General features: G+C 44.3%; 209 protein-coding genes, 19 tRNA genes and 7 pseudogenes (2 of these 235 running past the window's edge). 155 read left to right on the forward strand and 80 right to left on the reverse strand.

What is annotated here, in order from left to right; translation table 11 throughout:
- Together gltX and NB504_RS13440 are read left to right on the forward strand one after the other, a co-directional pair.
- Positions 1-1,393 carry the 3' portion of a glutamate--tRNA ligase gene (gltX, locus tag NB504_RS13435; RefSeq protein WP_194662490.1) on the forward strand. The gene continues 35 nt to the left of window position 1, outside the view, so the window shows 1,393 of its 1,428 coding nt (coding positions 36-1,428); its start codon lies off the left edge, out of view; its stop codon occupies positions 1,391-1,393.
- A gap of 260 nt (positions 1,394-1,653) precedes the next feature.
- Positions 1,654-2,640, forward strand: a complete 987-nt coding sequence (locus NB504_RS13440; protein ID WP_258429081.1) for an OmpA family protein — start codon at positions 1,654-1,656, stop codon at positions 2,638-2,640.
- A gap of 104 nt (positions 2,641-2,744) precedes the next feature.
- Here the strand turns inward: NB504_RS13440 and NB504_RS13445 are convergent, their stop codons facing one another.
- From NB504_RS13445 to NB504_RS13455, 3 genes are all read right to left on the reverse strand, one after another.
- Positions 2,745-3,251 carry a Fe3+-citrate ABC transporter substrate-binding protein gene (locus NB504_RS13445; protein ID WP_029189872.1) on the reverse strand — a complete coding sequence of 169 codons (507 nt, stop codon included), beginning with the start codon at positions 3,249-3,251 and terminating at the stop codon, positions 2,745-2,747.
- A gap of 165 nt (positions 3,252-3,416) precedes the next feature.
- A tRNA-Arg gene (locus NB504_RS13450) sits at positions 3,417-3,493 on the reverse strand.
- Between the two features lie 54 nt (positions 3,494-3,547).
- Positions 3,548-4,681 carry a flagellar assembly protein FlgT gene (locus tag NB504_RS13455; RefSeq protein WP_013856243.1) on the reverse strand — a complete coding sequence of 378 codons (1,134 nt, stop codon included), beginning with the start codon at positions 4,679-4,681 and terminating at the stop codon, positions 3,548-3,550.
- Positions 4,682-4,842: 161 nt separating this feature from the next.
- On the opposite strand from NB504_RS13455, the gene NB504_RS13460 reads away from it, so the two are divergent.
- Positions 4,843-5,478, forward strand: coding sequence for a FlgO family outer membrane protein (locus tag NB504_RS13460; RefSeq protein ID WP_013856244.1), 636 nt, complete (start codon positions 4,843-4,845; stop codon positions 5,476-5,478).
- Positions 5,479-5,487: 9 nt separating this feature from the next.
- Positions 5,488-5,919 (forward strand): flagellar assembly lipoprotein FlgP, encoded by a 432-nt coding sequence (flgP, locus tag NB504_RS13465; protein ID WP_017043110.1) that lies wholly within the window; start codon positions 5,488-5,490, stop codon positions 5,917-5,919.
- A gap of 97 nt (positions 5,920-6,016) precedes the next feature.
- Here the strand turns inward: flgP and NB504_RS13470 are convergent, their stop codons facing one another.
- From NB504_RS13470 to flgA, 3 genes are all read right to left on the reverse strand, one after another.
- A complete protein-coding gene (locus NB504_RS13470) occupies positions 6,017-6,442 on the reverse strand; it encodes a flagella synthesis protein FlgN (protein WP_013856246.1) in 426 nt (141 codons plus the stop codon).
- A gap of 31 nt (positions 6,443-6,473) precedes the next feature.
- Positions 6,474-6,794 (reverse strand): flagellar biosynthesis anti-sigma factor FlgM, encoded by a 321-nt coding sequence (gene flgM / locus NB504_RS13475; RefSeq protein ID WP_013856247.1) that lies wholly within the window; start codon positions 6,792-6,794, stop codon positions 6,474-6,476.
- A 128-nt stretch (positions 6,795-6,922) separates the two neighbouring features.
- Positions 6,923-7,669: a flagellar basal body P-ring formation chaperone FlgA gene (gene flgA, locus NB504_RS13480; RefSeq protein WP_013856248.1), complete on the reverse strand. Its 747-nt coding sequence runs from the start codon at positions 7,667-7,669 to the stop codon at positions 6,923-6,925.
- Between the two features lie 77 nt (positions 7,670-7,746).
- On the opposite strand from flgA, the gene NB504_RS13485 reads away from it, so the two are divergent.
- The 15 genes from NB504_RS13485 (at position 7,747) to NB504_RS13555 (ending at position 23,677) form a co-directional block, all read left to right on the forward strand.
- Positions 7,747-8,673 (forward strand): chemotaxis protein CheV, encoded by a 927-nt coding sequence (locus NB504_RS13485; RefSeq protein WP_013856249.1) that lies wholly within the window; start codon positions 7,747-7,749, stop codon positions 8,671-8,673.
- 10 nt (positions 8,674-8,683) lie between these two features.
- Positions 8,684-9,511 (forward strand): protein-glutamate O-methyltransferase, encoded by an 828-nt coding sequence (locus NB504_RS13490; protein ID WP_013856250.1) that lies wholly within the window; start codon positions 8,684-8,686, stop codon positions 9,509-9,511.
- Between the two features lie 248 nt (positions 9,512-9,759).
- Entirely contained in the window at positions 9,760-10,155 is a 396-nt protein-coding gene (gene flgB / locus NB504_RS13495; RefSeq protein WP_013856251.1) for a flagellar basal body rod protein FlgB, read from the forward strand.
- Between the two features lie 4 nt (positions 10,156-10,159).
- Positions 10,160-10,576: a flagellar basal body rod protein FlgC gene (gene flgC, locus NB504_RS13500; RefSeq protein WP_010319383.1), complete on the forward strand. Its 417-nt coding sequence runs from the start codon at positions 10,160-10,162 to the stop codon at positions 10,574-10,576.
- A 16-nt stretch (positions 10,577-10,592) separates the two neighbouring features.
- Positions 10,593-11,300: a flagellar hook assembly protein FlgD gene (gene flgD, locus NB504_RS13505; protein ID WP_013856252.1), complete on the forward strand. Its 708-nt coding sequence runs from the start codon at positions 10,593-10,595 to the stop codon at positions 11,298-11,300.
- A gap of 43 nt (positions 11,301-11,343) precedes the next feature.
- Entirely contained in the window at positions 11,344-12,648 is a 1,305-nt protein-coding gene (flgE, locus tag NB504_RS13510) for a flagellar hook protein FlgE (protein ID WP_026027395.1), read from the forward strand.
- A 198-nt stretch (positions 12,649-12,846) separates the two neighbouring features.
- Complete coding sequence (gene flgF / locus NB504_RS13515; protein ID WP_026027903.1) at positions 12,847-13,596, forward strand: flagellar basal-body rod protein FlgF; 750 nt, start codon at positions 12,847-12,849, stop codon at positions 13,594-13,596.
- A 21-nt stretch (positions 13,597-13,617) separates the two neighbouring features.
- The gene (flgG, locus tag NB504_RS13520; protein WP_010319379.1) at positions 13,618-14,406 is read left to right on the forward strand and encodes a flagellar basal-body rod protein FlgG; all 789 of its coding nucleotides are present in this window, start codon (positions 13,618-13,620) and stop codon (positions 14,404-14,406) included.
- A 23-nt stretch (positions 14,407-14,429) separates the two neighbouring features.
- Positions 14,430-15,209, forward strand: a complete 780-nt coding sequence (gene flgH, locus NB504_RS13525; RefSeq protein ID WP_017043102.1) for a flagellar basal body L-ring protein FlgH — start codon at positions 14,430-14,432, stop codon at positions 15,207-15,209.
- Between the two features lie 47 nt (positions 15,210-15,256).
- On the forward strand, positions 15,257-16,348 hold the full coding sequence (locus tag NB504_RS13530) for a flagellar basal body P-ring protein FlgI (protein WP_258429084.1): 1,092 nt from the start codon (positions 15,257-15,259) through the stop codon (positions 16,346-16,348).
- Between the two features lie 9 nt (positions 16,349-16,357).
- A complete protein-coding gene (gene flgJ, locus NB504_RS13535) occupies positions 16,358-17,281 on the forward strand; it encodes a flagellar assembly peptidoglycan hydrolase FlgJ (RefSeq protein ID WP_017045946.1) in 924 nt (307 codons plus the stop codon).
- Positions 17,282-17,423: 142 nt separating this feature from the next.
- A complete protein-coding gene (gene flgK, locus NB504_RS13540; RefSeq protein WP_258429085.1) occupies positions 17,424-19,298 on the forward strand; it encodes a flagellar hook-associated protein FlgK in 1,875 nt (624 codons plus the stop codon).
- A gap of 10 nt (positions 19,299-19,308) precedes the next feature.
- Positions 19,309-20,502, forward strand: coding sequence for a flagellar hook-associated protein FlgL (gene flgL / locus NB504_RS13545; RefSeq protein WP_013856259.1), 1,194 nt, complete (start codon positions 19,309-19,311; stop codon positions 20,500-20,502).
- Positions 20,503-20,897: 395 nt separating this feature from the next.
- Entirely contained in the window at positions 20,898-22,037 is a 1,140-nt protein-coding gene (locus tag NB504_RS13550; RefSeq protein WP_017045944.1) for a flagellin, read from the forward strand.
- A gap of 506 nt (positions 22,038-22,543) precedes the next feature.
- On the forward strand, positions 22,544-23,677 hold the full coding sequence (locus NB504_RS13555; RefSeq protein ID WP_026029038.1) for a flagellin: 1,134 nt from the start codon (positions 22,544-22,546) through the stop codon (positions 23,675-23,677).
- 171 nt (positions 23,678-23,848) lie between these two features.
- On the opposite strand, the gene NB504_RS13560 is transcribed toward NB504_RS13555, so the two are convergent.
- The 21 genes from NB504_RS13560 to lolB form a co-directional block, all read right to left on the reverse strand.
- Positions 23,849-23,933, reverse strand: a tRNA-Leu gene (locus NB504_RS13560).
- 51 nt (positions 23,934-23,984) lie between these two features.
- A tRNA-Met gene (locus tag NB504_RS13565) sits at positions 23,985-24,061 on the reverse strand.
- A 19-nt stretch (positions 24,062-24,080) separates the two neighbouring features.
- Positions 24,081-24,165: transfer RNA gene (locus NB504_RS13570), tRNA-Leu, on the reverse strand.
- An 80-nt stretch (positions 24,166-24,245) separates the two neighbouring features.
- A tRNA-Gln gene (locus NB504_RS13575) sits at positions 24,246-24,320 on the reverse strand.
- A gap of 25 nt (positions 24,321-24,345) precedes the next feature.
- A tRNA-Leu gene (locus NB504_RS13580) sits at positions 24,346-24,430 on the reverse strand.
- 81 nt (positions 24,431-24,511) lie between these two features.
- Positions 24,512-24,586: transfer RNA gene (locus NB504_RS13585), tRNA-Gln, on the reverse strand.
- 25 nt (positions 24,587-24,611) lie between these two features.
- Positions 24,612-24,696, reverse strand: a tRNA-Leu gene (locus tag NB504_RS13590).
- A gap of 63 nt (positions 24,697-24,759) precedes the next feature.
- A tRNA-Gln gene (locus NB504_RS13595) sits at positions 24,760-24,834 on the reverse strand.
- Positions 24,835-24,858: 24 nt separating this feature from the next.
- A tRNA-Leu gene (locus NB504_RS13600) sits at positions 24,859-24,943 on the reverse strand.
- Positions 24,944-24,962: 19 nt separating this feature from the next.
- Positions 24,963-25,047: transfer RNA gene (locus tag NB504_RS13605), tRNA-Leu, on the reverse strand.
- Between the two features lie 45 nt (positions 25,048-25,092).
- A tRNA-Met gene (locus NB504_RS13610) sits at positions 25,093-25,169 on the reverse strand.
- Positions 25,170-25,247: 78 nt separating this feature from the next.
- A tRNA-Gln gene (locus NB504_RS13615) sits at positions 25,248-25,322 on the reverse strand.
- Positions 25,323-25,347: 25 nt separating this feature from the next.
- A tRNA-Leu gene (locus tag NB504_RS13620) sits at positions 25,348-25,432 on the reverse strand.
- 81 nt (positions 25,433-25,513) lie between these two features.
- Positions 25,514-25,588 (reverse strand) — tRNA-Gln (locus tag NB504_RS13625).
- A gap of 25 nt (positions 25,589-25,613) precedes the next feature.
- A tRNA-Leu gene (locus NB504_RS13630) sits at positions 25,614-25,698 on the reverse strand.
- A 40-nt stretch (positions 25,699-25,738) separates the two neighbouring features.
- Positions 25,739-25,815: transfer RNA gene (locus NB504_RS13635), tRNA-Met, on the reverse strand.
- 282 nt (positions 25,816-26,097) lie between these two features.
- Complete coding sequence (ychF, locus tag NB504_RS13640; protein ID WP_013857965.1) at positions 26,098-27,189, reverse strand: redox-regulated ATPase YchF; 1,092 nt, start codon at positions 27,187-27,189, stop codon at positions 26,098-26,100.
- A gap of 10 nt (positions 27,190-27,199) precedes the next feature.
- Positions 27,200-27,790 (reverse strand): aminoacyl-tRNA hydrolase, encoded by a 591-nt coding sequence (pth, locus tag NB504_RS13645; RefSeq protein ID WP_013856262.1) that lies wholly within the window; start codon positions 27,788-27,790, stop codon positions 27,200-27,202.
- Positions 27,791-27,939: 149 nt separating this feature from the next.
- Positions 27,940-28,884 carry a ribose-phosphate pyrophosphokinase gene (locus NB504_RS13650; RefSeq protein WP_010320509.1) on the reverse strand — a complete coding sequence of 315 codons (945 nt, stop codon included), beginning with the start codon at positions 28,882-28,884 and terminating at the stop codon, positions 27,940-27,942.
- Between the two features lie 29 nt (positions 28,885-28,913).
- Positions 28,914-29,786 carry a 4-(cytidine 5'-diphospho)-2-C-methyl-D-erythritol kinase gene (gene ispE / locus NB504_RS13655; protein WP_094132095.1) on the reverse strand — a complete coding sequence of 291 codons (873 nt, stop codon included), beginning with the start codon at positions 29,784-29,786 and terminating at the stop codon, positions 28,914-28,916.
- Positions 29,783-30,415: a lipoprotein insertase outer membrane protein LolB gene (lolB, locus tag NB504_RS13660; protein ID WP_258429088.1), complete on the reverse strand. Its 633-nt coding sequence runs from the start codon at positions 30,413-30,415 to the stop codon at positions 29,783-29,785. Before lolB ends, ispE begins: the two co-directional genes overlap by 4 nt.
- 161 nt (positions 30,416-30,576) lie before the next feature.
- Between lolB and hemA the strand changes: the two genes are divergently transcribed.
- The 8 genes from hemA to ybaK all read left to right on the forward strand — a co-directional run bounded on the left by hemA (position 30,577) and on the right by ybaK (position 38,516).
- Positions 30,577-31,836 (forward strand): glutamyl-tRNA reductase, encoded by a 1,260-nt coding sequence (gene hemA, locus NB504_RS13665; RefSeq protein WP_047687796.1) that lies wholly within the window; start codon positions 30,577-30,579, stop codon positions 31,834-31,836.
- A gap of 30 nt (positions 31,837-31,866) precedes the next feature.
- A complete protein-coding gene (gene prfA / locus NB504_RS13670; protein WP_096036609.1) occupies positions 31,867-32,955 on the forward strand; it encodes a peptide chain release factor 1 in 1,089 nt (362 codons plus the stop codon).
- 4 nt (positions 32,956-32,959) lie between these two features.
- Entirely contained in the window at positions 32,960-33,841 is an 882-nt protein-coding gene (gene prmC, locus NB504_RS13675) for a peptide chain release factor N(5)-glutamine methyltransferase (RefSeq protein WP_258429089.1), read from the forward strand.
- On the forward strand, positions 33,826-34,209 hold the full coding sequence (locus tag NB504_RS13680) for a SirB2 family protein (RefSeq protein WP_013856268.1): 384 nt from the start codon (positions 33,826-33,828) through the stop codon (positions 34,207-34,209). The genes prmC and NB504_RS13680 overlap by 16 nt, the downstream gene beginning before the upstream one ends.
- 18 nt (positions 34,210-34,227) lie before the next feature.
- Positions 34,228-35,037 (forward strand): SirB1 family protein, encoded by an 810-nt coding sequence (locus NB504_RS13685; protein WP_017048839.1) that lies wholly within the window; start codon positions 34,228-34,230, stop codon positions 35,035-35,037.
- A 22-nt stretch (positions 35,038-35,059) separates the two neighbouring features.
- On the forward strand, positions 35,060-35,911 hold the full coding sequence (gene kdsA, locus NB504_RS13690; protein ID WP_026028071.1) for a 3-deoxy-8-phosphooctulonate synthase: 852 nt from the start codon (positions 35,060-35,062) through the stop codon (positions 35,909-35,911).
- A gap of 360 nt (positions 35,912-36,271) precedes the next feature.
- Positions 36,272-37,933 (forward strand): bifunctional UDP-sugar hydrolase/5'-nucleotidase UshA, encoded by a 1,662-nt coding sequence (ushA, locus tag NB504_RS13695; protein ID WP_258429090.1) that lies wholly within the window; start codon positions 36,272-36,274, stop codon positions 37,931-37,933.
- Positions 37,934-38,039: 106 nt separating this feature from the next.
- Positions 38,040-38,516, forward strand: coding sequence for a Cys-tRNA(Pro) deacylase (gene ybaK / locus NB504_RS13700; protein WP_026027304.1), 477 nt, complete (start codon positions 38,040-38,042; stop codon positions 38,514-38,516).
- Positions 38,517-38,561: 45 nt separating this feature from the next.
- Here ybaK and NB504_RS13705 read toward each other — a convergent pair whose 3' ends face one another.
- Positions 38,562-39,821 (reverse strand): uracil-xanthine permease family protein, encoded by a 1,260-nt coding sequence (locus NB504_RS13705; protein WP_010320498.1) that lies wholly within the window; start codon positions 39,819-39,821, stop codon positions 38,562-38,564.
- A 189-nt stretch (positions 39,822-40,010) separates the two neighbouring features.
- Here NB504_RS13705 and NB504_RS13710 point away from each other — a divergent pair, with 189 nt between their 5' ends.
- Positions 40,011-41,156, forward strand: coding sequence for a DUF2066 domain-containing protein (locus NB504_RS13710; protein ID WP_258429091.1), 1,146 nt, complete (start codon positions 40,011-40,013; stop codon positions 41,154-41,156).
- 101 nt (positions 41,157-41,257) lie between these two features.
- Here NB504_RS13710 and NB504_RS13715 read toward each other — a convergent pair whose 3' ends face one another.
- The 4 genes from NB504_RS13715 to NB504_RS13730 are packed head-to-tail and all read right to left on the reverse strand — an operon-like array spanning position 41,258 to position 44,092.
- The gene (locus tag NB504_RS13715) at positions 41,258-41,683 is read right to left on the reverse strand and encodes a DUF2069 domain-containing protein (RefSeq protein ID WP_026027302.1); all 426 of its coding nucleotides are present in this window, start codon (positions 41,681-41,683) and stop codon (positions 41,258-41,260) included.
- Between the two features lie 8 nt (positions 41,684-41,691).
- Complete coding sequence (gene wrbA, locus NB504_RS13720; RefSeq protein WP_017042769.1) at positions 41,692-42,264, reverse strand: NAD(P)H:quinone oxidoreductase; 573 nt, start codon at positions 42,262-42,264, stop codon at positions 41,692-41,694.
- Positions 42,261-42,611, reverse strand: coding sequence for an arsenate reductase (glutaredoxin) (gene arsC / locus NB504_RS13725; protein ID WP_017042768.1), 351 nt, complete (start codon positions 42,609-42,611; stop codon positions 42,261-42,263). The genes wrbA and arsC overlap by 4 nt, the downstream gene beginning before the upstream one ends.
- A gap of 23 nt (positions 42,612-42,634) precedes the next feature.
- On the reverse strand, positions 42,635-44,092 hold the full coding sequence (locus tag NB504_RS13730; protein WP_258429092.1) for a M48 family metallopeptidase: 1,458 nt from the start codon (positions 44,090-44,092) through the stop codon (positions 42,635-42,637).
- A 194-nt stretch (positions 44,093-44,286) separates the two neighbouring features.
- Between NB504_RS13730 and NB504_RS13735 the strand changes: the two genes are divergently transcribed.
- The 3 genes from NB504_RS13735 (at position 44,287) to NB504_RS13745 (ending at position 47,676) form a co-directional block, all read left to right on the forward strand.
- The gene (locus NB504_RS13735) at positions 44,287-44,514 is read left to right on the forward strand and encodes a sulfurtransferase TusA family protein (protein ID WP_013856280.1); all 228 of its coding nucleotides are present in this window, start codon (positions 44,287-44,289) and stop codon (positions 44,512-44,514) included.
- Positions 44,515-45,591, forward strand: a complete 1,077-nt coding sequence (locus NB504_RS13740; protein ID WP_017042765.1) for an AI-2E family transporter — start codon at positions 44,515-44,517, stop codon at positions 45,589-45,591.
- A gap of 213 nt (positions 45,592-45,804) precedes the next feature.
- The gene (locus tag NB504_RS13745) at positions 45,805-47,676 is read left to right on the forward strand and encodes a methyl-accepting chemotaxis protein (RefSeq protein ID WP_017045754.1); all 1,872 of its coding nucleotides are present in this window, start codon (positions 45,805-45,807) and stop codon (positions 47,674-47,676) included.
- 81 nt (positions 47,677-47,757) lie between these two features.
- Here the strand turns inward: NB504_RS13745 and bcp are convergent, their stop codons facing one another.
- Both bcp and NB504_RS13755 read right to left on the reverse strand, forming a co-directional pair.
- Positions 47,758-48,225, reverse strand: coding sequence for a thioredoxin-dependent thiol peroxidase (gene bcp / locus NB504_RS13750; RefSeq protein WP_013856283.1), 468 nt, complete (start codon positions 48,223-48,225; stop codon positions 47,758-47,760).
- Positions 48,226-48,238: 13 nt separating this feature from the next.
- Entirely contained in the window at positions 48,239-48,781 is a 543-nt protein-coding gene (locus tag NB504_RS13755) for a glycine cleavage system protein R (protein WP_013856284.1), read from the reverse strand.
- A gap of 282 nt (positions 48,782-49,063) precedes the next feature.
- Here NB504_RS13755 and dapA point away from each other — a divergent pair, with 282 nt between their 5' ends.
- Both dapA and bamC read left to right on the forward strand, forming a co-directional pair.
- Positions 49,064-49,942, forward strand: coding sequence for a 4-hydroxy-tetrahydrodipicolinate synthase (gene dapA / locus NB504_RS13760; protein ID WP_094131614.1), 879 nt, complete (start codon positions 49,064-49,066; stop codon positions 49,940-49,942).
- A 51-nt stretch (positions 49,943-49,993) separates the two neighbouring features.
- On the forward strand, positions 49,994-51,013 hold the full coding sequence (gene bamC / locus NB504_RS13765) for an outer membrane protein assembly factor BamC (protein ID WP_094147531.1): 1,020 nt from the start codon (positions 49,994-49,996) through the stop codon (positions 51,011-51,013).
- Between the two features lie 43 nt (positions 51,014-51,056).
- Here bamC and NB504_RS13770 read toward each other — a convergent pair whose 3' ends face one another.
- Genes NB504_RS13770 through NB504_RS13785 form a run of 4 tightly spaced genes read right to left on the reverse strand, consistent with a single transcriptional unit; the run spans position 51,057 to position 53,422 of the window.
- Positions 51,057-51,236 (reverse strand): DUF2897 family protein, encoded by a 180-nt coding sequence (locus NB504_RS13770; RefSeq protein ID WP_170906945.1) that lies wholly within the window; start codon positions 51,234-51,236, stop codon positions 51,057-51,059.
- Position 51,237: 1 nt separating this feature from the next.
- Entirely contained in the window at positions 51,238-51,921 is a 684-nt protein-coding gene (locus tag NB504_RS13775; RefSeq protein WP_258429093.1) for a M15 family metallopeptidase, read from the reverse strand.
- 3 nt (positions 51,922-51,924) lie between these two features.
- Positions 51,925-53,058 (reverse strand): succinyl-diaminopimelate desuccinylase, encoded by a 1,134-nt coding sequence (dapE, locus tag NB504_RS13780; protein ID WP_094145235.1) that lies wholly within the window; start codon positions 53,056-53,058, stop codon positions 51,925-51,927.
- A 16-nt stretch (positions 53,059-53,074) separates the two neighbouring features.
- Positions 53,075-53,422 carry an ArsC family reductase gene (locus NB504_RS13785; RefSeq protein WP_258429094.1) on the reverse strand — a complete coding sequence of 116 codons (348 nt, stop codon included), beginning with the start codon at positions 53,420-53,422 and terminating at the stop codon, positions 53,075-53,077.
- A 203-nt stretch (positions 53,423-53,625) separates the two neighbouring features.
- Between NB504_RS13785 and NB504_RS13790 the strand changes: the two genes are divergently transcribed.
- Complete coding sequence (locus tag NB504_RS13790) at positions 53,626-53,913, forward strand: helix-turn-helix domain-containing protein (protein WP_010318729.1); 288 nt, start codon at positions 53,626-53,628, stop codon at positions 53,911-53,913.
- Between the two features lie 21 nt (positions 53,914-53,934).
- Here the strand turns inward: NB504_RS13790 and NB504_RS13795 are convergent, their stop codons facing one another.
- Together NB504_RS13795 and NB504_RS13800 are read right to left on the reverse strand one after the other, a co-directional pair.
- Positions 53,935-54,288: a DUF4156 domain-containing protein gene (locus tag NB504_RS13795; RefSeq protein ID WP_258429095.1), complete on the reverse strand. Its 354-nt coding sequence runs from the start codon at positions 54,286-54,288 to the stop codon at positions 53,935-53,937.
- A 4-nt stretch (positions 54,289-54,292) separates the two neighbouring features.
- Positions 54,293-54,634, reverse strand: coding sequence for a DUF2956 domain-containing protein (locus NB504_RS13800; RefSeq protein ID WP_017045746.1), 342 nt, complete (start codon positions 54,632-54,634; stop codon positions 54,293-54,295).
- Positions 54,635-54,813: 179 nt separating this feature from the next.
- On the opposite strand from NB504_RS13800, the gene NB504_RS13805 reads away from it, so the two are divergent.
- From NB504_RS13805 to flhB, 27 genes are all read left to right on the forward strand, one after another.
- A complete protein-coding gene (locus NB504_RS13805) occupies positions 54,814-55,281 on the forward strand; it encodes a DUF2919 domain-containing protein (RefSeq protein ID WP_088732761.1) in 468 nt (155 codons plus the stop codon).
- 66 nt (positions 55,282-55,347) lie between these two features.
- Positions 55,348-56,250 (forward strand): Dyp-type peroxidase, encoded by a 903-nt coding sequence (locus tag NB504_RS13810; protein WP_017045744.1) that lies wholly within the window; start codon positions 55,348-55,350, stop codon positions 56,248-56,250.
- A gap of 128 nt (positions 56,251-56,378) precedes the next feature.
- Positions 56,379-57,512, forward strand: a complete 1,134-nt coding sequence (locus NB504_RS13815; RefSeq protein WP_258429096.1) for a flagellin — start codon at positions 56,379-56,381, stop codon at positions 57,510-57,512.
- Positions 57,513-57,755: 243 nt separating this feature from the next.
- A complete protein-coding gene (locus tag NB504_RS13820) occupies positions 57,756-58,889 on the forward strand; it encodes a flagellin (RefSeq protein WP_258429097.1) in 1,134 nt (377 codons plus the stop codon).
- A gap of 286 nt (positions 58,890-59,175) precedes the next feature.
- Complete coding sequence (locus tag NB504_RS13825) at positions 59,176-60,306, forward strand: flagellin (protein ID WP_026028066.1); 1,131 nt, start codon at positions 59,176-59,178, stop codon at positions 60,304-60,306.
- A 74-nt stretch (positions 60,307-60,380) separates the two neighbouring features.
- Positions 60,381-60,809, forward strand: coding sequence for a flagellar protein FlaG (gene flaG / locus NB504_RS13830; protein WP_013856302.1), 429 nt, complete (start codon positions 60,381-60,383; stop codon positions 60,807-60,809).
- 22 nt (positions 60,810-60,831) lie between these two features.
- A complete protein-coding gene (gene fliD, locus NB504_RS13835; protein WP_013856303.1) occupies positions 60,832-62,832 on the forward strand; it encodes a flagellar filament capping protein FliD in 2,001 nt (666 codons plus the stop codon).
- 1 nt (position 62,833) lies between these two features.
- Complete coding sequence (locus tag NB504_RS13840; protein ID WP_258429098.1) at positions 62,834-63,139, forward strand: flagellar protein FliT; 306 nt, start codon at positions 62,834-62,836, stop codon at positions 63,137-63,139.
- Between the two features lie 10 nt (positions 63,140-63,149).
- Positions 63,150-63,560: a flagellar export chaperone FliS gene (gene fliS, locus NB504_RS13845; RefSeq protein WP_010318718.1), complete on the forward strand. Its 411-nt coding sequence runs from the start codon at positions 63,150-63,152 to the stop codon at positions 63,558-63,560.
- A 248-nt stretch (positions 63,561-63,808) separates the two neighbouring features.
- On the forward strand, positions 63,809-65,275 hold the full coding sequence (locus NB504_RS13850) for a sigma-54 dependent transcriptional regulator (RefSeq protein ID WP_017045739.1): 1,467 nt from the start codon (positions 63,809-63,811) through the stop codon (positions 65,273-65,275).
- 129 nt (positions 65,276-65,404) lie between these two features.
- Complete coding sequence (locus NB504_RS13855; protein WP_013856306.1) at positions 65,405-66,463, forward strand: PAS domain-containing sensor histidine kinase; 1,059 nt, start codon at positions 65,405-65,407, stop codon at positions 66,461-66,463.
- Positions 66,463-67,872, forward strand: coding sequence for a sigma-54 dependent transcriptional regulator (locus NB504_RS13860; RefSeq protein ID WP_026028065.1), 1,410 nt, complete (start codon positions 66,463-66,465; stop codon positions 67,870-67,872). The genes NB504_RS13855 and NB504_RS13860 overlap by 1 nt, the downstream gene beginning before the upstream one ends.
- A gap of 84 nt (positions 67,873-67,956) precedes the next feature.
- Positions 67,957-68,268 (forward strand): flagellar hook-basal body complex protein FliE, encoded by a 312-nt coding sequence (fliE, locus tag NB504_RS13865; protein WP_026028064.1) that lies wholly within the window; start codon positions 67,957-67,959, stop codon positions 68,266-68,268.
- Positions 68,269-68,282: 14 nt separating this feature from the next.
- Positions 68,283-70,025, forward strand: a complete 1,743-nt coding sequence (fliF, locus tag NB504_RS13870; protein ID WP_013856309.1) for a flagellar basal-body MS-ring/collar protein FliF — start codon at positions 68,283-68,285, stop codon at positions 70,023-70,025.
- Entirely contained in the window at positions 70,018-71,067 is a 1,050-nt protein-coding gene (gene fliG, locus NB504_RS13875) for a flagellar motor switch protein FliG (protein WP_013856310.1), read from the forward strand. The genes fliF and fliG overlap by 8 nt, the downstream gene beginning before the upstream one ends.
- 30 nt (positions 71,068-71,097) lie before the next feature.
- Entirely contained in the window at positions 71,098-71,901 is an 804-nt protein-coding gene (fliH, locus tag NB504_RS13880) for a flagellar assembly protein FliH (protein WP_094149460.1), read from the forward strand.
- A complete protein-coding gene (gene fliI / locus NB504_RS13885; RefSeq protein ID WP_013856312.1) occupies positions 71,901-73,223 on the forward strand; it encodes a flagellar protein export ATPase FliI in 1,323 nt (440 codons plus the stop codon). The genes fliH and fliI overlap by 1 nt, the downstream gene beginning before the upstream one ends.
- Positions 73,224-73,226: 3 nt before the next feature.
- Positions 73,227-73,679 carry a flagellar export protein FliJ gene (gene fliJ / locus NB504_RS13890; RefSeq protein ID WP_010318709.1) on the forward strand — a complete coding sequence of 151 codons (453 nt, stop codon included), beginning with the start codon at positions 73,227-73,229 and terminating at the stop codon, positions 73,677-73,679.
- Between the two features lie 172 nt (positions 73,680-73,851).
- Positions 73,852-75,897: a flagellar hook-length control protein FliK gene (locus tag NB504_RS13895; RefSeq protein ID WP_258429099.1), complete on the forward strand. Its 2,046-nt coding sequence runs from the start codon at positions 73,852-73,854 to the stop codon at positions 75,895-75,897.
- A 33-nt stretch (positions 75,898-75,930) separates the two neighbouring features.
- Positions 75,931-76,428, forward strand: coding sequence for a flagellar basal body-associated protein FliL (fliL, locus tag NB504_RS13900; protein WP_013856316.1), 498 nt, complete (start codon positions 75,931-75,933; stop codon positions 76,426-76,428).
- A 7-nt stretch (positions 76,429-76,435) separates the two neighbouring features.
- Positions 76,436-77,488, forward strand: a complete 1,053-nt coding sequence (fliM, locus tag NB504_RS13905; RefSeq protein WP_013856317.1) for a flagellar motor switch protein FliM — start codon at positions 76,436-76,438, stop codon at positions 77,486-77,488.
- Positions 77,489-77,505: 17 nt separating this feature from the next.
- Positions 77,506-77,916, forward strand: coding sequence for a flagellar motor switch protein FliN (gene fliN / locus NB504_RS13910; protein ID WP_010318705.1), 411 nt, complete (start codon positions 77,506-77,508; stop codon positions 77,914-77,916).
- A gap of 33 nt (positions 77,917-77,949) precedes the next feature.
- Positions 77,950-78,330 (forward strand): flagellar biosynthetic protein FliO, encoded by a 381-nt coding sequence (gene fliO / locus NB504_RS13915; protein WP_013856319.1) that lies wholly within the window; start codon positions 77,950-77,952, stop codon positions 78,328-78,330.
- On the forward strand, positions 78,317-79,216 hold the full coding sequence (gene fliP, locus NB504_RS13920; protein ID WP_405054814.1) for a flagellar type III secretion system pore protein FliP: 900 nt from the start codon (positions 78,317-78,319) through the stop codon (positions 79,214-79,216). The genes fliO and fliP overlap by 14 nt, the downstream gene beginning before the upstream one ends.
- 11 nt (positions 79,217-79,227) lie before the next feature.
- A complete protein-coding gene (fliQ, locus tag NB504_RS13925; RefSeq protein ID WP_013856321.1) occupies positions 79,228-79,497 on the forward strand; it encodes a flagellar biosynthesis protein FliQ in 270 nt (89 codons plus the stop codon).
- Between the two features lie 8 nt (positions 79,498-79,505).
- Entirely contained in the window at positions 79,506-80,288 is a 783-nt protein-coding gene (fliR, locus tag NB504_RS13930) for a flagellar biosynthetic protein FliR (protein ID WP_258429103.1), read from the forward strand.
- A 9-nt stretch (positions 80,289-80,297) separates the two neighbouring features.
- Positions 80,298-81,428: a flagellar biosynthesis protein FlhB gene (flhB, locus tag NB504_RS13935; RefSeq protein ID WP_017042734.1), complete on the forward strand. Its 1,131-nt coding sequence runs from the start codon at positions 80,298-80,300 to the stop codon at positions 81,426-81,428.
- A 56-nt stretch (positions 81,429-81,484) separates the two neighbouring features.
- On the opposite strand, the gene smrB is transcribed toward flhB, so the two are convergent.
- Complete coding sequence (gene smrB, locus NB504_RS13940) at positions 81,485-82,015, reverse strand: endonuclease SmrB (protein ID WP_013856324.1); 531 nt, start codon at positions 82,013-82,015, stop codon at positions 81,485-81,487.
- A 63-nt stretch (positions 82,016-82,078) separates the two neighbouring features.
- Here smrB and prmB point away from each other — a divergent pair, with 63 nt between their 5' ends.
- Entirely contained in the window at positions 82,079-83,011 is a 933-nt protein-coding gene (prmB, locus tag NB504_RS13945; RefSeq protein WP_013856325.1) for a 50S ribosomal protein L3 N(5)-glutamine methyltransferase, read from the forward strand.
- Positions 83,012-83,195: 184 nt separating this feature from the next.
- Complete coding sequence (gene aroC / locus NB504_RS13950; protein ID WP_026028357.1) at positions 83,196-84,281, forward strand: chorismate synthase; 1,086 nt, start codon at positions 83,196-83,198, stop codon at positions 84,279-84,281.
- Between the two features lie 196 nt (positions 84,282-84,477).
- On the opposite strand, the gene NB504_RS13955 is transcribed toward aroC, so the two are convergent.
- Complete coding sequence (locus tag NB504_RS13955) at positions 84,478-85,101, reverse strand: trimeric intracellular cation channel family protein (RefSeq protein WP_026027295.1); 624 nt, start codon at positions 85,099-85,101, stop codon at positions 84,478-84,480.
- A gap of 234 nt (positions 85,102-85,335) precedes the next feature.
- On the opposite strand from NB504_RS13955, the gene NB504_RS13960 reads away from it, so the two are divergent.
- The 3 genes from NB504_RS13960 (at position 85,336) to NB504_RS13970 (ending at position 86,816) form a co-directional block, all read left to right on the forward strand.
- Entirely contained in the window at positions 85,336-85,866 is a 531-nt protein-coding gene (locus NB504_RS13960; protein WP_258429104.1) for an elongation factor P hydroxylase, read from the forward strand.
- 32 nt (positions 85,867-85,898) lie between these two features.
- A complete protein-coding gene (locus NB504_RS13965; protein WP_258429105.1) occupies positions 85,899-86,174 on the forward strand; it encodes a YfcL family protein in 276 nt (91 codons plus the stop codon).
- 117 nt (positions 86,175-86,291) lie between these two features.
- Positions 86,292-86,816: an NADPH-dependent FMN reductase gene (locus tag NB504_RS13970; RefSeq protein ID WP_026028358.1), complete on the forward strand. Its 525-nt coding sequence runs from the start codon at positions 86,292-86,294 to the stop codon at positions 86,814-86,816.
- A gap of 113 nt (positions 86,817-86,929) precedes the next feature.
- Here the strand turns inward: NB504_RS13970 and mnmC are convergent, their stop codons facing one another.
- On the reverse strand, positions 86,930-88,957 hold the full coding sequence (gene mnmC / locus NB504_RS13975) for a bifunctional tRNA (5-methylaminomethyl-2-thiouridine)(34)-methyltransferase MnmD/FAD-dependent 5-carboxymethylaminomethyl-2-thiouridine(34) oxidoreductase MnmC (protein WP_258429106.1): 2,028 nt from the start codon (positions 88,955-88,957) through the stop codon (positions 86,930-86,932).
- Positions 88,958-89,084: 127 nt separating this feature from the next.
- Here mnmC and fabB point away from each other — a divergent pair, with 127 nt between their 5' ends.
- The 3 genes from fabB (at position 89,085) to NB504_RS13990 (ending at position 92,665) form a co-directional block, all read left to right on the forward strand.
- Positions 89,085-90,296: a beta-ketoacyl-ACP synthase I gene (gene fabB / locus NB504_RS13980; protein WP_258429107.1), complete on the forward strand. Its 1,212-nt coding sequence runs from the start codon at positions 89,085-89,087 to the stop codon at positions 90,294-90,296.
- A 226-nt stretch (positions 90,297-90,522) separates the two neighbouring features.
- A complete protein-coding gene (locus NB504_RS13985) occupies positions 90,523-91,668 on the forward strand; it encodes a 4-phosphoerythronate dehydrogenase (RefSeq protein ID WP_258429108.1) in 1,146 nt (381 codons plus the stop codon).
- On the forward strand, positions 91,652-92,665 hold the full coding sequence (locus tag NB504_RS13990; RefSeq protein WP_013856334.1) for an aspartate-semialdehyde dehydrogenase: 1,014 nt from the start codon (positions 91,652-91,654) through the stop codon (positions 92,663-92,665). The genes NB504_RS13985 and NB504_RS13990 overlap by 17 nt, the downstream gene beginning before the upstream one ends.
- Before the next feature lie 115 nt (positions 92,666-92,780).
- Here the strand turns inward: NB504_RS13990 and fcrX are convergent, their stop codons facing one another.
- On the reverse strand, positions 92,781-93,230 hold the full coding sequence (fcrX, locus tag NB504_RS13995; RefSeq protein WP_010318689.1) for a ferric iron uptake transcriptional regulator FcrX: 450 nt from the start codon (positions 93,228-93,230) through the stop codon (positions 92,781-92,783).
- A 214-nt stretch (positions 93,231-93,444) separates the two neighbouring features.
- On the opposite strand from fcrX, the gene NB504_RS14000 reads away from it, so the two are divergent.
- A complete protein-coding gene (locus tag NB504_RS14000; protein ID WP_105977383.1) occupies positions 93,445-93,963 on the forward strand; it encodes a DUF4442 domain-containing protein in 519 nt (172 codons plus the stop codon).
- Here NB504_RS14000 and NB504_RS14005 read toward each other — a convergent pair.
- A complete protein-coding gene (locus NB504_RS14005; RefSeq protein WP_164996783.1) occupies positions 93,960-94,844 on the reverse strand; it encodes a LysR family transcriptional regulator in 885 nt (294 codons plus the stop codon). The genes NB504_RS14000 and NB504_RS14005 overlap by 4 nt on opposite strands.
- Before the next feature lie 116 nt (positions 94,845-94,960).
- Between NB504_RS14005 and NB504_RS14010 the strand changes: the two genes are divergently transcribed.
- Positions 94,961-95,407 (forward strand): CidA/LrgA family protein, encoded by a 447-nt coding sequence (locus NB504_RS14010; protein ID WP_013856338.1) that lies wholly within the window; start codon positions 94,961-94,963, stop codon positions 95,405-95,407.
- On the forward strand, positions 95,404-96,105 hold the full coding sequence (locus NB504_RS14015; protein WP_013856339.1) for an LrgB family protein: 702 nt from the start codon (positions 95,404-95,406) through the stop codon (positions 96,103-96,105). The genes NB504_RS14010 and NB504_RS14015 overlap by 4 nt, the downstream gene beginning before the upstream one ends.
- Before the next feature lie 70 nt (positions 96,106-96,175).
- Here NB504_RS14015 and fldA read toward each other — a convergent pair whose 3' ends face one another.
- The 3 genes from fldA to NB504_RS14030 form a co-directional block, all read right to left on the reverse strand.
- Positions 96,176-96,709 carry a flavodoxin FldA gene (gene fldA / locus NB504_RS14020; protein ID WP_013856340.1) on the reverse strand — a complete coding sequence of 178 codons (534 nt, stop codon included), beginning with the start codon at positions 96,707-96,709 and terminating at the stop codon, positions 96,176-96,178.
- Positions 96,710-96,757: 48 nt separating this feature from the next.
- Entirely contained in the window at positions 96,758-96,979 is a 222-nt protein-coding gene (locus NB504_RS14025; RefSeq protein WP_010318683.1) for a DUF2788 domain-containing protein, read from the reverse strand.
- Between the two features lie 108 nt (positions 96,980-97,087).
- Positions 97,088-97,858 carry an alpha/beta fold hydrolase gene (locus NB504_RS14030; protein WP_017045728.1) on the reverse strand — a complete coding sequence of 257 codons (771 nt, stop codon included), beginning with the start codon at positions 97,856-97,858 and terminating at the stop codon, positions 97,088-97,090.
- Between the two features lie 92 nt (positions 97,859-97,950).
- Between NB504_RS14030 and seqA the strand changes: the two genes are divergently transcribed.
- Positions 97,951-98,496: a replication initiation negative regulator SeqA gene (seqA, locus tag NB504_RS14035; RefSeq protein ID WP_010318681.1), complete on the forward strand. Its 546-nt coding sequence runs from the start codon at positions 97,951-97,953 to the stop codon at positions 98,494-98,496.
- A gap of 110 nt (positions 98,497-98,606) precedes the next feature.
- A complete protein-coding gene (pgm, locus tag NB504_RS14040) occupies positions 98,607-100,253 on the forward strand; it encodes a phosphoglucomutase (alpha-D-glucose-1,6-bisphosphate-dependent) (protein WP_088729036.1) in 1,647 nt (548 codons plus the stop codon).
- A 68-nt stretch (positions 100,254-100,321) separates the two neighbouring features.
- Here the strand turns inward: pgm and NB504_RS14045 are convergent, their stop codons facing one another.
- Positions 100,322-101,080, reverse strand: a complete 759-nt coding sequence (locus tag NB504_RS14045) for a DUF1853 family protein (protein WP_017048880.1) — start codon at positions 101,078-101,080, stop codon at positions 100,322-100,324.
- Between the two features lie 86 nt (positions 101,081-101,166).
- Between NB504_RS14045 and NB504_RS14050 the strand changes: the two genes are divergently transcribed.
- Positions 101,167-101,922 (forward strand): Nif3-like dinuclear metal center hexameric protein, encoded by a 756-nt coding sequence (locus tag NB504_RS14050; RefSeq protein WP_258429109.1) that lies wholly within the window; start codon positions 101,167-101,169, stop codon positions 101,920-101,922.
- Between the two features lie 85 nt (positions 101,923-102,007).
- Here NB504_RS14050 and NB504_RS14055 read toward each other — a convergent pair whose 3' ends face one another.
- Positions 102,008-103,297, reverse strand: coding sequence for a citrate synthase (locus NB504_RS14055; RefSeq protein ID WP_017042719.1), 1,290 nt, complete (start codon positions 103,295-103,297; stop codon positions 102,008-102,010).
- 396 nt (positions 103,298-103,693) lie between these two features.
- Here NB504_RS14055 and sdhC point away from each other — a divergent pair, with 396 nt between their 5' ends.
- The 8 genes from sdhC to sucD all read left to right on the forward strand — a co-directional run bounded on the left by sdhC (position 103,694) and on the right by sucD (position 113,302).
- On the forward strand, positions 103,694-104,086 hold the full coding sequence (sdhC, locus tag NB504_RS14060; RefSeq protein ID WP_010318676.1) for a succinate dehydrogenase cytochrome b556 subunit: 393 nt from the start codon (positions 103,694-103,696) through the stop codon (positions 104,084-104,086).
- Positions 104,080-104,427 carry a succinate dehydrogenase, hydrophobic membrane anchor protein gene (gene sdhD, locus NB504_RS14065; protein ID WP_010318675.1) on the forward strand — a complete coding sequence of 116 codons (348 nt, stop codon included), beginning with the start codon at positions 104,080-104,082 and terminating at the stop codon, positions 104,425-104,427. The genes sdhC and sdhD overlap by 7 nt, the downstream gene beginning before the upstream one ends.
- A complete protein-coding gene (gene sdhA / locus NB504_RS14070; protein WP_013856347.1) occupies positions 104,428-106,194 on the forward strand; it encodes a succinate dehydrogenase flavoprotein subunit in 1,767 nt (588 codons plus the stop codon). It abuts the gene before it with no gap.
- A gap of 15 nt (positions 106,195-106,209) precedes the next feature.
- A complete protein-coding gene (locus NB504_RS14075; protein ID WP_013856348.1) occupies positions 106,210-106,923 on the forward strand; it encodes a succinate dehydrogenase iron-sulfur subunit in 714 nt (237 codons plus the stop codon).
- Between the two features lie 89 nt (positions 106,924-107,012).
- A complete protein-coding gene (sucA, locus tag NB504_RS14080; protein ID WP_258429110.1) occupies positions 107,013-109,823 on the forward strand; it encodes a 2-oxoglutarate dehydrogenase E1 component in 2,811 nt (936 codons plus the stop codon).
- 30 nt (positions 109,824-109,853) lie between these two features.
- Positions 109,854-111,062: a 2-oxoglutarate dehydrogenase complex dihydrolipoyllysine-residue succinyltransferase gene (gene odhB / locus NB504_RS14085; RefSeq protein ID WP_013856350.1), complete on the forward strand. Its 1,209-nt coding sequence runs from the start codon at positions 109,854-109,856 to the stop codon at positions 111,060-111,062.
- A 201-nt stretch (positions 111,063-111,263) separates the two neighbouring features.
- Complete coding sequence (gene sucC / locus NB504_RS14090; protein ID WP_258429111.1) at positions 111,264-112,430, forward strand: ADP-forming succinate--CoA ligase subunit beta; 1,167 nt, start codon at positions 111,264-111,266, stop codon at positions 112,428-112,430.
- Entirely contained in the window at positions 112,430-113,302 is an 873-nt protein-coding gene (gene sucD, locus NB504_RS14095) for a succinate--CoA ligase subunit alpha (RefSeq protein WP_013856352.1), read from the forward strand. The genes sucC and sucD overlap by 1 nt, the downstream gene beginning before the upstream one ends.
- A 77-nt stretch (positions 113,303-113,379) precedes the next feature.
- On the opposite strand, the gene znuB is transcribed toward sucD, so the two are convergent.
- Both znuB and znuC read right to left on the reverse strand, forming a co-directional pair.
- Complete coding sequence (gene znuB, locus NB504_RS14100) at positions 113,380-114,159, reverse strand: zinc ABC transporter permease subunit ZnuB (RefSeq protein ID WP_026027242.1); 780 nt, start codon at positions 114,157-114,159, stop codon at positions 113,380-113,382.
- Complete coding sequence (gene znuC / locus NB504_RS14105) at positions 114,152-114,934, reverse strand: zinc ABC transporter ATP-binding protein ZnuC (protein ID WP_017049130.1); 783 nt, start codon at positions 114,932-114,934, stop codon at positions 114,152-114,154. Before znuC ends, znuB begins: the two co-directional genes overlap by 8 nt.
- 84 nt (positions 114,935-115,018) lie before the next feature.
- Between znuC and znuA the strand changes: the two genes are divergently transcribed.
- From znuA to NB504_RS14130, 5 genes are all read left to right on the forward strand, one after another.
- Complete coding sequence (znuA, locus tag NB504_RS14110; RefSeq protein WP_019280899.1) at positions 115,019-115,897, forward strand: zinc ABC transporter substrate-binding protein ZnuA; 879 nt, start codon at positions 115,019-115,021, stop codon at positions 115,895-115,897.
- A gap of 172 nt (positions 115,898-116,069) precedes the next feature.
- Positions 116,070-119,432: an AraC family transcriptional regulator gene (locus NB504_RS14115; RefSeq protein ID WP_258429113.1), complete on the forward strand. Its 3,363-nt coding sequence runs from the start codon at positions 116,070-116,072 to the stop codon at positions 119,430-119,432.
- 790 nt (positions 119,433-120,222) lie between these two features.
- The gene (locus NB504_RS14120; RefSeq protein WP_013856356.1) at positions 120,223-120,450 is read left to right on the forward strand and encodes a FeoA family protein; all 228 of its coding nucleotides are present in this window, start codon (positions 120,223-120,225) and stop codon (positions 120,448-120,450) included.
- A complete protein-coding gene (feoB, locus tag NB504_RS14125) occupies positions 120,450-122,723 on the forward strand; it encodes a Fe(2+) transporter permease subunit FeoB (RefSeq protein ID WP_258429114.1) in 2,274 nt (757 codons plus the stop codon). The genes NB504_RS14120 and feoB overlap by 1 nt, the downstream gene beginning before the upstream one ends.
- Positions 122,720-122,950, forward strand: a complete 231-nt coding sequence (locus NB504_RS14130) for a FeoC-like transcriptional regulator (RefSeq protein WP_017045231.1) — start codon at positions 122,720-122,722, stop codon at positions 122,948-122,950. Before feoB ends, NB504_RS14130 begins: the two co-directional genes overlap by 4 nt.
- A 112-nt stretch (positions 122,951-123,062) precedes the next feature.
- Here the strand turns inward: NB504_RS14130 and NB504_RS14135 are convergent, their stop codons facing one another.
- Complete coding sequence (locus NB504_RS14135; protein ID WP_017042525.1) at positions 123,063-123,491, reverse strand: HIT domain-containing protein; 429 nt, start codon at positions 123,489-123,491, stop codon at positions 123,063-123,065.
- An 83-nt stretch (positions 123,492-123,574) separates the two neighbouring features.
- Complete coding sequence (argS, locus tag NB504_RS14140) at positions 123,575-125,311, reverse strand: arginine--tRNA ligase (RefSeq protein ID WP_258429117.1); 1,737 nt, start codon at positions 125,309-125,311, stop codon at positions 123,575-123,577.
- A gap of 205 nt (positions 125,312-125,516) precedes the next feature.
- Between argS and NB504_RS14145 the strand changes: the two genes are divergently transcribed.
- Positions 125,517-126,113 carry a VOC family protein gene (locus NB504_RS14145; protein WP_258429118.1) on the forward strand — a complete coding sequence of 199 codons (597 nt, stop codon included), beginning with the start codon at positions 125,517-125,519 and terminating at the stop codon, positions 126,111-126,113.
- A gap of 26 nt (positions 126,114-126,139) precedes the next feature.
- Here NB504_RS14145 and NB504_RS14150 read toward each other — a convergent pair whose 3' ends face one another.
- Positions 126,140-128,917, reverse strand: coding sequence for an insulinase family protein (locus tag NB504_RS14150; RefSeq protein ID WP_258429119.1), 2,778 nt, complete (start codon positions 128,915-128,917; stop codon positions 126,140-126,142).
- 214 nt (positions 128,918-129,131) lie between these two features.
- On the opposite strand from NB504_RS14150, the gene sixA reads away from it, so the two are divergent.
- From sixA to NB504_RS14265, 23 genes are all read left to right on the forward strand, one after another.
- Complete coding sequence (gene sixA / locus NB504_RS14155; protein WP_017049124.1) at positions 129,132-129,596, forward strand: phosphohistidine phosphatase SixA; 465 nt, start codon at positions 129,132-129,134, stop codon at positions 129,594-129,596.
- A gap of 181 nt (positions 129,597-129,777) precedes the next feature.
- Positions 129,778-131,871, forward strand: a complete 2,094-nt coding sequence (flhA, locus tag NB504_RS14160; protein ID WP_013856364.1) for a flagellar biosynthesis protein FlhA — start codon at positions 129,778-129,780, stop codon at positions 131,869-131,871.
- 53 nt (positions 131,872-131,924) lie between these two features.
- Positions 131,925-133,412 (forward strand): flagellar biosynthesis protein FlhF, encoded by a 1,488-nt coding sequence (gene flhF / locus NB504_RS14165; protein WP_017045235.1) that lies wholly within the window; start codon positions 131,925-131,927, stop codon positions 133,410-133,412.
- A 13-nt stretch (positions 133,413-133,425) separates the two neighbouring features.
- Complete coding sequence (locus tag NB504_RS14170; RefSeq protein WP_010318888.1) at positions 133,426-134,313, forward strand: MinD/ParA family protein; 888 nt, start codon at positions 133,426-133,428, stop codon at positions 134,311-134,313.
- Positions 134,306-135,040 (forward strand): RNA polymerase sigma factor FliA, encoded by a 735-nt coding sequence (locus NB504_RS14175; RefSeq protein ID WP_010318887.1) that lies wholly within the window; start codon positions 134,306-134,308, stop codon positions 135,038-135,040. The genes NB504_RS14170 and NB504_RS14175 overlap by 8 nt, the downstream gene beginning before the upstream one ends.
- A gap of 44 nt (positions 135,041-135,084) precedes the next feature.
- Entirely contained in the window at positions 135,085-135,453 is a 369-nt protein-coding gene (cheY, locus tag NB504_RS14180; protein ID WP_033197405.1) for a chemotaxis response regulator CheY, read from the forward strand.
- Positions 135,454-135,510: 57 nt separating this feature from the next.
- Entirely contained in the window at positions 135,511-136,227 is a 717-nt protein-coding gene (locus NB504_RS14185; RefSeq protein ID WP_017045236.1) for a protein phosphatase CheZ, read from the forward strand.
- Positions 136,228-136,236: 9 nt separating this feature from the next.
- Positions 136,237-138,531 carry a chemotaxis protein CheA gene (locus NB504_RS14190; protein WP_094165570.1) on the forward strand — a complete coding sequence of 765 codons (2,295 nt, stop codon included), beginning with the start codon at positions 136,237-136,239 and terminating at the stop codon, positions 138,529-138,531.
- Positions 138,532-138,556: 25 nt separating this feature from the next.
- On the forward strand, positions 138,557-139,672 hold the full coding sequence (locus NB504_RS14195; protein WP_094125773.1) for a chemotaxis response regulator protein-glutamate methylesterase: 1,116 nt from the start codon (positions 138,557-138,559) through the stop codon (positions 139,670-139,672).
- A 10-nt stretch (positions 139,673-139,682) separates the two neighbouring features.
- Positions 139,683-140,459 carry a ParA family protein gene (locus tag NB504_RS14200; protein WP_026027244.1) on the forward strand — a complete coding sequence of 259 codons (777 nt, stop codon included), beginning with the start codon at positions 139,683-139,685 and terminating at the stop codon, positions 140,457-140,459.
- Entirely contained in the window at positions 140,449-141,438 is a 990-nt protein-coding gene (locus tag NB504_RS14205) for a chemotaxis protein CheW (protein ID WP_017048525.1), read from the forward strand. Before NB504_RS14200 ends, NB504_RS14205 begins: the two co-directional genes overlap by 11 nt.
- Positions 141,439-141,478: 40 nt before the next feature.
- Positions 141,479-141,973, forward strand: a complete 495-nt coding sequence (locus NB504_RS14210; protein WP_013856372.1) for a chemotaxis protein CheW — start codon at positions 141,479-141,481, stop codon at positions 141,971-141,973.
- Entirely contained in the window at positions 141,973-142,473 is a 501-nt protein-coding gene (locus NB504_RS14215) for a DUF2802 domain-containing protein (protein ID WP_309303447.1), read from the forward strand. Before NB504_RS14210 ends, NB504_RS14215 begins: the two co-directional genes overlap by 1 nt.
- Positions 142,474-142,684: 211 nt before the next feature.
- Entirely contained in the window at positions 142,685-143,308 is a 624-nt protein-coding gene (gene ccmA / locus NB504_RS14220) for a cytochrome c biogenesis heme-transporting ATPase CcmA (RefSeq protein ID WP_258429122.1), read from the forward strand.
- Positions 143,305-143,973 (forward strand): heme exporter protein CcmB, encoded by a 669-nt coding sequence (ccmB, locus tag NB504_RS14225; protein WP_013856375.1) that lies wholly within the window; start codon positions 143,305-143,307, stop codon positions 143,971-143,973. Before ccmA ends, ccmB begins: the two co-directional genes overlap by 4 nt.
- Before the next feature lie 111 nt (positions 143,974-144,084).
- The gene (locus tag NB504_RS14230; RefSeq protein ID WP_019280903.1) at positions 144,085-144,837 is read left to right on the forward strand and encodes a heme ABC transporter permease; all 753 of its coding nucleotides are present in this window, start codon (positions 144,085-144,087) and stop codon (positions 144,835-144,837) included.
- Between the two features lie 2 nt (positions 144,838-144,839).
- Entirely contained in the window at positions 144,840-145,046 is a 207-nt protein-coding gene (gene ccmD / locus NB504_RS14235; RefSeq protein WP_013856377.1) for a heme exporter protein CcmD, read from the forward strand.
- On the forward strand, positions 145,043-145,528 hold the full coding sequence (gene ccmE, locus NB504_RS14240; RefSeq protein ID WP_208892545.1) for a cytochrome c maturation protein CcmE: 486 nt from the start codon (positions 145,043-145,045) through the stop codon (positions 145,526-145,528). Before ccmD ends, ccmE begins: the two co-directional genes overlap by 4 nt.
- A complete protein-coding gene (locus NB504_RS14245) occupies positions 145,525-147,480 on the forward strand; it encodes a heme lyase CcmF/NrfE family subunit (protein WP_017045241.1) in 1,956 nt (651 codons plus the stop codon). Before ccmE ends, NB504_RS14245 begins: the two co-directional genes overlap by 4 nt.
- Positions 147,481-148,032, forward strand: a complete 552-nt coding sequence (locus tag NB504_RS14250) for a DsbE family thiol:disulfide interchange protein (RefSeq protein WP_013856380.1) — start codon at positions 147,481-147,483, stop codon at positions 148,030-148,032.
- Positions 148,032-148,529, forward strand: coding sequence for a cytochrome c-type biogenesis protein (locus tag NB504_RS14255; RefSeq protein ID WP_017042542.1), 498 nt, complete (start codon positions 148,032-148,034; stop codon positions 148,527-148,529). Before NB504_RS14250 ends, NB504_RS14255 begins: the two co-directional genes overlap by 1 nt.
- The gene (gene ccmI, locus NB504_RS14260; protein ID WP_013856382.1) at positions 148,529-149,746 is read left to right on the forward strand and encodes a c-type cytochrome biogenesis protein CcmI; all 1,218 of its coding nucleotides are present in this window, start codon (positions 148,529-148,531) and stop codon (positions 149,744-149,746) included. Before NB504_RS14255 ends, ccmI begins: the two co-directional genes overlap by 1 nt.
- A 69-nt stretch (positions 149,747-149,815) precedes the next feature.
- Positions 149,816-150,580 carry a VacJ family lipoprotein gene (locus NB504_RS14265; protein ID WP_013856383.1) on the forward strand — a complete coding sequence of 255 codons (765 nt, stop codon included), beginning with the start codon at positions 149,816-149,818 and terminating at the stop codon, positions 150,578-150,580.
- Between the two features lie 33 nt (positions 150,581-150,613).
- On the opposite strand, the gene NB504_RS14270 is transcribed toward NB504_RS14265, so the two are convergent.
- The 3 genes from NB504_RS14270 to sodB form a co-directional block, all read right to left on the reverse strand.
- Positions 150,614-151,240 (reverse strand): SDR family oxidoreductase, encoded by a 627-nt coding sequence (locus NB504_RS14270; protein WP_405054815.1) that lies wholly within the window; start codon positions 151,238-151,240, stop codon positions 150,614-150,616.
- A 233-nt stretch (positions 151,241-151,473) separates the two neighbouring features.
- The gene (locus NB504_RS14275) at positions 151,474-151,977 is read right to left on the reverse strand and encodes a VC2046/SO_2500 family protein (RefSeq protein ID WP_258429123.1); all 504 of its coding nucleotides are present in this window, start codon (positions 151,975-151,977) and stop codon (positions 151,474-151,476) included.
- Positions 151,978-152,099: 122 nt separating this feature from the next.
- Positions 152,100-152,684, reverse strand: coding sequence for a superoxide dismutase [Fe] (gene sodB / locus NB504_RS14280; protein ID WP_010318866.1), 585 nt, complete (start codon positions 152,682-152,684; stop codon positions 152,100-152,102).
- A 242-nt stretch (positions 152,685-152,926) separates the two neighbouring features.
- On the opposite strand from sodB, the gene NB504_RS14285 reads away from it, so the two are divergent.
- From NB504_RS14285 to NB504_RS14350, 14 genes and pseudogenes are all read left to right on the forward strand, one after another.
- Positions 152,927-153,259, forward strand: a complete 333-nt coding sequence (locus NB504_RS14285) for a Grx4 family monothiol glutaredoxin (protein WP_010318865.1) — start codon at positions 152,927-152,929, stop codon at positions 153,257-153,259.
- Positions 153,260-153,343: 84 nt separating this feature from the next.
- Positions 153,344-153,664 (forward strand): annotated as a pseudogene (locus NB504_RS14290) (toprim domain-containing protein); the annotation flags it as partial.
- Between the two features lie 80 nt (positions 153,665-153,744).
- Complete coding sequence (locus tag NB504_RS14295) at positions 153,745-155,058, forward strand: site-specific integrase (RefSeq protein WP_019281566.1); 1,314 nt, start codon at positions 153,745-153,747, stop codon at positions 155,056-155,058.
- A 4-nt stretch (positions 155,059-155,062) separates the two neighbouring features.
- Positions 155,063-156,826, forward strand: a complete 1,764-nt coding sequence (locus tag NB504_RS14300) for a site-specific integrase (protein WP_258429124.1) — start codon at positions 155,063-155,065, stop codon at positions 156,824-156,826.
- Entirely contained in the window at positions 156,823-158,706 is a 1,884-nt protein-coding gene (locus NB504_RS14305) for a site-specific integrase (RefSeq protein WP_258429125.1), read from the forward strand. Before NB504_RS14300 ends, NB504_RS14305 begins: the two co-directional genes overlap by 4 nt.
- On the forward strand, positions 158,703-159,170 hold the full coding sequence (locus NB504_RS14310) for a hypothetical protein (protein WP_081244936.1): 468 nt from the start codon (positions 158,703-158,705) through the stop codon (positions 159,168-159,170). Before NB504_RS14305 ends, NB504_RS14310 begins: the two co-directional genes overlap by 4 nt.
- Entirely contained in the window at positions 159,167-161,155 is a 1,989-nt protein-coding gene (locus NB504_RS14315; RefSeq protein ID WP_258429126.1) for a DNA topoisomerase III, read from the forward strand. The genes NB504_RS14310 and NB504_RS14315 overlap by 4 nt, the downstream gene beginning before the upstream one ends.
- A gap of 119 nt (positions 161,156-161,274) precedes the next feature.
- Positions 161,275-161,514 carry a hypothetical protein gene (locus tag NB504_RS14320; protein WP_019281558.1) on the forward strand — a complete coding sequence of 80 codons (240 nt, stop codon included), beginning with the start codon at positions 161,275-161,277 and terminating at the stop codon, positions 161,512-161,514.
- A gap of 70 nt (positions 161,515-161,584) precedes the next feature.
- Complete coding sequence (locus NB504_RS14325) at positions 161,585-164,011, forward strand: type I restriction-modification system subunit M (protein ID WP_258429127.1); 2,427 nt, start codon at positions 161,585-161,587, stop codon at positions 164,009-164,011.
- Positions 164,008-165,363, forward strand: a complete 1,356-nt coding sequence (locus NB504_RS14330) for a restriction endonuclease subunit S (RefSeq protein WP_258429128.1) — start codon at positions 164,008-164,010, stop codon at positions 165,361-165,363. Before NB504_RS14325 ends, NB504_RS14330 begins: the two co-directional genes overlap by 4 nt.
- The gene (locus NB504_RS14335; protein WP_258429129.1) at positions 165,360-167,180 is read left to right on the forward strand and encodes an ATP-dependent endonuclease; all 1,821 of its coding nucleotides are present in this window, start codon (positions 165,360-165,362) and stop codon (positions 167,178-167,180) included. Before NB504_RS14330 ends, NB504_RS14335 begins: the two co-directional genes overlap by 4 nt.
- Position 167,181: 1 nt before the next feature.
- Positions 167,182-169,077, forward strand: coding sequence for an ATP-dependent helicase (locus NB504_RS14340; protein WP_258429130.1), 1,896 nt, complete (start codon positions 167,182-167,184; stop codon positions 169,075-169,077).
- Positions 169,074-172,166, forward strand: a complete 3,093-nt coding sequence (locus tag NB504_RS14345) for a type I restriction endonuclease subunit R (protein WP_258429131.1) — start codon at positions 169,074-169,076, stop codon at positions 172,164-172,166. The genes NB504_RS14340 and NB504_RS14345 overlap by 4 nt, the downstream gene beginning before the upstream one ends.
- Positions 172,166-172,879 (forward strand): M48 family metallopeptidase, encoded by a 714-nt coding sequence (locus tag NB504_RS14350; protein WP_258429132.1) that lies wholly within the window; start codon positions 172,166-172,168, stop codon positions 172,877-172,879. Before NB504_RS14345 ends, NB504_RS14350 begins: the two co-directional genes overlap by 1 nt.
- 456 nt (positions 172,880-173,335) lie before the next feature.
- Here NB504_RS14350 and NB504_RS14360 read toward each other — a convergent pair whose 3' ends face one another.
- The 3 genes from NB504_RS14360 to NB504_RS14370 form a co-directional block, all read right to left on the reverse strand.
- On the reverse strand, positions 173,336-174,217 hold the full coding sequence (locus NB504_RS14360) for a DMT family transporter (RefSeq protein WP_258429133.1): 882 nt from the start codon (positions 174,215-174,217) through the stop codon (positions 173,336-173,338).
- A gap of 15 nt (positions 174,218-174,232) precedes the next feature.
- Positions 174,233-175,126, reverse strand: a complete 894-nt coding sequence (locus NB504_RS14365) for a hypothetical protein (RefSeq protein WP_189017133.1) — start codon at positions 175,124-175,126, stop codon at positions 174,233-174,235.
- Positions 175,127-175,414: 288 nt separating this feature from the next.
- Positions 175,415-179,221 carry an amino acid adenylation domain-containing protein gene (locus NB504_RS14370; RefSeq protein WP_258429134.1) on the reverse strand — a complete coding sequence of 1,269 codons (3,807 nt, stop codon included), beginning with the start codon at positions 179,219-179,221 and terminating at the stop codon, positions 175,415-175,417.
- Between the two features lie 495 nt (positions 179,222-179,716).
- Here NB504_RS14370 and NB504_RS14375 point away from each other — a divergent pair.
- Positions 179,717-180,245 (forward strand): annotated as a pseudogene (locus NB504_RS14375) (transposase); the annotation flags it as partial.
- A gap of 13 nt (positions 180,246-180,258) precedes the next feature.
- On the opposite strand, the pseudogene NB504_RS14380 reads toward NB504_RS14375, so the two are convergent.
- Positions 180,259-180,404, reverse strand: a pseudogene (locus NB504_RS14380) (IS3 family transposase); the annotation flags it as partial.
- Positions 180,405-180,470: 66 nt separating this feature from the next.
- Positions 180,471-180,680 (reverse strand): annotated as a pseudogene (locus NB504_RS14385) (IS5/IS1182 family transposase); the annotation flags it as partial.
- Between the two features lie 174 nt (positions 180,681-180,854).
- Between NB504_RS14385 and NB504_RS14390 the strand changes: the two are divergent.
- A pseudogene (locus NB504_RS14390) lies at positions 180,855-181,814 on the forward strand (IS30 family transposase).
- 28 nt (positions 181,815-181,842) lie between these two features.
- Here NB504_RS14390 and NB504_RS14395 read toward each other — a convergent pair.
- Positions 181,843-181,956, reverse strand: a pseudogene (locus NB504_RS14395) (IS5/IS1182 family transposase); the annotation flags it as partial.
- Positions 181,957-182,075: 119 nt separating this feature from the next.
- Positions 182,076-182,825: an ester cyclase gene (locus NB504_RS18520; RefSeq protein WP_405054816.1), complete on the reverse strand. Its 750-nt coding sequence runs from the start codon at positions 182,823-182,825 to the stop codon at positions 182,076-182,078.
- Positions 182,826-183,861: 1,036 nt separating this feature from the next.
- Here NB504_RS18520 and NB504_RS14400 point away from each other — a divergent pair.
- Positions 183,862-185,499, forward strand: a pseudogene (locus NB504_RS14400) (DNA topoisomerase III); the annotation flags it as partial.
- Between the two features lie 74 nt (positions 185,500-185,573).
- Here NB504_RS14400 and NB504_RS14405 read toward each other — a convergent pair.
- Both NB504_RS14405 and NB504_RS14410 read right to left on the reverse strand, forming a co-directional pair.
- A complete protein-coding gene (locus NB504_RS14405; protein ID WP_026028272.1) occupies positions 185,574-185,801 on the reverse strand; it encodes a hypothetical protein in 228 nt (75 codons plus the stop codon).
- 225 nt (positions 185,802-186,026) lie between these two features.
- A tRNA-Ser gene (locus NB504_RS14410) sits at positions 186,027-186,117 on the reverse strand.
- A 568-nt stretch (positions 186,118-186,685) separates the two neighbouring features.
- On the opposite strand from NB504_RS14410, the gene NB504_RS14415 reads away from it, so the two are divergent.
- Both NB504_RS14415 and NB504_RS14420 read left to right on the forward strand, forming a co-directional pair.
- Complete coding sequence (locus NB504_RS14415; RefSeq protein ID WP_194567890.1) at positions 186,686-187,576, forward strand: formate dehydrogenase accessory sulfurtransferase FdhD; 891 nt, start codon at positions 186,686-186,688, stop codon at positions 187,574-187,576.
- 10 nt (positions 187,577-187,586) lie between these two features.
- Entirely contained in the window at positions 187,587-189,896 is a 2,310-nt protein-coding gene (locus tag NB504_RS14420) for an FdhF/YdeP family oxidoreductase (RefSeq protein WP_258429135.1), read from the forward strand.
- Positions 189,897-189,949: 53 nt separating this feature from the next.
- Here the strand turns inward: NB504_RS14420 and NB504_RS14425 are convergent.
- The 3 genes from NB504_RS14425 to NB504_RS14435 all read right to left on the reverse strand — a co-directional run bounded on the left by NB504_RS14425 (position 189,950) and on the right by NB504_RS14435 (position 192,143).
- A tRNA-Pro gene (locus NB504_RS14425) sits at positions 189,950-190,026 on the reverse strand.
- A 62-nt stretch (positions 190,027-190,088) separates the two neighbouring features.
- Entirely contained in the window at positions 190,089-191,894 is a 1,806-nt protein-coding gene (locus NB504_RS14430) for a DUF3413 domain-containing protein (protein WP_258429136.1), read from the reverse strand.
- Between the two features lie 24 nt (positions 191,895-191,918).
- Positions 191,919-192,143, reverse strand: a complete 225-nt coding sequence (locus NB504_RS14435) for a YejL family protein (RefSeq protein ID WP_013856392.1) — start codon at positions 192,141-192,143, stop codon at positions 191,919-191,921.
- Positions 192,144-192,227: 84 nt separating this feature from the next.
- Between NB504_RS14435 and yejK the strand changes: the two genes are divergently transcribed.
- Together yejK and NB504_RS14445 are read left to right on the forward strand one after the other, a co-directional pair.
- Positions 192,228-193,229, forward strand: coding sequence for a nucleoid-associated protein YejK (gene yejK, locus NB504_RS14440; RefSeq protein WP_017042553.1), 1,002 nt, complete (start codon positions 192,228-192,230; stop codon positions 193,227-193,229).
- A 173-nt stretch (positions 193,230-193,402) separates the two neighbouring features.
- Complete coding sequence (locus NB504_RS14445) at positions 193,403-194,599, forward strand: Hpt domain-containing protein (RefSeq protein WP_017048540.1); 1,197 nt, start codon at positions 193,403-193,405, stop codon at positions 194,597-194,599.
- 110 nt (positions 194,600-194,709) lie between these two features.
- On the opposite strand, the gene nhaC is transcribed toward NB504_RS14445, so the two are convergent.
- On the reverse strand, positions 194,710-196,146 hold the full coding sequence (gene nhaC / locus NB504_RS14450; RefSeq protein ID WP_017048541.1) for a Na+/H+ antiporter NhaC: 1,437 nt from the start codon (positions 196,144-196,146) through the stop codon (positions 194,710-194,712).
- Positions 196,147-196,568: 422 nt separating this feature from the next.
- Between nhaC and asd the strand changes: the two genes are divergently transcribed.
- Positions 196,569-197,699, forward strand: a complete 1,131-nt coding sequence (asd, locus tag NB504_RS14455) for an aspartate-semialdehyde dehydrogenase (RefSeq protein ID WP_258429137.1) — start codon at positions 196,569-196,571, stop codon at positions 197,697-197,699.
- Between the two features lie 124 nt (positions 197,700-197,823).
- On the opposite strand, the gene NB504_RS14460 is transcribed toward asd, so the two are convergent.
- A complete protein-coding gene (locus NB504_RS14460; protein WP_010318853.1) occupies positions 197,824-198,462 on the reverse strand; it encodes a YchE family NAAT transporter in 639 nt (212 codons plus the stop codon).
- 629 nt (positions 198,463-199,091) lie between these two features.
- Between NB504_RS14460 and adhE the strand changes: the two genes are divergently transcribed.
- Entirely contained in the window at positions 199,092-201,764 is a 2,673-nt protein-coding gene (gene adhE, locus NB504_RS14465) for a bifunctional acetaldehyde-CoA/alcohol dehydrogenase (RefSeq protein ID WP_013856398.1), read from the forward strand.
- Positions 201,765-201,886: 122 nt separating this feature from the next.
- On the opposite strand, the gene NB504_RS14470 is transcribed toward adhE, so the two are convergent.
- Positions 201,887-202,762, reverse strand: a complete 876-nt coding sequence (locus tag NB504_RS14470) for a DMT family transporter (protein WP_258429138.1) — start codon at positions 202,760-202,762, stop codon at positions 201,887-201,889.
- Between the two features lie 122 nt (positions 202,763-202,884).
- Entirely contained in the window at positions 202,885-205,971 is a 3,087-nt protein-coding gene (rne, locus tag NB504_RS14475) for a ribonuclease E (RefSeq protein ID WP_094128977.1), read from the reverse strand.
- Positions 205,972-206,586: 615 nt separating this feature from the next.
- Between rne and rluC the strand changes: the two genes are divergently transcribed.
- A complete protein-coding gene (gene rluC, locus NB504_RS14480) occupies positions 206,587-207,534 on the forward strand; it encodes a 23S rRNA pseudouridine(955/2504/2580) synthase RluC (RefSeq protein WP_094133167.1) in 948 nt (315 codons plus the stop codon).
- Positions 207,535-207,640: 106 nt separating this feature from the next.
- Here rluC and NB504_RS14485 read toward each other — a convergent pair whose 3' ends face one another.
- On the reverse strand, positions 207,641-208,225 hold the full coding sequence (locus NB504_RS14485) for a nucleoside triphosphate pyrophosphatase (RefSeq protein ID WP_258429139.1): 585 nt from the start codon (positions 208,223-208,225) through the stop codon (positions 207,641-207,643).
- Between the two features lie 146 nt (positions 208,226-208,371).
- On the opposite strand from NB504_RS14485, the gene yceD reads away from it, so the two are divergent.
- From yceD to ptsG, 14 genes are all read left to right on the forward strand, one after another.
- Positions 208,372-208,896 (forward strand): 23S rRNA accumulation protein YceD, encoded by a 525-nt coding sequence (yceD, locus tag NB504_RS14490; RefSeq protein ID WP_010319120.1) that lies wholly within the window; start codon positions 208,372-208,374, stop codon positions 208,894-208,896.
- Between the two features lie 33 nt (positions 208,897-208,929).
- Complete coding sequence (rpmF, locus tag NB504_RS14495; protein WP_010319119.1) at positions 208,930-209,100, forward strand: 50S ribosomal protein L32; 171 nt, start codon at positions 208,930-208,932, stop codon at positions 209,098-209,100.
- A gap of 9 nt (positions 209,101-209,109) precedes the next feature.
- Positions 209,110-210,135, forward strand: a complete 1,026-nt coding sequence (gene plsX, locus NB504_RS14500) for a phosphate acyltransferase PlsX (protein ID WP_017042562.1) — start codon at positions 209,110-209,112, stop codon at positions 210,133-210,135.
- Positions 210,136-210,140: 5 nt separating this feature from the next.
- Positions 210,141-211,091 (forward strand): beta-ketoacyl-ACP synthase III, encoded by a 951-nt coding sequence (locus NB504_RS14505; RefSeq protein WP_010319117.1) that lies wholly within the window; start codon positions 210,141-210,143, stop codon positions 211,089-211,091.
- 63 nt (positions 211,092-211,154) lie between these two features.
- Entirely contained in the window at positions 211,155-212,078 is a 924-nt protein-coding gene (gene fabD, locus NB504_RS14510) for an ACP S-malonyltransferase (protein WP_019280908.1), read from the forward strand.
- Positions 212,079-212,097: 19 nt separating this feature from the next.
- On the forward strand, positions 212,098-212,832 hold the full coding sequence (gene fabG / locus NB504_RS14515; RefSeq protein ID WP_026027249.1) for a 3-oxoacyl-ACP reductase FabG: 735 nt from the start codon (positions 212,098-212,100) through the stop codon (positions 212,830-212,832).
- A 234-nt stretch (positions 212,833-213,066) separates the two neighbouring features.
- Positions 213,067-213,300 carry an acyl carrier protein gene (gene acpP, locus NB504_RS14520; RefSeq protein ID WP_014204679.1) on the forward strand — a complete coding sequence of 78 codons (234 nt, stop codon included), beginning with the start codon at positions 213,067-213,069 and terminating at the stop codon, positions 213,298-213,300.
- A gap of 90 nt (positions 213,301-213,390) precedes the next feature.
- Positions 213,391-214,635, forward strand: coding sequence for a beta-ketoacyl-ACP synthase II (gene fabF, locus NB504_RS14525; RefSeq protein WP_026028275.1), 1,245 nt, complete (start codon positions 213,391-213,393; stop codon positions 214,633-214,635).
- A gap of 77 nt (positions 214,636-214,712) precedes the next feature.
- On the forward strand, positions 214,713-215,510 hold the full coding sequence (gene pabC, locus NB504_RS14530; RefSeq protein WP_094125422.1) for an aminodeoxychorismate lyase: 798 nt from the start codon (positions 214,713-214,715) through the stop codon (positions 215,508-215,510).
- Complete coding sequence (gene mltG, locus NB504_RS14535) at positions 215,507-216,523, forward strand: endolytic transglycosylase MltG (RefSeq protein ID WP_064625716.1); 1,017 nt, start codon at positions 215,507-215,509, stop codon at positions 216,521-216,523. Before pabC ends, mltG begins: the two co-directional genes overlap by 4 nt.
- Positions 216,520-217,164, forward strand: a complete 645-nt coding sequence (tmk, locus tag NB504_RS14540) for a dTMP kinase (protein ID WP_094147851.1) — start codon at positions 216,520-216,522, stop codon at positions 217,162-217,164. The genes mltG and tmk overlap by 4 nt, the downstream gene beginning before the upstream one ends.
- A gap of 9 nt (positions 217,165-217,173) precedes the next feature.
- Positions 217,174-218,160, forward strand: a complete 987-nt coding sequence (holB, locus tag NB504_RS14545) for a DNA polymerase III subunit delta' (RefSeq protein ID WP_258429140.1) — start codon at positions 217,174-217,176, stop codon at positions 218,158-218,160.
- Positions 218,151-218,936, forward strand: coding sequence for a TatD family hydrolase (locus NB504_RS14550; protein ID WP_170898670.1), 786 nt, complete (start codon positions 218,151-218,153; stop codon positions 218,934-218,936). Before holB ends, NB504_RS14550 begins: the two co-directional genes overlap by 10 nt.
- A gap of 427 nt (positions 218,937-219,363) precedes the next feature.
- A complete protein-coding gene (ptsG, locus tag NB504_RS14555) occupies positions 219,364-220,794 on the forward strand; it encodes a PTS glucose transporter subunit IIBC (protein WP_013856413.1) in 1,431 nt (476 codons plus the stop codon).
- 362 nt (positions 220,795-221,156) lie between these two features.
- Here the strand turns inward: ptsG and NB504_RS14560 are convergent, their stop codons facing one another.
- From NB504_RS14560 to NB504_RS14570, 3 genes are all read right to left on the reverse strand, one after another.
- Complete coding sequence (locus tag NB504_RS14560; RefSeq protein ID WP_010319106.1) at positions 221,157-221,252, reverse strand: MetS family NSS transporter small subunit; 96 nt, start codon at positions 221,250-221,252, stop codon at positions 221,157-221,159.
- Positions 221,252-222,712 carry a sodium-dependent transporter gene (locus NB504_RS14565; protein WP_017045264.1) on the reverse strand — a complete coding sequence of 487 codons (1,461 nt, stop codon included), beginning with the start codon at positions 222,710-222,712 and terminating at the stop codon, positions 221,252-221,254. The genes NB504_RS14560 and NB504_RS14565 overlap by 1 nt, the downstream gene beginning before the upstream one ends.
- Before the next feature lie 477 nt (positions 222,713-223,189).
- Entirely contained in the window at positions 223,190-223,774 is a 585-nt protein-coding gene (locus NB504_RS14570; RefSeq protein WP_258429141.1) for a porin family protein, read from the reverse strand.
- A 134-nt stretch (positions 223,775-223,908) separates the two neighbouring features.
- On the opposite strand from NB504_RS14570, the gene NB504_RS14575 reads away from it, so the two are divergent.
- Positions 223,909-223,998: a YnhF family membrane protein gene (locus tag NB504_RS14575; protein WP_094123948.1), complete on the forward strand. Its 90-nt coding sequence runs from the start codon at positions 223,909-223,911 to the stop codon at positions 223,996-223,998.
- Positions 223,999-224,016: 18 nt separating this feature from the next.
- Positions 224,017-225,216 (forward strand): patatin family protein, encoded by a 1,200-nt coding sequence (locus tag NB504_RS14580; protein WP_258429142.1) that lies wholly within the window; start codon positions 224,017-224,019, stop codon positions 225,214-225,216.
- A gap of 18 nt (positions 225,217-225,234) precedes the next feature.
- On the opposite strand, the gene pyk is transcribed toward NB504_RS14580, so the two are convergent.
- The gene (gene pyk / locus NB504_RS14585; RefSeq protein ID WP_017045267.1) at positions 225,235-226,683 is read right to left on the reverse strand and encodes a pyruvate kinase; all 1,449 of its coding nucleotides are present in this window, start codon (positions 226,681-226,683) and stop codon (positions 225,235-225,237) included.
- A 279-nt stretch (positions 226,684-226,962) separates the two neighbouring features.
- Here pyk and NB504_RS14590 point away from each other — a divergent pair, with 279 nt between their 5' ends.
- Positions 226,963-228,180, forward strand: a complete 1,218-nt coding sequence (locus NB504_RS14590; protein ID WP_013856420.1) for an ROK family protein — start codon at positions 226,963-226,965, stop codon at positions 228,178-228,180.
- A gap of 90 nt (positions 228,181-228,270) precedes the next feature.
- Positions 228,271-229,215, forward strand: a complete 945-nt coding sequence (locus NB504_RS14595) for a chemotaxis protein CheV (RefSeq protein WP_013856421.1) — start codon at positions 228,271-228,273, stop codon at positions 229,213-229,215.
- Positions 229,216-229,346: 131 nt separating this feature from the next.
- Here NB504_RS14595 and NB504_RS14600 read toward each other — a convergent pair whose 3' ends face one another.
- Complete coding sequence (locus NB504_RS14600; RefSeq protein WP_017048556.1) at positions 229,347-230,090, reverse strand: YciK family oxidoreductase; 744 nt, start codon at positions 230,088-230,090, stop codon at positions 229,347-229,349.
- Positions 230,091-230,180: 90 nt separating this feature from the next.
- On the opposite strand from NB504_RS14600, the gene sohB reads away from it, so the two are divergent.
- Positions 230,181-230,686, forward strand: the beginning of a protein-coding gene (gene sohB, locus NB504_RS14605; RefSeq protein WP_029388085.1) for a protease SohB. It continues 556 nt past the right edge of the window; 506 of the gene's 1,062 nt are visible here — the first part of the coding sequence; the start codon lies at positions 230,181-230,183; its stop codon lies off the right edge, out of view.

The following is a 230,686-nucleotide window of genomic DNA, read 5'->3' on the forward strand; positions in this document are numbered from 1 at the left end:
AGGCTATCTTCACGTTGGTGGTGCGCGTACTGCACTTTACTCTTGGCTTTATGCAAAAAGCCAAGGTGGTGAGTTTGTTTTGCGTATTGAAGACACCGACCTAGAGCGCTCGACGCAAGAAGCCGTAGACGCGATTCTTGAAGGTATGACTTGGCTAGGTTTGAATTGGGATGAAGGCCCATATTTCCAAACTAAACATTTTGATCGTTATAACGAAGTTGTCGATAAGCTGCTTGCTGAAGATAAAGCTTACAAATGTTACGCCTCTAAAGAGCTGTTAGATGAAGTTCGTGCCGAGCAAGAAGCGAACAAAGAGATGCCGCGCTACGATGCTGATCACCCAAAAATCAAAGCGGTTAACGACGCCGCAAAAGAAGGGGATCCGTGTGTTATCCGTTTCCGTAATCCTAAAGAAGGCAGCGTAATTTTTGACGACCAGATCCGCGGCCGTATCGAAATCTCCAACAGCCAGATGGATGATCTGATCATTCGCCGTACCGATGGCTCACCCACCTATAACTTCTGTGTGGTGGTGGATGACTGGGATATGGGGATTACTCATGTCGTTCGTGGCGAAGATCACATCAACAACACACCTCGTCAAATCAACATTTACGAAGCGTTAGGTGCTCCTGTACCTGTGTTTGCGCACTGCGCAATGATCTTAGGTGACGACGGCGCGAAGCTATCTAAACGTCATGGCGCTGTTTCTGTGATGCAGTATCGCGATGAAGGTTATCTGCCTGAAGCACTGAATAACTATTTAGTTCGTCTAGGTTGGTCTCATGGCGACCAAGAAATTTTCTCGCGTGAAGAGATGATTCAGTTCTTCAGTTTAAATGCTATTAGCAAATCGGCATCTGCATTTAATACTGATAAGTTGTTGTGGCTGAACAATCACTACATCAAAACATCAGAGCCTGAATATGTTGCAAAACACCTTGAATGGCACTTTGAGCAACAAGGCATCAATAAAGACAACGGCCCAGCATTAGCTGAGATCGTTAAACTGGTTGGTGAACGCTGTAATACCTTGGTTGAACTTGCTGCTCAATCTCGTTACTTCTTTGAAGATTTTGCTGAGTTTGATGCTGATGCGGCGAAAAAACACTTGCGCGGTGTGGCGAAAGAGCCGCTAGCACTTGCTTTAAGCAAATTAGAAGCATTGAGTGACTGGACAACGGAAAACCTGCACGCTGTCATCGCTCAAGTGTGTGAAGAGCTTGAAATCGGTATGGGTAAAATAGGCATGCCGCTGCGCGTTGCTGTCACTGGCGGTGGTCAATCGCCATCGGTTGATGCTGTTATGCAACTGATCGGCAAAGAGCGTGTCATTGCTCGTATCAATATGGCATTGGCCTTTATTGTTGAGCGTGAAGCGAACGCTCAATAAGTCAATCATACGAACAACGCTTTGAACCGCAGCTTATGCTGCGGTTTTTCTTTATATCGGCTTTGTTAAATCCTTTGGTGTAGAGCACTGACAATATTTCACAAAACGATGACAGAGAATAAACTAATGCGCTATTTAAGCTTTCTTTACATACAGTATAGTGGTTCCGAGTTATGTAGGTATGTGTGTAGGCGAAAAGTAAACCGTTTTTTGGGTACCGCAACCGCATTATGATAACGATAAATAGGAAAGGAAAAAGTATGAAAAAGTTAGCAGCAGCAGTTTCAATGGCGCTTGTTTTTGCATCTTCTGCCGCAATGGCTGAAGTATACGTAGGTGCTAAAGTTGGTAAATCTTGGCTTGATGACGCTTGTCGTGCTGGAGATGTGTGTGAAGATGAATCTTCTACCGTCGGTGCTTACCTTGGTTACCAAGCGTTTAATTGGCTTTCATTAGAGGCCGGTTACGATTACTTGGGCAAATTTAGTGGTGCGGGGCTGAATGATGAAAAAGTAACGGCCATTACACTCGCACCGAAAGTCAGCCTTCCTTTGACTGATGCCATTGCCTTATATGCTAAAGTCGGCGGTGCTTATGTTGATTATGGCAATAAAGATGATTACTCATATTTAGGTGCCGCTGGTATTGAGTTCAACACCGATAATAACGTCACTTTACGCTTGGAATATCAAAGCCTCACCGATATTAATAACGATCTTGTCCGAGCGGCAGGTAACTCGGCGACCTTAGGTGTTTCGTATAAATTTGGTGGAAGTAAAGCAGAACCTGCGCAAGTCATCGTGCAAGAGGTGTTTGTTGAAGAAGTTGTACAGCCAGTGGTTGAGCCAGTCGTTATTCCCCAAGAACCTGAAACGGTTGTTAAGCATGTGCCATTTCAACGTTTGGACAGCAGTAGCTTTGCCCATAACAGTACTAAGCTAACAGCAGAGAGTACTAACCAGCTCGATAAACTAGTGAAATATTTGCAAGCTTACCCACAAGCCGATGCTGAAATTATTGGTCATACTGACTCAACTGGCGCTGCGGCTTACAACCAGAAACTATCAGAAAAACGCGCACAAGTTGTTGCTGATGTTGTGATTGCTAAAGGTGTGGATGCGAACCGTCTTACCGTAAAAGGTGAAGGGGAAAATAGCCCAATCGCATCGAATGATACAGTCGAAGGTCGAAAGCAAAACCGTCGTGTTGATATCGTTATTCCAAGCTTTGATTATGAAGTGAAATAATAACGCTTAAGTATTAGAAAATAGAGAAAGCCCGTGAAAAACGCGGGCTTTCTTCTTGTAAAACAATGGATTTGAGCCTCTAACTGCTCCGGTATCACGCCACGTTATTTCAAATCAATGCTATTCAATCGGCCCATGTAGACAAGAATATCCAAGTCTTCTTTATAAGCCTCTAATAGCGCCTTTTTCGTTTTGGTATAAGCGGCAAGCTTGCCATGCTTGTTGATCGAACAAACGACGCTTTGAAATATACAGTTACCTTTTTCATCATAGTGTCTCCAAGCCGCGATATAACAAGGATCCCGAGCTTCCGGGTTATCGAGCGTTGGTCTGGGTTTGTATATGATTTTAGGTTCTAAACTGTGTGGTAGACGAGTCATCAAATAGGGATCTTTGAGCAGACGACGCCAATGTTTGCCCCACATCTCTGAACCTAATTCATTACGCAGCTTTATCGCCTTTTTAAGCCCTTTTTTCTCACCAATACGGATATAGCCGACAGAACGGTGCAGCACCGTATCATCCGGCGTATGGATATGAATTTTATAGGCGGTCTTTGCTTTAGAGATAAAGCGGTGACCAGTATTCGTGATTAGATTGCTCTTTTTCATGATCTTATCTATCGATAAATCTGTTAATACTAATTCTAGATTATTTGACATAGAACTTACAGTAATCACTGTATATGAATAGTAGTGGCTCAAATCAATATTAGGTCAATTTTTCGTCAGAAAAAAAAGCCTCAATACCGGTTGGGTGTTGAGGCTTTATCAAAATGGCGCTCCCGACAGGAGTCGAACCTGTGGCCTGCCCCTTAGGAGGGGGCCGCTCTATCCTACTGAGCTACGGGAGCAAGGTGGGCTAGTTTACTCAATAATTTTGTGAAGTTAACTAGTTAAAACGAAAATTAAAGCTGTTTGTGCATAACATCGCCAATTTGTATGCTAGAGGCGAGATTTTCTTGATCAACACTCAGCTCTGCTTCGTTTTCATAGACGCGAGTAACCGTAAGGGTAATATCACTTTGAGTCACTTTATTTCGTGGTAGCCCTTTCTGATCAATGAATGAACCTGTATGCCACAACTGCAATTGGTCACCGGTTTTAACGCCATGCACACGTCCTAAATCTATCGTGATGGTATTACCATATTTAGCCACAACCTCGGGGAGAGTTATTTTACATGAAAGCTCCGATTCAAGATCGAGCATGATATTTCGGCTGACGCGCAGCATCATGCTGCCAAAGGTTGAAGCCCAAAAACGAGCACTGCGCGTATCTATCTGACTGGTTTTGGCGAAGGGCCATTTAGCGACTTCTCTATAATGTCTAGTCATGACTTCTTGGCCTGTTTTGCCATCAAACACTTGGATTTGCATAGCAAATTGACGGTTAATCACATCATCGGCGAGTAATTTTTGCTCTATCGTGGCAGTTAAATCGGTGATGGTTCCCCCCAAAATGTACTGTGCCCCCGTGTCCTCTGCAATCATGGTTAAGCGTTCTGGGTGCTGTTTTTCAATTGCATAATCTGTGGTGCCAACCGACACAAAACTGCGAGATTCTTGATCGAGTTGGCGGTTGAGTACCTGTGCAAAATCATCTCCCACACTGTAAATTTGCCCCATAACCGCCTGTTGTGGCGATGCAAGATCAATGTTACCCACTAAAAACGTTTTCTTATATTGGCTAACGTGGCAACCTGTTGCCGAAGGATAAATATCAATTCGAGCTTTAACATACATCACTCCCCGACGTGTTTTATTCTCTTCGACTAACACATAGCGTACTTCATGGTTAGTAAACTGGTACTCTTTACGGTCTGATTCCAGCAGTGGTCGCAAGTTACTGATACTACCGATGTCTGCCCCGGCAAAGTTTACCGCCTTATAGATGGCATCTTCCAATGCATTGAGGCGAGCGACTTCCTCTGAGGAAACAATGGCTGACGATCCGGTCACTTCATACCAAGCAGCATTAACGGCCTGAGAAAAGGTAATGGTGCAACATATTGAAAATAAAACAGAAATAATTTTTTTCATTGTTATTTACCAGTTGGGTATAAATTTTGCTTTTAAAATCTTAGCTGATGTAGGCAGTGCGTTTTGAAAGTGTAACAAGTTTTGAAAAGCAAAGAGTGTTCCAAGTTTTTTAATCTGAAGTTTGGAATCAAGATTGCCTCAGTATATCTGGAGATAAGAGAATGAAAAAATGGCTTTCGATAGTGCCAGCAGTTTTGTTAACTGCTTGTGCCTACGCCCCGATTTATAACGGTAAAGAGCCATACAATGGTTCACAGTTTATGCTAATGGAGAGCCCACGTCACACGTTGGACTTCTTTGTTGAAAGCATGACAGAAGATTTGATGGTGTCCAATACTAGTGTTTCTGCTCGCACTCCTATTGCTGTAACATCGTTTGTGGACCTGCAAAGTATGGACGCGACTAACTGGTTGGGTAACTCGGTTTCTGAAGGATTTATCCATCAGTTTCAGCGTCGAGGATTTAAGGTGGTTGATTTCAAAACCACAGGCTCGATTCAGGTAACGCAGCAAGGTGATTTTGCTTTCAGTCGTGACTGGAAAGACCTCGCTCAAGAGCAAGAAATCCAATATATACTGACAGGGACAATGCTTCGTCAAGAAGGCGGTGTATTAGTCAATGCCCGTGTTGTGGGAATGCAGTCTCGTGTTGTGGTTGCTACCGCACAAGGCTTTTTACCTGCTGATCGTATTGGTCGTGATCTTGATACGCTTAACAGTATCCGTACACAAGATGGTGTGTTAATTCGCTCTGACCCTACGATTAAGCAGCCGTATACGGTTATCTTGCGTCCATAGGAGAGACCAATGAAAAAATGGCTATTACTTCTAGTGACTATCATGATGGTGGGTTGCCAGCCATTGCAAACCATGCGCGCTGATGAATGGTTGACGGCGGTAGGTTATGCCAATATCAGTGAGCAAACTGGGCGTAGTGTGGATGAAAAGCAAGTCCGTGCAATGCGTGCCTCTAAAATCGATGCTTATCGCGAACTGGCAGAGCAAGTCTATGGAATGCGAGTGAGTGGTCGTGCTGAATTACAAGATCAGCGATTGGGCACAGAGCTGACGTCGGGAGCGGTTGATGGTGTTATCCGCGGAGCAGAAGTGGTCCGCAGTTATAAGGTGGGTGACAGTTATGTCACTGAGTTACGTCTCGATATCCGTAAGATGGATAAACTGCGTGACTACGGCGAAGTTCAGCAAGTACCAGAAAAACGTCAACAAACACTCTTCTAAATCTTCCTTCTCTCCAGATCGAAAAAGCGGCAAAGTTTGCCGCTTTTCTGTTTAATTCGTTTCAGCTTAAAAGTTTAGTAGCTCAGCTGCATGTTGATTACGCTTTAATATTGGTCCCTAAAGTGGACACAGTGTGGGTTTGCCCACCAGCGTTATACGTCATGCCAATTTTTCCGTGGCTTTGCTGCATCAAATTATTGAGTTTATTAAAACTGAGTTGTGCACGTTGTAGCGCTTCACCATTAACAAGGTTTGCTTGCTGGCAATCGTGAACAATGGAACGAATCTGATCAACGATTTGCGACAGGAGTACATCTTCAGCCAGGCTCACGACATGGGGATGTTTCGCAATTCGGAGGTCAGTTTGTTGAAGTTGTCCAACTAAGGTCATCTTTTGTTTGGCAATAGCTTCGATTTCACTTGATGAACGGCTCGTAATGGCTAACTTTTCTTGTTCAAGTAGCGAAGAGAGTTCTAGTGCATTTTTCAATTGGAAATCGACTAAGTCTTTTAATACAGCCATTGTATGTTGCCTTAATTAGTCAAAAGTAGGGCTAGTTAAAACCACCCAACTCTTTTTCAAATTTAATCATATTATCAGCCAACTTTTCTGGGTCGACTCTATATGAGCCATTGGCTATCGCATCTTTAATTGCAGCGACTTTGGCACTATCAAAACTTGGCTGAGATACCATTTGGTTGTGCATTTCACCAATGGCCTTACCTTGGGTACTAAGTGATACCGCATCTTGATTTTGAGGTGAACGAGTGACCGAGCCGGATGTCGATGGAGATGCATTCGATTCAGTACGAGCATTACTACGATTTGTCGTCGTTAATGTTTGCCCCGAACGTATGTTATCAATACCTGCCATATGTGAGCCTTATTAATAATAATGGAAACCTGTACAGTCAATATCGACGGTGCTTGTGATTACTTTAGCTTTTTTTTCTGTTTCACTTTCTTAACAACGTAAACACATTTAGAAGTGTAATGAAAGCGTTAAAATTGAACCGTGACTTCGCCAATACCGGTTACTTGTGCATCTATTATACGGTTTGATTTATCATTTTTCACTTTTATCTGCTCACCAAAAATACCATCACTTAAAGCGGTTCCTTTGGTTGTGATGATCATTCCCTGCTTGACTGCTTGAATCATAACGTTTTCATTACGACATACGACGCATATATCATCTTGCTCAACTACATCGCCAATACGCATGTTTTTTTTCACTTTAGCTCCGACGATACGATTTATATCGGAAAAACCTTGTCGTCTAAAGCGGTGTAAGTCTACCATTGTAATCAAGACATCTTGCTGCGTAATTTGCTGTCCACGAGAAATGGGTACGGCAACGGTGACAAGTGGCAGTGAAATGGTCAGTCTTACAGGAACATAAATTTTCCAGTTATCTTCAATGCATTCAACCAGAACTGTGATATTACTTGCAGAACCATTACTGGATGAGGAAGAGGTCGATAACGGTGTGGGGCAGTCGGTGGCATAAATTCGGTCATCAACATTTGCCGCTTTTACGTTTAACTCCCCGCTGGGAGGCCACTCAATAGTTTCTAAAACATGTTGTTCCGCAGCTTGTTGAATGGCTTCAACTTGCGGCAAAGTGGCAGAATGAAGAGAAAAATTAAAGAAAAACAATAAAAAGCCGATAGAGAGATAAAAATTTCTATAGAAAGCTCTACACTTAGTTATGGAAAGTAGATGTAAACATATTTTTGTATGCATCATTCTGTTTCTCTGGTTTCTTCATAGCCTGTAGTAGACTACCACTTTTTTGCATAAAAGTTTGAGATGGAGATGAGCTTATGACGGGTATTCTTGATTCTGTGAATCAGCGTACGCAACTCGTTGGTCAAAACCGATTAGAACTCTTAACGTTTCGTCTAATGGGACGGCAACGTTATGGTATCAACGTATTTAAAGTTAAAGAGGTGCTCCAGTGCCCTAAGTTAACTTTGATGCCCAATTTACATCGCCTAGTCAAAGGTGTTGCTCATATTCGTGGTCAAACCGTTTCTGTCATTGATTTGAGTTTGGCCGTGGGTGGACGTCCCACCGCGGACCTTGATAAGTGTTTTGTGGTCATTGCTGAATTCAACCGATCTATCCAAGCTTTCTTGGTCAGCTCGGTGGATCGAATTGTAAACATGCACTGGGAAGCCATTCTTCCTCCACCAGATGGCTCAGGCAAAGATAACTACTTAACCGCAGTCACCAATATTGATAACGAATTGGTAGAAATTCTCGATGTAGAGAAAATTTTGGCAGAGATTTCTCCGGTTAATGAGACAATGGATTCATCGATTGGTGAATCGATCGCCCAAGTAGAAACAGAAAAAGAGATCATCCGTCGAATTTTAATTGCCGATGACTCAACCGTTGCGCGTAAACAGGTTCAAAGAGCAGTAGAATCGATAGGTTTTGAAGTCGTTGCTGTTAAAGATGGTAAAGAGGCGTATGAAAAATTGATCGAGATGGCAGCAGAAGGGCCAATTTACAATCAAATATCTTTAGTGATCTCTGATATTGAAATGCCTGAAATGGACGGCTATACATTAACAGCAGAGATACGTAGAAATTCAGATTTGAAAGATCTATACGTTATTCTTCACTCTTCACTGAGCGGCGTTTTTAACCAAGCCATGGTTGAGCGAGTGGGTGCAAACTCATTCATTGCTAAATTCAACCCTGATGAGCTTGGGAATGCGGTGAAAGCTGCACTAGTTAACTAAAGAGAAATTAATGACTGCTATAACTATAAGCGATCAAGAATATCGCGATTTCAGCCGTTTTTTGGAATCTCAGTGCGGGATTGTACTTGGAGATAGCAAACAGTACTTAGTGAGAAGTCGCTTAAGCCCACTGGTTGCTAAATTCAAGTTAACCTCTCTTTCTGACTTGTTACGTGATGTGGTTACGGGGCGAAACCGTGAGCTACGAGTTGCAGCGGTCGATGCCATGACCACCAACGAAACACTGTGGTTCCGTGATGCTTACCCATTCACTGTTTTAGCGGAACGTCTATTACCCGAGGTCGCTGCAAATAAACGCCCTATAAAAATTTGGTCAGCGGCAAGCTCTTCAGGTCAAGAGCCTTACTCAATGGCGATGACGGTGCTCGAAACTCAACAGCGCAAGCCGGGTATGTTGCCGAGCGTAGCCATCACCGCGACGGATATTTCTGCCAGCATGCTGGATATGTGTAAAGCGGGGATTTATGACAATTTAGCACTTGGCAGAGGGTTATCACCGGAGCGTCGTAAAATCTTTTTTGAGGATGCTGGTGATGGCCGAATGAAAATCAAAGATAACGTTAAGCGTTTAGTTAACTTCCGTCCTCAGAACTTAATGGAGAGCTATGCCTTATTGGGTAAATTCGATATTATTTTCTGTCGTAACGTTTTGATTTATTTCTCACCTGATATGAAGTCGAAAGTATTAAATCAAATGGCTAGTAGCTTAAACCCCGGTGGCTACTTATTGCTCGGCGCATCGGAGTCACTGACAGGATTGACCGATAAGTTTGAAATGGTTCGTTGTAACCCTGGCATCATTTATAAACTCAAATAGCCACATTCTTACGTTGAGTTACTTGCCCAGCTTTTGCTGGGCTTTTTCTTTCCCCTAATTTCGTTTTGATTGGTGAGATTTACTGAAGTTGTGGGCGACAAGTGGATAAAGTGGCGTATATTTTGCTTACATTTCGACGGATTCTTATTTAGATAAAATTGTTTTAAACACGGTTCGTTTTTTTAAGTTGGTACGTTAATTGCTTTTAATATGAGTAGTAACAGTCAGTTTTTAGTGTAGAGGCAAACATGGCTATTTCTTTTGATAACGCATTAGGTATTCACCAACACACGGTTGGTGTACGTGAGCGCAATGCTGAGGTGATTTCCACCAATATTGCACAGGCGAACACACCGGGCTTTAAAGCAAAAGGAATGGACTTTCAAAAAGCATTGCAGGCGGCAAGTTCAGGGGCAAGCATTGGTCTTAGCCGTACGGATGGTCGGCATATATCTGCCTCCACGAAAGTAACTGGCGAGAGTCTCTATCGAATTCCGACTCAACCTGATACGGGTGATGGCAACACGGTGGACGTAGATTTAGAGCGTAACTTGTTTATGCAAAACCAGATCAGACACCAAGCCTCACTGGACTTCTTAGGAAGTAAATTCAAGAACTTAACGAAAGCAATCAAAGGGGAATAAGTAGATGAGCTTATTTAATGTGTTCAATGTGACTGGTTCTGCAATGAGTGCTGAATCTGTTCGTCTAAATACGACCTCAAGTAACTTAGCCAATGCGGATAGTGTGAGTAGTTCGGCGAAAGATACTTACAAAGCGCGTCACGCGGTGTTTGGTGCAGAGTTAAGTAAAGCGCGTTATAACCGTGATCATAATGTACCTGTAAAAGTATTAGGTATTGTTGAAAGCGATAAACCGCTTAACGCAGAATATAACCCAGATCACCCACTTGCCAACGATGAAGGCTATATTTACAAGCCTAATGTCAATGTGATGGAAGAGATGGCTAACATGATTTCGGCTTCTCGTTCTTATCAAACGAACGTGCAGGTGGCTGATGCAAGTAAACAAATGCTGCTGCGCACGCTGCAGATGGGTCAATAGGATAAGGAGGTAGCGTATGGCCGGAATAAATAACATTGGTCAAAGCGGCTTGTCTTATATTGACCAGCTGAAAAGTCTTCAAGACCAAAAGAAAACAGAAGAGACAACGGGGAAGCAAGATCTTAAACAAGAAGACTTCCTATCGTTACTCACCAAACAACTGGCTCAGCAAGATCCTTTTAAACCGGTCAGTAATGACCAGATGATCGCCCAAATGGCGTCATTTGCCACAGTTGATGGTATCGGCAAAATGAACACTCAGTTTGAGAGTCTCAACTCGTCGATGACATCCAACCAAGCTCTACAGGCTTCATCACTGGTTGGCCGTGATGTGTTAGTACCGGGAGCGGCAGGGATCAAAAAAGAGGGTGCTGGGATGGCTGCGATGGTCAAACTTCCTCAAAGTTTAGAGAACTTGTTTGTCCGAATAGAGAATGAAGCTGGACAATTGGTTCGTACCTTTGATGTCGGGGCTAAATCAGCCGGTGATAATCGCGTTGAATGGGACGGTAACGATCAAAACGGTAATCCATTGCCGGGCGGCAAATACCAAGTGAAAGCTTCGGGTTTGCTCGATGGAGAAAGCAAGGAGTTTGCGGTATCGACTTACGCAAACGTCAATAGCGTTCTGCTGGGTAAAGGTGATGGTAACGTACTGCTCAATCTGGCTGGATTTACATCGCCAGTTAAACTTGCTGAAGTACTAGAAGTTGGCAAAGCGTAACTCTTTATAGAGTAGATATGCTAGCTAGATAGGAGATTTTGGAATGTCGTATATATCATTAAGCGGTTTATCCGCAGCTCAGTTAGATCTGAACACCACCAGTAACAACATTGCTAACGCGAATACCTTTGGTTTTAAAGAGTCGCGTGCTGAGTTTGGTGATGTTTACTCAACCTCATTGTTTACCAACTCCAAAACGACTCCTGGTCAAGGTGTTCAGGCGAACAAAGTGGCACAACAATTTCACGAAGGTTCCAGTATTTATACTAATAATCCGATGGACTTGCGCGTTGCGGGAACGGGGTTCTTTGCGGTTGCGAAAGATAAGCTGACGCCTCAACAAAATGAGTTGACCAGAAATGGTGCTTTCCACCTCGATAAAAATGATTACATGGTAACGTCAAATGACGAGTTTTTGCTTGGCTATGATGTTAACCCTGATACTGGTGATGTTCTTTCGTATGAGCCAAAACCTATCAATATTCCTGCTCAGTTTGGTAAACCTAAACAGACAGCCAATGTTGAACTTGGCGCGAACTTGCCAGCTAATGGTAAGTTAAAAGACCCAACCTTATTTGATATTACTGATCCTGAGACGTACAACCGTACCACCTCATCTACGATCTACGATTCGATGGGTCAGCCTTATAAGTTGACATCCTATTACCTCAAAGATCAGACGCAAGCTAACACATGGCAAACCTATTACACCGTGACGGATAAAACTGGAGAGAAACCAATCAATGTAGTTGGTGGTGATGCTACTACGCCGACGGGTCATATTGGGCATACCATGAAGTTTAATAATGATGGTACGCTAGCCAGCATGAATAATGGTCAGCAAATTGTAACCGAGCCTTTAGGTTTGGGGGCAAACCCAGTTGAACTCAACGGTGCGGATGCTAACCAAACATTGTCGTTCAGTCTCGATTCGGCTACGCAATTTGCCGCTCCATTTGAGTTGACTAAATTTGTACAAGATGGCGCAACCACGGGCTTTTTGACGAAGATCGATTTCGATGAAAATGGCAGTGTGCTAGCCACTTACTCAAATGGTCAAAATACCATTCTAGGACGTGTGGGGCTTGTCCGCGTAGCCAATGAACAGGGCTTAGATAAAAAAGGCGGTACGCAGTGGGATTCGACTCAATTCTCAGGTGATAAAATTTGGGGTGAATCAAACAAAGGCTCATTTGGTACCATCAGCAATGGTGTTATTGAACAATCCAACATTGATATGACTCAAGAGCTGGTGGATCTTATCTCTGCTCAGCGCAACTTCCAAGCGAACTCGCGTGCGCTTGAAGTTCACAACCAGCTACAACAAAACATACTGCAGATCCGTTAATTCTTTTAACGTCATCCAATGGCAATACCAAGTTAGCGGCAATGTTAGCTTGGTATTGTTGCCATCTGTTCGCGGCAATCTTCGTTATATCCTCCCTATTTTTTGTGCAATTACATTTAACCTATTGATTTTTAATTTAAATATAAGTTGGCACGTCAATTGCTTTTAATGATCGAACGATGATTATTGGAGCAGATTATGGATCGCGCACTGTTTCTCGCCATGAGTGGCGCAAAGCAAAACATGCAAGCCATGCAATTGAGAGCGAACAATTTAGCAAACGTCAGTACCACGGGGTTCCGTGCTGATTTGGCGCAAGCTCGCTCAATGCAAGCTTATGGCGAAGGGTTACCGAGCCGCGTGTTTAGCATGACAGAACGTCCTGGACATAATTTTGCTCAAGGCAGTGTCATTACCACAGGGCGCGATCTCGATATCACCATTCAAGGTGACGGTTGGATTTCCATGATGGATAAAACCGGCAAAGAGGGGTTAACCCGCAGTGGCAACCTAAGCATTGACCAAAATGGCATGCTCATAAATGGCAGCGGCCATCTAGTGCTAGATGGAACGGGCGCGCCAATCACTCTACCTATTCCATTGAGTAAAGTAGAAATCGGTAATGACGGTACTATTTCCGTTCGTCCGCAAGGCGCTCCAGCCGATGCGATGGAAGTGGTAGGCCGAATTAAACTGGTTCGCCCCAATAATCAATCCCTATACAAAGATACGAATGGTTTATTCCGTGCTAAAGATCCTAATGCAGCATTCGAAGCAGATGCTAGCGTAAAGCTATTAAAAGGTGCGCTGGAAGGCAGTAATGTCAATGCGGTGGGTGAGATGACTAGCTTGATTGAGCTACAACGTCAGTTTGAAATGCAAGTCAAAATGATGAGCACCGCAGAAGAGATGGACAAATCGTCCGATTCATTACTTCGTATGAGCTGATAAGCGTTAAAGGAGATTACTATGCAACCTGCATTATGGGTAAGTAAAACCGGGCTTGATGCCCAACAAACCAATATTGCCACTATCTCAAACAACCTAGCGAACGCTTCGACTATTGGTTTTAAAAAGGGTCGTGCGGTATTTGAAGATCTGTTTTATCAAAATATTAATCAACCGGGCGGTCAATCTTCGCAAAATACCAAACTGCCAAGCGGTTTGATGCTTGGTGCGGGTTCTAAAGTCGTGGCAACACAAAAAGTGCATACCCACGGCAACGTACAAACCACGACCAATAGCCTCGATATGATGATTGAAGGTGACGGCTTTTTCCAAATCCTGATGCCAGATGGCAATATCGCTTATAGCCGAAATGGTCAATTTACCCTCAATGATGAAGGGGCAATTGTGACGTCCGGTGCTGGATATAATTTAGAGCCTGAAATTGTTATTCCACCTGATGCAATCTCTATTACTGTCGGTAATGATGGTGAAGTGTCAGTTAGGCTTCGTGGCCAGCAAAATAACCAAGTGGTTGGACAAATTACCACGGTTGATTTTATCAACCCAGGCGGTCTAGAGCCGATTGGTCAAAACTTGTATCTACCGACCGGTGCTAGTGGTGATCCACAAGAAGGGGTGCCAGGGCTTGACGGCCTCGGTGATGTTCGTCAATCCATGCTTGAAACCTCTAACGTGAACGTCACAGAAGAGTTGGTCAACATGATTGAAGCGCAACGCGTTTACGAAATGAACTCAAAAGTCATCTCAGCAGTCGATAAGATGATGAGTTTTGTGAACCAACAACTCTAATCATTAACTAAGAGAATGCTGCGATGAAACGTCTATTGAGTCTTGTATTGGTTACTGCTTTGTCTGGTTGCTCGTTAATGCCGCCACCCGTCGATACTCCTGAAGTGGTTCAAGGTACAACCGTGGTGGACGCGGTTGAAGGGGATAAGTCTGCAGAAGAAGGTTCTGGTTTACTGGACTCAATGCGTAAGCGTTCCGATCCCGTAGCTGGTGATCCCGCATGGGCCCCCATTCATCCAAAACAGAAACCGGAACATTATGCCGCGGAAACTGGCTCACTGTTTAATTTGGCACAAATGAACAGTCTTTATGATGATTCAAAACCGCGTGGCATTGGCGATATTATTACCGTCAATCTTGATGAAAGTACTAAAGCGGCCAAGAGTGCTGATGCTGACCTGTCTAAATCCAATGATGCGTCTATGGACCCACTGGCTGTCGGTGGTCAAGATCTCACGATTGGTGATTACAACTTCTCTTATGCGCTGAAAAATGACAATAAGTTCAATGGCAGCTCTGCAGCAAACCAAAGTAACAGTATTTCTGGTTCTATTACCGTTGAGGTAATAGAAGTGCTCGCTAATGGCAACTTAGTCATCCGTGGTGAAAAATGGCTCACACTGAACACTGGCGATGAATATATTCGCTTAAGCGGTACCATTCGTCCCGATGATATCGATTTTGACAACACCATTGCTTCGACTCGTATTTCTAATGCACGCATCCAATATTCAGGCACAGGCACCAATCAAGATATGCAAGAACCTGGATTCTTGGCACGATTCTTTAATGTCTCTCTGTAACGCCGGAGTTCTGGCGTAAAGAAACGTAGAAATTAAGGTACTAGACCATGAGAAAATTCACCCTGCTTGTTTTAAGTCTGTTGCTCATCGCAACCCACGCGCAAGCGGCCCGCATTAAAGATATCTCTCAAGTTGCGGGCGTGCGGAGTAACCAATTGGTGGGTTATGGTCTAGTGACTGGGCTACCGGGAACGGGCGAATCGACACCGTTCACCGACCAAAGTTTTAATGCCATGTTGCAAAATTTCGGCATTCAATTGCCGCCGGGCACCAAACCGAAAACAAAGAACGTTGCCGCCGTGATTGTTACGGCTGAATTGCCGGCGTTTTCCAAGCAAGGTCAAAGTGTCGATGTCACCGTTTCTTCGATCGGTTCTGCTAAAAGTTTACGTGGCGGCACTCTAATGCAAACCTTCCTTAAGGGATTGGATGGTCAAATTTACGCCGTGGCCCAAGGCAACTTAGTGGTCAGTGGTTTTAGTGCCACCGGTGCTGATGGTTCTAAAATTGTCGGCAATAACCCAACGGTTGGTCTGATTTCAGGCGGTGCTATGGTGGAACGTGAAGTACCAACACCTTTTAGCCGTGGCGATTTTATTACCTTCAATTTGCTTGAATCTGACTTCACCACGGCGCAACGTATGGCAGATGCAGTGAATAACTTCCTAGGCCCAGAGATGGCGACCGCGGTTGATGCAACGTCAGTACGTATCCGTGCACCACGAGATGTTGGGCAGCGCGTCGCGTTTCTTTCTGCAATCGAAAATGTTGAGTTTGATCCAGCGGATGGCTCAGCCAAAATTATCGTCAATTCCCGAACGGGAACCATTGTTGTCGGCCAGCATGTGCGCTTAAAACCTGCTGCGGTGACGCACGGTGGTATGACTGTTGCCATTAAAGAGAATTTGAATGTCAGTCAGCCCAATGCGTTAGCGGGTGGTCAGACAGCTGTGGTGCCTAATAGCCAAATAGAAGTGTCTGAAGCACAAGGTAAAATGTTTAAATTTGAACCGGGTTTGACCTTGGATGATTTAGTGCGCGCGGTCAACGAAGTGGGCGCAGCCCCTTCAGATTTGATGGCGATTCTGCAAGCATTGAAACAAGCAGGCGCGATTGAAGGCCAACTGATCATTATCTAGGAGAGGAAGATGATTAATAATCCCAATGATATTGGCTTTATTCATGATATTGCTAGCTTAGATAAGCTACGTCAGCAAGCAAAAACCGGTGATAAAGAAGGCGAGTCAGCGGCGCTCAAGGCCGCAGCCAAACAGTTTGAAGCGATTTTTACCTCAATGTTGTTCAAATCGATGCGCGACGCCAATGCCGATTTTAAATCGGAGATGTTCAACAGCCAAAACGAAGATTTCTATCGACAAATGCTTGATGAACAAATGTCGAGCGAGCTCAGTGCCTCCGGTTCTTTAGGGCTTGCCGATATGATTGTGGCGCAGCTCAGTCAGGCTAACGGCACCTCGAAAAACGATCCATCAATAACCGACCCGACGCAAGATGGTTTCCAAGAAGCCATGCGCCGTATAGAACGCAGTAACAACCGCCGCCTCTCAACGCAAGAAACGATCGAACCTAGCAAGGTCGAATCGAGTCGATTTGATTCGCCGCAAGCGTTTGTGGCTTCAATGAAACCTTATGCTGAAAAAGCAGCGCGGGCATTAGGTGTTGACTCTTCACTGCTACTTGCTCAAGCGGCATTAGAAACCGGATGGGGACAAAAAGTTGTTCAAAATGCTCGTGGTAGCAGTAATAACTTATTCAACATCAAAGCGGATAAAAGTTGGTTAGGTGAGAAAGTGGCGACGCAAACTCTTGAATATCATGATAATACACCCGTGATGGAAAAAGCTGCGTTCCGTTCTTATGGAAATTATCAAGACAGTTTTAATGACTATGTTCGTTTTCTCAATGACAATCCGCGCTACACTGTGGCGCTGAACCATAATGGCAGCGATGAGTCTTTCATTCGTGGCCTGCACGCTGCTGGTTACGCGACGGACCCATACTATGCTGAAAAAGTGCTGAGAGTAAAATCTCAAATTGAAGCAATGGAATAACCCCTCTAAAGCCAGCCTTGCTGGCTTTTATCTTTCCTTTATTTTGTCTAATCTCTTCTTTGAAACTCCTTTGGCATACATATTGCAATTACTAACTTAGATATTCAGTAACCACTGATTTGATTAGGTTTTCGGGGGCAGTATGGCGTCGGATCTTCTGAATCTAGGTACCCAAAGTGTACTTACCGCTCAGAGACAACTCAGCACCACAGGTCATAACATTTCTAATGTTAATACAGAAGGTTACAGCCGTCAGTCTGTGATCCAAGGGACCAATACGCCTCGCCAATACGGTGGTGAAACCTACGGTATGGGCGTACATGTGGAAAAAGTTCGCCGCTCATGGGATCAATTTGCCGTTAATGAATTAAACCTATCTACCACCAGCTTTTCCTTTAAGCGTGACGACGAAGAAAATTTAGACATGCTCTCAAAGTTATTGTCGTCAGTGGCCTCGAAAAAAATCCCTGAAAACTTAAACGAATGGTTTGATGCGATCAAAACCCTCGCCGACAGCCCGAATGATGTAGGTGCGCGTAAAGTTGTACTTGAGAAAGCGGATCTGATCACTCAAAACATGAATGATTTTCACGAGAACATTCGCCGCCAATCTGATGCGACCAACAAAGGGCTAGATGTTGCCGTTGAGCGTATTAACCAATTGGCGCTTGAGCTGCGAGATTTACAACGCTTAATGATGCGTACTCCTGGTCCTCACAATGACTTAATGGACCAGCATGAAAAATTGGTGGCTGAGTTGTCTGAATACACCAAGGTCACTGTGACGCCACGTAAAAATGCTGAAGGGTTTAACATCCATATCGGGAGCGGGCACACGCTCGTCTCAGGTACAGAAGCCAGCCAAATGAAGATGGTTGATGGTTATCCTGATGTGAGTCAGCGCCGCTTGGCCATGATTGAAGGCAAAGGGATCAAGACCATTACCACTGAGGATATTGGCGGTAAGTTAAGTGCGCTGTTTACGATGCGAGATAAGCACATTCCTTACTTAATGGATGAACTTGGCCGCATGGCAACATCTTTCTCTTATGAAGTTAACAAATTGCAATCACAAGGCTTGGACTTACGTGGCAATGTAGGAAGAGCGTTGTTTACGGATGTGAACTCTGAAGTCAATGCCCGCTCGCGAGCGATCATCGCTGGCAATTCAAAAGCCGATATGGCGGTCTATATCGAAGATACTTCAGCGTTGAAAAGTGGTGAATACTCCCTACAGTACAACGGCAGCAATTATACCGTATTAAAGCCAACGGGCGAGCGGGTTAACGTTCCGGTCGTTGGCAGCAGTTTATTTTTAGATGGAATGCGAGTTGAGATTCGCAACGCCCCTCAAGCAGGGGAGCGCATATTGCTGCGTCCAACGCGTAATGGTGCCGCTATTATGAAAATGGCGACCAACGATCCGACAGCCATTGCCGCACAAAGTTATGAAGCCTCCACCACTTTTGCCCAAGGGCAGGCAAAATTTAATATTTTATCGGCAGGTGGGTTGCGTGAATTTGAAGTGGTGATCTCACCAACGGGCGATCAATTTGCGGTCACGGATACCAAAGGCAACGTGCTGCTAGAACCACAGGCCTACCCACCATCGAATTCGATTACTGTGCTTGGTACAACGTTTGAATTGACGGTTGGCGCGCTACCCAATGATAAATTTACGGCAAACCTTGTCCCCTCAGAAGGTGACAACGGCAATTTGCGTAAGATGCAGCACATTCAAACAGAGAAAAAACTCAATGGCGGTGAAACGACCGTGCTCGGGGTTTATCACGATCTCAATACTGATTTTGGTTTGCAGCTGGCCACCGCGTCACGCTTAAGTGACGTGGCCAGGCTTGAAAAAGAGTCAGCGCAGGAGCGCATTGCGTCCATTTCCGGAGTCAACCTTGATGAGGAAGCTGCGAACATGATGAAATTCCAACAAGCTTATATGGCTTCCTCACGCATCATGCAGGTGGCTAATGATACTTTCAACACGATTTTGCAGCTGAGATAGGAGGCGATAAATGTTAACCAGAATATCGAGCTTCCATAACTATCAATCGGTGCAAAACGATATGCGCCGTCAAGAATCAAAGATCCATCATAACCAAGCGCAGCTAGCGTCGGGTAAGAAGTTGCTTTCGGCCAGTGATAGTCCATTAGCCACTCATTACATCCAAAAAGTAGGGCAGCAAGAAGAGCAATTACGCCAATATCTTGATGCAATCGTGCTGGTTCGAAACCGCTTAGAGCATCAAGAAGTAATCATTGCCAATGCGGAAAGCTCGACCGATGAGGCAAAGCGTACTGTCATGGAAATGATTAACGGCTCATTCTCTCCAGAAGATAGAGAAGCGAAAGCGCGTGAGCTGCAAGAGATGTTCAACAACTTAATTGAACTAGCAAATACGCAAGATGAGTCCGGTAACTACATGTTTGCCGGCACCAAGCCGAAGAATCAGCCATTTTTTAGAGATAATGCCAGTAACGTGACTTATTCCGGCGATGATTATCAGCGCAAAATGCGCATCTCCAACAGCTTAGAGATCCCGTTCAATAATCCGGGTAATAAAGTGTTTATGGAGATTGATAACCCGTTTGGTAACTACGAACCAAACTATCAATTAAACGAAGGTTCAGAGTTACTGCTCGAGCGTGCAACCAATTTAGACTCGAATGATACATCACGCTATACCGTGACGTTTGTTGATATGGCTAACGGCAAATATGGTTACCAATTAGAGAAAGATGGCAGCGTGGTACAGGCCGATGAGTTTGATCCACAAAAAGGCATTCGATATCAAGATCTGACGGTGCACGTAAAAGGGCAAATTTCGAAAGGTGATGTGTTAAGCCTAGAGCCGCGTTCAACCTTTACCTTATTTGATAGCTATAAAGACGCGATTGAGCTCTCGCAGGGCTCGGTATCGGATGCGTCGACGACAGCGAAACTGCACCAAATTACGGAAGAGTTTCATGCCGCCTTTATTCATCTCAATAAAGTGCGTACTGATGTCGGTGCACGCTTGAGCACTTTAGATATTCAACAAGAACAGCATGAAGATTTCAAAATCAGTTTAGCGAAATCAAAAAGTAACTTTGAAGATCTCGATTACGCAGAAGCGGTGATTGAATTTAATGAGAATTCACGTGCGTTGCAGGCTTCACAACTGGCTTTTGGTAAAACGAAAGATTTGACCCTTTTCAACTATATCTAATCTTCAATGCCTTATGTGCTAAGCCATATGCGCGAAGAGTGGAATGTGTTGAAAAATTGGCCTGGAAATTGCTCATCTATTATCGAGAGATAAAGAGGCAATAGAGCGGCAAACGAAAGTGGCAACTCTGTTGCTAACGAGAAAAAACTGGATGCTCACTCACAAAGATAGAATGAATGAATTTCTTCTAAGTGATTAAAAAACAAAGAATATTAATTTTAATATCAGATGTTTTAAAAGTTGGCATACTAATTGAATTGTCTATATCAGAGTTGATACAACAAGTTTTTAAATCGGCAAATAGCGGATTTAGCAAGTTCACGGTCAGTGCTTCCAAATGAGAGTAAAGCTGGCCGCTTCGCAAAAAGCTTGCGAACTCACTAGGAGAGCAAACTATGACCATTACAGTAAATACTAACGTCTCAGCAATGACTGCTCAGCGTTACCTTAATAAAGCGACGGGTGAATTAAATACCTCGATGGAACGTTTATCATCAGGTAATAAAATCAACAGCGCTAAAGATGATGCGGCAGGCTTACAAATTTCAAACCGCTTAACCGCTCAGTCTCGTGGCCTAGATGTGGCAATGCGTAATGCCAACGACGGTATTTCGATTGCTCAGACCGCGGAAGGGGCAATGAATGAGTCGACCAGTATCTTGCAACGTATGCGTGATCTTGCTCTTCAATCAGCAAACGGCACCAACTCGGCGTCAGAGCGACAAGCTTTGGATGAAGAGTCGACCGCATTGCAAGATGAGTTAAACCGTATTGCAGAAACGACCTCATTCGGTGGACGTAAACTGCTCAACGGTTCGTTTGGTGAAGCATCATTCCAGATTGGTGCGAGCTCAGGTGAGGCGATCATTATGGGGCTTACCAGCATACGTGCTGATGACTTCCGTATGGGCGGCCAATCGTTCCTTGCAGAGCAAGGAAAGGACAAGGATTGGGGAGTGCCAGCGGGCGCACGTGATTTGAAATTTGAATTCACCACCCAGGCAGGTGAGCTTGTTACTCTCGATGTGTTAGCCAAAGATGGCGATGATATTGAAGAGCTAGCGACTTACATTAATGGTCAAACCGACAAGCTTAAAGCATCGGTTGATCAAGACGGTAAACTGCAAATTTTTGCCGCAGAACCGAATTTACAAGGTGACCTTGCCATCTCTGGTGGTTTGGCAACCGAACTTGGCCTAAACGGCGGACCGGGCGTTAAGACGACGGTTCAAGATATTGATATCACCTCAGTTGGTGGTTCTCAAAATGCAGTGGGCGTTCTGGATGCTGCGTTGAGATATGTGGATTCACAACGGGCAGAGCTCGGTGCGAAGCAAAACCGTTTAAGCCATAGCATCAACAACTTGGCCAATATCCAAGAGAATGTTGAAGCATCCAACAGTCGAATTAAAGATACAGATTTTGCAAAAGAAACCACGCAAATGACGAAAGCACAGATTCTGCAACAAGCGGGTACCTCGATTCTCGCTCAAGCAAAACAGTTGCCAAATTCTGCAATGTCACTATTGCAGTAATGTTAGGACCCTTCATCCAACAGCTCAGACGTGGGTTAGGTGAAGGAATCCTTGGCAAAGTATGATTATGGCCGAATATAAAGCTCTCTCAAGATGTACCCTGCTTTATAGTCATAGATAATCATGCGCCCCGGTCAGTCGGTAATGTGTTCATTTCTCTGATCTCCACATTGGCTCTGGCTACCAACTAGCCCCGGTTCTCTCAAAGGAAAAGGGGCTTTTCTTTATCTATAACTTCTTGCTCTCATCAATGCTCCTCAATCGCCCGTGAAGCCGACCAATCACGTCAAATCTTTAATGCTATTTTTGTATTTCAGCCAGTTTTGCAGCGTTTATCCCACTTTTAATCGATATTGGTTATTTTTTACGAAATCGTCGTTTTCCCGTTAAAGGATTCCTAACCGCAGTCGCTAATAATAGTACTTTGAGAGAACTACTTGGTTTTCCGAGACGTCGGAAACCGTTTGTCTATGACGCTAAGTCGGAAAATCAATAGGAGAACCACTATGGCGGTTAATGTAAACACTAACGTTTCAGCTATGACAGCACAACGCTACCTAAACAGTGCTAGCAATGCGCAACAGTTATCAATGGAACGTTTATCATCAGGCTTCAAAATTAATAACGCAAAAGATGACGCAGCAGGTTTGCAAATCTCTAACCGTTTGAACGTTCAAAGCAGAGGCTTAGATGTTGCCGTGCGCAACGCAAATGATGGCATTTCAATTGCGCAGACAGCTGAAGGTGCAATGAACGAAACTACCAACATTTTGCAACGTATGCGTGACTTATCTCTACAATCGTCAAATGGTTCGAACTCGAAAGCCGACCGCGTAGCGATTCAAGAAGAGATCACCGCGCTGAATGACGAACTCAACCGTATTGCTGAAACTACATCGTTTGGTGGTAATAAGTTGCTCAATGGTACTTTTGAGACGAAATCATTCCAAATCGGTGCGGATAACGGTGAAGCGGTCATGCTAAGCCTAAATAATATGCGCAGCGACAACGCAATGATGGGCGGTAAGAGTTACCAAGCGGCAAATGGACAAGATAAAGATTGGACCGTTAAAGCGGGTGCTAATGACCTTACCATTACGTTGACTGACAAACGTACTGGCGAGCAAACCATCAACCTAAGTGCAAAAGATGGCGATGACATCGAAGAGTTGGCCACTTACATCAATGGTCAAACCGACATGTTAAAAGCTTCTGTTGACGATGAAGGCAAACTGCAAATCTTTACTGATAGCAACCGTATTGATGGCGTAGCAACCTTTGGTGGCAGCTTAGCGGGTGAACTGAGTTTCCAAGCGGCAAAAGATGTGACAGTCGATACCATTGATGTCACCTCTGTAGGTGGTTCGCAAGAATCAGTTGCCATTGTTGATGCGGCACTGCAATTTGTAGACAGCCATCGTGCTCAACTGGGTGCATTCCAAAACCGTTTCAACCATGCGATTAACAACTTAGATAACATCAACGAAAACGTAAATGCTTCTAAGAGCCGAATCAAAGACACTGATTTTGCGAAAGAAACCACTGCCTTGACTAAATCGCAGATCCTTTCTCAAGCATCAAGCTCAGTGTTGGCACAAGCTAAACAAGCGCCTAATGCTGCTCTTGGTTTGCTTGGTTAAGTCGTTAACTTTTAAATTAAAAATCCAGCTTCGGCTGGATTTTTTTATGCCTCACTTTTCACGTGATCAAAGAATGGATCTGAAAAATGAATCAACGGTTAAACGGGAGGAAAGGATATATTGTTATGAGGCTAATAAAACAAAACCCAGCCTAAGCTGGGTTTGAATTGATGGTGCGGAAGGAGAGACTTGAACTCTCACACCTTGCGGCGCCAGAACCTAAATCTGGTGCGTCTACCAATTTCGCCACTTCCGCAACTTGTACTGTAGATAGATTGACATTGGTTATTCAAACTATCGTTGTAAATGGTGGCTACGACGGGATTCGAACCTGTGACCCCATCATTATGAGTGATGTGCTCTAACCAACTGAGCTACGTAGCCATTTGACAATCTTAAATCATGGTGCGGAAAGAGAGACTTGAACTCTCACACCTTGCGGCGCCAGAACCTAAATCTGGTGCGTCTACCAATTTCGCCATTTCCGCAGCGTATTCTTTAAATAAACCGAATGTTATTGATTCAGCTTATCTTTTTACGGTCAGCTTATCGCTAATCCTACAAATAATGGCAGGGCTACCTGGATTCGAACCAGGGGATGGCGGCATCAAAAGCCGCTGCCTTACCGCTTGGCGATAGCCCTACAAGATGATTGCTCATCTAAATAATGGTGCGGAAGGAGAGACTTGAACTCTCACACCTTACGGCGCCAGAACCTAAATCTGGTGCGTCTACCAATTTCGCCACTTCCGCAACTTATGCTGTAGATAAAATGAGGATTGGTTACTCAATTTATCGTTGTTATGGGTAGCTTATCGCTAACCATATGAAATATGGCAGGGCTACCTGGATTCGAACCAGGGAATGGCGGCATCAAAAGCCGCTGCCTTACCGCTTGGCGATAGCCCTACGAGATGATTGCTCATCTAAATAATGGTGCGGAAGGAGAGACTTGAACTCTCACACCTTACGGCGCCAGAACCTAAATCTGGTGCGTCTACCAATTTCGCCACTTCCGCAATTTAATTTTTCGATTCAACGAATCTTTTTCACAACAAGCGCTTGGCTTATCGTGTCAATAATGGCAGGGCTACCTGGATTCGAACCAGGGAATGGCGGCATCAAAAGCCGCTGCCTTACCGCTTGGCGATAGCCCTACACGATGATTGCTCATCTAAATATGGTGCGGAAAGAGAGACTTGAACTCTCACACCTTGCGGCGCCAGAACCTAAATCTGGTGCGTCTACCAATTTCGCCATTTCCGCAAATTTTTAGTTATCGAGATGGTGCGGAAGGAGAGACTTGAACTCTCACACCTTACGGCGCCAGAACCTAAATCTGGTGCGTCTACCAATTTCGCCACTTCCGCAGCTCGATATCTATGTGTTGCCAACTTTCGCTAACAACTAAATTATGGTGGCTACGACGGGATTTGAACCTGTGACCCCATCATTATGAGTGATGTGCTCTAACCAGCTGAGCTACGTAGCCATCTTTTTGAGCGAGACAATATAATACAATCCACACTCATGTGCCAATGGTTTTTTAAACACTGACCCATTTGAATAATGGCAGGGCTACCTGGATTCGAACCAGGGGATGGCGGCATCAAAAGCCGCTGCCTTACCGCTTGGCGATAGCCCTACAAGATGATTGCTCATCTAAATAATGGTGCGGAAGGAGAGACTTGAACTCTCACACCTTGCGGCGCCAGAACCTAAATCTGGTGCGTCTACCAATTTCGCCACTTCCGCAACTTAACCTGTAGATTCAGTGAATATTGGTATTCATTGAATCGTTGTTATGACCAGTTTATTCGCTAGTCATCTCAATATTGGCAGGGCTACCTGGATTCGAACCAGGGGATGGCGGCATCAAAAGCCGCTGCCTTACCGCTTGGCGATAGCCCTACAAGATGATTGCTCATCTAAATAATGGTGCGGAAAGAGAGACTTGAACTCTCACACCTTGCGGCGCCAGAACCTAAATCTGGTGCGTCTACCAATTTCGCCATTTCCGCAACTTTCCTAAATATTTTTATAAGAAAAACACTTAGGAAATGGTGGCTACGACGGGATTCGAACCTGTGACCCCATCATTATGAGTGATGTGCTCTAACCAACTGAGCTACGTAGCCATTTTTATTCTCTCTTTAAGTTTGCCTTAATGTCGAGAACGGAGCGCATTATGCGGATATGGCTCTAGAGCGTCAATAGTTTTTTTGAATAAATTCTTTGAAACCAACCGTTCGAACTTTTTTTGAACAAAGAGACGTGTTTGTGATCAAAAACGGTTAATAAATCATTAAGCTTATTGATTTTTCCTTGCTTGTCGCTAAGGTTGACTTTGAGAAAAAAACAAAAAAGCCAACAGAATCTGTCGGCTTTAATGGTGTATTAATGGCTGATTAACGAGTTATTTACACGTTGAAGCGGAAGTGGATAACATCGCCATCTTTTACGATGTATTCTTTACCTTCCAAGCGCCATTTGCCCGCTTCTTTGGCTCCATTTTCGCCGCGATATTGAATGAAATCATCATAACCCACAACTTCAGCGCGAATGAAACCACGTTCAAAGTCGGTATGGATTTTACCCGCCGCTTGCGGAGCCGTCGCACCGACCGGAATCGTCCAGGCACGCACTTCTTTTACGCCTGCGGTGAAGTAGGTTTGCAGCGTTAGCAGTTCGTAACCGGTACGAATCACGCGGTTTAGACCGGGTTCTTCAATGCCTAAATCGGCTAAAAACTCGGCGCGATCTTCTTCTTCAAGTTCAGATAGTTCAGCTTCAATGGCTGCGCAAACAGCAACCACAGAATTGTTCTCTTTTTCTGCAAACTCTCTGACAGCATCAAGGTACGGGTTATTTTCAAAGCCATCTTCGCTCACGTTGGCGATATACATGGTTGGTTTCAACGTTAAGAAGTTGAGATAATCTACGGCGGCTAGCTCTTCTTTTGAGAGTTCAACCGTGCGAGCCATACCACCTTCCGTTAATACAGGGAGTAGCTTCTCTAATACGGTGATTTCAAATTTAGCGTCTTTATCGCCACCTTTGGCACGTTTTGCTTGACGTTGAATGGCGCGTTCACAGCTATCAAGGTCGGCAAGGGCAAGCTCTAGATTGATTACTTCAATATCTTCAATTGGCGATACTTTGCCTGCTACGTGAACGATATTTTCGTTCTCGAAGCAGCGAACAACGTGACCAATCGCATCTGTTTCACGGATATTTGCAAGGAATTTGTTGCCTAAACCTTCACCTTTTGACGCGCCAGCCACTAGGCCTGCGATATCGACAAATTCCATTGTCGTCGGAAGGATACGTTGAGGGTTTACAATTTCTGCTAACGCATCGAGACGAAGGTCTGGAACAGGAACCACACCCGTGTTTGGTTCGATAGTGCAAAACGGGAAGTTTGCTGCTTCGATGCCCGCTTTAGTTAGTGCATTAAATAATGTCGATTTACCCACATTTGGTAAACCCACGATGCCACATTTAAAACCCATGACTGTAACCTTATTCAGCTTTGAACGTATGTAAGCGATTTTGTGCTTTAGTTAGACCATCTTTTAGTAAAATGTCGAAGCAACGAACCGATTCGTCAACCGCGGCATCTAGGCACTCTTGCTCTTTGGCGGGTGCTTTACCTAAAACATAGCCTGCTACTTTATCTTTGTGCCCCGGATGGCCGATACCAATCCGCAGGCGGTAGAATTCTTTGTTATTGCCGAGTTTGCTGATGGTGTCTTTAAGGCCATTATGCCCGCCATGACCACCGCCCATTTTGAACTTAGCGACCCCGGGAGGTAAGTCTAGTTCATCATGTGCCACCATGATCTCTTCTGGTTTTATCTGGTAAAACTTGGCGATGGCCGCCACGGCTTTACCGGATAAATTCATAAAAGTTGTTGGGATCAATAAACGCAGATCTTCACCATTAACCACGATACGTCCGGTGAAACCGAAGAATTTGGCTTCGTTTTTCAAGGTGACGTTATGAACTCGGGCTAATTCTTCTACTACCCAAGCGCCGGCATTGTGCCTCGTTTTGGCGTATTCAGGGCCAGGATTTGCTAGCCCGACAAGAAGTTTGATTGGTTGGCTCAAGGTTAGGATCTCTTTGCAATATCAAAAGCGCGGTATGATAGCACACAAAAGGGAAAGGGTGCGAGGCGCTAAAATAACAAAGGAAAAAGCACTTCATTTTTCAATGAAGTGCTTTAAAAGCATTTAAAAATCAGTAAATAAACTGAGTTTTAATTAAACATGGCAGAAATAGACTCTTCGTTGCTAATGCGACGAATCGCTTCAGCAAGCATGCTAGACAAGGTTAATTGTGTCACTTTGCCGGTTGCCGCCATCTCTTTAGATAGGGTGATCGAGTCTGTGACGATAACTTGGTCTAGTACTGAGTTTTTGATATTTTTTGCTGCGTTACCTGAGAATACCGCGTGCGTTGCGTAAGCAAATACACGTTTTGCACCACGTTCTTTCAGCGCTTCAGCGGCTTTACACAAAGTGCCGCCAGTGTCGATCATGTCATCCACGATCACACAATCGCGCCCATCAACATCGCCAATCAGGTTCATAACTTCAGACACGTTGGCGCGTGGACGACGTTTATCAACGATTGCGATGTCGATATCACCTAATGCTTTTGCAGTCGCTCGAGCACGAACCACGCCACCAAGGTCAGGTGAAACCACAACAGGATCTTCTAACCCACGCGCTTTCATATCTTCAAGCAACACCGGCGTACCAAAGATGTTATCTACTGGGACGTCAAAGAAGCCTTGGATTTGTTCTGCGTGAAGGTCGATGGTCAAAACGCGGTCAACACCAACGTTTGAAAGGAAATCTGCAACAACTTTTGCAGTAATCGGTACACGAGCAGAGCGCACTCGGCGGTCTTGACGGGCATAACCAAAATATGGGATGACAGCAGTAATACGGCCTGCTGAAGCACGGCGCATTGCATCAATCATCACTACTAATTCCATTAAGTTGTCATTAGTAGGAGCACAAGTAGATTGAATAATAAATACATCGCTACCACGAACATTTTCGTTGATTTGCACTGCAACTTCACCGTCGGAGAAACGAGAAACAGTAGCATCACCAAGAGAGATGTATAGACGTTCAGCAATACGTTGGGCTAGTTCAGGTGTGGCGTTACCAGCAAATAGCTTCATATCAGGCACGGTGGAAACCTCAGGGTTGCGTCCAGTTTTTAAATAGGTCGGGTGTTGGCGAATTGGTATTCAGCCAGAGTCTTTTTCAGTGGCGAAATGTTACACCCTAAGGCGACAAACGCGAAGACTGTGTCAGGGAGCTTGGCAAGGACAGCTTCCGCTTCTACTTTGCTAGAAAATTCGGCAAAAACGCAAGATCCCGTCCCAGTCAATCTTGACGGCGCGTATTGTAGCAGCCATGAAAGTTGCTTATCAACCTCTGGGTACAGCATTCGGACAATTTTTTCGCAATCGTTTTCGTAAGGGTGTTCGAGAAGCGTTGCTAGCGCTCGTTTTGGCGTGTTCCTTATCAATTGGGGATGAGTAAAAATATCTTTCGTTGCAATGCTCACATTAGGCCGAACCACCAAATACCATTTTTGCTTTGGTTCGGTTTGGGTCAGTTTTTCACCTACGCCTTCAGCAAATGCGGCAAAGCCATGGACAAAAACGGGAACATCCGCCCCGAGTGTTAAACCGAGCGTAGCGAGTTCTTGCTGTGATAAATTGGTTTGCCATAAGTAGTTCAGTGCAACAAGCACGGTTGCAGCATTGGAAGAGCCGCCACCGATGCCACCGCCCATTGGCAAAACTTTATTTAATTCAATGCTCGCGCCATAGCGGCATCCACTTGCCTTTTGTAAGGCGATGGCCGCTTTCCAAATCAAGTTGTCTTGTAGCGCAACGCCAGTAATGTCTGGTGTGAGAGTTATTTCGCCAGACTGATTGGCGGTAATGGTTAACTCATCACCAAAATCGAGAAATTGAAACAGTGTCTGTAATTCATGATATCCGTCGGTTCTTTTCCCGGTGATGTACAGAAACAGGTTGAGCTTAGCGGGTGATGGCCAGTGGGTTGGGGTGCAAATCATGGCGTTAGGGTCCACTTTGAAATGACGAGGTTTAATGAAACTTGATCTTGAGTCAGCTTCAGTTTGGCCGGAAGTGGCACTGAAGTGGAAGAAGCGGATGTTGAGACGAAGGGATAAGCTTGGTAGTTCAAATATTCCAAGTGCCAGCGGCTAAGCCCTAGCTGTTTATCTAACGATGCCAACAAATTATTTTGATTCAATTGAAAACCATCCGCCTCGGTTGGCAGCCCAAGCAGCCAATCTTGTAGCTGCTCAATGGGGATCGATAACCCAGTTAACTCGTAAACTAAAGCATCCGCATTCTGCGCATCGATGATTTGATCATCATACGTTTTGACCTGGGCGCCCTGCGGCGAGATGGAGAGATTTAAAACCGTCTGCCCTAAAAAGGTTGAGAGACGAAGCTGGCTATGGTCGGCGTTTTTTTGCCAATGAAAATTGAGGGATTGGCGCTGTTGTGGTGATATATAGCCGAGTTTTCCGCTGGCTTGGTACTCGCGGATCGTTTGCAATTGCTGTTGGTGTTGCTGCCAGCCGACGCTCTCGACCCTTGTTGGGGGTAAATTTGTACAACCAAAGAGTGTCAGCAGAGCGATGAGAGTTAAAATTAGTCTGTTTGCGCGTGTCATATCTGCCCATTATTTACACAGTGAAGGCCGTAAAAACGCCTCACTATATCATTGATATCACGAAGTCGGGAAAACAAATCCCTGTTGCCCTTTCATTAAAACAGGGCATCAAGTAAAATTCGGCTCCTATTTACATTTCCTGAACCGAGAAACCTCTATAGATGTCCTTGCTTGCTATTGGAATAAATCACAATACAGCGTCGGTAGAACTGCGAGAGAAAGTGGCGTTTGGTCCTGATAAATTATCAGAAGCCTTGCGACAACTTGCGTCCAGTTCCAGCGTTCAAGGTAGCGTTATTGTCTCTACCTGTAATCGCACGGAAATTTATTGTGATGTAAAATCGTCGAGCAAAAGTAAGTTAATCGATTGGTTGTCTCAGTTCCATCATGTGAATCCTGAAGATCTTAAACCGAGTTTGTATGTACATGAAGAACAAGCCGCTATTCGTCATTTGATGCGAGTGGCTTGTGGGCTGGATTCACTGGTATTGGGTGAGCCGCAGATTTTAGGGCAGGTGAAGCAAGCCTATGCGGATGCTCGCGAGCATAACGCGGCTGATTCAGCGATTGAAAAACTATTTCAAAAAGCATTCTCGGTAGCTAAACGTGTGCGCACCGAAACCGAAATAGGCGGCAGTGCGGTATCTGTGGCTTATGCTGCTTGTACGTTGGCAAAGCAAATCTTTGAATCACTCTCTGATTCAACGGTAATGTTGGTTGGAGCGGGTGAAACCATCGAACTGGTTGCGAAGCATTTAGCCAGCCATCAATGTAAACGCATGATAGTCGCCAACCGAACCCGCGAGCGAGCGATGGGGCTTGCACAGCAGTTTGACGCTGAAGTGATTGCACTCAATGAGATACCTGACTATCTCGCTCACGCGGATATCGTCATCAGTTCAACCGCCAGCCCACTGCCGATTATTGGCAAAGGGATGGTAGAAAGTGCGATTAAAGTGCGCCGCCATCAACCCATGTTACTGATTGATATTGCCGTGCCTCGTGATATTGAATCGCAGGTCGGGGATTTAAACGATGCCTATCTGTATACGGTTGATGATCTACAGTCGATTGTAGACAGCAATATGGAACAGCGTAAAGTTGAAGCCATTCAAGCTGAAGCGATTGTCAGTGAAGAGAGCGCTGCCTTTATGAGCTGGATGCGCTCCTTGCAAGCAGTAGACAGCATCCGAGAATACCGTCAATCGGCCAACGAAATTCGTCAAGAATTGCTCAGCAAAAGCTTGCAGGCACTGGCTGCAGGGGGCGATCCTGAAAAAGTGTTACTTGAGTTAAGTAACAAACTCACCAATCGATTGATCCACACACCAACCCGAGCATTGCAAAGCGCTGCCGAGTTAGGTGAACCGGCTAAATTGGCCGTGATTAGACAAAGTTTGGGTCTTGACGACCCTCGATAATATCCGTCACTCCGAATTAAAGAAGAAACTATGAAAGCGTCGATTTTAGTTAAGCTTGAATCCCTTGTTGAGCGTTACGAAGAGGTTCAGCGCCTGCTTGGCGAGCCTACCGTAATTAGTGATCAAAATAAATTCCGTACTTTGTCAAAAGAGTACTCTCAGCTTGAGGAAGTCACTAAATGCTTCCAAGCTTACCAACAAGCGCAAGAGGATTTGGTTGCCGCGGAAGAGATGACCAAAGACGAAGACGCTGAAATGCGAGAGATGGCTCAAGAGGAAATAAAAGCGGCCAAAGCGACAATTGAATGTCTCACTGATGAATTGCAAATTCTGCTGCTACCAAAAGATCCGAACGATGATCGCAACTGCTTCTTAGAAATTCGTGCAGGGGCGGGCGGTGATGAGGCGGGTATTTTTGCTGGCGATCTGTTCCGTATGTACAGCCGTTATGCTGAGAAAATGAGCTGGCGTATCGAAATTATGTCCGCTAGTTATGCTGAGCATGGCGGCTATAAAGAAGTGATTGCTAAAGTGAGTGGTGATGGCGCTTACGGTGTGCTTAAGTTTGAATCAGGCGGTCACCGCGTACAGCGTGTACCGGCCACGGAATCTCAAGGTCGTGTGCATACTTCCGCTTGTACCGTCGCGATCATGCCCGAAATTCCTGAAGCCGAAATTCCAGAAATTAAAGCTAGCGATCTGAAAATTGACACTTTCCGCTCATCGGGCGCGGGTGGTCAGCACGTAAACACCACCGACTCTGCGATCCGTATTACCCACTTACCAACAGGCACGGTAGTTGAGTGTCAGGACGAGCGTTCACAGCACAAAAACAAAGCCAAAGCGATGGCCGTATTGGCCGCTCGTATTGCACAAGCGGAAGAAGCGAAGCGCGCAGCCGAAGTGTCCGATACTCGTCGTAACCTACTGGGTTCTGGTGATCGTAGCGACCGTATTCGTACTTACAACTATCCGCAAGGTCGCGTTTCCGATCATCGTATTAACTTAACCATCTATCGTCTTAATGAAGTGATGGAAGGGGATCTGCAAAGCTTGATTGATCCAATCATTCAAGAATATCAAGCAGACCAACTTGCCGCTCTTGCCGATCAACACTGATCCCATGACGTTATCTCGTATTGATGATGCGTTGAAAGCCGCGATTGCTCAACTCCAAGAAGGCGGCAGTGATTCGCCTTCTGTGGATGCAGCGGTGCTGCTTTGCCATGTACTGGATAAACCACGTTCTTATCTGCTGACTTGGCCTGAAAAGACCTTAAGCGAAACGCAGTCGCGGCAATTTTGCTCGCTGATTACGCGTCGAGTGACGGGGGAGCCTGTGGCCTATTTGGTCGGGGAACGTGAGTTTTGGTCGCTGCCACTGAAAGTTTCGCCTTCGACATTAATTCCTCGGCCGGATACTGAACGTTTGGTTGAAATTGCGTTAGAAAAAAGCCAGCAGACGCAAGGGGATATTTTGGACTTAGGCACAGGAACTGGCGCGATAGCATTAGCGCTAGCGTCCGAGCTACCTGAACGTCATGTGGTTGGTATCGACTTACGCCCAGAAGCGCAAGCCTTAGCGTTGGAAAACGCGCAGCGTTTAACTGTTACCAATGTCACATTTTTACAAGGCAGTTGGTTTGAACCTTTAAAGCTCGGTACAAAGTTTGCTTTAATTGTCTCCAATCCACCGTATATTGAAGAGAATGATCCCCATCTTACGCAAGGGGATGTACGTTTTGAGCCTTTAAGTGCGCTGGTGGCCAAAGATAAAGGCTTGGCTGACATTAAACACATTGCAGAGAATGCGCGTCACTATTTGCAGCAACAAGGCTGGCTGCTGTTTGAACATGGTTATGATCAAGGGGCGGCAGTCAGAGCGTTATTTGAGTCACTCGGCTATCACCATGTAGTGACAGAAAAGGATTATGCGGGTAATGACCGAGTGACACTGGGTCAATATTCGCACTCAGAAGAGAGAGCATCATGTACGAAGGATTAAAACATTTTCATCTACTGACCATTGCGATCAGTGCACTATTGTTGTCGGTACGTTATGCCTTGATGATGATGGATTCCAAATGGCTGCAACACCCTTTTTTGAAACGTTTTCCTCATATTAACGATTCGCTGTTGTTGTTATCGGGTATTGCGTTGATTGTGATGTCTGGTTTTATCCCATTTACCCCAGCCGCACCTTGGTTAACTGAGAAGCTGACCTGTGTGATGGCGTACATTGCGCTGGGCTTCTTTGCGCTCAAACTGGGTCGGAATAAGCTGTTGCGTACCTTTGCTTTTTTGGGCGCATTAGGTTGGCTTGCTATGGCGGGAAAAATCGCCATCGTAAAAACGGCTATGTTTTTAGGCTAACAGCATCCGAGCGGCATTATGTTTGAATGGTTCGATGAAGATTTTGATGCAATGGAATTGGTGGAAGGGGCGCTGATCTTAAACAAGGCCGTCAATCCTGAAACTGAGGATGAATGGGCACGCCAAGAGTTGGCCCGTTTGCTTACACAAGCAAAACACGAGTTAGCTAATGAACAGGATGAAAAACAGCGTTTTGAAGCGTTGTTGCATCTGTTTTACCAACAATGGGGTTTTCGCGGTGACAGAGAGGCTTATTTTGATTCACGTAATGCCTTCATCGATAAAGTATTGCAGCACCGCAAAGGTATTCCCGTCAGTTTAGGTGCGCTGTTGCTCTATTTTGCGCGCAAGCTAGGCTTTCCTTTACAAGGTATTACCTTTCCCACACAGTTTTTATTGCAGTTGCATTGGTGCGATGAATCACCGATTTATATTAACCCTTTTACTGGTGAAACCGTCTCATTACATATACTACAAGCGTGGTTAGTTGGGCATAAAGGGGTCTTGTCTAAGCTGAAATCGAGTCATTTGGAAGTGACAGATAATCCGACGGTGATCGGTCGTTGGCTGGCACTACTAAAGAGCGCACTATTAAGAGAAGAGCGTTATACCTTAGCGCTGCGTTGTACTGATTTAGCGCTGACTTTTGTTCCTGATGATCCGTATGAGATCCGCGATCGCGGCTTTATCTATCAGCAACTGGATTGTCACCAAATTGCCTTATCCGATTATCAATACTTTATTGATCATTGTCCGAATGATCCGGCGGCTGAGTTATTAAAAAATCAAGTTAATGCATTAAGCTTTGAAGCTATTACGCTGCATTAACCGCTAAATGAGAGAGAATAAAATGGAACAAAAAATCGTCCACGTGGGTGATATTCCCGTTGCTAACGACAAACCGTTTACTCTGTTTGCTGGAATGAACGTCCTTGAATCCCGTGATTTAGCGATGCAAATCTGTGAGCATTACGTGAAAGTGACCGATAAACTCGGCATCCCTTATGTGTTTAAAGCTTCTTTTGATAAAGCCAACCGCAGCTCTGTTCACTCTTATCGTGGCCCCGGCTTGGAAGAGGGAATGAAAATTTTCCAAGAGCTAAAAGAGACCTTTGGCGTCAAAATCATCACTGACGTGCACACAGAAGCTCAAGCTCAGCCTGTGTCTGAGGTGGTAGATGTGATTCAACTGCCAGCGTTTCTTGCTCGTCAAACTGACCTTGTCGAAGCGATGGCGAAAACAGGTGCAGTGATCAACGTGAAAAAACCACAATTTATGAGCCCTGGCCAAGTGGGCAATATCGTGGAAAAATTTGCAGAGTGCGGCAACGACAAAGTGATTTTGTGTGAACGTGGTGCTTGCCATGGCTATGATAATCTGGTCGTTGATATGTTGGGTTTTGGTGTGATGAAAAAAGTATCAAACGGCAGCCCAATTATTTTTGATGTGACCCATTCACTGCAAATGCGCGACCCTTCTGGCGCAGCTTCTGGTGGGCGTCGTGAACAGACAGTTGAGTTAGCAAAATCAGGTCTTGCTGCCGGGATTGCGGGCCTTTTTATTGAAGCGCATCCAAACCCAGATAAAGCGCGTTGCGATGGTCCATCGGCACTGCCTTTGGATAAACTTGAACCTTTCCTTGCACAAATGAAAGCGTTAGATGATTTGATCAAGAGCTTTGCTCATATCGATATCCGCTGATTTTTTGTTGGATCTACCACTCATAATTTGGCCACCGCAAGGTGGTCAAATTTTATCGAATGTTTCCCAAACCTGTTTATCTTGTCTAAGTGCTCACTTTTCCTTATTTTTCCGTGTTTAGGAAAGAAAACGATTGCCTGTGATCCATTAAAATTTCACGTGTAACCTGTGGCAACCGTTACATTTTTGAATTGATTTTATAGTGATCAATTCTACATAAATATGAAATCAATCTGTCACCTTTGAGATGTTAATTTAAACTGGGTCAAGTTTATTGGTATGGCTTGATTTTGTGTTTGCAACGTTGACCATAGCCTCCCCCTCACAAGCAGTGGATTTTTCAAGTTCAAAGGTATGATAATGAAACAACGTCTTATTCTAAAAACAGCGCTCAGCGCGGCCATTCTTACAGCCCTTGTGGGTTGCGCAACTCAACCCACTCATGAGTGGAAAGAAGATACGACTTATAAACTCACCGTGTTACACACTAATGACCACCACGGTCGTTTCTGGCAAAACAAATATGGTGAGTATGGTATGGCGGCACGTAAAACGCTGATCGACGATCTTCGCTCTGATATTGAAGCTGAAGGCGGCAGCGTACTGCTTCTTTCTGGTGGCGATATTAATACCGGAGTTCCTGAATCTGATCTGCAAGATGCAGAGCCTGATTTTAAAGGCATGAGCAAGATTGGTTATGATGCGATGGCGTTAGGTAACCATGAATTCGATAACCCGCTCGAGGTGCTGTTTAAGCAAAAAGAGTGGGCGAATTTCCCAATGCTGTCGGCCAACATTTACGATAAAGCGACCGGAAAACGTCTATTCCAAGCCTACCAAATGTTTGATAAACAGGGCGTGAAAATAGCGGTTATCGGTTTAACGACTGAAGATACCGCTAAAATCGGCAACCCTGAATATATTGGTGGTATTGAGTTTAGAGATCCAAAAGAAGAAGCGAAAAAACTGATCGCAGAAATTGAGAAAACGGAAAAGCCGGACCTTATTTTTGCCGTTACCCACATGGGCCATTATGAAAATGGTCAACGTGGTGTGAATGCACCGGGTGATGTTGCGCTTGCACGATACTTGGATGAAGGTTCTCTCGATATGATCGTCGGCGGCCACTCTCAAGAGCCTGTCTGCATGGAAGGCCCTAATGTGGTGAAGAAAAACTTCCATCCGGGAGATGAATGTAAGCCTGATATGCAAAACGGTACTTACATAGTGCAAGCGCATGAATGGGGTAAGTATGTTGGCCGTGCGGATTACGAATTCCGTAATGGTCAACTGAACATGGTGAGCTACAACCTGATCCCCGTAAACTTGAAGAAAAAAGTGAACGTGAATGGCGAGAGTAAGCGCGTACTGATTCAAGAGCAAATTGCTGAAGATCCAGAAATGCTTAACTTTTTGCGCCCATATCAAGAACAAGGTCAAGAGAAACTGAATGTGGTCATTGCACAAAGTAATGGCAAGTTAGAAGGGGATCGCAACGTTGTGCGTTTCCAACAAACCAATTTAGGTCGTTTGATTGCACTTTCTCATATGGAACGCGCAAAAGCCGACTTTGCGGTGATGAATTCTGGCGGCGTGCGTGATTCGATTGATGCAGGAAAAATCACTTATAAAGATGTGCTCAAAGTACAACCTTTTGCCAATATTCTCACTTATACCGATATGACCGGGGCTGAAGTGTTGGATTACCTCAATGAAGTGGCGACCAAACCTGTTGATTCTGGCGCTTATGTACAATTCGCGGGGATTTCGATGACAGTGGCCAATGGTAAGGTATCGAACGTCTTTATTGGTGATAAGCAGCTCCGTTTGGACGAAACGTATCGCTTCACCGTGCCTAGTTACAATGCAGCAGGTGGTGATGGTTATCCAAAAATCTCCGATCATCCAGGTTATGTGAATACGGGGTTTGTGGACGCGGAAGTATTAAAAGATTACCTCGAAGCACACAGTCCAATTGATGTGAACCAATATGCACCAGCAGGCGAAATTGTCTATAAGTGATAGCGCGATAAAGAGTTTGACTCATTGTGAGCAATCATTTTAACTAAAGGCGGTGCTTAGGCATCGCTTTTTTATCGGCACTAATGGTTATTTTGAGATAAGCACGATGACACCTGCGATTGATTTGGCGAAAAAGAAAAAAATTCCTCACACTCTCCATCAATATCAACATGATCCTAATCACAGCAGTTATGGTTTAGAAGCGGCTGAGGTTTTGGGACAAGATCCGAAAAAAGTGTTTAAAACACTGCTGTTTTGCTTAAATGGCGAGCCGAAAAATCTCGCTGTCGCGATTATTCCTGTTGATCAAAAATTAAACTTAAAGCGTGCGGCCAAAGCGGCTAAGTCGAAAAAAGCGGAAATGGCTAATCCAGACATAGCGCAAAAAACCACAGGTTATGTGGTCGGTGGTATTAGCCCGCTTGGGCAGAAAAAAGCACTACCGACCTTCATTCATCTCAGCGCAGAAGATCAATCGACCATCTGTGTCAGTGCAGGTAAGCGCGGTTTAGAGATTGAATTGGCACCGAGCGATCTTGCGTTATTAACACGAGGTGAGTTTGTTGAATTGTGTCAAGAATAGAGAATGAAAATCCGGCCTCGATTGAGGCCGGATTGACTGGCAAAATTAGTTCTTTAGTTTGATCTCTTCTTCCATCTGGGCGTTATCCACCACATGGTTTTCTCCTAAGTCATTAGGAAGGATCAAGTTTAGAATAATGGCTACGATACCGCATAAGCTGACACCTTGTAGGCTAAACTCTCCGATACCAAAGGCCATGCCGCCGATACCAAACACTAATGTCACTGCCACAATCACTAAGTTACGAGACTTGTGAAGATCGACATGATTTTTAATCAGTGTGTTTAGGCCAACCGTTGCAATTGAACCGAACAGCAAAATCATAATGCCGCCCATTACGGGAATTGGAATGGTTTGTAGTAGCGCGCCCAGCTTACCAACCAATGCTAATACAATCGCGGTGATCGCAGCCCAAGTCATGATTACTGGATTAAAGGCTTTCGTCAGCATTACGGCACCCGTCACTTCGCTGTACGTAGTGTTTGGTGGCGCACCCAGCATCGAGGCTGCGATGGTGGCAACACCGTCACCCGCAATGGTGCGATGTAGCCCAGGTTTCTTGATGTAATCTTTTCCAGTGACGTTTGAGATCGCGAGCATATCGCCCACGTGTTCGACTGCCGGAGCAATTGCAACTGGGATCATGAACAAGATCGCGTTGATGTTGAACTCAGGGAAAGTGAAGTTCGGCATTGACAGCCAAGCCGCTTGCGTAACAGGAGTAAAATCCACTACACCAAAATAGAGGCCCAAAAGATAGCCTGCAAAAATACCGCCGCAGATCGGCAATAGTTTGAGAAAACCTTTGGCAAAAACGCTAATCGTGATGGTGGTTAACAGTGAAACGCAAGAGATCCACATCGCTACATCTGAGCTAATCAGTTGTACTGAACCATCTCCGGTTTTACCTAGCGCCATGTTTACAGCAACAGGCGCAAGGCCTAGGCCAATCACCATGATCACCGGGCCAACGACCACAGGAGGTAAAATTTTGTGGATGATTTCGACGCCACGGACTTTGATGATCGCTCCCAGTAGTATGTAGACAAAACCAGCGGCCACTAAACCGCCCATCGTCGAGGCGACGCCCCAAGTTTGGATGCCAAACATAATCGGTGCAATAAAGGCAAAGGAAGAAGCAAGAAAGATGGGGACAGAGCGGCGAGTAATAAGTTGGAATAAAAGGGTACCGACACCGGCGCCAAATAGTGCAACGTTAGGATCAAGCCCAGTTAACAGCGGGACAAGAACCAGCGCACCAAATGCGACGAAGAGCATCTGTGCGCCTTGGATGGCATTTTTCATCATGATTTCCCTGAAGCAAAATAAAAATTCGCGGGATTCTATCACTTTTGCAAACGATTGCCATTGAAACTAGATCAAATAAAGTCACAAATGTTGATGAAATTATCACCGAACTCTGCCGTGGATTCCTTGCCGCGGACCGGATAGTTGCTTATCATCGACGTTCACAAAACAGATCATAGGAACAGTATGCGCTATTTAGCTATGTTGGTGATGAGCTTACTCACTCTCCCTGCTTATGCCTTAACCAAGGTCGACTTATACCATACCGAAGTCGTGATTGATCAACAGCAAGACAATGCCGACGCGAATGCTCGTATCAAAGGGATGAGCGAAGTGATTGTTCGAGCTTCGGGTGATAGGAATGCGGTGAACAATGAGGTGATTAAAAAAGCCTTAAGGCAGAATTCGCAATATTTAGCGCAAATCAGTTATGGTCAAAATGGGGCGCAATCTTCGATTGTTATGGGGTTTAGCGCACCGCATATCCGCACATTATTAACTCAAGCTCAATTACCATTTTGGCCTGAAAACCGAGCTAATGTTTTAGTCTGGTTGATTGAAGAGTCAGGTTATGACCGCAGTATCGCTTGGGAGCATTCTGACACGAGTACGTTAAAACAGCTTAAAGGCGCGACTCAAACTCGCGGTTTGCCTATCACAGTACCTGTGGGTGATTTTGATGATATTACCGGTGTGGAAGTATCGGATTTGTGGGGCGGTTTCGTGCAGCCTATCAGCATGGCTAGCCAACGTTATCCAACCGATGCTGTATTGGTGGTCAGAGTGCAAAGTAATGGTGTGCGTTGGAGTTTGTATGATCAACCTGCCGTTCAAATCACACAAGCGACGAAAGCGCCACTGTCTGGTCAAGCGTCTGGTGACGATGCTATTGAACAAATGGTCGATCAATTGAGTGATTACTATGCAAGAAAGAGCTCGGTTATCGTGGCCAGTGAATCCTCTTCTTCGCTGCTTGCTCGTTTTAGCCCGATTGATGATGCAATGGATTTCTTTACCTTGGAGAATAAGTTGAAGCGCTTAAGTTCTGTTGCTTCTTTGGACATTCTCAAGATTCAAGGTGAGGAAATCACTTTCGAAGTGCATTTGTTGGCTTCAGAGTCCGAGTTTGAGCAAGAAGTGCTACGCATGGGCAAAGTCGCTAAAATTGACGACCCACAGCCAGAGAGTGTGCCAACACAGCTTACCCCAGCAGCAGAGGTTGATGATTCTGCTGTGGAGTCAGGCTCTTTGCAAGTCACACCTGAACCGTCATTATCTCAGGCCATCACTGAACCAGTGAAGCGAGTGCTCTCTTTTGAGTGGCAAGCGTAAAGTACTCAGTCACCCCTTGAACAAATGCTGAGATAATCAAAAAGAGCCCATCAGGGCTCTTTTTGCATGAGAAGAATAGGCAATCCTGTCATGGATTGACTCTATGGTTGATTATCGTGGGTAAAATTGGCTTTCTCTTGCTTTTCGACTTCAGATAGACGCTTGAGTTTCAGTCCGAGCTCTTTACCGCGATGGCGAGCATACAAGGTATTACCGACAAAAGCGGCAAATGTCAGTAGCAGTTCTACTACCGCTAACCAGCGCTCCCCTCCATCAACATAAATCAGCGTTAACGCGTGTAGAAAGTAGAGCATTAAAACAAAGTTGGCCCAGGCGTGAGTGTAGGGTTTTCCGGCCAAAATTCCCGGTAATGGTAAAAGCAGCGGGATAACCCATGCAATGGCCAATGCAACATGATTAAGATGAGGGTGAGGAGAGAGCGAGAATTGCCATAAAACCACCCATATAATTAGGGATAAGTTACTCAGTAAAGCTAGCCATCGGTACTGCTTGGTGCTTGGCATCATTTCTGCCGTCATAATCTGTCCTTTAATCGGCTGGCTAGCATTGCCAGCCGTTTTCCTAAATTTTTAGCCAGTTCACTTTCGTGCGTAGTGAGTTGTGGCGAGTGTGTTGCGACATGGCTTGCACCATATGGCGTGCCTCCAGAGGTTGTGGTATGCAGTGCAGGCTCTGAATAAGGGATGCCAACGATTAACATGCCATGATGCATCAGTGGCAGCATCATACTCTGTTGCGTACTCTCTTGGCCGCCATGCAAAGAGGATGAAGAAGTAAACACGCAAGCGGGTTTATCAATTAATGCACCGCTAATCCATAAAGGGGTCGTTTGGTCCCAAAAGTGCTTCAGTGGCGCGGCCATATTGCCAAACCAGACTGGGCTGCCAAAAGCCAAACCATCACATTGCTTTAACTCATCCAGAGTCAGGTAGGGATCGGTCGTTTGCTCTGCATGATTGTCTAGCGCCGGAACGGTGCGCAAGAGCGCTGTCGCGCCTTGTGCTTCAATTCCGCGTGCGATTTGCCGTGCCAGAGCTTGCGTTGAACCGTGCCTGCTGTAATAAAGTACGACGACTTTAATACTCATAAAATCTCAAGTACTTGCTCTGGTGGACGGCCGTGGCGCGCTTTACCATTGGCGACAACAATGGGACGCTCAATCAACTTAGGGTGCGCGGCCATGGCTGAAAATAGTTGATCATCAGTAAGTGCATCATCACTTAGGCCAAGTTCTTTATAGAGATCTTCTTTGGTGCGCATCATATCACGAACCTGTTGTAGCCCGAGTTGAGCGTACAAGGTTTTCAACTGTTCGATGGTTGGCGCTTGGTCTAAATATTTGATGATCTGTGGCTTTAACTGGCGGTCTTCTAGCAGTGCCAGAGTTTCACGACTTTTTGAGCATTTAGGGTTGTGATAAATCACGACTGACATAACTTCTCCTCGTTGTATTGTGATTATTGGAGTGATAAGAATCGGTCTCGTTGCACCATCAATTGGTCAATACGTGCATCGTAGCGAGCTTGTTCTAAGCTGCCAAGTTCGGCGAGTTGACTTGCTTGAGTGTAATATTGAATCGCTTTATTCCAATTAGCTTTGAGCGCTAGAAGCTCCGCCCGCGCGGCGAGATCTTCTTGGCTATTGCCAATGCCGATATTCGCTTCTGATAGCAAATGCCAGCCGTTGGTATCATTAGGGTTGTCATGGGTGTAGCGCTGCAATACCCGAATGGCATCAGACAATTTATCTTGTTTTAACAAGCTGTTGGCGTAGTTAATTGTTAAGGTTGGATTGTTCGGTTTCTGTTTGAGCGCCTTCTCGAGCAAGGTTTGGGCTTTGGCCGCTTGATTTAGAGCGATATCGAGATCGGCCATCGCATCAAGATAGAAATTGTTTGTTGGGTCTTGTGCAACCAGCTTTAATAAAATCGCCTCTGATTTATCAAATTGCTTGCTATCGAGATAAACCAAGGCTTTGCCATATTGGAAGGCTGGCACGAGAGTCGCACTCTCTTTTTTCTCCGCACGCTTAAACCAATCAAGAGCGGCTTCATTATCAATTCCAGCATAGCGAGCAACAATTCGCGAGCGTGCTAAATGGTAATCCAATGAAGGTTGAAGGCGCATAGGCGGGTAGTGTTGGGCGCGCTCACGGCTGTCGGTAATACGATCTTCTGGCAGCGGATGGGTTAGTAACATCGGTGGCGGTTTACTAGCGTAACGATATTCATCAGCGAGGCGGCCAAAAAACCTTGGCATGGCTTGGGCATCAAACCCCGCTTTGGCTAGCGTTGCAATACCAAATCGGTCAGCCTCTTTCTCATTACTGCGCGTATAGTTTATTTGGCTTTGCATACTGCCTGCAGTGGTGGCGGTAATGGCGGCAATGCCTACTTCAGGTGCCGCAATAGCCAGTAACAAAGAGCCTGCCAATGCGGCGATTGTTGCTGGTGAGCGTCTGGCTTGGTCTTCCATACTGCGTGCTAAATGGCGCTGCGTGACGTGGGCAATTTCGTGCGAAAGAACCGAAGCGAGTTCGCTTTCTGTTTGTGCATGCAAAAACAGCCCAGAGTGCAACGCAACATAACCGCCAAAGAAGGCAAACGCATTGATGTTGCGATCGCGGATCATAAAAAAGGTGAACGGCGTTTTTACATCGTTGGCATTGGCAACCAATTTATGCCCTAGGCTATCGATGTACTCGTTTATCACCGGATCATTGACGATAGGCTGGCTGTTACGCAGCATGCGCATATAAGCATCACCATAAATAAGCTCTTGATCAATCGTCAAGGTCGAACCTGCTACTGTCCCAATATCCGGTAGCTCTATGGTGTCGGCATAGCTCAAGGAAGGGGCGTTTATCGCCACAGTAATACAGAGGCAAAGTAAGGATCGAGCGCGTTTAAACTTCATATTTGTCAGTGATATTCCGTGATCTTCTTGTCTGTATGACATTGAATGTGTGAATTGGTTTCCAACTCAAAATAACGGCCAAAAATTGTAGAGAGAGAAGAGTAAGCCAGCCGGTATTTGAGTATCGATAAACACTGGCATGCCAGTCAAAACTCGATACAATGGCAGGCCTATATTAAGCATTGAGCAGAAGAATGGAACCAAATATTCTGGATTTACGCCAGCAGCGTTGTCCGATGGCTTTATTACTTGCGAAGCGTCACACTGTTCAATTGGTTTTGGGTGAGGTATTAGACATTTGGCTTAACGACGTCAGCTCAGGACAGGATATAGAAAAATATTTGTCTACTCATGGCTTTCGTTGCCAGTGGAACACGTCACCCGACTATTTTTGGCTAAAAGTAATTAAGGAACTCGATTAAATGTTTGAAATGGTAACTCGTTGGTATCAAAGACGCTTTTCTGATCCTCATGCCGTTAGTCTGGTTGCTATTCTGTTTTTTGGTTTTGTAACGATATATTTCTTCGGTCATTTGATTGCGCCACTGCTTGTGGCCATTGTGCTGGCGTATTTACTTGAGTGGCCAGTAATGCAATTGCGCCGTTTTGGGCTTCCTAGGTCCGTTTCCGTAATTTTGGTGATTTTGCTGTTTGTCGGTTTGATGCTGCTGGCTATCTTTGGTTTAGTACCAACCATTTGGAAACAGGTTGGTAATTTAATCAATGACATTCCTAACATGTATGCAGGGTTGCAAAGCTTCATTTTGAGTATTCCTGAACGTTACCCTGAACTCGATAACTTACAGATTGTTGAGTCGGTGATAAGCAATGCGAAGAACCAGGCTTTAGGTATGGGGGAAAGTGTCGTTAAAGGGTCACTTGCTTCTCTTGTGAGTTTGGCCACCTTGGGTGTCTATCTCATTTTAGTGCCGTTGCTGGTCTTCTTTTTATTGAAAGATAAGAATGAAATGCTGCGAATGACCAGTGGGTTATTGCCACGTAACCGTAAACTCGCGGCTAAAGTATGGCAAGAGATGAACCAACAAATCTCAAACTACATCCGTGGAAAAGTGTTAGAAATACTGATTGTTGGTAGTATCAGTTACGTCACTTTCGCCATTCTTGATTTACGTTATTCGGTGTTGCTTGCTGTGGCTGTAGGTCTATCGGTTTTGATCCCTTATATTGGCGCGGCCGCTGTGACGGTGCCAGTTGCCATCGTCGGTCTCTTCCAATGGGGCATGACTCCACCATTTTACACATTATTAATTGCTTATGGCATCATCCAAGCTTTGGATGGCAACGTATTGGTTCCCGTTCTATTTTCTGAAGCCGTTAATCTACATCCCGTTGCTATCATTGTCGCGGTGTTAGTCTTTGGTGGGCTATGGGGGTTTTGGGGCGTATTTTTTGCAATTCCTCTTGCCACTCTAGTAAAAGCAGTATGGCATGCTTTGCCCAGCACTGATGAACCTGTTGTTGAGGCTGAATCACCCTAAAATCACTGAATTATAAATAAAAAATAGAGAGTAAACAGAATCTCTAAGGAAGCCTAAACCGTAATCGTTTTAGGCTTTTTTTTGCCAAATAGTAAATATTGATTAGACTGAACTAAGTGGATGTGTAAAAAAGCTATAGATTTTTTGTAACTTGGCGATAACTAACTATAACCACAAAAATGATAATTAATTTGGCATCAATGAGGGATACTTATGAAGTTTAGCCAAAAAATAGTTGCAGCTTCTTCTGCACTTCTGCTTGTTACCGTCTCGCTTATTTCTATTCAGCAACTGAGCATTGTGCGCTCGGAAATAGAATCCCTAGTTACAAAAAGTCTGAATGAAATGGAAGCAGGGGTTAAAAACACCATTGTTTCTGAAATGGAAAGCAAAAAATCCTTAGCTCAGTCAATGACTGAGGTGATTGAGCTTGATCCGCTCAACCGGGATTACGTTAAAAACATTCTTGAAAAACCGAAGTTGAAAAAAAGCTTTTTAGCCATAGGGTTAGGGTATGAATCCGATGGTAAAGTGGTGGAGAATGATGACGGTTGGGAGCCAAGCGCTGATTACGATCCTCGCAAGCGCCCTTGGTTTGTGGATGCTAAAGCATCGAAAAAACTTATCGTTACAGCGCCGTATGTCGATATTTCTACCAAAAATGTGATCATTTCTATTGGTACGCCTATTTACGATCAAGGTCGATTCTCTGGTGCCATGTTCTACGATATGGAATTGACGGGTTTAGCTGAATTGGTGAACTCTATTAATTTATTCGATGCGGGTTACCTCTTTATCGTTTCAGGTGACGGAGCGACGATTGCTCACCCTGATACCAAAAATAATGGTGAGAAGTTATCGACTTATTTACCGCAAGTGACTCTGAAAGAGGGGGACCAACAGATTGAAATTGATGGTACCCGTTATCTCGTCAGCTTCACTCATATTCCAAGTGAGAACTGGTACATCGGTGCGATTGTTGATGAATCCATCGCTTTCAATGCGATTGGCGTATTACGCAATAGCTCTATTATCTATACGTTAATTGGGCTTGTGTTGAGTGTGATTGGCTTGACGCTACTGATTAAAGTGTTAATGCGTCCATTAGGTGTGCTCAATGAAGCGATTCAAGATGTCGCCTCAGGGCAGGGGGATTTAACTAAACGCTTGGATACCAATACGGACCAAGAGTTTGCTCAACTCGCATCAGGGTTTAATACCTTTACTGAGACGCTGCAAAAGCAGATCACGCAATCAAAAGCGATTGGTGAAGAGATCATGCGTGGCACAGAGCTCACGGTGCAAGGTGCTCATGAGTCAGCAGAAGCGATGCGCACCCAGTTACAAGAGTTAGAGCAACTAGCCACTGCAATGCACGAAATGGCAGTGACATCGACAGAAGTTGCCAATAATGCGCAAGGTGCAGCAGCAGCGGCGAAAGAAGCCGATGAAGCAACGCAAGATGGTTCCAGTGTGGTCAGTGAAACGACATTGTCGATCGACAATTTATCGGCCCGCATTGACCAAGCGGTGGAAGAGGTGAAAGGCCTAGAGTCCGCGACGGCGAATATTGAAACTATTTTGAAAGTGATTAATGACATTGCTGATCAAACTAACTTGCTTGCCTTAAACGCGGCGATTGAAGCGGCTCGAGCGGGTGAATCTGGCCGTGGTTTTGCCGTTGTTGCTGATGAAGTGCGTACACTAGCTCAGCGCACTCAGCAATCGACTACCGAAATTCGCAGTATGATTGAGCAATTACAAGCAGGAGCGAGTTCCGTCTCTTCAGCTATGAATGAAAGTAAAACGACGGCTGTTGATGCGGTAAATAAAGCGAAAACGGCAAATTCGGCACTGAACCGTATTCGTGATGCGATACAAGTGATTTCGGACATGAATATCCAAATTGCATCTGCGGCAGAAGAGCAAAGCCTTGTGGCTGAAGAGATCAACACCAATACAGTGAAGATTAAAGATTTGTCGACGCAAGTGGCACAATCTGCTGAAGAAGCCAATATCGCAATGCAGGTTCAAACGGAAAACGTTCGTGAGCAAGATGCCCTGCTCAATAAGTTCATTGTGTAATTACACATCAACTTTTGATTAGTCGCGTTACAAAAATGCCAGTATTAAGAACTGGCATTTTTTATTTCAGTCGAGTTTTGATTATTGGGCGTTTAGATAATCAAGTACCACTTCATGGTGATCTTTGGTTTTGAATTTATCAAAAACCTGTTCAATGATACCTTGCTCGTTAATTAAAAAGCTAATCCGGTGTAGACCATCATAAACTTTGCCCATGAACTTCTTCTCACCCCATACGCCGAACTGCTCAGCAACCACGTGGTCTTCATCGGATAATAAAGTGAAGTTTAAGTGATCACGTTCAATGAACTTACCTAAACGCTTCACGGGATCGGTGCTGACTCCGAGTACCACTACGTTGTGAGCATCGAGTTCCGCTTTTACATCTCGAAGGCCTTGAGCCTGAACAGTACAACCTGGTGTCATGGCTTTAGGATAAAAGTAGAACAACACCTTTTTCCCTGAGAAATCAGCAAGGGAAACGGTATTTCCATCTTGATCTAAAAGTGAAAAAGCAGGTGCTGGCGTGCCTGCAGTAAGCGTTTTCATTATTCTTCCTTTTTTATTGACTGTTTTTTATAAAGTTGAGCGAACCTTGTACATCCAGTGTCTTGCATAAACTGTCAAATTCTTCTTGTAGTTGCATTAAGTTACACCCTGAATCGACACTGGCGGTAATGGCAATATGAAATTGGTCGTGATCAAGATGTAACTTCGATTTATGAATCGTCTGCGCACTCAGTGAAGCCATACCAATATTACGATTGGCAAAAAATTGAGTGAATTTCTCTGTTAGGCCAATTTTGTCTTCAGACTCAACAAACACTTCAACCGTATAGGCATTATCTTGATAATCATGAGGTGATGTACGTTTCATTATGGTGATGAGATCATGTTGTTGGCCTAATAAAGGTAAGGTTGTCTCTACTCGGGTGATGTGGTTTGTATTGCCAGAGACCAGCATGATGAGCGTGAACTCTTTGCCAAACAAAGCAATTCGGCTATCGATGATATTGCAGCCTGATTGCGTAACTAAACGTACCACTTCATTACAGATACCAGGGCGGTCTGTCCCTACAGCAGTGATCACTAGATGCTGAGTCATAATATCGCTTCACTTTTATCGTTTTGGGCATGTTATCACAGTTAAATTATAGAGGAACGGTGGTGGAATAGCTTTTTAAGAACTCCGTCTTGAAAATAACGTGTTGTTGACATCGACATATTCAGATCCGCTATAAAGTTTGCCCTCAATTGATGTTGTTTGTTAAACCTCTAACATCTGATAAATATTCATCCAAATGGGCTGATTAAGCGAATTTAATCCCTTGTGTTTTTCAATCGCCTTACAGTACCATGCAGAAAGTAACAAATTAGGGAGATGGACATGTTTTCAGGAAGTATCGTAGCGCTCATTACACCGTTTAATCATGATGGTGAGGTTGATTTTGTTAGTTTGAAGAAGCTGGTGGACTTTCACGTGACAGCCGGAACTGACGCCATTGTTGCCGTCGGAACAACGGGTGAATCTGCCACGCTTACCGTTGAAGAGCATGTCAAAGTTGTCGCAAAAACCGTCGAGTTTGCCGAAGGACGTATTCCTGTGATTGCGGGAACGGGTGCGAATGCTACTCATGAAGCGGTAACGTTTAGTCGTTTATTAAATAACACAGGTATTGCTGGCTGTTTAAGTGTGACTCCTTATTACAATAAACCAACCCAAGAAGGTTTATTCCAACACTACAAAGCAATTTCTCAAGAGACTGATATCCCTCAGATTCTCTATAATGTACCAGGCCGTACAGCGGTGGATTTGCGTCCTGAAACGGTCGCTCGCCTTGCTGAAATTAAAACGATTGTCGCTTTGAAAGATGCAACAGGTGATTTGGGCCGAGTGGCTCTGCATCGTGAGCTTTGTGGAAAAGACTTTATTTTATTAAGTGGCGATGACGCGACGGGTTTGGAGTTCGTTAAATTAGGTGGACAAGGTGTTATTTCGGTGACGAATAATATTGCCGCTAAAGATATGGCGCAGATGATGCACTTAGCATTAGAAGGCCGATTCGACGAGGCTGAGCTTATTAATCAACGTTTAATGCCTTTGCATAAAGGTCTGTTTGTTGAGTCGAGCCCGATCCCAGTGAAATGGGCTGCTCACAAAATGGGATTGATTACAAATGGTGATCTACGTCTACCTTTGACTGAACTGTCTGAACCTGTACGTTCAACGGTTGCCCAAGCCATGACCGAAGCTTGTATCTTCTAAATCGATTCAATATTGTGCCGAGGCTTTTTCCTCGGCAGTCTAGGAGTTTGAATGAAATTTACTCATCAGCTAGTTATCAGTTCACTAGCTGTTTTTGTTTTAAGCGCATGTGCTGGTAACGCTTCTCAGCGTCGCCAAGCAAAAGATGATTTTGCTTATTTAGAAACCCCGGCTCTAAAAGAGTGGCAACTTCCTGAAGGAGCAACTCCGCAGTTTTACCCTAATTACCAGATCCCTGAAGGTGACTTCCAAGGTGGCATTGGCCGTACTGTGGATATTCGTCCTCCTCAACAAGTCTTAGAATTGATCCCTGGCGCGCGTGCCGAGCGCCAAAATGGCGAAGTGACATTATGGATGATCAAGCAAGATGAAGCCGATAAGGTGTGGCAAACCGCGTTAGCCATGCTTAAAGAGCGAAACATTGGTATCGCTGCACAAAGTGAAAACCAGATTGATACTGATTGGGTGACTTGGGTTTCCGAAGATGAAGAAGTTGAGATTGGTAGCCGCTACCAAATCTCACGGGTGATGGCGAATAATCGTTTTGGCTTTAAGATTTCATTGACTGGTTGGCGTGAAGGTGGCAAAGAGATGCCAGTGAGTGCTACCAATAAAGAGCGTTATAATGCGTTCATGACCAATTTGGTCACGGCTCGTTACGATACCGATCTACGTCAAGAAGCAGCACGTAAAGCTCAACAGTTGGTTAAACAGATCCCCATTACGATGGGCAGTGACCGTAGTGGTTTCCCTGTAATTATTGCTCGTACCTCTTACGATGTTCTGTGGCAACGTTTGCCTAATCTTATGCCGCAGTTCGGTTTTACGCTCGAAGAGCGCAACCAATCTCAAGGTACAATAAAAGCGAAATACTCCGCGCCAGATGACGCTTTTTGGCAAGACATTGGCGTGAAACCTATCTCGCTGAAAAGTGGAACTTACACCTTCTTATTAGGTGATTTAGGTAACCGTACCTCGATCAACGTGACCAATTCAGCAGGCAAGCCGGTGGAAGAGGAGCTATTGAAAGATATGGTGCCTGTACTGTCGGCGATTGCCGAGCGTCAGTAATTGTGATGACGAATCCATGAAAAATAAAGGGACGAAAGTCCCTTTATTTTTGCTCTGAATCTGAGTCTTCGTGCTTATCAAGTTCGTTGAGTTTATCTAGATCACTCTTCTTCCCTTTCAAGCCAAATTTCATGTTAGCCGTGTATTTCAGCGCGGCAATATTACCGATAAACACCGCTAAGATTACAATAGTGATAACCCAAGGGTTGGTAATGAATTCCATATCAGGACTCCGGTTGGCTGATGTTAACAATGTGCTGAGTGTAGATCCGATCTAAGTTCTCTTGTACCGTCGACACACCTAGGAGCGGCATGTTTTCAAGCTGTGTCGCCAATACGCTTGGCGTCAACAGGTTAAGACAGTCTTTAGCCGCTGTTTTGTGGCTAATATGCCAAGGTTCAAACGCAACACCGCCTTTCTTTCCTTGGTAGGGGAAGAAAAACCCAAACTTAGGTAAATGCTCTTTCATCCATTGATAAAAAGGAGCTTGGTGGCCTGAGAGATATTCCCAAGGTTCAAGCTTGAGCGTGACACCTGTCGGTAATGCTTTGCGATCAAAAACATCAAAGTCACACCCCCAATGGTGGCGGCTGCTACCGGGCAGCGCTGACCAGCGCAAAATCGTGAATATCTTTTGTTCTTCGCTTAACTGAGCAGGGTTTATCGGTTGACTGTTATTATCAAGTAATTCGGCTTGCCCTGACATTTTCCGATTCCAGATGTTCAACTGGCGTTCAAAATCACGAAACCCACTGGCGATATGGAAATCAAAACCAGCGTCGTCAGCCGCTTGCTTTAGATCGAGCAAATCTTGGATCACCCCGGGGTGAACCAAGAAAGATTTCTGCCCAATCAGCACTGATGTTAAATGGGAGTCGGTTTGTCCGGTCAACTGCTCTGGAGTCATGGGTTACACCAATAAATTCTCTAGGGTTTTTTGGTACATATCCGTCAGTTTCTCTAAATCGGCAATCTTAACGCACTCGTTAACTTTATGAATTGTCGCGTTAACAGGACCAAGTTCGACCACTTGTGCGCCCATCTGGGCAATAAAGCGTCCATCAGATGTGCCCCCTGTCGTCAATAGCTCTGGGGATTTGTGGTTCACCTCATCGACGGCTTTAACGACGGCAGTCAGTAATGAGCCCGTATCGGTCAAGAAAGGTTGGCCGCTTAATGTCCAGCGTAATTCATAATCCAATCCATGGGCATCTAAGATAGAATGCACGCGGCGCTTGATCTCTTCATCGGTTAACTCGGTACTGAAACGGAAGTTAAACTGCACGTCAAACTCACCGGGGATAACGTTTGATGCTCCCGTGCCAGCTTGCAAGTTTGGAATTTGGAAGCTGGTCGGTGGGAAATAAGCGTTCCCTTCATCCCATTTTATTGCCGCAAGTTCGGCTAACGCAGGCAAGGCTTGGTGAATCGGGTTATTGGCAAGGTGAGGATAAGCAACGTGTCCTTGAATCCCTTTTATCTGTAGATCGCCTGTAATTGAGCCACGACGGCCATTTTTTATCACATCGCCCACATTTAATGTACTCGATGGCTCACCGACGATACACATATCAATTGGCTCATTACGCGCCATTAACGCATCGACTACGCGAGTGGTACCATTGATAAATGGCCCTTCTTCATCTGAAGTGATCAAAAAGGCAATCGAACCTTGATGGTTAGGGTGCTGTTCAATAAAGCGCTCGACAGCGACAACCATGCAAGCAAGCGAGCCTTTCATATCTGCCGCCCCGCGCCCATGTAAATAACCATCAATTACAGTCGGTTCAAACGGCGCTGTATGCCACTGCGCTAAAGGACCCGCGGGAACCACATCCGTATGGCCAGCAAAGGCAAAAAGAGGCGATTGAGTGCCGCGACGAGCCCAAAAATTAGTGGTATCTTCAAAGACCATTGTTTCCACTTCAAACCCTAGCGCTTGTAAGCGTTTAATCATCAGGTCCTGGCAACCTGCATCCTCAGGAGTTACTGATTGGCGACTAATGAGATCTTTTGCGAGCGCCAGTACAGGGCTGTCTGTCATCCTTGAAATCCTTGTATTAAGAGAAAATAGTAGCGTATTGCTGAGCATTAAAACCGAGATGGTAATGGGTGTCGACCAATAAAATAGGTCGTTTGATCATAGCAGGCTGTTCAACCAGCAAGGTCACTGCATTGTGAGCATCTAACGACTCTTTTTGTGAGGGCGTGAGCTGACGAAAAGTTGTACCGCGTTTATTGAGTACATTTTCCCAACCAAGTGCTTGGCAAAACTGAGCCACGAGCTCGGCATCAATACCTTGTTTGCGGTAGTCATGAAATTGGTAATCCACCCCCGCAGCTTCCAACCATTTCCGTGCTTTTTTAATGGTGTCGCAGTTGGGAATGCCATACATGGTGATCGTCATAAAAATCCTTGTTGAGGCGTATTATTTTTTTAATGGTCAAATCCTATCAGGAAGCGCTGTGGCTTACAAAATAGAGATGCTTTTATTTCGTTGTTTAAAAAAAATGTGTTTCAGTTGCTTACGATTGGAAAGTTATTGATCGAACGCAACACTCTAAATGTGAAAACAGAAATAATGAAGCGGCACAGTAATAGGAGGTGTCAATGGAACTGAGTCCTGTTTTTGCAAGGCGACTGTATTTAGCTTTGTTAGTAGAAAGCCTTGAAAGACCAAACGTGCCCAAACTCATCGAAAAAACGGGGTGGCCTCGCCGTACGATTCAGGATGTCCTGAAAGCACTGCCAGGAATAGGGATTGAACTGATGTTTGTTCAAGATGGAAGGCGTCACAATGATGGTTACTACCAACTCTCTGATTGGGGGCCATTTGATAGTCAATGGGTATTGGATCGTCGCTGTGATATTGCGACTAGCCTTGGATTTAGTGCATAAGCCAGCATTTGCTGGCTTTTTTTATGGTGTTTTCATATCCACATTGGGTAAGCAACGATAAACAGTACCGAAAATCGTGACAGAGGTTTTGAAATAATTGGAGTAGTCGAGCGTTACTGTATCGCCTCCCAGTTGATGAGCGTGAGTTTTTAGCTCGTTTACTGCCCTTCGAATTAATTTGTCATTGGGAATGAGCCAAGAGCTGAACCAGTAACCTTCACTGCCTGTCACATCCCCTAACCAGTCACACTGACCAGCATCAAATCCGGCATCAGTACGAATTTGGATGCGATCTGCATCGTTTGGGAGTGGGCTGTGTGATGAGCTACAGCCTATCATTAGCGCTGCCAGCAATAATATAGACAGTATTTTCATCAGTTTAACCTTTCAGAACTAGATAAGAGATAAAACCAAGCCAGCTCACGATCAGCAGTGCCCAAGGTAACCATGAGGTCGATACCAAGCTGGATGAAGTTTCAATGTGTGCGGGTTCTTCTTCCGTATTTTGTGCGGTTTTCTTTAGCTGCAATGCTCTTTTTTTGGCTTTATCTGCCTGTCGGCTTTTCTCTTTTTGCTGCTTTTTATACAAGGCTATGCCTTTCTCAATGCCTTGAGCGATCAGCTTGGTTTGTTCTTTCGTTTGCCCTTGCTTTTGAGTGGCTAAGGCGACTTTCATGGCTTGTTGCTGAGTTTGTTCTGAGGGAATAATCGTTTTATTCATAACGTTTACAAGCGGCTATAGACAGGCGCTCACCCTATCACGTATCGTCATCCTTCACTATTGAGATTGATCACTATGCGTGATGTTCAAGTTAGAAACTGGTCAAGAGCAAAAGATCTGGCTAGCTATTTGAAATCGATTCGCTAAAGTAAAAACGTTTTTTTAAAAGAGCGAAGGTATTGATGCGTTATGCGTTAGAGCGATACGACCAACATGGTTTTCTTAAAGCCCCTAAACTTATCTGGCTTGGTTGGTTATTTTTGGCAAAAGCTTGGATTGTTTTCGTGGTGGCAGGAGCAAGCCGAGATAATGGCACGACGATTTTAACCATTGTTTACCCAGACCATTCGATGCTTTATTTGGGGTTGATTATGGGGTTGCCAAGTATCATTCTGATGTGGCTTATCAGCTTACGTGCTCCTGAACGATCGTGGCTAAACCGCATCGTCAGCATGGGAAAACCGCTGACGTTACTTATGGTTATCTTGCAATTTATACAAACGCTTTATCATATCTATTTAGAGCACGGCGTTTTTAATTGGGCCAATGCAAGCACACTGTTGGTGCTGTTATGGTTTGGTCTATATCTACTGAAGAGTAAAAGTGTGCGTGATTGTTTTTCTATCCCGCTCATAGACAAGGCGTGATCCCAATCAAGGTCGCCCCCAAAAACTGAATTACACTGAGCAAAAATAAGTAAGTGAGGATATTTTATGACACAACCTCAAACCGCGATTCTGCCTGAAGCAGGTCCGTTTGCACTGTTTAGCCTTTTAAAAGTAAAGCAAAATCCGGCGCATGTTTTAGCGCAATTGAAAGCATTGCCCGCTTTAGTCAATGAGATAAATCAACATCAACCCGGCGCTGAATTAACCGTGTCGGTCGCATTTACTCGCACCTTTTGGCAGCGTTTAAACCAAAGCATACCACAAGAGCTGATTGATTTTCCTGAGCTTGGTAAAGGCGAAACCATAGCACCAAGTACCGAGGTGGATGTGTTGATTCACTGCCATTCTCATCGTCATGACTTGCTGTTTTATGTGTTGCGTAAATGGATGGAACCTGTGGCTGAGTTGGTTGAAATGGTAGATGAAACCTACTCATTTCGTTACTTAGATGCGCGAGATATGACGGACTTTATCGATGGCACTGAAAACCCTAAAGCCGAAAAACGTCAAGAAGTGGCACTGATTGCTGATGGTGAATTTGCTGGCGGCAGCTATGTGATGTTGCAGCGTTTTGTGCATAACCTTCCAGCTTGGAATCGCTTAAATGTGGCGGCGCAAGAAAAAGTGATTGGGCGTACTAAGCCTGATTCGATTGAGCTTGATAATGTACCTGCAGCGTCTCACGTTGGCCGTGTTGATATCAAAGAAGAGGGGAAAGGGCTAAAAATTGTTCGTCATAGCTTACCTTACGGTACGGTGAGTGGTGAGCACGGTTTACTATTCATTGCTTATTGCCATACGCTGCATAACTTTAAAGTGATGTTGGAAAGTATGTATGGTGTGGCGGATGGTAAAACAGACCAACTGCTGCGCTTTACCAAAGCCGTGACGGGCGCGTACTTTTTTGCCCCTTCAGCTGAGATGCTGCAACATCTTGAACTAAAGTAAGTCTCAACATTGCCCTATCATCGGACCGAGCCTTGTGCTCGGTTTTTCTTTTTAAGCATTTTATGTAAAGAAAAGCGTTTACTGTCCGATAAAGAGATCATTCATTCATTCTATGGCATGGGTCTGTTATGGCAATTACCGTTAATACCAATGTTTCCGCTTTGATTGCGCAGCGCCACTTAGGCTCAGCAAGCGAAATGTTGAATCAATCTTTGGAGCGTCTTGCTTCCGGGAAGCGTATTAATCGTGCCAAAGATGATGCTGCAGGTTTACAAATTTCGAATCGCCTTGAGTCGCAAATGAGGGGCTTAGATGTCGCTGTACGCAATGCTAATGATGGCATTTCAATCATGCAGACTGCTGAAGGTGCAATGCAAGAGACCACCAGCCTGCTTCAGCGTATGCGAGATCTCTCTTTGCAGTCGGCGAATGGCGCGAACAGTAAAGCGGATAGGCAAGCTTTACAGGAAGAAATGAGCGCCTTGAACGATGAATTAAACCGAATTGCTGAAACCACCTCTTTTGGTGGTCGTAAGTTACTGAACGGTTCGTTTGGTCAATCCTCATTTCAGATAGGGGCGAGCTCTGGCGAAGCAGTGCAAGTTTCGTTAAAAAACATGCGTTCAGACAGTTTGGATATGGGGGGCTTTAGCTATGTTGCGGCAGGCATGGCGGGTAGCCAGTGGCAGGTGACACAAGATAATCGGCAGCTCACCATGAGCTATACCGACGCCAAGGAAAAACAGCACAACATTCAAATCCAAGCAAAAGTAGGGGACGATATTGAAGAGTTGGCAACCTACATCAATGGGCAAACCGATAAAGTATCGGCGTCAGTCAACGACAAAGGACAGCTACAGCTGTTCATGGCGGGTAAAGAAACCTCTGGGACTATTGATTTTAAAGGTAGCTTAGCCAATCAGTTGCAAATGAATGTGACGGGATATGAAGCAGTAGACACTCTTGATATTACCGAAGTCGGTGGTGCGCAGCGGGCGGTTGCCGTCATTGATACCGCAATGCAGTACGTTGATAGCCATCGCTCTGAGTTAGGCGCGTTGCAAAACCGTTTTAACCACGCCATCAACAACCTCGACAACGTACATGAAAACCTCGCTTCTTCAAACAGTCGAATTAAAGATACGGACTATGCGAAAGAGACCACCCAAATGGTAAAACAGCAAATCCTACAACAAGTCAGTACCTCTATTCTTGCGCAAGCGAAAAAACAGCCAAACCTAGCATTGGCCTTACTTCGCTAGCGATAAAAAGCAACACTTATCGACTTTTACTAACAAATCTTTAGCGAAATTATTACCTTTTTGGTGGGTTTTTGACCTCTCGTCCTGTTTTTTACACTAAACACATTTTTTTTAAGAAAATTGAAAAAAAATCCTCAAGCTTTGGAAAATACCGCCGTTATAAAAAGTAACTTTGAGAGAACTATTTGGTTTTCCGAGACGTCGGAAACCGGAAACATCGGAAAATCAATTGGAGTAATCACCATGGCAGTTAATGTAAATACCAACGTATCAGCGATGACAGCACAGCGTTACCTAAACGGCGCTAGCAATGCACAACAAACATCAATGGAACGCCTATCTTCTGGCTTTAAAATCAACAGCGCAAAAGATGATGCGGCAGGCCTACAAATCTCTAACCGTTTGAATGTTCAGAGCCGCGGTCTTGACGTAGCAGTACGTAATGCGAATGACGGTATTTCTATTGCACAAACCGCTGAGGGTGCGATGAATGAAACGACCAACATTTTGCAACGTATGCGTGACTTGTCACTACAATCAGCTAACGGCTCAAACTCAAAAGCAGACCGTGTAGCGATTCAAGAAGAAGTCACCGCTCTGAATGACGAGTTAAACCGTATTGCAGAAACCACATCATTTGGTGGTAACAAATTACTTAACGGTACTTTTGAAACTAAGTCATTCCAAATCGGTGCGGATAACGGTGAAGCCGTCATGCTTAGCCTAAACAACATGCGTAGTGACAATGCTATGATGGGCGGCACAAGCTACCAAGCGGCGAACGGCAAAGATAAAGATTGGTCAGTTCAAGCCGGCAGCAACGATCTACAAATCACACTGAAAGATACTTCAGGTACAGATCAGACTATCAATATCTCAGCTAAAGAAGGCGATGATATTGAAGAGTTGGCGACTTACATCAACGGCCAAACTGATATGGTGAAAGCATCAGTTGATGATGAAGGAAAACTACAAGTCTTCGCTGGCAGTAATAAAGTAGAAGGCCCTGTAACATTCGCAGGCGGTCTTGCTGGTGAGCTCGGCATACAAGCTGGTCAAGCTGTTACCGTAGATGTCATTGATGTGACCTCTGTGGGGGGAGCTCAAGAATCGGTTGCCATTGTTGATGCTGCACTGCAATTTGTAGATAGCCATCGCGCACAATTAGGTGCATTCCAAAATCGCTTTAGCCATGCAATCAGCAACTTAGATAACATTAACGAAAACGTGAGTGCTTCTAAGAGCCGTATTAAAGATACTGACTTTGCCAAAGAAACAACAGCGCTTACTAAGTCGCAAATTCTTTCTCAAGCATCAAGCTCAGTGCTGGCTCAAGCAAAACAAGCGCCACAAGCGGCACTTAGCTTACTTGGCTAAAAGAGCCCAATAGCTCAAGAGTTATTCTTAATGAAAATCCAGCCTCGGCTGGATTTTTTTTGCTTAGTGGCAAAGTGGAAAAAGTGTTAGTCGATGCAGCATTATCTTTCTTACTTTTTGACGCTAATCACATTTCTCATGCTCGCTGCATAAATTTTAAAAAAAGGCTTATTTTTTTCTAAAGGATATAAATCTTTCGCCGTTAAAGGATACGAGAGAAATGAGGTGTACCGACGTGAGGTGAGAGACACGGAAGTACATCAACACAATGCCTAAGGAGATCAATATGGCAATTAATGTAAGCACTAACGTGTCTGCAATGACCGCACAGCGTTATTTAAATAACGCCGCTGATGGTACGCAGAAATCGATGGAGCGTCTGTCATCGGGCTATAAAATCAATAGCGCGCGTGATGATGCAGCGGGTCTACAAATCTCAAACCGTTTAACGTCACAAAGCCGTGGCTTAGATATGGCGGTAAGAAACGCAAATGATGGTATTTCCATTGCACAAACCGCAGAGGGTGCAATGAATGAAACCACCAACATCTTGCAACGTATGCGAGATCTTTCTTTGCAATCAGCAAACGGTTCTAACTCAAGTTCAGAACGCCAAGCGATCCAAGAGGAAGTCTCAGCACTCAATGATGAATTAAACCGTATTGCTGAAACAACCTCGTTTGGTGGTAATAAACTGCTAAATGGTTCGTTTGGTAATAAGTCTTTCCAAATTGGTGCCGATTCTGGTGAAGCTGTGATGCTTTCCATGAGCGACATGCGTTCTGACACAAAAGCGATGGGCGGTAAGAGTTATGTCGCGACAAATGGCAAAGCGCCTGACTGGTCAGTCACCAATGCGACGGATCTGACTCTGAGCTATACTGATAAACAAGGAGAAGCTCGCGAAGTCACCATTAACGCTAAAGCGGGTGATGACTTAGAAGAGGTCGCTACTTACATTAATGGTCAAAATGGTGACATCAAAGCTTCAGTCGGTGATGAAGGTAAACTGCAACTGTTTGCCGCCAATCAAAAAGTCTCAAGCGATGTCACTATTGGTGGTGGACTGGGTACTGAAATTGGTTTTGCTGCAGGTAAAGACGTAACCGTCAAAGACATCAATGTCACAACGGTTGGCGGCTCTCAGGAAGCTGTAGCTTTGATTGATGGTGCACTAAAGGCCGTTGATAGCCAACGCGCCTCGTTAGGTGCATTCCAGAACCGTTTCGGTCATGCCATCAGTAACCTTGATAACATCAACGAGAACGTCAACGCTTCTCGTAGTCGAATTAAGGATACTGATTATGCCCGTGAAACAACCCAAATGACGAAGTCGCAGATTTTGCAGCAAGCGAGTACGTCAGTTTTGGCACAGGCGAAGCAGTCACCATCTGCAGCTCTTAGTCTATTGGGTTAACCGATAGGCGAATGGAGCTTTGTGGGGAAAGCAGTGTTTTCACTGCCAACCTATGAGGTGGAAGGGAGATTGTTATGGAAATACCATCCTACACATCGAACATCCAGCCTTACGGCTCGCAAAGTGGCATTAAATTTGCTTCAGAAAACGATGGCGCGACACGCGCTTCCTCGAAACAAAATGAGGTGAATCGTACTGAACAGTTAAGAAATAGGCAAAACCAAAGCGTTGAAGCGGCAATCGAGCTTGCACAGCAACGAGAGCAGATCAACAAATCGGAAAGAGCCAAGATGGTAGAGCAGATGAATGAATTTATCTCATCTATCAACAAAGACTTAGCGTTTAGAGTCGATGAAGAATCAGGACGGGATGTTGTGACGATTTATGAAGCCAGTACTGGTGACATTATTCGTCAGATCCCGAACGAGGAAATGCTAGAGGTTTTGCGACGCCTTGCCAGACAAAAAGACCACAGTACAGGTTTATTGGTTGCTAAGGTGTAATCGTAGTTTTTGAGGTGATTTAATGAGCTTAGGCCCGATGGGTATGAATACTGGCATGGATATCAATTCCTTGGTCAGCAAAATTGTCAATGCAGAGCGCGTTCCTAAGCAGCAACGTATTGATAATGAGCTTGGCCAAATTGATGCCAGTATCAGTGCCTACGGCCGGCTCAAAGAGTCGCTGGATACGATGAAAAATCTTATGACGAATTTTCGTCAGGAGAAGGCTTTCGCTTTGCGAAAAGTCGATACTACTGATGAAAACGTCGTCTCCGCGACAGCCACCACTGACGCAATAGCAGGTAAATATGCTATCGATGTGTTGCAGCTTGCACAGAGCCATAAAGTTGCCTCGGATGTTTTAGATAAAGAGGCAAAGTTTGGTCCTGGTAAGCTGCAGATTTCACTTGGTGATCAGAAGTTTGATGTTGATGTCCAAGCCAATTCAAAATTGATTGATATCGTTCGCGGTATCAACAGCACTAAAACCAATCCCGGAGTTCGTGCTTCGGTAATCAATGATGTTGAAGGACCACGTTTGATTGTGGCCTCTAATCTATCTGGAAAAGATCATGACATTAAAATTAATGCTCAGTCTGATGCCGGAAATCCGCTCAAAAATCTAGAATACAAAACGCTGGAAGAGCGCGTTAAAGATTTAGAAAAAGCACGCGCTGCGGCGCAACAAATCATTGCACCACTCACGCCAGCTCAACAAGCTATCGCTGCAAAGGTCGCCGAGAAAATAGGTGCGGCGGCACGCGAAGTTGACCAAAGTATGGCGAGTGGTGTTCAAGAAGTCGCCGGGCAAGTAGCTGCCGACGGTAAAGTTGCTAATGCTGCCGGTGAATTAACCGACGCCGCTGTCAAAGCTGCTGCTGCCGCCGGTGTTGCTGCCAATAAATATCTGAAACCGCAAGATCGTATTCCAGGGTGGACTGAAACCGCCTCTGGCACCTTGCTCGATTCCTACTATGAACCTGAGCCAGAGCTTGATGCAACCGCGTTAGAAAAAGCGCCAGATGTGCCCGGTTGGACCAATACTGCTTCTGGTACTTTGGTTGACTCCTATGTCACCCCCAAAGAAGCGCAAGCCAAGCTTGAACAGCAATTAGCAGCTGAAAAAGCCGCGGTTGCGGCGGCGGTGCGTAGTGGTGAACTGACGCCAGAGCAAGCCAAGCAGAAAGAGCGTGAAAAGCTTGACCCGCAAGAGCGTGAGTATTTAGATAAAGTGGACAAAGCAGATGCTGAACTTAGAGCGGCACAAGCATCGTTTGACGCCTATCAAGGTATGACTCAAGTACAAGCAGGCCAAGATTCCGTGGTGGTTTTGGACGGTGTGGCGACCCTTTCTAGCAACAACAACGTGATTGAAGATGCGATTGAAGGGGTTGATTTGACCCTTAAAGGGCAAACGGCCAAAGGCAAACCACCGGCTGAAATTGGCATCGAATATGACCGCAAAACTGTGCGCGATGATATTGAACAATTTGTCGCGGCGTATAATCAGTTTTATCAGGTCTCTAAAGAACTTGGAGGCGTTGACCCTCGGACTGGCCAAGCTGGGCCACTGGCGGGTGACAGTATTGTGCGCAGTGCAGACTCTCGCCTACGTAGTGTTTTTTCGACTAGAATTGAGCAGGCTCCAGAAGAGATCAAAAGTCTGATTGAGTTTGGTATTACCACCACACGACAAGGGACACTTGAAATTAACTACGACATGCTAGATCGCCAACTCAATAACAACTTTAATAAGCTAGGTGAGTTCTTTGGTGGAAACCAAGGATTTGCCAAACGGGTTGAAGATGCTATTCAGAGCATGACGGGGGTGACAGGGTCGATTCGCACACGCGAAAAAAGCTTAGTAGAACGCAACTACCGTGTGGCGGACGACCAAGCGGCACTTGATCGCCGCATGGACAGTTTGGAGAAGCGAACGCATTCTAAGTTTTCAGCAATGCAAGACGCGACCAGTAAAATGCAGAACCAATTAGCTGGTATGATGAATGCGTTAGGCGGCTGATATGGAACAGCAACTCGACCTTTTAAGTGATCTAGATCACCAAATAAGAGCAATGCTTGTCATTGATGAAATTAATACTGAAGAAATCAATCATCTTGTCGATAAAAGGGAACGGATATTGCAAAACTTACTGACGCATGCGTCAGTAAATCCACAGTTTGCAATGTCGAGCCAATGGCGAGAGGCTATTGATGAAACTAAACATCTTGTTGAACTGATGCAGTCAAAAACGGTCGAGATCGGTAGAACGCTCCAAAAATACCGACACGGTAATAAATCCGTTCAGCAATACAAAAAGTTTTTATAAGAGGAAGACTATGCGCGGTTCTTTACAGGCATACAAAAAGGTATCAGTGGATAGCCAGCTCAGTGCGGCCTCGCCGCATAAAGTCGTACAAATGTTGATGGCGGGTGCCATTGAACGCCTTATTCAAGCAAAAGCAGCAATGCTACAGGGCAATATTCCAAGTAAGGGTGAACGCCTTGGTAAAGCATTGGATATCATTATTAGCTTACGCAGTTGCTTATCGATGAGTGATGGCGGGGATATTGCAAAAAATTTAGATCAGCTTTATGAATTTATGATCACTCAGATCACCGAAGCGAATCATCAAAATGACCCGCAACCACTGGATGATGTGATCGACATCATTCGAGAAATTAAATCAGCATGGGATCAAATCCCTCCTGAATACCACAATCTAACGGCAAGCGAAGTGGGCATATAAGTTATTTATAAAACTTTAGGCACTTATTTTTTAAAGTTTTAACTGATGTCACACCAGCTCATTGCTTGGTTGCCTTATTTTTTTTATTCCATAGAATAGAAGCCATTACTAGCCTAATGGCTTTTTTTGTTGCTGAATTCCACAAATTGTCTATCGTTTAATCAAGTGATTATAGAAAAACAAAACTGAATAACGATTTTCAGAAGTGCGGCCACAATTTCTCTGATTTAAGGCAAATATTCTCACCTATGCAAGGTTTAGCAAAACTGCTTGTGATAGAAGACGATCCGCAGATCCGTCTCAATCTAAGTAACATTTTAGAATTTGTTGGAGAGCACTGCGAGGCGATCGAGTCATCCCAAATCAAGGATATTGATTGTTCAAGATTGTGGGGGGGCTGCATTATTGGATCGCTAAAAAGTGAGCAGTTAACTGATGAGATAGCTCAGTGGTTGACTAAGGCCAATTATATTCCACTTCTAATGGCAAACAAGCAGCCATATTCATTGGAAGAATTTACTCAATACGTCGGTGAACTTGAGTCACCTCTTAATTACCCTCAACTGAGTGACGCATTACGACATTGCAAAGAATTTTTAGGACGCAAAGGCGTGCAAGTTCCCTCTACATCGCGTAAGAATACCTTATTTCGTAGCCTTGTAGGCCAAAGTCATGGTATCCAAGAAGTTCGCCATTTGATTGAGCAAGTCTCAGGCACAGAAGCTAATGTGTTGATCTTAGGTGAATCTGGAACGGGCAAAGAAGTGGTTGCGCGTAACATCCATTATCATTCTGCACGCCGCAACGGTCCGTTTGTGCCGATTAACTGTGGTGCGATTCCGGCTGATTTACTTGAAAGTGAATTATTTGGTCATGAAAAAGGGGCGTTTACCGGAGCGATAACCGCGCGTAAAGGTCGTTTTGAGCTTGCCGAAGGCGGTACTTTATTTCTCGATGAGATCGGTGATATGCCGATGTCGATGCAGGTAAAGTTGTTGCGTGTGTTACAAGAACGCTGCTTTGAACGTGTGGGCGGTAACACCACCATTAAAGTGAATGTGCGTGTGGTGTCAGCGACTCACCGCAATTTAGAAAACATGATTGATGATGAATCATTTCGTGAAGATCTTTACTATCGACTCAATGTTTTCCCAATTGAAATGCCAGCGCTAAAAGATCGCAAAGACGACATCCCATTGCTGTTACAAGAACTCATGACACGTATGGAAGCGGAAGGTGGACAGCCATTTTGTTTTACCCCGCGAGCAGTCAATTCGTTAATGGAACATAATTGGCCGGGCAATGTTCGTGAGCTAGCGAATTTAGTTGAGCGGATGATCATTCTCTATCCAAATAGTCTCGTCGACGTCAATCATTTACCAACTAAATACCGCTATAGTGATATTCCAGAATTCCAACCAGAGCACAGCTCTTATGGTTCTGTTGAAGACCAAGAACGTGATGTGCTGGCGGGTATTTTCTCTGAAAACTTCAGTTTTGAAGACGTCGAAGAGATGCACGAAAATCTCAACGCACCGCAGTCATTGCCTCCTGAAGGCGTGAATTTGAAAGAGCTATTGGCGGACTTGGAAGTCAATATGATCAACCAAGCCCTTGAAGCTCAAGGCGGAGTGGTAGCGCGTGCCGCTGATATGCTGGGTATGCGCCGTACGACCTTGGTTGAAAAAATGCGTAAATACAATATGCAACGGTGATTCAAAAACAGCATGGGTAAAGTTTAGTCAATATATTGGCAATGGATTAATTCTTTGATTTTAAAGAAAAATAGCCTGGCATGTATTTTGCGTGTTAGGCTATTGTTGTTTTATAGGTAGAATTTCGACATGCAGTCTCCTGACACACCCATTAATCAATCTCACTTGGATTCTGTAGAGGATCAAGTTGAGCGCTATAAACAGGTTCTTGATGTGATGCCTGCTGGCGTCATTTTGCTCGATACTCAAGGCGTAGTCAGAGAAGCTAACCCTGAAGCTCAGCGGTTATTGCAAGTCCCATTGGCGGGTGAAAAATGGTATTCCGTCATTCAAAGTGCTTTTGCGCCGAGAGAAGATGATGGGCATGAAATCTCGCTGCGCAATGGTCGTAAAGTGAGATTAGCCATTTCAGCATCAGCAACAGGCCAATTGATATTAATCACCGATTTAACCGAAACTCGGTTACTTCAATCACGCATCAGTGATTTACAGCGCTTATCCTCACTCGGTCGAATGGTGGCGTCTTTGGCACACCAAGTTCGCACACCGTTATCCAGTGCCATGCTCTATGCCTCAAATTTAGGTGCGCCTAACTTGCCAAACGCTACAAGAGAGCGTTTTCAGTCTAAGCTGATGGATAGGCTTCATGATCTTGAAAAACAAGTCAATGATATGTTGTTGTTTGCCAAAGGTGGTGACAATAAAGTCATTCAGCCGTTTACAGTGACAGACTTGGTCAGCGAATTTGTTCCCATGGTGGAAACGGCATTAAAAAATAGCGCAATTGATTATCATCAGGAAGTGGAACAAGAAGGGACTGTGGTGTTAGGTAATGCAAATGCCATTGCCTCTGCACTGAGTAACTTAGTGATGAACGCAATACAAATTGCGGGTAAGGCGTCGCAAATTGATGTCTTTTTTCGCCCGGTAAATGGTGAGCTGAAAATCTCGGTACAAGACAGTGGCCCGGGAGTCCCTGCTGCGCTGCAAAGTAAAATTATGGAACCGTTTTTTACCACTCGCTCACAAGGAACGGGGTTAGGGTTAGCGGTGGTACAAATGGTCTGCCGCGCCCATGATGGGCGATTGGAATTAATTTCAGAAGAAGGGGAGGGTGCTTGCTTTACTATGTGCATTCCACTCGAGCGTCATGCCCCTTCTTCACCAACAGAGACTGGAGAAGGATGATGGCTCAAAGCAAAGTCTTAATCGTTGAAGATGATGAAGGTCTACGCGAAGCGTTAGTCGATACTTTGGCGCTGGCCGGTTATGAATGGCTGGAAGCTGATTGCGCCGAAGATGCACTGATTAAACTCAAAGCACATCCTGTTGATATTGTTGTCTCTGACGTTCAAATGGCTGGCATGGGTGGCCTTGCACTGCTGCGCAACATCAAACAGCATTGGCCTAATTTACCCGTGTTGCTGATGACGGCGTACGCCAATATTGAAGATGCGGTCTCGGCGATGAAAGAGGGCGCCATTGATTACATGGCAAAACCCTTTGCCCCCGAAGTGCTGCTCAACATGGTTAGCCGTTACGCGCCAGTGAAATCGGATGATAACGGTGATGCGGTTGTTGCCGATGAGAAAAGCCTGCGCTTATTGTCACTTGCCGACAAAGTGGCAAAAACCGATGCTAACGTCATGATTTTGGGCCCAAGTGGCTCAGGAAAAGAGGTCATGTCTCGCTACATTCATAACTCATCTCCGCGTAAAGATGGGCCATTTGTGGCGATCAACTGCGCCGCCATTCCAGACAACATGCTCGAAGCCACCTTATTTGGTTATGAAAAAGGGGCATTTACAGGAGCGGTACAAGCTTGTCCGGGCAAATTTGAACAAGCACAAGGTGGCACCATTTTACTCGATGAGATCAGCGAGATGGATCTGAACCTACAAGCAAAACTGCTGCGTGTACTCCAAGAGCGTGAAGTGGAACGCTTGGGGGGGCGTAAAAGCATTAAGCTTGATGTCCGCGTATTGGCGACCAGCAACCGCGACCTAAAGCAGTATGTGCAGGAAGGCAATTTCCGTGATGATTTATATTATCGCCTCAACGTCTTCCCAATCTCATGGCCAGCGCTACGTGACCGCAAAGGGGATATTGAACCGCTGGCTCACCACCTTGTAGAGCGTCACTGCACTAAGCTTGGTTTACCTGTGCCTCGTATCGCGCCGCAAGCCATTAACAAGTTGCTTAGTTACGCTTGGCCGGGCAACGTCCGTGAACTTGATAACGTCGTGCAACGCGCGCTGATCTTGAGCGAGCAAGGAGACATTGCAAGTGAACATATCTTGTTGGAAGGGGTTGATTGGCAAGATGCTAGCAGCCTGCAACAAGTCGTAGAGCGCAGCGATATTGCCACACCAGAGATTAAGCCTGTAGCACAAGCCGAAGTGAACAAGCTGTTTAATAACAATGGCGCTGCATTGGGTGATGAGCTGAGAGATCAAGAGTACACCATTATCATGGATACTTTAGTCGAGTGCCAAGGCCGCCGTAAAGAGATGGCTGACAAGCTCGGAATTAGCCCTAGGACACTGCGTTATAAATTAGCGAAAATGCGTGATGCAGGAATTGATATCCCGAATTAACCCCAAAGTGGGTGATGGCATATAAATTGCTGCATCACAGAAAGAAGCAGCACAGCAGTCAAAGATTTGGCGTTAGAGGTAGCAATGAGACTTGATGGTTTAAACAGCGAAATGCAAACAATGATGTTGGAAGCAACCAATGCTCGTCCTACGGCAACTGGACAAAGTGTGAGTGCTGATTTTGGCGACATGCTTTCCAAAGCCATTAATAACGTGAACAGTTTGCAAAAGACCTCAGGTAATTTACAAACCCGCTTTGATCGGGGAGATGAAAATGTCTCACTATCGGATGTGATGATTGCTCGTAATAAGTCGAGTGTAGCCTTTGAAGCGACGATTCAAGTTCGAAATAAACTTGTCGACGCCTACAAAGAACTCATGAATATGCCCGTATAAATTAGGTAGCCGCCGTGGCAGAAGATAAGCAAACAACCGATCTTACCGTGACCAGTGGTTCTGACCACGCTTTAATGGCGAGCTCAGATCTAGACATGGACACGCAAAACCCAGATCTTGAAGAGAAGAGTTCATCCAAAAGTGATTTTGCGATGGGCGACTTGGACTTGTTGCGCCAGGTGGTGTTAGTCCTCTCTATTTCCATCTGTGTGGCACTGATTGTCATGTTGTTCTTTTGGGTTCGAGAACCTGAAATGCGCCCGCTTGGCGCTTATGAAACCGAAGAACTTATTCCTGTCCTCGATTATCTTGATCAGCAGAAACTGACCTACAAATTAGATGGTAATACTATCTTAGTGCCATCCAGTGAATACAACAGCTTAAAACTCAACCTCGTCCGTGCAGGGTTAAATCAAAACAAGCAAGCGGGCGATGAAATCTTGATGCAAGACATGGGCTTTGGTGTTTCTCAGCGCCTTGAGCAAGAGCGCCTTAAACTTAGCCGTGAACGTCAGCTTGCCAAAGCGATTGAAGAGATGAAGCTCGTCAACAAAGCTCGTGTGTTATTGGCACTGCCTAAGCAAAGCGTATTTGTTCGTCATAACCAAGATGCTTCTGCCTCCGTATTTCTTACCTTGCGAACTGGTGCTAACCTCAAACAAGAAGAGGTCGACTCTATTGTCGATATGGTCGCCAGTGCCGTGCCAGGGATGAAACCCAATCGAATTACCGTGACTGATCAACATGGTCGGCTGCTCAGCTCAGGCTCTCAAGATCCTGTGTCGTCAGCCCGTCGTAAAGAACAAGAACTTGAACGCAAGCAAGAAGAGGCGCTGCGTGACAAAATTGATTCGGTATTAATCCCAATTCTAGGCTTTGGTAATTACACCGCCCAAGTGGATATCCAACTGGATTTCAGTGCCATTGAACAAACGCGTAAACGCTTTGACCCGAATACGCCAGCGACACGCAGCGAATATACGCTTGAAGACTATAACAACGGCAATGTGGTGGCTGGCGTTCCAGGTGCATTAAGTAATCAGCCACCTGCGGATGCTTCTATCCCACAAGACGTTGCGCAGATGAAAGATGGCTCGGTACTTGGGCAAGGTTCGGTCCATAAAGAAGCCACGCGCAATTTTGAACTCGATACCACCATCAGTCATGAACGCAAACAATCGGGTGTGGTGAATCGCCAAACCGTTGCGGTGGCGATTAAAAACCGACCATCGGTTAACCCAGAGACTGGCGAAGTCACCTATACTCCCCTGAGCGAAAGTGAAATTAGCGCCGTGCGACAAGTATTGATTGGGACGGTTGGCTTTGATGAAAACCGTGGCGATTTGTTGAATGTCTTGAGCATGCAATTTGCCGTGCCTGAAGTTGAGTCAATGGTTGATGTCCCTATTTGGGAGCATCCAAACTTCAACGATTGGGTACGCTGGTTTGCTAGTGCCTTGGTTATTGTGGTTGTGGTGCTGGTGCTGGTTCGCCCTGCGCTGAAAAAACTGCTCAACCCTGCTGCGGATGATGATGATCCAATGTACGGACCTGATGGTTTACCGATTGGTGCTGATGGTGAAACCAGTTTAATTGGCAGTGGTATTGACGGCGGTGATCTCTTTGAGTTTGGTTCCGGTATTGATTTGCCAAACTTACACAAGGATGAGGATGTACTGAAAGCGGTGCGTGCTCTAGTGGCCAATGAGCCTGAACTTGCGGCTCAAGTAGTGAAGAATTGGATGCAAAATGCCTGATAATAAAAATAAGAGTGGAACAGAAGTGACAGAATCATCGGTTGATATTTCAACAATTTCTGGCGATGAAAAAGCGGCTATTTTGTTGTTGAGCTTAAACGAAGAGGACGCCGCTGGCATCATCCGCCATCTTGAACCTAAACAGGTACAACGAGTCGGTAGCGCGATGGCGAAAGCGAAAGAGCTTAGCCAAGAGAAAGTCGGCGCGGTGCATCGTGCTTTCCTCGAAGATATTCAGAAATACACCAATATCGGTATGGGCAGCGAAGACTTTATGCGTAACGCGCTTATCGCTGCATTAGGTGCCGATAAAGCCAATAACTTGGTCGATCAAATTTTGCTTGGCACGGGTTCAAAAGGGTTGGATTCATTGAAATGGATGGACCCACGACAAGTGGCGAGCATCATTGTTAATGAACACCCACAAATCCAAACCATTGTTTTATCGTATTTAGAACCGGATCAATCGGCTGAAATTTTGGCACAGTTTGCTGAACGTGACCGTTTAGACTTATTGATGCGCATTGCCAACCTTGAAGAAGTACAACCTTCGGCATTGGCTGAGTTGAATGAAATCATGGAGAAACAATTTGCCGGTCAAGCGGGCGCGCAAGCGGCGAAAATTGGTGGCTTGAAAGCCGCGGCTGATATCATGAACTACCTTGATAACAATATCGAAGGCATCCTCATGGATCAGATGCGTGAGCAAGATGAAGACATGGCAACGCAGATCCAAGATCTGATGTTCGTGTTCGAGAACTTAGTCGAAGTGGACGACCAAGGTATTCAAAAATTGCTGCGTGATGTACCGCAAGATGTACTGCAAAAAGCACTTAAAGGTGCTGATGACGCATTGCGCGAGAAGATCTTCAAAAACATGTCAAAACGTGCAGCTGAGATGATGAAAGATGATCTGGAAGCCATGCCTCCGATTAAAGTATCAGATGTCGAAGCGGCGCAAAAAGAGATTCTGGCGATTGCACGTCGTATGGCCGACAGTGGCGAAATTATGCTGTCTGGCGGCGCAGACGAATTCTTATAATCTAACCCTGACTCAACAATAGGTAGCATTATGTCTGGAGAAAGAAAACGCGGCTTTTTACGTTTAGATGCAGACGCTAATATTGAACAAGCCAAAAAGTGGGGGTTGCCGGACTACGGCGCAGAGATCAATAAAAAAGCCAAAGAAACGGCAATGAACTACGACCCCGGTTGGATGCCAAGTTTTGATGAGCCTGTGGTTGAAGAGCCGCTGCAACTCAGCGAAGAAGAGATTGGCCAGATCAAACAAGGGGCTTATCAAGAAGGTTTGCACCAAGGCCAAGAAGCCGGATTCAAACAAGGTTATGAAAAAGGCAAAGAAGAAGGGCTGATTGCAGGACACCAAGAAGGTGTTGAGCAAGGCAAAACCGAGGGTGTCGCTGAAGGGCAAACCCTCATCCAGCAGCAGGTTGATATTTTCGTTGGTCTTGCCAATCAATTTGCTCAACCGCTAGAGTTGATGAATGCCCAAGTCGAAAAGCAGCTGGTCGATATGGTTTTAACCTTGGTCAAAGAAGTCGTTCACGTTGAGGTACAAACCAACCCGCAAGTGATCTTAGATACCGTCAAATCGTCGGTTGAGTCCCTGCCTGTATCTGGTCATGCCATCACATTAAAACTCCATCCAGAAGATGTTGAAGTGATTCATTCTGCTTATGGCGAAAAAGAGCTGGATTTCCGAAACTGGACATTGGTCAAAGAGCCGGCATTAAATCGCGGTGACGTCCAGATTGAAGCAGGTGAATCGAGTGTGAATTATCGAATGGAAGATCGCATTCGTAGCGTGTTGAAAAGTTTTTGTGGCACCAATCGTCACCAACAAGGTGAGCAATAGTGTTGTCTCTTGCCGATCGCCTTAGTCAATACAAAACCGAAGGGTTAACCTGCCGCCCAATGGCATCTGGCAAACTGGTCCGTGTGGTTGGTTTAACCCTTGAGGCTACCGGTTGTAAAGCCCCTATTGGTAGCTTATGTAAAGTAGAAACCATGTCCGGAGAAATGGAAGCGGAAGTGGTTGGCTTTTCTGGCGATAACCTCTATCTGATGCCCAGCGAACAGATAACAGGCGTACTGCCCGGAGCTAAAGTTACTCCAATGACAGGGGATGCGGGGCTACCAGTCGGGATGGAACTGCTTGGACGGGTGATTGATGGTGTCGGTAATCCACTCGATGGGCTGGGGCCTATTTATACCGAAAAGCGCGCATCGTTTAATGCTGACCCCATCAATCCATTAGCTCGCAAACCCATAACAGAACCTCTGGACGTTGGCCTAAAAGCGATCAACGGTTTACTGACGGTGGGTAAAGGGCAGCGGATTGGTTTATTTGCCGGTTCTGGTGTCGGTAAGTCGGTGACGCTTGGCATGATGACTCGTGGCACAACCGCTCAAGTGGTGGTGGTGGGGCTGATTGGTGAACGTGGCCGCGAAGTAAAAGAGTTTATAGAAGAGATTTTAGGCGTTGATGGACGTCAACGTTCAGTGGTGGTAGCCGCGCCTGCGGACTCCTCACCGCTGATGCGTTTAAAAGGCTGTCAAACCGCGTTAGCGATTGCGGAATATTTTCGTGATCAAGGGTTAGATGTATTGCTACTCATGGACTCGTTGACTCGTTTTGCCCAAGCGCAACGTGAAATTGCGTTATCTGTGGGTGAGCCGCCAGCCACAAAAGGTTATCCGCCGTCGGTGTTTGCTAAACTGCCCGCCTTGGTTGAACGAGCGGGAAATGGCGGTCCTCACCAAGGATCGATTACCGCTTTCTTTACCGTGCTCACCGAAGGGGATGATCTACAAGACCCGATCGCTGATGCATCGCGAGCCATTCTTGATGGTCACATTGTTTTATCACGTGAAATGGCCGATGCCGGACATTACCCAGCGATTGATGTAGAGAAATCGGTCAGCCGTGTCATGCCACAAATCACCACTGATGAACATCTGTTGATGTCGAAAGCGGTGCGTCAAATACTCTCCATCTGCCGGAAAAATCAAGATCTCGTCTCTATCGGTGCTTACAAGCCGGGGACGGACCCTGCGATTGACAGTGCATTTACGCTAAAACCTAGGCTGGATGAATATTTGCAGCAAGGGATGAAGGATTCGGTTCCTTACGACATGTGCGTCAATATGCTCAAGCACGTTTTGCAAGTGGGGTAATCGATGGATAACGCACTCGAGTTTTTGCTTGATCAAGCCAAAGACAAAGAAGAAAAAGCCGTGATGGCGTTATCTAAATCGCGTGATGAGCTAGAGAGCTATTACAAGCAGTTGGCGCAGATTGAACAATATCGACTGGATTATTGTCAGCAGCTTATGGAGCGCGGCATGTCAGGTTTGACGGCGAGCCAATATGGACACTTAAACCGATTTCTTACCCAGTTAGATGAAACCCTTGTCAAACAAAGAGATGCAGAACAACACTTCAAAAATCAGGTAGAGAACTGCCAAGAGCATTGGATGGAAGTGAGAAAACAGCGACGCTCTTACGAATGGCTCATTGAAAAAAAACAGATAGAAGCGCAACGTCTGCAAGATAAACGAGAGCAGAAGCAGATGGATGAGTTTTCTACACTGCTCTTTAGTCGGCAACGTTCTAATCAACACAAGTTTTAAGCAACATAAGTTTTAATCAAAATAAGTTTTAAGTCACTGACGCCTCAAGTCGCCAACGTGTCCAATAAGATGGGTGTCATACTTTCTTATCGATATTGAAGGCTTGGCTCATTTCTTGCTTCTGACTAATCACGGAGTTCATTAGGTTAATCCACTGCGCCATCGTCAAAAAATGATGAAACATGGCTTACTGGCCAATAATGAATCCGCGTCATCCTCTGTTTTTAGTGCGAGCATCATGGATATGAATGTAAATATTACAACACCATCCGACACCTCTAAAATGGCCAGCGTGAGTAAAGCGGGCTCTGATGCGGTGAGTGAAGGTTCTGAATCTCAAGGTTTTTTTGAAAAACTGACCGCCCTCATTATGGGTCGTAGCACTGAATCTTCGGCAGAAACCGACTTTAAGGCGCTGGATGAGGGAGCTGTGCTCACCGATGACGTGGCAGCCCAAAGTAGCGATGCCTTGTTAGATAAAGAACTTGGTGAGGCATTGAGTGAAGAGGCTGATCTTACTACCGTGCAAACAAAATCACCCCCTTCAGCAGAGGTTGATGACTCCGCTCTTCAGCAGAAAACAGCACAAGTGATGAGCGATGGCGATGAAATCCTTGGCCGTTTAAATAGCGCCAATCAAGCACTTGCTGACCAAAACGGCAAAACCTTGCCACAAAACACTCATCCGGTAGACGTGCAAATCGACGACAACGCAGGTGACTCCTCGGATCAAGTGGAGAAAAAAGCGCCAGCGGCTGCGCAAATATCAGCACAGGATGCATTCGCTAAACCCACTACTGAACCAGTAGCACCGACGTCAGTGAATGAGCAAGCTCCATTATCTGATCAGCACATCACGGAACAAGATGCAGAGCGTGTGCTGCCTATTCAGCAGGGCAAAGAGCGTTTGATCGCTGCGGAAGGTTCACCTACGGCATCAAGCTTAAACGCAGAGACCGAAGAGAATGGTGAACTCATCCTGCCGGAATCAGTCCGAAAATTCATTCAGCCGCCTCAAGATACAAAGTCAGTGCAAGCAAGCGCTTTGTCGCAAGCGATAGAAGATGAGGCCATTTTACTTGCCACAACTGAAGTTGGCGATGCAGCAGTTAACGCGGTGGCAAAAAGTGACAACACCATGCCCATAGAGCCATCACCTTTGGTTGAAGCGCAAGCACTTGATTCACAATTGACAACAAATTTAGCAGAGGGCAAGTTGCCACTCTCTCCATCTACGAATACACCTCAAACCGATTCGGAAAATGATCTGCAAGGACTGCCCACAGAGGCGTTATTGACTGCCGCTGCCATTCCTTGGGCGAACACAGTTATTGCCGAAGGGCAAGCATTACCTCTAGATGTGGCACAAAGTGAAACGGTCCTCAAGGGTAAAAATACGCCGGTTTCATTAGCCCATTCTGTTCAGCAAGCCTTAGCTCAGCAACAATCTCAAACCATGCAGGCTGCCGTGGCGGCAGACAAAGCCGCACTAGCATCGTCACCTCTTGTGACAGCAAGCAATGAGTTATCCAATGTACAAATACAACAGTTAGCGAATGCGGCCGCGATACCAGCTGCAACCCATGCAGAATTGCCACTCAACCCCGCGCTATTCAAAGCCGGATTAGGCGCGAAAGCGTTATCGGGTGTGAATGATGCAGGGTCGGCTCAAGAGTCAAAAGAGGGCACATTAGCGCAGCAGCTTTCGAGTGCTTTGGGGCAACATGGTTTGAACGCGACGCAGAGCCGTGCTGACAACTTGCAAGCCGCGCAACAGCCTCCTTTGTTGCTTAACCGAGAAATGGCCAGTGAGCAAATGGCGGAACGGCTGCAAATGATGATGTCGAAAAACCTTAAACATGTCGATATTCGCTTAGATCCACCGGAATTGGGGCGTTTACAAATTCGTATGAATATGAATGGTGATCATACGACGGTTCATTTTACGGTCGCTAACCATCAAGCACGTGATGTGATTGAACAATCTATGCCAAGGCTACGAGAAATGTTGGCACAACAAGGTGTGCAGTTGGGTGAGACCTCTGTCCAACAACAGAGCGCTGGTCAGCAACAAGCGCGCTACACTGCCGACGGGGATGCCCAATCTGGTCAATTGACGCGCAACGGAAGCTATTTAGACGAAGAAAACCTTGATACAGACGTCAAACTTGATTTGAATGTCGCATCAAAGCGTGATGGAATCAGTTATTACGCTTAAACTAATATTAAAAATAACGACATAGAGAACATTATGGCCGATGAAGAGTTAGGCGCGGAAGCCCCCAAAGGGAAGAAAAAACTGCTGATTATCATTATTGCTGCCGTAGTGTTACTGCTTGGTGGTGGTGCAGCTTTCTTTTTGATGAGCGGAGATGAGGGTGAAGCCACGAGTGAGCAAGCCCCCGCAGCGCAGCAAGCTTTGCCAACGGATCCTGTGGCTTACGTTAATATTGCACAGCCGTTTGTGTTTAACGTCACGGGTGATAAGAAAGATCGTTTGGTGCAAATCAAAGTACAGTTGATGGTGCGGGGTTCTGAAAATGAAAGCCTTGCACGTTACCATTCACCTTTAGTGGAAAGCTCTTTACTGGCCACTTTTGCGTCTGCCACTGTGGAACAGCTTCGTAGCCCTACCGGGCGAATTGAGCTGAGAGATAAGGCGACCGATGACATTAAAGCGGCACTCACTAAAGCGGTTGGGCAACCTGTGATCGAAAAAGTGTTGTTTACTGATTTTGTAATGCAGTAGGTGAGAAGTGACTGATTTATTAAGCCAAGACGAAATTGATGCCCTGCTTCATGGTGTAGACAGTGTTGATGAGGCGGAAGACGATGACGATGTTGCCGATAAATCGGCGATTAACTTTGACTTCTCTTCACAAGACCGTATCGTCCGTGGGCGCATGCCTACGCTGGAGCTTATCAACGAACGTTTTGCTCGTCACATGCGTATTAGTTTGTTCAACATGCTGCGTAAAACGGCTGAAGTGTCGATCAACGGCGTACAGATGATGAAGTTTGGTGAATACCAAAATACGCTTTATGTTCCGACTAGTTTGAACATGGTGCGTTTTCGTCCGTTAAAAGGGACCGCGTTGGTCACGATGGAAGCGCGTTTAGTCTTCATTTTGGTGGAAAACTTTTTTGGTGGCGATGGACGTTTCCACGCTCGAATTGAAGGGCGCGAATTTACGCCAACAGAACGACGTGTCATTCAATTACTGTTAAAAATTGTTTTCGGTGACTACAAAGAAGCTTGGTCACCGGTGATGGGCGTTGAGTTTGAATATTTGGATTCAGAAGTGAACCCAAGTATGGCTAACATCGTCAGCCCAACGGAAGTGATCGTAGTGAGCTCGTTTCATATCGAAGTCGATGGCGGAGGCGGCGATTTCCACGTGGTCATGCCTTATTCGATGGTTGAACCCATTCGTGAGTTACTCGATGCGGGTGTCCAGTCGGATAAAATGGAAACCGATGTGCGTTGGAGTTCTGCACTGCGCGAAGAGATCATGGATGTACCCGTCAATTTCCGAGTCAATTTATTAGAACAAGACATTTCATTGCGTGACTTAATGGATCTACAAGTAGGCGATATCATCCCAATTAAAATGCCCAAAAACGCAACGATGTTTGTTGAAGAGCTGCCTACTTACCGAGTGAAAATGGGCCGCTCTGGTGAAAAACTGGCGGTTCAAGTCTCTGAAAAAATTAAACGCCCTGATGTAGTAAAAACGGATCTCGCCTTTTTAGGCAAAGACATCATGTCTGAATTTGAAGATGATGACGAAGAAGATAACGAAGAATAATAGAGTAGGTAACGAAGATGGAACCAAGTGACGACCAAAGATTGGCAGACGAATGGGCAGCCGCATTAGGGGAAGACCCATCCGCGCCTAGTATTGATGTAGATGAAATTCTGGCCGCGCCTCTTGATGAATTGAAAGACACTTCACCACCGATCACCGAAGATGAGCGCCGCAAACTTGATACGATCATGGACATTCCGGTGACCATTTCGATGGAAGTGGGGCGTTCGAAGATCAGCATTCGTAACTTACTGCAATTGAACCAAGGCTCGGTGGTTGAGCTTGATCGCATCGCGGGTGAGTCATTGGATGTGATGGTGAACGGCACCTTGATTGCTCATGGAGAAGTGGTAGTGGTTAACGATAAATTCGGTATTCGTTTAACCGATGTAATCAGCCAGACTGAGCGTATTAAAAAGCTGCGTTAGCATAACGTCAGCTTACGAAAAAGAAGTATTTGGATGAAAAAACTGATCGGTTTATTGCTCTGTTCAAGCCAAGCGATGGCAGCGCCGAATGATCACTTAGATTTAGCGACCACTTTCGGGTCGCTTTTGTTCGTTATTGCGCTAATTCTCTTTTTGGCTTGGGTGTTAAAACGCATGCGAGTGCCCACGTTCGGTAATCAAAAAGGGTTGAGCATTGTACGTCAACTGCCAGTGGGTACTAAAGAGCGTATCGTTATTGTGCAAGCGGGAGAAGAACAATTTCTCGTCGGAGTCACGTCACAATCCGTCCAATTGATCGCAAAATTAGATGCCCCACTCAAACAGGAGGAGGCTGAGGTCAGTCCGTTTGCCGGTCAACTGACTCAGCTGCTAAAGAAAAATGACAAGAAATAGTCGCACGGCCTCATTGGGTTACCTTGCTCATCTATGGCATCTTTCTATGTTGCTGGTGGCATTATTGTTTACCCCGTTTGCGTTTTCAGAGCAAGAGTTAGCCACACCAATTCCTTCCAGCGCCGTAGGCGCAGAAACGGTGACAGTAACGGCGATGAATAAAGACAGTGGCGCCTCTAAAACGATAGCCGCTGGTAGCGTCAGTGGTGGTGGCGGTATTCCAGCATTTACCATGACGACCAATTCAGATGGCAGTCAAGATTACTCGATCAATCTACAAATTTTAGCCTTGATGACCATGTTGGGTTTTTTGCCTGCCATGGTCATTTTGATGACTTCCTTTACACGTATCGTGATTGTGATGTCGATCTTGCGCCAGGCAATGGGCCTGCAACAAACGCCGTCAAACCAAGTAATTATCGGCATCGCTATTTTTCTCACTTTTTTCATTATGTCACCAGTCATCAACGCCATTAATGAGCAAGCTGTGCAGCCATATCTCAATGAGCAGATGACGGCGCGTCAAGCGTTTGATACGGCTCAAGAGCCACTAAAAGCCTTCATGATGAAACAGACGCGAGTCAAAGATTTAGAAACCTTTGTTGAGATATCGGGCTCTGACGCAACCAATCCTGAAGAGGTCTCGATGGCGGTGCTGATCCCTGCGTTCATCACCTCGGAGCTAAAAACGGCGTTTCAAATCGGCTTTATGCTATTTTTACCCTTTTTAATCATTGATTTAGTGGTGGCGTCTGTTTTGATGGCGATGGGTATGATGATGCTTTCGCCGATGATCGTCTCGCTGCCTTTTAAACTCATGCTGTTTGTACTAGTGGATGGATGGAACTTGATCCTCTCAACGCTAGCCGGCAGTTTTGCTTTATAGCGGGGGCGCGAATGACTCCTGAAGTCTTTGTTGAGCTGTTTCGAGACGCGCTGTGGATGGTGCTTATCATGGTGTGCGCCATCATCATCCCGAGTTTGTTGATTGGCTTAGTGGTCGCCATTTTCCAAGCCGCGACCTCAATTAACGAACAGACGTTGAGCTTTTTACCGCGTCTCATTGTGACGTTACTGGCACTGATGTTCTTTGCCCATTGGATGACGCAGATGTTGATGGAGTATTTCTTCTCTATCGTTGAACGGCTACCACAGGTACTGTACTAGGAGCTTGAATGGAGTACCCAACAAGCCTCGTTTTAGAGTGGATTGCTAGCTATTTTTGGCCCTACACTCGTATTTCCGCCATGCTGATGGTGATGTCAGTCACTGGGGCCCGCTTTGTTCCGACCCGAGTGCGGCTCTACTTAGGTTTGGCTATTACCTTCGCCGTGATGCCCGCGATTCCTGTCGTTTCAGAGACCGTTGAACTACTTTCATTTAAAGGTTTTTTGACCACCTTTGAGCAGATTATTATTGGCGTTGCAATGGGCATGATCACCCAGTTTATAATCCAAACCTTTGTTATGCTTGGCCAAATATTGGGTATGCAAGCCAGCTTAGGTTTTGCTTCAATGGTCGACCCCGTAAACGGGCAGAACACCCCTTTGCTTGGTCAATTGTTTATGTTTTTAGCGACCTTGTTCTTCTTAGCAACCGATGGTCATTTAAAGATGATCCAACTGGTGGTATTCAGTTTCAAAACCTTGCCTATTGGCGATGGGGCATTAACGACCGTGGATTTTCGTGAGCTCGCATTGTGGCTGGGAATTATGTTTAAAGTGGCGCTGAGTATGTCTCTTTCTGGCATCATTGCGCTATTAACCGTCAACTTATCATTTGGTGTGATGACTCGTGCAGCCCCTCAGCTCAACATTTTCTCGTTGGGTTTTGCGTTTGCGCTTTTGGTCGGCTTGTTACTCTGTTGGTATATTTTAGGCGGTCTGTATAGTCACTACGAACTATTCTGGTTAGAAGGCGAGCAACAAATTTGTCGCCTTATCCGTATTAACTGTTAGGAGGCGCGTTTGGCAGAGTCAGACGGTCAAGAACGTACCGAAGACGCCACGCCCAAGCGATTGGACGAGGCGCGAAAAAAAGGTCAAGTCGCTCGTTCAAAAGAGTTAGCGTCCGTTTCGGTACTGGTGGTGGGTGCGATTGCATTGATGTGGTTTGGCGAATCGTTAGCCCGAGCCTTGTACGCTTTGATGGGTCGAATCTTCAACTTAAGCCGAGAAGAAGTGTTTGATCTCGGAAAGTTGTTTGATATTGCGGCTGGTTCTCTTGCGACCCTGGTATTGCCACTCTCGCTTATCTTAATTACGTTATTTATTGCTGCATTAATTGGCGCAGCTGGCATTGGTGGAATTAACTTTTCTGTCGAAGCTGCGATGCCAAAGCCCTCCAAAATGAACCCGCTCAGTGGCTTAAAACGTATGTTCGGTTTGCAAAGTTGGGTTGAGTTATTTAAGTCCATTTTAAAAGTACTGCTTGTTTCTGGCGTTGCTTTTTATCTGATCAATGCATCGAAAGAAGATCTATTTCAACTGAGCATGGATGTCTATCCACAAAATATTTTCCATGCGCTCGATATTTTGCTCAACTTTGTGTTGCTGATCAGTTGTTCTTTATTGGTCGTGGTCGCCATCGATATCCCATTCCAAATCTGGCAGCACGCTGACCAATTAAAAATGACCAAGCAAGAAGTAAAAGACGAATACAAAGATACGGAAGGAAAACCTGAGGTTAAAGGTCGAATTCGGATGTTGCAGCGTGAAGCGGCTCAGCGGCGGATGATGGCGGAAGTGCCACAAGCGGATGTAATCATCACCAACCCAGAACACTTTTCAGTTGCGCTGCGCTATAAACAAAATACGGATAAAGCACCGATTGTGGTGGCTAAAGGCGTCGATCACATGGCGATGAAAATTCGTGAAGTAGCACGTGCGCATGATATACACATCATCCCCGCACCGCCTTTGGCTCGAGCGCTTTATCACACAACCGATCTTGAGCAGGAGATCCCCGACGGGCTTTTCGTGGCGGTTGCGCAGGTACTGGCTTATGTCTTTCAGCTTAAGCAGTATCGTAAACGCGGTGGTCAAAGACCCAAACTCGATGAAAATAACATGCCGATTCCACCGGATTTACGACATTAATCCTCATCGTTATGCTGGAGCAAAAGCGTTAATGCTGAAGTTAGCGTCAGTTTAAATCACTTATCAGGAATAGAAAGCAGCACCAACACCGCGCCATGCCCGCCAAATTCAAGAGGGGCTTGATGAAACGCCATCACATCAGGATGTTGAGCGAGCCAGAGAGGAACTTTTTGTTTGAGAATGTGTTTACCAATCCCATGTTGGACACAAGCGCAGTGAATATTTTCCTTCACACAATAAGCAACCATCGCCCCTAGTTCTCGTTTCGCTTCTTGCTGCGTCATGCCGTGCATATCCAAAAATACATCTGGCACATAGACGCCACGTCTTAACCGTTTAACTTCATATTTCGACACATCATCACGAGCATAGCGCGTCGGGCCTTCATCGCTGAGTTTTGGTATAAACTCATCGGAAAAATAAAATTCGGTATCGCTGGCTTCCCGCGCAATACGGCGGATTTCTTTTTGTTTGGGGTTTCTGTTTGGCGGCTGGATTATGGTATCCTGTCGCAACTTTTTAACGCCCTTTACTGCATCCCGAAACAAGTCGAAAGCGTCATCGTGTTCGGTCTCTTTTTGGCTCATTGGGTTTGGTCATTTTCTAACAGATCGATATTGGCAGTATTGTAGCGCTTTTCGGAGGCAATTTTGGATAAGATTTTTGTAGAAGAGGCGGTTTCTGAACTTCACACGCTTCAAGATATGATTCGTTGGACGGTCAGCCGTTTTAATGCCGCCAACTTATTTTATGGTCATGGGACCGATAATGCGTGGGATGAAGCCGTTCAGCTAATCCTACCGACACTCTATCTTCCGATTGATGTTCCTCCGCATGTACTGAATTCTCGTTTAACAGGCAGCGAACGTCTGCGTATTGTTGAACGGGTGATTAAGCGCATTAATGAACGTACTCCTATCGCCTATTTAACCAATAAAGCCTGGTTCTGTGGCCTTGAGTTTTATGTGGATGAGCGAGTACTGGTGCCACGTTCACCGATTGGCGAATTGATTGAAGCGCAGTTCCAACCTTGGTTGATCGACGAGCCTGTACGCATTATGGATTTGTGTACTGGCAGCGGTTGCATCGCCATTGCGTGCGCCCACGCGTTCCCTGATGCTGAAGTGGATGCGATTGATATCTCAACCGACGCACTGCAAGTGGCAGAGCAAAATATTCAAGATCACGGTATGGAGCAACAAGTTTTCCCGATCCGTTCCGATCTATTCCGTGATTTGCCAAAAGAGAAATATGACCTAATCGTGTCGAATCCACCGTATGTGGATCAAGAAGATATGAATAGTTTGCCCAAAGAGTTCAAACACGAACCAGAACTCGGCTTAGCCGCCGGTACCGATGGTTTGAAATTGGTGCGTCGTATTTTGGCCAATGCGGCGGGGTACCTCACTGATAACGGTATTTTGATTTGTGAAGTGGGCAATTCGATGGTGCATATGATGAACCAATACGACCACATTCCGTTTACTTGGCTTGAGTTTGAAAATGGCGGGCATGGCGTATTCATGCTGACTCGCCAGCAGTTGGTTGATTGCGCTAGCGACTTTGCGCTTTATATCGACTAATGCCGTACGCATAGAAAAAACGCCAGCCACAGTGCTGGCGTTTTTTTATCCATTAGAAAAATACACATTGCTTTATTTTGGGGCTTTACATCATTTCGTAATAAAGCCACTATGAATCCACGAACAATAGAATGAAGCGGTGATAGGGAGCATGTCGCTCTGTGTCATCAATATTGAGGAAGTAATGGCAGGAAACAGTATCGGACAACATTTTCGAGTGATGACATTCGGAGAAAGTCACGGTATCGCACTAGGATGTATCGTCGACGGATGCCCTCCGGGCTTAGAAATTACAGAAGCTGACTTACAGATAGACCTAGATCGTCGCCGTCCTGGCACATCTCGCTATACAACGCAGCGCCGTGAAGCGGATGAAGTCAAAATTCTTTCTGGTGTATTTGAGGGGAAAACCACAGGTACATCGATTGGTCTATTAATTGAAAATACCGACCAACGCTCAACCGATTATTCAGACATTAAAGACAAGTTTCGCCCCGGTCATGCCGACTATACCTACCATCAAAAATATGGCATTCGCGACTATCGTGGTGGTGGCCGTTCATCAGCACGTGAGACAGCGATGCGAGTGGCAGCGGGAGCCATTGCGAAGAAATATCTCAAACAAGAATTTGGGGTTGAAATTCGCGCTTACTTGTCACAAATGGGTGATGTTTGTATCGATAAAGTGGATTGGAATGAAATTGAGAATAATGCCTTTTTCTGTCCAGATGCAGACAAAGTGGCGGCATTCGACCAACTGATCCGTGATTTGAAAAAAGAAGGTGATTCGATCGGTGCAAAGATTCAAGTTGTCGCGACCAACCTGCCTGTTGGTTTAGGTGAGCCGGTATTTGATCGTCTAGATGCGGATATTGCGCATGCTTTGATGAGCATTAATGCGGTGAAAGGGGTAGAGATTGGTGACGGTTTTGATGTCGTGCAGCAAAAAGGCAGCCAGCATCGAGATCCTCTAACACCGAACGGCTTTCGCTCAAATCATGCTGGCGGTATTTTAGGCGGTATTTCGACTGGACAAGATATTGTTGCCAGTATTGCACTTAAACCCACGTCAAGTATTACAGTACCTGGCGATACCATTACTCGCACGGGTGAACCCACACAACTTATCACGAAAGGTCGCCATGATCCTTGCGTTGGTATTCGCGCCGTGCCCATTGCCGAAGCAATGCTGGCGATTGTGTTGATGGACCACTTACTTCGTCATCGCGGGCAGAATTTTGCGGTTCAAACAGAAACGCCTAAAATCTAATCCAGCATAACCGAATTAAAATGAAAAGCGCCCTTCTTGTTAGGGCGCTTTTGTTTTAAGCAATTTTCTGTTTGGCCAATTTCCGCGGCTGAATGAATTTTTTATCGAAACAAGTCAGCTAACTAACTAAATATCTAACATCGGAATATCTAACATCGGAATATCTAACATCGGAATATCTAACATCGGATTGTGGCTAATGAATCTGATTTTCAGCATCAAGCTGGAAAGAAGGCAAACGCCATTTAAAACGCACTGCCGCCATACGCAATAAATAACCCACAATAAGCGTTACTATCGTGCTGGTGACATCATTGATGCCGAATGCGAGCAAGGTTAAATAAAGCCCTGAAGCGACTAATGAAACCGAAGCGTAGAGTTCTTCATGCAGTACCAGTGGCGTTTGTCTGCAGATTAAATCGCGTAATAACCCACCAAACACCCCAGTGACCAATGCAGAAACCATACAAATGCCGGGATGCAAACCCATGCCCATTGCGACTTTTGTGCCTATGATACTGAACACAATTAGCCCCAATGCATCTAAACGAATGAACAACCCTTTGAGTTTGATTACCCATTTAGCTAAGCCTGTGGTGAGAACGCCTGCGATACAGGTAATGGCTAAAAACTCCGGATTCTTCACCCAACCTAGCGGATAATGGCCGAGTAAAATATCCCTCACCGTACCGCCTCCAATCGCAGTGGCACTCGCTACTAACATCACACCGAACCAATCCATTTTTCGACGGCCTGCACTCAATGCGCCAGTCATCGCTTCGGCAGTAATACCAATAATATATAAAACACTGAGCAACATAATGCGGTACTCCGACAGCACTTCCTTAGGTATATAAGAACCGAGAAAGCGGTTGAACTTAAAAATGGAGGCGCAAGTGTAGTAGTAAAGTCAGGCGATGGCGAATGAGATTTTATGCCAAGAAACCGTTTGACCGATTAATAAAACTAATGAAGTGGGGCGATTGAATGGCTTTACCTGACTACAGAAAAATAAGAGAATGCGTTGAGAAATTTTTGCCTGCATGACTGAGTGATGATACATCAATACCAAGACTTGATCTCCCTGTTCAATGACACTTTTTTTGAGCCATTCAATACGCGTTTAGAGCTCGGTGGTGATGAGCCGATTTACTTGCCTGCTGATGCACAAATCAATCATCACCGCATCATTTTCGCACGAGGCTTCTTTGCCTCGGCACTGCACGAAATCGCGCATTGGTGCGTCGCCGGCCCTGAACGGCGATTGATGGAAGATTTTGGCTATTGGTATCAACCAGACGGGCGAACCGCGCAAGTCCAAGCCGAATTTGAAAAAGTAGAGGTTCGCCCTCAAGCGTATGAGTGGATTTTATCGGTCAGTGCTGGCTTTCCTTTTACTGTGAGTTGTGACAACCTACACGGCGATTTTGAACCAGACCGTATCGCCTTTATGACTCAGGTACATCGTGAGGTAGTCGCTATCTTACAGGTTGGGCTTCCACCCCGAGTGAAGATGCTGTCAGATGCATTACGTGCTTTTTATGGTACGACAGAATTAAGGCTAGAGCACTTCACTATCAGGTAACTGGCTAAATAATAAGAGAAAATGAGAGTTGTATGATTATTGGATTTGAAGAAAAACTGCTGGAAATGATTGATGCACGTATTGCGACGGCATCGGACGATGAATTGTTTGCGGGTGGTTATTTGCGAGGTCATATTTCTTTGTCTGCAGCCGCGTGTGAAGATGAAGGAATTGACGATCTATCTCTGTTTAAAGCACGAATTGAGCAGAGCCTAGAGCAAGCGCGCACAGAGCTGACGCCTGCCGACCGCGTGATTGTGTTCGATTTATGGACAGAACTTCACAACCAAGTTCACAACCAAGCTTAAGGTGACCACATTTAACTCATTCGAATTCTTTGAATGAGTCCGTAAAATTTTTATGGTTGTTGTTAATTTGTGCGCTCGCTATGCTTAAGCCATATTCGAACACACAAGGGCAACACCATGAAAGTCATCGCATTTGGAGCATCAAACAGCTCAACTTCAATCAATAAAGCATTGGCCACTTACACCGCTCACCTCATCGAAGGTGCAGACGTGGTGGTGCTTGATATTAACAACTATACCGTTCCTATGTTTAGCGAAGATCTTGAAAAAGAGCTTGGTCAAGCCGAAGGCGCTCAAGCTTTTCTGCGTGATCTTGCTCAAGCGGATGCGTTTGTTATCTCTTTTGCTGAGCATAATGGTCACTACCCAGCGGCGTACAAAAATTTATTTGACTGGGCAACACGCATTGACCGTGAACTATTCAAAGGTAAACCTGCTGTTTACCTAGCCAGCTCTCCAGGTCCTGGTGGCGCGCAATCGGTTTTGGCGGCGGCAAATAATTCTGCTCCTTATTTTGGTGGTAATGTAAAAGCGTCTGTCTCGGTACCGAGTTTTTATGACAATTTTGACTTGGCTACGGGTCAAGTGACTAACCCAGAAGTGGCAGCACAATTGAAAGACGCGATTGCGAAGCTCGTATAGCTTTCTTGTCTCGTTTTAAGTTCGTCTCACGTTAAGTTTCACGCCTTTTCGCGTGAAAAAGTGAGCATTAAAAAGCCTTGCTGGATAAGTAAGGCTTTTTTCTATGACGGGTTTTATCGAGGAGTACGTTCGGTGATGGCTTTGCCTTTTTTGAGTTTTCTCACCCACATTCGACTTGGATGAAGCGTTTCGAGAATATCAACAGCAAGCGGAAGTGGATCGCCACTCATTTGTGAAGCCAGCAACTCAGCCATTAATGGCGCAGAACTTAGCCCTCGCGATCCTAGCCCGAGCATGCAGTACAAATGAGGATAGTGAGCCACAGATGGAGTCTGTTGCGGATCTTGGGGCGTTAACGGCTGGTAGTCGAGCTTGATCTGTTCAAAGTTGCCCACATTCCCGACAAACGGCAAATGATCGCGGCTGACACAGCGAACGCCTTGGCGAGATTGATTGCTAGATGTATCGACTTGCTGTGTCCAGTTTTGGTCGTTAATACAACGGGTTAAGCGTTGTCCATTCTCTTGCTGCGCCGCCGCATCGAATGCTTGGTTGATTTGACTTCGGTCATAGCTTGCGCCAATGCAGTGCTGTTGAGTGTTGGGGTTGTGCGGTGTCATATAGCCGTCGTAACACAACACGCTGCTCAGCTTTTGCAATGTTTTTGAGGTTGGAATGTGGCTTACTTGTCCTTTCACTTTGCCAAGTGGCAACGCTTGTGTTTGCTCGAAATGGTCAAATTGATGACCGTTTGCAATGACCACACACTGATGGTGCTTTTCGCTACCATTAACACTTAATGTCCACTGCCGCTGTATTTCATCCCAGCGCAAAGACTCCACCTCGTGATTGAAATAGGCGTTGAATCGCTCACTTTGGCTTAATTGGTCAAACAGGCCTTGTGTCAGTTGAGCAGGGCAAAGCCATCCTCCGAGTGGGTAATGTAAGCTGACCATGTCAGTCGGTAAGCCGACGTTTTGTAACGTTGCTTGTTGATCGCAGTAGTGCATTAGCTGAGGGTTAAATTTCCCTTCAAGCATCGCCATCTGTTTTTGGGTCGATTTTTCATCCCACATCAATTGGGTCACACCACACCAATCATGATCAAAAGGGACGGTTTGCGCCATTTGCTCAACAAATTGCCGAGCAAACAGAAAAGCGGGCGCAAAAACACGCGATACACCACTGTGGTTTTTATTCAGCAGTGGGTAAACCGCACCTTGTCGGTTACCTGAAGCACCTTGAGCGGCTTTATCATCAGCGCAATACAGGCTGACATTGATACCGCGGCGATTGAGCATTTTAGCTAATGTGGCACTAGCAATGCCGCCGCCGATGATCGCCACGTCGGTAATATTGGTTGTCGGCGCAATCGCAAACCAAGGTTTTATATTGCTGTACGGCGTTTTGTGTTCCAGTTGACCAGCAATCATCTCTCTTTTGGTGCCAAAGCCTTTCACTTTTTTCATCGAAAAGCCTGCTTCTATCAATCCGCGTCGTACAAAACCTGCGGCGGTAAAAGTGGCGCACGTGGCTTTGTGTTTCGCCAGTTTGGCCATATTCTCAAACAGCGTTTGATTCCACATTTCAGGGTTTTTACTGGGAGCAAAACCATCCAAAAACCATGCGTCTACCACGCCTTGCTCGGTTGTTGGAACTTGCGGCATACACTCTTTGATATCACCGAACCAAAGATCAAGGGTAATGGCGCCATCATCAAGAACAATGCGATGACATTCTGGTACTGCAATCGGGTAGTGTTGTTGAAGCTTTTTCGCATAAGTCGCTAATTCAGGCCACGATTGGTGCGCTGTTATCAAGTCGTGTTTATTGAGCGGATATTTTTCAAAACTGATAAAATGCAGCGCTTGCAATGGCGCATTTGGGTTTTGTTGCCTAAACGCATCAAATTCTTGCCATACAGCGAGAAAATTTAACCCAGTGCCAAACCCCGTTTCGGCAATGACGAATCGTTTTTGGTCATATTGGTGCCATCTTTGTGGTATATGATTTTGGGAAAGAAACACGTAACGCGTCTCTTCTAGGCCGTTAACGTTGGAAAAGTAAACGTCATCGAATTGGTCGGAAACGGGTGTGCCCGCTTCATTCCAACCCAGTGTTGCGTTGGTTATGCTGGTCATAATGGTGTAATTCTGTGAAATCGGGCGATATATAGCTCGAGATTGTACGAATTTCTGGGAAAGCTGACCACTTTTGTTATTCTTCTTAGTTATTATCTAAGCGAATTTTGAATTATAGGAATGTCACATGAAACGAGTCGTAATCACCGGTATGGGTATTGTTTCAAGTATCGGTAACAACGTCGAAGAAGTTTTAGCGTCTCTAAAAGCAGGAAAATCAGGTATTACCGCTTCTGAGCAGTTCAAAGAGAACGGTTTACGCTCTCAAGTGTGGGGTAGCCTGAAAATGAACCCTGCTGACCATATTGATCGCAAACAGATGCGTTTTATGGGTGATGCGGCCGCGTTTGCATACCTATCAATGGAACAAGCGATTGCCGATTCAGGTTTAGCACCAGAGCAGGTCTCTAATGACCGCACTGGTATTGTGGCTGGTTCTGGCGGTGCGTCGTCGTATAACCAAGTTATTGCTGTCGACACATTGCGCACAAAAGGCGTGAAGCGCGTTGGTCCTTACATGGTTCCACGTACTATGTCTTCGACTGTTTCAGCCTGTCTTGCTACGCCATTTAAAATCCGTGGCGTCAACTACACCATGAGCTCCGCTTGTGCGACGTCGGCTCACTGTATTGGTCACGCAATGGAACTTATCCAATTGGGTAAGCAAGATATTGTGTTTGCAGGTGGTGGTGAAGAGCTCGATTGGTCTTTAACTATGATGTTTGATGCAATGGGTGCGTTGTCAACTAAGTACAACGAAACACCAGAAAAAGCGTCACGTACTTACGATGCTGACCGCGATGGTTTCGTGATTTCAGGCGGCGGCGGCATGGTTGTGGTTGAAGAGCTTGAGCATGCACTGGCTCGCGGCGCAAAAATTTACGGTGAAATCGTCGGTTACGGTGCGACATCCGATGGCTACGACATGGTGGCTCCATCAGGTGAAGGCGCTGTGCGTTGCATGAAGATGGCAATGCAAGCGGTAGATAGTGTGGATTATGTCAATACACATGGTACTTCCACACCTGTCGGTGATGTAAAAGAGTTGGGTGCCATTCAAGAAGTGTTCGCTGGCAACAGCCCAGCTATCTCGGCAACAAAAGCAATGACTGGCCACGCATTGGGTGCGGCAGGTGTGCATGAAGCCATCTACTCTACCTTGATGCTTCACCACGGCTTTATCGCGCCAAGCATCAACATTGACAATTTAGATCCAGCGGCTGATGGCCTTGATATTGTGACCGAAATGCGCGAGCAAGAGCTAACCAGTGTGATGTCTAACAGTTTTGGTTTTGGCGGTACGAACGCGACGCTAGTGATCAAAAAGTATCAAGGCTAATGCGCCTACACACCTCTAATAAAAAGGTTTCCAGAGCGGGTCAGCTTAGCTGATCGAACAGACGCAGACTCTGTCCCATGGAGAGCGGGACGGGATCCTTTTGTTCTGGGTTTTTGCCCGGTTTCCGTGAGGAGCCGGGCATTTTTATGGAAAGCGGGATTTCTTCTCGACAGTCTGTGCGCTTTTCTGCACAATTCCTTCAATTTCGAAAATTGTGAACTCCGCTATGAAAATCCTTATTGATGAAAACATGCCTTATGCTGAATCGTTATTTAGCCAGCTTGGTGAGGTGGTGTTGAAACCCGGTAGAAGCTTAACGGCTGATGATCTTATCGACGTTGACGCCTTGATGATTCGTTCTGTTACGAAAGTAAATCAAGCATTATTAGCGAAAGCCAATAAATTAAAGTTTGTTGGTACGGCGACGGCAGGTATGGACCACGTTGATCAAGCGCTTTTGGCTGAAAGAGGCATCTTTTTTACTGCCGCACCGGGGTGTAATAAGGTGGGAGTGGCTGAGTATGTTTTCAGTGTATTGATGGTGCTAGCGCAGCAGCATGGTTTTTCTGCCTTAGAGAAAACCGTTGGCATTATTGGTGCTGGTCAAGTCGGCAGCTATTTAGCCGAGTGTTTAGCGGGGATTGGCATTAATGTGCTGCTCAACGATCCCCCAAAACAAGCACAAGGTGATTGCCGCGAGTTTACTCATCTTGATGTTTTACTTGATAAAGCGGATGTCATTACGCTGCATACACCCATTACTAAAAGTGGTGAATCGCCGACTCATCACTTGATTGATGAAGTTCGACTTGCCCAGTTGCGCAGTGATCAGATCTTGATCAACGCGGCTCGTGGCCCTGTGGTGGATAACCAAGCGCTGAAACAACGCCTACAGAAAAATGATGGTTTTATTGCCGCTTTAGACGTGTTTGAATTTGAACCTGAAGTGGATATGGAACTGCTGCCTTTGCTCGCCTTTGCGACGCCGCATGTGGCTGGCTATGGGTTAGAAGGTAAAGCCCGAGGCACGACCATGATTTTTAATAGTTTTTGTGAGTATCTTGGCGATGACCATTGCGCGAATGCCAGTAGTTTATTACCCGAGACTCCCATTGCCAAAGTGTATTTATCACGCGGTTGGGATGAGGAAACATTACACAGTTTAACCCAATTGATTTATGACGTACGCAAAGATGACGCCTTGTTTCGCCGTGAAATTGGCAAACCAGGTGCTTTTGATCAAATGCGTAAACTTTATTGGGATAGAAGAGAATATAGCGCGATGACTGTCGTCGGTAGTGAGTCGTGTGATCTCACTCCCTTAGCTAAATTAGGTTTTAAAACAGAGGTAACAAATGAGCCAAGAATTTAATATCGCTATTTTAGGAGCAACCGGCGCGGTTGGTGAAACCATGCTTGAAGTGCTCAAAGATCGCAAATTCCCCGTTGGTGAACTTTACCTACTTGCCAGTGAGCGTAGTGAAGGTAAATTCTACCGCTTCAATGGTAAGACCATACAAGTACAAAATGTTGAAGATTTCGATTGGTCACAAGTTCAGATTGCACTGTTTTCCGCTGGTGGTGAATTGTCCGCAAAATGGGCACCTATTGCCACAGAAGAAGGCGTGGTAGTCATCGATAACACCTCACATTTCCGCTATGAGTACGATATCCCACTTGTTGTGCCTGAAGTGAACCCTGAAGCGATTGCGGATTTTCGTAACCGCAATATTATTGCGAACCCAAACTGCTCAACCATCCAAATGTTGGTGGCGTTAAAGCCGATTCACGATGCTGTGGGTATCGAGCGAATTAACGTATCAACTTATCAGTCCGTTTCAGGAGCTGGGAAGTCAGGCATTGATGAGTTGGCGGGACAAACCGCAAGGCTATTAAATGGTGTTTCGGCCGATCCTGATGTGTTTAGCCAGCAAATTGCGTTTAACTGCATCCCACAAATCGACCAGTTTATGGATAATGGTTACACCAAGGAAGAGATGAAAATGGTGTGGGAAACGCAAAAAATATTCAATGACTCAACCATTATGGTCAACCCAACTTGTGTACGCGTGCCGGTTTTTTACGGCCATGCTGAGTCACTGCATATTGAAACACGCTTACCGATTGATGCTGAGCAAGTTATTGAGTTATTAGAGAAAACTGAAGGTATTGAAGTATTCAGCGGGAATGATTTCCCCACGCAAGTTCGCGATGCGGGAGGGAAGGATACGGTTCTTGTAGGGCGTATTCGCAACGATATCAGTCACCACAGTGGCATTAACATGTGGGTAGTGGCAGATAACGTGAGAAAAGGCGCTGCAACAAATGCGGTACAAATTGCGGAAGTGTTGATTCGAGATTATTTCTAATTAATACCTAGTAAAAAGGAGTGGCTTACCACTCCTTTCTCTTTACACAAAAAAGCCGAGTGATTGATTCACCCGGCTTTTTTATTATCGTCCAGCTCAAGGCTGAGAATGATGGCTATCTTTTTGACTTGTGCGCGTTAGGGTTCTGCTTGCAACTGCCGTCGGCACATTTACCATATAGATAAAGGCTGTGATTGGTGAGCTGTACATTATATTGCTCAGCAATCTCTCTTTGGCGTTGTTCGATCACCTCATCTGAAAACTCAATCACTTCACCACAATCTAAGCACACTAAGTGGTCGTGGTGGTGTTGTGTTGAAAGTTCAAAAACGGATTTTCCACCTTCAAAATGGTGACGAGTGACAATACCCGCATCATCAAATTGGTTTAATACTCGATAAACAGTCGCAAGACCGATTTCTTCACCAAGATCAATCAATTTCTTATACAGTTCTTCAGCGCTGATATGTTGGCATTCAGGCTGCTGTAGCACTTCTAAAATTTTTAGCCTAGGAAGGGTAACTTTAAGACCTGCATCCTTGAGCGCTTGGTTATTATCTGACATACACTTTCCTGTTGATGATCTGCAGCAGTTAACAGAATTCATAATTGCGATCATTATAGGGGAGTCACTGCTAACAATAAACCACGAAGTTCAAAGGGTTACTTTATATTTGTCACAAAGCCGCGCAATATCACTGATATAACAGCTCTTACCAGTTACAATTGCGTAACATTTATTAGTGATTGAGTCGATAGGTTTAAAAGGTGAGCACGGAATGAATCACTCTTTAGCAAGATTTTATAAGCCAAATATTGTTAAGTGGGCGTTAAATAGCTGGCCTCCTTTTTGGGGCGCTGGTATCCACATTGATGAAATTAGTAGCGACTTCCGTCAGGTGAAAATGCGCTTAAAGCTGCGGTGGTGGAACAAAAATGCCAATCGCACTCAGTATGGTGGCAGCATTTTCTCTCTTACTGACCCTGTTTACTCTTTGATGTTAATGGGGATTTTGGGTGAGCAATATTATGTATGGGACAAAGAGGCCAGCATCAACTTTATCAAACCGGGCCATTCTGATTTGTATGCGGAGTTTCTGATAACGCAAGACCAACTGGATTCAATCTTAGTGAGCACGGCCAATGGGGATAAATGCTTTCCGGAATTTGTTATCCATGTTAAGGATACCAAAGGCGAAGTGGTCTCTGAAGTGCAACGTAAATTGTACGTGCGCAAAAAACCTAAATACAGAGAAGAGAGTGATGCAGACAAAATGGTTACTTTTTGTGACCGCTAAGGCTGTTCATTCTGCATTTGGCACAGCTCAATCCAAGCTTCGGCGGTGCGAGAAACGTACCGTTCCGCGTGCCATATTAATCCTAAGTGCCAATCAATACTGGGTGTCATCGGTTTGACTAAGACGCCTTCTCCTTGAATTCGTCGACAAAGTGGTTCGGGTAGAAAAGCAACGCCTACGCCACTTTTGACCAACGCGACTAAAAAATCCCATTGGCTACTGCGCGCTGCAACTTGTGGTGTAAATCCGTGTTGTAGGCAGAGTGAGTGGATGTAGTCACTCAGCGTAAAATCATGGGTATAGAGGTAAAATGGCTCATTTTGTAGTTGCTCCCAACCGATGGCTTCTTGCTGCTTCCAAGGAGATGAATCGGGGAGTACGGCACAAATGGGGTAACTGTCTAAGGAGAGTGACCGCAGATTGTCAATCGGATGAGGCGAAAGCATGGTGACGGCGACGTCAATTTCGCCATTGAGAATAGCTTGCTCTATTTTACGTCCGCCATACTCAACGATGGTGAGCTCTACATTAGGGTAGGTTTGGCGGTATTGGCGGATCAGACCTGCGTAAAGGTGTCCAACCATTGGTGGAATTCCGAGATGCAGTTGTCCCTGCTTTACCTGATTGAGATCGACCAATTCGGCTTCTAACTGAGACATCTGCGCTAAGATCTCTAGCGCTCTTTGATAGACAACTTCTCCTGCATCGGTAAGCCAGAAACGTCGACCTTCACGATGTAATAGTGGCTGTTCAATTTCCTGCTCTAAACTGCGGATCATCTTACTGATAGTGGGCTGGGTGACGAACAGTTGCTCGGATGCGCGGGTAAAGCTTTGTTGATTGACCAATTCAACAAAATAGCGCAGTGCTTTAATATCCATAATATCTCCTTTTATCATTCCATTTTGGCATGAAAATGATAATAAAAAGTCATTTTACGATGGTTTTATGGCTTAATATAATGTGACTAATTTCACAAAACGGCATTAGTCTCATCATGCAAAGAATAAGAAACAGCCAAAGAGTAAAAAACAATCTGCAAACAGTGGTACAAGTTGTTGCGCTATCAATGATCTGGTTTTTGGCGGATTTTCTAGTCAGCACTTTTCATATTCCTTTACCAGCAAATTTAACGGGCATGCTATTGCTGTTAACTTTAGTGATTATGAGAGTTGTAAAAGTTGATTGGCTGCGCAAGGGAGCAACTTGGTTATTGGCGGAAATGCTGTTGTTCTTTGTACCAGCGGTCATTGCGGTCGTTAACTATCAAGAGTTAATGCAACAGCAAGGGTTACGAATTATGGCGGTACTTGTCATCAGTACCATCATGGTCATTGCTATTACTGCTTGGACCGTTGATAAAATGTATCGTTTAGAGCTGATATTAGCGCGTAGAAAAAGCAACCGGGCAATACGCCTAACCAAAGTGGAGCGTTCATCATGAGCTCACTACTTACCTCAACGCTGCTTGGTGTATTTTGCTTGCTGCTAACCTTGGCTTTTTACTATGGCAGCAAGTGCCTTTATCAACGTAAACGTTCTATTTTCTTAATGCCGCTGCTATTGGCCCCTATATTGTTAGTGGCTGTTGTGATGATCTTTCACATCCCTTACCAAACCTATATGGCAGAATCTCATTGGTTATTGTGGCTACTTGGTCCGGCGACAGTGGCTTTTGCTATTCCTGTCTATGACAACCGATTGTTGATCAAGCGCCACTGGCTCTCTCTATCCGTGGGAGTGATCGTATCGGTTGTGGTGGCTGTGGGGAGCACGGTTTTGTTGGCTCGTTGGTTTGAATTACCCGATATGCTTCAGCGCAGTTTAGCGATGCGCTCGATTACCACGCCTTTTGCTGTTGAGGCGACGAAGTCAATTGGTGGGCAAAGTGATCTGACTGCTCTGTTTGTGGTACTTACTGGGGTGATAGGCATGGCGGTAGGTGAAGTGGTGTTAGCGTTATTATCCATTCGCTCTGGGCTTGGTAAAGGAGCCAGTCTTGGCGCTTCCGCGCACGGTGCAGGAACGGCAAAAGCGTATCAAATTGGCAATGCTGAAGGGGTAGTGTCGAGTGTGGTGATGATGATTGCGGGCATGGTCACTGTGTTGCTTGCTCCATTTATCGGCCGTCTACTTTGGTAAAGAAAAGAGTGCTGTTGTATACGGGTCAATAAAAAATCCCCTCGCAAGGGGATTTTTTATGTTTAAGAGATTAGCCTTCAAGTTCAGCTAAACACATCTCTTCATAAATCTGCTTAACCCATGTGCTGACGCGCTGTTCAGTCAACTCTGGTTGACGATCTTCATCGATGCATAAACCAATAAAGTGGCTATTGTCACCTGCAACCAAGGCTTTAGAGGCTTCGAATTCATAACCTTCAGTTGGCCAGTGGCCAATAATCGTTGCACCTTTGCTTTCGATAATGTCACGCACTGTACCCATCGCGTCACAGAAGTATTCAGCGTAGTCTTCTTGATCGCCGCAACCGAAAATAGCAACTAATTTCGTCGAGAAGTCGATCGCTTCTAACTCTGGGAAAAAATCATCCCAATCACACTGCGCTTCACCGTAGTACCAAGTAGGGATACCCAGTAACAATAAGTCAAAATTATCAATGTCTTCTTTGCTGCTTTTCGCAATATCTTGAACGTGAACGAGCTGCTTACCCAGTTGCTTTTGAATCATTTTCGCAACGGCTTCAGTATTACCGGTATCGCTACCAAAGAAGAGGCCTACACTTGCCATAGAATCATTACCTTTAATTTGTCATTTTCTGGCGGATGAGCGTGTTCTTTACCCCAGTCCGGTGCCTTCCCAACTGAGTTGGATAAGTCCTTTAAGGATAAAGCCAGCACAACCTAAAAACAGAACTAGCCATACAATACGGCGCCCAAATGGCGGTACATTACCTTGCTTAAGGACATCTTTTATTGCCATACCGATAAGGAAAAATATAGACGCAAAAAGAAGATCGAGTCCAATCGACTCAAGCATGTTCATGTAGTCGTACAGCATGGGTATCCTTTATGCCAATTTGCTTGAGCGCACTATAACACTGTTATTCGTCAAAGTTAATGCGCGCATTGGTACCTATTTCACACTTGTTGTTTCACAGTAAAGCAGCTAGCTGCCAATGAACTTCCTGATCGCTCGTAAAACTTCAACGGGCTTTTCTGCGTGTAGCCAGTGCCCTGTGTTGGCGATGACGTGCGCTTTCGCTTGGCTAAACTGCTGCTGGATCATTTCTTGGTGTTCCGCTAGTAGATAGTCAGAGTTGCTGCCTTTAACCAATAAGGTTGGAACAGAGCTGCAAGGGATTGGTTCCCAGCCTAAAATATTCCAGTAATTTTTTTCAATGGCGGGAACATTAAAACGCCAGCTCATTACACCATCTTCTCGTTTAAATAACGATTTACTGAGAAATTGTCGTACGCCTTCTAGCTCAATATGTTGCGCTAAAATGGCCATGACCTCTGCTCGCGAGGTAGGCTGCTGCGCAATAACCGCGTTGAGCCCCGCCAGTACGTTATCATGTTTCCGATGCTGATAGCTGACGGGTGCCATATCTAAAACCACCAGTTTGGCGACTTTGGATGAGGCGATGTCAGCCAGCTTCATGGCAACTTTACCGCCCATTGAATGACCAATCAGAGTGACTGAATCACAAGCTAACTCTTCGAGTAAACTAGCAACATCGAATGCCATGCTCGCGTAATCATGTTCCTCACTGTGAAATGATTGACCGTGATTACGCAAGTCAATACTCAATACTTGGTGATCGGCTTTTAGGTCTCTTGCAAGTAAACCTAGGTTGTCTAAATTGCCGAATAAACCATGGATCAAAACAACGGTGTGACCTTCACCTTCGAGTTTGTAATTAAGAAGTGCTGACATTTTATCTTATTAGTGATTGGTTTAACGTAGAGTATCAGTGAAGATCTCGCTATAATCCCTCAGAGTTTAAACATTGAGATTGTGAAAAGCGAATGAAAACAATTGAGGTTGATGAGGATCTATACCGTTATATTGCCAGCCAAACCCAACATATTGGAGAAAGCGCGTCGGATATTTTACGCCGTTTGCTCAATGTTGACGGTAAAGTGTCTGCAGCAGCGGTCGTGACGCAAGTAAGTACCGAGCCCAAGGGCATTGTTGTGAGTAAAGATGCCGTACAAGAGATACAGATTGATAGCGTAAAAGAGATGCGTTCTTTGCTCATTTCTGATGAATTTGCGGCTTTGAAAAAAGCAATTGATCGTTTTATGTTGGTGCTTTCAACCTTATACCGTATCGATCCAGTAAGTTTTGCTGAAGCGACCTTAGTGAAAGGACGTAAGCGTGTGTATTTTGCTGACAACGAGCAAACCTTGCTTGCTAGTGGGCAGACAACCAAGCCAAGAGCGATTCCAAACACACCATTTTGGGTCATTACCAATAACAATACTAGCCGCAAACAACAGATGATCGAGCAGCTGATGGTATTGATGAATTTCCCGAGTGACATTATTGAGAAAGTGACGCACTCAATCTGATTTGTGCCCATTCATAGATAAAAATCTGATTCAAGCCTCATACTGCGGACCACTAAGTCCGTATCATGAGGCTTTTTATTTCGTTGTTATTTTAAGAAAGGATGTCAAAAATGGCTATGCACCCACGCGCCGGACAAAAAGCACGGCAGGAAGACTTACATAATATCCCTGCGCTCGTTGCAAACTACTTTTTACTTCAACCTGATGCGGCTAACCCAGACCATAAAGTGCAATTTGGTACTTCGGGGCATCGTGGTTGCGCGGATAAATCGACATTTAACGAAAACCACATTCTTGCTATTGCTCAAGCGGTAGCAGAAGTGCGCGCTCAGCAAGGAACCACTGGGCCGATTTTTGTCGGAAAAGACACGCACGCACTCTCTGAGCCTGCTTTTTCTAGTGTACTTGAAGTACTGATCGCTAATGGAATTGAAGTGATCGTTCAACAGGATAATGGCTATACGCCAACGCCGGGTATTTCACACGCAATCTTGACTCATAACTTGAAGCACGCGCAAAAAGCTGATGGCATTGTGATCACGCCTTCTCATAATCCACCACAAGATGGCGGTATTAAATACAATCCTACCCATGGCGGCCCTGCTGAAGGGGAAATCACCCAAGCGATTGAAAACCGCGCCAATGAGATCATTGCAGAAGGCATGCAAGGCGTGAAGCGTCTGCCTATTATGTCGGCAAAGCAATCGCCGCTGTTTAAACAAGTTGATCTTGTGAAACCTTATATTGATGACTTAGTGAATGTGATTGATATGGAGGCCATCCAAAAAGCTAATCTAAAACTGGGTGTTGATCCACTCGGTGGCAGTGGTATTGACTACTGGCGTCAAATTGGCAAAGCGTATCAGCTTGATTTAACACTGGTGAGCGAAGCGGTGGATCCGACATTCCAATTTATGTCACTCGATAAAGATGGTGTAGTGCGTATGGACTGTTCTTCTCCTTATGCAATGGCGGGGTTATTAGCGTTAAAAGATCAGTATGATCTCGCGTTTGGTAATGACCCTGACTACGACCGCCACGGCATTGTCACTCCGAAAGGTTTGATGAATCCAAACCATTTCTTAGCCGTATGCATCGATTATCTGTATCGTCACCGCAAACAATGGCGCAAAGAAGTGGCTGTTGGTAAAACGTTAGTATCAAGTGCATTGATTGACCGTGTGGTCGCCGATCTTGGCCGTGAGCTGTGTGAAGTACCTGTCGGCTTTAAGTGGTTTGTTGATGGCTTATACAGTGGTCACTTCGGTTTTGGTGGTGAAGAGAGCGCAGGTGCGTCATTCCTGCGTAAAGACGGAACGCCTTGGTCAACGGATAAAGACGGTATTATCCTTTGCTTACTGGCGGCGGAAATCACCGCTGTCACAGGTAAAAATCCGCAGCAATATTATGAAGATCTGGCCGCGAAACATGGAGAGTCTAAATATAGTCGTATTCAAGCTGTCGCAAATGGCCCACAAAAAGCAGTGCTGAGCAAATTGTCACCAGAGATGGTCTCTGCGCAAACATTAGCGGGAGATGAGATCACAGCCCGCTTGACGCATGCTCCCGGCAATGGCGCAGCCATCGGTGGATTAAAAGTGACCACTGATTATGGCTGGTTTGCTGCTCGTCCATCAGGCACAGAAGATATTTATAAGATCTATTGTGAAAGTTTTAAGGGCGATGAGCACCTCAAGCAAATCGAAGCGGAAGCGCAACAGATTGTTAATCAAGTCTTTGCCGACGCTGGTTTGTAAGCAAACTTATCAATTAAAATAGGCGGCCAGAGGCCGCCTATTTTATATTTAGTCGTCTATTATCTTGGTTAAAGCTGAGGCCAACTGTCGGGAACGATGAACCAGAACTTTCCGCTGTCACTTTGGCAATGCACAAAACCATGCTCTTCATTTGCTGTGTAACGCGTGCAGTTTTTACCTTTCCCGCTAATCCATTGAGGCTTTTCCAGTAAGAATAACGCTTCATCTATTTGATGTGACTGGCTTTGATAACACCAAAAACCAGCAATTTGTGACGGATTGAGTTTATAACCTAGGCATTCACTAGGAACAGGCTCATCGTGAAAAGGGTTTACATATAAGCGCCCTTGCATCAGTAAATGACGGCTAACGTCACGCCAAAGTGGGTAAGCCGCACTAAATTGGGCTGATTGGGAAAGGGTCAATTGGTGGTTCAGCATATGTTCAAGTTTGAGATCTAATCGATCTTGAGCATTGGGACCATACCACAGCCCTTGATGTAGCAGGTAAAACTTCACTGCGACTTCCCAATGCTCATAACGCTGACTGCGTTTATTTTTGATGACAAAATCTAGCGAACCTAGTGTACTTCCTGCTTCGTTCAATTGAATTTCTTCAGAAACGGCGGAATAAGTGGGGTTTAGCGTAAACAATAAAGAACATAAATGCTGGTAGAGAAAGCCTAATCTAGGGTTCCCTCTGTATTCTTCTTTCAATATCGGAACATTGGGTAAAAAAGGAGTACGCGCCGCGACTACACCCTCTCCTTGAAAAAGAGTAGGGGTTGTCGACACCCAGTGTGCCAGTGTGTTGAGGTCCATTGTCATTAATTGTTCTCGTCCTTATTTTTCGACATTCTAGCTTGAAATTGTTATAACCACGCTAATGATAAAACTCAATTTTGGAATGAAAGATGGATAATTTAAAACTTGAAGCTCTGCTCAATCAAAAGCTTAATCCTCAATTGATTAAAGACTATTGCCCTAATGGATTGCAAGTTGAAGGTCGCACTGAAATCAAAAAGATTGTGACGGGTGTGACGGCCTCGCAAGCGCTGATTGAACAAGCAATTGAACGAAATGCTGACGCTTTATTAGTGCATCATGGTTATTTTTGGAAAAGTGAGCCTGAGTCCATCCGTGGAATGAAAGGCCACCGGATCCGAGCTTTGATACGAAATGATATAAATTTATACGCATATCACTTGCCGTTAGACATCCATCCAGAATTAGGCAATAACAAATTGCTAGCTGATTTGTTGGGGATTCATGTTGATGGCGGATTAGAAGGGCATCCTCAGTCGGTCGCCATGTTCGGCCATTTTGAACAAGCGTTGACAGCCGATGAGCTCAGTCAACGAATCGAGCAAGCTTTGCAACGACAGTCACTGCACGTAGCTCCGAGCTCAAACAGAATCATCAAAACGGTGGGTTGGTGTACTGGTGGTGGGCAAGATTACGTCGATCTAGCGGCGCAGCATGGATTAGATGCGTTCATCTCTGGTGAAATATCAGAGCGGACTACCTACTCAGCAAGAGAGCAAAATATTCATTATTTTTCTGCAGGGCACCATGCCACAGAACGTTATGGCGTTAAGGCTCTGGGAGAATGGTTAGCGAGCGAATATGGCTTTGAGGTTGAGTTTATCGATATCAATAACCCTGTGTAGCGGGTTTGTTTCTGATCAATGTATCCAATGAAAAAAGAGCGAGTGGGAACTCGCTCTTTTCTATTAGGTATTATGACTGGGTTTGCTATTCGCGTTCGTGTAACGGTTTAAAGTTGCGCATTTTTTGACCAGTGTAAAGTTGGCGAGGACGGCCAATTTTATTATCTGGATCACTGTGCATTTCATTCCAGTGGGCAATCCAACCGATAGTGCGAGACATTGCGAAGATAACGGTAAACATAGAGATTGGAATACCGATAGCCTTCAGAATAATGCCTGAGTAGAAATCAACGTTAGGGTAGAGTTTTTTCTCAACAAAGTATTCGTCAGAAAGCGCGATGCGCTCAAGTTCCATCGCCACATCTAACAGTGGGTCTTGAATATTTAGCTCTTTGAGCACTTCATGGCAAGCCTCACGCATTACCGTCGCTCTTGGGTCGTAGTTTTTATAAACTCGGTGACCAAAACCCATCAAGCGGAATGGATCATCCTTATCTTTTGCTCTGACGACATACTCAGGAATGTTATCAACGTTGCCTATCTCTTCTAGCATACGCAGACAGGCTTCGTTAGCACCCCCATGAGCAGGCCCCCACAACGAGGCAATGCCAGCCGCAATACAGGCAAACGGGTTAGCACCAGAAGAACCGGCAAGGCGAACCGTTGAGGTTGACGCGTTTTGTTCATGATCGGCATGCAGTGTGAAAATTTTATCCATCGCGCGTGCAACCACAGGATTCACTTCATACTCTTCACACGGCGTTGCAAACATCATGTGTAGGAAGTTCTCGGCATAGCTTAAGTCATTACGCGGGTAGATAAATGGTTGGCCGACAGAATACTTGTAGCACATCGCCGCCAATGTTGGCATTTTTGAGAGTAGGCGGTAAGCCGCTATTTCTCGGTGTATATCATTATTAATATCAAGTGAATCATGGTAGAACGCAGCAAGCGCTCCAACCACACCACACATTACAGCCATTGGGTGAGCGTCACGGCGGAAACCGTGGAAGAAACTTGCGATTTGCTCATGAACCATAGTGTGACGCGTCACCGTATGTTTAAACTCTTCATATTGCTTACGATTAGGGGCTTCACCGTAAAGAAGAATATAACAAACTTCCAAGTAATCAGCGTTATTGGCTAATTGATCAATAGGGAAGCCGCGGTGCAGTAACACCCCTTTTTCGCCATCGATATAAGTGATTTGAGATTCACAAGATGCAGTGGCAAGAAAACCAGGGTCAAAAGTGAAGTATCCGTTGGCTCCTAGTTTACGAACGTCGATTACTTGTGGGCCTACAGTCCCATCCATAATCGGCAGCTCGATTGGCGCTTTACCTTCAATATGAAGGGTCGCTTTCTTATCTGCCATAACAATCTCCTTTGTTTATTATTTAATCCGTCCAGGATGTTTGTGTGACATTTTTTTACGTGTGTTCTTAATTAAAGTCAATTTTTCTCGTCTGATGTGTGCACTTGTTTTGATTTTTTATACATATAAAGTTAAAAATCTGTTCTGTGTAGCAAAAATTGTTACATCAATTGTATTAGAATGTTGCGAGCCGTATAGTGGCACTGAAAATTTTGGTGAACACCTTATAAATAAAAGGCTAGAAACTGTATTTCAGTATTGCATTCTGTCTTTGTTGTTAACGGAATTATTACATTTAACTGCGCGATATCGGGCTCTTTATGTTAAAATAATGTTAACTTTTGTGGGTTTTACAACCAAAATTCATTTATAACTATAAATGCTCAATGGAGCTGAGTGAGCAAGCCCGTGAAAGAAAGAAAGTCAAGACCTGTTAATTTAGATTTACAGACCATTCACTTTCCGATCAGTGCGATTGCATCCATCCTACACCGAGTGTCTGGGGTGATGATGTTCGTTGCGGTCGGAATTTTGCTGTGGTTACTCTCCCTCTCGTTAAGTTCTCCGGTAGGTTTTATGGAAGCCAGCAACATTGTTAATGGCTTTTTCGCAAAATTTATTTTATGGGGAATTTTAACAGCGCTGTCTTACCACATTGCAGGTGGTATACGCCATTTGCTGATGGACCTGGGCCACTTTGAAGAGTTGGAGTCAGGGGCTATGAGTGCCAAAGTCGCCTTCATCGCAACAGCAGTGCTTTCAGTTTTAGCGGGAGTATTGGTATGGTAAAACATGTTTCTTCTTTTGGTCGTAACGGAGTGCATGATTATCTGCTGATCCGTGCTTCTGCGATCATTATGACTCTTTATACTATCTACCTAGTCAGCTTCTGTGCTTTCTCTGGTGATATCTCCTATGTTTCATGGACACAGTTTTTTGGTGGAACCTTTACCAAAGTCTTCACAATGCTGGCGTTAGTCTCTGTCCTTATCCATGGTTGGATCGGTTTATGGCAAGTATTAACGGATTACATTAAGTGTTCTAAATTGCGTGGTGGCCTGCAATTGGTCGTTATTGCAGTGCTCTTTGGATACTTCTTCTCTGGCTTATTTGTATTGTGGGGTGCGTAAGTGACTATTCCAGTTCGTGAATTTGATGCCGTAGTGATCGGCGCTGGTGGTGCCGGCATGCGTGCAGCACTGCAAATTTCAGAGCAAGGTTTATCCTGTGCTCTGCTTTCTAAAGTTTTTCCAACACGTTCTCACACGGTTTCGGCTCAAGGCGGTATTACCGTTGCCTTAGGCAACGCGCATGAGGACCACTGGGAACAACATATGTATGACACGGTAAAGGGCTCCGATTATATCGGTGATCAAGATGCTATCGAGTACATGTGTAAGAATGGTCCAGAGTCGGTGATTGAACTAGAAAAAATGGGTTTGCCTTTTTCTCGTTTTGACAATGGCACCATTTATCAGCGCCCATTTGGTGGGCAATCCAAAAATTTTGGCGGTGAACAAGCGGCTCGAACCGCTGCTGCCGCTGACCGTACTGGTCACGCACTACTTCATACCTTGTATCAACAAAACATTAAATATAAGACCACTATTTTCTCTGAGTGGTACGCACTTGATTTAGTGAAAAATGAAGAGGGTGCAGTACTTGGCTGTACCGCCTTGTGTATGGAAACAGGCGAAGTTTGTTATTTCAAATCTAAAGCCACAGTATTAGCGACTGGCGGAGCTGGCCGTATCTATGCTTCAACCACCAACGCGCACATCAATACGGGTGATGGCGTGGGCATGGCTATCCGCGCTGGCGTCCCGATGCAAGATATCGAAATGTGGCAATTCCACCCAACAGGGATTGCTGGTGCTGGCGTTCTTGTGACGGAAGGGTGTCGTGGTGAAGGTGGTTATCTTTTAAATAAAGATGGCGAACGTTTCATGGAACGTTATGCACCAAACGCGAAGGATTTGGCTGGTCGCGATGTAGTAGCCCGCTCAATGATGATTGAGATCCGTGAAGGTCGTGGTTGCGATGGTCCATGGGGTCCACACATCAAGCTTAAACTGGATCACCTTGGCAAAGAAACTCTGGAATCTCGTCTGCCGGGCGTATGTGAGTTGTCACGTACGTTTGCTCATGTCGATCCAGTTAAAGAACCGATTCCAGTGATCCCAACCTGCCACTACATGATGGGAGGAGTACCGACTCAAGTTTCAGGTCAGGCGATTAAGCAAGATGCTAAAGGCGCTGATGTGGAAGTTCAAGGTTTGTTTGCGTGTGGTGAAATTGCATCAGTATCGGTGCATGGCGCGAACCGTTTGGGTGGTAACTCTCTACTGGATTTAGTGGTCTTTGGCCGAGCAACAGGCTTGCATTTGGGCGAAACGTTGAAAAAGCAAGCGGACGCAAAACCTGCCACAGAAGCGGACATTGAAAAATCGCTAGAACGTTACAACCGCTGGGAAAACAGTACAGGTGGTGAAGATCCCGCGCAAATTCGTAAAGATCTGCAACGTTGTATGCAAAATAACTTCTCGGTGTTCCGTGAGGGTGAAGCGATGGCTAAAGGTCTTGAAGAGCTTAAAGTGATTCGTGAACGCTTGAAGAACGCACATCTTTCAGACAAGTCAACCGAGTTCAACACTCAACGGATCGAGTGTTTAGAGCTGGAAAACTTGATGGAAACAGCATTTGCTACCGCGGTTGCTGCAAATTATCGTACCGAAAGCCGTGGAGCCCACGCTCGCTTTGACTATCCTGAACGCGATGATGCTAATTGGTTATGCCATTCAATTTACAACCCTGAGACTGAAAGCATGTCGAAGCGTAGCGTAAATATGGAACCCATTTATCGTGAAGCGTTTCCGCCTAAAGCGCGCACATACTAAGGAGAAGGCACTATTATGAAATTGAAATTCTCTTTGTATCGCTATAATCCGGATGTCGATCAAAAGCCTTACATGAAGGATTATCTGCTTGAAGTCGAAGAGGGCTCTGACATGATGTTGTTGGATGCGCTCATTTTGCTGAAAGAGCAAGACCCCACCATTGCTTTTCGTCGCTCGTGCCGTGAAGGAGTGTGTGGATCTGACGGTTTGAACATGAACGGTAAAAATGGATTAGCGTGTATCACTCCATTATCCGCGCTTTTGGCCAAAGGCACGATTGTTATTCGACCTCTGCCGGGGCTACCAGTCGTCCGTGATTTAATTGTCGATATGGCCCAGTTTTATGAAAATTACGAGAAGGTTAAACCTTACCTTGTGACTGACGGAAACTTGCCTCCGGCTCGTGAGAACTTGCAATCACCAGAAGAGCGAGCGCATTTAGACGGTTTATATGAGTGCATTATGTGCGCTTGCTGCACAACTTCATGCCCTTCTTTCTGGTGGAACCCGGATAAGTTTATCGGCCCAGCAGGTTTGTTGGCGGCTTATCGTTGGCTAATTGACAGCCGAGATACCGCAACAGATGAACGTTTATCTAATCTTGATGATGCTTTTAGCGTTTTTCGTTGCCATGGCATCATGAATTGTGTAAGTGTTTGTCCTAAGGGATTAAATCCGACGAAAGCCATTGGACATATCAAATCAATGCTTGTGAACCGTTCGGTTTAAAATGAATAAAAATTGCAGGTCTTCGGACCTGCCTTTTATAGCTCGGCATAGACCGAAGCAAACGTGAAAACTACTGGTTAAGGGAAAATATGCACAACGGCGTGATGAAGGCATGGCTCGAGTCTTCACACTTGGCTGGCGCCAATGCAACTTACGTAGAGGACCTCTACGAACTGTATCTAAGTGATCCTGATCTGGTAAGTGAGGAGTGGAAACGTGTTTTTGATGGCTTGCCTGCGCAAGCTGACAATGTGGTTGAACAGCCACATTCACGTGTCCGTGACTACTTCCGACGACTCGCGAAAGAAACAAAGCATTACAATGTCCAAGTTAGTGATCCAGATGTCGATGCTAAGCAAGTAAGAGTCTTGCAGCTGATTAATGCTTACCGTTTTCGCGGTCATGAAGCGGCTCAACTCGACCCCCTAGGTTTATGGCAACGCCCATTAGTGGCAGAATTAGACCCAACGTTCCACAATCTTAACGAAGGTGACTTCGAAGAAACTTTCAATGTCGGCTCTTTTGCTATCGGGCAAGAGACAATGAAATTGAAAGACATTTATCAAGCCCTCAACAAAACCTATTGCGGTTCCATCGGTGCAGAATACATGCACATTATCGACACTGAACAAAAGCGTTGGATACAACAACGTCTTGAATCAGTCGTTGGACAACCTTCTTTCAGCAAAGAAGAAAAACGAATTTTCCTCGAAGAATTGACAGCCGCAGAAGGCCTTGAGCGTTATTTAGGCGCGAAATTCCCTGGTGCGAAACGCTTTTCTTTAGAAGGTGGCGACGCACTCATCCCAATGATGAAAGAGTTGATCCGTCATGCTGGTAGCACAGGTATGCGTGAAGTTGTGATTGGTATGGCGCACCGTGGTCGTCTTAACATGCTCGTCAACGTCTTAGGTAAAAAACCTCAAGATCTGTTCGACGAGTTTGCGGGTAAGCATGGTGAAAGCTGGGGAACGGGTGATGTTAAATATCACCAAGGTTTCTCTGCTGACTTTGCGACACCCGGCGGTGATGTGCATCTAGCCTTAGCATTTAACCCTTCGCATCTTGAAATTGTTAACCCAGTCGTGATTGGTTCAGTTCGTGCTCGACAAGATCGATTGGGAGATGAAGACGGTTCGACAGTGCTACCTATTTCGATTCATGGTGACTCTGCTATCGCTGGCCAAGGTGTCGTTGCCGAGACATTTAACATGTCTCAAGCGCGCGGCTATTGCGTGGGAGGGACGGTACGTATTGTTATTAACAACCAAGTTGGTTTTACCACGTCAAACCCTCGTGATACACGCTCGACTATGTATTGTACTGACATCGCTAAGATGGTTCAGGCACCCATTTTCCACGTCAATTCTGATGATCCAGAAGCAGTTGCTTTCGTCACCCGCATTGCACTCGATTATCGTAATGAATTTAAGCGTGATGTCGTCATTGATCTGGTTTGTTATCGCCGTCACGGCCATAACGAAGCCGACGAGCCAAACGCAACTCAACCGCTGATGTATCAAAAGATCAAAAAGCATCCTACGCCGCGTAAGCTTTATGCCGATGTTTTGATAGAGCGTGGTGAGTTTGATATCGAGATTGCCACACAGTTAGTCAACGAATATCGTGATGCTCTGGATCATGGTGAAGTCGTGGTGAAAGAGTGGCGTCCAATGGCACTGCATTCTGTTGATTGGTCACCGTATATTGGCCATGAATGGGATATGCCATGGAATAGTAAAGTTGACCTTGAGCGTTTAAAAGAGCTGGGTAACCGAATTTGTCAGTATCCAGAAAGCCATAAACTGCAAAGTCGTGTGGATAAAATCTATACCGACCGACAAGCGATGGTTAATGGAGAGAAGCTTCTCGATTGGGGTATGGCTGAAACGCTGGCTTATGCAACCTTAGTTGATGATGGAAAGCGAATCCGCATCTCGGGGCAAGACTCTGGGCGTGGAACCTTCTTCCACCGTCACTCGGTATTGCATAACCAAAGTGACGCAAGTACCTATATTCCATTGGCGAATGTCCATGATAAACAGGGTCCTTTTGAAGTATTGGATTCGGTTTTGTCGGAAGAAGCAGTGCTAGCTTTTGAATATGGCTACGCGACAGCGGAGCCGAGTGGTTTGACGATTTGGGAAGCTCAGTTTGGTGATTTCGCCAATGGAGCTCAAGTCGTGATTGACCAGTTCATCTCTTCCGGTGAACAAAAATGGGCGCGTTTGTGTGGTTTAACCATGCTGCTACCTCATGGTTATGAAGGGCAAGGCCCGGAACACTCATCAGCACGCCTAGAGCGTTATTTGCAACTGTGCGCCGAGCAAAACATGCAAGTGGTGGTTCCCTCTACACCAGCGCAGGTATACCACATGTTGCGTCGTCAGGTTGTTCGTCCAATGCGTCGACCATTGATCGTTATGTCACCAAAATCGTTGCTGCGTCATCCGCTATGTACATCAACGCTTGAAGATTTAGCCGAAGGTTCATTCTTACCAGCAATTGGTGAAATTGATAACCTTGATGCAGCTAAAGTGAAACGTGTGGTGTTCTGTTCAGGTAAAGTTTACTACGACTTACTTGAGCAACGTCGTAACAACGAACAAGATGATGTTGCGATCGTCCGTATTGAACAGCTATATCCATTCCCGAAAGAAGAAGTGGAAGCGGTTATCGCTCAATACACTAATGTTGTTGACTATGTATGGTGCCAAGAAGAGCCTCAAAACCAAGGTGCTTGGTACAGTAGTCAACACAACTTCCGTTCTGCCATTCCAGTCGGTGCTGATCTGAAATACGCAGGTCGCCCTGCATCAGCATCACCAGCCGTTGGTTATATGTCGGTACACTTGAAACAACAAAAAGCGTTGGTTGAAGACGCTCTGACCCTAGCTTAACGAACTAGAAGTAAAAGGAAGACACAGATTATGACAATTGAAATTCTGGTTCCAGATCTACCTGAATCAGTGGCTGATGCAACAGTCGCGACATGGCATAAAAAGCCAGGTGAAGCCGTCGCTCGTGATGAAGTACTCGTTGAGATTGAAACTGATAAAGTCATTCTTGAAGTGCCAGCGCCTGAGGCGGGTGTTCTCGAAGCCATTATCGAGCAAGAAGGTGCGACGGTGCTTTCGAAACAGTTATTGGCGAAATTGAAACCCGGTGCCGTTGCCGGTGAACCGACGAAAGACACCACCAACGATACAGAGCCGTCTCCTGATAAACGTCACAAAGCCACATTGACAGACGAAACGAATGATGCGCTTAGCCCTGCGGTACGCCGTTTACTCGCCGAGCATGGTTTGGAAGCCAGCCAAGTGAAAGGCTCTGGTGTGGGTGGACGTATCACGCGTGAAGATATTGATGCTCATCTAGCGGCTGCAAAATCAGCGTCAGCAGTTGCTTCAAGTCAACCTGAGCCTGTCGTTGCGATGGCGCGCAGTGAAAAACGTGTACCGATGACGCGTTTGCGTAAACGTGTTGCGGAGCGTCTGCTTGAGGCAAAAAATAGCACGGCGATGTTGACGACGTTTAATGAAGTTAACATGAAGCCTATCATGGATCTGCGTAAGCAATATCAAGGTCTGTTTGAAGAGAAACACGGTATTCGTTTAGGCTTTATGTCTTTCTACGTAAAAGCGGTAACAGAAGCGTTAAAACGTTACCCAGAAGTGAATGCATCTATTGATGGCCAAGATATTGTGTATCACAGCTATTTTGATATTAGCATGGCAGTTTCAACGCCTCGTGGCTTAGTGACTCCGGTTCTTAAAGATTGCGATACGCTAAGCCTTGCCGAAATTGAGAAGGGCATCAAAGAGCTTGCACTCAAAGGAAGAGATGGCAAATTGACGGTTGAAGAACTGACTGGCGGTAATTTCACGATTACGAATGGCGGTGTGTTTGGATCGTTAATGTCAACACCGATCATTAATCCGCCGCAAGCGGCCATATTGGGTATGCACAAAATCCAAGACCGCCCAATGGCTGTGGATGGCAAAGTGGAAATTTTACCAATGATGTACCTAGCACTTTCTTACGACCACCGTTTGGTGGATGGCCGTGAGTCAGTTGGTTTCCTTGTGACAGTAAAAGAGCTACTTGAAGATCCAGCACGTCTGCTACTGGACGTGTAACCTCACTGAACGTTGTTCAGTGAATTTAAGGCTAGGCAGGCTCACGTCTAGCCTTCATTTAAGCAAAAGGCTACAAGCTATCCTCTTGGATAAATTGCAGCCGCTTAATTTGAGAAGCACCCTACAGATATATGGCGCAGCATAGCTGCCGCTTTATGGAAATAATAAATCCCCTAAGGGATAAACAAACGGAAGAACATAATGAATTTGCATGAATATCAAGCCAAACAGCTGTTTGCAGAATTCGGTTTGCCTGTACCGGAAGGTTATGCCTGTGATACTCCACAAGAAGCTTTTGAAGCGGCGGGTCGGATTAGCACAGTGAAGAAAGTTGTTAAGTGTCAAGTGCATGCAGGTGGTCGCGGTAAAGCGGGTGGTGTTGAGTTGCACGACACTAAAGATGGTGTCAAAGAGTTTGCTCAAAAATGGCTAGGTAAAAATCTGGTTACTTATCAAACGGACGCAAATGGTCAGCCAGTATCAAAAATTTTGGTCGAGGAAGCTTCTAATATCGCGAATGAGCTATACTTAGGCGCTGTTGTTGACCGTGCGACTCGTCGTGTCGTGTTCATGGCCTCAACAGAAGGCGGCGTGGAAATTGAAAAAGTAGCGGAGGAGACTCCGGAGCTGATTCATAAAGCCGCGATTGATCCTTTGGTTGGTCCGCAAGCCTACCAAGGCCGAGAACTTGCTTTCAAACTTGGCTTGGAAGGCGACCAAATTAAGCAATTTGTGAAGATCTTTCTAGGTCTTGGCGCTATGTTTACCCAGTATGATCTTGCATTGCTAGAAATCAACCCATTAGTTGTCACCGCTGAAGGGAACTTGTTGTGCCTTGATGGCAAGATCAACATCGACTCAAACGCACTTTATCGTCAACCTAAACTTCGCGAAATGCACGATCTCTCACAAGAAGATGAGCGCGAAGCTCATGCTGCTCAGTGGGAACTGAACTATGTTGCTCTTGATGGCAATGTTGGCTGCATGGTGAACGGTGCTGGCCTTGCAATGGGCACTATGGATATTGTTAACCTTCATGGCGGAAAACCTGCAAACTTCCTTGATGTTGGTGGTGGTGCAACCAAAGAGCGTGTTGCTGAAGCGTTCAAAATCATTTTGTCTGATGACAACGTGAAAGCCGTATTGGTGAATATTTTCGGCGGTATCGTACGTTGCGATATGATTGCAGAGGGCATTATCGGTGCGGTGAAAGAAGTTGGTGTAACGGTTCCCGTAGTCGTGCGTTTGGAAGGTACAAATGCGGAATTAGGACGCGGAGTACTTGCAAATTCTGGTCTTGATATCATTGCAGCTGAGTCGTTAACGGACGCAGCTCAGAAAGTTGTTGCTGCGGCGGAGGGTAAATAATGTCGGTACTTATTAATAAAGACACCAAAGTAATCTGCCAAGGTTTCACTGGTGGTCAGGGAACTTTCCACTCCGAACAGGCGATTGCCTACGGTACACAAATGGTCGGTGGGGTTTCCCCGGGTAAAGGTGGTCAAACTCACCTTGGTCTGCCTGTATTTAATACGGTGCGTGACGCAGTGAAAGCAACGGGTGCAACGGCAACCGTTATTTATGTACCTGCACCATTTTGTAAAGACGCTATTTTAGAAGCAATTGACGCTGGTATTGAACTTATTGTGACGATCACTGAAGGTATACCGACTACCGATATGATTGACGTAAAAGTGAAGCTCGAAGAGACTGGTGTGCGTATGATTGGCCCGAACTGTCCGGGTGTGATTACACCTGATGCGTGTAAGATCGGCATCATGCCAGGCCACATTCATAAGAAAGGAAAAGTGGGTATTGTTTCACGTTCAGGAACGCTAACTTATGAAGCCGTTAAGCAAACAACAGATGAGGGCTTTGGTCAGTCAACGTGTGTTGGTATCGGCGGTGACCCAATCCCAGGCTCTAACTTCATTGATATCTTGAAACTATTCCAAGACGATCCTGAAACTGAAGCGATTGTGATGATTGGCGAGATCGGTGGTACAGCCGAAGAAGAAGCCGCAGCATTCATTAAAGAGAATGTCACGAAACCGGTGGTGTCTTATATTGCTGGTGTGACCGCGCCTCCGGGTAAACGGATGGGTCATGCTGGCGCTATCATTTCTGGTGGTAAAGGGACAGCTGATGAGAAATTTGCAGCGCTTGAAGCCGCAGGTGTTAAAACTGTCAAAAGCCTTGCTGATATCGGAAAAGCATTGCGTGAAGTGACGGGTTGGTAATCACGCCACCCTCAGTTTGAAGACAAACCCCGAACCTTGTTTCGGGGTTTTTACTTTAGATTCAATAGGTTTTGATACTAGCGTTTTACAAGTTGACTGCACATAAACATCGTTGTAGCCGTCACGACAACCGAAGGGCCTGCAGGTGTGTCAAAATGCCACGAGAGGATTAGCCCGCCCAGCACAGCTAAAGCGCCAACCAAAGAAGCCAATATTGCCATTTGCTCTGGGGTTTTTGTGAGTCGCCTAGCGGTCGCCGCGGGAATAATCAGCAGCGATGTCATAATCAGAGCACCAACAAATTTCATTCCTAGTGCAATTACCACCCCAATCAATAGCATCAGCAGTAAACGCATTAAATCAACGTTGATACCCTCAACAAACGCAAGCTCTTCGTTCACTGTAGTTGAAAGTAATGGCCGCCAAAAAAGAAATAGCAGTGCACTTACTGCAATCGCTCCCCCCCAAATGAAGGCTAAATCGGTAAAGTTCACTGCCAATAAATCGCCAAAGAGATAGCTCATTAAATCGATGCGAACGTTATCAAGGAAGCTTACTGCAATGAGACCAATAGATAACGAGCTGTGAGCGAGAATGCCGAGCAAAGTGTCTGTCGCCACAAGCTGCTGTTTCTGCATAGTAACCAAAATGATTGCAAGCCCAAGACAGCAAACGAGCAACGCAAGATAAAGGTTGATATCAAGCAAAAAACCTAGCGCCAATCCCATCAGCGAGGCGTGTGCGAGGGTATCGCCAAAATAAGCCATTTTTCGCCAAACCACGAATGACCCAAGGGGACCTGCGATAACGGCAATACCAAGGCCTGCTAATATTGATGGAAGAAGAAATTCAATCATGGTGGTGACCGTGTGAATGATTTGAACAGCAAGTTGCATCTCCTTTCACAGGTTGGCCTGCTAAGTCGTGATGATGCTGATGTTTGTGATGGTAAAAAGCTAAGGCTTCGCGATTGCGAGTACCAAATAATGCGATATAGCTTGGGTGTTGAGTAATCGTTGCCGGTGAACCGAAACAGCAAACATGGTGATGAAGACAGATAACATCATCCGTTTTTGCCATCACCAGATGCAAATCGTGAGAGACCATGAAGACACCACAACCGAAACGATGTCGTATGGCATCGATAAGATCATACAGATCAATTTGCCCTTGCACGTCAACACCTTGGGCTGGTTCATCAAGAATTAGAATACCTGGGCGCTGTAGCAATGCACGGGCGATAAGAATCCGTTGCGTTTCACCACCGGACAGCTTATGCATATCATAATCAAGAAGATGCTCGGCCCCGACTAGTCTGAGTGCGTCTAGCAACTCTTGTTGACTAAAACGTCCGGCTAAACTTAAAAATCGTTTAACGGGGAGTGGTAACGCGTCATTAAGTTTTAACTTTTGAGGAACATAACCAATTTTAAGGTTTTTTACGCGCGTCATCGTTCCGCTATGGACGGGCTGTAGCCCGAGCAATACTTTAACGAGCGTCGACTTGCCCGCACCATTAGGACCTATCAGTGTAGTAATCTTCCCTTTTTCTAGGTTGATACTGACATTGTCCAAAACACGGCGGTTGTTGAATTCGACACAAATGCCTTGCAGCTGAATTAAGTTGGACATGAATGGAACTTATTTGCAATTCGGAAGTGTTATAATGTAACATTTCGTTCCCTTTAACGCTATATACCGAATGGAAAAACCATCATGTTGCGTCAGATTATGCTCCTTCTTTGCTTAATAACATTATCGCCTTTGGCGTGGTCTACGGTCATTTTGACCAGCATTAAGCCGATTCAGATGATTACATATGAATTGACTCTCGATGTGAATGAACCAGAAGTACTACTGGGGGCAAATACCTCACCGCATGACTATGCGTTGCGCCCTTCTGATGTTAAAAAAGTCAGAGCGGCGGATTTAGTGATTTGGTATGGAAAAGACCTTGAGCCATTCTTAAGTAAGACATTAGCGAGTCACCACAACGTTTTGACCATCAGCCAAATTGATGGCCTGACACTGAGAGAGCTCAGTGGCGAACAACACGATCATGATGGGCATCACCATGGTATGTATGACCCACATTTTTGGCTTGGAACCGATCAAGCCAAGCAAGTGGCAGCGGCGATTACCGCAAGTTTAGTGAAAAGTGATAGCGCTAATGCCGAGCAGTATAAAGTAAACTTAGTCCGCTTTTTAGCTCAATTAGATTCGACCCATCAAGCAATCACGCAGAAGATGAGCAAAATTAGTGATAAAGGATATTATGTTTTTCATGATGCATACGGCTATTTTGAACAGCAATACCATTTGAATAACCTCGGCCATTTTACCGTTAGTCCTGACAGAAAGCCGGGTGCTAAAACGCTCATCACCATTAAAAATTCCATTATTAATAATGAAGCAAAGTGTGTCTTTTCAGAACCTCAGTTTACCCCGGCGGTGATTGATACTGTGACTCGTGGCACTAAGGTCAAAACGGGAGTACTTGATCCATTAGGCGCAGATATCAAAGTGAAAAGTGGCAGCTATTTTGAGCTGTTAAATCAGCTGAGCAACAACTTTTACACTTGTTTGTCTCAATAGATGTACGCTGTATTGTATGTTGTACGATCTGCACTGAAATCTAGGATAAAGATTCACAGATTGTCGCTTTCTTAGCTTCAAAAAGCCTTATCTTTGGTTAGAATGTTTTGATAATTATCGCCACGAAAAAACAGGTTACAATGTGGCGTGCTATTGATTGAGGCTCAGTCTGTTGAAAGGAAAGAATGACTATTTTAAAGCTTTGTTCTGGATCTTGGGTTTCCTGACGCTTTTATTAGCGCAGGGGACACAAGCTCTAGACAAAGCACCTTCCATCTTCTATCCATTGCCAGCTCAGGCTCAAGGGAAAATTTTTGCCGCACAAAATTTGTTTTTAGGTGAAGAAGGGGGAATTTGGATACACGATGTGCATGGCAAAGTGGTTTTCTTTGATGGACAAAACATCCTTCCCCGACGTGGCTCAGTGCTTTCACAAGAGAGCGAAAATATTACCTATCTTAATAACGCTTTTTGGACGTTCATTGATAATGAACTTTATCGAACTTATCCCGCACAAGATCGCGAATTAGTATTTAGCTTAACGCCTGGAATCATCATAAAAAAAATAGGTTCGTCAGGTAATTTCATCTGGTTAGCCGATGAGACGCACTTTTATACATACCATGCGCAAACCCACAAGTTAGTTACTTATTCTTTTAAAGAAATGTATCAATTAAATCAAGCAAGTCGATTAATCGTTAATGATGCGAAGTTTGTGCTTTCTAAATGGGTATTAGCCACTAATGCTGGAGTCTATCTATCAGATGGAGAGAGTTTTTCTCACGTGCTCAGCTCTGGTAAAAACTTCATTGAGAAACTCTATTTTTCCGAGAAACGTAGAGAGCTTGTGATTGGAATGCTCAATGGTGGGCTGATTATTGATGTCGAGGACCCAAAGCGCCAGCAAAAGTTGGTTGGAGATTCCCATGTATTATCTGTTGCTGAGACAGATCAAGAGTATTGGATTGGTACTGAAGATGGATTATTTGTTCATTCGTTTTTGACAGGTAAAACCGTCAAGTTAGAAAGTAATGACCAAGACAATAATGGGTTACCAGGCAATAAAATTTATTCATTGGTCAATGACTTACAAGGTGGGATTTGGATCGCAACGGATAAAGGTATTCGTTACTTTTCTCTGTTTGGACAAAAATTTAAGCGCCATTCCATTGCACCGCTCAACAATAATCCCATAACAAAAATTGTGACAAGGTCAGATAATAAAGGGTATTTGTTTTTAACTCGACAAGGGTTATACCAAGTCGATGCTGAAAATTGGCAAGAGCCTAAACTTATTTTCCCAGGAGAAGTGCATGATTTCGCTCAAATAGATGATCATTCTCTATGGATAGCTACACATACAGGCATTGTTATTTATCACTTGCAGACAAAAAAGATGATAGAAACGAGCATGTTACCTATTAAGCTGCGTTCGAATGATACTAAACACCTTGAATTTGATCATGAAGGACTGTTATGGGGAGCAACAGGTAACCATTTGTGGTCATATCAGTTGGCCGATAACTCGCTCACCGATTTCGGTTCGGTATGGTTTGTTGATGCATTTTTGCCTGCAAAAATAATAAAACTTAAGTCAACTCGGCGAGGGGTATTTATCGGCACTGACCATGGTGTTTATCTTTTTGACAAAGGCAAAATTGTTTTTCTCCGAGCGACTAGTCATTATGGACAAAGCATTGATATATTTGAGAGTAGCAAGGGTGATGTTTGGTTTGCGAGTGCTTATGGCGTCTTTGTTTTGGCACATGATCGTAGTGATATTCGATCTATTGATATGGTTGAAGAGAATATTAGCCCCAAATGTTTAACTGAAACGGGCAACGGTATTTGGCTGACTTCCTCACAAGGAATCTCGCTCTACAATCCTATGGGTGAGATGGTAAAGCATTTTGGTGATCCACACGGATTGATGAATAATGAATTTAAAAGTGGAGTCTGCGAATCAAGTATTATCAATAGCCAGCAGCAGTTGCTGTTAGGTTCCCGTTTTGGTTTAGTGACAGCATGGTCCTCTGAACTCACGGTTGCTACCCCTCCTAATACCAATATTATCTTTAGCCAAGTGAATGTCGATCACATTCCTGTCATGTTCGGTCGTGGTCGTTTTCAGACACTAGAATTGGAATATGGAAGTTCGATAAGCTTTTTGTTTGGTGCATTGCCAGAATCGATAGCCTTATCATTGGAGTATCGTATTGCAGGGGATAAGGAGTGGCAGAGATTAGAAAGCGCTCAGTTGACACTTGATCACCTGTTACCTGGACACTATCGTTTGCTAGTGAGAAATTACAGCCCACATCCGCAAAACAGTATGATAAACAGTCTATCATTTATTGTGGATAACCCGTGGTATTGGTCTTCATGGGCTATTGTTCTTTACCTTTGCCTTTCTATAGGCCTTATTGCTTTTGCTTCATGGTGGCGTTCTCGTTGGGTTACCAAAGTAAACCGAAAGTTAAAAGCTCAGGTGGCCTTGAAAACGGATCAACTACGGCATCAAAGCAAAATTGTTTTGACTAATAACCAGCAGTTGCGCAAGCAATTACAAATTCGCCATATCGTTGTTGAACAGATGTTAGATTCTATTACTCCTACCTTAAATCAGCTGATTTATCGCTCCCAACTCCATCAACTCGCGCGACTTGAGTCTTTAGCTTTAAAAGTAAAACGTGAACTGGCGTTACTTCGTAACGTAAGAAATGATAAAACAGCGACTCAGTTGCTCTACGACCTATCGATAATCTTGAACTCTTGTGTGGACGGATGGCGTGAAGAGTTCGCGAAAGCGAATATTTCGTTGGCGGTGAACAATGAGCTTAAACAAGCTTATATTGAATCTGCCCATTTTAACCTAGACATCATTTTCAATACGCTACTGTCTGATGCGGTAAAACGTCTTTATAGAAATCAAGAGCTACAAATTCATTGTTATGAAAGGGAGAAAAGACTGTTTATTGTGATGATTGACTGTGGCGATCAGGTGCAATCCATCAATAGTGATAAGCGTATCTCTGGTTTTGAACTAGAGGAGATGCAACTGTTAGTACAGCGCAGTGGTGGGGAAATACATATTTTTTCATCGCCAGAACGAAATTTAGTTGAGCTTTCTTGGCCATCAGTTGAGCTTGTGAGTGATGCACCTGAAATGATCGTCGTAGAGGAGCATTCAGAGGACAAGTTTATTGATGTAACGGAAAAAGAGTGGCTTAAAAAAGTAGAAAAATTGGTACACAATTACTATTCAGATCCTGAATTTAGTACCTCTAGTGCGGCTAAATCACTCTTCGTATCGGAGCGTAGTTTGCAGCGTCGTTTTAAAGCGATCACCAATAAAACATTCAAAGAGTATCTAAATGAGATCCGACTAGAGAAAGCGTGCCAATATTTGCTTGCAGGAGGAAAAGTCGCCCAAGTCGCTTTTGATTGTGGGTTTAATGATCCGTCTTATTTCAGCCAAAGATTTAAACATCACTTCGGTTTATCGCCAACCCAATTTGTTGATGATAACGAGTAATACCGCCCCTGATAAATAGTGATAACTTTCCCACTTGAAGACTTGAAGACTTGAAGCTGCAGCGATGTTAGCGACATTCAGTCACCCTAATCATAAAGCTTATTCAGGTGTGTGGAGATGAACTCACTTTCCGCCGACCTGCAATCAAGCTGTATCTCCCTTCTTGATTAGATTGGCTGCTGTGTTAGTTGCGCATATTTGTCTATGTTTGCGTAGATACACTCATTAATACTCAAAGTCGTAATATCAATTTATTTTGGGAATAGCACTTACTCAATAAACAGGCTGGGTCGGTGATTGTGTTGCAGTAAAGATGAGATGAGATGAGTAGAAAAAAAGATCGTGGTATAGCCGGGGGGACTATACCACGGGTGTCAATGACACCTTCGCTTGCTGCCGGAGTGATACGAGTAACACCCGTACCACCTCTGGAATTTGTATCTAAGGAGTAATTCCTTTCGATGGATTTACTATATGACAAAGGACTTATTTCATTTATAAAATTAACGACAACCTAGTATAAGAAAAACGACAAAATACATAATTAACCATAACTTATTGATTTTAATGGTTTATTTTTATTTTATCTGTTTTTGTTTATTTTTTTATGTTGAGCTCATTTGTACCTGATAATTTTTTAACGTTTTTAACGTCAGTTTATTTACCGAAAACAACGTGATGGATTTATGCAATCTTTGATTTCACGCAATAAAATAGAGGGTTAGCGCGTGTATTATTCGCCTGTTAATAAAAATATTTCTCATTACCACTACCATTGAGAGCAAGATAGATGAAATTATCTCAATTAAATGAAGGGGATAGCGCGAGCATTGTCGCGTTCAATCAACTTCCAAATGACATTCGTAAAAAATTGATGGTGATGGGCTTGCTGCCTCTAACTACTGTTACGTTAATCAGAAGAGCTCCTATGGGAGATCCACTTCAACTTGAAGTGAGAGGCGTCTCTTTAGCGGTACGTGAAAATATAGCCGCTTGTATTGAAGTGGAGAGAGCGTAGTGCGATATCAAATTCTAACCGTTGGTAACCCTAATAGTGGCAAAACAACGTTATTTAATGGGCTGACTGGTTCTAAGCAGCAAGTCGGTAACTGGGCTGGTGTTACAGTTGAGAAAAAAACGGGCCGCTACACTCATTCTGGAGATGAATTCATACTAACGGATTTGCCGGGCATCTACGCACTTGACAGCGGGAATGACAGTAACAGCATTGACGAATCCATTGCCTCTAGAGCGGTTCTTACACATCCTGCCGATTTAATCATTAACGTTGTGGACGTGACGTGTTTGGAGCGCAGCCTCTATATGACGCTTCAATTGAGAGAGCTCGGGCGTCCAATGATTGTGGTTTTGAATAAAATGGACGCTTTAAAAAGAGAGCGTCAAAGCCTAGACATTCAACAACTTGAGAAAGTTCTAGGTTGCCCCGTTTTTATGCTTTCTGCTACCAGTAAAGAGCAGGTGAGTCGATTCAAAGAAAAGCTGCATAAAGTACTGCTGCAAGGCGTAGCTCTTAAAGAACTGCTATTGGATTACGGCAGTGCATTTGAACAATCGATCGGAAAATTAGCCACTATTTTTCAACATAAGCAAGTGGCACCTCGCGCATTAGCTATTCGTGCCTTAGAAAATGATCTTTTGGTGATTAATGGATTACCAGAAGTGCAGCGTGAGCTTATCCAGAAAGAGCAATTGCAAAGTGGTTTGGATATTGATCTGCATGTCGCTGATACCAAATACACATTTTTGCATGAACAATGCCAGCAGATCCGCAAAACCGAAGGGAAACTAAGCCACAGTTTTACACAAAAAGCAGATAAGCTGATTTTAAATAAATGGGTGGGTGTACCGTTTTTCTTTGTGGTTATGTACTTAATGTTTATGTTCTCGATCAATATTGGGAGCGCTTTCATTGATTTCTTCGACATTGGCGTCGGGGCGTTATTGGTTGATGGCGGGCACTACTTACTGGATGATCATTTGCCTATTTGGCTAGTGACATTATTAGCCGATGGCCTTGGCGGAGGTATTCAAACCGTCGCCACATTTATCCCAGTTATCGCTTGTTTGTACTTATTTTTAGCTGTACTCGAAAGTTCTGGCTATATGTCTCGCGCGGCTTTTGTTTTAGATAAAGTGATGCAGAAGATAGGCCTACCGGGTAAAGCGTTTGTTCCACTTGTTTTAGGATTTGGTTGTAACGTTCCCGCGATTATGGCGACCAGAACTCTAGATCAAGAACGTGAACGTAAATTAGCGGCATCGATGGCACCCTTTATGTCATGTGGTGCACGTTTGCCCGTGTATGCGCTATTTGCTGCGGCGTTTTTCCCTGAAAGCGGTCAAAATGTAGTTTTTGCTCTTTATTTGTTGGGCATTTTAGCCGCAGTGTTCACTGGTTTGGTTTTGAAGCATACGATCTATCCGGGTTCAAGCGACAGCCTAGTCATGGAGATGCCAGATTACGAGATCCCAACGGTACAAAACGTCATGATCAAAACATGGCAGAAATTAAAACGTTTTGTTCTCGGTGCAGGGAAAACGATTGTCATCGTTGTTATGATCTTAAGCTTCCTCAATTCAGTTGGTACTGATGGCAGCTTTGGTAATGAAGATAGTGACAACTCCGTGTTATCAAAAGTGGCTCAAGTGGTTACGCCGGTATTTGCTCCTATTGGTATCAATCAAGATAACTGGCCAGCGACAGTGGGTATCATCACGGGTATTTTTGCAAAAGAAGCGGTAGTCGGAACATTAAACAATTTATATACCTCTGCTGAAGGTGATGAAAGTGAATATGACCTAATGGCGAGCCTACAAGAAGCGGTTATGTCTATTCCAGAAAACCTAACGGGATTAAGCTTCTCTGATCCGCTCGGTATCGAAGTCGGAGACTTGACAGACAGTAGCGCAGTGGCTGAAGAGCAAGCCGTAGATGCCTCAATCTTTGGTAATTTGAAACAGCACTTTGTCACTGGTCATGCCGCATTTGCCTACCTTATCTTCATTTTGCTTTACACGCCTTGTGTTGCAGCCATGGGGGCTTATGTTCGTGAGTTTGGTGCGAATTACGCTCGTTTTATCGCAGTATGGACGATGGGGCTTGCGTATGGTGGCGCTGCGCTTTATTACCAAGCGACAAGGATCACCGAAACCCCTGTCGAAAGTTTAACGTGGATTATTGCCATTGTTATGGCGAGTTTGTTGACCTTTAAAATGCTTAAGCGAAAAGGACTCCAGCAGAAAACGGTGCTTGAGGTACAAGTGGCATGATATTAAATGAGCTAAAGCGCTACATTGAAGAGAATGGGATCGTTAGCCGCTCGGCGATTGCGAAAAAGTTTTCGCTCAGTGAGGACGGCGTTGACGCTATGTTAGCCGTGTGGATAAGAAAAGGTGTGTTGTCGCGCACTATCGATACCAACAAGGCTAACCGCGTAACAAGAGTGCGTTATGGGCTTAACCGAAATAACGGGCTGTCTTTGACTGTCGTACTTTAGTCATAATTGATGCTAGGCATTCTGTCTGATAAACGAAAGCCGCTGATGTCAGCGGCTTTCAAACTTTTACCCAATCTATCTTTTACCTAATATATGGTGTGAGAGACGACGTTTATCCTTTTCTAAAAATAGAACTCAGTGATAGAACATTTTGGATTCTGGTTAAGATCGCTTGCTGTTCTTGTTCGGCTCTCACTATCCCTTGAGTATTGCCCCAGATAGGCCCTGGCCATGCTACGTCATTTTTAAATCGAGCAACATGGTGAATATGGAGCTGAGGCACCATGTTACCCAGCGCACCTAAATTGAGTTTATCTGGACAAAACGTGGCTTCAAGAGCTTGGCTAACGGCTTGAGATTCGCATAAAAATTGTTGCTGTTCCTGCATTGGTAGATGATGCAACTCTTTCAAATTGGCACGTTTAGGCACCAGAATAATCCAAGGCACGGCATTATCTTTATGGAGTAAGGCTAAGCAAAGAGGAAATTCACCAATGACGGAAGTGTCTTTGGCCAGTTGTGGGTGGAGTTCAAAATTCATGTCAATCTCACTTGCACGGATGTTATCACCGATAAAAGAAAAGGCTGACCATGGTCAACCCTTTCATTCACTCATAGTTGTCGTTACATACGTTCTAATGTATTAATACCGAGTAGAGACAGACCTTGCTTGATGGTTTTTGCTGTCAACGCAGCCAGTTTTAGGCGGCTTTGTTTCACACTTTCATCTTCAGCGACTAAGATAGGGCATGCTTCATAGAAGCTAGAGAATTGGCCAGCTAATTCAAATAGGTAGCTACACATAATGTGAGGTTGGCCTTCGCGGGCAACGGCTTGTACCGCTTCTTCAAACTGCAGAAGTTTCGCAATCAAAGCTTTTTCTTTCTCTTGTGTGACTTTAATTTCACCCGTCAGGTTATCCATCGATACGCCTGCTTTAGCAAAAATTGACGCAACACGTGTGTAGGCATACTGCATGTAAGGTGCAGTGTTACCTTCAAATGCCAACATGTTGTCCCAGTCAAACACATAATCGGTAGTACGGTGCTTAGAAAGATCAGCGTATTTCACTGCGGCCATCGCGACAGTATTGGCAATGTTCGCTTTTTCTGCGGCGTCTAAATCAGGGTTTTTGGATTCAATTAATTTAGCGGCACGCTCTTGCGCTTCATCGAGAAGATCGGCCAGACGAACAGTACCGCCAGCACGAGTTTTGAACGGGCGGCCATCTTTGCCTAGCATCATACCAAAGGCGTGGTGTTCAAGAGTCACTTCTTCAGGTACATAGCCCGCTTTGCGGACAATCGTCCATGCTTGCATTAGGTGTTGATGTTGACGCGAGTCGATAAAGTACAGCACACGGTCCGCACCCAAGGTTTCATAACGGTATTTTGCACACGCGATATCGGTTGTGGTGTATAAGAAGCCGCCATCACGTTTTTGGATGATAACGCCCATCGGCTCGCCATCTTTATTTTTGTATTCTTCAAGAAAAACGACTTGTGCGCCATCATCTTCTTGCGCCAAACCTTTTTCTTTTAAATCGGCTACGATGCCGGGCAACATGTCGTTGTACATGCTTTCGCCCATCACATCATCGCGCGTGAGCGAAACATTCAAACGATCATAGTTACGCTGGTTTTGGATCATGGTGATGTCCACCAATTTTTTCCACATTTGAGCGCAGAATTCGTCACCGCTTTGTAGTTTGACCACATAATTTCGTGCTTTAGCGGCAAACACTTCATCTTCGTCGTAGAGTTTTTTTGACTCACGATAGAAAGCTTCAAGATCGGAAAGTTCCATTGAAACTTCGTTACCAGATTCTTGCTGCACACGTTCAAGGTTGGCTATCAACATACCAAATTGCGTGCCCCAGTCACCGATGTGGTTGGCGCGGATCACTTTATGGCCTAAAAATTCCAAGGTACGTACAACGGCGTCACCAATGATGGTTGAGCGTAAGTGGCCTACATGCATCTCTTTAGCAACGTTAGGCGCTGAGTAGTCTGCGACGATCGTCTTCTGCGCTTCTTTGGTTACGCCAAGGTGCTCATCTGCTAGGGCGATATCCGCTTGTTTAGCAAGAAACGCTTCACTGAGGAAAATGTTGATGAAACCTGGGCCTGCAATTTCCATTTTGCTCGCAATACCATCGAGGTCCAGAACATCCAATACTTTTTGAGCAAATTCTCGCGGGTTGGTACCCAGTTGCTTAGCTACGCCCATAATGCCATTGGCTTGATAGTCACCAAATTGCGCTTTGGCCGATTGGCGAACAGCAGCAGGACTGCCAGCTGGTGCGCCTGCGGCTTCAAGAGCCTGAGATACTTTGTCATTAATCAGTGCTTGGATATTCACACGCGTTTCCTTTAATTCTTGGAATTGCAAAGGTATGCATTTTATTCACCATTTAGTGCCAATACATATCTTAATTTTGTTCATCATTTGGCGCACATAATACCAATTTTATTGAGGCGCTTATAGGGACTAAATTAGGAAATTTTCTACTTTTCGAAGAGTTGTTGGTACTATTAGACGATAATCATCATTTTGGACCATTTAAATGCTTGAACCATTAAAGAATGCAGCGCTTCATCCTGAACAGCTTAAGCAGAATTTAGATAAATTTATGCATAAAATTCAAGAATTAACCAAAATTTTGCATATTGATTTATCCACAAATCAAGCTGACCACATTGCACTGCGCATTAATGATCGTAAATTAGCGTCATTAGCACATGCGGCATGGCTGGAGGAAGGACGAGAAATATCGAGTGCTCAGATAAATGGCCGTCCTATCATTGTGATTGAATTTTCGGTGCCGCTATCGGCTTATGGTTGGTCAATAGAATGTTTGGAATTGCCTTACCCTGCCGAGGGAAAAATTTACCCAGAGCAGAGCTGGGAGCATGTGGAATTTGTGGTGCCATCTGAGGCACAAACCGCGCAAGCCTATTTGCAGGATATACTGTCGGTTTACCCACGATTAAAAGAATGCTGGACAACATTAGACACTCAAGGTGTTCAAGTTAAATTGTCCAGTCCAAAAGGGGAAGGGGAGCGATTACATAACCCGACGGTTGCATTTAAGTGGCAAGGCGTGTGTATTAAACTGCATCCCCACTCTTTAAAAGAGATCGTAAAATCAGAGCAAAGATAAATTGCTCTGATGGCGATGAAGTACTGTTATCCTAAGTTATAGCTTTTGGGCCGAAGCTGGAACGCTTCAATTGAGCCAATTTCTTGCCCTAAACTGAGTTTCTGAACCGTTTGGTGTGCGTTTCCTTGGCTGTGCATGATCAGTCGATTGGCGGTCCTTGGTTTTAGCTCATTGACCACAAAGCGAATCATATCACTGCGGCTGAGTGATTTCAGTTCACTCAAAACCTGCTCTCTTTGATCAAAGCCGGCATCTTTATTGCCGATAGCAACCCAAAGTCTTTGCGCACGGCTGCGAAGGGTGGGGTCGGGGGTTGAAATTTGATTCCATAAACCGCGTTTACTGCTGTGCCACTGGTATTCGTTGAGCTCCAGCAGCACCATGTAAAAAGCATTTAAAAATTCATCTACAGCGCTAATCAGCTCATAAGGGGCAGCATTCGGTGACTGAACGTAGAGTACGATACCTGGGTGACGGTTTAATGGCATGTTGCCCGTTCCGACCATATAACCAAGTTGCTGCTTAGTGCGAATTTCATGAAAAAATGTAGCGGACATCAAGTGATTAGCTAATGAATATAAGGCGATGCTGCGCGGTGCGGCATCATTGCACTGATAATAGACCACCACAGCAGAATCTTCTTGATCGCAGTGAACCTCTTTTTGAAAAGTCCCACTCTCTCCGAGCATGACGAGTGGTCTTAATGATTCCTCGTACTGTTGATCTTTGACTCGTAATGCATTTTTAAGCGTATCTGCCATCGCTTGTGCATCACTTCTTAACCAGTCGCCATAGACAAACATCTCAACATGAAGTTGCGCTAATATTTGTTCAACGAAATCACTGAGCTCATCGACTTCTATCTGTTTTAAGGCACCAAGTAGCGTTTCATAAGGAGGGTTGTTGGGTTGTAAAATACCCGTCATTGCATTGAAAAGCTGCGAAATTGGACGATCTTTAGTGGTATTTTGCCAGTTACGAAGCAGTTGTTGCTTGATGGTGTTAAAGCGTTTTAGGCTAAAATCACGTTTAGCAAAGCGTGCGAGAATCATCTCCATTAACTGTGGTTGTTTTTCGCTAAAACCAGAAAGCATCAGGGTGACGCCGCCTTGATGAGCGTACATGTTGTAACTCATCCCAGCAATTTCTGCTTGGTAAGTTTCCGTGGCCAGCGAGTCTAAAAACATTTCCACACAGAGACGGGTTTTAACAATATTTCGAGCAGTGGCTACCGAGATGGGGCTATCAATCGCGATGTAAATTACCCCTTTAGGCACTCTAAATTCATGGTCTTGTAGATGCCATAAACGAAAGCCTGGTAACTCTTCAATGATTTCCTGGTGTAAAGGCGTTGAAGGCTCTAACGGTTTTGGGTCTAAGTCGTAACAGATAAAAGGATTGAGTGGCGGTAAGTTTGTTTCAATGTCGCAAGGGGTTGCGAATGTTGCAAGTTGTGACGCCGATAATGGAGTAATTGAATAGGGTGTAAAATACCATTTCGCTTTCTTATCGTAATACCCATCTTTAGCAATTAACGTGGCGCGTAGGTTTTCAGGAGTCAAATAATGAAGAGCTTGCTTAAGTAGCGATTCGTTGTAGCCCGCCATCATATAATCGCCATAGATAGTGTCTTGCGGCTGATAGTGCTGCATATTAACCACTAAATGGCTGACCATGTCTAATGGCCTTGTCGTTTCTTGAAAGCGAAAAGCCGATTCAAGCACCGCTCTTTTCTCAAGGTAACGCCATTCGTTCAGCCCCTGCTCTGCGATTAATTTAATCTGAGTAAAGAGTGACTGGATGATGTTATCGACCTGTTTTACGCCTTCATGTGTCAGGCTAAAACTTATCGAAAACTCACGATAATTGCTGCCACTCGCGCCGCCTCCAGCCGATAAGGACGTGATCCAACCTTTCTCTTTTAATGCCAGCATTAAACTGCCTTCACCTTCGTAACCGATGAGATGGGCGAAATAAGAGAGAGGTTTGACATGATAAAAGTCATCCGCGCTTGGGGCTGGGAAGCTTAAAATCAGTTTGCGGATCTCTTTTCGTGGCTCGATTTGAATCAAGACGCCTCGGTGCGCGTCTAAAACAAAAGGCACCTCTATTTTTTTCGGGCCGAGCTGTTTATTTGGGATGGAGGAAAATTCATCTCTTGCCCACTGCTCTAACTCATCAAGTGTCTGTGGGCCCGCTAGCGAGAGCGTCATCAAATCAGCCGAGTAATTTTCATGGTGAAAACGGACAATTTCTTCACGGATAGAGACACCATTTCTATCACACAGCGTTTCTAAATTACCCACTGAAAATTTAGCAAACGGGTGTTGCGGATTAATGGTTTCTTTTTGAACCTGATAGAGCCTTCTCGAATCATCATTCTGTTTGAGTTTAAATTCAGAATCCACCGCTTGGCGTTCTTTATCCAGGGCTTCTTCATTAAACAAGGGGGCACAAAAGAATTGGCTGAATCGGTCCAAGGCTTTTTCAAAATGATTTGGGCTTACATCAAAGAAAAAACAGGTGTGCTCTGTACCAGTCCATGCGTTATTGCTGCCACCATGTTGATTAATAAAACTTTGAAACTCACCAATTTTCGGGTACTTTTCTGTGCCTAAAAACAGCATGTGTTCCAGATAGTGGGCAAGACCTTCTCTGTCTTCAGGGTCATCAAAATGCCCCACATTAATCGCTAAAGCAGCGGCTGACTTTTGTGCATCATCCGCTTGAATAAGTAATGTTCTCAGACCATTAGTTAACGTAATGTAGCGGTATTGGTTGGTGTCGTTAGGGCTTAAATGCACAGTGACTCTCCACAGAAAAGGCTTTTTTAATTATGGCGTTGAAACGGTTAGGTGCAAATTTCAAGCAATGATTTTATGAGCGAAGTGCCATTTTAGTCCTTCAGGAGACTTTTTAATAGACTGTTAACAGTGTCGAAGTCTTTGCTTGGTTGCCTGATATAATCGAGAATAAAGCCGCCTAGACGGCATAGATAATAACCACTAGGAATGAGTAATGAAGATTTTTATTATGCGTCACGGAGAAGCTGAACATTATGCAGCGAGTGATGCACAAAGGGCCTTAACCGAAAGAGGTCTTCGTGAGTCTGTTGCTGTGGCTCGTGCTTGTGAAAAGCAAGATCTTCGCCATGTAGATAAAGTATTGGTAAGCCCTTACTTACGAGCGCAGCAAACTTGGGCTGCGATAGCCTCTTATTTTAATGCCGATGAGGTTGTGACCTGTGATGACATCACACCTTATGGGAAAGCGGAAGTGGTATTTGAGTATGTCTCTGCCTTGGCCGATGTCGAACAAATCGAATCAGTGCTGCTGGTGTCTCATTTACCGTTAGTTGGCTATCTCGCGGCTGAATTTGTTACCGATTTAGTCCCTCCAATGTTCCCCACATCCGGTCTGATTGGTATCGAATATGATAGAGAGTTGCGTAAAGGACAGCAGATCTGGAGTATTAATCCTTAAACCACGATTCAAAGTAAAAGAAGTTCACGTAATTTGAATAACTAGGCTACGTTAAGTGAAGGGTTATTGCCTTTACTAATGTAGCCATTATTTTGACTGTTTTACTGGACTAAAAATTGCATCGCCGAGTTAACGCATTGTCGCATTTATAGATATTTATCAACAGATTGCTTGCTAACCTATGAAATTTACTCTCCCATTTGCAGATAAATTGCCATCAATACCGCAGCGAAGTATGCCAGCAATCGGTGCGCCGGTTATGGTATTGGCCACGTTGGCTATGGTCGTTTTACCGATCCCGGCCTTCCTATTGGATCTGTTTTTCACTTTTAACATTGCCTTATCGATGGTTGTGTTACTCGTCACTGTCTATACCCGTAGACCGCTTGATTTTGCTGCTTTTCCTACGGTTTTGCTTATTGCAACCTTACTTCGACTAGCCTTGAACGTCGCTTCAACCCGTGTGGTTTTATTGTATGGTCATGAAGGCCCCGGGGCGGCTGGTAACGTCATTGAAGCGTTTGGTAGTGTGGTGATCGGTGGTAACTACGCCGTCGGTTTAGTGGTGTTTTTGATCTTGATGATCATCAACTTCATGGTAGTAACCAAAGGTGCGGGACGTATTTCTGAGGTGAGTGCTCGCTTTACCCTAGATGCCTTGCCGGGTAAGCAAATGGCCATAGATGCGGACTTAAATGCGGGTTTAATCGATCAAGACCAAGCGCGGCTACGACGTTTCGAAGTAACCAAAGAAGCGGATTTCTACGGTTCAATGGACGGTGCGTCAAAATTTGTTAAAGGGGATGCGATTGCTGGGATCTTAATTTTGTTCATCAACATTATTGGCGGCTTATCGATTGGTATGGCGCAATATGGGTTGGGTTTTAAAGAAGCGATCCAAATCTACACACTGCTGACCATTGGTGACGGCTTAGTGGCTCAGATCCCCTCATTGCTGCTTTCGATTGGCGCTGCCATGATGGTTACCCGTCAAAATACCGATGAAGATATGGGAGAGCAAGTCGTCTTCCAACTGTTTGACAACCCTAAAGCATTGATGATTACCGCTTGTATTCTCGGCATCATGGGCATTGTACCGGGTATGCCTCACTTTGCTTTTTTACTGCTAGCCGCGTTAGCGGGTGGTTGCGCGTATTGGATGATACGCAAACAGAAAAAAACCGCCGATGAAAAGAAACTGCCTGCAAAAGTGGACAACGAAGCACCCACTCAAAAAGAGCTCTCTTGGGATGATGTTCAACCCGTTGATGTGATTGGTTTAGAAGTGGGCTATCGATTGATACCGCTGGTGGACCGAGATCAAGGTGGAGAGCTGCTCGAACGCGTAAAAGGTGTTCGGAAAAAACTGTCGCAAGACTTTGGCTTTCTCATCCCCGCAGTGCATATTCGCGACAATTTAGAATTAACACCCAATAGTTATCGTATTACCTTAATGGGGGTTGCTGTTGGTGAAGCAGAGATCCGCCCAGATCAAGAACTGGCGATTAACCCTGGTCAAGTCTATGGTGTTATTGACGGTGAACGCACACTCGACCCTGCATTCGGCCTTGAAGCGGTTTGGATCCGTGAAGAACAACGTGAACACGCACAAGCTCTCGGTTACACAGTTGTGGACTCATCGACCGTACTCGCCACTCATTTGAGTCAGCTTCTCACTAATAACGCCTCGCAACTGATTGGTCATGAAGAGGTTCAAAACTTAATTGAAATGCTGGGTCGCTCAGCGCCAAGGCTAGTTGAAAACTTCGTTCCAGATCAACTGCCGTTGGGTACAGTCGTTAAGGTACTGCAAAACCTACTCAATGAAGCGATTCCAATCCGAGATATTCGAACCATAATACAAACCTTGGCGGAGTATTCTGGGCGGAGTCAAGAACCTGACATCCTAACGGCGGCCGTTCGAATCTCATTGAAGCGTTTAATCGTCCAAGAAATCAATGGTATAGAACCTGAACTACCAGTGATAACACTGATTCCTGAGCTGGAACAAATATTGCATCAAACCATGCAGGCGTCAGGAGGAGAATCGGCAGGTATTGAGCCAGGCTTAGCAGAGCGTCTACAAGCTGCACTGAGCCATGCAACGCAAGAACAAGAATTGAAAGGTGAGCCCGCCGTGTTACTCACGTCTGGTGTACTTCGTTCAACTTTGGCGAAGTTTGTGAAAAACACGATACCTAATTTGCGTGTGCTCTCTTATCAAGAAATACCTGACGAGAAACAAATTCGGATTGTTCAAGCCGTTGGTAACTAACGAAACTGCTGTTACCTAATCGGGCTTTAGCCATTTAAACACGGATATCTGCTTTGAAAATAAAACGATTTTTTGCCAAAGATATGCGAACAGCGCTGCTGCAAGTGAAAGAAGAGCTTGGTGCGGAAGCGGTGATCATGTCGAATAAAAAAGTCGCGGGTGGTGTGGAAATCGTTGCCGCTGTGGATGGTGAACAGCCCACCCAGCAAAACAGTGCCAAGCGCTATAATTCGCAGCCTAGACAACAAGGTTACACCCAAGTCACCCCGTCTTTGAACAAATCCTCTCGTGAGTTGGATGATGATCGAGTCAGCCTGCAAAACAGTGCAGACACTGGGCGTTCAATGACCAAACGTTTTGCAAATATGTTAAAGCAGTACAGCGCACCAAGTGGCTCAGATTCGGACTATCACGCCGAAAATGAAGATTCGCTCTCTGCATTATTGCAACGTCAATCAGGTTCATCTAACACCAACTCAGGACACGGTAATGCAGAGTTACGAGCCGATTCGCCATTAGCGAAGTTAATTGCAGAGGATAGAAGAGCGTCCACCCGTCAAACGCCGAAGCTAGATCCGTCGCGTTATGATCGTTACCCAACGCAAGAGGCGAGTGTTTCGAACCCAGAGCTGGAAAACATGCGTGAAGAGATGACCTCAATACGCCGCCTGTTAGAACATCAAGTTTCAGGATTAATGTGGCAAGAAGTTGAGCGTCGAGAACCTTTGCGTGCCATGCTCATTAAAAGACTTGAGCGCATGGGGGTTTCACAAGAACTGGCTGACCAGCTTGCGTGCTATATCCCAGAAGATACTGCTCCAACGAAAGCTTGGAAGGCACTGCTTGGCTTAGTGGCTGATCAAGTCCCTGTTTCCAAACAAGATATTCTGAAACGTGGTGGTGTGGTTGCGCTATTAGGCCCAACAGGGGTTGGTAAAACCACCACCATTGCTAAACTAGCCGCTCGCGCCGCTATGGAGTATGGCGCTGATAACGTCGCTCTAGTCACCACAGATACCTACCGTATCGGTGCTCATGAACAGCTCTCTATTTATGGCCGAATCATGGGTTGTCCAGTAAGAGTTGCTAAAGATTCCAGTGAGTTAGCCGATGTAATATATCAGCTAAGAAATCGGCGTTTAATTTTAGTTGATACCGCGGGGATGGGGCAGCGTGATGTTCGGTTATCAGAGCAGCTCGATACCCTGATGCAAGAGAGTGGCGAAATCATCCACAGTTACCTTGTTCTGCCTGCAACGGCACAAAGAAAAGTATTACAAGAAACAATCGAGCACTTTAGAAGGATCCCTCTTTCAGGGTGCATTATGACTAAGCTTGATGAGTCACTGAGCTTAGGGGAATTTGTGAGTGTCGTGGTTCAAAACGCACTGCCCGTTGCTTACATCGCGAATGGCCAGCGTGTACCAGAAGATATTGTGATTGCCCAGCCGAAGTACATGGTTGCAAAGGCAAACGAATTGCTAGAGAAGTCGACAGAGAATGAACCTCACTATTGGAGCAGCGACTCCGAGAGATTCTAGGCGGCGGACAAATATGGCGAATAATATGATATATGACCAAGCGAGCGGTTTACGCCGCTTAACTCAACCGTCACTGACCAAAGTCATATCTGTGACTGGTGGTAAAGGTGGTGTGGGTAAATCTCACGTGACACTCGGCATGGCGATCTGCATGGCTCGTCAAGGCAAAAAAGTCATGGTGTTGGATGCAGACTTAGGTTTAGCTAACGTGGATGTTATGCTTGGCATACGCCCGAAGCGAAACTTAGGGCATGTACTGGCTGGCGAGTGTGAACTGAAAGATGCCATCGTCGAGGGACCTTTTGGGATACGAATAATTCCAGCGACCTCGGGCACACAGTCGATGACAGAGTTGTCACACGCCCAACATGTTGGTTTAATACGCGCCTTTGGCAGTTTAGAAGATGAGATGGATATTCTGCTCATCGATACAGCCGCAGGTATTTCTGATATGGTCGTGAGCTTCTGTCGCGCCGCACAAGATGTAGTGATCGTGGTATGTGACGAACCGACATCCATCACCGACGCTTACGCGCTGATCAAGCTCTTAAGTCGTGAACACCAAGTGCAACGTTTTAAAATTGTGGCCAATATGGTGAGAAGTTATCGTGAAGGACGGGAATTATTTGCTAAATTAACTTTAGTGACAGAAAGATTCCTAAATGTGAGCCTTGAACTTGTTGCTTGCATACCTTTGGATGATAAAGTGCGACAAGCAGTAAAAAAACAAAAAATAGTGGTCGATGCGTTTCCACGGTCACCTGCGGCACTGGCAATCAGCTCGTTGGCAAGTAAAGCGTTAACGTGGCCAATTCCAAGAACGCCGACAGGCCATCTGGAATTTTTTGTCGAGCGTTTGCTAAATAGAACAGAAAGTGTAGGGGAACCATTCGGTGAATAAAGCGCTTACTTATGACCAACACGGAAACCTAAAGAGCCAACAAGCATTTTTAGAAAAATACTCTGTATTGGTTAAGCGTATTGCACACCATTTAGCAGGTCGCCTGCCACCAAACGTATTAGTCGAAGATCTAATACAAGCCGGTATGATAGGCCTACTTGAAGCACAAAAAAATTATGATGGGAGTAAAGGTGCAAGCTTTGAAACCTACGCAGGAATTCGAATTCGTGGAGCTATGCTCGACGATATTCGGCGTGGTGATTGGGTTCCACGCTCGGTTCATAAACACAACCGAGAGATAACCCATGCAATTTCAGTTCTAGAAGGTGAGCTAAACCGAAACCCAACTGATACAGAAGTTGCGAAGTATTTAGGCATGTCGCTGGATCAGTACCATACTGTATTAACTGACATTAATTGCTCACGGATTGTCGGAATCGAAGATTTAGGTATTTCTGATGATGCAATTTCTCCTCTGGATGACGATGAAGACAACTCGCCATTTAAGGGAGTCGCCGATGAATCGTTTCGTAAAGCATTGGTTGAATCAATAAAATCACTTCCAGAACGTGAAGCTTTGGTACTTTCGCTCTATTATGATGAAGAGCTAAACTTAAAAGAAATTGGTGAAGTTCTAGGTGTTAGCGAATCCCGCGTTAGCCAGATACTAAGCCAATCTATGCAGCGACTAAGAACGAAGTTAAGTTCTTGGACGCAAAATGACTAATATCACTGATTTCGAGCTCAGTGGAGGCAATTTTGAATAAAAACATGAAGATCCTTATTGTTGACGACTTTTCAACAATGCGCCGTATTGTTAAGAATCTACTTCGTGATTTGGGCTTCAATAATACCCAAGAAGCAGATGATGGCCTGACAGCGTTGCCTATGCTAAAGAAAGGTGATTTTGAGTTTGTGGTTACAGACTGGAATATGCCGGGCATGCAAGGCATCGATTTGTTGAAAAATATCCGAGCAGACGCAGAACTTAAGCATCTGCCTGTTCTGATGATCACCGCAGAAGCAAAACGCGAACAAATCATCGAGGCTGCTCAAGCAGGTGTGAATGGTTATATCGTAAAACCTTTTACTGCTGCTACGCTTAAAGAAAAACTGGATAAAATTTTCGAGCGTTTATAAAGCGTGTGGTCACAGACAAAAGGTGCTCTATTCATTTATGCGCGAAAAGGCTAATCGATGATTTCATTAGAACAAGCAAAAGAACTCGTTCAGCTACTGGAAAATGGACAGCAAGATCAGGCGAATCAACTCTTTAAAGAGACCTACGACAAAGCAAGCAATCCAATGCTGCAAGAAATAGGCACTTTGACAAGGGAACTGCATGAATCGCTCAAACAGTTCAACCTTGATGAACGGATGGCTGAGATTGCAAATGACGAAATTCCAGATGCAAGGGATCGTCTTCAATATGTAATTGATAAAACGGAAGTGGCTGCGAATAAAACAATGGATGCAGTGGATCGATGTATGCCGATCGCTGACAGCCTTCACGAAGGTTTGTTAAAAGTGCGTCCACAATGGAATGAGTTGATGCATGGGCGTATTGATCTCATTGAGTTTAAAGCACTTTGTCACCGTATTGATGATCTACTATCACAAGTTGAAGGCAACAGCAGCGAATTGCGAGGTCAGCTAACTGAGATATTGATGGCTCAAGACTTTCAAGATCTCACTGGCCAAATAATTCGGCGTGTTATTACGCTGGTTAATGAAGTTGAGAAACGCCTAGTTGAGATTCTCACTGCCTTTGGGGCTAACCAAATAGAACAAAAAACAGACAAGAAGAACCCATCTATCGAACCTGAAGGTCCTATTTTGAACCCTCATGAAAGAGCCGATGCGGTTTCATCTCAAGACGAAGTCGATGATTTGTTATCGAGTCTTGGTTTTTAGGGGTAACGTATGAGCTACGAATTAGACGACGACATTCTTCAGGACTTTTTGGTTGAAGCAGGTGAAATTCTCGAATTGCTCTCAGAGCAATTGGTTGAACTTGAGAACAACCCCGAAGACAGGGAGTTATTAAATGCGATTTTCCGCGGTTTCCATACCGTTAAAGGTGGGGCCGGGTTTCTTGCCCTCACCGAGCTGGTTGAGACGTGCCACGGTGCCGAGAACGTATTTGATATCTTACGCAATGGCCAAAGAAGTGTAACATCGAGCTTGATGGATACGATGTTACGAGCTTTAGACACCGTTAATGCACAGTTTCGCGCTGTTCAAGATCAAGAACCCTTAGAGCCTGCAGATCCCGCTCTACTCGATGAACTTCATAAATTGTGTCGTCCTGCTTCTGAAGATGAAATTGACGAAGTGGAGCCTGTTATTGCTGAAGTTGAAGTCGAGGAAGAGGCCGCTATCGAAGAGCCTGAACCGGAAGTCATTCAACCAGTGGCCTCAAAGGCTGTCGCGTCAAATTCTATCGATGAAATCACGCAAGATGAATTTGAAAAACTGTTAGACGAATTACATGGCAAGGGCACCGCGCCTAATGCTCATTCTGAAAATGCCGCACCAGCGGCCCCAGCGCCTAAAGCCCCAAGTGCATCAGTGGCTGCTAGTGGTGACATTACGGATGACGAATTTGAAAAGCTGCTTGATGAACTGCACGGCGTAGGCAAAGCTCCAACCGTTGAACCCGCTCCTGAGGTGACAGCGAAACCAACTACTCCGCCTAAATCAACAGCGGCACCTAAAGCTTCTGCTGGTGGTGGCGATGATTTGATGACGGACGAGGAGTTTGAAAAGCTTCTTGACGAACTGCATGGCTCAGGAAAAGGGCCATTGCCAGAAGAGTTGGAAATGGCAACCAGACCCGCTTCTGAAAATGTGAAGCCAGCAGAGCCTGTAAAACCAACAGAGACCGCAAAACCGAAAGCTGAAGCGGCGAAACCTACACCTGCTCCTCAGCCTAAAGTAACGGCTCCAGCCACCTCTTCCCCTGCGAAAGCTCCGGTTGCAGTGGCTGAGAAAAAAGAAGTATCAGCACCTGCTGTGGCTAAAAAAGCGCAAACTCAGCCGGAAACAACAGTCCGTGTTGATACATCAACGCTCGACATCATTATGAACATGATTGGCGAATTGGTGCTAGTGCGTAACCGCTTGCTGAGTTTAGGGCTTAATAGCAACGACGAAGAGATGGCAAAAGCGGTGGCTAACCTTGATGTAGTTACTGCGGATTTGCAAGGCGCTGTCATGAAAACGCGCATGCAACCGATTAAGAAAGTGTTCGGTCGTTTCCCTCGCGTGGTTCGAGACCTTGCACGTACCCTGAAAAAAGACATCGTGCTTGAAATGCGCGGTGAAGAAACAGACCTTGATAAAAACTTGGTCGAAGCGCTTGCAGACCCATTGATCCACTTAGTGCGTAACTCAGTTGACCACGGCATTGAAATGCCTGATGTGCGTAGCAAATCTGGAAAGCCAAGCACGGGTAAAATCATACTCTCAGCTTCGCAAGAAGGTGATCATATTGAGCTAGCTATCGTCGATGATGGCGGCGGTATGGACCCAGATAAGCTGCGTAGTATTGCGGTTAAACGAGGCATGATGGATGAAGATGCGGCGTCGCGTCTCTCCAATAAAGAGTGTTTTAACTTAATCTTTATGGCGGGATTCTCCAGTAAAGAGCAAATTTCAGACATTTCTGGTCGTGGTGTTGGGATGGATGTTGTAAAAACAGCCATCAATACACTCAATGGTTCAATTGACATCGATTCTGAGATGGGCAAAGGGACTAAGATTACGATCAAAGTGCCGCTAACACTCGCTATCTTACCGACATTGATGGTTGGGGTCGCAGGGCATCCATTTGCTCTACCGCTTGCGAGCGTGAATGAAATCTTCCACCTTGATCTTAGCCGGACGAACGTCGTTGATGGACAACTGACCATCATAGTACGTAAAAAATCGATACCACTCTTCTACTTACAGAATTGGCTAGCACCTAAAGCAGGTAAAATAGAACTGCGTAAAGGTCATGGACATGTTGTTATTGTTCAGATTGGTAGCCAGCGAGTTGGTTTTGTGGTTGATACCTTAATTGGCCAAGAAGAAGTGGTAATCAAACCACTAGATAAGCTTCTTCAAAAAACACCGGGTATGGCTGGGGCAACGATTACCAGCGATGGACATATTGCACTAATACTAGATGTGCCAGATTTGCTTAAGCAGTATGCTGCTGCTTCCCGCATTTAAATGAGCACACAATATAAGGACACCCATGGCGATTAGAGTATTAGTCGTTGATGATTCGAGCTTTTTTAGACGGCGTGTGAGTGAAATCATTAACTCTGACACCCGTCTAGAAGTGATTGATGTTGCAACTAACGGTAAAGAAGCCGTAGAAAAAGCGAGAATCTTAAAGCCTGATGTCATCACAATGGATATTGAGATGCCAGTTATGGATGGCATTACTGCTGTCCGTGAAATTATGGCTGCGAACCCGATCCCGATCTTGATGTTCTCATCGCTGACTCATGATGGTGCCAAAGCAACGCTAGATGCTTTAGATGCTGGAGCGTTAGATTTCTTACCGAAAAAGTTTGAAGATATTGCTCGTAACCGTGATGAGGCTGTCGCTTTATTACAACAACGGGTTATTCAAATCGCGTCGAAAAAAGGGATGCTGAGAAGACCTTTGGTTTCACGCCCAGTGCCGAGCACATCGTCGCCGTTTGCTAATAGAACAGCAGCTACAACGGCGAGTTCCCCTGCGCCGAAATCAATGAGCACATTGGCTCGCTTTAAAGCTACAGGTAAAAAATATCAGTTGACCGCTATCGGTACCTCTACAGGGGGCCCGGTTGCGTTACAAAAAATATTGACGAAGTTACCTGCGAATTATCCGCATCCGATCGTACTCATTCAACACATGCCAGCCACTTTCACTGCTGCATTTGCAAACCGGCTCAACTCACTGTGTAAAATTGAAGTGAAAGAAGCAGAAGATGGTGATGCATTGCGCCCAGGTGTTGCCTATTTGGCTCCGGGTGGTAAACAGATGATGATTGAGGGCCGTCCGGGTAGTGCTAAATTGCGCATTATCGATGGTGGAGAACGTATGAACTATAAGCCGTGTGTTGATATAACATTCGGTTCTGCGGCGAAGATCTATGCAGATAAAGTGTTGTCAATGATATTGACTGGTATGGGAGCCGATGGTCGTGAAGGGGCTCGAATGTTACAAGCCGCAGGGGCAACCATTTGGGCTCAGGATGAAGAAAGTTGCGTGGTGTATGGCATGCCGCAAGCTGTCGCAAAAGCGGGGATCTCGTCTGAAGATTTACCGTTAGAGCGTATATCAGAACGAATGTTAGTTGAAGTTGGCCTCGCATAAAGGAAGTTCAATGATTGTATGGAGTATTGCAAACCAAAAAGGCGGTGTGGGTAAAACAACCACAACAATTACGCTTGCCGGTTTGCTAAGTCAGCAAGGCAAAAGAGTGCTGTTGGTCGATACTGACCCTCACGCCTCGCTTACTACATACTTAGGTTATGATTCTGATGGCGTGCCCGTCAGCCTGTTTGACCTATTTCAGCAACGTGAGTTAACAGAGCAAAGCGTTACCCCTCTTATCCTAAAAACCGATGTTGAAGGCATTGATCTCATCCCTGCCCATATGTCTCTAGCCACTTTAGATAGAGTCATGGGCAACCGCAGTGGGATGGGGCTGATTTTGAAACGTGCGCTTCTTGCATTGCGCCATAATTATGACTACGTATTGATCGACTGTCCTCCAATCTTAGGGGTAATGATGGTTAATGCATTGGCCGCCAGCGATCGTATCTTAATTCCAGTGCAGACTGAGTTTCTGGCTATGAAAGGGCTCGAAAGGATGATTCGCACCTTAGCCATCATGCAAAAATCTCGTAGCCGATCGTTCAAAGTGACTATCGTACCGACTATGTACGACAAGCGAACCCGGGCTTCTTTGCAAACGCTGAATCAACTTAAAAAAGATTACCCAGAGCAAGTTTGGAGCTCTGCTGTACCTATAGACACCAAGTTTCGTGACGCGAGTTTAAAGCGCTTGCCTGCTTCTCATTTTGCTGAAGGTAGCCGTGGTGTTTTTGCTTATAAACAGTTGCTGATTTATTTAGAGAGGCTAGCTATTGATGAGTAGTGGGCCATTTTTATCCAGTGAACAAGCACTCGATGACTACTTTACAGCGTTACTAGATGAAGAAGCGATTGAACTTGAGCTGAAAGCGGAAGAGCAAAAAGAATTGTCCCTTGCTGAACCTGAGTTAGCGCTTTCGACATCGGTGCAATCTGTACCGGAAAAAAGTTATTACCATGCTGAAGTGGTTGAGTTTGAGCTGCCGAATTTAGATGATGTGCAGCGCTTATTAAGCCAGCTAGAATCAAGTAATCCAGTGGCAGAGTTAGAGCTGGAAGAGATCATGGAGCAAAACACCGTTCAGATCGCTTTAAAAACTCAACCAGTGGCTGAAATTGTTGAAGAGATCCAAGAATGGGATATTCCCGCCGATACTTTGGAAACAGAACCTGAAGTTGAAATTCTGACTGCGGCAGACACTGTTGAAGAATTTGCTGTTGACGTGGAAGTGGTTGAGCAACCGACGGCTGAAGTCGAACTTGAAACGCAAGCGGGCTACTCTGGAATTGGTACATGGCAAAGCACTGCGAGAACACGAGATTTTCAAGTGCTCTATTTTGAAGTGAATGGCGTGACGTTTGCGGTGCCTCTTGATGAACTTGGGGGGATCCACCGTATGGCAACGCTCAATCATTTAATCGGTCGACCTGCTTGGTACCTTGGACTGCAAACGAATAAAGACAATCAGCTAGATGTTGTCGATACGGCAAAATGGGTAATGGCAGAAAAGCTCCATGATGATAGCTACAAAGAAGGTTATCAATACATCGTCATGCTTGGTGACAGTATGTGGGGGTTAGCAAGTACTCAGCTTATGGGTACAGAATTGCTAAGCTCAGAGAAGGTCCGCTGGCGAGAACAGGCAGGCAAAAGGCCGTGGCTTGCTGGAATGGTAAAAGAAAAAATGTGTGCTTTGATCCATGTTGAAGCATTGATAGCTATGCTTAATGCAGGGCTTGATGTAAAAGCACTAGAGAAATAATAATACATTGATGTCGGAATCGACTTAGAGAGGAAAAGGTATGTCTCAGACTAACGAAGTAGAAGTAAGAAAAGACAAGTCTAACGACGAAGTGCTTCAGTGGGTGACGTTCCAACTAGAAGAAGAAACATACGGAATTAATGTAATGCAGGTACGTGAAGTACTCCGCTATACAGAAATTGCACCGGTACCAGGTGCTCCTGATTATGTTCTTGGCATCATTAACCTACGTGGTAATGTTGTGACCGTCATTGATACACGATCTCGTTTTGGCTTAATGCAAGGTGAAATCACGGATAATACACGCATTATTGTGATTGAATCTGAGCGCCAAGTGATTGGTATTTTAGTCGATAGCGTTGCGGAAGTAGTTTACCTACGTTCTTCTGAAATCGATACTACACCAAGTGTTGGTACCGATGAGAGCGCTAAGTTTATCCAAGGCGTGAGCAACCGTGACGGTAAGCTATTGATCCTTGTTGACCTGAATAAACTGCTAACTGAAGACGAGTGGGACGAGATGGTCCACCTATAATGAGCGAAGCTATGTTGTTCAGTGCTCCTGTTATTCTTATAGGGAGCGCGGTTTTTGTTGTTGTATTTTTGTTGCTGGTGTTACTTCGTGTACGTCAGGGACTTGCCCAACAGATTGATCACCAAAGACAACAAGCCCGATCGTTAGATAAGGAGTTGCAAAAGGCGAATAGACAGCTGTTGGAAATACGCTCAGTTGCTATTGGTCTTGGCCAAAAAGTGACGGATCAGCAGGATCTCATCCAGCATTTAAACGAGCGAATTACTGAATTGGAACATGTTGATACGGATGGGCGTTTATACAGCCGAGCGACAAAAATGGTCCAACTCGGTGCTGACATCAATGAGCTTATTAAAGAGTGTGAGCTACCTAAAGCTGAAGCTGAGTTGATGATGTCCTTGCAGAAGAAAATTGCAGGGCATGAAAGCATCCCGCCACTGAGTAGTCACCCGGAAGGTCGCGAGCCGATGCAAAGTACGAGGCGACCTGCCAAAAAATAGTCGAAAGAGCGAAACTAGAGAGGGAAGCCAATGGCTTCCCTCTCTAGTTTTGAATGTGGCTAAATGTAGCCACAAAGTAGTAAATGAGACAGAAAATAATTAAAAATTAACAGTTTCTTACCTAGTTTCGTGACTGGTAATAGTCTTATTATGTTTTGTCTTAGGTGTGGTGTGCTAATATAGCGGCTCAAATTTCTCGATTTAGATGCACATGCTTGAAGTAAATAACCTGACCGCAATTCGTGATGAAAGAGTTCTGTTTGAAGCACTTAGCTTTGTGATTCATGCTGGCGAATTGGTGCAGATTGAAGGACGGAACGGCACAGGTAAAACGACCTTACTACGAATTATTACCGGGTTAGGTGATAGAGAGGATGGTTCTATTTTGTGGAATGGCATGAATATTGAGTCTAATCGTGATGATTACCACCAAGATTTACTGTTTCTTGGTCATCAAACTGGGGTTAAGAGCGATTTGACGGCATTCGAGAATCTTCATTTTTATCAATCAGTGCATAATGCAGAATCGTCTTCTCAAGAGATATATCAAGCCTTGGCTAAAGTGGGTTTAGCTGGCCGAGAAGACGTGGCTGCAGGCCAGCTTTCTGCCGGACAACAGCGCCGAGTTGCGCTGGCTCGTTTGTGGCTCAGTCAACAAAAGTTGTGGATTTTAGATGAACCGTTAACTGCGATTGATAAGCAAGGTGTCAAAGTGTTGGAAGCCTTATTTCTAGCGCATGCGCAACAAGGTGGCATTGTTGTATTGACCACACACCAAGATATGTTTGCTAACTATCCGCAATTGCGAAAAATTAAATTGGGGCATGAGTCATGATCGTGACCATGGGGATGATCATCCGTCGTGAATTATTGATCGCCTTTCGACGTCAAGCCGATATTTTTAATCCACTGTGGTTTTTTATCATAGTGATCACCCTATTCCCGCTGAGTATCGGCCCAGAGCCTGCTTTGCTCGCCCGTATCGCTGCAGGTATTGTTTGGGTTGCGGCGTTACTGTCGGCGCTACTATCACTTGAGCGTCTGTTTCGCGATGATTTTCAAGACGGGTCACTTGAACAAATGATGCTGATCCCAGTGCCATTACCCATAGTCGTTATTTCAAAAGTCGTGGCTCATTGGTTATTGACTGGACTGCCTTTAATTTTAATTAGCCCATTGTTAGCCGTATTATTGTCATTAGATTTTAATACGTGGCTTGCAGTTGTATTGACTTTGTTCATTGGCACGCCAACGTTGAGTTTTATCGGTGCTATTGGTGTTGCATTGACCGTAGGCTTGCAAAAAGGTGGCGTGTTGCTGAGCCTACTGGTCTTACCCTTGTATATCCCGATTTTAATCTTCGCTACATCAGCTATTGATGCAGCATCGCTTGGCATGCTCTACAACGGTCAATTGGCTGTTTTGGGGGCAATGTTTATGGGCGCGATAACATTAACTCCATTTGCTATTAGTGCAGCATTGAGAGTCAGCGTTAACTAAATTAAGTACGAACGATATTTTCAGCAATGCATTTGAGCGTTGCGTATCAACAACACAATAAACTGAGCAGACACATGCTCAGAAGCAATGAAGTAAGAGTGAGACAATACAATGTGGAAATGGCTCCATCCCTATGCAAAGCCTGAATCCGCCTATCGGCTATGTGGAAAGTTCCTGCCTTGGTTTGCAGGGCTCGCTATCTTATGCCTGGTAGTCGGTAATATCCTTGGTTTAGCTTATGCTCCGGCAGACTATCAACAAGGCGACAGCTTCAGAATCATTTACATTCATGTCCCTTCCGCCATTTGGTCAATGGGCATTTATATGTCGATGGCGATTGCGGCTTTCATTGGTCTAGTTTGGCAATTAAAACTGTCAGACATGGCCGCTGCTGCAATGGCGCCCATCGGTGCGGTATTTACGTTTATTGCGTTAATTACTGGAGCAATTTGGGGCAAACCGATGTGGGGTACCTGGTGGGTATGGGATGCTCGTCTGACGTCTGAGCTCATTTTACTGTTTCTCTATTTGGGAGTGATTGCGCTTTACCACGCTTTCGATGATCAAAAAACAGCCGCAAAAGCCGCAGGTCTGCTGGCCATCGTTGGTGTGATCAATCTACCTATCATTCATTTCTCCGTTGAGTGGTGGAATACCCTGCATCAAGGTGCCACGATTACTAAATTTGAAAAGCCTTCCATATCCAGTGACATGTTGTGGCCATTGCTGCTCAATATTTTTGGTTTTGCTTTCTTTTTTGCTGCGGTCACTATGGTCCGCTTACGCAATGAAATTATCAGTAAAGAGAGCCATCGCCCTTGGGTTATCGAATTGGCAACCCTTCAAACACAGAAAGGTAACTGATCATGCATTTTGACTCTTTGAGTGATTTCTTGGCGATGGGCGGTTACTCCGCCTATGTATGGAGTGCATTTGGCATTACCTTTTTATCCATGTTTATTTTACTGATGCTCAGCATCAAGCGTGGCAAAACCTTGTTGCAAGATGTGCAAGCAAAGGTTGAACGCCAAGCCAGAATTGATGCTGCAAAGCATATGGAGAACACCTTATGACCCCAAGACGTAAAAAAAGACTCACCATTATTTTGGCATTGATTATTGGGGCTGGTGCCACCATTGGTTTGATGTTGTATGCACTCAATCAAAATATGGACCTTTTCTATACGCCGACCGAGCTTGTACACGGTAAACCCGATGGGACAAAACCAGAAGTGGGTCAACGGCTACGCATTGGCGGCATGGTGGTGGTGGGCTCTGTGAAAAGAGATCCGGGTTCACTAAAAGTAAGATTTCAGCTCCACGATGTTGGTCCAAATGTGATGGTCGAATATGAAGGCATCTTACCCGACTTGTTTAGAGAAGGTCAGGGTATTGTTGCGCAAGGCGTATTGAAAGATGCCACCACAGTAGAAGCGTTTGAAGTGCTAGCCAAGCATGATGAAAACTATATGCCACCGGAAATTGCTGAAGCAATGAAGAAAACGCATGAGCCGTTAACCTATAGCTCGGAACAAAAACAAGGAAGTGCTCAATGATTGTTGAAATAGGACATTTTGCCCTTATTGTTTCACTTGGGCTTGCCATATTACTCAGCTTACTTCCACTTGTTGGTGCTTCTAAAAACAATACCATGCTGATGAATACTGCGCGGCCATTAGCATGGGGAATGTTTTCATTGCTATTGGTCTCATTTAGCATTTTGCTGTGGGCATTTTATGTCAATGACTTCACGGTACAATACGTGGCGAGTAATTCGAATAGTCAATTACCCTGGTATTACCGTCTAACAGCGGTGTGGGGGGCGCATGAAGGTTCATTATTGCTGTGGGTTTTAATTCAAGCGGGATGGACTGTGGCGGTGGCTACCTTTAGCCGTGGTATGCCTCAAGAATCTGTGGCGCGAGTCTTATCTGTTATGGGGCTGATCAGCGTTGGATTCTTGCTGTTTGTCATCGTGACTTCGAATCCATTTTTACGCACCTTGCCCTATTTCCCAATTGATGGTCGTGACTTAAACCCGCTGCTACAAGATCCTGGGCTAATCATTCACCCACCCATGTTATACATGGGATATGTTGGTTTTTCAGTCGCATTCTCATTTGCGATAGCCTCTTTGATGACTGGGCGTTTGGATACTGCATGGGCCCGTTGGTCTCGTCCTTGGACAACTGCGGCGTGGTTATTTTTGACATTAGGTATCGCGCTAGGTTCGTGGTGGGCTTACTACGAACTTGGCTGGGGTGGCTGGTGGTTCTGGGATCCAGTAGAAAACGCGTCGTTTATGCCATGGCTTGCGGGAACGGCATTGATGCACTCACTTGCTGTGACAGAAAAACGTGGCACATTCAAAGCTTGGACAGTGTTACTGGCAATTTCAGCATTTTCGCTCAGTTTACTGGGCACATTCTTAGTGCGATCTGGTATTTTGGTTTCGGTACACGCATTTGCATCCGATCCCGCTCGTGGCCTGTTTATTCTTGGGTTTTTGGTGTTTGTCATCGGTGGCTCACTGCTATTGTTTGCCGTTAAAGGTGCGGCAGTGCGCGTCCGTGGCAATGCTGAATTGATCTCGCGTGAAAATGCGCTGCTCTCCAACAACATCTTATTAATCGCGGCATTGGTGGTGGTGTTGGTTGGCACCTTGTTACCTTTAATCCACAAGCAGATTGGCCTTGGTTCCGTATCAATAGGAGCGCCTTTCTTCAACATGCTGTTTGCATGGCTAATGGTGCCATTTGCATTTTTGCTAGGGATCGGTCCACTGATCCGTTGGAAGCGCGATAATTTTTCCAAGCTTTTGAAACCGATGTTGATTTGTGGCCTGATGGCGTTGATTCTTTCGGCGGTTATGGTGTACCTGCTAGCTGAACGCTTTAGCTTGATGGCATTTATCGGCTGGGTCATGGCGTTTTGGATCATCTTGCTACACGTTGTCGAGTTGCACCAACGTGCGACACATCGTCATAGCTTTATGATAGGGGTGACTAAATTACAACGTAGCCACTGGGCCATGATGTTAGGCCATGTTGGTCTTGCCGTTACTGTGATTGGTATTGCGATGGTGCAAAACTACAGTATCGAGCGTGATGTTCGTCTAGCACCTGGGGAATCTTTTGAAATCCAACAATATAACTTTTATTTCAAAGGGTTGAGAGATAAAGATGGCCCGAACTATGATGGTTATATTGCCGATTTTGAAATTACGCAGGATGGGCAATACGTGAATACACTCCATGCGGAAAAACGCTTTTATCGTACTGCCAAGTCAATGATGACTGAAGCGGCCATCGATCGTGGCATCACTCGCGATTTGTACATTGCAATGGGTGAGCGATTAGAAGATGGTCGTTCATGGGCGATCCGAATTTATTACAAACCATTTGTACGTTGGATCTGGGCTGGTGCTTTATTGATGTCATTAGGTGGTGCGCTAGCTATCAGTGACAAACGCTACCGCTTTAGAAAAAGCTCCCAACAGGAGGCGTAGATGAACAAGAAAATTCTATTTATTCCATTGGTGGCTTTTCTTGGTCTAGTTGCCGTCTTTGTTACTCAGTTGGTCAAAAATACCGAAGGTGATGATCCCACAAAATTGGAGTCGGTTCTGATTGGTAAGTCTGTGCCTGAATTTCGTTTGGAAGATTTAGCCGAACCCGGCAAGCTGTATGACCAAGCGATATTTAAAGGGGAGCCTTTGCTGCTGAACGTCTGGGCAACTTGGTGCCCGACCTGCTATGCCGAACATCAATATCTCAATCGGTTGGCGGGTGATGGTGTAAAAATTATAGGCTTAAATTATAAAGATCAACGAGATAAAGCGGTTCAATGGTTAAATGAGCTAGGTAATCCTTACTTGATCAGCCTGTTCGATGGTAATGGTATGCTAGGGTTAGATCTCGGCGTTTACGGTGCGCCGGAAACCTTTCTCATTGATGCCAACGGCGTTATTCGTTACCGCCATGTGGGGGATGTTAATCCAACCAATTGGCAAACAACTTTGCAACCTATGTATCAGAAACTTCTAGAGGAAGCGAAGTAATGAAGCGTTTTATATTATCGATCATTGCTAGCTTTGCTTTGGTATTTTCTGTGCAATCTGCAATTGAAGTGTACGAGTTTGATAATCCACAGCAAGAGCAGCAATTCAAAGAGTTGAGCAATACATTGCGTTGTCCAAAGTGTCAAAACAATACTATTGCCGACTCAAATGCTGCATTAGCACAGGACTTACGTAATAAAGTCTATGAAATGACCAAACAAGGTAAGTCTGAACAAGACATTGTTGACTACATGATTGCACGTTACGGCAACTTTGTGACCTATAACCCACCGTTGACTTTGGCGACTTCCATCTTATGGCTAGGTCCTTTGAGTGTGGTGTTTCTGGGTTTTGGTTTTATTGTATTACGCAGCAAACGTCGTAAAGCATCAACCGCTCAAAATGGTGAAGTTTGGGATGCCGAAAAGGAAGAGCGATTAAATCAGTTGCTCGCCGAAGACGCGGTTGATGATGAGAAGCATGGAGACAAACAATAATGACGTTTTTTTGGTTATCTACCCTCATTCTGACCTTCTTTGGTTGTGTCTTCATTGCACTGCCGATCCTCAAAAACAGAGCGAACAACGATGCAGCGCTGCGTGATGAATTGAACAAAGCGATCTTTAAAAACCGCCTTGCAGAGTTACACGAAGAGACGCAAGAAGGGTTGGTTGACAGCGAACAAGAGCTGATTGCTGATCTGAAACAGTCGCTATTGGATGATATTCCTGCGCAATCGGTGCAAGGAAATTCTTCACATGTATCACCGATGGTTGTTTTGATCCCCTCGATTTTATTGGTCGTTATCTTAAGCTATGGCTTTTACCTAAAATTTGGCGCGGCTAGTCAAGTAGAGCAGTGGCAGCAAGTGAACGCTAACTTACCTGCACTCTCAAAAAAAATGATGTCACCAGAAGGAGCTGCCTTAAGTGATGATGAGATGAATGATCTCACACTGGCGCTGCGCACTCGTCTGCATTATCAGCCTCAAGATGCGACCGGGTGGTTGCTGCTTGGACGTATTGGACTTGCTAACAGAGATATAGAAACATCGATTGGCTCAATGAAGAAAGCGTATGCGTTAGATCCAAAAGATGCAGATGTGAAGTTGGGCTATGCGCAAGCATTAATGTTGTCACAAGATGAGCTTGACCAAAATCAAGCACGTGAAATTTTAACGGCATTAGTACAACAAGATTATGTTGATCTACGCGTGTTTTCACTACTTGCGTTTGATGCGTTTGAACGCCAGGATTACCCAGCGGCGATGAAGTATTGGCGATTAATGCAGCAGATGATTGGCCCTGAAGATAGCCGTTATGAGATGCTTTCGCGCAGTATTGAAAGAGCACAAAGCAAAATGCAGCCTAAAGCTATCGATGGGAAAATGGTTCCTGTCACCATCTCACTCGGTGATGGTGTGACTCTTGAACAAAATGCAGTACTCATAGTCTCTGTGCACAGTTCTGATGGTGCACCTATGCCTGTTGCCGCAGCGCGTTATCCACTGACTCAATTCCCTATTAAGGTTGTGTTAGATGATAGCAATAGCATGGTTCAAGGGCGGAAGTTATCCGACCTTGCACAGCTTATTGTTCGAGTACGCTTGGATACGGATGGCAATGTTTCAACTAAACAAGGTGATTGGTTTGGTGAAAGTGCTCCCATGAGCCTCGGTCAACCTGTTGAAGTTGTGATCAATAAGCAGTATTAATAGCACTTATATACAATTAACGTATTGATAGGCCGATGTCTCATCGGCCTTTATACATGGAAATAAATAATGATAAGCCGCCTATCCCGACTGATATGCCCTATGCTGTTCCTTTTCGTATTAGCAGGGTGTGCAAGCGCTCCGGATTCAACGTCAGCCGAATCAAATCAAACGCAGTCGGGCGATCCTTTTGAGGTTTTTAACCGATCAATGTGGACAATCAACTACGATTATATCGATCCATACTTGGTTCGCCCTGTTGCGATTGCCTACGTGGATTACATTCCACACCCCATTAGAAAAACGATCGCCAATGTTCTGTCAAACCTTGATGAACCTTCAAGCATTATCAACAACATACTGATGGGTAATGGCACGAAAGCCGTTGACCACTTTAACCGCTTTTGGATTAATAGCACCTTAGGCCTGTTTGGGATGATTGATATTGCGTCAGAAGCGGGCATCACCAAACACAATGAAAAAGCGTTTAGTGATGCGGTAGGTCATTATGGTGTTGGTAATGGTCCATATTTAATGATTCCTGGATACGGGCCCTACACGATTCGAGAAACCACAGATGTTGTGGATGGCTTGTATGTACCACTTTCTTATCTCAATGTCTGGGCTGGCCTAGGCAAATGGGCTCTGGAAGGATTGGAGACCCGAGCAAGGCTCGTTCCTCAAGAAGTGACGTTGGAAAACTCCCCAGATCCATATTCATTAACTCGCGATGTTTATTTACAACGCCAAGATTTTAAAGCAGAAATTGATACCCAAACGTATGATGAATCGGAAGAAGAGTATCTCGACGATTATCTGGAAGAAGGGTTTTAATCATACCCATGTAGGTCGGCCTTGTACTGCTAGCTAGGCCGACATCACACGTCCGCTAAAGTATTCGTTAGCGACGATGTATTCCGTATTGCGGATCAATTCATCTTGCAGCTCAGCCCAATGGGGCTTCTCATCTACATCACCTTTTGTGCTAGGCACTACGCCTCCGACCCTTATGTTGAAAGGGGTTAGTTCTTTTGCCCAACTCTGCGTGAAACCAGAAACCATAGAATTCGCATTTTCAATTCCCGCTAGGTCATACTCATCATTTTGAGAAATGACGTTCACAATCACACCTGGTTTGTTGTTAATACGCATTCGCTCAGCACTTGCTTGACCAAAAGTGAATAAAGTTGAGGCCATCATGGCGAGCTTCTGAAGAAAGACTTCAGCTCGTTGTTCACCTATCAAGGGGGGGAGGGATGTATTTGGCCAATTATTGACCAGTACATCCGGTGCCCCATGATAGGTTTGATCAATAAAATCGAACAGCCGATGGATCGTTTCTAAAGAGTAATCTGGTGTGTGGTAATAATGAACATCCTGAGAGATCGCTTTGCAACGAGCAAAGGTTTCCATTAACCCAAATTTGTCTTGGTCACACAAAATAATTTTTGCACCTAAATGTGCGAAATGAACGGCCAGCGTGCTACCAAGCATCGAACTTGCTGAAGTGATTAATATTATTGCACTTTTTATATCCATTGGGTGCCTCACCCTATTGTTTGTTTTATTGTTGTAGCGGGATTTAGTCTCAATAGGATGGTTGATTAACTGTGGGTAGGGTGTGAATAACATCAAATTACTCAGCCTAAGCGAGCGTGGTATGTGTTTTTTTTGGTCATACTCACATTCTGATCTAGAGAATGTCGTTTTGTGTTACATACAAGACATCAAACTTGGGTGCGGATCTGATCTCGCCGGTGGGCAACGGTGAGTTGAACCGACAGATCGGCAACTAAGAGCTCAACGTTTGAGGGGGAGGCAAGATGCCTTCGCTCATGTCCTGACAGATTAAGATATACCTCTTCGGGTAAATCATGCGTATCTTCAGGCAAATAGACGAGTACTTCAGGAGTCAAGTAGTGACTGAGTTTCGCACTGGCGAGCCCTCCGTGATGGAAAAGCTCGGCCTGTTTTGCTGAAACAGCGTAAGAGCTTTGGTCGGAACGCAGTGCTTGAGGCTCCGTAAGCTCAAATCGCTTACGTAACAATTCATCACTAGTGGGTGGGTTTTCAATACGTTCAACAGGAGTGTTGTCGCGTACATCGTTAGAAAACATCGACAGTATGAGTGCAAAGTCCGCACGGCGTCCTTGCTGGACAGCATGGCTTAGCCCCGAGCCAAATTGAAGCTCGTTTATAATACTGGCTTTATCTAATGTATGTACTTGCATTTGCCTCTCCAACCGATGCACTTTTAGCGGCGAGAAAGCAGATAACTTTAGATAAAATAACAAAAAAGCCTGCGATAAAGCAGGCTTTTCATATGACTAAATACCAATCCAAGGGGAAAAGGTTATTTTGCTAGGTTTTCTGCAACGAATGCCCAGTTAACCAGTGCCCAGAAACCATTCATGTAGTCAGGGCGTAGGTTACGGTAATCGATGTAGTAAGCATGTTCCCACAGATCAACCGTCAGTAGCGGAGTCACACCTTCGTGAGTCAGTGGTGTGGCTGCATTTGAAGTGTTGATGATCTCTAAAGAGCCATCCGCATTTTTCACCAACCAAGTCCAAGATGAACCAAAGTTATTGATCGCTGAGTCAGTGAATTTTGCTTTAAAAGCTTCAAAAGAACCAAATGCAGCGTTGATTGCGTCTGCAACGGCACCTGTTGGTTCGCCACCTGCATTTGGTGCAAGGCAGTGCCAATAGAAGGTGTGGTTCCAAATTTGAGCGGCGTTATTAAACACGCCACCAGTTGAAGTTTTGATGATCTCTTCGAGAGATTTACCTTCAAATTCAGTGCCAGGAATAAGGCCGTTAAGCTTCACAACGTAAGTGTTGTGGTGCTTACCGTGGTGGAAATCTAGTGTTTCGGCTGAAATGTGTGGTTCTAGAGCGTCTTTAGCGTAAGGCAAAGCTGGTAATTCGAATGACATTGCTCGATTCTCCGTTGTGTAGAAAGAGTGAAAGTCTCTTTCAGTAGCTTCCAGATATTATAATGATATTCGTCGATACGACTGACTTGAAGGTATTTTAGCAAGTTTTTACTTTATTAAAAGTCCTAATATTGAAAATTGTTGTATAGGCAGGATATCCATAAATAATATGTGCTTTTTATTCTCTATTAATGATTTAGAATGTCAGTAACAAACCGCACTATCCCCATTAAGAGGAAGCAATGGAAACTATTGATAAAATTAAACAGCAACTTGAAGAAAATGCCATTCTGCTATATATGAAAGGCTCTCCTAAGCTACCAAGTTGCGGATTTTCTTCTCAAGCTGCGCAGGCTTTGATGGCTTGCGGTGAGAAATTTGCTTATGTGGATATTCTGCAAAACCCAGATATCCGCGCTGAGCTGCCTGTATACGCACAGTGGCCTACTTTTCCACAATTGTGGATTGAAGGTGAGTTGATTGGTGGTTGTGACATCATTATCGAAATGTTCCAAAAAGGCGAACTGCAACCTTTAGTGAAAGAAGCCGCTGCACGTGCAGGCAATGAAGAGTAATACTGTATAAAATAACAGTTTTTCTTGATTTATTAAGGTCACATTGGTTAATGTGGCCTTATTTTTTTGCGTTGATTTGAGTTTATGACCCGTTTATTCATTGCTGAAAAGCCCAGCTTAGGGCGCGCCATAGCCGATGCTCTGCCGAAACCACACAAGAAAGATCAAGGTTTCATTCGCTGTGCGAATGGCGACATCGTTACTTGGTGTATTGGGCATTTACTCGAGCAAGTTGAGCCGGATGTTTATGATGAACGCTATAAAAAGTGGAATTTACTCGACTTACCTATCATTCCTTCACAGTGGCAGCTTAGACCGCGCAAAACATCGAGCAAACAGTTGACTGTGATTCGTCAGCTTTTGAAAGAAGCATCGCAAATTATCCATGCAGGAGACCCGGATCGCGCACTGTTACAATGTTTTTATGAAAAGACACTATTACATAAAAATAAGTGTGAAGATGTGAAAAACAGAAGGGTCACAGCATGTCCATCATCATTTGGGTAATACCAGAGTTTAAACTCACGTCGTATTTTGCGTCACAACCCAACAAGAAATTAGATGTCATTAATCCTGATAAGCCTCATGTATTGGGAAAAATGCCATTGTTATATCGAAGTAACGGCAACGCTATTGAGGTAGCTAACAATTGGCTCATTAATTTAAAAGCAAATCAATTTAAAAAAGATGTGCAAACTCAAGCTCAAGGTTTGTTGCATTATTTTAGTTTTTTAGAACAAATCGACTGTGAATGGTATTCAATGCCTTCCTCAGTAAGAAAACGTCCTACATATGCTTTTAAGCGACATCTAAGAGAAGCTTTTCAATCAGGGATCATAGCAAGAAGTACAGCTAACAGTTATATGCGAGTTGTCATAAAATTTTATAAGTTTTATCTGTCGAGAAAATATCTATTCGAGAACCCTCCTTTTAACTTTGAATTGGTAAAGGTCACAACAGCAGGTCAGTACAGTTACATGCGAAATACATTGCTGCATGTAGATTCTACAGATTTAAGGTTGAACTTACCGAGGGATGCACGGCATAACGGACTGTCTAGAAATCTAATCCCGTTGAGCGAGCATGAATGGCGAAGCATTGAATCTGCAATTTTATTTAATCCAAAGGGGTTACGAAAATCCACTAAGGGAAGTGTAAATATTCCTCTATCAACAGAATTTATATTGGCTGTTAAATTGGCAAGGTTTTCAGGTTTGAGAAGGTCTGAAATTCTAACACTTCGAGAACGACAAATTTATAGACCAACAGCAGAACAATTAAATAAAAAATATTTAATTCATGCTGAAGGTTTGTATTTAGCACCGAGTATGGGTGTTAATACAAAGGGAGGAACGAGTCGATACGCTGAAATCCCAACATTTTTAATGCTGGAGCTTCATTCTTACATTAATTCATCAAGATATATGGAAAGAAAAAGAAAATTTATAAGCTTGAATCCAATAGAAGCAAATAATCCATTCTTGTTTATTACCAGTCTTGGTAATAAATTTTCTGATAACACTATTAATGCAAGATGGGGTGAGTTACGAAATGAGATTCAAAATCAACATGACGATTTTAATCATAAATTCCATAACTTGAGAGCAACTTATGCGGTTTTTCGTTTGAAAGAGCTGTTGAACTACAAATTAAAAGAAGAAGATGCTTTAGATTACTTACAATCTACATTAGGACATCAACACCGCATTACCTTATTAGCATACTTACGATTTTGCGAGCAAGAAAACTGTGCAAATGCAACATACGAAGATGCTCTAGATATTATTTTAGAGAGGTAAGTTGATGTCATTTTTAGGAAGTAGTAAACGTAAGACTTTAACATCTAGTATTGCAAAGCCAGAAAACTTAATTGAGCTTTCTGCTCACGTCAGATTTATTACCGATGGTCATTCTATTGCTGATTTTGAAAGACTAAATTATAAGGGGTGCCCGGTTTTAGATTTGCCAATCCATAAGATTAAAGTTAATTCTAGTCGCATAGAAAAAATAGAAATGAACCGACGTTCGTTAGTTAATAAAATTACTACGACGGTGAACTTAATGGAAAGGACAACAAGGACAAAAATTAATACATTTTCAGTTTTGGTTGCGTTATTCAGGTTTTGTGATGAAAATAATATCGAAAATATTTTAACCGTTAGCACTATTGCAGAATATTTGAAAAAGTCAGTCGCTGAATATCACAAAGGAAAAAAAGGTAAAAATCTTGGACAAAAACAAGGTACATTAATTTCGTTTGTTAGAGAGTATGATTTCAAACTTCACCTTGACTTAAAACCGTTTATCTTTGCTTTTCCAAGAGATTCACAAAGTATAAAGCCCTATACAGATAGGGAGTTATCTGAACTCTATGCAGCATTAGATACAATTTATAGCATTTACGCTGATTGCGTAGAGAAAAAGGTGATCCCATGCGCTTTTCCTTTGATCACGAGCGAGGGAGAAGCTGTAAGGGCAGTAAAAGCTAACACAAATAGAGAACAGTGGAAATTTGATTTGACACGGTCAGCTTACTTTATTACCTGTTTGTATACTGGCATCAATGCAACGCCACTATTAGGTTTAAAACATTCAGATATAAGCGAAAAATCTTTCAAGACTGTATCTAGAGGGGTCTATAAGCTTGCTACAGTCAAGGGCCGACAAGGAAGTCGCCTTAATTATTTGGATGTTGGTTTTAACCGAAGAGCAAAAGAATTCATCCAACACTGGATCGGTATAAGTAAAGGTTTAGTAAATGACAACAATGAATTTGTATTTCCCAAAATTATAAATGGTATCGCCTTGCAAATGACTAGTTCAGAAACGACAGATCTGAATGTTGTTTTTCGAAAGCTGAATTTTCCAGATCTTAAAACTCAGAGGTTTAGGAAGACCAAAGCATCAATTATCATGCGCGCGACAGAAAGCATATTTGCAGTAGCTGATGGGCTCAACAACTTACCTGAGACCGTAAGTAAACACTATACAGATGGTAATCCCGAAACAATGGAGCTTTCACTTGCTTCGGCCTTAGCTATTAGGCAACAGACTTTACTAGGTGTTAGCTTAAAGGAAGCAAAAGAGCAAATTGCATATAATTTTAAAGATCCTATCCGAGAGAAATACTTACAGGGTAGTGGGATAAAAGCTTCCATCATTACAAATGGATTGAGATGTACGAGACCATTCGGCGATAAAGCAGAACAGTTGAAAAAAGCGCTTATACAAAATGCACTTGCGAATAATACCGACAAAATAGCATGTTTTAAGTTCCTAGATTGCTTTGATTGTCCTTATCATGCAGTTATTGCTGAGGTACAGGATGTTTGGTCATTACTATCGTTTAGAGATGCTATCTCTGAGGCTTTAAGTCGCCCTTCCGTAAATTCGATACCATCACAACATCTGAAAAAAGTAACCAACTCTATAGAGCATATCCTGCTTGTAATTCAAGAAAGATTTCCGATGGTTTACAAAAAGGCGTACGAGCAATATTTGGAGTCACCCCATCCACTATGGTCTGACGATGATGATCTTAAAATATTTATGGGGATTTACAAATGATAAAGCAGCAACAATGTCTTCTTCAGGTTACACGTGAAAATGACTTAAATGATCTCGTCGTTTCATATGATTCATCAAATAACCCTTATTCCTTTTACTCGGATAAACGTTGGGTGTTTTTCAATGAAAAAATAACCATTTCATTTAAATCACTATCAGGCGAATTCGAAAGGACGATAAAGGATATAGCACTTAAAATAATACAGTCTAGCATGTTGATGTCAAAGACTTCGATGTTGAAGAATTTAATTTTTGGTTCTGTAACCTTTCAAAATTTAATCTTGAGACAAGGTGGGAATTCTTATAAGGACCTAGATAACACTATTATTTATAGTGCCGTCATTGCTGATGCGAGGTTATTGAAATTGAAATACAAAACCTGGAAGAATAGCTTGATTTTTTTTCCAACTTTGACTCAAGAAGGATATATAACTCGTGATATAGGTAAAGCCGATGACTTAGCCTATTATCTAGCAGGTGACTCAAGATTTTCTAAGCAAACTATGGCGATGCCCGAGAACGTTGCAACTGTATATTTTGGTGAGGCAATTCGTATAGTGGAACATTTACATGAAGATCGTCACTTAATATCAAGGCTCTATAAGGAATTTATTAATCAAGTAAAGTTAAGAGGACGAAACGAAGAGAAAATAAAAGTTGCGACTAAGCAAACATATAAAAAAATTGGATATTTTCCTAACATTGAACTAGATCATACTGGTATTTGGTTAGCTAGTGTTAGAGGTGCTTGCTATACCGTTATTTTTGCTTTTAGCGGCTGTAGAGATGCGGAGTTAAGATCGTTTAATTTGAATTCATACCAAGAGAAAGAGTATGCTGGATTTTCAATTCCAATTTTAAATGGATTCGATACAAAGCCAAACAAAGGTGGTGTAAAAAGAGCAGTAAGTTGGGTCACAATTCCAGCCGCAAAAAAAGCTATCGAATTATTGTGGGAAAGTTATCAATTTGCTAGAGATTATTGGTTGGATAATTCTAAGAAAATAGTCCATGAAGACGAGAGGAATCTTTATCTTCAAGATATAAACTCAATACTTGTTAATTTTCCTGTCCCGTCAGCAATTAATCCAAAGGCTGGAAGGGAAGCTATAAATAATTCATTGAGGAACTTTGTTTATTCAGTGGGTTATAAATTAACGCCAGAAGACATTAAAGAGTTCAATCTTCTAAATCCGACTCGGCACAGTAAGTTGAATGTTGGTGAAATATTAATTCCTCATCCTCACTCATTTCGTCGTACTTTCGCTGTTTATCTTGTTAGAAATAAACTTGCTTCGTTATTGGATTTAAAATACCAGTTCAAACACATGAACATTGCGATGACGTTATGGTACTCAAATCAAGCAAGTGTAGCGTCTTACCTAGATATGATGATGGATGCCAGCTTGCAAGCAGAAATATCTTGTGAAAGTACAGCTTACATGACTGATACACTATATTACATATACAATGAAGCTGAAACCTTAGCGGGGCCAGAGGGTAAACGGATTCTGAGTTTGCGTGCTAATGCAAAGTCAACGATATATTTAAGTCGGGATGAAATAGCTCAACAAGTACAAGAAGGGCGTTTGTCAATTATTGAGCATCCAACAGGACATTGTACAAATCCAAGTTGTGATCGAATTTGTGATATGACTATTTGTCAATACAAGGTCGTCACGAAAGAAAAAGCGATAGAGCTTGAAAAAATGCGTGACAGATTAATAACAAAGTACACTAAGATGGATGAAGCTAAAGTTAATCAACCGAACATATTATCGAAATTCTATTCCGAAATACGGTCGATCGAAAAGGTATTGGATGAGCATAATTTACCATACGTTAAATTTTCAGCAGATATATCGGTGACATTGTTATGAATAAAATCGATATAAAGGAACGTTCAGAAATAACTCTTCAAAGGTTAGAGCTCGCTCTGAATCGTTTAATAGACGGAAAGCCAGAAAAAACTTCAAACGATGGAAAAATCAATCTAAAACGAATCAATGACGAAGCTGGTCTTAGTTCAGGCGGCATTTACTATTATAAAGAATTTGTAGAAAAAGCCAGAGTTGTAATTGCTAAGGCAGATGTTAAGCAAGTAAATAAATCATTTGTTAAACATAAAAGTAAAAATTTTCGCCATCAGTTGGAAGAAGAACGCCGTTTAAAAACTAAGTACAGAGAACAACGGGATCTGATTAAAAACTTTTGTGATCAGGTTGTGGCAAAGAGTGCAAACTTGGAGTTTGCACTCTTTGAAGCATTAGAGCGTATCCAGCAGTTAGAAGAAGAACTTCATGCTATTAAAGTGGTTGAAATGGTAAAAGGGCGAGATAGATGATTCTCTATATAGCTGAAAAGCCCAGTGTTGGTCGTGCTGTTGCAGATGTACTGCCTAAACCTCATCAGAAAGGGGACGGTTTCATTAAAGTCGCCAGCGGAGATGTAGTTACCTGGTGTATTGGACATTTGCTCGAACAGGCCGATCCTGAAGCCTATAATCCTGAATATAAAAAATGGCGAAGAGAACACTTACCTATAGTACCAAATGAATGGAAGCAGCAGGTAAAACGTGAAACAAGCAAGCAGTTCAATACTGTTAAAAAGCTAATAAAAGAAGCTGATTTACTGGTCAATATGGGCGACCCCGACAGAGTTGGGCAAATTTTAGTTGATGAAGTTATAAATTACACTGGAGTAAGCCAGGCTAAGCGAGACGCTACCATGCGTTGCTTGGTTAATGATATGAACCCTTCGGCTATTCAAAAGGCCCTCAGAAACTTAAAGTCAAACAGAGATTTTATTCCTTTAGCGACTTCGGCCTTGGCGAGATCAAGAGCTGATTGGCTATACGGGATCAATATGACACGCCTTTGTACCCTGCTTGGGCAAGAATCTGGTTATCAAGGGGTTTTATCAATTGGGCGAGTACAAACCCCCGTATTAGGATTAGTGGTCCATCGAGACCAAGAAATAGATAACTTTATTAGCAAGCCATTCTATGAAGTATTTGTCACATTACAAACTAATCAAGAGCAACAATTTATCGCTAAATGGAAGCCCAGTGCAGCGTGCGAGCTATACATGGATGAAGATGGGCGGGTGTTGGTGAAAAAGCTTGCTGAAACGGTCATCAATAAGGTTATGAATCAGAGGGGGCTAGTCACATCTGTTTCTAAAGACCAAAAAAAGCAGTATTCCCCCCTGCCGTACAGTTTATCGTCACTGCAAATCGATGCCTCTAAACGATTTAATATGAACGCCCAAAAAACTTTGGATGTCTGTCAGCAATTATATGAACGCCATAAGTTAATAACTTATCCAAGGTCAGACTGTCGCTACCTACCAGCAGGGCATTTTGACGAAAGAAAAGACGTAACTCAGGCTATTGCAAAAACTTTGCAGGTGTTAAGCCTTGCTGTATCGGGTTGTGATTTATCAATTAAAACTAAGGTATGGAATGACAGCCAAGTAGGTGCTCACCATGCGATCATTCCTACTTCAACAAGTGTGGGATCTTCAAGATTAACTCGTGAAGAACAACAAATTTATGAGTTAATTGCTAGACAATATCTCATGCAGTTTTACCCTCCTTTTGTTTATGCAGAGCACCAGATAGATGTTGAAATTTGTGGTGGTCAGTTTATTGCTCGCGAAAAATCAATTATCGAACAAGGATGGAAGGTGTTGTTATGTAATGACAGAAACATATCCGGTGACATAGAGTTTTCACCGAGTAAACTACCGATGCTGATAGAAGGAGACGGCGTAACCTGCATTGATGGGAAGCTTGATGAGAAACAGACGAGTCCACCAAAGCACTTTACTGATGCGACCTTATTAGCTGCCATGACAGGAATTGCCAGATATGTAGCTGACCCTGAAATTAAAAAAGTGTTAAGGGAGACGGACGGTCTCGGCACTGAAGCGACACGAGCCAGTATCATTGAGTTGTTGTTCAAACGGCAATTTTTAACGAAGCAAGGAAAAGAAATTCGCACTACGCCCATAGGTAAGCAATTAATTCAAAGCCTACCCGAACGAATGGTAGTACCGGATATGACCGCGCATTGGGAAGCACAGCTTGAGGCCATTTGTGAAAAAAAATTACGCTATCAAGATTTTATGAATCCATTAATGAACGGTTTATTGTTGTTGTTAAGTGAAATCGAATCCCACAAAGCGAGCTTTAAATCGCTAAGTGGTTTGGGTCAACAGCCAAGTTTTAAAAATCGCGCCAAGCGACGCTCTACTTCGTCAACTAAGCGGTCAACCGCAAAAGGTAGAACGTATAAGACCAAAGGTAAAAGTAGTGAATTAGAGTGAGGCAAATAGTATTCAAGGATTAAACGCCGACTTCAAGAAATTATCTATCCATTGAAATGGCTAGATAATTTAGCTACTTTAGCTAAATTATCTAGTTTCATCTTGCGTACAGGCTCAAAATGAACGAAATCGAGATTTACCAAAGCATTAAGCAGGCCTTGTCAGATGCCCCACGTAACCAATATACAGCTGAACTGCATCTTCAAATGCTCAAATACGCCGATGAGCTGAAGAGCATTACCGCCAAAGAGTTTTGTGAAGGAGTGGGCCTGCGAAGCAGTTTCGGTACAGAATTCAGCAAGATGCGCAACTTAACTCAGCGACTTAAAGCCGCAGGCCTCGATACCGCTAAGCTTTAATAACTCTCATTGACGCGTATCGGAAAGTCATTGCCGATAACGCAAACCGAATAAGTACTTAGGAATAACCATGGCCATTAAGAAAACCGAACTTTACTCTTCCCTTTGGGCCAGCTGCGACGAGCTTCGTGGCGGTATGGATGCCAGCCAGTACAAAGACTATGTGCTGACCATGCTATTTATGAAGTATGTCTCTGATAAGTACAAAGGCGACCCTTACGGCATGATTGTGGTGCCACAAGGAGCCAGTTTTGACGATATGGTTGCCCTGAAAGGCGACAAAGAGATCGGCGATAAAATCAACAAAGTCATTAGTGCGCTGGCCGAAGAAAACGACCTCAAAGGTGTGATCGACGTTGCCGACTTTAACGATGAAGACAAGCTTGGCAAGGGCAAAGAAATGGTTGACCGCCTGGGCAAGCTAGTCGGTATTTTTGAAGGGCTAAACCTCGCCGATAATCGTGCCGATGGCGATGACTTGTTGGGCGATGCCTACGAATACTTGATGCGCCACTTTGCTACCGAATCCGGTAAATCCAAAGGCCAGTTTTATACGCCCTCGGAAGTGTCGCGCATCCTCTCTAAAGTAATTGGTATTGATAGCAATACCTCGCAAGATGCCACCGTGTACGACCCAACCTGTGGTTCCGGCTCGCTATTGCTAAAAGCCAGTGATGAAGCGCCCCGTGGCTTGAGTATTTTTGGCCAAGAGATGGACAACGCGACCAGTGCATTGGCACGCATGAATATGATCCTGCACAACAACGCCACCGCTAAAATCTGGAAAGGCAACACCATTGCTGACCCACAGTGGAAAGAGGCAAATGGTCAGTTAAAAGCCTTTGATTTTGCTGTGGCCAACCCGCCGTTTTCCAACAAAAACTGGACCAGCGGCATCAACCCGAAAGAGGATGAATTTGGCCGTTTCAGTTGGGGCATTCCGCCGGAGAAAAACGGCGACTACACATTTTTGCTGCACATCATTAAAAGCCTAAAAAGTACGGGTAAAGGCGCAGTCATTCTGCCTCATGGTGTTTTGTTCCGTGGCAATGCCGAGGCGCGTATTCGTGAAAACCTGATTAAACAAGGTTATATCAAAGGCATTATTGGCTTACCGGCTAACCTGTTTTACGGCACCGGCATTCCTGCTTGTATTATTGTCATCGACAAAGAGCACGCGAACGCTCGCAGCGGCATTTTTATGGTCGATGCCAGCAAAGGCTTTGCCAAAGACGGGAATAAAAACCGCCTGCGCAGCCAAGATATTCACAAAGTCGTTGATGTTTTCAACAGGCAGTTAGAGCTACCACGCTACTCACGTATGGTGCCGCTTAGCGAAATTGCAAATGAGGTGAACAACTACAACCTCAACATACCGCGTTACATCGACTCCAGCGAACCGGAAGATCTGCACGATTTAAGTGCCCATCTGCAAGGCGGCATTCCAAACCGCGACATCGATGCCTTAGAGTGCTTCTGGCAAGTATTCCCCAGTATTCGAGCGACTTTGTTTGAACATGCCCGTGAAGGTTACAGCAAAGCCTTGGTTAAAGCCTCTGAAGTAAAAGGTACCATTTTGAATCATGCGGAGTTTAAAACTTTCGCGACAGAAAGTTTGCAGCATTTTCATGCATGGAGTGAAGCTATCGCGTTAGGGGAAATCGCTATCGGCGATCAACCCAAATCGCTTATTTTTGAAATCAGTGAAAGTTTATTGCATAGCTACGCGAACGTGGCGTTACTCAGCAAATACGACATCTACCAGATCCTGATGGATTACTGGGCGGAGTCAATGCAAGACGATGTGTACGTGCTAGTGCAAGACGGCTGGCAAGCCGGCAAGGTGCTGCGTGAGTTGGTCGCCCAAAAAGGTGAGAAGCTCAAAGAATCGCCCGATTTAGTGATTGGCAAAGCCAAATACAAAGCTGAACTTATCCCGCCAGCGTTAATCGTGGCGTGCTTTTTTGCTGCTGAACAAGCCAAAGTCGATACGCTGCAATCGCTATTGGATAGCGCCAGCCAAGAGCTTGAAACCTACCTTGAAGAAAACTCGGGTGAAGACGGTTTACTAAACGATGCGCTGAACGATAAAGATAAAGTCACCAAAGCCACGGTGACAGCACGTTTGAAACTCGCCACCGACTCGGATGAAAAAGCCGCGCTAAAACAAGCCAAAAAGCTCTTTGATGCCGAGGCCGAGGCCAAAAAAGCCCTAAAAGAAGCGCAAGAAGCCCTCGATTTAGCGGTGTTTAAGCAATACCCCAAACTCAGCATCGATGAGATCAAATCTCTGATTGTGGATGACAAATGGCTGGCAACGCTTGAAAGCAATATCGTTGCCGAAATCGAGCGCGTCACCCAGCAACTGGCTAATCGCGTGAAAGAGTTAGAAGAGCGCTATAGCGAGCCGCTTCCTGCACTTACCCAATCGGTAGAAAACCTCAGCGATAAAGTGTCGGGACACTTAAAAGCCATGGGCTTGGAGTGGGGGTTATGAGTGGAATTGCTGAAGTAAGTCCAAATTATCTAGCAGAGATGGCTTCGAATGCCATTGCGCTGGAGTATAAGCAGACTGAGGTAGGGATGATTCCAGAGGATTGGGAAGTCAAAAGTATTGGCGAAATATCCTCAGTATTTTCCGGTGGAACGCCCAACCGAAAGATCCCTGAATATTGGGATGGAGATATTCCGTGGGTTACTACTACTCTGATTGATGGTGCTGAAATTAGCACTGCTAAGGAGTTTATTACTCAAAGAGGCCTAGAAAACTCATCAACAAAGTGGTGCAAAGCTGGAACCATTCTTCTAGCAATGTATGGGCAGGGCAAGACTCGCGGTAAAGCTGCAATCTTGTCTATTGATGCGACGATAAATCAAGCTTGTGCAGCTATTGAATTGAAGGATGTCAATTCGAGCCATTATGTTCTGCACATTCTAAACTCAATGTATGAAGAAATTCGCGAGCTGAGTAATTCTGGTGGGCAAAAGAACCTAAGTGGCGGGATCATAAAGAGCATTCAAATTCCAGTACCCCCAAAGTCAGAACAAACCGCCATTGCCAATGCCCTATCCGATGTCGATGCGCTGATCGGCGAGCTGGAAAAACTGATCGCCAAAAAGCAGGCCATCAAAACCGCCACCATGCAACAACTCCTCACCGGCCGCACCCGCCTGCCGCAGTTTGCTTTGAGCGAAGATGGCACGCCAAAAGGGACTAAGGCCACTGAACTGAGGGAAATACCGGAGGATTGGGAGGTAATGAGACTTGGTCACTTGGCAAAATTCTTTAAAGGTTCTGGTCTGCCCAAAAGTGAGTTATCTGAAAGTGGGAAAATAAAATGTATCCATTATGGACAATTATTTACAACTTATGGGCCAAAAATTGACAGGGTCATATCGAGAACCAAAAACGTCGGGATTGTAACGTCACAAGAAAATGATGTGCTTATGCCTACATCGGATGTAACGCCAAATGGCTTAGCGACAGCTAGCTGTATAACTGAAACAGGAGTAACCCTCGGTGGTGATATCCTGATTATTCGATCTGATAAGCAAAAACTAAATGGTGTTTTCTTTTCGTATCTGGTTAATGTCTTACGCGATCAGGTTATGCAGTTAGTCACAGGCTCAACTGTTTATCATCTTTATGGTAGTGATATGGCTAAGTTTGAATTTGCATTTCCGTCAAAAGAAGAACAAACCGCCATCGCCACCATCCTGTCCGATATGGATGCAGAGATTCACGCATTAGAACAACGCCTTGGCAAAACCCGCCAAATCAAACAGGGAATGATGCAAGAGCTGCTGACGGGTAAAACGCGGTTGATACAAGGGAGCGAAGTCAGATGAGTATTCAAATAGATATTGTTCGGATATGCGGTTTTCGGGGCATATCCAATATCGAAATAGCCTTGCCGAGAGTCACTGTTCTGCTAGGACAAAACAATGCTGGCAAAACATCGGTTATCAAAGCATTGCAATTATCAATAGGTGATTACTCACGCTATTTGTCTGATGAAGACTTCCACATTAGTGAAGATGGTAAGCGCCAAGAAGCAATTACTGTCGATATTAGATTGATACCCGTTGCCGATAAAGCTAGAGCCAGTGAGTTTTCAGAGGAATGGCAGCAAGAGCTTGGTGCAAAAATCCAGGCAGAAGCAGACGGCAAACAGTATGTGGCAATTAGGACAATTGCTAAGCCTGATAGGGTAAAAGGCGGCTACATTATTGAGCGTTACGAGATGGAGTCATGGCCTGTATATACTGGATGGGAAAAGATTAACTTTAGGAAAAAGCTTGGCAAGCGACTTGAGTCTGTACCTTTTATTCCTATTGATGCTCAGCGAGATATTCATACTGAATTGAAAGAAAAGTCTTCTTTTGTGGGGCGCGTATTGTCGAGCGTTGAGTACGATGATACCGACGTTGCCGAGTTAGAGCGGATGGTGGCCGAAGTCAATAAAGAGGCAATCGAGAAGAGCGAGCCACTGAAGCGCTTGAAGACCCATCTGGACAATCTCAATCAATCATTTGAAGGCTCTGGCCAAACAGAGCTAACTCCGTTTCCAAAGAAGATTCGAGATCTGTCAAAGCGATTTAGTGTGAATTTTGGCGAATCAGATAAAAGCTCATTCTCAATGGAATATCACGGTATGGGTACGCGTAGTTGGGCGTCCATGTTGACTGTTAAAGCCTTTACCGAACTCTTAGCCAAGAATCACGAAGAGGAAGCAGAGCCTTTCTTCCCAATTATGGCCGCCGAAGAGCCTGAGGCTCACTTGCACCCGAATGCGCAAAGGACATTATACAGACAGCTCATAGATGTGCCTGGACAGGTGATTATTAGCACTCACTCGCCTTATATCGCGGGCTTGGCTGAACTTCATGAAATTAAGTACTTAAACAAGCCGGAGAATTCAGTTCAGGTATATCAGCTTAGAACTGAATTTGAAGATGACGATTTACGGAAATTGAAAAGAGAAGTCGTTCACTCAAGAGGTGAACTTTTGTTCTCCAAAGCAATAGTTTTATCCGAAGGTGAAACTGAGGAGCAAGCTCTGCCGGAATTGTTTGAGTCTTACACAGGCAAGCACCCATTCTCACTAGGAATAAATTTTGTCGGAGTTAATGGCTCTGGGGCTAAGTACCGCCCGTTTCTTATTTTGGCGAAAGATCTCAATATACCAGTATTCATCTTTAGTGATGGTGAGGCACAAACTGTTAAAGAACTTAAAAAGAATTATGAAAAAGTCTTTGGTGCCACGGATATCGAGAAAGCTCCCAATATCACCATCCTTGATGGGACTGACTTTGAAGGTTATCTGTTGAGCCAAGGCTATCAAGATCTTATCGAAAAAACTATTCAGCAAGTTGCTGGAAATGATGATGCAATCGGTAAATGGATTGAAAAGCGCAAAGGTACATTCCTAAAGCGAGTTAAGACAGATAAGCCAAACTGTATAACTTGTAAGCAACCTATTTTTGAAGATGTAAATAGAGATTATTCCGGTGAGCACGGGAGAGTTAGAGCGATTCTGGATATTCTTGATTCAAGTAAGCCACTTTATGCAAAAGCTATTACTGATAATCTGACTAAGTTGCCCAGAGAGCAACTTCCAGTGAAGGTTGTCGAGTTATTCAAACAAATTGAGTCTGGAGTCTGATATGAATTTATCGAATGCCCAGCGCCAGATAGTTGAAGCTCCTTTGGATATAGCAATTCAAGTGCTTGCCTCTGCTGGTTCTGGAAAAACACGAGTATTGACAGAACGTATCAGACATATTTTACAGACTAGGAAAAAAGAGGGGGTAATCGCTCTTACCTTCACCAATAAGGCAGCCGATGAGATGGGTGCACGCTTAGTTGATTCAGAGCAGGCGGAGGAGAGAGTTTGGATTGCCACGATTCATTCTATTGCACAGCGCATTTTAGAGAAATATGGTCATACCGTCGGCTTACCTTCGGAGTTACATATATATGATCGAGATAAAGACCGTATGGAAGTCTTTATGCACTCGTTGCGAGAAGATGGTATTGATATAGATACTTACCTGAGTATCTCTGACTCAAAAGAGTTAAAAAATAGAGAGCGAAATCTGCAATCTTATATGGATCTTTTCTCAAAGATTAAGCGAGAACTGCTTACAGAGTCAGAAGTTACTGAGTTATACCCAAATAGCAATATTTGGAAAATATATACAGATTATCAGGCGGCATTACTTGGTAGCGGCGGAATAGACTACGACGACATTTTGGTTTGTGCGCACAGAATACTGCTGGATCATGATTGGATCGCAAAAATATATCGGTCACAGTATAAGCATGTCTGCGTTGATGAGGCGCAAGACCTAAATAAGGCGCAGTATGAGTTCATCAAGGTGCTTTGTGGTGATGTGATAAAAAGTGTTTTGATGGTTGGCGACCCTAATCAAATGATTTATGGGTTCAATGGATCATCAAAAGACTACCTTTGCACTCATTTTGTTGAAGATTTCACGCCACAAAAATTTGAGCTGAAGGAGAATTATCGCAGTACCAAGGCGGTCATCCGTGCGGCAAACAAGTTACGGCCAGGCTCACAGACAGAAATGGATTACGCGTTAGAGGGCGGGATTAAGATTTCAGAGTTCGATTCGGAAGAAAATGAAGCGGCAGCGATTGTTGCCACGATTAAGAATCTTTTGGATCTAAAAGTTCACGATGAAATCGAAGGCGAAATATCGCTTGGCAATATGGTGGTGATTGGCCGTAATCGATTCGTTTTTTCAAAGCTTGAAAAATGTCTTCAGGATAATTCGATACCTTATTCACTAAGAAAGGGTGAAAGACAGCTTGAGCCATCAACTCGATTTGGCAAGGTTTTGGATTATGCCATACGGGTGAAACTGAACTCTAAAGATTGGGTCGATGGGAAGAAATTGTGTCAGGTGTTGGGCATTTCTGAGCCGGATAATTGGTCGAAAAATGTATTACAAAATTTGGCAGCGAAAATCGCATTATCCGCTGATGACTATTCTGAGATATTTCAAAAACTGCTTTCTGCGATTGATAACCTTGATGTCGATAACCCAAAGCTTCCCAAGCTAGTCAAAGATTTTAATGCTCTCCTTGCATCATTGGTTGAAAATCATAATGGCGCTTCGGACGAAAGAACAGAAGACGTTAAGCTTAGTCTGGAAGAGCTTGATGAATTCAATCGCACTTGGACGCGCTTCAAACGAAAAGGGCTTGGGGATTCCTTGGTTGCATTTCGTAATGCATTGGCCCTTGGCCAGCTTTCCGACAATGCCCTTGATGACGGGTTAACTTTGAGCACAGTTCATACTATGAAGGGGTTGGAAAAGGATATCGTATTTTTAATCGGTATGTGTGAAGGTGTTTTTCCAGACTACAGAGCAAATACTGTAAAGGAACTGGATGAAGAGAGGAATAACGCTTTTGTTGCTGTCACAAGAGCTAAGAGGTGGCTCTATGTCTCCTATCCTAGACAAAGAATGATGCCTTGGGGAGATATGAAGTTTCAGCGCAAGTCTCGCTTTGTTACGGAAATAGAGTCATGAGCAATGTAGGCCAGCGCGAGCGCGCTACCCAAAATCGTATCGTTCAGTTTTTTCAAACTGACTTAGGCTATCGCTATTTAGGCGATTGGCAAGATCGCGCTAATAATAAAAATATAGAAGTAAATATCCTGATTGATTGGCTAAAAAAGCGCGGTGTCAGCGAGGCGTTGATCAACCGTGCTATTCGCCAATTGGATACGGCAGCAGCGCTGGGCGAAGGTAAAAAGCTCTATTACGCCAACAAAGAGGTTTATCGCCTGCTGCGTTACGGCGTGAAAGATAAAGAAGGTGCTGGCCATCTTAATGAAACCGTGTGGTTGATTGACTGGAAAAACCCAGAAGCAAACGATTTTGCCATTGCCGAAGAAGTCTCTATCAAGGGTGAGAACAAAAAACGTCCAGACATAGTGCTTTATGTCAATGGTATCGCGCTTGGTGTAATTGAGCTGAAACGCTCTTCTGTGTCGGTTTCCGAAGGTATTCGCCAGAACCTCGATAATCAGAAGAAAGATTTTATCCGTAACTTCTTTACTACCATGCAACTGGTGATGGCGGGTAACGACACGCAAGGCCTGCGTTACGGTACCATTGAAACCCCTGAAAAACACTACCTTGAGTGGAAGGAAGAGGTTACCAATCCTTATGGTCACAAGCTCGATTTTCACCTGAGCCGCGTGTGCAACAAAGCGCGCTTTCTGCAAATTATCCACGATTTTATTGTTTTTGATGCCGGTATTAAAAAAACCTGCCGTCATAATCAATTCTTCGGTATAGAAGCCGCCAAGCCCCATATTGCCCGGTGTGAAGGTGGTATTATTTGGCACTCCCAAGGTTCTGGTAAAAGCTTAACTATGGTCTGGTTGGCTAAGTGGATACGGGAAAATGTCAAAGACGCCCGCGTGCTAATTGTCACTGACCGTACAGAGCTGGACGAACAGATTGAAAAAGTGTTCACCGGTGTTGAGGAAGACATTTATCGTACCAAAAGCGGTGCCGATTTGGTGGCGACGCTCAATCAACCCAACCCTTGGTTGGTGTGCTCTTTAGTACATAAATTTGGTCGGCAGTCTGATTCGGAAAACGATACCGCAACGGATGAATTTATTGCCGAGTTAAAGAAATCCCTACCATCGGACTTTAAAGCCAAAGGTGATGTGTTTGTGTTTGTGGACGAGTGTCACCGTACTCAATCGGGCAAGTTGCACGAGGCGATGAAATCTATCCTGCCCGAAGCCATGTTTGTTGGTTTCACCGGTACGCCGCTGATGAAAAAAGACAAAAAGAAATCGGTTGAGGTGTTTGGCCCTTACATTCACACCTATAAGTTTGATGAAGCCGTTGCCGATGGCGTCGTGCTCGATTTACGCTATGAAGCGCGGGACATCGACCAAAACGTCACTTCGCAGAAAAAGGTAGATGAATGGTTTGAGGCCAAAACTCGCGGCTTATCCCGATTAGCGAAAACCCAGTTGAAGCAGAAATGGGGCACCATGCAAAAGGTGCTGTCCAGTAAATCGCGTTTGCAGCAAATTGTGAATGATATTTTGCTGGATATAGACACCAAGCCACGCCTGATGGATGGCTACGGCAATGCCATGTTGGTCTGCTCTAGCGTCTATCAGGCTTGTAAAGCCTATGAGATGTTCAGCCAAACAGATTTAGCCGGTAAGGTGGCTATTGTCACCAGTTTTCAGCCGACTGCTGCAAGCATTAAAGGGGAAGAAACCGGTGAGGGTTTAACGGAAAAGCTCTTTAAATACGATATTTACCGCAAAATGCTTGCGGATTACTTCGAGCAACCGGAGGACAAGGCTGCAAACCGGGTTGAAGAGTTTGAAAAAGAAGTTAAAAAGCAATTTATTGATGAGCCAGGACAAATGCGTTTGCTCATCGTGGTCGATAAGTTGCTGACTGGCTTTGACGCCCCTTCCGCTACCTATTTGTATATCGACAAACAGATGGCTGATCACAATCTGTTTCAGGCCATTTGCCGCGTGAACCGCTTGGATGGCGATGATAAAGAATACGGTTACATCATTGATTACAAAGATCTGTTCCGCTCGTTGGATAAAGCGATTTCTGATTATACTCAAGGCGCATTTGATGGTTATGACAAGGAAGACGTTGCAGGGCTGCTGAAAGATCGTTTAGAGCAAGCCAAGCTCGATTTGGATAATGCGCTGGAAATGGTGCGCGCCTTGTGTGAGCCGGTAAAAGCGCCACGCAATACGGAAGACTACATTTATTATTTTTGTGGTAAGTCAGGTCTGAACCAAGACGAGCTCACCGAGAAAGAAGCACTGCGTTTAACGCTTTATCAGAACGTTGCCAAACTGCTGCGTGCGTTCGCCAATATCGCCAATGAAATGCCTGATGCAGGCTATTCTGCGCAAGATGTAGACTTGATAAGAGCAGAAGTTGCTCATTTTGAAAAAGTCCGTGACGAAGTAAAACTGGCCAGTGGCGATTTGGTAGAAATGAAACGCTTTGAGCCTGCGATGCGCCACTTGTTAGATATGTATATTCGTGCGGATGACAGCGAAGTGCTGATGGATTTTGAAGAGCTAGGGCTAATTGAGCTTATCGTTGAAAAAGGCGCTGATGCCGTGGAGGTTTTGCCTGAAAGTATTCGTAAGAATCAGGAAGCCATGGCCGAAACCATCGAAAATAACGTGCGTAAAACCATCGTTGATGAAAACCCGGTTAACCCCAAGTATTACGAGCAAATGTCGGTGTTATTGGATGAGCTGATCGAGCTTCGTCGCCAAAAAGCGATTGAATATCAAGAGTATCTGGAAAAAATCCGTGAGCTATCTCGTAAGGTTATACGTCCGGAGCAGACAGCGGCTAACTATCCGCTATCGATGGACACCAATCCCAAACGCGCGTTTTACGATAACTTTGGTCAGAATGAGCTACTGGCCATAAAAATTGATACGGCGATTCGCTATACCAAAAAAGCGGACTGGGTAGGGGATCGTTTCAAGGAGCGAGAAATTGCCAATGCTGTGCGAGAAGAAACGGATGGTTATGAGGTGGATATTCAGGGTGTAATGAAATTGGCAAAAGCGCAAAAAGAGTACCATTAATGCCTAGAATAGAAATTGGTTCTATTACGATCCAGTTAAATCGTAAGGCAATTAAAAACCTCCATATCAGCGTGTTGCCACCTGATGGGCGTGTGCGCGTTTCTGCTCCGGAATCTATGACAGAAACCGCAATCCGTATGGCAGTGATCAGTCGCATTCCTTGGATCAAGAAACAGCAGAGTGATTTTACCAAACAACCTCGCCAATCTGATCGAGAAATGGTTAGCGGTGAATGTCATTACCTGTGGGGCAGGCGTTATCGTCTGAATCTTATCGAGCGTTCAGGAAAGCATGAAATCAAGTTAGGTCGTGGTCGGTTGCATTTATATGCTAATACCGCAACAACGCTTGAGAACAAGGCTCTGATACTGAGTTCGTATTACCGATACGTACTTAAAGCGCGAATCGCTGAGTTATTGCCAGTTTGGGAGGACAAGATCGGCGTTACATCTGCCGATTGGGGAGTCAAAAAAATGAAAACCAAATGGGGGAGCTGCAATATTCAGACAAAGCGCATTTGGCTTAATTTAGAACTTGCTAAAAAGCCACCGGAGTGTTTGGAGTACATCCTGGTGCATGAATTGGTGCACTTGCTTGAGCGAAATCACAATGAACGCTTCAAAGGGTATATGGACAAGCTACTTCCCGATTGGCGAGAGCGTCGAGATTTGTTAAACCGAATGCCTTTAGCACACAACAGCTGGATTTATTAAGTGTGTGATTCATAGACATCCTTTTAACTATATAGGATGTCTATGGGCAGGGAAATTCAGTAAAAACAGCAGTGGGGAAAGATGTATGAGGGATGTGGTAGTGCAGGCCTCGTTTGTAGACGCTGAGGTATTTCTAGGTCAACACTACGTAAGTAGGCGAAGCTATATAGATTGAATGGAATCGCTTTTCTCGAAAGCCAAAGCAAACGGTTCCACAGCTCGTTAAAGAGGTTTACACCGATAGACCGGATTTCATCTATTGTCAAACGATATATCACAGTACGACCAACTCAGGAAAGGTAGGTTTCAAGTGCAAAATTACAAGCTCTATCTTAGGCTAAGAAAAATGAAACCATCTCTATAAATCACAAATACATACGATCAAAGCAGGCTCTCCCATGCAAGCCGCTTTGATCGTGTTTTTCAAAAATATTGCTTTTTAAGAGTCTTTAACCTCTACTGGTCTTTCCTTATTGATGCTTTTTTCTGATTAAATGCCACTGCGATTAGTATCATCGCTAGTGCAATCCAAGTATTCGGGCCTACTTGTTCGTCAGCAAACACAAAACCGATCAGCACTCCGAATGTAGGTACTAGATAGTTAGTTAGTGAGGAGAATACTGGGCCAGCTTCGGAAATTAGGATCATATATAGAAAGTACACTATTCCTGCACACATTACACCTAAGTATACAATAGATAGTATCGAATCTAGAGTAATAATACGTGGTATTTTGCTACCCGTAAATAGGTATATCAGTAATATTTGTATGCTCGCTGAGCCCAAGACATTTCTTGCTACAATGAGTGGGTGCTCTAATCCACATTTAAATAGTAGAATAAGTGCAACACCGAATGAAGCTGATGCTGCAAGGATGGATAAAGGGCCCCAAATACTTAACGAGCTATTACCCTTTATAATATCAGGTGCAAATAGAGAGAGCAGACCGAGAAAACCAACAACGACACTTAGAATATTTGAGCGAGAAATTTTGTTTCCTACACTTAACAATGGGGTAAACAAGATGACGAAAAATGGAACAGTACCAATTAGCACCGAAGCAATGGAAGAGGATACGTACTGTTGTCCCCATGGAACTAGTGTAAAAGGTATTGATGCTTCTAATAACCCTATGAGCATGTATGTCAACCAAGGAATATTCCCCTTAGACCTAACTTTCAGTACTTTACAGATAATAAATAGTGTTATGAAACCAATCACGGCTCGACCAACACCAATCAGTTGAGGCGTAAAAACACTAAGTGCTATTTTTTGAAAGATAAACTGAGAGCCCCAAATTAATCCAATAATTGCTAGCAGAAAAAATTTGTTTTTCATTATTAGAACCTTTAGTTAGTGATCACGAAAAATACGGCTGGAGTTTTTGAGCTTATCGAAAATTCCATTGCTTCTCAGAGCATGCCAGAGTACAACTGCATTTATACTCAGTAATGGAATACCAATATCGGGTTCTAGCTTTTCTGCAAGTTTTACAAAGCTCATGTTTGTACCACATTGAACTATAGCGTCTAGGTTGTTGTTTTTGGCATCTAGCAATTCCAAGATGGCATGCTGCTTAAGTTTGTCTGGTATGTGGGCAATATGCTGAGTGTTTCCACAAGCTAGACCAACATCGGCGACAACATTGTAACCAAGGTCATGAAACATTTTTTTTGCCGACATGTTCCCTTGAGCTTCAAACGGCGTAATGATGCCAATATTTTTCGCCTGATATTTTTCTAGAGCTGAATCCATAGCTTGGTGACAGGTTGACCAGTTGAGGTCAGTTGTTGATATAGCATAGTCAACGGGTGCTGAAACTTCATCGATACCATACAATATATGTTCTAGACTCATACCCAATATCAAGTGTTCGGGGTCAGAAAGCTTGGCGACATTAATCGCATTTTGCAGTCCAGCTAAGAAGCTTGCTTTATAGCGCTCGATATCTTGCTGATTTTTTATTTCTGGTCTAGGTGTAATGACATTTGATGTGTGAAATCCTATGCCATCTAGGGACTCAACGTCATAGTTATTAATTAGGATGCTCCATATTTCCTTTTCCATTGTCGTATTAGTTGCTGGGACAATGAGACCAAATTTCCTCTTGTAGTGAAGAGGATCTTCATGAAATGTACTACGGTCTATTTCTCCATATTTCTCAATGAAGTTTCCATTAAAAAAAATGCCATCTTGTGTAAAGGTTGGTTTTATTGTATTTCTTTTTCTAAAAGATATATCGTTCATTGTTCGCTCTTTAGGTTAGATAGCGTGACTTTTTATAGCCACGCTATTTATTTAATAGTTAGGTTCCTTAATTAGGATATCTTGTCTATTTTTTATATCGGGTTGGTAAACCTCTTTATCCCAGAGGTCTTGCTCTACATCCAACATAGATATAGAGATGACGTCATTTGAGCAAGAAAATCCAGTTGAAATTATGTTGGAAATCTGATTTGCAATACGCTCCTTTTCTTCCCTCGAGATGTGTGAGGGAAAGTGTTTAATCAATACATGTGGCATGATGAATATCTCCTACTGTGCATATTGTATAATTGATGGTTCGCAGAGGATTTCTGATATTTCTCTAGATCCCCCAACGGATAAGGATTGATAATGATCGTACGTTAAGTTAAATACACTTGGTGTAATTGAATAATAACGATGGTTACTATCGACAAATGAGTAATCGTCACCTATTGACTTCAATATGGAAATTTCAGCCTTGATGATTCTTTTCTCCAATTCCTTAAATGTATACTTAAAGTCATAAGTTTCTTCAACGATGGAAACAATTCTCTCGATAGTTCCGGTATCTATTTCTGGTAGGCGACTTTTGACAAAATTTATGAATGAATCTTTGCTGTTTACTTGTAATAAACACTGTTCAAGATCACTCCCAGAAATTTTCCTAAAAAATACAGAATATAATATCGTTACATATTTCTGATTTGTGTAACATGCTACCTCGTTTACTTGAGGTTGGATGTTAAGCTTTGGTGATCCTGGTGCAATGAGTGCAAGTTGCTTCACTACATCTCCTTGTTGTTCTAATTGGTAGGCGGTCTCGAATGCTACTCTAGCACCAAAAGAGTATCCCCAGAGATAATATGGGCCTGTATTCTGCACCGATTTAATCGCTTTAACGTCTTCTGCTGCCATTTCCTCGATAGTTGAATAGGGCAATTCGTTCTCATTAATTCCGTATGCTTGAATGCCATAAAAATTATCAGAAACACTTTCTGCTAAATTTTTTAATCCCATTGGGTAGCCACCTAAACCTGGCCAGCAGAATATGTTCTTGTCTCCTTTTCGGTTGTTTAATTGCAGAACTCGTTGTTTCGTTATTTCACTCTCACTTACAATATGTTGTTCAAGTTTTTTGATGCTACAACGATCAAACAGAACTTGAAGAGGTAAAGATACATTCATTGTTTGATTAATCTCAGATATCAACATGACTCCGCTAAGTGAATCACCACCAGATGCAAAAAACTCGTCGTCTATGGATACATTGCTATATTCCAAAATGGATGACCAAATACGTGCGAGATTTTTCTGTATATCATTCTCAGGTTGAATAACCACCGCGATGTTATTTTTTTCTTCTTGATGAGCAAGTTGTTTGAGTTGATTATTATCTACTTTTCCATTCGATGTTTGCGGCATTTTGTGTAACACCGTAATCTTATTCGGAATCATATGTATCGGTAACGTTCTTTTTAGATCGTCTCTAAGAATCTCTGTTGGCCCCCTTGAGTGGATAAGATCTTCTTTCATACCTTGTGAACGAATTTGTTCTTTAGTGACAGGACCACCAATGGCGAAATAAAATGCACCTACAGATTTATTTTTATGGCTAAGTATGTCTTTCATTCTTGAGCAAGATGGGAGGTCGTGACCTGTTTTCGAACTATAGCCAGAAGACATCAAGCCTATACCTAGCTCGTTCAACTGTAGCCTTTGTAGCTCTCGGCCTAACCATATATATGCATCCCATCTATTTTCTTCGGGTACAACTAAAGATACACCGAAGTGAGATTCGCTGTAGACACTCTGGTTAATGGCGATGACGTCTTTTTTACGAATGCTTTTTTCGCAGATAAACGCTATGTCACCATTCGTACAGAGGTATGTGCCTGAGGTAAGCTGTGCAATTTTAGAGTTATTAGCTTGAATATACGTCTCTACAGGTGAGTCGGTCATGCTGTGTTGACCAGCAATTATATCGAAAGATGTCAAGTATAACGAACCACTATTGTTCATCACCCCATTGGCAAGTGCATTTGATCGATAGAGCGTTGATGCGTGTAGGCCATAGTTATTTAAGACATCATCAAACATGCCAATAATATGCCCAGCTTCCATTTCCAATACTTCAACGACGTTGTTTTGGTACACACAGGAAATGGCTGAGTGGATTCCAACTAAATGAACTTTTATCTGATTGTGTCCTGTAGTCGTATCCACCTGAACGAACGTGTGGTCAGTTGGTGTGTAATAATAGATGCCATCCGCAATGCCAGATATGCCTGCCAACTCAACGTAGATTTGTACCGCATAAAGTGCGCCTGGGGATGCATACGAATACTTAGGTAACAGCCTTTCCTTGCTATGGAACTGACCAAACATTCTCATTATTGAACCTAGTTCTTCAACGGTTCCATTGAATTTTGAGTTGCTTTGAGTATGATCTTTGTGGGAAACTAACGTTATTAAGTCATTTAAATTCAGTTTATCGCCTTTAAAGCTTCTGTATGTTTTCCTTGCAAATGCTTTGCAAGATTGCGACTTGGTTTCCGATTTACCGGGTAGCTTGACTCTCAGCGTACTTGCTGAAAAGGCTCTCACGCCAAGGTTGGACAATTGTGCCTTGACTTGTTTTTTGCTGTTTTTTGACACGTGATGGCTTTGGTCAAGACCTTGATCCATGAGAGCTGCCTCTCTTGGGTTTAATTCTACATAGGCCAATATTTCTTTATTTTCAGTGCGAGCATTTTCAGCAACAATAACTCCCGCATATTTAACCCAATCGTGACTTTCGATAGCCACCTTCACTTCGTCTAGCTCAATGCGATAACCTCTAACCTTAACTTGATTATCTTTCCTCGATACAAAATTAATATGGCCATTTTCTCCATAGTAACCGAGATCCCCTGTTTTATAAATTAACTGTTCAGATTTACCATACAACTTCTGAGTAAATATGAATTTATCGGCAGTTGCTAGTTCATTATTGTAATAACCTGGCGATAGCTGAGGTCCGCTGATGCAGATTTCTCCAACCTCATTGTCCATAACTGGTTCACCGAAATCATTGAGGATAAATATTTCGGTATTTTTGACGGGTATACCGATTGGAATAACGTCTGGATAGTCTTCAAGACAATTAAGGTCGACATCTAGAAAGGAGGCATTAATTGTACATTCAGTTGGGCCATAAAGATTAACAAGACGTCTAGTGCGAAGGTGCTTTTTGAATTCTAAAGCAAGTTTTTTGGTTAGTGCTTCTCCTCCACAAAATACTTCTATCAAACTATCACATGAGGATATTTCGCGATATGTCAGCAATGCTTTTAATAGAGTTGGAACACACTGAATTGATGTAATATTGTGTTTCTTGATTTCAGCAATGATTTTTGTTGGGTTCTTATACAAGTCTGCGTCACCAAGTACAACGGTGGTCCCACAACATATGGCGAGTATTTCCCACTGAGCAGCATCGAAGCTCATCGGAGTTTTTTGCAAAATGGTTTTGCATTGGTCAAAATTCAGCTCTTCTGACACCCACTGCATCTGATTTGTGATATTTCGATTATTGATAGCAACGCCCTTTGGTTTACCAGTACTTCCTGATGTATAGATCATATAGGCAGGTGAACTCTCGCACCTTTGAATTTGAGTGATGTATTCAAAGTCGAAGTCCTCAGATGAACTGAACGCGAGCTGTTCTAAAGTAATGATGTGAGCGTCGTTATGGACGAAGTCCCTAAGCTTATCTGCATATTTCTGTTTAGTGAAAATGACTTTCACCCCCGAATTGGAAAGCATATATTCTATTCTATCATCAGGGTATTCTGGAGAAAGAGGAATGTATCCCATGTTAGAAAATAAGGCTCCAAATATCCCGTAATACATACTTTCATCTTGGTCAGTATATATACCAATATACTGACCTGCATTTTCCAATGAATGATTGACAAGATCTGAAACTAACCAGGCACCCAAAGCGATATCTTTGTATGTATAACTAAACTCATTTTTTTTTACCACAGTGCGATTTGGGTTAGCCACAGCTTGTTCTATGAACATTGATAACAAATCTCTTGGATTTTTTTTCATTAATTAAAGACTCAATAAAAATGTATCCTTAGTAACAAAATATCTTATAAGACTGTGATGTTGTTTCTAAGGAAATTAGAATAAATAACGGTAATGTTAGAGAGAGTAATGTACGTTTATTCGTACTTTCTAGTATTCATTCACGGTAATTTCTTTTCCTACGTCAAAATTTAATTAAATGTCTTTTAAGGCATACATGCTGCATGTCATATAAGTTTTTCGTATTAGAGAATATCACGTTACGTGTATGTTAGTGTCGTCAAAAAATGACTACAAAGGATATGAAAATGAGCGTTTTTTGTTACAAAGATCATTAAAGTGAAGTTTGATAATTCAACAGAGTGAGTCGAGTTACCTGATAGAAAAAGCGAAAAAACAAAATGTGAGAAATCTTTCCGAGAGTTGAGCCTTCAAAAAGGCTTTGTTTCCTAAATCAGGGAACTAAATCATTAACCTACGATCTGATCAGCTAAGTCCACTCAAATACTTAGACCAATGAACAAGCCTCGTTACAAAACAACCAATTGGAAACACTATAACCAATCGCGGTCCATTGATATTTTGGATTGATGAAGAGGCCGTTCAACTATGGAAGCAAATCAAGCAGGGGAGTACCGGTCAACGTCACGTTCAAGACAAAAACTAAAGGGACAATTCAGCATTTGGTCATTGATGCGATAGGGCTAAAAATCTTCAGTTAGGGCTGATGGATGGTAAAAAGCATGTTAATGGCGGGAAGCGCCGTGTCTTGAGAAGGTTACATTTAGATATCGATACATACACGCATGAAATCATTGCTGCTAAGTTAAGTTTATCGAATGTGAGCGACGATGAAGAGCTCCCCAATTTGCTCAAACAAATTCACCGAAGAATCCTAGATAAGCCTGGTGATGATGGTGCTTATGATACAAGGTTGTGCTACGAAGGCATTAACATCAAACGAGCCACACCACTCATTCTACAAGGAGAAGTTGCAGCCTTCTGCGAGCAATGTCATCCTCGCAATTTTGTCCGCTCTACTCAGACTGGACACCTCATTAAGCGACATTTTGCTGTTCAAAGTTAACTGGGCTTAGGTACTCAATAGCATTGAGCCTTTTCGTCCGAATGTAATCAACCGCTATATACTCGAGACTGTTTGGCGAATCTCATCTCTGGTCATTATTAGTTCGTATTGAATCGCTGATCGTTGCACGACTTTGTTGTGTAATGCGGTCAGAGAACCAAAGTACTTTCAATTGAGTAATTCCTATATAACACACTGTGTTTCAGGCATACCAAGCCCTGTAAGCTTAATCATGGCGTAAGTTTCACCAACCTGAGCATTGTAGTTTCTCAGACTTAACCGCCCACCTAACAACTGCTTCACTCGATAAATTGCCGTCTCTGATAGTGAGCGTTTATGATAGCCGTACCGCTTTTTCCACTTATTGTTGGAGCCGCAAAGCTTCTGGCAACCCCTTGTGTCATTTCACCATAAGCGCAGTGGTAATAGCTAAGTCGCTGAACTGACGAGGTCTACCACGTTTATCTTGTTTACTCTCTTGGATTCATATACTAAGTGCAACACTAAAAAATAAAACGGTGAGCCGTCATAATCCCTATTTTTCCTCCCGCCAAGAAGTGAAAAAGAATGACTTATAAACAGCTCACCGAGGGTGAGAGATATACAATCGCTACTTATAAAAAGCAAGGTCTAAGCTATACCCATATCGCCAAACTCACTGGGTGACATAAGAGTACGATTTCTCGCGAAATTGCTCGCAACCGTTGTGCTTACGATGGCGCCTACCGGGTTTTCAAAGCCGACCAACGCACTCGGACAAGACGAAGTAAATCTCGGCGTAATCAGCGCATTACTCAGCAGCAATATAACTAAGTCGAGCACTTTATTAAAAAAGACTGGAGCCCTGCTCAAGTGGTCGGAAGAATGAAACGATATAAACAGCCGACCATTAGCCATGAGTCCATTTATCAGTACATCTGGCGAGATAAAGCCAATGGAGGCACGCTTTGGAAGCACCTACGACAATCAACCAAACAGCGGCGCAAGCGTTACGCTGCCTACGATAGTCGCGGAAGGCTCGCCAATAAACGACATATCTCTGAGCGTCCTAAAAGTGTCGAAACACGTAAAACGCGTGGACACTGGGAAATTGATACTGTCATGGGCAAAGGCTCTAAGCACTGCATCGTGACACTCGTTGAGCGCATGACCGGCTACACCCTGATTGGGCAAAGGGATGACCGAACAACCGCATCTCTTAACCGTCGAACCATTCAAATCATGGGACGATTTGATGGCTTATTTACCACGATTACTGCAGACAATGGTACCGAGTTTAACCAATATGAGCTTATTGAAGCCGCCACCGATACTCGATTTTATTTTGCTAACCCACACCACTCTTGGGAGCGAGGAACCAATGAAAATACCAACGGACTTATCCGACAATATCTCCCCAAAGGCACCTCAATGGCGACGCTCACTCAAGCAAAGTGCAACGCGATTGCCCACAAACTTAACAGCAGACCCAGAGCTCGTCTGGGCTTTCAAACTCCGGAGGAATGTTTTGTTGGATATTATCGCTGATCGTTGCACTTCAAACTTGATACTAAGTCTGCTTCCACTGGCGAATGGCCTCTTCATCAATCCAGAAAGTGAGTGAACCACGGTTGATTAAGGCTTTGTTGTACTGTTTCCAATTCGTTGTTTTGTAGCGAGGTTTCGGTATGAGACTAGGATAATTCACTTACTTAGCCGATCAGATCGTAAGTTTCTGATTTAGTTCCCTCGAATTACGCAACAAAGCCTCATAGCACTTCAAACTTGATACTGAGCTATCTATCCCTCCTAGAAGGAAGACCCTGACAGTTTGATATAAGTTTTCTGATTGTGTAATTGTGAATGTATTTTTTCTAAGCCGATGTTTATTAATAGATCTAAAATATGAAAGGATAAGGCCCAATCAAAAACATCTTTTCTCGATGTTAAACCAATAAGAGGTAATATTCTATCCACATGAGTTCTGAACGTACAGTATTTTATATTTAGTGCCGAAGAAATTGTTTCTCTATCACATCTTAAGCATAAGAGCGAGAGACAGTCTATCTGTCTGTTTGTTAGGCTAAGGCTTAATCGTCTATTCACAGCTAGACGCATGTTATCTCCTGCCGTATTATCTGTAGTATACTGATGGGTAGATAATTGCTTCAAAAATAAAGAAATATTCACATCAGTACTATATGAATGAATTAGTTGATCAAATATAACTAACGATGTGGTGCCTGAACAATTAATTCGCTTGCCTGTGGCTGCTACGCCCAAAAATTGGCCCAAGTGATTTCCGTTGATCTCCCACTCAATAATAACCCTATCTCGGGTTACTTGAAGCTTTCTTTCTTTGTATGACAAATTGGGGAAGCCTCTAAACCATATAGAAAAAACATCAGACAAATTATTGCACCCAACACTTTCTCTGACTGGTGACCGCACTAAAACTTGAGGCGTCAAGAATCCACTTAAGTTGTGGTGGTTATTGCCTAACCATGCATGTGACATAAAATTTCTAGCCAACATAACCTTTTGGTTTTTATAGTTCATAATTATCAAATTTATAAATTAAATATAGCTATAATGTCTTCTGTTCGCAATAAAAATACCACTATTTGATCTTATCATCCACTACATTTTTCACAGAAATAATGATGATTCTATAAGGTTTTTTCAGAGTCACGAATTAAATAAGGTTATTTTATTCCGTTATTTTCTAACAGACTATTGTGTCATCTATGTGTAGTAGCCTTACTCAATATACCACTATAAATAATATGCCTATTTGAATGGCGGAATACGTTTTTATATAGAGTATTTAAATTCTAAAATGTGATAGAGATGTGTAGGTTAAATGACGTTTATTTCGGCATAATAGCTTGCTTTAAAGAGTTTTTGACTTTTTGCGTAAATCAATGGAATTCAGTATAGATTCTGCAGTGTGAGCAGCTGCATTCATTTTCCATTGTGGTATCAAACCTAAACCTATTTACAAAACATCAAACTGTACATGGTACAACAAAGTCTTAATCAATACTGCTCACTCTTCTTCTGGATTGATGAAGAAGTGCATTTTCTCTGTTAAGCAGTTCTCATTGTTAGGTTAGGAATGATACAACTTTTCCACTAAATATTTGTATAACTCTAGGATAATATTCCTTAATCATTCATCGATTAATCCTAGTTCTACACAAGGATTGCTTTGGGGAACAAGGAAGCTTTTCGAGCAAGAAGAATAGTACATCAATTTAGGTATTATACTATTCAATAAGTTCACACTACGGCATATTGAACAGGCGGAATTACCACTAAACGCTTTGAAAGTTTGTGACAGTTTTAGCGTATCTAATACGTCATTTGAGTCATGACTTATACTGGTTTGGCCTTAAAAATAGTATTGATAATAGGTTGTATCTAAACGCCATTCCACTCTAACTGATAGATTTAATCCTTAAAGCCCAATACCGTACCGTTATGCTTCATTTCCCGATAACTTAATACTCAAAACTACAAGATTTATGAAAATACAAATTGTACTTAATAAACAAATAGTTAAATATTTTCATGAAAATTTAGTTGTAATAGTAACCGCGAAGGGCAACTATTAGTTGATGAAGTGATTGATTATTGCAAAGTAAGCCAAAGTAAAAAAGAGCAAGCATTGCGGCTACTGATCAGCGATTTAAACCTTCCAGCCGTGCAGCGTGCACTGAAACAGATGCGCAGTAACCGCGAATTCATCCCTTTATCGGTTTCAGCGCTCGCGCGTTCAAGAGCCGATTGGTTGTATGGCATGAATATGTCACGGGCTTATACTTTGCTGGGGCAGAAAGCGGGCTATCAAGGTGTCTTGTCAGTTGGACGGGTACAAACTCCTATTCTAGGGCTTGTGGTACGTCGGGATGAGGAGATAGAAAACTTCATCCCGCGAGACTATTTTACATTACATGCGTTAATCCCTTATCAAACTGATCAAGTGGCGTTTGATATCCGTGCGCGCTGGAAACCCAGCGATGCTTGCCAGCCGTGGCAAGATGAAGAAGGGCGAGTCTTAAACCGCAAGTTGGTGGAAAATGTCGCACAGCGCATCGCAGGGCAACCCGCCACAGTGATTGAAGCCGAACAAAAGCAAACTAAGCAAGCCGCGCCGTTACCTTATTCCTTATCTGCACTGCAAATTGATGCAGCGAAGCGCTTTGCAATGAGCGCCCAGCAAGTGTTAGACACTTGCCAATCTCTGTATGAGAAGCATAAATTAATCACCTATCCGCGTTCAGATTGCCGTTACTTACCACAAGAACATTACGCTCAAGCTTCGTCAGTAACTCAAGCTATCGCGTGCAACGCCAAAGAGTTGTTAACGGCGGTCAGTGGCGCAAACTTAGCCCTTAAATCTAAAGCATGGAACGATAAGAAAGTGGACGCGCACCATGCCATTATTCCCACGCCAAAGCAGGCATCCGTCAATGCCTTGTCGGGAAATGAGATGAAAATATACCAATTGATTGCGCGCCAATACTTGATGCAATTTTATCCCGCCGCCGTGTGCGCCGAAGCCAAGCTGGTGTTTGATATTGCGGGTGGCATTTTTGTTGCGTCAGGGCGACAACTGGTTGACACCGGTTGGAAGAGTTTGTTGGGCAAAGTCGATGAAGAAGAGAACGGAGTCGATGCCGTTCCACCACTGAGTAAAGGGACGGTGCTGACGTGTCGAGAAGGGGAGATTCACGATCGAAAAACCGAGCCTCCTCGTCATTTTACTGAAGCGACTTTGCTACAAGCGATGACGGGAATTGCTCGCTATGTTGAAGATAAAGAGCTGAAAAAAATCTTACGTGAAACCGATGGTTTGGGTACGGAAGCGACGCGAGCGGGGATCCTTGACACTTTATTCAAGCGGCAACTCTTAACACGTCAAGGTAAGCTGATTCTAAGCTCGCCAGCGGGAAGGGGTTTAATTCATGCGCTGCCAAATGAATCAGCTTATCCTGATATGACCGCCCATTGGGAGCATCAATTGCAAGCGATGGCTGAACGTGGGCAAGCGTATCAACCCTTTATGCAAGTGCTGCAAGAGCGCATTATTCAGATCATGGAACAGGCGAAATCGGGCGCAGTGCCAGAGTCGCTTCGCTCATTGCCTAAAGTGGAGCGCCCTGCATTCAAACGTAAGATACGTAAATCCAGCAAAACCACTCGTTATCAACGTAATTCGGCTCAATAAAATGACATCAAAGAATCGGTCGCTAAGTAAGCAGAGGCCTGCGAATTAGGTAAGATATTCACCGACCTGACGAGCTAATTATCACATTTTCGATAAAAAAGGCTGGTATCCCAATCGGTTACATTGTCAGTCACTTTGCCGACAAGTGGCAGTAAACGCCACGCCTCGCGCTCTTGAAAAGGGTGGCTTGTTATCACGGCAAAACCAGCAATACAGCATCTTCCACCTTTAGAACGGATAAACTGGGCAATCGAGCTGACCGCTTCTTCACTGTAGGATTCAATCTTATAGAGATGGCTCATACACTTCTCCTCTCTAACCATGCCATTAATTACGACATAACCGTTGAATAATGGGAAGCATATTTGATGCCAGTTTCTAAAAAATACACCTTTGGTATGTGATGAATGGAGAGGGTACTTATCTAATGAATGGCAAGTGGTGCGTGGAATAAAATATCAGTATGAGAAAATGATGTTAATCAGATACGAAAAAGCCGCTGTAAAAACAGCGGCTTTTCTTAAAAGTGGCGGAGAGATAGGGATTTGAACCCTAGGATAGCTATTAACCATCGCCGGTTTTCAAGACCGGTGCTTTAAACCACTCAGCCATCTCTCCGTGTGGTGCGCATAATAGCGAAGCAATTTTACTTTGTAAAGTCTTGAGCTGATCGTTTGCTGGTTTTGTATGCAATTGACGATAATTTTCCACTAATGGCTTGATTCTTAGCGCCTTGTTGGAGAAAAAATGTACATTAATGCGTGCTTCGTTATGGCGCATTTTTTATTTGGTTGCTGGCTTAACGGTGAATTCTTACGATGTTTATACAGAAATAATCGGTTATGTATTAGCAACGGTTTACCAAGAGCCTGATGCTCTCTTGTAGTATCAGGCTACCGGAGTTTCATAAATGGAATGTTATTTCTTTTTTATGCTTTTATGTTCATATAATGCTTGAACCTCTGGGAATGACGGGTAACAAGCTAAAACTGGCAGGGAAATGGTACTAAACCTGAACCATAGCCAAAAGATGGCTTTCTTGACCCTGCGCAAGGTGAGGAGTAATTTGCAGCTTCCTGTGTTTAAGGCACTGCTTCCATTTCCAATCATTAAGTACAGAGTGTTTGCAGGAGTTTATCTTGCACTCACCTATGCTGATGATTGAAATCAGTCAATAAAAAGAACCATGCTAGAAGAAACGACAACCAATGACCCTCATGATGCTCAACCTGAGGGAACTGAACGCATTTATCGCCAACGTTTTGATTCCAAAATAGGGTTTCAAAATGAATACGATATTCTTGCTATTGAAGAGCCTTTACAAATCAGTTTGCAATGGAATGATACGGTTACTAACAAGCTGCATATCGAAGAGTGGAGCATGACAATGCGAACGCCCGGTGACGATGCCCATCTCATCGGTGGCTTACTTTACACGCAGCAAGTGATCGATTCATATGACCATATACTCAATATGGAATTGGTTGACGACGAATCACGCCATGGCCAGAATCACTGGTTGGTCACGCTCAATCATCCATACACTGATGTGATTCAGCATCAGGCCCGTCGTTATATGAGCCAGTCGAGCTGTGGCATTTGCGGTATGACATCCATCCGAGCCTTGAGTTTGAGGCGAGAAATTCGTGTTGATGATAGCCCGAAATGGCTCTCTTCTGATGTTGTTATTGCGCTTCCTAATTTGCTTCTTGTTCATCAACCACTGTTTGCAAAAACGGGGGCGGTGCATGGTGCGGGTTACTTCGTGAATGGTGAGTTGATTGCCGTTGCAGAAGATGTGGGCCGCCATAATGCAGTGGATAAGTTGATTGGTCGAATTTTGAGTGAGCAACGTTGGCACCCGCAAGGGGTATTGATTCTTAGCGGCCGAGTGAGTTTTGAGTTAATGCAAAAAGCGGCTATTGCTGGCATTTCAGTGGTGGTGGCTGTTGGTGCGCCATCACGTTTAGCGCTCGATATGGCGCGTCAGTTTGATATGACACTGATTGGTTTTATCAAAAAAAATCAGTTCAATATATACCATGGTCATGCACGTTTGCAGTCAGTGAAAGAGTGAGAAGAAGAATATGAGTATTAAACAATATACCGGTTCGGCTGGTGGTTGGGGAGCGCTAAAAAGCACCGCGCATCATCTATTGAAAAGTCATAATGTTGCCAAAAATATTTCCAATCTTTTAAAAACCAACCAAGACCATGGTTTTGACTGTCCGGGCTGTGCTTGGGGTGAAAAACATGTCCCAGGGCGTTTTCGTTTTTGCGAAAATGGCGCTAAGGCCGTCAACTGGGAAGCCACTTCTCGACGCGTTGGGGCGGATTTCTTTAAGCAATATTCGGTCACTTGGCTCAATAAGCAGAGTGACTATTTTCTCGAATCTCAAGGGCGTTTAGCGGAACCAATGCGCTATAACGCTCAAACGGATCACTATGAGCCAATCAGCTGGGATGAGGCGTTTGCACTGGTTGCACAACACCTCAATCAACTCGCTAGTCCAAATCAGGCGGAATTTTATACATCAGGCCGCGCGAGTAATGAAGCTGCATTTCTATACCAGTTGTTTGCGCGCCGGTTTGGTACCAATAATTTTCCTGATTGCTCAAACATGTGCCATGAAGCTACGAGCGTCGCCTTGGTTCGCTCGATTGGCATTGGTAAGGGAACTGTGACTATTGAGGATTTTGAAGAATCCGATGCGATTCTTTTATTTGGACAAAACCCAGGAACGAATCACCCTCGTATGTTGGAAACACTGGCGTCAGCCTATAAGCGTGGCGCTCGGGTTGTTGCATTTAATAATTTAAAAGAGCGAGGATTGGAGCGTTTTACTAACCCGCAAAATCCTTTTGAAATGTTAAGCAATGGTTCAACACCGACCACTAGCCATTATTTCACTCCTAAATTAGGCGGAGACATGGCGGCGGTTCGTGGCTTGGTGAAAATTCTTCTTGCTCGTCATCAGCAAGCACAGGTCTGCGGTGAATCGATATTCGACCTTGATTTCATTGCCCAGCATACCGAAGGGATGGAGTCTTATTTAGCCATGGTGCAGGCTACGTCGTGGTCAAGTATTATTGAACAATCTGGGCTCACGCAACAAGAGCTAGAGCTGGTGGCAGATATTTACCAGGGCGCTAAACGCGTGATCGTGACTTGGGCGATGGGGGTGACTCAGCATAAGCATTCGGTGGCAACCATACAAGAGTTGGTCAATCTACAATTACTGTTTGGCCAAATTGGTAAGGATGGTTCTGGGGTATGTCCTGTCCGTGGCCACTCAAATGTGCAAGGTGACCGCACGGTTGGAATTAATGAAAAACCGCCTGAATTTCTACTCGACAATATTGAAAAAGTACTGGGCTTTACGCCACCAAAAGCGCATGGACATAACGTAGTTAATGCTATTGAGGCGATGCTACGGGGTGAAAGTAGAGTCTTTATCGGTTTAGGAGGAAACCTCGTTGCTGCTGCGCCCGATACCGAGCGTGTCGCACAAGCAATGAAAAACTGTAATTTGACCGTAAACATTGCGACTAAACTGAATCGGAGCCATGTCAACCCGGGCAAGGATGCGTTGATCCTGCCTTGTTTAGGTCGGACAGATATTGATATTCAGGCTCAGGGGCCACAGAAAATTACCGTTGAAGACTCATTCTCCATGGTTCATGCCTCTTCTGGGCGAATTGATGTTACAGGAGAGATGATGCGCTCAGAGCCTGCCATTATCGCAGGAATGGCAAAAGCGACCTTAGGGGAGGGAAATCCAATCGATTGGCAATCCATGGCCGATAATTACGATAACATTCGAGATTTGATTGAAAAGATTATCCCAGGATTTGCCAATTTTAATCAGCGGCTCAAAGGGCCTGGCGGTTTTTATCTTGGTAATTCAGCGCGTGAATTTAATTGGAAAACGCCCACAGGAAAAGCGCAGATAAGCAGCAATGCACTCCCTGAATCTATCGTTCCGCTCAAAATTCAGCAGATGACCAAGAAACCGATTTTTGTGTTGCAGACGATGCGTTCGCACGATCAGTACAACACCACGGTTTACGGTTTGGATGATCGTTACCGAGGTGTATTTGGCGAACGTAATGTCATCTTCATGAATGAAAAAGATATTGAGCAGCTGCAATTAAAAGCGGGTGAACGAGTCGATATTGAGACACTGTGGGATGATGGTATTAAACGTGAAATTTTTGGCTTCAAAGTGGTCGCCTATGTAATTCCTCAAGGGAATGTGGCGGCCTATTTCCCTGAGGCAAATGCACTCATTCCATTGAGCAGTAAAGGCGACTTTAGTGATACCCCGACATCAAAATCTATTGCCGTTGTCATTCACCCAACCAAAGTTGCACCACTGTTAGTTCAAACAGACTAAAAATCAGATACTAAAGCAAAAAAGAGAGCCGAAGCTCTCTTTTTTTAGGTGTATGGTCGGACTGAGAGGATTTGAACCTCCGACCCCCGACACCCCATGACGGTGCGCTACCAAGCTGCGCTACAGTCCGATTGGCGTAATCTAATCATTTATCCCTTTAGCGTCAAGAGATAATCTTGCTAACGACCTGATTTAATTATCTTTGGCGTAAAATCTCTGCAATTCAGTTAAGCCTTGCATCAGTACTGGTAACGCTGGGCTAGAGTCTTTCTGACGTTGATAGTTTTCATCAAACAGCTTGAAGTTGCCAAATTTATCAATGAGAGTCGTTTGGGTATCGGTAATCAAGGCTAATTCACGGGCATCACCGGCTAAAATCCACTTCCTTTTGTTTTCATCAAACAAGTTTCTACCACTGCTAAATTCAATAGGGTTGGATGAAGCACCTAACAGATCCTGTAAAAGCGTGACTGAAAAATCTAAGTGACTTGAACGGTGTGAGTATTCCCCTGCCATTTTTCCAGGCCAATGGATGATCATCGGCACTTGTAACTGGTATCGGCTGTAATTGCTGTTAGCACCCCAGCTGTTGGTTTTTGTCTCGTTAAACTCCGCGCCATGATTTGAAGTGATCACAATCAGCGTATTGTCTTGCAATTGTAATTCGTCAATCTTAGTGAGCAGCAGGCCTATTTCTTGGTCGGCTGCATTGACCGAGTTATTGTAACCAGCACGCAGGCGATCGCTGGCACTACCTTTACTTGACCGAGGGTCAAAGTTATTAAAGTTGTCAACGGTCGTCAATTCCAAATAGCTGAACCAGGGTTGTTCGGTTTGCTCGGATACCCATTTATGCCAGCGTTGTATAGTTTGGTTATCTGTGCTCGATTCTTGATCAAAAGGAGCTTTAGAGACCGTTAAAGTGCGGAAAATCGTCTCTTCGTATAAGGTGTCGTCAAAATTATCGCCACTAAAGAGGCCAAACTGATAATTCTGTTTTTTCAATACATCTATCAGTATCGGAGGGGTACCTTGTGAACGAATGGCGTTGGCATAACTGCTTGGTAATCCATAAAACAAGCCAAAGATCCCAAACATGTCATTACTCGAGCTGTAATGATTATTAAACTTCAAATTTTCTGTCGCAAATTGGTAAGTATTGGGCATGATTTCAGCTGTCAGCACATCACTTCTTAAATTATTGACACTCACTAGCAAAATATTGAGATTATTTGCTCTGCGGCCAAATTGAAGAGGCTCAAGAGGATAACGAACAATGTTAAGGTTCTCTTCATTATCCTTCAAACGCTTTAAGTACACATCACGATCAAATAGACCGTGTTTTTCCATGAACGATTTTGCCGTCATTGGATACGAGAGCGGGAAGTTTGATTTTTGGCTGGTCACTGATGTTTCTAAATACGCATCAGACCAAACGTAAATAAGGTGGCTGGTAATAAAACTAATGAAAAATACCGCCGCGATGGGCCGGCCAACGTGTTTATGCGATAGTTTTCGCTGCTTACGCCAAACCCACTCCGAAAGCCCAAGTTGTAAGAGGAAAATGAGCGGCATGACCACAAACAGATGCTGTAAGTCGGCGGTGATAGCGCTGGTCTCATCGCTAAAAAGCAGTTCCCATACAATCGGTGTTAAGTGCAGGTTGATTGCTTGATAAGCTTGGGTATCGATTAATAAGAGTGTGAGTCCTAACGTTGCAAAACAGACCGCCACGAAGCGAAATAGTTTGCGCGACGGAATGATGAATGTCAGAGGGAATAAAACCAGCAGATAGAGTGCAAAGACCAAAAATCCAAAATGGCCGACCCAAGACACAGCTAAATAAAACTGCCCCAACAAGGTTTCAGGCCATGGTGATTGTACGATATATCGAGTACCAATAAGCATTGCTGCAATGATATTGAAGAAAGCAAACCAATGCCCCCAACCAACCAACCGTGATACGCGTTCACCGTATGTATTTTCGCTATCTGCCATGTGATTTTCTATCTATGCATTCTATTAGTGAGTAGTAGTTTCTAAAGACGACATCAATGCCTGAGCAAATTTTTCCGCAATCGCCTTACGCTGTGAAGCGGCAACGTTTTGGTTTAAGACATTCGTTGCAATGTTTCCCGCAATCATGAGAGTAAGCTCAGGGGAAGCACTATGTTTAGCGAGGATGGCAGCAACTTCTGTCAGGATATTTTCAATTCTTTCGTCGCTGTATTTAGATGTAATAGGCATAAAGACTCTAATGATGATAGTAAAAGCGGCTTATGATAACCTACAATGCCTTACAACTGAAACCAGAACGATGATAATTTCACTATGAGTCTTCACCTTTCCAACGTGATTTTGCACCAATTAAGCAAAAACGAGCAAGATGAGTTGGTGGTTAAATACCGCTCTCAATCTTTAGATAATGATACGTCTGCCGAAAATTTAGTGGCTGAGTTGCATCGCGTGTTTAATTCGAAAGCGAGCAAAGGTTTTGGTTCGTTTAAGTCGGACAGTGATTTTCAAACTTGGTTGCAAGAACTTCGTCAAGGTGAGCGTGATTTTTACGATTTTTCACAAATCAGTGCTCAACGGCTGAAAGATGAATTATCAAAGTATCCGTTTGCTGATGAAGGGATCTTAGTGATGGCCGAATATCAGTCATTGGCTACCGATTACCTATTTATTGGGCTTTTACCTCTCAACCAAAGTTTGAAAGTAACAGAGGGGCTCGACATTAGCGCGACAGATTATCTTGATATCAACAAAATGGATATCGCAGCGCGTCTTGACCTCTCAAGTTTTGAAACGGACAAAAACTCAAACCGCTACCTTGCCTATATCAAAGGTCGCGTTGGTCGAAAAGTGTCGGATTTCTTTCTTGATTTTCTGCAAGCCGATGTCGGGTTAGATACCAAAGTGCAAAATCAAGTACTGATGCAAGCGGTACAGGATTTTTGCACGGATTCTAAGCTAGAAAAAGATGAAGCGATCGGTTACAAGAAGCAGGTTTACGATTACTGCAATGAGCAAATTAAAGCCGGTGAAGAGGTTCATATTCGTGAGTTGTCTGGTGAATTACCTGCTAGCCAAGACGGCACGGGTTTTTTCGAATATACGCAGGCACATGGCTATGAACTGGAAGAGAGCTTTCCTGGTGATCGTTCTACCGTGCGTAAACTGACCAAGTTTGTCGGTGCAGGGGGCGGTTTGAATGTGAGCTTTGATAGCTTGTTATTGGGGGAGCGTATTTTTTATGATCCTGAGAGCGACACGTTAACCATCAAAGGCACGCCACCGAATTTAAGAGAACAGTTAACGCGTCAGCGTTAATCGTTTACCACTAAGAGAGCTTGATATGGCTCTCTTTTTTGTCTTTTCTCCCGATGTACAACTCAGCACGGTCCAAACTTTAGGTTTATGCTTGTATTAATTATAAGTACAAATTGGTAATCACAGTGTTTGGGCAAAAGAAATCAAAACGATTCAGCGTGAGATCGTATGGAGTGATTCTGTTTGGTTGGTTAATCTCCGTTGGTCTTGTGTTTTGGCAAAGCCATTTAAGCTACCAAGCCATGCATGCGGTGAAAGAGTTACATTACAGTGTTGAAGAACTTAAAAGTTCACTCTATTTTAAAGAGCCTTATCGTTCGACGCGAGCGAATGATATCGCGCTGAATGTGCAGCTACTCTATTCACTTAGGCTACAGCTGGAAGTTGAGCACCGAGATTTTTCATGGCGACCAGATATTCAGCAATTGCTCCATGTGACTGATCGCTATATCACACTGACCAAATCGTATTTGTCGATTGAGCTTAACATTCAACCCTTGGTTGAACGCCTACAAGTGCTGCGCGACAATCCCACTAATTCAGAACAACTCAAGCAAATGTATGTGGTGTTAGGCGCTTATGTATTTGAAGCGATGTTCAGTGACACTGAGCAAAATCCGGGCATCTATCGAGCATTAGATAAACTCTATGTGGATGGGCAATCTTTACCAGCCATTCAGAAAAAAGAGTTAGAGCAGACATTAGCACAAGCGTCTGATTTACTGAATCAATACGCCCAAGGTGCACGTTTGGTCGACAATTTAATCAATCACTCTATTTACAATCAGCTTATCCATGTTGAAAACCAATACCATCGTCTTTTAAACATCTATGCTTATCTTGTCACGGGGTTAAGTGGTGGTGTTATGCTATTGCTGGGTTGGTTGATGTTTCGGTCATCAGTTTTAACTCGTTCTCATGTTAATAAAGTTCCCAGTGCTGCGAAAGAGGATGCGTCATCTGAGATAAATCCCAGTCGTGTTTTGTCTACAGAAGAACCACAGGTGGAAACATCGGATCTTTCTGATGATTTGGCCATCGATATTGAATCCATGCTCATAACTCTCAATGGCGATGTTGAGTCTGTCACTCTGCTGTTGAGCGTATTTATACAAGATCATCAGCATGATGCCACTGAATTGAAAAGATTGGTGCATTCTGATTTGGAGGCTGCTCAACGCCGAGCACACAGCCTGAAAGGCGTCGCGGGCAATCTTGGTTGCCGTTCTCTCAAGCAGATAGCGTCAGAAATAGAGTTGCGACTTAGTCAGAAGCAACGACCTACGGAGAAGCAATTGGGGTTATTAACAACGCAATTAGCGGCCGCTATAGCCAGTGCGCAACACTACCTTGATCAAAGAAAACGATAAGCCAGTTCTATCGTATCAGCTTTAAATGGTGATTCTGCTTGTAGTAAAAAAGAGCTCAGTTGAGCTCTTTTTTACTGGTTTTTTAGTTCAATGACTTTTGCAATACTCTGCTAGGCTGACTGTTGGTTGAGAACCGGTGCTTGTTCAGCACTGTCAGCTGGTGCAGTAGGTTCACATTTATCAACAAACCAACCCATGTAAGAGGTAAAAATGGTTACCAAAATACAGACAAAGCTTAGCCACATAAAGGGGGCATATGAGAGCGTTGCAACGCCTAGAATGCTCGCCATGTAGATGCCATTATCGCTCCATGGCACCATACCGGAGGTGAGCGTGCCACCAAATTCAGCGTTACGTGATAGGTTCTTACGCTGATAGCCTAAACGGTCATAGTTCTTGGCACAGATTTTAGGGGTCAGGATGAGTGAAACATACATGGCTGAGCCAAAAACGTTGCCCATAAATGCAGTACCAATAGTACTGGTTGCCAGTGAACCTGCGCTTGTCACGCGGCGCTCAAACAGTTTTGCGATGGTTTCAAGCACACCCACTTTGTCCAGCAATCCACCAAACCCGAGACCAAAGACAATCACGGCAACAGAACCAAGCATAGAGGACATACCGCCTCGGTTTAAGATTGAGTCAATGAAGCCAACGCCAGATTCAATATTGTAAGGTGCCCATGCGGTATTGAAAGCTTGCAAGAAGTCTACGTCTTGGATCATCACAGCCCAAATGATGCCCAGCAAAGAACCAAAGCTAATTACAGGAAACGAAGGCATTCTCATCGCAAGCAAGCCAAGTACAATCAGCACTGGCACAAAAGAGTATGGGGTAATGTAAAACTGCTGTTCCATCGCCTCAATCACGCTTTGTACTTGAGACATGTCTACGTTACCCGCATAGTGGAAACCAAATAAGGTAAACATGATACCCGTGATCACGTAGCTGATAAGCGCTATCGGCAGCATACCTTTAATGTGTTCCATCACTTCAACGTTAGACATCGAAGACGCCAGAATAACGGAATCAGATAATGGCGACATTTTGTCACCAAAGTAACAACCTGAAAGTACTGCGCCAGCGGTGATTGGTGCTGGAACGCCAAGACCCTGACCAATCCCCATCATGGCAATCCCCGCGGTACCAGCTGCACCCCATGAGGTTCCAGTTGCTAAAGCGGTGAGAGAACAGATGATCATCGTTGCAAGAAGGAAAATAGAAGGATGGATTGCTTGAAGACCGTAGTAAATAATGGTCGGCACGATCCCGCCGGAGATCCAAGTACCAACTAATGCGCCAACAGCTAAAAGTATCAACACGGCACCTAAACCATTAGAAATACCATTCAGTGCTGCTTTTTCTAATTCTTTATATTGGTGACCTAAACGAACACCGAGCACAATAATGATGAACCAGCCAATGTATAAGGCCAGTTGGATAGGGAGATCGAGTTGAGCTGTAAACGAAAACGCGAGTAACAAAAACAAGCCTAGAGCAATAATTACTTGAATTAAGCTAGGTAGGCGTTGAGGGGCTTGCGTCATAAAAGAGCCTCTTGTCAGATTTATGATCTAAGGACAGAACGGTGCCCTTATTGAGTTCGATCGCACTTTACAATAGTTAGCATAATATATCGACATCAAACACCTCGGATGTGATTTATGTCGTTCAAGTGGTTAATCTTCGATGTTAAATGTTGATAATAGTTAAATTTAATGGTTAGAAATGTTTTGTAGTGTGGGCTTTTTGTGTAACAAGAACGTGATTATTTAGCGTTTCGTTGATTATTGAATGCTGAATCATAGTGCGGTTGAGTGATTTTTAGGCTTAAATGTGTTTTTTACAAAACTGGCTACGCAGAAAGAAAAAGTTACCACTTTTACTAAGAAAGTCTTGAGATTTTATGCTGAACCACTTATAGATGGAGCAATAAATTTTCATTTTAGATACATGGAGAGTGAGCGCGATGAGAGTAGGTTTAGTGGGTTGGCGTGGTATGGTCGGTTCTGTACTGATGCAGCGTATGGTCGAAGAAAATGACTTTGACTTGATCGAACCGGTTTTCTTTAGCACATCTCAAATTGGTATTCCTGCACCAACGGTGCCTTCCAAGAAAGGCAATCATCACACAGGGTTACTGCAAGATGCTTACGATATTGATAGCCTCAAACAATTAGATGCCATCATCACCTGTCAAGGTGGTAACTACACTGAAAAAGTGTACCCAGCTCTGCGTCAAGCGGGTTGGAAAGGTTATTGGATTGATGCTGCATCTACCTTACGGATGGATAAACAATCAATCATCACTTTAGATCCGGTCAACTTGACACAAATTCAGCACGGCATCCATTCAGGAACCAATACCTTTGTGGGCGGTAACTGCACAGTCAGTTTAATGCTTATGGCATTAGGCGGCCTTTATGAGAAAGGTTTGGTCGAGTGGATGAGCGCAATGACCTACCAAGCAGCTTCGGGTGCTGGTGCTCAAAATATGCGCGAGTTGATCTCGCAAATGGGAGTAATTAACGATGCGGTGAGCTCTGAATTGGCTAATCCATCGAGCTCAATTCTTGATATTGACAGAAAAGTGGCTGAAACCATGCGATCACCTTCTTTTCCTACCGAGCAGTTTGGTGCACCACTAGCGGGTTCATTAATCCCTTGGATTGACGTCAAACGCGACAATGGTCAAAGCAAAGAAGAGTGGAAAGCAGGCGTTGAAGCTAATAAAATTCTGGGACTTCAATCGTCACCGATCCCGATTGATGGAACCTGTGTTCGTATTGGCGCAATGCGCTGCCACTCGCAAGCATTAACCATCAAGCTGAAGAAAAATGTTCCGCTTGATGAAATTGAAGAGATGATCGCTACGCACAATGATTGGGTTAAAGTTATTCCAAACGAGCGCGATATTACCGCACGTGAATTGAGCCCTGCCAAAGTCACTGGCACCTTGTCAGTTCCCGTAGGACGTTTGCGTAAAATGTCTATGGGTGATGATTTCTTAAATGCGTTTACGGTGGGTGACCAATTATTGTGGGGAGCTGCTGAGCCGCTTCGACGTACTTTGCGGATCATTCTGGCTGAAAAACAGTAAAGATGGATCTCGGTTTAAAACCACCTGAGTAAAAATAAAAAAGGGGCGCTTTATGCAAAGCGCCCCTTTTTATGCTATTTGTCTGTAGCATTTGTCTGTAGCAACAGTGACGATGTTAACGCGGTTATGCAAGGCCAGGAAATAAATTTCTGAGACCATTGGCAATAAACTCAATACCGAGTGCGCCGAGTATCAAACCCATGATCCGCGTAATCACGTTGATACCCGTTTGACCTAAGAAGCGGACAATATAGGGCGCTGAGCGAAACAGCAGCCAAGAGCTTAAACTAAATAACACCACAGTGATTATAATACCCACGGTATCGAACATGCTTGGGTAGCGAGAGCCATACACTATGGTTGAACTGATGGCACCTGGTCCTGCCATTAAAGGCATAGCGAGTGGCACAACCCCAATTTGTTCACGGCTAATGTATTCAGATTTCTCTTGTTTGTTTTGTTTATCTTCACCCAATTTACCGCTCATCATCGAAAACGCGATGCTCAGCAGCAATAGGCCACCAGCTACTCGAAACGAATCTAAAGAGATACTAAACATATCCAGTAACATCTGCCCAGCAAGCAGTGCGGTAATCAAAATTATTGCCACAGCAATATTCGCTGTAGCCGCCGTTTTGTGTTTCTCTTCTTGCGTCATATGCCCAGTGAGAGAGACAAATATTGGCATAATCCCCACGGGGTTCACAGCGGCTACAAGGCCTAAGAAAAACTGCAGGAAAATGGCTAACTCAAAGGTTTGCATGGCATTTATCTCTAATGGATCATTTCGATGAAATATTACGTGGCTAATGTAAGCGAAAGCAAAGGATAGCACGAATGAAAAAAACTAAAGCGATTGGGGTTTTATTGCTGAGAAAAACTAATTCAATGAAGAAAACGTTTTACAATTGTTTTTCTAATGTATGTGAGTGGTGTTGTTTTTTGCTCAACTGTTAACATCTGCACATTTTTAATAAAATTAGTGCTCCTAGCTGGTGGTAAAAGTGAGAGTCGATATACTCTCAGTAGCACGTAAAATGAGGTGTGTTCATTCATCTATCGCTCAAAAATGAAACTTTTTTACAGATTGTTGTAGTTTTTATAGTTTTCGTTGTTTAAGTAAATGTTTTTTATTCATTTAATTATCTATATGTTTTTTGTTTGTTTTCAGTGTCTTGTAGGCGATTTTGTAGGGTGGTTACCCCTAATTGGGTAATTAGTTTTTGAGAACTGATCTGAGTCAATTTTTTTCACACTCTGAAATATTATACTCAGTCCTGAAAGCAATTTACTAAGTCTGTCATTGTTTAAGCTGTTGAGAAAAAACAAAAACACAAAGCTGCAAACTTAATAAAGAGTTTTTAACATTTTTCTATTTTTAGGAGATCCATTATGCCTGTAACTAATTTAGCTGAACTTGATGCTCTAGTAGCGCGCGTTAAAGCGGCTCAAGCAGAATTCTCTACTTACTCTCAAGAGCAAGTAGATAAAATTTTCCGCGCAGCATCATTAGCAGCTAACCAAGCTCGTATCCCTCTAGCGCAACAAGCGGTAGCGGAATCAGGCATGGGTATTGTTGAGGATAAAGTAATCAAGAACCACTTTGCGTCTGAGTTCATCTACAACAAATACAAAGACGAAAAAACGTGTGGCATTCTTGAAGAAGATAAAAACCTAGGCACGATGACTATCGCTGAGCCTGTAGGCATCATCTGCGGTATCGTTCCAACCACTAACCCTACTTCTACTGCAATCTTCAAATCTCTCATCTCTTTGAAGACTCGTAACGGTATCATCTTCTCGCCACACCCACGTGCGAAAAATTCAACTAACGATGCAGCTAAACTCGTGTTAGATGCAGCAGTTGCAGCTGGCGCGCCAAAAGATATCATCGGCTGGATTGATCAACCTTCAGTTGAGCTATCTAACGCGCTAATGAAGCACGAAGGTATTGCACTTATCCTTGCAACAGGTGGTCCTGGCATGGTGAAAGCAGCTTACTCGTCAGGTAAACCAGCAATCGGTGTAGGTGCAGGTAACGTTCCAGTTGTAATCGACGAAACGGCAGACATCAAACGTGCAGTTGCTTCTGTTCTTATGTCTAAAACATTCGATAACGGTGTGGTATGTGCTTCTGAGCAAGCGGTTATCGTTATGGACGAAGTGTATGACGAAGTGAAAGAGCGTTTCGCGAGCCATAAAGCGCATGTTTTAAGTAAAGCAGACGCAGACAAAGTACGTAAGGTACTGCTTATCGATGGCGCACTAAACGCGAAAATCGTAGGCCAACCAGCAACAGCCATCGCTGAAATGGCGGGCGTTAAAGTTCCAGCAGATACTAAAATCCTTGTCGGTGAAGGTATTGGCGAAGTTTCTTATGACGATGAATTCGCACATGAAAAACTTTCTCCAACACTTGGCATGTTCCGCGCGACTTCTTTCGAGAACGCGGTAGAACAAGCAGTAAGAATGGTAGAAATCGGCGGTATCGGCCACACTTCTGGTCTATACACTAACCAAGACGTTAATGCAGACCGTATCCGTTACTTTGGTGACAAAATGAAGACGGCGCGTATTCTTGTAAACATCCCAACCACTCATGGTGGTATTGGTGACCTTTACAACTTTAACGTTGCACCATCTCTAACGCTAGGTTGTGGTTCTTGGGGTGGTAACTCGATTTCTGAGAACGTAGGTCCTAAGCACCTAATCAACAAGAAAACTGTTGCGAAGCGAGCTGAAAACATGTTGTGGCATAAACTACCTAAGTCAATTTACTTCCGTCGTGGTAGCCTTCCAATCGCTATGAGCGATCTTGAAGGCAAAAAACGCGCATTCCTAGTTACTGACCGTTTCCTATTCAACAACGGTTATGCAGACGACGTAGTGACTCTGCTGAAGTCAAACGGTATGGAAGTTCAAACATTCTTTGATGTAGAAGCTGATCCAACTCTATCTGTCGTAGAGAAAGGCGCTGAAGCAATGAAGAGTTTCCAACCAGACGTGATTCTAGCACTTGGTGGTGGTTCACCAATGGATGCGGCGAAGATCATGTGGGTTATGTATGAGCACCCAGAAACTCACTTTGAAGAGCTTGCAATGCGCTTTATGGATATCCGTAAACGTATCTACAAGTTCCCTAAAATGGGTCAAAAAGCAGAATTGGTTTGTATCACGACTACTTCAGGTACCGGTTCAGAAGTTACACCATTTGCCGTGGTAACAGACGACAAAACAGGTGCTAAATACCCACTAGCGGATTATGAGCTAACACCTAACATGGCTATCGTTGATGCGAACCTTGTGATGAATATGCCTAAGTCTCTAACGGCATTTGGTGGTTACGATGCTGTGACTCACGCTCTTGAAGCCTATGTATCTGTTCTTGCGAACGAATACTCTGATGGTCAAGCTCTACAAGCACTTAAGATGCTGAAAGAGTACCTACCATCAAGCTACAAAAATGGCGCAGCAGACCCAATTGCTCGTGAAAAAGTGCACAATGCAGCGACTATCGCAGGTATTGCTTTTGCTAACGCGTTCTTAGGTGTATGTCACTCTATGGCGCACAAGATCGGTGCAGAGTTCCACATCCCGCACGGCCTTGCTAACGCATTGCTTATCTCTAACGTTGTGCGCTATAACGCGAATGATAACCCAACCAAACAAACTGCGTTCTCTCAATACGACCGTCCACAAGCACGCCGTCGTTACGCTGAAGTGGCTGACCACTTGGGCTTGAGCCAAGCGGGCGACCGTACTGCTCAGAAGATTGAACGTCTACTGACTTGGTTGGAAGAGCTGAAGAAAGATCTCGACATCCCGCTATCTATCCAAGCGGCTGGCGTGAATGAAGCGGATTTCCTCGCAAAAGTTGACGTGCTATCAGTTGAAGCGTTTGATGACCAATGTACTGGTGCAAACCCACGCTACCCACTGATTTCTGAGCTAAAAGAAGTACTTCTTGCGGCTTACTATGGTACAGCGTTTGTTGAAGGTGAAACCTTCGAAGGCACTACCGTTATCAAGAAGAAAGATGACCAAAAACCAGCAAAGAAAAAGTAAGCTGAGTTATTGAGGGATTTTCGCTAGCACGAAACAATCTCTATCGGGAAAAGATAAAGCCTCACCATCTGGTGAGGCTTTTTTTTATCGAGCAACTTCATTATCAAAAGCGTGGGTGGGATTTATCCCCACATGACTAAAATAGCGGCAATTGCGATTAGAACAAGCCCCAGCCCATCTTTAATTTTCACCGATTGTTTTAGCCAAAAAATAGAAATTAACATCGTAAAAAAGATCTCAATTTGGCCTAAAGTTTTTACATAAGGTACGGTTTGAAGAGACATTGCACTGAACCAACCAATAGAACCAAGACAGCTACTTGTGCTGGTTAATAGCGTCAGCTTAGGTCTTATCCATAATTGTTTTAATGAGTTGTTGTCGGTCACCATTAGGTAAATTAGCAGTAATAAAGTCTGCAGTGAAATGACCAACAATAATACCCAAGCAGCACTGTGTGGAAAGGGTAAGCCAAGTGCTAAACTGGCTTCACGTACCCACAATGAAGTGAGCGCAAAGGCACTACCACAACTTAATCCCAGTAAAACAGTTGGCATTGAAAGCTGCTTAACATTGCCGTGCGTGCTCATCAAAAATACACCAATGCCACCAACGATGACGCCAATCCAGCCCAAGCCTGTCAAATGAGTCCCCAAAAAAATCATTCCTAAAATAGCGGCAACTAAGGCTTCGCTTTTGGCTAGCCCAGCACCTACAGCATAGTTATTTAATTTAAAAAGCTTAACCATGAGCGCAGTCGCGACGATTTGCATCAATGACGCGCCGATAATGAAAGCGATAAAGGTCAATGACAATGTAGGTAATTTCGCGGGTATGAAATGATACAAAGTGATGAGATACAGAGCCGCGATAGGGCCAGCCCAAAGAAAGCGGGCAAGGGTAACACCAGTAGTACTGACCTCAGTTGCTAAGCGACTTTGGAATGCATTGCGCCAAGATTGCATGAATGCGGCCAGAAGGGTGAATAAGATCCAAGTCATGGAAGTCCATTTTGAGTGACAAGAAAGAGGCAATGCTATGAGATGCAGAGATATTGGGCAAGCGGAATATAAAAAGGGCTGCGAATGCAGCCCTTTAATGGTATTTAAACTCGGTTCAGAGATTAATACTGTGGTTTAGTCATTGCCGCACCAGCTTGACTTTGCGCTGACTGGCTGCCTGCTGCACGAGTTGCAATTCGTTCAGCATGGAAAGGTGCTGATACGATTTCAATCTCTTTGAGCAACAAAGAGCCTGAGGCTTTGGTCATCGGAGAGAATGCATGCGCTTTGATTGTTTTGGGTAATACGGCTTCAGGTGCCTTAGTTACTGCTTCAACCTTCAATGCTGGTACTTTCTCTGTCGTGGCTTTTTCTTCGACAACGAGCTCAATAGCGGTAGTCTTTTCAATAACAACTTCTGCGATCACTGGCTCTGAAATAACGGCTTCTACAGTGACCGATTCTGTGACTGAAACCGATTCTGTTACCACTGTCGATGGTACTTGAGGTTCAATAGCGTCCTGCAAAGAGACTGTAACAGGTTCTTCAACGACGCTCTGGCTTTCTTCGTGGCGAATAATGACCTTACCCATTGCCATTTCAGGGAAAGCAAAACCACCTAACGTTATCTCAGTATTGTTATCCACGACATCTGCCACTTGTTGAACAGGTTCAACCGCTGCGACTTGCTCTGTTACCGGTGCTTGATACACAGGTTTAGAGAGGTCATAGCGAGGCATCACTTTACCCATTGCCATCTCAGGAGAGGCAACCCCACCTTTGCGTAAACGGAATGGGTTAGGGCGACGATCACGACCACGGCGTCGACGTTGACCACTGGCTCGTAAATGACGAGGGGAGCGGCGATTGCGACGTTGATTTTGATCGTCATTCTCATTGTCGTCGTTTGGTGTAACGACCGATGTCTCAACAGATTGTGCTGTTTCAGCTTTTACGGCTTCAATAACCTCTGCTGCCGGGGTTGTATTGATCAACATTTCAGCTTCTGGTTGTTCTTGAGCGATTGTCTGATCTTTTACACGAACTTGTTTGTTTAACTTACGGCGTTGACGGCGTTCTTTGACTTTTGCCGTTTTCTCTTCCGTTTTCTCTTCATTCGCTGTCAAGGTAACGGCTTGCGCTTCAGCCGCAAGTTGTAGCCCTTGCTCCGCTAACTTTTCAGATTTGCTGTCATCACGCTTGTTGCGGCGCTCTTGTTTTGGCTTGCGAGCTTGTGTCTTACGAGGCTCGTTGGTAGCAACAATTTCTTTGTCTTGTGTTTCTTCAACAAGAGCAGAGGTATTGACAGGTTTACGTTTGTTTCTGTCACGGTTTGCGTTGTCGCGATTAACATTTTCACCGCGTCCGTTACGACGACGTTGGTCATTTCGATCACGACGCTGGCGTGGTGCTTGGCTACGTTCGTTTTCTTGTTTTTGTTGCTCTTCCTCAGTTTTCACCTCTTCCGTGGTGGTTGAGAAGATGCTACCAAGAGCTTTAACGATGCGGCCAAATAGACCTGGTTTGCCTGGTTCAACAGCGATCTCTTTGACTGGAACCGCTACCTCTGCTTTAGGTGTTGGAGCTGGAATAGTTTGTGCTGGAGCAGCAAACCCTTTCAACGCTGGTTCTTCAATGCGTTTTGGTTTGAAATCGATATCTGAGCTTTCTTTGCCTTCTGCTTCTTTCAGTGCTTCTAGTTTCATTGGCACTAAGTAAGAGAGTATTTCTTGCTCTTCCCCTTCACGGACACGGATCACTTCAAAATGAGGCGTTTCCATTTCAGAGTTAGGGACAATGGTGATCTCGACTTCTTGAATGCGTTCAATATGATTGATTGAGCGACGTTTTTCATTGAGTAGATAAGATGCAATAGGAACGGGAACCACCGCCATAACTTGAGCGGTATTATCTTTTAGTGCTTCTTCTTCAATGAGACGTAAAACAGAGAGCGCAAGAGATTCATTATCACGAACCACCCCGGTACCAGAGCAGCGTGGGCAGATATGGTGACTTGCTTCGGCAAGTGATGGGCTCAAGCGCTGACGCGACATTTCTAACAAGCCAAAACGTGAAATTCGGCCAATTTGTACGCGAGCACGATCTAGGCGTACGGCATCGCGTAAACGGTTTTCTACTTCACGTTGGTGACGGACAGGAGTCATATCGATGAAGTCGATAACCACTAATCCGCCCAAATCGCGCAGACGTAATTGGCGAGCAATTTCATCGGCTGCTTCTAAGTTGGTGTTAAGCGCTGTCTCTTCAATATCGCCGCCTTTTGTTGCACGAGCAGAGTTGATATCAATTGAGGTCAATGCTTCGGTTGGGTCGATAACAATAGAGCCGCCAGAAGGCAAACGCACTTCACGCTGGAAAGCCGATTCGATTTGGCTTTCAATTTGGTAATGGCTAAATAGGGGTACTTCACCGTCGTATTTTTTTACACGACTCACAAAGTCAGGACGCACCAAACGAATGTGCTCAAGGGCACGTTCATAAATAGTGTTGCTATCAATTAGAATTTCACCAATGTCACGACGCAGATAATCACGAATTGCGCGTACAATGACGTTGCTCTCTTGGTGAATAAGTAGCGGTGCAGGACGCAAATCGGAAGCCTGTTTGATTGCGCTCCAGTGATTGAGCAAAACGTTTAAGTCCCACTCTAGCTCTTCCGCACTTTTGCCCACACCTGCAGTGCGAACGATAAGGCCCATGCCTTGAGGAAGCTCTAAACTGCTCAATGCGGTTTTTAATTCGGTACGCTCATCGCCTTCGATACGGCGTGAAATACCACCGGCACGAGGATTGTTTGGCATAAGAACTAGGTAGCTACCAGCAAGAGAAATGAAAGTGGTCAACGCAGCGCCTTTGCTGCCTCGCTCTTCCTTTTCAACTTGGACAATAACTTCTTGGCCTTCTTTAAGCGCTTCTTTGATGTTTGGACGGCCTTGGTAAGTGTAGCCATCAGGGAAATATTCGCGGGCAATTTCTTTGAGAGGAAGGAAACCGTGACGTTCAGCGCCGTAATCAACAAATGCAGCTTCTAAACTCGGTTCAACACGGGTGATACGTCCTTTATAGATGTTCGCCTTTTTAGATTCATGTCCTGGACTTTCGATGTCTAGATCAAAAAGTCGTTGGCCATCAACCAGCGCGACACGCAACTCTTCTTTTTGAGTTGCGTTAATTAGCATTCTTTTCATTTAAAAATCTCGTTATCTTTCTTTAGTTTTGATTATTGGACTTGTTGCTGGGTTTCGTTTTCACGGTGCCAGATCCCATGACTAAAAGGTGCAGCCTCCCGGCTGGAGGGGATGCTCTAGGGCACTTCAGTTATCGCACGCACACGATTGCCTGCGATCCGCGTATTGGCGGAAAATACTCAACATGAAATGACGATGAGTAGAGCAACAAGATAGCTTCGCTCAATAGTGTCTTACGCCATGTGCAGCACATTGACGCTTAGCAGTCTACTCACTATTTTGCTCAAAAATGGACGGTAAAGAATAAAAAATCACCGAATCATTCATTGCAGCTGTGAACTATAGCAGTGACAGGTAAACACAGCAATCTGCTTTGTTATGAACAGGTCAAAAAAATGAGAATAGGTCTAAAAGTTAGATGGCTAATTTAATGTTTATCAAAGAGTTTTAGTTGTTAAAGTAAGAATTGTAATGGGTAATATTTAATTTTATCCACAGTCACATTTCAATTGGTGTAATTCTCGCCAATTTGCCATTAAACAGCAGATGAAAATATTCTTTTTTGTGGCGAAGAAAATGTGAATTTAAACAATTTACAGTGGTACAATGGCGCCCATGAGTGAAATTAGAACCCAAGTCCAGCTCATCGATATCGATGAAGATATGGCTGGTCAACGCATTGACAATTTTTTGCGTAACCAATTAAAAAACGTTCCCAAAAGTATGGTTTACCGAATCCTGCGCAAAGGAGAGGTTCGTGTAAATAAAAAACGCATCAAAGCAGAATATAAGTTATCGGCTGGTGATGTGGTGAGAATACCACCAGTGACTCTCGAACAGTCGGATCAAGAGAGCAACACACCCAATACCAAATTGAGTAAAGTCGCTGAGCTAGAACACTGCATTATTTTTGAGGATGAGCACTTACTTATTCTGAATAAACCTTCCGGTACGGCTGTTCATGGTGGGAGTGGTTTGAAATTTGGCGCAATTGAAGCGCTACGTGCATTGCGCCCAGAAGCTCGCTTTTTGGAATTGGTGCACCGTATCGATCGCGATACGTCGGGCATTTTATTAGTGGCTAAAAAACGTTCCGCGTTGCGCCATCTCCAAGCCCAGTTTAGAGAAAAAACGATTCAAAAATATTACTTTGCTTTAGTTATGGGGCAATGGAAAAGCAGCTGTAAAGTCGTGAATGCGCCACTATTGAAAAATGAAGTGAACAGCATTGTGCGAGTCAATCCAAACGGTAAAGCATCGGAAACGCGCTTTAAGATCCTTGAACAGTTTGCACAAGCAACTTTGGTGCAAGCCAGTCCGATCACTGGCCGTACTCATCAGATTCGCGTTCATACTCAGTATACAGGGCACCCGATTGCGTGGGATGATCGTTATGGTGACCGCCGTTTTGACGCATATACCGCACAGTTTGGCATTGACCGATTATTCTTACACGCGGCCAATATTCGTTTTATTCACCCTTCGACAGAGGCGTTAATGGACATTAATGCACCACTCGGTACTCAACTAGAGCAAGCATTAGTCAAATTGAGAAACGCTTAAGGCCAGCTTTCATTCGCTAACGAGTAGCAACATAGTAGAAACATAAAGTAATGGTCGAAGTCATGGTATAAAAGTGAGCGCAGATCAAGGCGCTCACTTTTAATCATTATCCTAAAACGGTAATGCCTTGAGACTCAAGCATTGAGACTAGCTTAATTAATGGTAGCCCAACCAAACTATTAGGGTCATCACCTTCTAAACGTTCAAAAAGTGCAATGCCCAGGCCCTCACACATAAAGCTGCCTGCGCACTGTAGTGGCTGTTCTTTTGCCACGTAAGCCGTCACCATCTCGGTAGATAAAGAGCGAAAATGAACCGTGAAGGGTTCTACGGTGACCATGCATTGACCAGAGACTGAGTTGTAAACCGCAAGCCCAGTATAAAAAGTGATGGCTTTTCCACTTTGTTTGAGTAACTGCTTAATGGCTTGTTCTTGAGTATGAGGTTTGCCAATAATCTCACCGTCAATCACGCAAACTTGATCAGAACCGATGACTAAACAGGGTTGGTTTGGATGGCAAGATCTTGCTTTCGTTTCCGCTAAACGAGTCACCAGATCTTGTGCGGGCTCACCAGGCAACGGAGTTTCGTCGCAATTAGGCGAGCAGGTAACAAAAGGTAGATCCAGCTTTTTAAGTAATTGCTGCCGAAACGGCGAAGTAGATGCTAAAACTAGTTGGTAATTTTGCATTTTGATTTAGAATTGCTGCGAATTTTACCGCAGCATATATCAATCAGACATGCTGTACATAATTCTCTCAGTGGAAAGGGGAAAAAACGAACTTTTTTGCCTTTTTCTTTGACTAAAACCGATTTGGAAGATAATATTCGCGCCCTATGCAAAAGGTAAAAATACCGCGATCGATTGATCCGGCTAAAGCAGCTCAAAAACGACTTGATTGTGATGGTATCATCCAACTCAGTCTTTTTAAGCGTTTAGAAGAATCAGTCGCAGGCGTTAAACGCGACGCACAAGTCTCATTGTCATTTGGGCTTGATGAACAGCGACTAGTTGTTATCTCTGGTAAAGCTAACATCTCTGTCGATTTAGAGTGTCAACGCTGTAACAAGGTTTTCGCACATGAGTGCGAAGTCCAATTCAAGTATACTCCTTACTTGGGGAGTAAAACGGATGAAGACGCACCGGAAGAGTACGATTTGGTAGATCCGAATGAGTACGGTGAGATCGACCTTGTACAATTAGTTGAAGACGAGTTCATCATTAATTTGCCACAAGTAGCAATGCACGATAGAGCGGAATGTAGCGTTAATTCAGACAATTTAGTATTTGGTGAACTTCCAGAAGAACTAGCGGAAGAAAAGCCGAATCCATTTGATGTTTTAAAAAACTTAAAACGATAATTCGTTATAGGTTAAGACAAAGGAGTAGGGTCAATGGCCGTACAAAAGAGCAAAAAATCACGCGCACGTCGTGGCATGCGTCGTTCACATGATGCGCTAACTACATCTGCACTATCTGTAGATGCGACTTCAGGTGAAACTCACCTACGTCACAACATGACTGCTGACGGTTATTACCGTGGCAAAAAGGTTATCAGCAAGTAAGGTTGACCTTTGCAATATTTAACCGTTGCACTTGATGCAATGGGCGGGGATTTCGGTCCTCGCGTAACAGTGCCTGCCGCCGTGCAGGCACTGTCGCATTTCCCAGAGCTCAAAGTGATCCTCGTTGGTGATCAAGTTTTGATCACACATCAATTATCTCAATTAGGTTATGAACTTAATACTCGCTTGAGTATTTTGCACAGTGACCGCGTTATTTCTAACTCCGAAAAACCTTCTCTGGCCTTACGCAATAGTGCTGGAAGTTCAATGGGCATAGCAATTGACCTAGTTTCTGATAGCCGTGCTGATGCTTGTGTCAGTGGTGGTAATACAGGTGCGCTCATGGCGTTATCTCGTTTTCGTCTGAAATTGCTGCCCGGCATTGATCGTCCTGCATTAGTTTCAGCGTTGCCGACGGCTTCAGGTCAACGCACTTGGATGCTGGATTTGGGTGCGAACGTATCAAGTGATGCAGATTCTCTGTTTCAATTTGCTGTCATGGGGAGTGCGCTGGCCGAACAGCATTTAGGTCGTTCTGCAAAAGTTGCCATCCTTAATATTGGTGCGGAAGAGATTAAAGGGAATGATTTAGTGAAGCGTTGCGCTGAAATGCTGAATCAAACTCAGGCCGTCAACTATATCGGCTATATCGAAGGTAATCAGTTGTTGGATGATGTCGCTGATGTGATTGTTTGCGATGGTTTCGTCGGTAATGTTTGCCTGAAAGCATGTGAAGGCACAGCACAACTCTTTATTGATAAGTTAAAAAGCCAACTTTTGGGCTCATCCATAAAGGGTTGGATTGCACGAAAACTGTTTTCTTCATTATTTACTGAACTAAAAACATTGAACCCCGACCAGTATAACGGCGCAAGTTTGTTAGGATTGCGCGGCATTGTCATAAAAAGTCATGGAAGTGCTGATGTACTCGCCGTCGTGAATGCGATTTCCGAAGCGGTACACGAGGTCAAACGACAAGTCCCCAGCCGTATAAGCGATCGTTTGGAAGCGGTTTTACTCGAGAGGCATTATTAGTCTTCATGTATAGCAAAATTTTAGGTACTGGCAGCTACTTGCCATCTCAGGTGCGTACTAACGCAGATTTAGAGAAAATGGTAGAGACAAGCGATGAGTGGATTATTGCCCGTACTGGTATTCGTGAGCGCCGCATTTGCGCGGAGAATGAAACTGTTGCGGATATGGCTTTCTATGCAGCGCAAAATGCCATTCAAATGGCCGGCATTGATAAAAACGATATTGATCTGATTATTGTTGCTACAACCAGCAGTAGCCATGCATTTCCTTCGGCGGCATGTCAGGTGCAAGGTAAGCTTGGCATCAAAGGATGTCCCGCTTTTGATTTAGCGGCGGCCTGTTCGGGTTTTGTCTATGGATTATCGATTGCAGATCAACACATCAAATCGGGTATGTGTAAAAACATTCTTGTCATTGGTGCTGATGCCTTGTCTAAAACCTGCGATCCAACAGACCGCTCGACAATCATTTTATTTGGTGATGGCGCAGGCGCCGTCATTATTGGTGCAAGTGAAGAGCCAGGGATTTTGTCGACTCATATCTATTCTGATGGTGAGTTTGGTGAGCTCTTGAGTTTACCTGTTCCAGAGCGTGGTGGTGATGCTGATAAATGGCTCTATATGGCGGGTAATGAAGTCTTCAAAGTGGCAGTGACGCAACTCTCTAAGCTTGTTAAAGATACGCTTGCTGCCAATAACATGCACAAATCAGAATTAGATTGGTTAGTGCCTCATCAAGCTAACTATCGCATTATTTCCGCGACCGCGAAAAAACTATCGATGTCACTTGACCAAGTCGTCATAACGCTTGATCGCCATGGTAATACGTCTGCTGCTACCGTCCCAACAGCGCTCGATGAAGCCGTGCGAGATGGTCGAATTCAACGTGGTCAAACGTTATTGCTTGAAGCCTTCGGTGGTGGTTTTACTTGGGGCTCGGCACTCGTTAAGTTTTAAGCGGATAGATTTTTATTTTAAGGGGTTGGTTCAACCTCTTGTTTTTACTTAAGGAAACAAACAATGAGCAAGTTTGCTATCGTATTTCCAGGTCAAGGCTCGCAATCAGTTGGTATGCTTGCAGAACTTGGTCAGCAGTATGATGTCATTCAACAGACATTTGCCGAAGCTTCTGAAGTGCTGGGTTATGATTTATGGGCATTGGTACAAAATGGCCCAGTAGAAGATCTTAACCAAACCTCTCGTACTCAACCGGCATTACTCGCTTCTTCTGTTGCCCTTTGGCGGCTATGGCAAAGCCTAGGTTTAGATCAGCCAGCCTTGCTTGCTGGCCATAGCTTGGGTGAGTATTCCGCACTGGTGTGTGCTGGTGTAGTTGACTTTAAGCAAGCCATCAAATTAGTAGAGCTGCGCGGTCAGTTAATGCAAGAAGCCGTTCCGGCAGGCGTAGGCGCGATGTCGGCTATTATCGGTCTTGATGATGAGCTGATAGCAAAAGCGTGTGAAGAAGCTGCTCAAGGTGAAGTGGTTTCACCAGTTAACTTTAACTCGCCAGGCCAAGTTGTCATCGCAGGCAATAAAGATGCAGTTGAACGTGCGGGTCAGTTATGTAAAGAGGCCGGAGCAAAGCGCGCGCTGCCATTGCCAGTTTCTGTTCCTTCTCACTGTGCTTTAATGAAGCCAGCAGCAGACAAGTTAGCGGTTGCATTACAATCGATTGAATTTAATGCACCACAAATTCCGGTTATCAACAATGTGGATGTAATAGCAGAAATTGATCCGGCCAAAATTAAAGATGCGTTAGTTCGTCAACTATACAGCCCTGTTCGTTGGACGGAATGTGTACAGTTGATGAGTGAGCAAGGCATAGAAAAGCTGCTTGAAGTTGGCCCAGGCAAAGTTTTGACAGGCCTGACTAAGCGCATTATTAAATCGCTTGAATCAGCAGCAGTGAATGACATTGCTTCACTTGATGCCGTTAAGTAATCAAAGGAAAGAATAGATGATGAACCTAGAAGGCAAAATTGCTCTCGTGACTGGCGCAAGCCGTGGTATTGGCCGAGCGATCGCTGAATTATTAGTTGAACGCGGTGCAACGGTGATCGGCACGGCTACTAGCGAAAGCGGTGCAGCGGCAATCAGTGAATATCTTGGTAATAATGGTAAAGGCCTAGCGCTGAACGTGACGGATGTGGAATCTATCGCAGCGACGCTGAAAACCATCAATGACGAGTTTGGCGTGATCGATATTCTTGTGAATAATGCCGGGATTACTCGTGATAATCTCTTAATGCGCATGAAAGATGATGAATGGTCAGATATTATTGATACCAATTTAACGTCTATCTTCCGCTTATCGAAAGCGGTGCTACGTGGCATGATGAAAAAGCGCAATGGTCGCATCATCAATGTGGGCTCTGTGGTCGGTACTATGGGTAACGCTGGTCAAACCAACTACGCAGCGGCAAAAGCCGGCGTAATTGGCTTTACTAAGTCGATGGCTCGCGAAGTTGCATCTCGTGGTGTGACGGTTAACACAGTTGCGCCAGGTTTTATCGAAACAGATATGACAAAAGCGCTGAATGATGACCAACGTACTGCTACACTAGCCCAAGTGCCAGCTGGCCGCTTAGGCGATCCACGCGAAATTGCGTCGGCAGTGGTATTTTTAGCTTCTCCAGAGGCTGCCTACATTACGGGTGAAACTTTGCACGTAAATGGCGGGATGTACATGGTATAAGTTGGTTTTTGAACGTTATTGATGAAATAAAGGCTTTGCTATTGTCAACAACGTGTAAAACTTGCTAACTATATGCGCAACATTTGTGCATGATTTAAGTCAAAAATGGTCTTAATTTCGGTTAAAATCGGTAAAATTGTGGTTTGACCAGCAATGACCCACTTGCAACTTTCCCTAGTTAGAATAAACTACGGAACCATCGCATTAGGCGAAATCTGTAAAGGAAAAGAAAACATGAGCAACATCGAAGAACGCGTAAAGAAAATCATTGTTGAACAGCTAGGTGTAGACGAAGCAGAAGTAAAGAATGAAGCTTCTTTCGTAGAAGATCTAGGTGCTGATTCTCTAGATACAGTTGAGCTAGTAATGGCTCTAGAAGAAGAATTCGATACTGAAATTCCAGATGAAGAAGCTGAGAAGATCACTACTGTTCAAGCTGCAATCGACTACGTAAACAGCGCTCAGTAATATCTCTCCCCAGGCGGCCCTCTGGCCGCCTGAGTTTTTCTAACTCTTCTATACCTCTCATAGAACTTTTCAACTCCGGAGAATATGATCGTGTCCAAGCGTCGTGTCGTTGTCACTGGCATGGGTATGTTGTCACCGGTAGGCAACACTGTAGAATCTTCTTGGAAAGCCCTGCTAGCTGGTCAAAGCGGTATCGTTAATATCGAACATTTTGATACCACCAATTTTTCAACTCGTTTTGCAGGTCTAGTCAAAGACTTTAACTGCGAAGAGTATATGTCTAAAAAAGATGCCCGTAAGATGGATCTCTTTATCCAGTACGGTATTGCGGCGGGTATCCAAGCACTTAATGATTCTGGTATCACAGTAACTCCAGAAAATGCCCCAAGAATCGGTGTTGCTATCGGCTCTGGTATTGGTGGTCTTGACTTGATTGAAACTGGCCATCATGCCTTGGTAGAAAAAGGCCCACGTAAAGTGAGCCCGTTCTTTGTACCCTCAACGATTGTCAACATGGTTTCAGGCAACTTGTCTATCATGCGTGGTCTTCGTGGTCCAAATATCGCTATTTCTACCGCATGCACAACAGGTTTACATAACATTGGCCATGCGGCACGTATGATTGCATACGGTGATGCCGATGCGATGGTGGCAGGTGGTGCAGAAAAAGCATCGACACCACTTGGCATGGCGGGTTTTGGCGCAGCAAAAGCATTGTCTACGCGTAATGATGAACCGCAAAAAGCGTCTCGTCCTTGGGACAAGGGCCGTGATGGCTTTGTTCTAGGCGATGGTGCGGGTGTTATGGTTCTTGAAGAATATGAACATGCTAAAGCACGCGGTGCGAAGATTTACGCTGAGTTAGTTGGCTTTGGCATGTCTGGTGATGCTTATCACATGACTTCACCAAGCGAAGACGGTTCAGGCGGTGCGTTAGCGATGGAAGCCGCGATGCGTGATGCGGGCGTAACAGGTACTCAAATCGGTTACGTCAACGCTCATGGTACTTCGACTCCAGCTGGTGATGTTGCGGAAATTAAAGGTGTTAAGCGCGCTTTAGGTGAAGAAGGTTCGAAACAAGTTCTTGTCTCTTCTACTAAATCGATGACTGGTCATTTGCTAGGCGCGGCTGGTTCTGTAGAAGCCATTATCACCGTTATGTCATTAGTTGACCAAATTGTTCCACCAACCATTAACCTTGATGATCCAGAAGAAGGTTTAGGCATTGATCTTGTTCCACACACTGCCCGCAAAGTGGAAGGTATGGAATATGCAATCTGTAACTCTTTTGGTTTTGGTGGTACAAACGGCTCGTTGATTTTCAAAAAAATCTAATGATTGTGGTTGTGACACTTGAGTTTGAACGGCTTGATGCTTAGCATTGAGCCGTTTCTTTTTGTGGAGTAAGCACGATGTTTTGGGTAAATGGACAACCTAGTGACACTCTATCTCTTACTGATCGCTCTTTTCAGTATGGGGATGGTTGCTTCACAACGATTCTCGTTTGCGATGGTGAGCTTCAATATTGGGATATGCACGTTGAACGCATGGAATCTTGTTTGCGGTGTTTAGCTATTCCCGCCCCTGATTGGCGGCAAGTTGAACATTGGCTCTCAACGATCGTTCCTAGTACCGCGAAATCCGGTGTGAAAATTCATATTAGCCGCGGACAAGGTGGTCGGGGTTATAGCCCTGCTAACGTTGGCGATTCTCAAGTCACTATCAGTACCTTTGAGTATCCAGCCCATTATGGGCAGTGGATAGCCGATGGTATCGAGCTTGGTGTTTGCCAACAGCGGATGGGACTCTCGCCATTATTGGCGGGTCACAAACATAACAATCGACTAGAACAAGTTTTATTGAAGTCAGAGATGGATGCAAAAGGGTACGCTGACGGCATCGCGCTAGACATCAATGAGCATGTCATAGAAACTACGGTTGCAAATATTTTTTGGGTGTCAGGGGATAGGTTATGTACGCCAAGCTTAGACAATGCAGGCGTAGCTGGGGTTATTCGCCGTGTATTATTGGCGGCTGCTACCGATCTCAAGGTTGAGGTGAGAGCATTCTCATTAGAAGAGTTATTGTCGGCAGATGAAGTGTTTATTACTAACTCCTTATTAGGCGTTGCGCCTGTCACGGCAATTGCAAATACGATTTTCCCTATTGGTAAAATAACACGCTATTTTCAGGAGCGTTTTAACTCGTGATTAATCGAATTCTCGTTGTATTACTGCTGATCATTATCGCCGTTGGAGCTGGATATTTCTACATTGAGCGACAGGTAGATGCTTATTTAGAACAGCCTCTATCGCTTCCTTCATCGCAAGTTGTGACCATAAAATCAGGTACGAGCCTTAATGGCGTATTAACGCTATTGAATGAGAAAAAATGGATAACGGATTTTTCGATGTACAAGTTAGTGCGACGTCTGCATCCTGAAATAACCAAAATTAAGGCGGGAACTTACCAAGTACAACCCGGAGATCGATTGATCGATCTCTTAAGGGACGTGATATCCGGTAAAGAGCATCAGTTCTCTATTACCTTTGTCGAAGGGAGCCGCTTTAATGAGTGGCGAGCTCTGCTTGCACAAACCGAAGGCGTGACAAACACGATAGCTGATTTGGCAGAAGCCGACATTGCCCAAAAATTAGGCATTGAGCAGCAAAAGCTTGAAGGACTGTTTCTGGCGGAGACTTATCATTTCCCTTTTGGAACGACCGATTTTGAGATCCTAAAAAGGGCCAATAGACGTCTTGAGAAAATACTCGATCAACATTGGGCCAATCGCCAGCCAAATCTGCCAATTAAAACGCCTTATGAAGCGTTGATTTTGGCGTCAATTATTGAAAAGGAAACGGCTATTGCTTCAGAGCGAGGGCGCATTGCCTCCGTTTTTGTCAATCGACTCAATAAACGGATGCGGCTACAGACTGATCCTACGGTCATTTACGGGCTTGGCGATGCCTACGATGGCAATCTTCGTAAAAAAGACTTAAGAACACCGACGCCATTTAATACTTATACTATTTTTGGTTTACCTCCTACGCCTATTGCGATGGCGGGGGAAGCCTCAATCAAAGCGGCATTAAACCCAGAGCAGAGCAATTATTTGTATTTTGTTGCCAGTGGCTCTGGTGGGCACGTTTTTTCTAAAACATTGAATGAACATAATCGCGCTGTTCGCGCTTATTTAAAACAGTTAAGAACCCAGTCATGAATGCTAAATTTATTGTTGTAGAAGGTTTAGAAGGCGCAGGAAAAAGCACTGCTATTCAATCCATTAGAGAAACACTTATTGAGTTCGGCGTGACAAATATCACTCATACTCGTGAGCCAGGCGGGACTGTTTTAGCAGAAAAAATGCGCGCTTTAGTCAAAGAAGAGCATGACGGTGAAGTGCTTCAGGATATGACTGAGCTGCTATTAATGTACGCCGCTCGTGTTCAATTGGTTGAAAATGTGATTAAGCCTGCACTTGCGGCTGGTTCGTGGGTGGTAGGTGATCGCCATGATATGTCCTCTCAAGCCTACCAAGGTGGTGGGAGGCAAATTCCGCTAGAAACGATGCAAAACCTTAAAAAGGTAACGCTAGGTGATTTTAAGCCAGATTTTACTCTCTATTTGGACCTAGATCCGAGCATCGGTTTAGAAAGAGCCAGAGGTCGAGGTGAGCTTGATCGTATCGAAAAAATGGATATTGGTTTTTTTGAGCGCACGCGTGAACGTTACCTTGCCCTAGCTAAGGAAGATAAAAGCGTGGCTGTGATTAATGCTGAACAAACAATAGAAGCGGTGGCATTCTCTATCAAAGCAGCGTTAAACCAGTTTCTAGAAACCAATATGCTAGAGAGAAACTAGAGCTAAACATTGAGTAACAAATTAATGATAAATGATCTGTATCCTTGGTTAGCAGGCTATTGGCTTCAGTGGCAAACCAGCCTCAATAACCAGCAGTTCCCTGCGGCGAGCTTACTCGTTTCTCCCTCAGGGCTGGGCGCTGAACGGCTCATTGAGAAGTTGAGTGCAGCAGTGATGTGTTCGCATAGCCATTCAGAAGCGTGTGGGTTTTGTCATAGCTGCGAATTGATGAAGTCTGGTAGTCACCCTGATTTTCATCTGATCTCGCCTGAAAAAGAGGGGAAGGCGATTACCGTTGATCAAATTAGGCAATGCAATAAGTTGGCTCAAGAATCGGCGCAGCTTTCTGGTGCTCGCTTTATCGTTATTAATCCCGCCGATTCCATGAATGAATCAGCAGCGAATGCACTGCTCAAAACGTTAGAAGCTCCGGGGCGCAATTGTTTTTTCTTACTTGTCGCCTCTCGTATCAACCCATTACTCCCAACCATTATCAGTCGCTGTCAAAAAACGGTGCTGACACCACCGAGCAGTGAACAAGTCTCGCATTGGTTAAGTGAACAGACATCGCAACCTGTCCCTCCTTATGCGGCGCATTTAAATGGTTATTCACCACTAAATACGTTGGCGTTTATTCAATCGGGAGAGTTAGCAAAATATCAGGCTTTTGAGCAAAATATTGCTCATTGCTTAACCGATGTCAGTGCCGATATTTCCGCTTGTGTGAAGCAGATTAATGAGGCGACTACCCAATATTTGGCTTGGTTGTGGACCATGTTGACCGATACGCAAAAGGTACAATTTGGCGTGGTTGAACAGCAGCAGCTTCCTATTAGCCTTCGATTAGCAAAACAGATCAGCTACCCAGTACTTTATCGCCAAACCAAGGCATTAACTCGTTTAATGGAAGAACTAAAGACGTTTAGTGGACTCAATAGCGAGCTACTGATCAGCGATTGGCTATTTAACTTTAATGATGAGAAAACATGTTTGTAGATTCGCACTGCCACTTAGATAAACTTGATTACGATACGCTCCATATCGATGTTGCTGATGTAGTAGAAAAAGCTCGTCAAGCCAATGTTAAGCAATTGCTTTCTGTTGGCGTAACGCTGGATTCTTTTGAACCAATGTTAGAGCTTATTCAGCCCTTTGATAATGTTCATGCTTCTTGTGGTGTTCATCCACTTGACGTTGAAAGTCATTTTGAATTGACCCGCTTCCATCAATACGCGAGTCATCCCAAAGTGGTGGCGATTGGCGAAACGGGGCTAGATTATCACTATCAACCGGAAACGGCTGAATTACAGAAGTTACGGTTTTCACAGCACATTGAAACCGCCGTTGCCCTTAACAAACCTTTGATTATTCATACACGAAATGCCCGGGCTGATACTCTTGAAATGCTCCGTAATGGTGGGGCAGAAAGGTGCGGTGGTGTTATCCATTGTTTTACTGAAGATCTTGCCTTTGCACAAGCCGCTATGGAGCTTGGCTTTTATATTTCTATCTCAGGAATTGTCACGTTTAGACAAGCGACAGAATTGAAAGAAGTTGTGAAGGCGCTGCCCTTGGAACGCTTGCTGATTGAAACTGATTCCCCTTATCTTGCGCCGGTTCCACACCGTGGTCAGCAAAATCAGCCAGCCTACGTTGTTGAGGTTGCTGCTTATATTGCACAGCTAAAAAGTCTGTCATTAAAAGTAATTGAAGAAAAAACGACCGAAAATTACCAAAATCTTTTTTTGCGACGGAAAGTTGAATTGTCGTGAGAAATGCGTGTAAGACGGCGTTTTTTATCAAGTTAGCGTGATAATTAACAACTTATTACCTTGTTTACTTAATCTGTTGAAAAAATAAGCTTGAAAGTTAAAATTGTAATTTTGTTACTAAAAATAACAAGTGCGCTAATTTTATTCACTCTGTGAAATTAATGGTATTGTTAACAATATCATTATAAAACATGAAGTTATATTAATTGATTGGCAGGGTTTACACCCTCCCGCATTGTGATCGGTCTATTGTTTTGAAACAAAATTTCGTTACTAACTAGAAAGTTTGAGTGGCATCAAGATATATTTAGAGGCGAAAAATATAATGCGATATGTGGTTACATTTTCATTGGGTGCTAACATTTAGGCTACGGGGGTGTGCCGTTAGAACCCAAACAATTCTAATAACTTAATCAGGAGCATAAACATGTTTAAAAACCTTTTTGCAAACCTGCAGAAAGTTGGTAAGGCTCTGATGCTTCCAGTATCAGTTTTACCAGTTGCGGGTATTTTGCTTGGTGTGGGTGCAGCGAACTTTAGCTGGCTACCAGAAGTTGTTTCACATTTAATGGAACAAGCTGGTGGTTCGGTTTTTGGTCAAATGGCACTACTCTTTGCAGTAGGTGTAGCATTAGGCTTCACGAATAACGATGGTGTTTCAGGCCTGTCAGCAATTGTTGGCTATGGCATCATGGTTGCGACGCTAAAAGTAATGGCAGTCGTAATGGGTGTTGATAACATCGAGACGGGCGTTCTTGGTGGTATCCTTGCAGGTGGTGTTGCTGCTTGGGCATTCAATCGTTTTTACAAAATTCAACTTCCTGAATATCTTGGCTTCTTCGCGGGTAAACGTGCAGTACCAATCATTACGGGTTTCCTTGCGATTGCTCTAGGTATTGTTTTATCTATCATTTGGCCTCCTGTAGGTTCAGCTATCGCAACATTCTCTGATTGGGCTGCTAACCAAAACCCAGTAACCGCATTTGGTATCTACGGTGTTGTTGAGCGTTCATTGATTCCATTTGGTCTTCACCACATCTGGAACGTGCCTTTCTTCTATGAAGCAGGTACATGTACCAACAATGCAGGTACTACCGTTCACGGTATCATGACTTGTTTCTTGACTGCTGATGATGCGTCTCGCGCTGCAGGTAACGGTTTCGGTCAACTAGCGGGTGGCTACCTATTCAAAATGTTCGGTCTTCCAGCTGCAGCAATTGCAATTGCACACAGTGCTAAACCAGAAAACCGTGCCAAAGTAATGGGTATCATGGCGTCAGCTGCATTGACTTCATTCCTAACGGGTATTACAGAACCTATTGAGTTCTCGTTCCTATTCATCGCTCCAGTACTTTATGTTGTTCATGCTTTGCTAGCTGGTCTTGCTTATGTATTGACTAACGCTCTAGGTGTTGTTCACGGTCACACGTTCTCGAACGGTTTCATTGACTTTGTTGTTCAATCTCCTCGTGCTGAAAACATGTTGCTATTGGTTGGTCTAGGTATTGCTTATGCAGTTCTATACTATGTCGTGTTTACTTTCGTTATCCGTACGATGAACCTGAAAACTCCAGGTCGTGAAGATGAATCTGAAGAGGCTTCTTCTGCTACAGGTAGTGAGTTAGCTGGTGAACTTGTTGCAGCCTTTGGTGGTAAAGAAAACATCACTAACCTAGATGCATGTATTACTCGTCTACGCGTTTCTGTTGCTAAAACAGAAGCAGTAAACCAAGAGAAATTGAAACAGCTTGGTGCTGCGGGTGTTGTTGTTGTATCGGGTGGCGTTCAAGCTATCTTTGGTACTAAGTCTGACAACCTTAAAACTGAAATGGATGAGTGGATCCGTAACCACGGTTAATTCATATCTTTTCATTCCCCTATAAAAAAGGAGGCGAAAGCCTCCTTTTCTTTTGCCGCTAACTCGTTCATCAGCCATCCCCTATTTTTATAAGTTGATCATTGCCATCTCATTTATTAGTTGAGTTGTCCGCTTGCGGCGATAAGACGGATCTCACACTTGGCTTGTTGACTTAATTCTCTTTTATCTCAAACGATAATCAAGTAAGGGCTATTTCGCTCTATTCCTTTATTCACATCACTTGTTTAATTTTGCTGTGGTTTTGGTGGCATGAATAGGTTTGGCTTCAAGAGGCAGGTGTAGCGGTTGTCGACAGGCATAAAAAAAGCCGATGATGACATCGGCTTTTAGAATCAACAGGATTATTGTTTGTTCATGGCTTTTTTAATGCAGATGGCGGCGCCACCCCACGTAATGCCCAAACCAATAATCATCATAATAATTGCACTTGTCGTCATTAGTTGCACTCCTTGCGGCTTGTTGCATTGATTGTTACGCCTATAGCGAATAGTAACCCGATCATGACCCATCCTAGGGTGAGGTCATAACCACCGTAACCTTCTGTGAATAGAGCGTTCAGTTTTGTGGCGACAATAATGGCCAAAATTACAGGTGAGATAAAGCGCAGACAAATATCAAACCACACGCCAATATTGAAATCGGAAATGCTGTTCACGTATTTGCGTACGTCAGAAATCTTAAATAGCCATGCCATGAGCGTAAGTTCCACTAGACAGCTCGCCATAATGCCCACGTTGTTTGCGAAGTGGTCGACAAGGTCGAGTAGCAACAGGCCACCGTTGGTCGCAAAGGCCATTGAAACCAAAAACCCTACACTGATAACTACATTAGCGGCCTTTTTACGGCTCCATTTTAGCTTATCGATGACGGCTGAGGTGACGGCTTCAATGATTGATATGTGTGAGCTTAGGCCTGCAACAACAAGTGCAAAGAAGAAGATTGGCCCAAGAATATAGGGCGCTGGCAATAGGTTGATAGCCGCTGGCAACGTAACGAATGCAAGCCCAACGCCCGCAGACACGACTTCTGTCAACGGTTTGCCTTGTTCATGAGCCATGTAGCCAAGAACAGAGAAAATCATAATCCCCGCCAGAATTGAGAAACCACAGTTGATCAATACTGTCATGAAGGCGTTATTCGTTATGTCTGATTTCTCAGGAAGGTAGCTGGAATACGCCAGCATGATGGCAAAACCAATACTTAGGGTGAAGAAAATCTGTCCATAAGCAGCAGCCCAAACCTTCACATCCCAGATCTTGTCAAAGTCAGGCTCAAACATGTAGTTCACACCATCTAATGCACCTGGTAGGAAAATCATGCGGCCAATCAAAAGCAGTACCATGATAAACAGTATTGGCATCATGATTTTTGAAGCGCGTTCGATTCCAGATTTCACTCCACCGACGATAGCAGCATAAGTAATGGCCCATGCAATCAGCATTGCAATGGCGATTTTCCATTGAATACTACCGAGATTGGTCGGTGAATTATCGCCTAGTGCTAAATAGTTGCTAAAGAAGAAAGCATTAGTATCGGTTCCCCAACTTTGTGTAAACGACATACCAAAGTAGGAAATAGCCCAGCCAATAACGGCCACATAATACACAGCAATAATAGCGGCAACCCCTACTTGGAACCAACCTAACCATTCAAATTTTGCGTGAATTTTAGCCAGAGTGGCTGGTGCTGAACCGCGATGCTTTTGACCCATGCTGAACTCTAGGATCATAAACGGTATACCCGCTGTGATCATGGCGAAAAGGTAAGGGATGAAGAATGCACCACCCCCATTCTCATAAGCCATATAAGGGAAACGCCATATGTTTCCAAGACCGATAGCCGAACCTACGGCAGCCAGAATGAACCCTGCACGGGATCCCCATTGTTCTCGCTTCATTGTTTACTCCTTTACGACTTCCCTGAGGTATGAAGCTTCTCTTCGGCTGCGGAGCCAGTGTTGGAGTGATGAATACTATCGGTACACTAAATAGACCGTGAATATTTGCGCCATCATCCATGAACTGGCAAAAAGTTAGTGTTATATGTTGTCAGCTTTCAGAGAACTCAGAATATTGTTCTTAATAGTTCGATGTGTGTTTGCTGTATCTGAAATAATCAGCTACGCATGGGTTCGAGACTACAGACTAATCTAAGTTAAGGCAATAGATTGTAAATGTTATCCTCTGGTTTTTTGATGGTGTATTAGTTGTTAATTAATTAGGATCTAGGTGGAATGAACGTCATTTTTTAATAAGAATGGAATTTATAACTTCGTTGTCTAAAAAATATAAATGATAAAACTATTTTTTGTCGAAGAGTGTATGACTGAAAAACATACACTCACTAGTGAATCACACCACAATTTTATCTTGGTTTAAAAACGAACTGTTAGGCCGATATTAGCCGAAAATTGATTGATCCAATCAGATTTAAAACGAATCGCGCACGTTTCTGAAGAGGGCAGTGTGCAGGTTGCTGAAGTTTCGTTGTCAACAGAGGTACCTAACCAACGCACTTGGCTATTCAGCGCAATGTTATCGGTAAAGGCATACTCAAAACCCCCAAACAAGCTTGAAGAAAAACCATATTTATCTTTAGCCCAGTCAACATCCGTATAAGAACCACCGATACCTAGGCCTATATAAGCGGTCAATTGTTGGCTTGTCGGATAATAAATGCTGCTTTGAAAGTGGAGATAATGGATGTTGGCATCCGCGTTAATGGTTTCAACAGAGGTGTTTTGAGTGGCATAAAACAGACCAATTCGGCCTTTTTCGTAATCAGTTTCTATAGCGAGGCCATAACCAGAGGAAGCTTTTAAATCGTATTCATTGCTGGCTTGATCCTCGACTTCCCCCCCAATGATATACCCAAAAAAGGGAGAGACGATGACTTGCGCTTGTGCATAGGGAGCAGATAAAGCTCCTATGATAAGAATGATTTTATTGTATTGATGCATAATTATTAACCTAAGCCACTTTTTAACGATTAGGTTATTGTGATGGTAACTCCATAATTGTGCACGAAAAACCAACGATTCTTGAAGATACTTCACACTGATGTTATTACTTTGTTATCTGATAGGAGGTGGCTATGGAACTTGATCTAAAATATGCATTAGTGATTACTGCAACGGTCTTTACTATTCTCGTCGGTTTTGGTTTGATCGCTATCAGCCATTAATCAACGAGGGTTCTGCTGATGAACACTAGTGGAACTATCTCTGATAAAGAGACGAGAGCGGATTTAGATCGGTTCTCGAAGTACATTGGAGGAAAAAATGCATTGGTTACCCAAGGTGGTGGCCAAAGAGGTATTTTTACCGCAGGTGTGTTAGATGCGTTCCTTCTTTCCAATTTTGACCCCTTTGATGAATTCTATGGCACCTCTGCAGGTGCATTGAATTTGTGCGCTTACCTATGCCGTCAACATGGGTTAGGCAAGGCTTTTATTTTAGAGCTCACCACGGATGCTAATTTTTTTAATCTATTTAGCTACGTTCGGCGTAAGCAGTTCATGAACTTGGATTGGGCTTTAGATCGCATATCGGAATTTCCTTATCGGTTGGATGTCGATATGGGAGCCCAAGTCCTTGCGAAAAGAAAAGCTTATGCTGCTGTTACCTCAGCATACTCACTCCACGACCATTATTTCCCGATATTAGAAAGTAACTGGCGAGAGGTGTTGATTGCCACCTGTGCGATTCCCCGCTTATATCCGCATGAAGTCAAGCTGGGTGATGACCTATATATTGATGGTGGAGTATCGGCATCAATTCCAGTTCAGGAGGCATGGCGTAGAGGTGCCCGTTTTGTCGCGGTAATCCGCACTGAATGCCCTGATGTCGACGCGGTAGAGAGTGGGTTACCGATGAAGCCGTTGCCTTCTGCTAAGCCTTACAACGAGGCTCATTGGTTACATGAACCTTTGCAAAATATTCAAGGTCAGTGGCGACAAAAATTGTCTTACTGGAAGCAAGAGTGGAGTGGTCTTCTCCATCAACAAATAGAACGTTCTAAGCTACAAAAACGTGAGCAAATGAATTTGGAGCTACTCAATGGTGGACGCTGGTTATTTGGCGCTGATGATATTTATCGCTTGAGTCATTTAATTGGTGACAAGTTTGATTCGGGGTTAGCGGATATGTTAATGGTGCATTACCAAACTTATTCTCTTACTCAAGAATTTTTGCGTGCGCCGCCGGATGATGTTTACATCCTACAGATTGTGCCCAGCGAACCATTGAGGTCAAGATCTCTCTTAAGCAGCAAAGAAGATCTGCTTTATGATTATGAGCTGGGACTGACGGCGGGTTATCGCTTTATCGACCAATTTAACCAAGCGCAGTCGGCATATCAGTCCCGTATTGCATCATCGGATTATTTTCCCCGCGACCATTAAGTCAACGGGGAGCACGGGTTATTCAAGGACCGGCAGGATACGCATGCAGTTGGTTGACCCTTCGACATCCATAATGTCACCTTGAGTGATGATCACTAAGTCACCGAACTCTAACAATTTTTTCTCCTTAAGCGTATTGAGAGCTGCAACGGCCACATCAAAACCAGTGTCTGCTTTGGTATCAAAATAGACGGGTGTGACTCCCCGATATAGAGCGCAGCGGTTTAAACTTCGTTCATTGGGCGACATAGCAAAGATAGGCAGTACAGAATTTAAGCGTGAGGTCATAAGCGCTGTTCTTCCTGATTCGGTCAGAGTCACCATGGCTTTGATTCCTTCCATGTGATTGGCCGCGTAGATAGTGGACATCGCAATGGTCTCTTCAGCAGTCACAAACGAAGTATCGATTCGGTAATTTTGTTGGCTAGCTTCGATCATTTTTTCCGCACCGACACACACTTCGGCCATCGAACGAACCGTTTCTACTGGGTATTTCCCAGCAGCAGTTTCACCTGAAAGCATCACCGCATCGGTTCCGTCAAGCACCGCATTGGCAACATCCATTACCTCCGCGCGGGTTGGCATTGGGTTCTCTATCATTGACTCCATCATTTGTGTTGCTGTGATCACTACTCTATTGAGTGCCTTAGCGCGGCGGATCAGCTTTTTCTGCACACCAACCAGCTCAGGATCACCAATTTCTACCCCCAAGTCACCACGAGCGACCATGATCACATCGGAGGCCATAATGATGTCATCAATATTGTGATCACTGGCTACAGTTTCTGCCCGTTCCACTTTAGCCACGAGCTTGGCCTCAAGGCCTGCATCACGAGCGAGGCGGCGAGCGTATTTCATATCTTCGCCATTGCGAGGAAATGAAATGGCTAGATATTCAACCTGTATTTCGGCGGCGAGTAGTATGTCTCGTTTGTCTTTTTCGGTCAGCGCTTCCGCCGATAAACCGCCACCCTTTTTGTTGATGCCTTTGTTATTTGAAAGTGGGCCACCGACGGTGACTATGGTGTGTATTTTAGCACCATCGACTGCTGTAACGAGTAGTTGTACTCGTCCGTCGTCCAATAGCAGCAAGTCATCCTGTTGCACATCTTGTGGTAGTTTTTTGTAGTCAATGCCAACCGAGTCTTGGTCACCTTGCCCTGGGGGGAGCTCTGCATCAAGAACAAATCGGTCACCTTCATTTAAGTAGACTTTTCCTTCTTTAAATGTGGAGACCCTAATTTTTGGTCCTTGTAAATCACCAAGTAAAGCGACATGGCGACCCAACTTAGCAGCGATAGCTCTTACTCGTTGCGCTCGCAGTTTATGGTCCTCGGAGCTACCATGTGAAAAATTCATGCGCACAACATTTGCGCCAGCTTTGATAATCGCCTCTAATATCTCGCCTTTGTCTGTTGATGGGCCTAAAGTAGTCACGATTTTTGTTCTTCTTAACACAGCGGTCATTGTGTTCTCCTGATGGGGCGGGAATCTAGATTGAGTATATGCAAGATCTGGCGAAAGAAAGGGGATAAGAGTGAAATTTATCGACAGGTGTCAGATGATTTTTGTCACAAAAAAAGAGGAGTTTCATATTTTTTGAATGTAAACAAATGGCAGTTTATTGGCTAAATACACGAAGATCTAGGTATATCCGTGATGCTTGTCACGGCAATATACTAAAGCGCTTCACAATTACTTCGCAAAGTAAAAAAATTGGCATGTTATTGATTTCTGGAGCTCCCAATGTATATGGCGCAACCAGGCCATATTGATCATATCAAACAGGTCAATGCTGGTCGTGTATATAAACTCATCGACCAAAAAGGTCCCATTTCTCGCATCGATTTATCGAAGGAGAGTGAGCTTGCTCCGGCAAGTATTACCAAAATTACTCGTGAGTTAATTGAAGCTCATTTAATCCATGAAACGACAGTACAAGAAGCGATCAGCCGTGGCCGCCCAGCCGTTGGTTTACAAACCAATAATGAGGGATGGCAATTTTTATCCATGCGTTTAGGGCGTGGTTACCTAATCATTGCCCTGCATGAGTTGGGTGGTGAAGTGTTGATCGACACCAAAATTGAGATCCATGAGCTAGACCAAGATGACGTGCTCGCTAGGTTGCTTTACGAAATTGAAGAGTTTTTTCAAACCTACTCGTCGCAATTGGATCGAGTGACGAGTATCGCAATTACCTTGCCCGGTTTAGTGAATTCAGAGCAAGGGATTGTGCTGCAGATGCCTCATTACAATGTGGAAAATCTGGCTCTTGGTCCTGAAATTTATAAGGCGACGGGCCTACCTGTATTTGTGGCAAATGATACCCGAGCTTGGGCACTGGCTGAAAAGTTGTTTGGCCATTCGCAAGGCAATGAAAATTCGGTTCTTATCTCTATTCACCACGGTTTAGGGGCCGGCATTATCCTCGATGGCAGGGTGCTGCAAGGTCGGCACGGGAATATCGGTGAGTTAGGTCATATCCAAATTGATCCGCACGGTAAACGTTGCCATTGTGGCAATATTGGCTGTTTGGAGACAGTCGCCAGTTCGCAAGCAATTCGTGAAGAAGTGGCGCTGCGTATTGCAAACGGTGAGGTTTCATCATTGACCGAGCACAGTGAAATCACTATTGAAGATATCTGTGAGGCCGCAGCAGAGGGTGACCCATTAGCGGTGGATGTGATAGAGAAACTAGGACGTTATTTAGGGGCCGCAATCGCAATTGTGATCAACCTATTTAACCCAGAAAAAATTCTTATCGGTGGTGTTATCAACCAAGCTAAGAACGTGTTATACCCTGCATTGCAAAAATGCATCGAAGAGCAGAGCTTACCTGTCTATCATCAAGATCTCGAATTAGTGGAATCACGTTTTTATAAACAGGCAACCATGCCCGGTGCGGCTTTGATTAAACAAGCTCTCTATGATGGACTTTTGCTGATGAAAGTTGTCGAAGGTTAATTTTTTTGCGGTTAGATCATTTATATTTTTTACAATTAACCCATATGGCTATACTGTTATGTGAGTTCACTATAATTTTCGGGATTTCGTATGTCAGGTGTTTTAAATACGGTTGACCAGCGCACCAATCTTGTCGGAGAGAATCGACTTGAGTTGCTTTTATTCAGCTTAAATAGCCGGCAAATTTTTGCGATCAATGTATTTAAGGTGAGGGAAGTGATCAAAGTTCCTCAGTTAACGAAATTGCCCGGTTCTCATCATAATATTACGGGTGTAGCCTCATTGAGGGGAGTGCCAGTTCCTGTCATTGATTTGCGCAGTGCGATCGGTTTTCCTCCATCTCGCTTGGATAGCCAAGAACAGAACCTCATCATCACTGAGTACAATCGAACCATTCAAGGTTTTTTGGTTGGGCAAGTTCGTAATATTATCAATACCGCATGGACTGAAATTCAGCCACCACCGCGTTTAGCTGGCCGTTCTAATTACCTTACCGCTATCACCCATGTGAAAGAGGTCAACAGTAGCCATATTGTTGAAATCATTGATGTTGAAAAAGTGTTAGCTGAGATTATTGATTATGATGTTTCCATCTCAGAAGGCATTCTTGATCATGATTTGGTTGCGGAGATGGTCGGGCGAAAAATTCTGATTGTGGATGATTCTTCAACGGCTCGTAACCAAATAAAAGGGACGCTCTCACAGCTTGGTTTGGAAATTGTCGAATGCAGAGATGGCTTAGAAGCATTGAATCTTCTGAAGTCGTGGAGCGATGAAGGAAGAGATGTAACGAGTGAGCTTTTACTGATGATCACCGATGCTGAAATGCCAGAAATGGACGGTTATAAACTGACTTCCGAGATCCGTAATGATCCGAGAATGAAATCACTATTTATTACGTTAAACACGTCACTCAGTGGCAGCTTTAATGAAGCCATGGTACAAAAAGTGGGTTGTGATCGTTTTATCTCTAAATTTCAACCCGATTTATTAGTACAAGTGGCACAAGACCGATTACGTGATGTGCTTTCGTAAGATTTTTAGCCATCATTACAATAAAGCCGTCTCTAATGTAATGTGCTGACATGAAATAGTAACGTTCACCTCAAACGACAATGCCTTGCTGATGAGGCAAGGCATTGAAAGATTAAGAAAAAGCTAAGCCATTACTTTTTCGGTTGTGCATCGATACATTGACCATTCACGGCTTGGCTTTCCGGCGCCATTAAATAGAGATAAAGCGGCATGATATCTTTAGGCGTTTTCAACAACTCCACATCTTCAGCGGGATAAGCTTTAGCGCGCATGCCAGTGCGCGTGCCACCGGGATTAATTGCATTCACTCGAATTGATGTGTTGCTTAGCTCATCAGCTAGCACTTGCATCATCCCTTCTGTGGCGAATTTTGACATAGCATAAGTGCCCCAAAAAGCACGACCATCATGGCCTACGGTTGAAGACGTAAATACAATCCGCGCATCTGGAGATTTGTGCAGCAATGGCAGCGCCGCTTGGCTGAGTAAGAATTGCGCTTTGACGTTGACCTGCATGACATCGTCATAAGAATCTTCACCGATCTGATCAAACGGGCTGATCACACCCAAAAGCCCCGCGTTATGTAGCACGCCATCTAAGCGACCAAACTGCTCTGCAATGGTATCGATCATATCGAGGTAATGTTGCTTGGTGGCTCCTTTCATGTCCAGCGGAACAATCGCAGGTGTTGCGTAGCCAGCGTTTTCTATCTCATCATAAGTTTGTTCTAACTTTTTCACCGTGCGGCCGAGCAAAATGACGGTTGCGCCGTGGGCTGCATAGCTGATGGCGGCTTGTTTACCGATACCGTCGCCAGCACCTGTAACTAAAATGACTCTATCTTTGAGGGCATCTGCAGAAACTGAATAATCCACCTTGTGCTTCCTTATTGTTATGATTTGCTTTAAGTCTTCGTGACAAGGTGGTTACAATACACCAAATCAAAACCTATGAGGATTAGGACGTTGGAATTTTTATTGGACTACGGCCTATTTTTGGCCAAGATTGCGACAATCGTCGTCGCTCTTGTTGTGCTATTGGTCATTGTGAAATCGGTGGGCGGAAAAAACAGCGCGCAGAAAGGCGAGCTGGAAGTGGTGAATTTAACCGAGCGTCATAAAGAAATAGTCGAGCAGATGGAACACCATCTGCACGATGATGCTTTCTTGAAGGCTCGCGATAAAGCAGAAAAGAAAAGCGAAAAAGAGAAAAACAAAGTACGTGACAAAGCGATCAAAAAAGCGGCCAAAGAGGGAGCGTTAGATACCAAACGTGAACCGCATCTCTTTGTCTTGGATTTCAACGGCAGTATTGATGCCAAAGAAGTGAGTTCGCTACGCGAGGAAGTGACCGCCATTCTCGCCGTTGCTCGTCAAGGTGATGAAGTGTTGCTGCGTTTAGAGACTGGCGGTGGCATGGTGCATGGTTATGGTTTGGCTTCTTCGCAGCTCGATCGCATTAAAGCAGCTAG

Source organism: Vibrio sp. RM-69-4 (assembly GCF_024743775.1).
GTDB classification, from domain to species: domain Bacteria; phylum Pseudomonadota; class Gammaproteobacteria; order Enterobacterales; family Vibrionaceae; genus Vibrio; species Vibrio anguillarum.

Excerpts from the sequence above, each read along its gene's own strand:
- NB504_RS13440 (WP_258429081.1), top strand. The coding sequence starts at position 1,654 with ATGAAAAAGTTAGCAGCAGCAGTTTCAATGGCGCTTGTTTTTGCATCT.
- NB504_RS13445 (WP_029189872.1), bottom strand. The coding sequence starts at position 3,251 with ATGAAAAAGAGCAATCTAATCACGAATACTGGTCACCGCTTTATCTCT.
- NB504_RS13455 (WP_013856243.1), bottom strand. The coding sequence starts at position 4,681 with ATGAAAAAAATTATTTCTGTTTTATTTTCAATATGTTGCACCATTACC.
- NB504_RS13460 (WP_013856244.1), top strand. The coding sequence starts at position 4,843 with ATGAAAAAATGGCTTTCGATAGTGCCAGCAGTTTTGTTAACTGCTTGT.
- flgP (WP_017043110.1), top strand. The coding sequence starts at position 5,488 with ATGAAAAAATGGCTATTACTTCTAGTGACTATCATGATGGTGGGTTGC.
- NB504_RS13470 (WP_013856246.1), bottom strand. The coding sequence starts at position 6,442 with ATGGCTGTATTAAAAGACTTAGTCGATTTCCAATTGAAAAATGCACTA.
- flgM (WP_013856247.1), bottom strand. The coding sequence starts at position 6,794 with ATGGCAGGTATTGATAACATACGTTCGGGGCAAACATTAACGACGACA.
- flgA (WP_013856248.1), bottom strand. The coding sequence starts at position 7,669 with ATGATGCATACAAAAATATGTTTACATCTACTTTCCATAACTAAGTGT.
- NB504_RS13485 (WP_013856249.1), top strand. The coding sequence starts at position 7,747 with ATGACGGGTATTCTTGATTCTGTGAATCAGCGTACGCAACTCGTTGGT.
- NB504_RS13490 (WP_013856250.1), top strand. The coding sequence starts at position 8,684 with ATGACTGCTATAACTATAAGCGATCAAGAATATCGCGATTTCAGCCGT.
- flgB (WP_013856251.1), top strand. The coding sequence starts at position 9,760 with ATGGCTATTTCTTTTGATAACGCATTAGGTATTCACCAACACACGGTT.
- flgC (WP_010319383.1), top strand. The coding sequence starts at position 10,160 with ATGAGCTTATTTAATGTGTTCAATGTGACTGGTTCTGCAATGAGTGCT.
- flgD (WP_013856252.1), top strand. The coding sequence starts at position 10,593 with ATGGCCGGAATAAATAACATTGGTCAAAGCGGCTTGTCTTATATTGAC.
- flgE (WP_026027395.1), top strand. The coding sequence starts at position 11,344 with ATGTCGTATATATCATTAAGCGGTTTATCCGCAGCTCAGTTAGATCTG.
- flgF (WP_026027903.1), top strand. The coding sequence starts at position 12,847 with ATGGATCGCGCACTGTTTCTCGCCATGAGTGGCGCAAAGCAAAACATG.
- flgG (WP_010319379.1), top strand. The coding sequence starts at position 13,618 with ATGCAACCTGCATTATGGGTAAGTAAAACCGGGCTTGATGCCCAACAA.
- flgH (WP_017043102.1), top strand. The coding sequence starts at position 14,430 with ATGAAACGTCTATTGAGTCTTGTATTGGTTACTGCTTTGTCTGGTTGC.
- NB504_RS13530 (WP_258429084.1), top strand. The coding sequence starts at position 15,257 with ATGAGAAAATTCACCCTGCTTGTTTTAAGTCTGTTGCTCATCGCAACC.
- flgJ (WP_017045946.1), top strand. The coding sequence starts at position 16,358 with ATGATTAATAATCCCAATGATATTGGCTTTATTCATGATATTGCTAGC.
- flgK (WP_258429085.1), top strand. The coding sequence starts at position 17,424 with ATGGCGTCGGATCTTCTGAATCTAGGTACCCAAAGTGTACTTACCGCT.
- flgL (WP_013856259.1), top strand. The coding sequence starts at position 19,309 with ATGTTAACCAGAATATCGAGCTTCCATAACTATCAATCGGTGCAAAAC.
- NB504_RS13550 (WP_017045944.1), top strand. The coding sequence starts at position 20,898 with ATGACCATTACAGTAAATACTAACGTCTCAGCAATGACTGCTCAGCGT.
- NB504_RS13555 (WP_026029038.1), top strand. The coding sequence starts at position 22,544 with ATGGCGGTTAATGTAAACACTAACGTTTCAGCTATGACAGCACAACGC.
- ychF (WP_013857965.1), bottom strand. The coding sequence starts at position 27,189 with ATGGGTTTTAAATGTGGCATCGTGGGTTTACCAAATGTGGGTAAATCG.
- ispE (WP_094132095.1), bottom strand. The coding sequence starts at position 29,786 with ATGATTTGCACCCCAACCCACTGGCCATCACCCGCTAAGCTCAACCTG.
- lolB (WP_258429088.1), bottom strand. The coding sequence starts at position 30,415 with ATGACACGCGCAAACAGACTAATTTTAACTCTCATCGCTCTGCTGACA.
- hemA (WP_047687796.1), top strand. The coding sequence starts at position 30,577 with ATGTCCTTGCTTGCTATTGGAATAAATCACAATACAGCGTCGGTAGAA.
- prfA (WP_096036609.1), top strand. The coding sequence starts at position 31,867 with ATGAAAGCGTCGATTTTAGTTAAGCTTGAATCCCTTGTTGAGCGTTAC.
- prmC (WP_258429089.1), top strand. The coding sequence starts at position 32,960 with ATGACGTTATCTCGTATTGATGATGCGTTGAAAGCCGCGATTGCTCAA.
- NB504_RS13680 (WP_013856268.1), top strand. The coding sequence starts at position 33,826 with ATGTACGAAGGATTAAAACATTTTCATCTACTGACCATTGCGATCAGT.
- NB504_RS13685 (WP_017048839.1), top strand. The coding sequence starts at position 34,228 with ATGTTTGAATGGTTCGATGAAGATTTTGATGCAATGGAATTGGTGGAA.
- kdsA (WP_026028071.1), top strand. The coding sequence starts at position 35,060 with ATGGAACAAAAAATCGTCCACGTGGGTGATATTCCCGTTGCTAACGAC.
- ushA (WP_258429090.1), top strand. The coding sequence starts at position 36,272 with ATGAAACAACGTCTTATTCTAAAAACAGCGCTCAGCGCGGCCATTCTT.
- ybaK (WP_026027304.1), top strand. The coding sequence starts at position 38,040 with ATGACACCTGCGATTGATTTGGCGAAAAAGAAAAAAATTCCTCACACT.
- NB504_RS13705 (WP_010320498.1), bottom strand. The coding sequence starts at position 39,821 with ATGAAAAATGCCATCCAAGGCGCACAGATGCTCTTCGTCGCATTTGGT.
- NB504_RS13710 (WP_258429091.1), top strand. The coding sequence starts at position 40,011 with ATGCGCTATTTAGCTATGTTGGTGATGAGCTTACTCACTCTCCCTGCT.
- NB504_RS13715 (WP_026027302.1), bottom strand. The coding sequence starts at position 41,683 with ATGATGCCAAGCACCAAGCAGTACCGATGGCTAGCTTTACTGAGTAAC.
- wrbA (WP_017042769.1), bottom strand. The coding sequence starts at position 42,264 with ATGAGTATTAAAGTCGTCGTACTTTATTACAGCAGGCACGGTTCAACG.
- arsC (WP_017042768.1), bottom strand. The coding sequence starts at position 42,611 with ATGTCAGTCGTGATTTATCACAACCCTAAATGCTCAAAAAGTCGTGAA.
- NB504_RS13730 (WP_258429092.1), bottom strand. The coding sequence starts at position 44,092 with ATGAAGTTTAAACGCGCTCGATCCTTACTTTGCCTCTGTATTACTGTG.
- NB504_RS13735 (WP_013856280.1), top strand. The coding sequence starts at position 44,287 with ATGGAACCAAATATTCTGGATTTACGCCAGCAGCGTTGTCCGATGGCT.
- NB504_RS13740 (WP_017042765.1), top strand. The coding sequence starts at position 44,515 with ATGTTTGAAATGGTAACTCGTTGGTATCAAAGACGCTTTTCTGATCCT.
- NB504_RS13745 (WP_017045754.1), top strand. The coding sequence starts at position 45,805 with ATGAAGTTTAGCCAAAAAATAGTTGCAGCTTCTTCTGCACTTCTGCTT.
- bcp (WP_013856283.1), bottom strand. The coding sequence starts at position 48,225 with ATGAAAACGCTTACTGCAGGCACGCCAGCACCTGCTTTTTCACTTTTA.
- NB504_RS13755 (WP_013856284.1), bottom strand. The coding sequence starts at position 48,781 with ATGACTCAGCATCTAGTGATCACTGCTGTAGGGACAGACCGCCCTGGT.
- dapA (WP_094131614.1), top strand. The coding sequence starts at position 49,064 with ATGTTTTCAGGAAGTATCGTAGCGCTCATTACACCGTTTAATCATGAT.
- bamC (WP_094147531.1), top strand. The coding sequence starts at position 49,994 with ATGAAATTTACTCATCAGCTAGTTATCAGTTCACTAGCTGTTTTTGTT.
- NB504_RS13770 (WP_170906945.1), bottom strand. The coding sequence starts at position 51,236 with ATGGAATTCATTACCAACCCTTGGGTTATCACTATTGTAATCTTAGCG.
- NB504_RS13775 (WP_258429093.1), bottom strand. The coding sequence starts at position 51,921 with ATGACTCCAGAGCAGTTGACCGGACAAACCGACTCCCATTTAACATCA.
- dapE (WP_094145235.1), bottom strand. The coding sequence starts at position 53,058 with ATGACAGACAGCCCTGTACTGGCGCTCGCAAAAGATCTCATTAGTCGC.
- NB504_RS13785 (WP_258429094.1), bottom strand. The coding sequence starts at position 53,422 with ATGACGATCACCATGTATGGCATTCCCAACTGCGACACCATTAAAAAA.
- NB504_RS13790 (WP_010318729.1), top strand. The coding sequence starts at position 53,626 with ATGGAACTGAGTCCTGTTTTTGCAAGGCGACTGTATTTAGCTTTGTTA.
- NB504_RS13795 (WP_258429095.1), bottom strand. The coding sequence starts at position 54,288 with ATGAAAATACTGTCTATATTATTGCTGGCAGCGCTAATGATAGGCTGT.
- NB504_RS13800 (WP_017045746.1), bottom strand. The coding sequence starts at position 54,634 with ATGAATAAAACGATTATTCCCTCAGAACAAACTCAGCAACAAGCCATG.
- NB504_RS13810 (WP_017045744.1), top strand. The coding sequence starts at position 55,348 with ATGACACAACCTCAAACCGCGATTCTGCCTGAAGCAGGTCCGTTTGCA.
- NB504_RS13815 (WP_258429096.1), top strand. The coding sequence starts at position 56,379 with ATGGCAATTACCGTTAATACCAATGTTTCCGCTTTGATTGCGCAGCGC.
- NB504_RS13820 (WP_258429097.1), top strand. The coding sequence starts at position 57,756 with ATGGCAGTTAATGTAAATACCAACGTATCAGCGATGACAGCACAGCGT.
- NB504_RS13825 (WP_026028066.1), top strand. The coding sequence starts at position 59,176 with ATGGCAATTAATGTAAGCACTAACGTGTCTGCAATGACCGCACAGCGT.
- flaG (WP_013856302.1), top strand. The coding sequence starts at position 60,381 with ATGGAAATACCATCCTACACATCGAACATCCAGCCTTACGGCTCGCAA.
- fliD (WP_013856303.1), top strand. The coding sequence starts at position 60,832 with ATGAGCTTAGGCCCGATGGGTATGAATACTGGCATGGATATCAATTCC.
- NB504_RS13840 (WP_258429098.1), top strand. The coding sequence starts at position 62,834 with ATGGAACAGCAACTCGACCTTTTAAGTGATCTAGATCACCAAATAAGA.
- fliS (WP_010318718.1), top strand. The coding sequence starts at position 63,150 with ATGCGCGGTTCTTTACAGGCATACAAAAAGGTATCAGTGGATAGCCAG.
- NB504_RS13850 (WP_017045739.1), top strand. The coding sequence starts at position 63,809 with ATGCAAGGTTTAGCAAAACTGCTTGTGATAGAAGACGATCCGCAGATC.
- NB504_RS13855 (WP_013856306.1), top strand. The coding sequence starts at position 65,405 with ATGCAGTCTCCTGACACACCCATTAATCAATCTCACTTGGATTCTGTA.
- NB504_RS13860 (WP_026028065.1), top strand. The coding sequence starts at position 66,463 with ATGGCTCAAAGCAAAGTCTTAATCGTTGAAGATGATGAAGGTCTACGC.
- fliE (WP_026028064.1), top strand. The coding sequence starts at position 67,957 with ATGAGACTTGATGGTTTAAACAGCGAAATGCAAACAATGATGTTGGAA.
- fliG (WP_013856310.1), top strand. The coding sequence starts at position 70,018 with ATGCCTGATAATAAAAATAAGAGTGGAACAGAAGTGACAGAATCATCG.
- fliH (WP_094149460.1), top strand. The coding sequence starts at position 71,098 with ATGTCTGGAGAAAGAAAACGCGGCTTTTTACGTTTAGATGCAGACGCT.
- fliJ (WP_010318709.1), top strand. The coding sequence starts at position 73,227 with ATGGATAACGCACTCGAGTTTTTGCTTGATCAAGCCAAAGACAAAGAA.
- NB504_RS13895 (WP_258429099.1), top strand. The coding sequence starts at position 73,852 with ATGATGAAACATGGCTTACTGGCCAATAATGAATCCGCGTCATCCTCT.
- fliL (WP_013856316.1), top strand. The coding sequence starts at position 75,931 with ATGGCCGATGAAGAGTTAGGCGCGGAAGCCCCCAAAGGGAAGAAAAAA.
- fliN (WP_010318705.1), top strand. The coding sequence starts at position 77,506 with ATGGAACCAAGTGACGACCAAAGATTGGCAGACGAATGGGCAGCCGCA.
- fliO (WP_013856319.1), top strand. The coding sequence starts at position 77,950 with ATGAAAAAACTGATCGGTTTATTGCTCTGTTCAAGCCAAGCGATGGCA.
- fliP (WP_405054814.1), top strand. The coding sequence starts at position 78,317 with ATGACAAGAAATAGTCGCACGGCCTCATTGGGTTACCTTGCTCATCTA.
- fliQ (WP_013856321.1), top strand. The coding sequence starts at position 79,228 with ATGACTCCTGAAGTCTTTGTTGAGCTGTTTCGAGACGCGCTGTGGATG.
- fliR (WP_258429103.1), top strand. The coding sequence starts at position 79,506 with ATGGAGTACCCAACAAGCCTCGTTTTAGAGTGGATTGCTAGCTATTTT.
- smrB (WP_013856324.1), bottom strand. The coding sequence starts at position 82,015 with ATGAGCCAAAAAGAGACCGAACACGATGACGCTTTCGACTTGTTTCGG.
- aroC (WP_026028357.1), top strand. The coding sequence starts at position 83,196 with ATGGCAGGAAACAGTATCGGACAACATTTTCGAGTGATGACATTCGGA.
- NB504_RS13955 (WP_026027295.1), bottom strand. The coding sequence starts at position 85,101 with ATGTTGCTCAGTGTTTTATATATTATTGGTATTACTGCCGAAGCGATG.
- NB504_RS13960 (WP_258429104.1), top strand. The coding sequence starts at position 85,336 with ATGATACATCAATACCAAGACTTGATCTCCCTGTTCAATGACACTTTT.
- NB504_RS13965 (WP_258429105.1), top strand. The coding sequence starts at position 85,899 with ATGATTATTGGATTTGAAGAAAAACTGCTGGAAATGATTGATGCACGT.
- NB504_RS13970 (WP_026028358.1), top strand. The coding sequence starts at position 86,292 with ATGAAAGTCATCGCATTTGGAGCATCAAACAGCTCAACTTCAATCAAT.
- mnmC (WP_258429106.1), bottom strand. The coding sequence starts at position 88,957 with ATGACCAGCATAACCAACGCAACACTGGGTTGGAATGAAGCGGGCACA.
- fabB (WP_258429107.1), top strand. The coding sequence starts at position 89,085 with ATGAAACGAGTCGTAATCACCGGTATGGGTATTGTTTCAAGTATCGGT.
- NB504_RS13985 (WP_258429108.1), top strand. The coding sequence starts at position 90,523 with ATGAAAATCCTTATTGATGAAAACATGCCTTATGCTGAATCGTTATTT.
- NB504_RS13990 (WP_013856334.1), top strand. The coding sequence starts at position 91,652 with ATGAGCCAAGAATTTAATATCGCTATTTTAGGAGCAACCGGCGCGGTT.
- fcrX (WP_010318689.1), bottom strand. The coding sequence starts at position 93,230 with ATGTCAGATAATAACCAAGCGCTCAAGGATGCAGGTCTTAAAGTTACC.
- NB504_RS14000 (WP_105977383.1), top strand. The coding sequence starts at position 93,445 with ATGAATCACTCTTTAGCAAGATTTTATAAGCCAAATATTGTTAAGTGG.
- NB504_RS14005 (WP_164996783.1), bottom strand. The coding sequence starts at position 94,844 with ATGGATATTAAAGCACTGCGCTATTTTGTTGAATTGGTCAATCAACAA.
- NB504_RS14010 (WP_013856338.1), top strand. The coding sequence starts at position 94,961 with ATGCAAAGAATAAGAAACAGCCAAAGAGTAAAAAACAATCTGCAAACA.
- NB504_RS14015 (WP_013856339.1), top strand. The coding sequence starts at position 95,404 with ATGAGCTCACTACTTACCTCAACGCTGCTTGGTGTATTTTGCTTGCTG.
- fldA (WP_013856340.1), bottom strand. The coding sequence starts at position 96,709 with ATGGCAAGTGTAGGCCTCTTCTTTGGTAGCGATACCGGTAATACTGAA.
- NB504_RS14025 (WP_010318683.1), bottom strand. The coding sequence starts at position 96,979 with ATGCTGTACGACTACATGAACATGCTTGAGTCGATTGGACTCGATCTT.
- NB504_RS14030 (WP_017045728.1), bottom strand. The coding sequence starts at position 97,858 with ATGTCAGCACTTCTTAATTACAAACTCGAAGGTGAAGGTCACACCGTT.
- seqA (WP_010318681.1), top strand. The coding sequence starts at position 97,951 with ATGAAAACAATTGAGGTTGATGAGGATCTATACCGTTATATTGCCAGC.
- pgm (WP_088729036.1), top strand. The coding sequence starts at position 98,607 with ATGGCTATGCACCCACGCGCCGGACAAAAAGCACGGCAGGAAGACTTA.
- NB504_RS14045 (WP_017048880.1), bottom strand. The coding sequence starts at position 101,080 with ATGACAATGGACCTCAACACACTGGCACACTGGGTGTCGACAACCCCT.
- NB504_RS14050 (WP_258429109.1), top strand. The coding sequence starts at position 101,167 with ATGGATAATTTAAAACTTGAAGCTCTGCTCAATCAAAAGCTTAATCCT.
- NB504_RS14055 (WP_017042719.1), bottom strand. The coding sequence starts at position 103,297 with ATGGCAGATAAGAAAGCGACCCTTCATATTGAAGGTAAAGCGCCAATC.
- sdhD (WP_010318675.1), top strand. The coding sequence starts at position 104,080 with ATGGTAAAACATGTTTCTTCTTTTGGTCGTAACGGAGTGCATGATTAT.
- NB504_RS14075 (WP_013856348.1), top strand. The coding sequence starts at position 106,210 with ATGAAATTGAAATTCTCTTTGTATCGCTATAATCCGGATGTCGATCAA.
- sucA (WP_258429110.1), top strand. The coding sequence starts at position 107,013 with ATGCACAACGGCGTGATGAAGGCATGGCTCGAGTCTTCACACTTGGCT.
- odhB (WP_013856350.1), top strand. The coding sequence starts at position 109,854 with ATGACAATTGAAATTCTGGTTCCAGATCTACCTGAATCAGTGGCTGAT.
- sucC (WP_258429111.1), top strand. The coding sequence starts at position 111,264 with ATGAATTTGCATGAATATCAAGCCAAACAGCTGTTTGCAGAATTCGGT.
- sucD (WP_013856352.1), top strand. The coding sequence starts at position 112,430 with ATGTCGGTACTTATTAATAAAGACACCAAAGTAATCTGCCAAGGTTTC.
- znuB (WP_026027242.1), bottom strand. The coding sequence starts at position 114,159 with ATGATTGAATTTCTTCTTCCATCAATATTAGCAGGCCTTGGTATTGCC.
- znuC (WP_017049130.1), bottom strand. The coding sequence starts at position 114,934 with ATGTCCAACTTAATTCAGCTGCAAGGCATTTGTGTCGAATTCAACAAC.
- znuA (WP_019280899.1), top strand. The coding sequence starts at position 115,019 with ATGTTGCGTCAGATTATGCTCCTTCTTTGCTTAATAACATTATCGCCT.
- NB504_RS14120 (WP_013856356.1), top strand. The coding sequence starts at position 120,223 with ATGAAATTATCTCAATTAAATGAAGGGGATAGCGCGAGCATTGTCGCG.
- NB504_RS14130 (WP_017045231.1), top strand. The coding sequence starts at position 122,720 with ATGATATTAAATGAGCTAAAGCGCTACATTGAAGAGAATGGGATCGTT.
- NB504_RS14135 (WP_017042525.1), bottom strand. The coding sequence starts at position 123,491 with ATGAATTTTGAACTCCACCCACAACTGGCCAAAGACACTTCCGTCATT.
- NB504_RS14145 (WP_258429118.1), top strand. The coding sequence starts at position 125,517 with ATGCTTGAACCATTAAAGAATGCAGCGCTTCATCCTGAACAGCTTAAG.
- sixA (WP_017049124.1), top strand. The coding sequence starts at position 129,132 with ATGAAGATTTTTATTATGCGTCACGGAGAAGCTGAACATTATGCAGCG.
- flhA (WP_013856364.1), top strand. The coding sequence starts at position 129,778 with ATGAAATTTACTCTCCCATTTGCAGATAAATTGCCATCAATACCGCAG.
- NB504_RS14170 (WP_010318888.1), top strand. The coding sequence starts at position 133,426 with ATGGCGAATAATATGATATATGACCAAGCGAGCGGTTTACGCCGCTTA.
- cheY (WP_033197405.1), top strand. The coding sequence starts at position 135,085 with ATGAAGATCCTTATTGTTGACGACTTTTCAACAATGCGCCGTATTGTT.
- NB504_RS14185 (WP_017045236.1), top strand. The coding sequence starts at position 135,511 with ATGATTTCATTAGAACAAGCAAAAGAACTCGTTCAGCTACTGGAAAAT.
- NB504_RS14190 (WP_094165570.1), top strand. The coding sequence starts at position 136,237 with ATGAGCTACGAATTAGACGACGACATTCTTCAGGACTTTTTGGTTGAA.
- NB504_RS14195 (WP_094125773.1), top strand. The coding sequence starts at position 138,557 with ATGGCGATTAGAGTATTAGTCGTTGATGATTCGAGCTTTTTTAGACGG.
- NB504_RS14200 (WP_026027244.1), top strand. The coding sequence starts at position 139,683 with ATGATTGTATGGAGTATTGCAAACCAAAAAGGCGGTGTGGGTAAAACA.
- NB504_RS14210 (WP_013856372.1), top strand. The coding sequence starts at position 141,479 with ATGTCTCAGACTAACGAAGTAGAAGTAAGAAAAGACAAGTCTAACGAC.
- NB504_RS14215 (WP_309303447.1), top strand. The coding sequence starts at position 141,973 with ATGAGCGAAGCTATGTTGTTCAGTGCTCCTGTTATTCTTATAGGGAGC.
- ccmA (WP_258429122.1), top strand. The coding sequence starts at position 142,685 with ATGCTTGAAGTAAATAACCTGACCGCAATTCGTGATGAAAGAGTTCTG.
- ccmB (WP_013856375.1), top strand. The coding sequence starts at position 143,305 with ATGATCGTGACCATGGGGATGATCATCCGTCGTGAATTATTGATCGCC.
- NB504_RS14230 (WP_019280903.1), top strand. The coding sequence starts at position 144,085 with ATGTGGAAATGGCTCCATCCCTATGCAAAGCCTGAATCCGCCTATCGG.
- ccmD (WP_013856377.1), top strand. The coding sequence starts at position 144,840 with ATGCATTTTGACTCTTTGAGTGATTTCTTGGCGATGGGCGGTTACTCC.
- ccmE (WP_208892545.1), top strand. The coding sequence starts at position 145,043 with ATGACCCCAAGACGTAAAAAAAGACTCACCATTATTTTGGCATTGATT.
- NB504_RS14245 (WP_017045241.1), top strand. The coding sequence starts at position 145,525 with ATGATTGTTGAAATAGGACATTTTGCCCTTATTGTTTCACTTGGGCTT.
- NB504_RS14250 (WP_013856380.1), top strand. The coding sequence starts at position 147,481 with ATGAACAAGAAAATTCTATTTATTCCATTGGTGGCTTTTCTTGGTCTA.
- NB504_RS14255 (WP_017042542.1), top strand. The coding sequence starts at position 148,032 with ATGAAGCGTTTTATATTATCGATCATTGCTAGCTTTGCTTTGGTATTT.
- ccmI (WP_013856382.1), top strand. The coding sequence starts at position 148,529 with ATGACGTTTTTTTGGTTATCTACCCTCATTCTGACCTTCTTTGGTTGT.
- NB504_RS14265 (WP_013856383.1), top strand. The coding sequence starts at position 149,816 with ATGATAAGCCGCCTATCCCGACTGATATGCCCTATGCTGTTCCTTTTC.
- NB504_RS14270 (WP_405054815.1), bottom strand. The coding sequence starts at position 151,240 with ATGCTTGGTAGCACGCTGGCCGTTCATTTCGCACATTTAGGTGCAAAA.
- NB504_RS14275 (WP_258429123.1), bottom strand. The coding sequence starts at position 151,977 with ATGCAAGTACATACATTAGATAAAGCCAGTATTATAAACGAGCTTCAA.
- sodB (WP_010318866.1), bottom strand. The coding sequence starts at position 152,684 with ATGTCATTCGAATTACCAGCTTTGCCTTACGCTAAAGACGCTCTAGAA.
- NB504_RS14285 (WP_010318865.1), top strand. The coding sequence starts at position 152,927 with ATGGAAACTATTGATAAAATTAAACAGCAACTTGAAGAAAATGCCATT.
- NB504_RS14295 (WP_019281566.1), top strand. The coding sequence starts at position 153,745 with ATGTCCATCATCATTTGGGTAATACCAGAGTTTAAACTCACGTCGTAT.
- NB504_RS14300 (WP_258429124.1), top strand. The coding sequence starts at position 155,063 with ATGTCATTTTTAGGAAGTAGTAAACGTAAGACTTTAACATCTAGTATT.
- NB504_RS14305 (WP_258429125.1), top strand. The coding sequence starts at position 156,823 with ATGATAAAGCAGCAACAATGTCTTCTTCAGGTTACACGTGAAAATGAC.
- NB504_RS14310 (WP_081244936.1), top strand. The coding sequence starts at position 158,703 with ATGAATAAAATCGATATAAAGGAACGTTCAGAAATAACTCTTCAAAGG.
- NB504_RS14315 (WP_258429126.1), top strand. The coding sequence starts at position 159,167 with ATGATTCTCTATATAGCTGAAAAGCCCAGTGTTGGTCGTGCTGTTGCA.
- NB504_RS14320 (WP_019281558.1), top strand. The coding sequence starts at position 161,275 with ATGAACGAAATCGAGATTTACCAAAGCATTAAGCAGGCCTTGTCAGAT.
- NB504_RS14325 (WP_258429127.1), top strand. The coding sequence starts at position 161,585 with ATGGCCATTAAGAAAACCGAACTTTACTCTTCCCTTTGGGCCAGCTGC.
- NB504_RS14330 (WP_258429128.1), top strand. The coding sequence starts at position 164,008 with ATGAGTGGAATTGCTGAAGTAAGTCCAAATTATCTAGCAGAGATGGCT.
- NB504_RS14335 (WP_258429129.1), top strand. The coding sequence starts at position 165,360 with ATGAGTATTCAAATAGATATTGTTCGGATATGCGGTTTTCGGGGCATA.
- NB504_RS14340 (WP_258429130.1), top strand. The coding sequence starts at position 167,182 with ATGAATTTATCGAATGCCCAGCGCCAGATAGTTGAAGCTCCTTTGGAT.
- NB504_RS14345 (WP_258429131.1), top strand. The coding sequence starts at position 169,074 with ATGAGCAATGTAGGCCAGCGCGAGCGCGCTACCCAAAATCGTATCGTT.
- NB504_RS14350 (WP_258429132.1), top strand. The coding sequence starts at position 172,166 with ATGCCTAGAATAGAAATTGGTTCTATTACGATCCAGTTAAATCGTAAG.
- NB504_RS14360 (WP_258429133.1), bottom strand. The coding sequence starts at position 174,217 with ATGAAAAACAAATTTTTTCTGCTAGCAATTATTGGATTAATTTGGGGC.
- NB504_RS14365 (WP_189017133.1), bottom strand. The coding sequence starts at position 175,126 with ATGAACGATATATCTTTTAGAAAAAGAAATACAATAAAACCAACCTTT.
- NB504_RS14370 (WP_258429134.1), bottom strand. The coding sequence starts at position 179,221 with ATGAAAAAAAATCCAAGAGATTTGTTATCAATGTTCATAGAACAAGCT.
- NB504_RS18520 (WP_405054816.1), bottom strand. The coding sequence starts at position 182,825 with ATGAACTATAAAAACCAAAAGGTTATGTTGGCTAGAAATTTTATGTCA.
- NB504_RS14405 (WP_026028272.1), bottom strand. The coding sequence starts at position 185,801 with ATGAGCCATCTCTATAAGATTGAATCCTACAGTGAAGAAGCGGTCAGC.
- NB504_RS14415 (WP_194567890.1), top strand. The coding sequence starts at position 186,686 with ATGCTAGAAGAAACGACAACCAATGACCCTCATGATGCTCAACCTGAG.
- NB504_RS14420 (WP_258429135.1), top strand. The coding sequence starts at position 187,587 with ATGAGTATTAAACAATATACCGGTTCGGCTGGTGGTTGGGGAGCGCTA.
- NB504_RS14430 (WP_258429136.1), bottom strand. The coding sequence starts at position 191,894 with ATGGCAGATAGCGAAAATACATACGGTGAACGCGTATCACGGTTGGTT.
- NB504_RS14435 (WP_013856392.1), bottom strand. The coding sequence starts at position 192,143 with ATGCCTATTACATCTAAATACAGCGACGAAAGAATTGAAAATATCCTG.
- yejK (WP_017042553.1), top strand. The coding sequence starts at position 192,228 with ATGAGTCTTCACCTTTCCAACGTGATTTTGCACCAATTAAGCAAAAAC.
- nhaC (WP_017048541.1), bottom strand. The coding sequence starts at position 196,146 with ATGACGCAAGCCCCTCAACGCCTACCTAGCTTAATTCAAGTAATTATT.
- asd (WP_258429137.1), top strand. The coding sequence starts at position 196,569 with ATGAGAGTAGGTTTAGTGGGTTGGCGTGGTATGGTCGGTTCTGTACTG.
- NB504_RS14460 (WP_010318853.1), bottom strand. The coding sequence starts at position 198,462 with ATGCAAACCTTTGAGTTAGCCATTTTCCTGCAGTTTTTCTTAGGCCTT.
- adhE (WP_013856398.1), top strand. The coding sequence starts at position 199,092 with ATGCCTGTAACTAATTTAGCTGAACTTGATGCTCTAGTAGCGCGCGTT.
- NB504_RS14470 (WP_258429138.1), bottom strand. The coding sequence starts at position 202,762 with ATGACTTGGATCTTATTCACCCTTCTGGCCGCATTCATGCAATCTTGG.
- rne (WP_094128977.1), bottom strand. The coding sequence starts at position 205,971 with ATGAAAAGAATGCTAATTAACGCAACTCAAAAAGAAGAGTTGCGTGTC.
- rluC (WP_094133167.1), top strand. The coding sequence starts at position 206,587 with ATGAGTGAAATTAGAACCCAAGTCCAGCTCATCGATATCGATGAAGAT.
- NB504_RS14485 (WP_258429139.1), bottom strand. The coding sequence starts at position 208,225 with ATGCAAAATTACCAACTAGTTTTAGCATCTACTTCGCCGTTTCGGCAG.
- yceD (WP_010319120.1), top strand. The coding sequence starts at position 208,372 with ATGCAAAAGGTAAAAATACCGCGATCGATTGATCCGGCTAAAGCAGCT.
- rpmF (WP_010319119.1), top strand. The coding sequence starts at position 208,930 with ATGGCCGTACAAAAGAGCAAAAAATCACGCGCACGTCGTGGCATGCGT.
- NB504_RS14505 (WP_010319117.1), top strand. The coding sequence starts at position 210,141 with ATGTATAGCAAAATTTTAGGTACTGGCAGCTACTTGCCATCTCAGGTG.
- fabD (WP_019280908.1), top strand. The coding sequence starts at position 211,155 with ATGAGCAAGTTTGCTATCGTATTTCCAGGTCAAGGCTCGCAATCAGTT.
- fabG (WP_026027249.1), top strand. The coding sequence starts at position 212,098 with ATGAACCTAGAAGGCAAAATTGCTCTCGTGACTGGCGCAAGCCGTGGT.
- acpP (WP_014204679.1), top strand. The coding sequence starts at position 213,067 with ATGAGCAACATCGAAGAACGCGTAAAGAAAATCATTGTTGAACAGCTA.
- pabC (WP_094125422.1), top strand. The coding sequence starts at position 214,713 with ATGTTTTGGGTAAATGGACAACCTAGTGACACTCTATCTCTTACTGAT.
- tmk (WP_094147851.1), top strand. The coding sequence starts at position 216,520 with ATGAATGCTAAATTTATTGTTGTAGAAGGTTTAGAAGGCGCAGGAAAA.
- NB504_RS14550 (WP_170898670.1), top strand. The coding sequence starts at position 218,151 with ATGTTTGTAGATTCGCACTGCCACTTAGATAAACTTGATTACGATACG.
- ptsG (WP_013856413.1), top strand. The coding sequence starts at position 219,364 with ATGTTTAAAAACCTTTTTGCAAACCTGCAGAAAGTTGGTAAGGCTCTG.
- NB504_RS14560 (WP_010319106.1), bottom strand. The coding sequence starts at position 221,252 with ATGACGACAAGTGCAATTATTATGATGATTATTGGTTTGGGCATTACG.
- NB504_RS14565 (WP_017045264.1), bottom strand. The coding sequence starts at position 222,712 with ATGAAGCGAGAACAATGGGGATCCCGTGCAGGGTTCATTCTGGCTGCC.
- NB504_RS14570 (WP_258429141.1), bottom strand. The coding sequence starts at position 223,774 with ATGCATCAATACAATAAAATCATTCTTATCATAGGAGCTTTATCTGCT.
- NB504_RS14575 (WP_094123948.1), top strand. The coding sequence starts at position 223,909 with ATGGAACTTGATCTAAAATATGCATTAGTGATTACTGCAACGGTCTTT.
- NB504_RS14580 (WP_258429142.1), top strand. The coding sequence starts at position 224,017 with ATGAACACTAGTGGAACTATCTCTGATAAAGAGACGAGAGCGGATTTA.
- pyk (WP_017045267.1), bottom strand. The coding sequence starts at position 226,683 with ATGACCGCTGTGTTAAGAAGAACAAAAATCGTGACTACTTTAGGCCCA.
- NB504_RS14590 (WP_013856420.1), top strand. The coding sequence starts at position 226,963 with ATGTATATGGCGCAACCAGGCCATATTGATCATATCAAACAGGTCAAT.
- NB504_RS14595 (WP_013856421.1), top strand. The coding sequence starts at position 228,271 with ATGTCAGGTGTTTTAAATACGGTTGACCAGCGCACCAATCTTGTCGGA.